At 69.8% G+C, this 229,437-nt stretch carries 192 protein-coding genes and 21 pseudogenes; 106 read left to right on the top strand and 107 right to left on the bottom strand.

Annotated features, from left to right (window positions below; translation table 11 throughout):
* The first annotated feature begins 21 nt into the window (after positions 1–21).
* Positions 22–669: a hypothetical protein gene (locus tag ACWD68_RS02430; protein WP_451804595.1), complete on the top strand. Its 648-nt coding sequence runs from the start codon at positions 22–24 to the stop codon at positions 667–669.
* 35 nt (positions 670–704) lie between these two features.
* Here the strand turns inward: ACWD68_RS02430 and ACWD68_RS02425 are convergent, their stop codons facing one another.
* Positions 705–962: a hypothetical protein gene (locus ACWD68_RS02425; RefSeq protein WP_451804594.1), complete on the bottom strand. Its 258-nt coding sequence runs from the start codon at positions 960–962 to the stop codon at positions 705–707.
* 14 nt (positions 963–976) lie between these two features.
* Between ACWD68_RS02425 and ACWD68_RS02420 the strand changes: the two genes are divergently transcribed.
* Complete coding sequence (locus tag ACWD68_RS02420) at positions 977–1,564, top strand: hypothetical protein (RefSeq protein ID WP_451804593.1); 588 nt, start codon at positions 977–979, stop codon at positions 1,562–1,564.
* Positions 1,565–1,743: 179 nt separating this feature from the next.
* On the opposite strand, the gene ACWD68_RS02415 is transcribed toward ACWD68_RS02420, so the two are convergent.
* Entirely contained in the window at positions 1,744–3,030 is a 1,287-nt protein-coding gene (locus tag ACWD68_RS02415) for an MFS transporter (RefSeq protein WP_451804678.1), read from the bottom strand.
* A 185-nt stretch (positions 3,031–3,215) separates the two neighbouring features.
* On the opposite strand from ACWD68_RS02415, the gene ACWD68_RS02410 reads away from it, so the two are divergent.
* Positions 3,216–3,356, top strand: coding sequence for a hypothetical protein (locus ACWD68_RS02410; protein ID WP_451804592.1), 141 nt, complete (start codon positions 3,216–3,218; stop codon positions 3,354–3,356).
* A 109-nt stretch (positions 3,357–3,465) separates the two neighbouring features.
* On the opposite strand, the gene ACWD68_RS02405 is transcribed toward ACWD68_RS02410, so the two are convergent.
* Both ACWD68_RS02405 and ACWD68_RS02400 read right to left on the bottom strand, forming a co-directional pair.
* Complete coding sequence (locus ACWD68_RS02405) at positions 3,466–4,389, bottom strand: RNA polymerase sigma-70 factor (RefSeq protein ID WP_451804591.1); 924 nt, start codon at positions 4,387–4,389, stop codon at positions 3,466–3,468.
* 147 nt (positions 4,390–4,536) lie between these two features.
* Entirely contained in the window at positions 4,537–5,010 is a 474-nt protein-coding gene (locus ACWD68_RS02400; protein WP_451804590.1) for a carboxymuconolactone decarboxylase family protein, read from the bottom strand.
* Between the two features lie 339 nt (positions 5,011–5,349).
* Between ACWD68_RS02400 and ACWD68_RS02395 the strand changes: the two genes are divergently transcribed.
* Positions 5,350–6,993: a M48 family metallopeptidase gene (locus ACWD68_RS02395; RefSeq protein ID WP_451804589.1), complete on the top strand. Its 1,644-nt coding sequence runs from the start codon at positions 5,350–5,352 to the stop codon at positions 6,991–6,993.
* A gap of 132 nt (positions 6,994–7,125) precedes the next feature.
* On the opposite strand, the gene ACWD68_RS02390 is transcribed toward ACWD68_RS02395, so the two are convergent.
* On the bottom strand, positions 7,126–8,409 hold the full coding sequence (locus ACWD68_RS02390) for a sulfite oxidase (RefSeq protein WP_451804588.1): 1,284 nt from the start codon (positions 8,407–8,409) through the stop codon (positions 7,126–7,128).
* A gap of 507 nt (positions 8,410–8,916) precedes the next feature.
* Between ACWD68_RS02390 and ACWD68_RS02385 the strand changes: the two genes are divergently transcribed.
* Positions 8,917–9,417 (top strand): N-acetyltransferase family protein, encoded by a 501-nt coding sequence (locus tag ACWD68_RS02385; RefSeq protein ID WP_451804587.1) that lies wholly within the window; start codon positions 8,917–8,919, stop codon positions 9,415–9,417.
* A gap of 112 nt (positions 9,418–9,529) precedes the next feature.
* Here the strand turns inward: ACWD68_RS02385 and ACWD68_RS02380 are convergent, their stop codons facing one another.
* The 4 genes from ACWD68_RS02380 to ACWD68_RS02365 all read right to left on the bottom strand — a co-directional run bounded on the left by ACWD68_RS02380 (position 9,530) and on the right by ACWD68_RS02365 (position 13,611).
* Positions 9,530–10,135 carry a hypothetical protein gene (locus ACWD68_RS02380; protein WP_451804586.1) on the bottom strand — a complete coding sequence of 202 codons (606 nt, stop codon included), beginning with the start codon at positions 10,133–10,135 and terminating at the stop codon, positions 9,530–9,532.
* 671 nt (positions 10,136–10,806) lie between these two features.
* Positions 10,807–11,769 (bottom strand): nitronate monooxygenase, encoded by a 963-nt coding sequence (locus ACWD68_RS02375; protein ID WP_451804585.1) that lies wholly within the window; start codon positions 11,767–11,769, stop codon positions 10,807–10,809.
* 147 nt (positions 11,770–11,916) lie between these two features.
* A complete protein-coding gene (locus ACWD68_RS02370; RefSeq protein ID WP_451804584.1) occupies positions 11,917–12,534 on the bottom strand; it encodes a TOPRIM nucleotidyl transferase/hydrolase domain-containing protein in 618 nt (205 codons plus the stop codon).
* 405 nt (positions 12,535–12,939) lie between these two features.
* Positions 12,940–13,611: a DUF4232 domain-containing protein gene (locus ACWD68_RS02365; RefSeq protein ID WP_451804583.1), complete on the bottom strand. Its 672-nt coding sequence runs from the start codon at positions 13,609–13,611 to the stop codon at positions 12,940–12,942.
* Positions 13,612–13,766: 155 nt separating this feature from the next.
* Between ACWD68_RS02365 and ACWD68_RS02360 the strand changes: the two genes are divergently transcribed.
* Positions 13,767–14,012 (top strand): hypothetical protein, encoded by a 246-nt coding sequence (locus tag ACWD68_RS02360; RefSeq protein ID WP_451804582.1) that lies wholly within the window; start codon positions 13,767–13,769, stop codon positions 14,010–14,012.
* Between the two features lie 40 nt (positions 14,013–14,052).
* Here the strand turns inward: ACWD68_RS02360 and ACWD68_RS02355 are convergent.
* The 10 genes and pseudogenes from ACWD68_RS02355 to ACWD68_RS02310 all read right to left on the bottom strand — a co-directional run.
* Positions 14,053–14,472: pseudogene (locus ACWD68_RS02355) on the bottom strand (RNA polymerase subunit sigma-24); the annotation flags it as partial.
* A 629-nt stretch (positions 14,473–15,101) separates the two neighbouring features.
* Entirely contained in the window at positions 15,102–15,689 is a 588-nt protein-coding gene (locus ACWD68_RS02350) for a DUF6197 family protein (protein WP_451804581.1), read from the bottom strand.
* A gap of 139 nt (positions 15,690–15,828) precedes the next feature.
* Complete coding sequence (locus tag ACWD68_RS02345) at positions 15,829–16,239, bottom strand: hypothetical protein (protein WP_451804580.1); 411 nt, start codon at positions 16,237–16,239, stop codon at positions 15,829–15,831.
* A gap of 214 nt (positions 16,240–16,453) precedes the next feature.
* Positions 16,454–18,445, bottom strand: coding sequence for a hypothetical protein (locus tag ACWD68_RS02340; protein ID WP_451804579.1), 1,992 nt, complete (start codon positions 18,443–18,445; stop codon positions 16,454–16,456).
* A complete protein-coding gene (locus ACWD68_RS02335) occupies positions 18,442–22,152 on the bottom strand; it encodes a vWA domain-containing protein (protein WP_451804578.1) in 3,711 nt (1,236 codons plus the stop codon). The genes ACWD68_RS02340 and ACWD68_RS02335 overlap by 4 nt, the downstream gene beginning before the upstream one ends.
* Positions 22,149–23,309 (bottom strand): ATP-binding protein, encoded by a 1,161-nt coding sequence (locus tag ACWD68_RS02330; protein WP_451804577.1) that lies wholly within the window; start codon positions 23,307–23,309, stop codon positions 22,149–22,151. The genes ACWD68_RS02335 and ACWD68_RS02330 overlap by 4 nt, the downstream gene beginning before the upstream one ends.
* An 86-nt stretch (positions 23,310–23,395) precedes the next feature.
* Positions 23,396–28,306: a DNA-binding protein gene (locus tag ACWD68_RS02325; protein WP_451804576.1), complete on the bottom strand. Its 4,911-nt coding sequence runs from the start codon at positions 28,304–28,306 to the stop codon at positions 23,396–23,398.
* Positions 28,303–29,169 (bottom strand): DUF4132 domain-containing protein, encoded by an 867-nt coding sequence (locus ACWD68_RS02320; RefSeq protein ID WP_451804575.1) that lies wholly within the window; start codon positions 29,167–29,169, stop codon positions 28,303–28,305. Before ACWD68_RS02320 ends, ACWD68_RS02325 begins: the two co-directional genes overlap by 4 nt.
* 379 nt (positions 29,170–29,548) lie before the next feature.
* On the bottom strand, positions 29,549–30,082 hold the full coding sequence (gene cpt, locus ACWD68_RS02315) for a chloramphenicol phosphotransferase CPT (protein ID WP_451804574.1): 534 nt from the start codon (positions 30,080–30,082) through the stop codon (positions 29,549–29,551).
* Positions 30,083–30,214: 132 nt separating this feature from the next.
* A complete protein-coding gene (locus ACWD68_RS02310) occupies positions 30,215–31,147 on the bottom strand; it encodes a DMT family transporter (RefSeq protein ID WP_451804573.1) in 933 nt (310 codons plus the stop codon).
* 40 nt (positions 31,148–31,187) lie between these two features.
* On the opposite strand from ACWD68_RS02310, the gene ACWD68_RS02305 reads away from it, so the two are divergent.
* Together ACWD68_RS02305 and ACWD68_RS02300 are read left to right on the top strand one after the other, a co-directional pair.
* On the top strand, positions 31,188–31,712 hold the full coding sequence (locus ACWD68_RS02305) for a MarR family winged helix-turn-helix transcriptional regulator (RefSeq protein WP_451804572.1): 525 nt from the start codon (positions 31,188–31,190) through the stop codon (positions 31,710–31,712).
* A 301-nt stretch (positions 31,713–32,013) separates the two neighbouring features.
* Positions 32,014–32,832 (top strand): spermidine synthase, encoded by an 819-nt coding sequence (locus tag ACWD68_RS02300; RefSeq protein WP_451804571.1) that lies wholly within the window; start codon positions 32,014–32,016, stop codon positions 32,830–32,832.
* Between the two features lie 85 nt (positions 32,833–32,917).
* On the opposite strand, the gene ACWD68_RS02295 is transcribed toward ACWD68_RS02300, so the two are convergent.
* The 3 genes from ACWD68_RS02295 to ACWD68_RS02285 all read right to left on the bottom strand — a co-directional run bounded on the left by ACWD68_RS02295 (position 32,918) and on the right by ACWD68_RS02285 (position 36,339).
* Complete coding sequence (locus ACWD68_RS02295; RefSeq protein ID WP_451804570.1) at positions 32,918–34,096, bottom strand: serine/threonine-protein kinase; 1,179 nt, start codon at positions 34,094–34,096, stop codon at positions 32,918–32,920.
* 245 nt (positions 34,097–34,341) lie between these two features.
* Positions 34,342–35,058, bottom strand: coding sequence for a PH domain-containing protein (locus ACWD68_RS02290; protein WP_451804569.1), 717 nt, complete (start codon positions 35,056–35,058; stop codon positions 34,342–34,344).
* A gap of 249 nt (positions 35,059–35,307) precedes the next feature.
* Positions 35,308–36,339: a saccharopine dehydrogenase family protein gene (locus tag ACWD68_RS02285; protein WP_451804568.1), complete on the bottom strand. Its 1,032-nt coding sequence runs from the start codon at positions 36,337–36,339 to the stop codon at positions 35,308–35,310.
* Between the two features lie 109 nt (positions 36,340–36,448).
* Between ACWD68_RS02285 and ACWD68_RS02280 the strand changes: the two genes are divergently transcribed.
* From ACWD68_RS02280 to ACWD68_RS02270, 3 genes are all read left to right on the top strand, one after another.
* Entirely contained in the window at positions 36,449–37,441 is a 993-nt protein-coding gene (locus ACWD68_RS02280; RefSeq protein ID WP_451804567.1) for a helix-turn-helix domain-containing protein, read from the top strand.
* A 265-nt stretch (positions 37,442–37,706) separates the two neighbouring features.
* Positions 37,707–38,750, top strand: a complete 1,044-nt coding sequence (denD, locus tag ACWD68_RS02275; protein WP_451804566.1) for a D-erythronate dehydrogenase — start codon at positions 37,707–37,709, stop codon at positions 38,748–38,750.
* Positions 38,751–39,021: 271 nt separating this feature from the next.
* Complete coding sequence (locus ACWD68_RS02270; protein ID WP_451804565.1) at positions 39,022–41,427, top strand: beta-L-arabinofuranosidase domain-containing protein; 2,406 nt, start codon at positions 39,022–39,024, stop codon at positions 41,425–41,427.
* Positions 41,428–41,849: 422 nt separating this feature from the next.
* On the opposite strand, the gene ACWD68_RS02265 is transcribed toward ACWD68_RS02270, so the two are convergent.
* The 4 genes from ACWD68_RS02265 to ACWD68_RS02250 form a co-directional block, all read right to left on the bottom strand.
* Positions 41,850–43,454, bottom strand: coding sequence for a class I adenylate-forming enzyme family protein (locus ACWD68_RS02265; RefSeq protein WP_451804564.1), 1,605 nt, complete (start codon positions 43,452–43,454; stop codon positions 41,850–41,852).
* A gap of 167 nt (positions 43,455–43,621) precedes the next feature.
* Positions 43,622–44,755, bottom strand: a complete 1,134-nt coding sequence (locus ACWD68_RS02260) for a ferritin-like domain-containing protein (protein WP_451804563.1) — start codon at positions 44,753–44,755, stop codon at positions 43,622–43,624.
* A gap of 37 nt (positions 44,756–44,792) precedes the next feature.
* Complete coding sequence (locus ACWD68_RS02255; protein WP_451804562.1) at positions 44,793–45,746, bottom strand: diacylglycerol/lipid kinase family protein; 954 nt, start codon at positions 45,744–45,746, stop codon at positions 44,793–44,795.
* 139 nt (positions 45,747–45,885) lie between these two features.
* On the bottom strand, positions 45,886–46,989 hold the full coding sequence (locus tag ACWD68_RS02250; RefSeq protein ID WP_451804561.1) for a thiolase family protein: 1,104 nt from the start codon (positions 46,987–46,989) through the stop codon (positions 45,886–45,888).
* A 344-nt stretch (positions 46,990–47,333) separates the two neighbouring features.
* Between ACWD68_RS02250 and ACWD68_RS02245 the strand changes: the two genes are divergently transcribed.
* From ACWD68_RS02245 to ACWD68_RS02190, 12 genes and pseudogenes are all read left to right on the top strand, one after another.
* Positions 47,334–47,558, top strand: a complete 225-nt coding sequence (locus ACWD68_RS02245) for a DUF1272 domain-containing protein (RefSeq protein ID WP_451804560.1) — start codon at positions 47,334–47,336, stop codon at positions 47,556–47,558.
* Complete coding sequence (locus ACWD68_RS02240) at positions 47,555–49,000, top strand: MFS transporter (protein ID WP_451804559.1); 1,446 nt, start codon at positions 47,555–47,557, stop codon at positions 48,998–49,000. Before ACWD68_RS02245 ends, ACWD68_RS02240 begins: the two co-directional genes overlap by 4 nt.
* 59 nt (positions 49,001–49,059) lie before the next feature.
* Positions 49,060–49,698, top strand: a pseudogene (locus ACWD68_RS02235) (hypothetical protein); the annotation flags it as partial.
* Positions 49,699–49,778: 80 nt separating this feature from the next.
* A pseudogene (locus ACWD68_RS02230) lies at positions 49,779–49,976 on the top strand (cytochrome P450); the annotation flags it as partial.
* Positions 49,977–50,040: 64 nt separating this feature from the next.
* Positions 50,041–51,549 (top strand): DNA-3-methyladenine glycosylase 2 family protein, encoded by a 1,509-nt coding sequence (locus ACWD68_RS02225; protein WP_451804677.1) that lies wholly within the window; start codon positions 50,041–50,043, stop codon positions 51,547–51,549.
* Positions 51,546–52,259, top strand: coding sequence for an alpha-ketoglutarate-dependent dioxygenase AlkB (locus ACWD68_RS02220; protein WP_451804558.1), 714 nt, complete (start codon positions 51,546–51,548; stop codon positions 52,257–52,259). Before ACWD68_RS02225 ends, ACWD68_RS02220 begins: the two co-directional genes overlap by 4 nt.
* A 180-nt stretch (positions 52,260–52,439) precedes the next feature.
* Entirely contained in the window at positions 52,440–53,636 is a 1,197-nt protein-coding gene (locus ACWD68_RS02215) for a cytochrome P450 (RefSeq protein WP_451804557.1), read from the top strand.
* A gap of 47 nt (positions 53,637–53,683) precedes the next feature.
* Positions 53,684–54,817 (top strand): acyl-CoA dehydrogenase family protein, encoded by a 1,134-nt coding sequence (locus ACWD68_RS02210; protein ID WP_451804556.1) that lies wholly within the window; start codon positions 53,684–53,686, stop codon positions 54,815–54,817.
* Complete coding sequence (locus ACWD68_RS02205; protein ID WP_451804555.1) at positions 54,814–56,304, top strand: amino acid adenylation domain-containing protein; 1,491 nt, start codon at positions 54,814–54,816, stop codon at positions 56,302–56,304. Before ACWD68_RS02210 ends, ACWD68_RS02205 begins: the two co-directional genes overlap by 4 nt.
* A gap of 33 nt (positions 56,305–56,337) precedes the next feature.
* Positions 56,338–56,604, top strand: a complete 267-nt coding sequence (locus tag ACWD68_RS02200; protein WP_451804554.1) for an acyl carrier protein — start codon at positions 56,338–56,340, stop codon at positions 56,602–56,604.
* 42 nt (positions 56,605–56,646) lie between these two features.
* Positions 56,647–57,723: a ketoacyl-ACP synthase III family protein gene (locus ACWD68_RS02195; RefSeq protein ID WP_451804553.1), complete on the top strand. Its 1,077-nt coding sequence runs from the start codon at positions 56,647–56,649 to the stop codon at positions 57,721–57,723.
* A 50-nt stretch (positions 57,724–57,773) separates the two neighbouring features.
* Complete coding sequence (locus ACWD68_RS02190; protein WP_451804552.1) at positions 57,774–58,415, top strand: SGNH/GDSL hydrolase family protein; 642 nt, start codon at positions 57,774–57,776, stop codon at positions 58,413–58,415.
* 48 nt (positions 58,416–58,463) lie between these two features.
* On the opposite strand, the gene ACWD68_RS02185 is transcribed toward ACWD68_RS02190, so the two are convergent.
* From ACWD68_RS02185 to ACWD68_RS02115, 15 genes are all read right to left on the bottom strand, one after another.
* On the bottom strand, positions 58,464–59,237 hold the full coding sequence (locus tag ACWD68_RS02185) for an SCO6745 family protein (RefSeq protein ID WP_451804551.1): 774 nt from the start codon (positions 59,235–59,237) through the stop codon (positions 58,464–58,466).
* Positions 59,238–59,291: 54 nt separating this feature from the next.
* A complete protein-coding gene (locus tag ACWD68_RS02180) occupies positions 59,292–59,978 on the bottom strand; it encodes an SGNH/GDSL hydrolase family protein (RefSeq protein WP_451804550.1) in 687 nt (228 codons plus the stop codon).
* Between the two features lie 33 nt (positions 59,979–60,011).
* Positions 60,012–60,764 carry an HAD family hydrolase gene (locus ACWD68_RS02175; RefSeq protein ID WP_451804549.1) on the bottom strand — a complete coding sequence of 251 codons (753 nt, stop codon included), beginning with the start codon at positions 60,762–60,764 and terminating at the stop codon, positions 60,012–60,014.
* 83 nt (positions 60,765–60,847) lie between these two features.
* Positions 60,848–62,416, bottom strand: coding sequence for an MmgE/PrpD family protein (locus ACWD68_RS02170; RefSeq protein WP_451804548.1), 1,569 nt, complete (start codon positions 62,414–62,416; stop codon positions 60,848–60,850).
* 56 nt (positions 62,417–62,472) lie between these two features.
* Entirely contained in the window at positions 62,473–63,711 is a 1,239-nt protein-coding gene (locus ACWD68_RS02165; protein WP_451804547.1) for a beta-ketoacyl-[acyl-carrier-protein] synthase family protein, read from the bottom strand.
* A complete protein-coding gene (locus tag ACWD68_RS02160; RefSeq protein WP_451804546.1) occupies positions 63,708–63,950 on the bottom strand; it encodes an acyl carrier protein in 243 nt (80 codons plus the stop codon). Before ACWD68_RS02160 ends, ACWD68_RS02165 begins: the two co-directional genes overlap by 4 nt.
* Positions 63,951–64,058: 108 nt before the next feature.
* Positions 64,059–65,060, bottom strand: coding sequence for a beta-ketoacyl-ACP synthase III (locus ACWD68_RS02155; protein ID WP_451804545.1), 1,002 nt, complete (start codon positions 65,058–65,060; stop codon positions 64,059–64,061).
* The gene (locus tag ACWD68_RS02150; protein WP_451804544.1) at positions 65,057–66,157 is read right to left on the bottom strand and encodes a fatty acid desaturase family protein; all 1,101 of its coding nucleotides are present in this window, start codon (positions 66,155–66,157) and stop codon (positions 65,057–65,059) included. The genes ACWD68_RS02155 and ACWD68_RS02150 overlap by 4 nt, the downstream gene beginning before the upstream one ends.
* Positions 66,154–67,113, bottom strand: a complete 960-nt coding sequence (locus ACWD68_RS02145; protein ID WP_451804543.1) for a VlmB-like protein — start codon at positions 67,111–67,113, stop codon at positions 66,154–66,156. The genes ACWD68_RS02150 and ACWD68_RS02145 overlap by 4 nt, the downstream gene beginning before the upstream one ends.
* A 2-nt stretch (positions 67,114–67,115) precedes the next feature.
* Positions 67,116–67,667, bottom strand: a complete 552-nt coding sequence (locus ACWD68_RS02140; RefSeq protein ID WP_451804542.1) for a flavin reductase family protein — start codon at positions 67,665–67,667, stop codon at positions 67,116–67,118.
* On the bottom strand, positions 67,664–68,191 hold the full coding sequence (locus tag ACWD68_RS02135; protein WP_451804541.1) for a hypothetical protein: 528 nt from the start codon (positions 68,189–68,191) through the stop codon (positions 67,664–67,666). Before ACWD68_RS02135 ends, ACWD68_RS02140 begins: the two co-directional genes overlap by 4 nt.
* Complete coding sequence (locus tag ACWD68_RS02130) at positions 68,191–68,670, bottom strand: type II toxin-antitoxin system RatA family toxin (protein WP_451804540.1); 480 nt, start codon at positions 68,668–68,670, stop codon at positions 68,191–68,193. The genes ACWD68_RS02135 and ACWD68_RS02130 overlap by 1 nt, the downstream gene beginning before the upstream one ends.
* The gene (locus ACWD68_RS02125; RefSeq protein WP_451804539.1) at positions 68,663–69,979 is read right to left on the bottom strand and encodes an aspartate aminotransferase family protein; all 1,317 of its coding nucleotides are present in this window, start codon (positions 69,977–69,979) and stop codon (positions 68,663–68,665) included. The genes ACWD68_RS02130 and ACWD68_RS02125 overlap by 8 nt, the downstream gene beginning before the upstream one ends.
* Positions 69,980–69,987: 8 nt before the next feature.
* Positions 69,988–71,124 carry an acyl-CoA dehydrogenase family protein gene (locus ACWD68_RS02120; RefSeq protein WP_451804538.1) on the bottom strand — a complete coding sequence of 379 codons (1,137 nt, stop codon included), beginning with the start codon at positions 71,122–71,124 and terminating at the stop codon, positions 69,988–69,990.
* A 16-nt stretch (positions 71,125–71,140) separates the two neighbouring features.
* Entirely contained in the window at positions 71,141–72,859 is a 1,719-nt protein-coding gene (locus tag ACWD68_RS02115) for an aldehyde dehydrogenase family protein (RefSeq protein WP_451804676.1), read from the bottom strand.
* Positions 72,860–73,051: 192 nt separating this feature from the next.
* Between ACWD68_RS02115 and ACWD68_RS02110 the strand changes: the two genes are divergently transcribed.
* The gene (locus ACWD68_RS02110) at positions 73,052–74,080 is read left to right on the top strand and encodes a bifunctional lysylphosphatidylglycerol flippase/synthetase MprF (protein ID WP_451804537.1); all 1,029 of its coding nucleotides are present in this window, start codon (positions 73,052–73,054) and stop codon (positions 74,078–74,080) included.
* A 14-nt stretch (positions 74,081–74,094) separates the two neighbouring features.
* On the opposite strand, the gene ACWD68_RS02105 is transcribed toward ACWD68_RS02110, so the two are convergent.
* Complete coding sequence (locus ACWD68_RS02105; protein ID WP_451804536.1) at positions 74,095–74,853, bottom strand: AfsR/SARP family transcriptional regulator; 759 nt, start codon at positions 74,851–74,853, stop codon at positions 74,095–74,097.
* 280 nt (positions 74,854–75,133) lie between these two features.
* Here ACWD68_RS02105 and ACWD68_RS02100 point away from each other — a divergent pair, with 280 nt between their 5' ends.
* A complete protein-coding gene (locus tag ACWD68_RS02100) occupies positions 75,134–75,577 on the top strand; it encodes a helix-turn-helix domain-containing protein (protein WP_451804535.1) in 444 nt (147 codons plus the stop codon).
* Between the two features lie 204 nt (positions 75,578–75,781).
* Here ACWD68_RS02100 and ACWD68_RS02095 read toward each other — a convergent pair whose 3' ends face one another.
* Positions 75,782–76,036 (bottom strand): TetR/AcrR family transcriptional regulator, encoded by a 255-nt coding sequence (locus tag ACWD68_RS02095; protein ID WP_451804675.1) that lies wholly within the window; start codon positions 76,034–76,036, stop codon positions 75,782–75,784.
* A 53-nt stretch (positions 76,037–76,089) separates the two neighbouring features.
* Between ACWD68_RS02095 and ACWD68_RS02090 the strand changes: the two genes are divergently transcribed.
* Positions 76,090–76,671 (top strand): hypothetical protein, encoded by a 582-nt coding sequence (locus tag ACWD68_RS02090; RefSeq protein ID WP_451804534.1) that lies wholly within the window; start codon positions 76,090–76,092, stop codon positions 76,669–76,671.
* Between the two features lie 6 nt (positions 76,672–76,677).
* Here ACWD68_RS02090 and ACWD68_RS02085 read toward each other — a convergent pair.
* A pseudogene (locus tag ACWD68_RS02085) lies at positions 76,678–79,963 on the bottom strand (TIM-barrel domain-containing protein).
* Positions 79,964–80,722: 759 nt separating this feature from the next.
* Positions 80,723–81,961, bottom strand: coding sequence for an IS701 family transposase (locus tag ACWD68_RS02080; protein WP_451804533.1), 1,239 nt, complete (start codon positions 81,959–81,961; stop codon positions 80,723–80,725).
* 193 nt (positions 81,962–82,154) lie between these two features.
* On the opposite strand from ACWD68_RS02080, the gene ACWD68_RS02075 reads away from it, so the two are divergent.
* From ACWD68_RS02075 to ACWD68_RS02065, 3 genes are all read left to right on the top strand, one after another.
* Positions 82,155–82,703 (top strand): FABP family protein, encoded by a 549-nt coding sequence (locus ACWD68_RS02075; RefSeq protein WP_451804532.1) that lies wholly within the window; start codon positions 82,155–82,157, stop codon positions 82,701–82,703.
* Between the two features lie 458 nt (positions 82,704–83,161).
* On the top strand, positions 83,162–83,842 hold the full coding sequence (locus ACWD68_RS02070; protein ID WP_451804531.1) for an adenosylcobinamide amidohydrolase: 681 nt from the start codon (positions 83,162–83,164) through the stop codon (positions 83,840–83,842).
* Between the two features lie 284 nt (positions 83,843–84,126).
* Complete coding sequence (locus ACWD68_RS02065) at positions 84,127–84,642, top strand: AMIN-like domain-containing (lipo)protein (protein ID WP_451804530.1); 516 nt, start codon at positions 84,127–84,129, stop codon at positions 84,640–84,642.
* A 236-nt stretch (positions 84,643–84,878) separates the two neighbouring features.
* Here ACWD68_RS02065 and ACWD68_RS02060 read toward each other — a convergent pair whose 3' ends face one another.
* The gene (locus ACWD68_RS02060) at positions 84,879–85,334 is read right to left on the bottom strand and encodes a hypothetical protein (RefSeq protein WP_451804529.1); all 456 of its coding nucleotides are present in this window, start codon (positions 85,332–85,334) and stop codon (positions 84,879–84,881) included.
* A 911-nt stretch (positions 85,335–86,245) separates the two neighbouring features.
* Here ACWD68_RS02060 and ACWD68_RS02055 point away from each other — a divergent pair.
* The 7 genes from ACWD68_RS02055 to ACWD68_RS02025 all read left to right on the top strand — a co-directional run bounded on the left by ACWD68_RS02055 (position 86,246) and on the right by ACWD68_RS02025 (position 91,903).
* Positions 86,246–86,539, top strand: a complete 294-nt coding sequence (locus ACWD68_RS02055) for a hypothetical protein (RefSeq protein WP_451804528.1) — start codon at positions 86,246–86,248, stop codon at positions 86,537–86,539.
* A gap of 424 nt (positions 86,540–86,963) precedes the next feature.
* Positions 86,964–87,152: a hypothetical protein gene (locus ACWD68_RS02050; RefSeq protein WP_451804527.1), complete on the top strand. Its 189-nt coding sequence runs from the start codon at positions 86,964–86,966 to the stop codon at positions 87,150–87,152.
* 100 nt (positions 87,153–87,252) lie between these two features.
* Positions 87,253–87,540 (top strand): ANTAR domain-containing protein, encoded by a 288-nt coding sequence (locus ACWD68_RS02045; RefSeq protein ID WP_451804526.1) that lies wholly within the window; start codon positions 87,253–87,255, stop codon positions 87,538–87,540.
* Between the two features lie 538 nt (positions 87,541–88,078).
* Positions 88,079–89,701: a PP2C family protein-serine/threonine phosphatase gene (locus ACWD68_RS02040; RefSeq protein ID WP_451804525.1), complete on the top strand. Its 1,623-nt coding sequence runs from the start codon at positions 88,079–88,081 to the stop codon at positions 89,699–89,701.
* Positions 89,698–90,783 carry a cobalamin B12-binding domain-containing protein gene (locus tag ACWD68_RS02035; protein WP_451804524.1) on the top strand — a complete coding sequence of 362 codons (1,086 nt, stop codon included), beginning with the start codon at positions 89,698–89,700 and terminating at the stop codon, positions 90,781–90,783. The genes ACWD68_RS02040 and ACWD68_RS02035 overlap by 4 nt, the downstream gene beginning before the upstream one ends.
* Positions 90,780–91,253: an STAS domain-containing protein gene (locus ACWD68_RS02030; protein ID WP_451804523.1), complete on the top strand. Its 474-nt coding sequence runs from the start codon at positions 90,780–90,782 to the stop codon at positions 91,251–91,253. Before ACWD68_RS02035 ends, ACWD68_RS02030 begins: the two co-directional genes overlap by 4 nt.
* Positions 91,254–91,309: 56 nt before the next feature.
* Positions 91,310–91,903: a MarR family winged helix-turn-helix transcriptional regulator gene (locus ACWD68_RS02025; protein ID WP_451804522.1), complete on the top strand. Its 594-nt coding sequence runs from the start codon at positions 91,310–91,312 to the stop codon at positions 91,901–91,903.
* A gap of 142 nt (positions 91,904–92,045) precedes the next feature.
* Here the strand turns inward: ACWD68_RS02025 and ACWD68_RS02020 are convergent, their stop codons facing one another.
* Together ACWD68_RS02020 and ACWD68_RS02015 are read right to left on the bottom strand one after the other, a co-directional pair.
* Positions 92,046–94,040 carry a HEAT repeat domain-containing protein gene (locus ACWD68_RS02020; RefSeq protein WP_451804521.1) on the bottom strand — a complete coding sequence of 665 codons (1,995 nt, stop codon included), beginning with the start codon at positions 94,038–94,040 and terminating at the stop codon, positions 92,046–92,048.
* Positions 94,037–94,297, bottom strand: coding sequence for a hypothetical protein (locus ACWD68_RS02015; RefSeq protein WP_451804520.1), 261 nt, complete (start codon positions 94,295–94,297; stop codon positions 94,037–94,039). Before ACWD68_RS02015 ends, ACWD68_RS02020 begins: the two co-directional genes overlap by 4 nt.
* Before the next feature lie 634 nt (positions 94,298–94,931).
* Between ACWD68_RS02015 and ACWD68_RS02010 the strand changes: the two genes are divergently transcribed.
* The 3 genes and pseudogenes from ACWD68_RS02010 to ACWD68_RS02000 all read left to right on the top strand — a co-directional run bounded on the left by ACWD68_RS02010 (position 94,932) and on the right by ACWD68_RS02000 (position 97,763).
* Positions 94,932–95,438 carry a DUF6584 family protein gene (locus ACWD68_RS02010; protein ID WP_451804519.1) on the top strand — a complete coding sequence of 169 codons (507 nt, stop codon included), beginning with the start codon at positions 94,932–94,934 and terminating at the stop codon, positions 95,436–95,438.
* A gap of 174 nt (positions 95,439–95,612) precedes the next feature.
* A pseudogene (locus ACWD68_RS02005) lies at positions 95,613–95,861 on the top strand (3-hydroxyacyl-CoA dehydrogenase); the annotation flags it as partial.
* A gap of 51 nt (positions 95,862–95,912) precedes the next feature.
* Positions 95,913–97,763: pseudogene (locus ACWD68_RS02000) on the top strand (AMP-dependent synthetase/ligase).
* A 70-nt stretch (positions 97,764–97,833) separates the two neighbouring features.
* Here ACWD68_RS02000 and ACWD68_RS01995 read toward each other — a convergent pair.
* Complete coding sequence (locus ACWD68_RS01995) at positions 97,834–98,973, bottom strand: acyl-CoA dehydrogenase family protein (RefSeq protein WP_451804518.1); 1,140 nt, start codon at positions 98,971–98,973, stop codon at positions 97,834–97,836.
* 92 nt (positions 98,974–99,065) lie between these two features.
* Between ACWD68_RS01995 and ACWD68_RS01990 the strand changes: the two genes are divergently transcribed.
* On the top strand, positions 99,066–99,692 hold the full coding sequence (locus tag ACWD68_RS01990; protein ID WP_451804517.1) for a TetR/AcrR family transcriptional regulator: 627 nt from the start codon (positions 99,066–99,068) through the stop codon (positions 99,690–99,692).
* 184 nt (positions 99,693–99,876) lie between these two features.
* Here the strand turns inward: ACWD68_RS01990 and ACWD68_RS01985 are convergent.
* The 4 genes and pseudogenes from ACWD68_RS01985 to ACWD68_RS01970 all read right to left on the bottom strand — a co-directional run bounded on the left by ACWD68_RS01985 (position 99,877) and on the right by ACWD68_RS01970 (position 104,720).
* Positions 99,877–101,383: pseudogene (locus ACWD68_RS01985) on the bottom strand (aldehyde dehydrogenase family protein).
* A 209-nt stretch (positions 101,384–101,592) separates the two neighbouring features.
* A pseudogene (locus tag ACWD68_RS01980) lies at positions 101,593–102,468 on the bottom strand (oxygenase MpaB family protein); the annotation flags it as partial.
* A 44-nt stretch (positions 102,469–102,512) separates the two neighbouring features.
* The gene (locus tag ACWD68_RS01975; RefSeq protein WP_451804516.1) at positions 102,513–104,063 is read right to left on the bottom strand and encodes a DUF6114 domain-containing protein; all 1,551 of its coding nucleotides are present in this window, start codon (positions 104,061–104,063) and stop codon (positions 102,513–102,515) included.
* A gap of 24 nt (positions 104,064–104,087) precedes the next feature.
* A complete protein-coding gene (locus ACWD68_RS01970; RefSeq protein ID WP_451804515.1) occupies positions 104,088–104,720 on the bottom strand; it encodes a DUF6230 family protein in 633 nt (210 codons plus the stop codon).
* Positions 104,721–104,856: 136 nt separating this feature from the next.
* On the opposite strand from ACWD68_RS01970, the gene ACWD68_RS01965 reads away from it, so the two are divergent.
* Together ACWD68_RS01965 and ACWD68_RS01960 are read left to right on the top strand one after the other, a co-directional pair.
* Positions 104,857–105,786: an oxygenase MpaB family protein gene (locus ACWD68_RS01965; protein WP_451804514.1), complete on the top strand. Its 930-nt coding sequence runs from the start codon at positions 104,857–104,859 to the stop codon at positions 105,784–105,786.
* Between the two features lies 1 nt (position 105,787).
* The gene (locus ACWD68_RS01960) at positions 105,788–106,621 is read left to right on the top strand and encodes an oxygenase MpaB family protein (RefSeq protein ID WP_451804513.1); all 834 of its coding nucleotides are present in this window, start codon (positions 105,788–105,790) and stop codon (positions 106,619–106,621) included.
* 950 nt (positions 106,622–107,571) lie between these two features.
* Here ACWD68_RS01960 and ACWD68_RS01955 read toward each other — a convergent pair.
* Positions 107,572–108,237 carry a TMEM175 family protein gene (locus tag ACWD68_RS01955; protein ID WP_451804512.1) on the bottom strand — a complete coding sequence of 222 codons (666 nt, stop codon included), beginning with the start codon at positions 108,235–108,237 and terminating at the stop codon, positions 107,572–107,574.
* Positions 108,238–108,742: 505 nt separating this feature from the next.
* Complete coding sequence (locus tag ACWD68_RS01950; RefSeq protein WP_451804511.1) at positions 108,743–109,192, bottom strand: spore-associated protein; 450 nt, start codon at positions 109,190–109,192, stop codon at positions 108,743–108,745.
* 107 nt (positions 109,193–109,299) lie between these two features.
* On the opposite strand from ACWD68_RS01950, the pseudogene ACWD68_RS01945 reads away from it, so the two are divergent.
* The 7 genes and pseudogenes from ACWD68_RS01945 to ACWD68_RS01915 form a co-directional block, all read left to right on the top strand.
* A pseudogene (locus ACWD68_RS01945) lies at positions 109,300–109,470 on the top strand (IS256 family transposase); the annotation flags it as partial.
* A 264-nt stretch (positions 109,471–109,734) separates the two neighbouring features.
* Positions 109,735–111,006, top strand: a complete 1,272-nt coding sequence (locus tag ACWD68_RS01940) for an ABC transporter substrate-binding protein (protein WP_451804510.1) — start codon at positions 109,735–109,737, stop codon at positions 111,004–111,006.
* Complete coding sequence (locus tag ACWD68_RS01935; protein ID WP_451804509.1) at positions 111,003–111,944, top strand: carbohydrate ABC transporter permease; 942 nt, start codon at positions 111,003–111,005, stop codon at positions 111,942–111,944. Before ACWD68_RS01940 ends, ACWD68_RS01935 begins: the two co-directional genes overlap by 4 nt.
* The gene (locus tag ACWD68_RS01930) at positions 111,944–112,777 is read left to right on the top strand and encodes a carbohydrate ABC transporter permease (protein ID WP_451804508.1); all 834 of its coding nucleotides are present in this window, start codon (positions 111,944–111,946) and stop codon (positions 112,775–112,777) included. Before ACWD68_RS01935 ends, ACWD68_RS01930 begins: the two co-directional genes overlap by 1 nt.
* A 38-nt stretch (positions 112,778–112,815) precedes the next feature.
* On the top strand, positions 112,816–114,012 hold the full coding sequence (locus ACWD68_RS01925) for an ABC transporter ATP-binding protein (RefSeq protein WP_451804507.1): 1,197 nt from the start codon (positions 112,816–112,818) through the stop codon (positions 114,010–114,012).
* A gap of 249 nt (positions 114,013–114,261) precedes the next feature.
* Positions 114,262–115,599, top strand: a complete 1,338-nt coding sequence (locus ACWD68_RS01920; protein WP_451804506.1) for a ferredoxin reductase family protein — start codon at positions 114,262–114,264, stop codon at positions 115,597–115,599.
* 260 nt (positions 115,600–115,859) lie between these two features.
* Complete coding sequence (locus ACWD68_RS01915; RefSeq protein ID WP_451804505.1) at positions 115,860–116,138, top strand: hypothetical protein; 279 nt, start codon at positions 115,860–115,862, stop codon at positions 116,136–116,138.
* Positions 116,139–116,176: 38 nt separating this feature from the next.
* Here ACWD68_RS01915 and ACWD68_RS01910 read toward each other — a convergent pair whose 3' ends face one another.
* Positions 116,177–116,446, bottom strand: a complete 270-nt coding sequence (locus tag ACWD68_RS01910) for a DUF4190 domain-containing protein (protein ID WP_451804504.1) — start codon at positions 116,444–116,446, stop codon at positions 116,177–116,179.
* Positions 116,443–116,637: a hypothetical protein gene (locus ACWD68_RS01905; RefSeq protein WP_451804503.1), complete on the bottom strand. Its 195-nt coding sequence runs from the start codon at positions 116,635–116,637 to the stop codon at positions 116,443–116,445. The genes ACWD68_RS01910 and ACWD68_RS01905 overlap by 4 nt, the downstream gene beginning before the upstream one ends.
* Positions 116,638–117,029: 392 nt before the next feature.
* On the opposite strand from ACWD68_RS01905, the pseudogene tal reads away from it, so the two are divergent.
* A pseudogene (gene tal / locus ACWD68_RS01900) lies at positions 117,030–118,145 on the top strand (transaldolase); the annotation flags it as partial.
* Positions 118,146–118,759: 614 nt separating this feature from the next.
* Positions 118,760–119,110 (top strand): DUF6479 family protein, encoded by a 351-nt coding sequence (locus tag ACWD68_RS01895; protein WP_451804502.1) that lies wholly within the window; start codon positions 118,760–118,762, stop codon positions 119,108–119,110.
* A gap of 334 nt (positions 119,111–119,444) precedes the next feature.
* Here the strand turns inward: ACWD68_RS01895 and ACWD68_RS01890 are convergent, their stop codons facing one another.
* The 3 genes and pseudogenes from ACWD68_RS01890 to ACWD68_RS01880 all read right to left on the bottom strand — a co-directional run bounded on the left by ACWD68_RS01890 (position 119,445) and on the right by ACWD68_RS01880 (position 121,241).
* Complete coding sequence (locus tag ACWD68_RS01890; RefSeq protein WP_451804501.1) at positions 119,445–119,639, bottom strand: hypothetical protein; 195 nt, start codon at positions 119,637–119,639, stop codon at positions 119,445–119,447.
* A 47-nt stretch (positions 119,640–119,686) separates the two neighbouring features.
* Positions 119,687–120,679: an FAD binding domain-containing protein gene (locus ACWD68_RS01885; protein WP_451804500.1), complete on the bottom strand. Its 993-nt coding sequence runs from the start codon at positions 120,677–120,679 to the stop codon at positions 119,687–119,689.
* Positions 120,676–121,241 (bottom strand): annotated as a pseudogene (locus ACWD68_RS01880) (2Fe-2S iron-sulfur cluster-binding protein). The gene ACWD68_RS01885 and the pseudogene ACWD68_RS01880 overlap by 4 nt, the downstream one beginning before the upstream one ends.
* Positions 121,242–121,556: 315 nt before the next feature.
* Here ACWD68_RS01880 and ACWD68_RS01875 point away from each other — a divergent pair.
* From ACWD68_RS01875 to ACWD68_RS01850, 6 genes and pseudogenes are all read left to right on the top strand, one after another.
* Positions 121,557–122,012, top strand: coding sequence for a hypothetical protein (locus tag ACWD68_RS01875; RefSeq protein ID WP_451804499.1), 456 nt, complete (start codon positions 121,557–121,559; stop codon positions 122,010–122,012).
* Positions 122,013–122,026: 14 nt separating this feature from the next.
* Positions 122,027–122,678 (top strand): annotated as a pseudogene (locus ACWD68_RS01870) (endonuclease).
* A gap of 523 nt (positions 122,679–123,201) precedes the next feature.
* Complete coding sequence (locus ACWD68_RS01865; RefSeq protein WP_451804498.1) at positions 123,202–123,882, top strand: HemK2/MTQ2 family protein methyltransferase; 681 nt, start codon at positions 123,202–123,204, stop codon at positions 123,880–123,882.
* A complete protein-coding gene (locus tag ACWD68_RS01860; RefSeq protein ID WP_451804497.1) occupies positions 123,866–124,162 on the top strand; it encodes a CDGSH iron-sulfur domain-containing protein in 297 nt (98 codons plus the stop codon). Before ACWD68_RS01865 ends, ACWD68_RS01860 begins: the two co-directional genes overlap by 17 nt.
* A complete protein-coding gene (locus ACWD68_RS01855; protein WP_451804496.1) occupies positions 124,162–125,244 on the top strand; it encodes an iron-containing redox enzyme family protein in 1,083 nt (360 codons plus the stop codon). Before ACWD68_RS01860 ends, ACWD68_RS01855 begins: the two co-directional genes overlap by 1 nt.
* Positions 125,237–126,121, top strand: coding sequence for an SDR family oxidoreductase (locus ACWD68_RS01850; RefSeq protein ID WP_451804495.1), 885 nt, complete (start codon positions 125,237–125,239; stop codon positions 126,119–126,121). The genes ACWD68_RS01855 and ACWD68_RS01850 overlap by 8 nt, the downstream gene beginning before the upstream one ends.
* Positions 126,122–126,447: 326 nt before the next feature.
* Here ACWD68_RS01850 and ACWD68_RS01845 read toward each other — a convergent pair whose 3' ends face one another.
* The 3 genes and pseudogenes from ACWD68_RS01845 to ACWD68_RS01835 all read right to left on the bottom strand — a co-directional run.
* Entirely contained in the window at positions 126,448–126,987 is a 540-nt protein-coding gene (locus ACWD68_RS01845) for a GNAT family N-acetyltransferase (RefSeq protein ID WP_451804494.1), read from the bottom strand.
* Positions 126,988–127,147: 160 nt separating this feature from the next.
* Positions 127,148–127,771 (bottom strand): flavodoxin family protein, encoded by a 624-nt coding sequence (locus tag ACWD68_RS01840; RefSeq protein WP_451804493.1) that lies wholly within the window; start codon positions 127,769–127,771, stop codon positions 127,148–127,150.
* A 103-nt stretch (positions 127,772–127,874) separates the two neighbouring features.
* Positions 127,875–128,399, bottom strand: a pseudogene (locus ACWD68_RS01835) (ornithine decarboxylase); the annotation flags it as partial.
* Between the two features lie 100 nt (positions 128,400–128,499).
* Between ACWD68_RS01835 and ACWD68_RS01830 the strand changes: the two are divergent.
* Both ACWD68_RS01830 and ACWD68_RS01825 read left to right on the top strand, forming a co-directional pair.
* Entirely contained in the window at positions 128,500–128,997 is a 498-nt protein-coding gene (locus ACWD68_RS01830; RefSeq protein ID WP_451804492.1) for an SRPBCC family protein, read from the top strand.
* A 2-nt stretch (positions 128,998–128,999) separates the two neighbouring features.
* The gene (locus tag ACWD68_RS01825; RefSeq protein ID WP_451804491.1) at positions 129,000–130,628 is read left to right on the top strand and encodes a phytoene desaturase family protein; all 1,629 of its coding nucleotides are present in this window, start codon (positions 129,000–129,002) and stop codon (positions 130,626–130,628) included.
* 112 nt (positions 130,629–130,740) lie between these two features.
* Here ACWD68_RS01825 and ACWD68_RS01820 read toward each other — a convergent pair whose 3' ends face one another.
* Genes ACWD68_RS01820 through ACWD68_RS01810 form a run of 3 tightly spaced genes read right to left on the bottom strand, consistent with a single transcriptional unit; the run spans position 130,741 to position 133,674 of the window.
* Entirely contained in the window at positions 130,741–131,637 is an 897-nt protein-coding gene (locus ACWD68_RS01820) for an SDR family oxidoreductase (protein WP_451804490.1), read from the bottom strand.
* A gap of 35 nt (positions 131,638–131,672) precedes the next feature.
* Positions 131,673–132,857: a zinc-dependent alcohol dehydrogenase gene (locus ACWD68_RS01815; RefSeq protein WP_451804489.1), complete on the bottom strand. Its 1,185-nt coding sequence runs from the start codon at positions 132,855–132,857 to the stop codon at positions 131,673–131,675.
* A 13-nt stretch (positions 132,858–132,870) separates the two neighbouring features.
* The gene (locus ACWD68_RS01810) at positions 132,871–133,674 is read right to left on the bottom strand and encodes an SDR family NAD(P)-dependent oxidoreductase (protein WP_451804488.1); all 804 of its coding nucleotides are present in this window, start codon (positions 133,672–133,674) and stop codon (positions 132,871–132,873) included.
* Positions 133,675–134,025: 351 nt separating this feature from the next.
* Between ACWD68_RS01810 and ACWD68_RS01805 the strand changes: the two genes are divergently transcribed.
* Positions 134,026–134,376 carry a hypothetical protein gene (locus tag ACWD68_RS01805; protein ID WP_451804487.1) on the top strand — a complete coding sequence of 117 codons (351 nt, stop codon included), beginning with the start codon at positions 134,026–134,028 and terminating at the stop codon, positions 134,374–134,376.
* A 135-nt stretch (positions 134,377–134,511) separates the two neighbouring features.
* Here the strand turns inward: ACWD68_RS01805 and ACWD68_RS01800 are convergent, their stop codons facing one another.
* The 3 genes from ACWD68_RS01800 to ACWD68_RS01790 all read right to left on the bottom strand — a co-directional run bounded on the left by ACWD68_RS01800 (position 134,512) and on the right by ACWD68_RS01790 (position 136,598).
* Positions 134,512–135,093, bottom strand: coding sequence for a DUF2231 domain-containing protein (locus ACWD68_RS01800; RefSeq protein ID WP_451804486.1), 582 nt, complete (start codon positions 135,091–135,093; stop codon positions 134,512–134,514).
* Between the two features lie 116 nt (positions 135,094–135,209).
* On the bottom strand, positions 135,210–136,259 hold the full coding sequence (locus ACWD68_RS01795; protein WP_451804485.1) for a YihY/virulence factor BrkB family protein: 1,050 nt from the start codon (positions 136,257–136,259) through the stop codon (positions 135,210–135,212).
* A 129-nt stretch (positions 136,260–136,388) separates the two neighbouring features.
* Positions 136,389–136,598, bottom strand: coding sequence for a hypothetical protein (locus ACWD68_RS01790; RefSeq protein ID WP_451804484.1), 210 nt, complete (start codon positions 136,596–136,598; stop codon positions 136,389–136,391).
* Between the two features lie 243 nt (positions 136,599–136,841).
* On the opposite strand from ACWD68_RS01790, the gene ACWD68_RS01785 reads away from it, so the two are divergent.
* Together ACWD68_RS01785 and ACWD68_RS01780 are read left to right on the top strand one after the other, a co-directional pair.
* Entirely contained in the window at positions 136,842–137,681 is an 840-nt protein-coding gene (locus ACWD68_RS01785; protein WP_451804483.1) for a SigB/SigF/SigG family RNA polymerase sigma factor, read from the top strand.
* Positions 137,682–137,812: 131 nt separating this feature from the next.
* Entirely contained in the window at positions 137,813–138,145 is a 333-nt protein-coding gene (locus ACWD68_RS01780) for a DUF5133 domain-containing protein (protein WP_451804482.1), read from the top strand.
* 456 nt (positions 138,146–138,601) lie between these two features.
* Here ACWD68_RS01780 and ACWD68_RS01775 read toward each other — a convergent pair whose 3' ends face one another.
* Positions 138,602–139,750 carry an FUSC family protein gene (locus tag ACWD68_RS01775; protein ID WP_451804481.1) on the bottom strand — a complete coding sequence of 383 codons (1,149 nt, stop codon included), beginning with the start codon at positions 139,748–139,750 and terminating at the stop codon, positions 138,602–138,604.
* Between the two features lie 387 nt (positions 139,751–140,137).
* Here ACWD68_RS01775 and ACWD68_RS01770 point away from each other — a divergent pair, with 387 nt between their 5' ends.
* The 3 genes from ACWD68_RS01770 to ACWD68_RS01760 all read left to right on the top strand — a co-directional run bounded on the left by ACWD68_RS01770 (position 140,138) and on the right by ACWD68_RS01760 (position 143,917).
* Complete coding sequence (locus tag ACWD68_RS01770) at positions 140,138–142,267, top strand: SpoIIE family protein phosphatase (RefSeq protein ID WP_451804480.1); 2,130 nt, start codon at positions 140,138–140,140, stop codon at positions 142,265–142,267.
* Positions 142,268–142,567: 300 nt separating this feature from the next.
* The gene (locus ACWD68_RS01765) at positions 142,568–143,257 is read left to right on the top strand and encodes a GAF and ANTAR domain-containing protein (RefSeq protein ID WP_451804479.1); all 690 of its coding nucleotides are present in this window, start codon (positions 142,568–142,570) and stop codon (positions 143,255–143,257) included.
* Positions 143,258–143,659: 402 nt separating this feature from the next.
* A complete protein-coding gene (locus ACWD68_RS01760) occupies positions 143,660–143,917 on the top strand; it encodes an N-acetyltransferase (RefSeq protein WP_451804478.1) in 258 nt (85 codons plus the stop codon).
* Between the two features lie 395 nt (positions 143,918–144,312).
* Here ACWD68_RS01760 and ACWD68_RS01755 read toward each other — a convergent pair whose 3' ends face one another.
* Entirely contained in the window at positions 144,313–144,660 is a 348-nt protein-coding gene (locus ACWD68_RS01755) for a hypothetical protein (RefSeq protein WP_451804477.1), read from the bottom strand.
* Positions 144,657–145,016 carry an ANTAR domain-containing protein gene (locus ACWD68_RS01750; RefSeq protein WP_451804476.1) on the bottom strand — a complete coding sequence of 120 codons (360 nt, stop codon included), beginning with the start codon at positions 145,014–145,016 and terminating at the stop codon, positions 144,657–144,659. Before ACWD68_RS01750 ends, ACWD68_RS01755 begins: the two co-directional genes overlap by 4 nt.
* Before the next feature lie 809 nt (positions 145,017–145,825).
* Here ACWD68_RS01750 and ACWD68_RS01745 point away from each other — a divergent pair.
* Positions 145,826–146,191, top strand: a complete 366-nt coding sequence (locus ACWD68_RS01745; protein WP_451804475.1) for an STAS domain-containing protein — start codon at positions 145,826–145,828, stop codon at positions 146,189–146,191.
* 150 nt (positions 146,192–146,341) lie between these two features.
* On the opposite strand, the gene ACWD68_RS01740 is transcribed toward ACWD68_RS01745, so the two are convergent.
* Positions 146,342–146,722: a hypothetical protein gene (locus tag ACWD68_RS01740; RefSeq protein ID WP_451804474.1), complete on the bottom strand. Its 381-nt coding sequence runs from the start codon at positions 146,720–146,722 to the stop codon at positions 146,342–146,344.
* Positions 146,723–147,551: 829 nt separating this feature from the next.
* Between ACWD68_RS01740 and ACWD68_RS01735 the strand changes: the two genes are divergently transcribed.
* The 4 genes from ACWD68_RS01735 to ACWD68_RS01720 are packed head-to-tail and all read left to right on the top strand — an operon-like array spanning position 147,552 to position 153,661.
* Positions 147,552–148,556: a TIGR03885 family FMN-dependent LLM class oxidoreductase gene (locus tag ACWD68_RS01735; protein ID WP_451804473.1), complete on the top strand. Its 1,005-nt coding sequence runs from the start codon at positions 147,552–147,554 to the stop codon at positions 148,554–148,556.
* Positions 148,547–150,247, top strand: a complete 1,701-nt coding sequence (locus ACWD68_RS01730; protein ID WP_451804472.1) for an alpha-amylase family protein — start codon at positions 148,547–148,549, stop codon at positions 150,245–150,247. Before ACWD68_RS01735 ends, ACWD68_RS01730 begins: the two co-directional genes overlap by 10 nt.
* 55 nt (positions 150,248–150,302) lie before the next feature.
* On the top strand, positions 150,303–151,886 hold the full coding sequence (locus tag ACWD68_RS01725; protein ID WP_451804471.1) for an FMN-binding glutamate synthase family protein: 1,584 nt from the start codon (positions 150,303–150,305) through the stop codon (positions 151,884–151,886).
* A gap of 47 nt (positions 151,887–151,933) precedes the next feature.
* Complete coding sequence (locus tag ACWD68_RS01720; protein ID WP_451804470.1) at positions 151,934–153,661, top strand: thiamine pyrophosphate-dependent enzyme; 1,728 nt, start codon at positions 151,934–151,936, stop codon at positions 153,659–153,661.
* A 158-nt stretch (positions 153,662–153,819) separates the two neighbouring features.
* Here ACWD68_RS01720 and ACWD68_RS01715 read toward each other — a convergent pair whose 3' ends face one another.
* From ACWD68_RS01715 to ACWD68_RS01680, 8 genes and pseudogenes are all read right to left on the bottom strand, one after another.
* Positions 153,820–156,744: a hypothetical protein gene (locus ACWD68_RS01715; protein ID WP_451804469.1), complete on the bottom strand. Its 2,925-nt coding sequence runs from the start codon at positions 156,742–156,744 to the stop codon at positions 153,820–153,822.
* Between the two features lie 2 nt (positions 156,745–156,746).
* Positions 156,747–158,594, bottom strand: coding sequence for an HSP90 family protein (locus ACWD68_RS01710; protein WP_451804468.1), 1,848 nt, complete (start codon positions 158,592–158,594; stop codon positions 156,747–156,749).
* Between the two features lie 59 nt (positions 158,595–158,653).
* The gene (locus ACWD68_RS01705; RefSeq protein WP_451804467.1) at positions 158,654–159,640 is read right to left on the bottom strand and encodes a hypothetical protein; all 987 of its coding nucleotides are present in this window, start codon (positions 159,638–159,640) and stop codon (positions 158,654–158,656) included.
* A gap of 266 nt (positions 159,641–159,906) precedes the next feature.
* Positions 159,907–160,074, bottom strand: a pseudogene (locus ACWD68_RS01700) (VOC family protein); the annotation flags it as partial.
* A gap of 380 nt (positions 160,075–160,454) precedes the next feature.
* Complete coding sequence (locus ACWD68_RS01695) at positions 160,455–161,156, bottom strand: hypothetical protein (protein WP_451804685.1); 702 nt, start codon at positions 161,154–161,156, stop codon at positions 160,455–160,457.
* Positions 161,157–161,384: 228 nt separating this feature from the next.
* Positions 161,385–161,819 (bottom strand): annotated as a pseudogene (locus ACWD68_RS01690) (TauD/TfdA family dioxygenase); the annotation flags it as partial.
* Positions 161,820–161,936: 117 nt separating this feature from the next.
* Entirely contained in the window at positions 161,937–163,256 is a 1,320-nt protein-coding gene (locus tag ACWD68_RS01685) for a cytochrome P450 (protein WP_451804466.1), read from the bottom strand.
* A gap of 30 nt (positions 163,257–163,286) precedes the next feature.
* Positions 163,287–164,642 carry a glutamine synthetase family protein gene (locus ACWD68_RS01680; protein ID WP_451804465.1) on the bottom strand — a complete coding sequence of 452 codons (1,356 nt, stop codon included), beginning with the start codon at positions 164,640–164,642 and terminating at the stop codon, positions 163,287–163,289.
* 356 nt (positions 164,643–164,998) lie between these two features.
* Here ACWD68_RS01680 and ACWD68_RS01675 point away from each other — a divergent pair, with 356 nt between their 5' ends.
* From ACWD68_RS01675 to ACWD68_RS01640, 8 genes are all read left to right on the top strand, one after another.
* Entirely contained in the window at positions 164,999–165,187 is a 189-nt protein-coding gene (locus tag ACWD68_RS01675) for a ferredoxin (RefSeq protein ID WP_451804464.1), read from the top strand.
* A 5-nt stretch (positions 165,188–165,192) separates the two neighbouring features.
* Positions 165,193–166,401 (top strand): NAD(P)/FAD-dependent oxidoreductase, encoded by a 1,209-nt coding sequence (locus tag ACWD68_RS01670; protein WP_451804463.1) that lies wholly within the window; start codon positions 165,193–165,195, stop codon positions 166,399–166,401.
* A 22-nt stretch (positions 166,402–166,423) separates the two neighbouring features.
* Positions 166,424–167,230, top strand: coding sequence for an acetoacetate decarboxylase family protein (locus tag ACWD68_RS01665; RefSeq protein WP_451804462.1), 807 nt, complete (start codon positions 166,424–166,426; stop codon positions 167,228–167,230).
* Between the two features lie 34 nt (positions 167,231–167,264).
* The gene (locus ACWD68_RS01660) at positions 167,265–168,728 is read left to right on the top strand and encodes an aldehyde dehydrogenase (RefSeq protein WP_451804461.1); all 1,464 of its coding nucleotides are present in this window, start codon (positions 167,265–167,267) and stop codon (positions 168,726–168,728) included.
* Complete coding sequence (locus ACWD68_RS01655) at positions 168,721–169,656, top strand: 3,4-dihydroxyphenylacetate 2,3-dioxygenase (protein ID WP_451804460.1); 936 nt, start codon at positions 168,721–168,723, stop codon at positions 169,654–169,656. The genes ACWD68_RS01660 and ACWD68_RS01655 overlap by 8 nt, the downstream gene beginning before the upstream one ends.
* A 9-nt stretch (positions 169,657–169,665) precedes the next feature.
* Positions 169,666–170,511, top strand: coding sequence for a fumarylacetoacetate hydrolase family protein (locus tag ACWD68_RS01650; protein ID WP_451804459.1), 846 nt, complete (start codon positions 169,666–169,668; stop codon positions 170,509–170,511).
* Positions 170,512–170,666: 155 nt separating this feature from the next.
* On the top strand, positions 170,667–171,293 hold the full coding sequence (locus ACWD68_RS01645) for a TetR/AcrR family transcriptional regulator (RefSeq protein ID WP_451804458.1): 627 nt from the start codon (positions 170,667–170,669) through the stop codon (positions 171,291–171,293).
* 171 nt (positions 171,294–171,464) lie between these two features.
* On the top strand, positions 171,465–172,925 hold the full coding sequence (locus tag ACWD68_RS01640) for an APC family permease (RefSeq protein ID WP_451804457.1): 1,461 nt from the start codon (positions 171,465–171,467) through the stop codon (positions 172,923–172,925).
* Positions 172,926–172,940: 15 nt separating this feature from the next.
* Here ACWD68_RS01640 and ACWD68_RS01635 read toward each other — a convergent pair whose 3' ends face one another.
* Entirely contained in the window at positions 172,941–173,651 is a 711-nt protein-coding gene (locus tag ACWD68_RS01635) for a type 1 glutamine amidotransferase (protein WP_451804456.1), read from the bottom strand.
* Positions 173,652–173,768: 117 nt separating this feature from the next.
* On the opposite strand from ACWD68_RS01635, the gene ACWD68_RS01630 reads away from it, so the two are divergent.
* Both ACWD68_RS01630 and ACWD68_RS01625 read left to right on the top strand, forming a co-directional pair.
* Complete coding sequence (locus tag ACWD68_RS01630; protein ID WP_451804455.1) at positions 173,769–175,259, top strand: aldehyde dehydrogenase; 1,491 nt, start codon at positions 173,769–173,771, stop codon at positions 175,257–175,259.
* Positions 175,256–175,966 carry a gamma-glutamyl-gamma-aminobutyrate hydrolase family protein gene (locus ACWD68_RS01625; RefSeq protein WP_451804454.1) on the top strand — a complete coding sequence of 237 codons (711 nt, stop codon included), beginning with the start codon at positions 175,256–175,258 and terminating at the stop codon, positions 175,964–175,966. The genes ACWD68_RS01630 and ACWD68_RS01625 overlap by 4 nt, the downstream gene beginning before the upstream one ends.
* A gap of 31 nt (positions 175,967–175,997) precedes the next feature.
* Here the strand turns inward: ACWD68_RS01625 and ACWD68_RS01620 are convergent, their stop codons facing one another.
* Positions 175,998–176,570 carry a MarR family winged helix-turn-helix transcriptional regulator gene (locus tag ACWD68_RS01620; RefSeq protein WP_451804453.1) on the bottom strand — a complete coding sequence of 191 codons (573 nt, stop codon included), beginning with the start codon at positions 176,568–176,570 and terminating at the stop codon, positions 175,998–176,000.
* 512 nt (positions 176,571–177,082) lie between these two features.
* On the opposite strand from ACWD68_RS01620, the gene ACWD68_RS01615 reads away from it, so the two are divergent.
* Entirely contained in the window at positions 177,083–177,856 is a 774-nt protein-coding gene (locus ACWD68_RS01615) for a polysaccharide deacetylase family protein (RefSeq protein ID WP_451804674.1), read from the top strand.
* A 282-nt stretch (positions 177,857–178,138) separates the two neighbouring features.
* Here ACWD68_RS01615 and ACWD68_RS01610 read toward each other — a convergent pair whose 3' ends face one another.
* The 3 genes from ACWD68_RS01610 to ACWD68_RS01600 all read right to left on the bottom strand — a co-directional run bounded on the left by ACWD68_RS01610 (position 178,139) and on the right by ACWD68_RS01600 (position 180,730).
* Positions 178,139–178,459: a GYD domain-containing protein gene (locus ACWD68_RS01610; RefSeq protein ID WP_451804452.1), complete on the bottom strand. Its 321-nt coding sequence runs from the start codon at positions 178,457–178,459 to the stop codon at positions 178,139–178,141.
* 209 nt (positions 178,460–178,668) lie between these two features.
* Positions 178,669–179,316, bottom strand: coding sequence for an LUD domain-containing protein (locus ACWD68_RS01605; protein ID WP_451804451.1), 648 nt, complete (start codon positions 179,314–179,316; stop codon positions 178,669–178,671).
* A 199-nt stretch (positions 179,317–179,515) separates the two neighbouring features.
* Positions 179,516–180,730, bottom strand: coding sequence for a glycoside hydrolase family 3 N-terminal domain-containing protein (locus ACWD68_RS01600; protein WP_451804450.1), 1,215 nt, complete (start codon positions 180,728–180,730; stop codon positions 179,516–179,518).
* A 479-nt stretch (positions 180,731–181,209) separates the two neighbouring features.
* Here ACWD68_RS01600 and ACWD68_RS01595 point away from each other — a divergent pair, with 479 nt between their 5' ends.
* Positions 181,210–183,411 (top strand): FAD-dependent monooxygenase, encoded by a 2,202-nt coding sequence (locus ACWD68_RS01595; protein ID WP_451804449.1) that lies wholly within the window; start codon positions 181,210–181,212, stop codon positions 183,409–183,411.
* A gap of 215 nt (positions 183,412–183,626) precedes the next feature.
* Here ACWD68_RS01595 and ACWD68_RS01590 read toward each other — a convergent pair whose 3' ends face one another.
* On the bottom strand, positions 183,627–184,292 hold the full coding sequence (locus ACWD68_RS01590; RefSeq protein WP_451804448.1) for a ScbR family autoregulator-binding transcription factor: 666 nt from the start codon (positions 184,290–184,292) through the stop codon (positions 183,627–183,629).
* Positions 184,293–184,974: 682 nt separating this feature from the next.
* Between ACWD68_RS01590 and ACWD68_RS01585 the strand changes: the two genes are divergently transcribed.
* Complete coding sequence (locus ACWD68_RS01585; protein ID WP_451804447.1) at positions 184,975–185,862, top strand: NAD(P)H-binding protein; 888 nt, start codon at positions 184,975–184,977, stop codon at positions 185,860–185,862.
* Positions 185,863–185,932: 70 nt separating this feature from the next.
* Here ACWD68_RS01585 and ACWD68_RS01580 read toward each other — a convergent pair.
* The 3 genes and pseudogenes from ACWD68_RS01580 to ACWD68_RS01570 all read right to left on the bottom strand — a co-directional run.
* Positions 185,933–186,082: pseudogene (locus ACWD68_RS01580) on the bottom strand (DUF6228 family protein); the annotation flags it as partial.
* A 7-nt stretch (positions 186,083–186,089) separates the two neighbouring features.
* Positions 186,090–186,206 (bottom strand): annotated as a pseudogene (locus ACWD68_RS01575) (transposase); the annotation flags it as partial.
* A 53-nt stretch (positions 186,207–186,259) separates the two neighbouring features.
* On the bottom strand, positions 186,260–186,847 hold the full coding sequence (locus tag ACWD68_RS01570; protein WP_451804446.1) for a hypothetical protein: 588 nt from the start codon (positions 186,845–186,847) through the stop codon (positions 186,260–186,262).
* Between the two features lie 347 nt (positions 186,848–187,194).
* Between ACWD68_RS01570 and ACWD68_RS01565 the strand changes: the two genes are divergently transcribed.
* A complete protein-coding gene (locus ACWD68_RS01565) occupies positions 187,195–188,367 on the top strand; it encodes an LLM class flavin-dependent oxidoreductase (RefSeq protein ID WP_451804445.1) in 1,173 nt (390 codons plus the stop codon).
* 245 nt (positions 188,368–188,612) lie between these two features.
* Here ACWD68_RS01565 and ACWD68_RS01560 read toward each other — a convergent pair whose 3' ends face one another.
* On the bottom strand, positions 188,613–189,008 hold the full coding sequence (locus tag ACWD68_RS01560; RefSeq protein WP_451804444.1) for a MerR family transcriptional regulator: 396 nt from the start codon (positions 189,006–189,008) through the stop codon (positions 188,613–188,615).
* A 68-nt stretch (positions 189,009–189,076) separates the two neighbouring features.
* Between ACWD68_RS01560 and ACWD68_RS01555 the strand changes: the two genes are divergently transcribed.
* Positions 189,077–190,297, top strand: a complete 1,221-nt coding sequence (locus ACWD68_RS01555; RefSeq protein ID WP_451804443.1) for an MFS transporter — start codon at positions 189,077–189,079, stop codon at positions 190,295–190,297.
* 180 nt (positions 190,298–190,477) lie between these two features.
* On the opposite strand, the gene ACWD68_RS01550 is transcribed toward ACWD68_RS01555, so the two are convergent.
* A complete protein-coding gene (locus tag ACWD68_RS01550; RefSeq protein WP_451804442.1) occupies positions 190,478–191,980 on the bottom strand; it encodes an MFS transporter in 1,503 nt (500 codons plus the stop codon).
* Between the two features lie 189 nt (positions 191,981–192,169).
* On the opposite strand from ACWD68_RS01550, the gene ACWD68_RS01545 reads away from it, so the two are divergent.
* Positions 192,170–192,409 (top strand): hypothetical protein, encoded by a 240-nt coding sequence (locus ACWD68_RS01545; RefSeq protein WP_451804441.1) that lies wholly within the window; start codon positions 192,170–192,172, stop codon positions 192,407–192,409.
* 428 nt (positions 192,410–192,837) lie between these two features.
* Here the strand turns inward: ACWD68_RS01545 and ACWD68_RS01540 are convergent, their stop codons facing one another.
* Positions 192,838–194,079: an IS110 family transposase gene (locus ACWD68_RS01540; protein WP_451804440.1), complete on the bottom strand. Its 1,242-nt coding sequence runs from the start codon at positions 194,077–194,079 to the stop codon at positions 192,838–192,840.
* Between the two features lie 344 nt (positions 194,080–194,423).
* Between ACWD68_RS01540 and ACWD68_RS01535 the strand changes: the two are divergent.
* Positions 194,424–194,697 (top strand): annotated as a pseudogene (locus ACWD68_RS01535) (IS5 family transposase); the annotation flags it as partial.
* Here ACWD68_RS01535 and ACWD68_RS01530 read toward each other — a convergent pair.
* On the bottom strand, positions 194,681–195,223 hold the full coding sequence (locus ACWD68_RS01530; RefSeq protein ID WP_451804673.1) for a GNAT family N-acetyltransferase: 543 nt from the start codon (positions 195,221–195,223) through the stop codon (positions 194,681–194,683). The pseudogene ACWD68_RS01535 and the gene ACWD68_RS01530 overlap by 17 nt on opposite strands.
* A 316-nt stretch (positions 195,224–195,539) precedes the next feature.
* Between ACWD68_RS01530 and ACWD68_RS01525 the strand changes: the two genes are divergently transcribed.
* From ACWD68_RS01525 to ACWD68_RS01475, 11 genes are all read left to right on the top strand, one after another.
* Positions 195,540–196,058 (top strand): AAA family ATPase, encoded by a 519-nt coding sequence (locus tag ACWD68_RS01525; RefSeq protein ID WP_451804439.1) that lies wholly within the window; start codon positions 195,540–195,542, stop codon positions 196,056–196,058.
* 333 nt (positions 196,059–196,391) lie between these two features.
* Positions 196,392–197,741, top strand: coding sequence for a helix-turn-helix domain-containing protein (locus tag ACWD68_RS01520; RefSeq protein ID WP_451804438.1), 1,350 nt, complete (start codon positions 196,392–196,394; stop codon positions 197,739–197,741).
* A 764-nt stretch (positions 197,742–198,505) separates the two neighbouring features.
* On the top strand, positions 198,506–199,207 hold the full coding sequence (locus tag ACWD68_RS01515) for a hypothetical protein (RefSeq protein WP_451804437.1): 702 nt from the start codon (positions 198,506–198,508) through the stop codon (positions 199,205–199,207).
* A gap of 1 nt (position 199,208) precedes the next feature.
* Positions 199,209–200,486, top strand: coding sequence for an ATP-grasp domain-containing protein (locus ACWD68_RS01510; protein ID WP_451804436.1), 1,278 nt, complete (start codon positions 199,209–199,211; stop codon positions 200,484–200,486).
* Positions 200,479–201,762 (top strand): ATP-grasp domain-containing protein, encoded by a 1,284-nt coding sequence (locus ACWD68_RS01505; protein WP_451804435.1) that lies wholly within the window; start codon positions 200,479–200,481, stop codon positions 201,760–201,762. The genes ACWD68_RS01510 and ACWD68_RS01505 overlap by 8 nt, the downstream gene beginning before the upstream one ends.
* Positions 201,759–202,850, top strand: a complete 1,092-nt coding sequence (locus ACWD68_RS01500; RefSeq protein WP_451804434.1) for an LLM class flavin-dependent oxidoreductase — start codon at positions 201,759–201,761, stop codon at positions 202,848–202,850. The genes ACWD68_RS01505 and ACWD68_RS01500 overlap by 4 nt, the downstream gene beginning before the upstream one ends.
* The gene (locus tag ACWD68_RS01495; protein ID WP_451804433.1) at positions 202,850–204,151 is read left to right on the top strand and encodes an MFS transporter; all 1,302 of its coding nucleotides are present in this window, start codon (positions 202,850–202,852) and stop codon (positions 204,149–204,151) included. The genes ACWD68_RS01500 and ACWD68_RS01495 overlap by 1 nt, the downstream gene beginning before the upstream one ends.
* Positions 204,148–204,684, top strand: a complete 537-nt coding sequence (locus tag ACWD68_RS01490; protein WP_451804432.1) for a flavin reductase family protein — start codon at positions 204,148–204,150, stop codon at positions 204,682–204,684. The genes ACWD68_RS01495 and ACWD68_RS01490 overlap by 4 nt, the downstream gene beginning before the upstream one ends.
* Entirely contained in the window at positions 204,681–205,670 is a 990-nt protein-coding gene (locus ACWD68_RS01485) for a 2-hydroxyacid dehydrogenase (protein WP_451804431.1), read from the top strand. Before ACWD68_RS01490 ends, ACWD68_RS01485 begins: the two co-directional genes overlap by 4 nt.
* Before the next feature lie 359 nt (positions 205,671–206,029).
* On the top strand, positions 206,030–206,842 hold the full coding sequence (locus tag ACWD68_RS01480; protein ID WP_451804430.1) for a TauD/TfdA dioxygenase family protein: 813 nt from the start codon (positions 206,030–206,032) through the stop codon (positions 206,840–206,842).
* Positions 206,843–206,957: 115 nt separating this feature from the next.
* A complete protein-coding gene (locus ACWD68_RS01475; protein ID WP_451804429.1) occupies positions 206,958–207,479 on the top strand; it encodes a hypothetical protein in 522 nt (173 codons plus the stop codon).
* A gap of 756 nt (positions 207,480–208,235) precedes the next feature.
* Here the strand turns inward: ACWD68_RS01475 and ACWD68_RS01470 are convergent.
* Positions 208,236–209,357 carry a PP2C family protein-serine/threonine phosphatase gene (locus ACWD68_RS01470; RefSeq protein WP_451804428.1) on the bottom strand — a complete coding sequence of 374 codons (1,122 nt, stop codon included), beginning with the start codon at positions 209,355–209,357 and terminating at the stop codon, positions 208,236–208,238.
* A 240-nt stretch (positions 209,358–209,597) separates the two neighbouring features.
* Between ACWD68_RS01470 and ACWD68_RS01465 the strand changes: the two genes are divergently transcribed.
* Positions 209,598–209,993, top strand: coding sequence for a luciferase domain-containing protein (locus ACWD68_RS01465; protein WP_451804427.1), 396 nt, complete (start codon positions 209,598–209,600; stop codon positions 209,991–209,993).
* Between the two features lie 115 nt (positions 209,994–210,108).
* Complete coding sequence (locus ACWD68_RS01460; protein WP_451804672.1) at positions 210,109–210,231, top strand: three-helix bundle dimerization domain-containing protein; 123 nt, start codon at positions 210,109–210,111, stop codon at positions 210,229–210,231.
* Positions 210,232–210,389: 158 nt separating this feature from the next.
* Here ACWD68_RS01460 and ACWD68_RS01455 read toward each other — a convergent pair whose 3' ends face one another.
* Entirely contained in the window at positions 210,390–211,346 is a 957-nt protein-coding gene (locus ACWD68_RS01455; protein ID WP_451804426.1) for an SDR family NAD(P)-dependent oxidoreductase, read from the bottom strand.
* A 103-nt stretch (positions 211,347–211,449) separates the two neighbouring features.
* Here ACWD68_RS01455 and ACWD68_RS01450 point away from each other — a divergent pair, with 103 nt between their 5' ends.
* Positions 211,450–212,004 (top strand): TetR/AcrR family transcriptional regulator, encoded by a 555-nt coding sequence (locus ACWD68_RS01450; protein WP_451804425.1) that lies wholly within the window; start codon positions 211,450–211,452, stop codon positions 212,002–212,004.
* 37 nt (positions 212,005–212,041) lie between these two features.
* On the top strand, positions 212,042–212,707 hold the full coding sequence (locus ACWD68_RS01445) for an epimerase (protein ID WP_451804424.1): 666 nt from the start codon (positions 212,042–212,044) through the stop codon (positions 212,705–212,707).
* Positions 212,708–213,055: 348 nt separating this feature from the next.
* Here the strand turns inward: ACWD68_RS01445 and ACWD68_RS01440 are convergent, their stop codons facing one another.
* A complete protein-coding gene (locus ACWD68_RS01440; RefSeq protein WP_451804423.1) occupies positions 213,056–214,135 on the bottom strand; it encodes a lytic polysaccharide monooxygenase auxiliary activity family 9 protein in 1,080 nt (359 codons plus the stop codon).
* A gap of 484 nt (positions 214,136–214,619) precedes the next feature.
* Between ACWD68_RS01440 and ACWD68_RS01435 the strand changes: the two genes are divergently transcribed.
* A complete protein-coding gene (locus tag ACWD68_RS01435) occupies positions 214,620–216,434 on the top strand; it encodes an APC family permease (RefSeq protein ID WP_451804422.1) in 1,815 nt (604 codons plus the stop codon).
* A 27-nt stretch (positions 216,435–216,461) separates the two neighbouring features.
* On the opposite strand, the gene kdpA is transcribed toward ACWD68_RS01435, so the two are convergent.
* The 7 genes and pseudogenes from kdpA to ACWD68_RS01400 form a co-directional block, all read right to left on the bottom strand.
* Positions 216,462–218,111 carry a potassium-transporting ATPase subunit KdpA gene (gene kdpA, locus ACWD68_RS01430; protein WP_451804421.1) on the bottom strand — a complete coding sequence of 550 codons (1,650 nt, stop codon included), beginning with the start codon at positions 218,109–218,111 and terminating at the stop codon, positions 216,462–216,464.
* A gap of 2 nt (positions 218,112–218,113) precedes the next feature.
* On the bottom strand, positions 218,114–218,974 hold the full coding sequence (locus tag ACWD68_RS01425; protein ID WP_451804420.1) for a potassium-transporting ATPase subunit C: 861 nt from the start codon (positions 218,972–218,974) through the stop codon (positions 218,114–218,116).
* A gap of 2 nt (positions 218,975–218,976) precedes the next feature.
* On the bottom strand, positions 218,977–221,145 hold the full coding sequence (gene kdpB / locus ACWD68_RS01420; RefSeq protein WP_451804419.1) for a potassium-transporting ATPase subunit KdpB: 2,169 nt from the start codon (positions 221,143–221,145) through the stop codon (positions 218,977–218,979).
* Complete coding sequence (gene kdpF / locus ACWD68_RS01415) at positions 221,145–221,234, bottom strand: K(+)-transporting ATPase subunit F (RefSeq protein WP_451804418.1); 90 nt, start codon at positions 221,232–221,234, stop codon at positions 221,145–221,147. The genes kdpB and kdpF overlap by 1 nt, the downstream gene beginning before the upstream one ends.
* Before the next feature lie 136 nt (positions 221,235–221,370).
* Positions 221,371–222,759 carry a diaminopimelate decarboxylase gene (lysA, locus tag ACWD68_RS01410; RefSeq protein ID WP_451804417.1) on the bottom strand — a complete coding sequence of 463 codons (1,389 nt, stop codon included), beginning with the start codon at positions 222,757–222,759 and terminating at the stop codon, positions 221,371–221,373.
* A gap of 9 nt (positions 222,760–222,768) precedes the next feature.
* Positions 222,769–223,185 (bottom strand): SAV_915 family protein, encoded by a 417-nt coding sequence (locus tag ACWD68_RS01405; protein WP_451804416.1) that lies wholly within the window; start codon positions 223,183–223,185, stop codon positions 222,769–222,771.
* Between the two features lie 474 nt (positions 223,186–223,659).
* Positions 223,660–224,192, bottom strand: a pseudogene (locus ACWD68_RS01400) (universal stress protein).
* A gap of 415 nt (positions 224,193–224,607) precedes the next feature.
* Here ACWD68_RS01400 and ACWD68_RS01395 point away from each other — a divergent pair.
* Complete coding sequence (locus ACWD68_RS01395; protein WP_355840366.1) at positions 224,608–225,081, top strand: VOC family protein; 474 nt, start codon at positions 224,608–224,610, stop codon at positions 225,079–225,081.
* A gap of 39 nt (positions 225,082–225,120) precedes the next feature.
* On the opposite strand, the gene ACWD68_RS01390 is transcribed toward ACWD68_RS01395, so the two are convergent.
* Entirely contained in the window at positions 225,121–226,056 is a 936-nt protein-coding gene (locus tag ACWD68_RS01390; protein ID WP_451804415.1) for a DUF5996 family protein, read from the bottom strand.
* Between the two features lie 284 nt (positions 226,057–226,340).
* Between ACWD68_RS01390 and ACWD68_RS01385 the strand changes: the two are divergent.
* Together ACWD68_RS01385 and ACWD68_RS01380 are read left to right on the top strand one after the other, a co-directional pair.
* Positions 226,341–227,751 (top strand): annotated as a pseudogene (locus tag ACWD68_RS01385) (IS1380 family transposase).
* Positions 227,752–228,043: 292 nt separating this feature from the next.
* Positions 228,044–228,511: a hypothetical protein gene (locus ACWD68_RS01380; protein WP_451804414.1), complete on the top strand. Its 468-nt coding sequence runs from the start codon at positions 228,044–228,046 to the stop codon at positions 228,509–228,511.
* Positions 228,512–228,856: 345 nt separating this feature from the next.
* Here ACWD68_RS01380 and ACWD68_RS01375 read toward each other — a convergent pair.
* A pseudogene (locus tag ACWD68_RS01375) lies at positions 228,857–229,086 on the bottom strand (NF041680 family putative transposase); the annotation flags it as partial.
* A gap of 140 nt (positions 229,087–229,226) precedes the next feature.
* Positions 229,227–229,437, bottom strand: a 211-nt coding sequence (locus tag ACWD68_RS01370; protein ID WP_451804413.1) for a DUF3224 domain-containing protein, incomplete at its 5' end; no start/stop codon positions are given.

Below are 229,437 nucleotides of genomic sequence, written 5' to 3'. Positions count from 1 at the left end.
ACGTGGCTGTACGACTTCTACATGACCCACGACCTTGTGCTCGCGCCGTATCACGCGGCCTGGTCCGTAAGCCGGCGCTTCGTCGACGAGGAGATCGACGCCGCCTACCCGCCCGGGTTGGAACTCCTGCCCGAACTCGACGCCCCCACCTGCCTCGACGCCTGGAGCCGGATCCATCACGCGCTCCCGTCGGCGCTGCGCAGCAGATGGGTGGTGCACGACACTTCCCCGGACCTCGCCCAGGACAGTGCCCTCTCCGCTCCCGACGGCAGGCCGCTGATCCCCCTCCACCCCGTCACCGTGGCGGAGGACGATCTGCGCGCACTCAAGGGCGTTCGCCGGACCGTTCGCCTCGGCGCCGAAGCCAACCCCTCCCTGGTCGTGACCCGTGGAGCGGACGGTTCGGCGGACATCGAGAGCGTCGCCGGCCCCGGCGACTACCTCGGGACGATCGAACGCACGGTGGCGGTCCTCACGCTCACCCCCGACGAGGACGTCGCCACCCTGGCCGCCGCCCTCGCCTCCGACCGTTCTGACCCCGGTGCGCACGGCATCCGCCTCTCCGACCACGAGTACGCGGCCTATGAGCGCTTCGCGGACCGACTCGCGGCAGCGGCCATGACGGGAGAGTTCATCGGCGAGCGAGCCCTGTTCAGGGCCAGATACTGACGGCTCTCGCACGAGTTTCGGGAGTCAGGGCCGGGTCAGGAGGCGACCATGGCGTTCAGTCCGTAGCCCAGTTCTGAACCATCGACCAGCACCGCCTCGACCGTACGCGTACGGGGGTCGATGTCGGCCACGATGCCTTCCCCGGCGTAGCGGGGGTAGCCCGTCCCGCCTGTCTCGCCGGTCGCTTCGACGACTGCCGAGCGCACGGCTGAGTCCTGCGGGGAGACAGCGTCCTTGTTCTCGATGTATTCGGGGACGAGCAAGACGGTGAAGCGCTGAGGGTCGGTAGTCATGCTCCGGTATTTAAGTGCCTGTGTCGCCCACCGTCGCGCAGGCGCACGGCAGGTCTTCGCACACCGGCTCCGCCGGCCACTCACCGTCCCGACCACCGCTGTTCGTGTCCGACTACGGCAACGACCGGGTGGTGAGACTGCCGGCGAACGGGGGCGGTCAGAGCACTGTGCCTCTCGTCGGCGTGGTGCGTCCGACCGGTATGGCCTGGGACGCCGACCGCGATCTGTATGTGTCCGACACAGGGAACAACCGGGTGGTGAAACTGCTCGCGAAGGGCGGGGAGCAGTCCACCGTCCCCACCGTCGGCCTGTCACGCCCGCTGGGTCTCGCCGTCGACGCCCACGGCAGCCTCTGCATCGCCGACAGCTTCAACGACCGTGTCGTGAAGGTGCCCTCCGACGGGAGTGGTCAGACCACCGTCCCCACCACAGGGCTGCTTCATCCTTGGGGCCTGGCGCTGGAGAGCGACGGGGACCTGTACATCGCCGACTTCGTCAATGACCGCGTCGTGAAGGTCGCCGGGGACGGGAGCGGTCAGACCACGGTTCCGACCGTCGGCCTGTCCCAGCCGACCGGGCTGGCGCTGAACGCCGCAGGGTAGTGAGCCCCTGCGTGGCAGGGTGACGGCTGCTGACGAGCTTGGGCCGGTTCTACGCACCCGGTCACCAGGGTCGGGAGGCCCGCCCCGGCCCCGGTGACCGTTGGGCTGAAACGGCTGTTCCCGGCGACTCACCGGGCGACGGACGTCGCAGGACCGGGGCCCCGACGCGGTCGTGGGAGTCAGGGTCCGTCGGGTAGGGGGCCATGCACGGGCTGGGGAGGCATGGCGGGGCCGGACGCTTCGGGGAGGGTTCCGCCGCGCAGCTCCGGCGACCTCGCGCCGACCCAGACGACCGCGAGCAGGCAGAGGAGCCCGCCGCTGACCAGCGCGGCCGGCCCCGAGGTCCAGCCGGCGACCACACCGCCGCGCAGGTTGCCGAGGTTGGGGCCCGCCTGGCCGACGATCTGCTCGGCCGCCGTGACCCGGCCCAGCAGGGCGTCCGGCGTGTGGGTCTGCACGATCGTGCTGCGCGAGATCACCGAGACGGCGTCGGCGGCCCCGGCGAGGACCAGGAGCCCGAGCCCGGCCCACGGATCGCGCGTCAGGCCGAAGGCCGCGAGCGCCAGTCCCCAGATCCCCGCGCCGCAGAGCATCACCGGCCCGGGGCGCCCGAGCCGGGTGACCGCGCCGGACAGCGCGGAGGCGGCTATGCCGCCGACGGCGAGCGCGGACAGGAACAGACCGAGCGTGTGCGGACTGCCGCCGAATCGTTCGGCGTTGACCAGGGGGAACAGACTGGTCGGCATCGAGAGCACCGTGGCGGCCAGGTCGGTGATCAGCGCGCCGCGGACGGCCCGGTGCCCGGCGAGGAAGCGGAGGCCGTCCAGCACGCCGTGCAGCCCGGCCCGGGACGGTTCACCCGCGGGCGGCAGAGCGGGCAGCCCGAACGCGCCGTAGAAGGCGAGCCCGAAGGACAGGGCGTCGATGAGGTAGCAGGTGCCGATGCCGGCCCAGCCGAGCAGGATGCCGCCGAGCGCCGGACCGACCAGCATCATCGACTGGCCGGTGACCTGCTGGAGCGCCAGCCCGGCCGCCACCTGGTCCTTCGGCAGCAGCCTTGGTACGAACACGCCCGCCGCGGGACCACCGATCGCCGAGCAGCAGGACTGCGCGGCGACCAGACCGAGTACGCCCGCCACCGGAACGTGCCCGGTGAAGCCCTGCACCGCGAGCAGCAGAGAGAAGGCCGCCTGGCCGACGGTGGCGAGCAGGAAGATCCGCCGGCGGTCGCCGCGGTCCACCCACGCGCCCGCGAACAGGCCGAACACCACCATCGGCAGCGCCTGCGCCAGCCCCACCGCGCCGGCCCAGATCGTGCTGTGGGTCATGTCCCAGACCTGGTACATGACGGTGACCATGGTCATGAAGCTGCCCAGCACGGACACGGTCCGGCCGATCAGCAGACGCCTGAACACGGGGGACGTACGCAGGGGCCGGACATCGATCAGGGTTCGGGCGAGGCCCATGAGGGGACGGCGGGGCGCGCGGGGGTGGTTCACGTCGCGGAGGGTAACCGGCGCCGTTCGAGCAGGGCGAATCCTTTGTTCTCGTCTCGTCGTGGGGACGCTGCTGACCGCATGGCGGGAGAACGACGCCACGGCGAACCACGTCCTGGCGTTCCTGGACCGGAGTCCTGGCGTGCCTGGACCGGATGGGCCCCGAGGCGGCACCGGCGCTGCCCCTCATCCGGGCGGAGTTGGTCCTCGCCCGCCGCGGAGGCCGGTTCAAGGGTGTCGAGCAGGACGAGGAACTGCGGCGCATCGGCCGGGTGATCCTCACCCGGCTCGCCTGACGCCTGGCGAAGGGCGGCCCGGCACAGCACGAGGCGCCCCCGCGGCCGCGGGCATGCGCCGCCGACCAGCGAGCCGGCCCCCCGCTTTCGGGGCCGCCCCTTTCCGGGGTCAGTCCAGCTCTCGGCGGGCCTGCTTCACCTCACGGTCGACGGCCCACGCGTCGGCGACCGGCCCGAGGTGGCAGAGCTTGTCGGGATTGATCACCGAACGGATGGTCTGGATCTGCCCGGCCAGCACATCGAGGGCCAGGGTGTGCAGCACCCTGCCGTCCCGGTCGCGGAAGACCGCGCCGGGCTGGCCGTTGACCTCGTGCGGCTCGAACGTCACGTCGATCCGGGCCATCAGGGGATACACGGAGGCAAGCAGCCTGGCGACGTGCTCGGCCCCGATGACGGCCTTGGCCAGCTGCGGGGCCTTGCCGCCGCCGTCCCCGACCAGCTGAACGTCGCCGGCCAGCAGATCCCGCAGCGCGTCCACATCGCCGTCCTTCAAGGCGTCGAAGAACCGTGTCGCCAACTCCTGACGCTCCTGACGGTCCGCTTCGAACCGAGGGCGCCCCGCCTCCATGTGCCGCCGCGCCCGCACCAGCAACTGCCGACACGCAGCCTCCGAACGCCCCACCGCTGCGGCGACCTCGTCGAATCCGAAGGCGAACACCTCCCGCAGCACGAACACCGACCGCTCCAGTGGGCTGAGCCGTTCCAGCAACAGCAGGGCCGCCATCGAGACGGAGTCGGCCAGCTCCGCCGATCGCTCCGGATCCTGATAGGGATCGCTCAGCAGCGGCTCGGGCAACCACGGCCCCACGTACTCCTCCCGCCGTACGCGCGCGGAGCGCAGTATGTCGATCGAGATCCGCGTCACCGTGGCGGACAGATAGGCCTTGGCCGACGTGGGCGGGGTCGTCGAGCGGTCGAGGCGCAGCCATGTCTCCTGCACCGCGTCCTCGGCCTCACTCACGCTGCCCAGGATCCGGTAGGCGATCGAGAACAGCAGCGGTCGCAGCTCCTCGAACTCCTCGACCTTGCTCACGGTGCATCCCCTTCCCTTGCGTGACCTTCCCGCCGGGCTGTTCTGGTCGGCGCAGACACCTTCAGCGCTCATCCGGACCCTTTGCGGGCCATGCTCGAGCCTGAGCCTGGCCCCGCAACCGGGCCCCGGGCCATTCGCTGACGCCGCTCAGTGGAACTGCCCGGGCTCGTAGCTGCCGGCCGGCTGCCGGGTGATGATGTTCAGCCGGTTCACCGCGTTCATGAAGGAGACCAGGACCACCAGTGCGGTGAGCTGTTCCTCGTCATAGTGCTTTACGGCGCGCGCCCACACTCCGTCGCTGACGCCCGTTGCCGTGTCCGCGACCCGGGTCCCCTCTTCCGCCAGGTCGAGTGCGGCGCGCTCGGCCTCGGTGAAGACCGTGGCCTCCCGCCACGCCGCGACCAGGCTCAGCCGGACCGAGCTCTCGCCCGCGGCCGCGGCCTCCTTGGTGTGCATGTCGATGCAGACGGCGCATCCGTTGATCTGGCTCACGCGCAGCGCCACCAGTTCCTGTGTCCCGGCCGGCAGCGGCGACTCCTTCAGCGCCTTGCCCGCGGACATGAAGTACTTGAGGGCCTTACCTGCGGTCGGGTCGGCGAAGTAGTTGAGTCGCGGGTCCATTGTGGGCTCCTCTGCGGTCGTCGGTGGCTACACCCTCTGAGACGAGGTAGCCCGGCTGCCTGTGACATGAGCTGACACACGGGCGCATGGGGCCTGCGTATCGCGGTCCTGGTCCGGCCCGCGCCACCCGGTGACGTGCGCCGGCCGCCGGAGGTGAAGTCACTGGGAAGAAGCGGCAGTTGCCCTGCGCCGCAGTGTCGGAAGGGAACGGGGCGGAACATGACGGGGCGGGGAAGGGAAGGGCAGGACGAGAACCGGACCGGCGATTTCCAGCCATGCGGATAGGATCCGCGATCATCGCTGGTCCGTCCGGACCGCCGAGTTCCGTGGGGCTTTCCGATGACGTTGCGGCTGCGTGCTGTGCGCGCCTTTTTCCTGCTGGTCGGCTTCTTCCAGATAGGCATCGCTCTGCTGGCGGCCATGGCGGTGCTCGACTGGCTGCTGGTCACCCGTCTGCTGATCGCGCGGGCGGTCCGGTTCGAGGGCATGATCGTGACCGTCACCATTCTGCTGGCCTTGGTGATCCTGAGCGGCATGTACACCTTCCTGCGAGCCGGACGCCTCCGCCCGGTACGGGAGGCGGTGGCGGTCGGCCCGGACGACCAGCCCGAGCTGTGGGCGCAGGTCCGGGCCGCTGCCGAGGTCGCGGGACAGAGGCCGCCGGACGAGCTGTACCTGGGCGCCGAGGTGAACGCGGGGGTCGCCGAACAGAGCCGCCTGCAGGGGCTGTTGTCCGGACGGCGCCGCATGGTGCTGGGTCTGCCCCTGCTCGCCGGTCTGACCGTCCCGCGGCTGCGTGCCGTCCTCGCCCATGAGTTCGGGCACTTCGGCAACCTCGACACCCGACTCGGAGGTGTGGTCATGCGTGGCAGGGAAGCGGTGCTGCACACGGTGGAGATGTTCAGAGGGGGCAGCACCTCGCTGCACCGGGCGATGGGCTCCCTGTACGTGGGCTACGCCCATATGTTCCTGCGTACCTCGCAGTCCGTGGGCCGCGACCAGGAGTTCGCCGCGGACCGGGTGGCCGCCCAGCATGCGGGCCGTGACGCGACGGTCGAGATGCTGCGAGCCCTTCCGGTTCTCGACGCCGCCCACGCCCACTACATGGAGACCTACGCCGGGATGGGCGAGCCGATGGGAGCGCTGCCCCCGGTGGGCGAGGTGCATGGCGGATTCCGGCGACTGCTCGCCGCCCGGCCGGGCGAACGGCTCGCCGAACTCTCCGCCGGGCGCCGTCCCTCACGTCCGCACCGGTACGACTCGCACCCGCCGTTCGCCGAACGGCTCGCCCTGATCGAGAAGCTGCCCGCCGACGGCCGGACCGACGACGCGGCCGCGCCGGCCGCGCTGAACCTGTTGCGCGACGCGGAGGGGGTGTTCGCGGCCTTGGAGGCTCGCACGCTGCCGCAGGGGGCGGCAGCGTCACGGCACATGAGCTGGGAGGACCTCGTCATGGCCCGCGCGGTGGTCGACGCCGAGGACTGGTCCCGGCCGCTGAGGGTCGCCGTCGCCAGGGTGCTGCGCTCCTCGGTGCCGGTGCCGGTGCCGGTGCCGGTGCCGGTCGCGGTCGCGGTCGCGGACGGGGCGGTACCGGCCCGTCAGGGTGCCCCGGCCGCGCAGGGGGAGGACGCCGCTCTGCCCACTCTGGAACAGGTGTTGGACGCGTTCGACCGGGGCCTGCTGTGGACGGAGGTCGCCGACCGCATGCCCAAGCCTCCCCAGGCGGCTCGGCTGCTCGGACCGTCGGCCCGCAACTTCATCCGGCCCAGGATCTTCGACGGGCTCGCCGGCATGGTCCATCTTCACCTCGCCCGGTCCGGACGGGCCACCCCCGACATCGCCTGGTCGGAGCCGCCCGGGCTCGCTCTGCCCGAGGAGTGGGAAAAAGGGATGGACGACGCTCTCGACGCGGCCGTCGCCGACACACCCGACACGGCGCCACTGCGCTCCCTGCTCGCGGGCACGGAGTCCGTGCCCGCGTAACCACCGCTGAGGGGACGGTTGTTGACCGGCGGGAACAGCCGCAGCCGGCCGTTCCCGCTCGGTGTCCGTCCGAGTGACCCGCCCTGCCCACACCGAGGCCGGGCACGGACCGGTCGTTTCGACGCGTTGGTGCTAGGCGGCCGGCCGATCGATCACCGTGACGGGGTGACGGACCACCGCGTCGAATAGGTAGCCCTGGGTGTTGGGCGTGGTGGTGTCGGGCTGGGTGCGGCCCGCCGTGTCGGTGGCCCGGGCCAGCAGAGCGGTGGGTCCGGGCGTGGTGGGGTGCCAGTCCAGGGACCAGCGGGACCAAGTGGCGGAGCGGGGGCGGTCGTGCAGGTCGGCGCGCCGCCAGGTGGCACCCGCGTCGGTGCTGACCTCGACGCGCCGGATGCCGCCGGCGCCCGACCAGGATCGGCCGGTCAGCCGGTGCCGTACCCCTGAGTCGAACGTCGCGCCCGCGCCCGTCTCGAAGGCGCTCTTGAGGGTCTGACGAGTGAGCGGGGCGCTGCCCTCGGCCGGATGGGTGGGCCCGAAGAGCCGGTAGAAGTCGGTGTTCCAGGGCGAGTAGAGCGGCTGGTCGGAGACCTCGATGTCGCCGACCCACTTGATGTTGGATATGCCCACCCAGGAGGGGACCAGGACGCGGACCGGGTGGCCGTGGTCGTGGGGGAGCGGCTCGCCGTTCATCTCGTACGCGAGGATCACGTCGTCCAGCGCCTTGGTGACGGGCAGCGGGCGACGGACCCGGCCGAGATTGACCCCGCCGGTCACGTACTCGTCGTCCAGGCCCCGGGGCTGGAGATCCACCGCGTGCCGGGTGAGCCCGGCGAGCCGCAGCACGTGGGACAGCCGCACGCCCCGCCAGCGGGCGGCGCCGATCGCGCCGAGCGTCCAGGCGGTGCCCGTCACGGTGTCGCCCTGCTGGGAGGTGAAGTAGCTCCGGCCATTGCCCGCGCACTCCACGAACGCGTCGAGCGTCACGGACGGCAGCCGTCGCAGGCCGTGGAGGTCAAACTCCACCGCCCGGTCGAGACCCGGCGCGCCGCGTAGTCCGCTGCCCCACACCTTGAGCCGCCAACTGGCCTCGTCCAGAACGGGGGTTGAGGTGTGGTTGCGGACGAAGAACCGGTCCACGGGCGTGTGGAATCCCGTACCGCGGAACGCGGACCAGTTGGTCTCGGCGTTGGTGCCCCGGATCGTGAACAGCTCCGGCGGCAGCGGCTTGACGATGCCGGGACCGACCGCGGGGGTGTCGGCGTACGCACGGACCGGCCGGCCCGCCAGGGTGGTCAGCACGCCCGCCGCGGCGGCCAGCCGCAGCATGTCGCGCCGGGACACCCCCTCGGCTCTGGCCTCACCGGAGAGCCATTGGCGCAGGCGGCGGCGATCGTAAGCGGACTCGTCGATAGGCATGGGCAACTGCTCCCTGGGAGAAATGGGGGGACAGAGCGGAGCCCGCGGGTCGCCGTACGGGCTGCAGACGCGGCCGACGGCGGATCCGCGGGAGCGGGTTTCGACCCGCGCAAGGAAGGCGATCCGACGATCCGGAGATCTGCTTGGTCAGCGGGTCGAGGGCACAGCGGATCGACCCGTCACCGCGGCGGACGTCGTCAGATCAACGTGTCAACAACAACAGCGGTCGTGCGGCGTGAGGCGGCACACGACGGAGGTAAGGCTATTGGTGACCACGGACCGATCGTAGATCCGGGCGTGCCGCCGCGTCAGCCTTACGGGCATTCTGCTGCCGCCCGGGCGTTCGTCCCGCGCGACTCGGACGGGAGACACGGCGGGACCGCGCGGCAACCGTTCAGCAGGATGCCGGGGAAGGCACGGAGCCGGTCGTCGAGAACGGCTCGGCATCGGCGGCGACCGCATGACCCATGGTCGTCAGCGGTCGACACGGCTGGATAGCCTGCCCGGATGTCACCGTTGTCGCTCTCGCCGCTCCGTTTCTCCCCCGAAGAGATCGCCGAGGTGGTCGGGCTCTACGCGAGCAACCCGGAGTACTGCCGTGCCTCGGGCGAGTACGACCCGGAGCGCATTCAGGCCGACAGGGTCGAGGCTGATCTGCGGGACGAGGCCGACACCGAGGGCTGCGAGGTCCTGCTGGCCCGCGACGTGCAGGGCCGGATCGTCGGTCTGGTGTGCCTGCTCGACCGTCACCCCACCGACGGACATCCATGGATCGGAATGCTGCTGGTGCACGGGAGCCTTCGCCGCCTGGGTCTCGGCCGACGGCTGACCGCGCTCGTCGAGGAACGGTTCCGCCACGAGGGCCGGGACGGCCTCCGGCTGGCTGTCCTGGAGAACAACCCGGGCTCGCTGACCTTCTGGCGTTCCCTCGGCTGGCAGGAGATCGACCGCCGACCGGACCGCCAGTACGGCCGCCCCTGCATCGTCATGCACAAGCGACTGGCCTGAGGGCGGGGCCGTCCTTGCGAAGGCGACTGGTCCGAGGGCTGGACCGTGCTTGTCGATGTCGAGGACGGTCCAGCCCTCCGCCTGTGACCAACAGCCCATCGCCGTCCGGGTCTCAGGGCCGCAGGCCTGCCTGCCTGAGCGTGACCTTGGACAGGTCGGCGATGACCTGCTGGTCCCCACGGCGCCAGGCATCGGCGAGGCCACCCGGCGGGGCGGGGACCGCGGCGAGATCGCGCTGCGGTCCGGTGAGGGCGCGCAGAGCGAGCAGGTCCGTGCCTCCGGGGGCGTCGAGAAGGCGTCGGGTGGTGGCGCTGCGCCGGATCCAGCGCAGGCGCGGGGGCAGCCACAACACCAGCACGAAGGCCACTGAGAGGACGACCAGGGCGAGTGCGGTCAGTGTGGCCACACGGCTCACCAAGTGCTCCAACGACTGTCCGGCGTCGGAGAGATCGGTGGCCGCCCCGGCGGCGGACTGGAGCGGCTTCTTCAGGGTGTCCCCGACGAACGGCACTTTCGAGGCCGCGTCGCCGGCGTCGTCGAGGCCGTCGGCGAGGTTGTCGCCCGCGCTCTGGGCCTTCCGTCCCGGCTCGGCCAGCAGCATGATCGCGTCGTGGACGACCAGGGCGAACTTCACCACGGCCGCGATCACGGCCACCGCGATCAGGTCGGCGAACACCTGACGGCTCCGACGCGCTGGGGTCTGGGCGTAAAGGCGCATGGGCGAGCTCCTGTTCCGGCGATGCCATGGAAGCGGGGCCGGCTCCGGCCGTGTGCGGTCCGGCGTCGTGATGGCGGGGCTCGGCCGGTCGCTTGCGTCTGTGGGACTCCAGGTGGATTTCGAGGTACGGGTGTCCCCGGCTCGTGAATCGAAGCGGTCGAGCGGTGTTCTGCCGGATGCCGAGAGATGGTCCTTGGGCCGGAGCGGAACGACTCTCCGGGCAATGGTGACATTCCGTCAGAGTGACTTCCCGTCTTTCGGGAAGGTCGTGCACGCGGATGGCGCGCCCTGCCGCACGAGGCCTGCCGTCCGAGCAGTACGGGGAGGAAGGTGCCCATCCCCTGGAGGGACGCGCCGCCGGGCGCTCCGGCACCGCGCGGCCGGGGCGGAAACGTGACGCGCTCGCAGCCCGCGTACAGCACGGCGAGCAGCGCGACGGCCTGCCACCCGAGGCCCTCCGGTCGGCGACGTCCGGGGGAGCGAGGTGCCGTCACGCGCCTCCACCTGTTCCGCGAACGTCCGGCGCGGCCACTGACCCCGTCGCCGAGCGACGGACGTACGTACGGGCGCATGGCCAACCCGCGCGCCATCGGGTGACTGGAGCCGCACGGCCGGAGCACGTGGCGGTACGGCTCCGGCCGTCGCCACTCTTGGCGTGCGTGCCGCTCCAGTCAGTGCCCGGCCGCTCGGGCCAGGGCATCGGCGGCCTCGGAGGCCAGGGTGGTGACCAGTTCAGCCGCGCGTGGCACGTCACTGACGAGGTCGACGGCTTCGCTCGCCCAGACCGGCAGCGGGGGCACATCGCCGCGTGCCACGTCGGCCTGATAGGCCAGGCGGGCCGCCGCGGGGTCCGCCGCGAGCTCGGCCTCCCGGCCCTTCCACCGGTCGAGGTGGGGATGGGCCAGCGTGCGGGCCGAGTATTTCGACGGCCATCGGGAGCCTCGGACGATGTCGAGGATGCGGTTGCGTTCGGTGTCCTGCCCGCGTCCCTCGACGAGCGCCTCGACCGTCGAGGGATCGACCAGGGCCTCGGCCGTGGCCTGGAAGCGGGTGCCGATGACTGCCCCGGCGGCGCCCAGAACCAGGGCGGCCGCCACGCCACGGCCGTCCGCGATCCCACCGGCCGCCAGCACAGGTACGGGTTCCGCCAGGTCCACCACCACCGGTACGAAGGTCAGCGTGGATCGTCCGCGCCGGGCGCCGTGCCCGCCGCTCTCGGTGCCCTGCGCCACGATGACGTCGGCGCCCAGGTCCACCGCCTGCCTGGCTTCGTCCAGATCGGTGACCTGAATGATCACGGCCGCGCCGGTCGCACGGACCCGTCCGACGAACGGGCTCGGATCTCCGAAGGAGAACATCACCGCTCCGGGACTGTGCTCCACCGTCCGCTCGATCACGTCCATGGTGATCGCCCAGGTCTGGAACCCGACACCCCATGGCTTCCCGGCCCCCGCCACGATCGGCAGCTCGCGCGCCAACCAGTCCGGGTCGCCGCCCCCGGCGCCCAGCAGACCGAGCCCGCCACCGCGCGAGACGGCCGCCGCCAGCTCGCCGCCGGCCGATTCCCCCATCGGAGCCAGGGCGATCGGGTGCCGGACACCGAACAGCTTCGTGAACGCGGTCGACAATGGCATGACCGCAATCATCGCCCTTCTCCTCGATGCCGGTGGCTGCTCGCCGCGATGCCTGCGGCCGGACCATCGGGCGGAGCGGGCGAGGGAGCAGCCGACAGGACTCCGCGAGGGCAACGCCAGGCTGGTGCCCTGGCGTACGCCTGGCGGTCAGAGACTGGTGAACAAGTCGTCGAGCGGGGCGGGGACCTGGTCGGGATCGAGGGCCTCGACGAGGACGCGGCCGTAGCGGATCTTGCGCCCCTTCTTCGTGCCGAGAAAGCGCCGCAACTGCTGCTCCGAGGTGCGGCCCCGCTGCGCGGGCTGGCGCAGGAAGGTCCGCAGGGCGCGCAGGTCGCCCTCCGCCCGGACGAGCTCCGTCACCCGGGTGACCCCCAGCGCGCGGATGAGCTCGTCCTCGAGATCGGCCGCGCAGACGAAGAACTCTTGCTGCGCCGCACTTGTCTGCTCCAGGGCGCGGGCGTAGTAGGGACGCTCCCGCTCGTCGCACAGTCCCGTGAGGCGGAGGCCCAGGCCGGGTGGCCCGAGGAGCCGGGCGTAGCGCCCGACGCTCATGGCACCGCCCATCGGCAGCACGCACACTCCCTCGGCCGCCAGGTCCCGGCCGCGAGTGTCGGCCAGCGCGCCGACCGCTGCGGCGTCGCTCGGCCCTTCGAGCAGGACAGCTGCCCGGACGGACAGCCGCGCGGCCAGCTCGCGCGCGGGGTCACCGGGGCCACCGGCGGCCCATGCGGTGACCGCTTCCCGGAACGAACCCATGTCAGCCACGAGACGAGTCTGCGCCCTTCCCGGCCGTCGCGGTAGGGAATTTCCGTCGGCGAGCAGAGCGTCCGGTCGGCCGGAACGACAGCCGGATCGACGGCCGGATCGAGGGCCCGGTCGTCTCAGGCGGATCAAGCGTGTCCGGAAGCCCCGCCGATGACCGTTGTCGAGCCACTCGCAGCGGGGCTGGACACCCCGGCACTCTGTGAGCCCACCGGCACCCAGGCCGCGTCGGGCTGCGCCGGAGGCGGGAACCCGGTGAGGCTGTCATCGGCGGCCGGCTCCCGCGGCCGGTCGCTCTCCCCTGACGAGGCGACCGGCCACAGGGCACTCGCCAGGGTGGCGGATGTCTCGTACATCCGCCCAGGACCTCACCTGGTCCAGGAGGCCTGCTCTCCTGCCGCGGAGTGATCAGTACGTGAGCGCGTCCTCGGCGGTGCCGAAGAAGCTGGTGACCTGGCCGTCGTTGACCGTGATGGGGCCATCCTTGATCGACACCGTCGTCGGGCTCTCGGAAGCGGTGAGCGCAACCTCCACCTTGTCGGCGCTCTTGCCGCCCGCGGTGTCGGCGCGCGAGAACATGATCCCGGCGTAGGCGCTCTCGCCGGTCTCCAGGATCCAGTCCTTGCCGTCGGGTCCCATGTGCTCGGCGGCACCGTCGAGCCCCGGAATCGTGATCACGAGCTCGTTCGCCGACAGCAGACAGGGGTCGCTGCCCTTGTTGGTCGCGGTCAGCAAGGCGTGGTTGACGGGCCTGGACGCGACGGTGACGTTGTAGGTCAGGTCGGCCGTCTCGCACATGCCCACACCGCCGTCCTGACCGTCGTCGGACCCGGGCTCCGATGACGGCGTGGTGCTGGGGTTGTCGGAGGAACTCCCGCTGTCGCCGCCACCGTCACCCGGGTCGGCCGACGAGGACGTGTCGGCGCCCTTGCCCGTACTCGAAGCGGACGGGCTCGCCTTCGTGCCCGGGGTCGCCGTGTCCTTCTCGGCGTCACCGTTGCATGCGGTCAGTGCCATGAGGCCGAGCGACAGAGCGGCGAGTACGGCGGTGGTACGGCGTGAACGAGCTGCGTAAGCCATGAGAAGCCCCCCGGGATTCGGAATGTCCCGGTGATCGTGCCTCATGGAAGCGACGTTTCCGCCCGCTCGTACCGAGAGGGAGCGATCTTTGAACAGGGTTGTGACACTGTCACGGTGGCCATGGCGAAGGAGTACCGGGCGCAGAGACGCCTTCGATGAACTGGGGGCCGGTGCTCTGGGGCGGGTTCACACTGGTGGTCCTTCTGGTGGAAGTGGCTCTGCTGCGGTGGGCGCATCCGCTCGCGTGGTCGATCCAACTGCTCGTCCTGGTAGCCGCGTTGATCATCACGATCACCGTCTGGCGCACCGAGTGCGAGCGCGCCCACCCCTCTCCGCCGATGTCGTGCCCGACCCAGGCGGGCGTGCCGTGCGCTCCGCGAGGCACCATTCCCTCTCCCTGACTTCGGGGCGGCCGGGACCGTCACGGCATCGCGGGTCCCGTCATCGCAGGGTGAGCGGGGTCTCGGATTCGACGCGGGTCAGTTTTTCCGGGTTGCGGACGTAGTAGAGCCCGGTGATGCGGGCGTCCTCGACACGGATCGCCATGACGCCGTCGATCTCGCCGTCCAGGCGTACGACGAGCGCCGGGCTGCCGTTGACCAGCGTCGGGTGACCGGTGATCGTGCCGTCCACCTTGCCGGAGCCGCCGAGGTAGAAGCGGACCACCTTCCCGGCACCGACGACCGGCCGCAGCGCGGCCCGCTTGATGCCGCCGCCATCGCTGACAAGGACGACGTCCGGGGCGAGCACGTCGAGGAGGTCCTGGGGGTTCCGGGTTTCGAGCGCGCGCTGGAACGACTCGAGGACCGCCCGGATCTCGCTCGGGGAGACCACCTTTCGAGGGCGGCGGGCGTCGACGTGCGACGGGCGCGGGTTGATCAGTGTCACGGTCACGTCGTCGCGCTGTGTCAGGCGATTGGCCGTCATGACACCGGCGTACCCGCCGCCGATCACGACGACATCAGTGTTCCCGGTCATGGTGTCTCCTCCGGTTCCAGGGGTTCGGCCTCAAGACACCGCCCGACCGATCGCTGTGACAGCATGTGATGCAGATCACTTCAGAGTCGTCGATCTTCGCCGAGGACTTCCCCTTCCCTGAAGGCGTTCCGGCATCGCGCATCCGCGACGAGCTGTCGTCCATGCGTCGGCCATGCTTCGTCGGCCATGCGCGTGTCTCCCGATCCCGGGATCCGCGATGGCCAGGCGTACACGCCGCCGCGCGCGATGGTTGTGCCCGGTGCCCGGTCGCAGGCCGCCGCTGAGCGTTGGTGCGCCGCCTTTGCCGCCGGGTACACGATCGAGCGCGACACCCGTGGCCGGGGCGATTCCCTGGACCCGCTGCACGCCGTCCCACGCCGCAGTCGTTGCCGAGAACGTGGCCGTCATCCTCAGTTGCCCTGCCACCGCCTCGCGTGACAGTGAGGAATGGCCCGCCGTGTGGCTGTCCGGCCTGCCGGGCGCCACCATTTGGTCGGGGTCGGCCCGCGGGTTCAGATACCGCGGGCGTCGGCGAGGATGCTCGCCTGCTCCAGCATGCGTGTCGGTTCACGGCCGTTGGCCCAGGCGTCGTTGAAGGACGGGACCGACCCCACGTGCGGGCCGAACCGTCTGCGGATCGCTTCGAGCAGCACGTCCATGGCCTGTGCCTCCAGGCCGCGGTCGCCGCCGGATTCCCAGCGGATCGCGCCTTGCGAACACAACCGCCCTTCTTCGTCGGTGAGTGCTCCCGCGCACCAGCCGCCATCCTGCAGCCGCAGGGAGGCCCGGTGCAGCAGAGCCGCCACGGGGGTGGCGTACGGGCCGGGGGTCGGTGCGGTAGGGGCGGCCGGTGCGATGGGAGTCGGCGGCGCCGCGATGTGTGACCAGTCGACGGTAGGCGTCTCGATGTGCGCGGTGTTGACCTCATAGGCGATGGCCGCCAGGGCGAGCCGGGCGTCCATGTCCTCCTTGACCGCAGCCATGCGGGCCTCGAGACCGTGGCTGGGGCGCGGCTCCGGTTTCGCGTCGGGAGGTGGGGTGGCGTCCAGGAGCTCGGCCGGGGCCTGTCCGGCGGTGGTGACGTGAGTGGGGGGCTGCATGATGAATGGATTCCTGGCGTCCTCCGCGCTCAGCGCCGCCGAATGGGCGGTACTGGGCGCGAAAGGGCGGCAGGGACGGCGGTGTGTGCGGGCGCCGCCTCCAGGTTCGGGCCGGCTCCCGATGGCAGCTCACTGGCGATCAGGGCTGGTTGTTCGACACCGCGTACGCTCGCTCGATTTCGCCCAGGTACTGCTTCAGATGGAAGCGAACCTCCTCGATGGGCCTGCCATCCAGTCCCGGATACGCCAGCTCGGACCAGATGACCGTCCCACCCCGGAGCCGGACGTGGATCGCCAGCCTCTCCGGCCCCGGCACGGGCCGCTCCTGCGTTGCCACATCCACCTTGCGCGGCCTGTCCGTCGGGTAGAGCGGTCCGCCCGGGCGGAGCAGTCGCCGGGGATCGAGACCGACCATTCTGCTGTCGCTGCGCGCGACCATGTCGAGGCCATCGACGAAGAGGTACGTGTGCACGGCGCCGCACACCGGCGGCCCCGGGCACGAGCCGATGAGCAACGCGCTCACCGCACGCTCGCTCTGCCCCTCGGGCACGGTGGCCCTCAGCTCCCGCGGGGACCTACGAGGCATCCGCCTGGTGCGCTGTCATGGGCCGATCCTAACGGCCACGTCGCAGGCAACCAGTCCGGCGTCAGCGGGGCATCTTCTCCCCTACGCACCGCTTCGGTTTCACGCCCGCTGCCTCTGGCTCCAGGGCTGTCCCCCGTCGGGCGGGGCGGGGAACAGCCCTGGTCCGTACGACAGCAGTTCACGAGTCCTGGAAGGAACCAGTGGTCTCCGGCTGCCAGGTGGCCCGTACCAACGCCCGCTCGACGCCCGCCAGATAGACGGCCGCGGCGAGCCACGCCCGTGCGTACCGGTCCGGGTCGGCCTCGCCGGTGCGGCCGAAGACGTCGCGGGTGCGCCGATCGGCCTCCGCGGTGAGGTCGGCCGCCACGTCCGCGGCCGTGTGGAAGCCGCTGCGCCGCAAGGCTGCCCCACCCCCGCTGCGGTCGCCGTCGCGCGCGGGTTCGGCGACGGCTCTGCGGCCACCCGACACGGCGACCTCGATCAGCCGCCGCAGCCGCCACAGGGGGGCCTCCGCCAGCGGGTCCGCTGGGACATTGCTCGGGCCGTCCAGGGCGGGCACGGCCGGAATGACGCCGAGCGGTGGGAGATGCGCGCCCTCCAGGCGGTCGTAGCCCAGGTCGGCGCGGCCGTGCCAGCCGGCGGGCAGTCGCAACGTCGCCTCGGTGTCCGGCAGCGGGGCGACCGCCAGCGGGCGGAGCGTGGCCGCGCGGTCGGGGTCCAGGCGGCCGATCACCCGGAGCCGCAGCCCCGGCCGGGACGCGAGCCGGCGGAAGTTGGCCGTGTGGGCCAAGCTCGGATGGCTGTTGGACGGGGCCAGCCGGATGAGGAGGCCCTCCGCGTCCGACTGCCCGGGCCGAAGTTCCCGGGCGATCACATGCTCGCCGGCCGCGGCGACGAGCGCGAGGTCGCAGCCGACCAGCGCGCGTGCCGCCTGTTCGGCCTGCTCCGGGTCGGCGCCCGGAGTCACGGCGAGCCGTTCGGCGACAGCCTCGGCGAGCGGGCGGGCGAACAGTGCGGCGAGCGGGCCGGACGTCCACGACTGGCCGGCGACCGGAGTTGCCCGTACGCCCTTGCCTGAGCCGAGGCGGCCGTCGGAGGAGACCGTGGCGCCGGAGATCAGCAGCCCGCCTCGGGCGAGTTGGGCGTGATCGAGGCTCCCCGAGCCGAGCGCGACGGTGGCGGTGGCCGCGCCCTGGGCGCGGGCCGCGCCGCCGGGCTTGACGTCGGCGACGGAGAACCAGCGTCCGTCGTCGGAGACGAGATGGGTGACGACACCGCCGTAGCCGGTGGCCGCGATCACCGGTTCCCGGCACACCCCGTGGACCCGCAGGCTGCCGCCCGGCCGGTAGGTGCGGCGGGCGGTGCCGATCAGGGCCTGCTCCGGGTCGGCCGCGGCCAGCAGAACGGTGGTGAGCAGCAGTTCCCGTACGTTCGTGACCAGGTCGGCCAGCCGGTGGCCGTCGTGGCGGGCGCGCGCGCCACGCAGCCCCCGTACGACTCTCAGCGCGGCCGCCTCGGCACGGTGCAGCCCGGCGAGCCGGGCGGTGTGCGCGGCCCGGAGCAACTCCGCCTGAGGGACCGCGCCCGCGGCGGGAACCCCGGCGGCGAGCACGGTCGCCGCGGCCGTCCACAGCTCGGCCGCGGCGGCCACCTGGGCATCGGTGAGTGGGACGGCCTCCCCGGGCTCTGCGACAGTCTTCCCAGACTCTGCGACGGCCTTCCCGGGTTCTGCGACGGTCTTGTCGGGTTCCGCGACAGTCGCGTCGGCGAGTGGGGCTCCGGGACTGGTGCCGGTGGGCGCGTCCACCGCTGTGACCACAGCGGACGGGGAGTCCTCCTCCGGAGCGCTGCCGCCCTCGACGGCATCCTCCACGGCGGCGTCGGCCAGCGGGCAGGCGGCGAGGACGGCGGCCCGGTGAAGGCACCGGGGGGCGAGCAGACAACTGCACACCGCCTGGCCCGCGTCCGTGACGCTGCCGGAGGGGCCGGGCGTGAGCGTGACCTCGGCGTCCTCCCCGCACCGCACGCGCCGGACGGAGCCGTCGGCGACGACCGGCAGGGCCGCGTACGACTCGATCGAGGCGTCCAGTTTCTTGCGCAGACGGGAGGTGAGGCTCTCGACGGCGGAGGCGACCACATCAGGGGCCACCGAGGGCAGTTCGGGGTTCATCGGGTCTCTCCGCGGAGGCGGTCGCCCACCCAGCGGGCGAGGGCGAGGGGACTGAGCGCGGCCACGGGCATGCCGGCCGCGACGAGCTGCTGGGCGACGGGCACCGAATAGCGCGGGGTGCCGGCGTCGTCCAGGGCGGCGCATCCCATCAGGTGCACCCCGGAGCTCGCCAGAGCCCGTACCTCGCCGAGGAGTCCGCCCAGCGGGTAACCCTCCTCGAAGTCGCTCACGACCACCACGAGGGTCCGGCTGGGCACGGTGACCAGGGAGCGGGCATGGGCGAGCCCGGCCGCGATGTGGGTGCCGCCGCCGACCCGTACTTCCAGGAGCAGCGACAGCGGGTCGTCGACCCGGTCCGTCAGGTCGATCACGTCCGTCGAGAAGGCGAGGAAGTGTGTGGACAGGGTGGGGACGCCGCCCAGCACGGCCGCGGTCAGGGCCGACCAGATGACGGAGGCCTCCATCGACCCGGACACGTCGACCACGAGGATCAGCCGCCAGTCCGCCTCCTTGCGCGAGCGGGTGCTGAACACCGGCCGCTCCGGTACGACCACGGTCCGCCCGTCGGCGGTTCGGCGCGTGTGCGCGAGGTTGGCCCGCAGGGTGCGCGGCAGGTCGAGCCGTCCGCCCGGACGTCGGGTGGGGCGCGGAGTGGCGAGTCCGGTGAGGGCCGGGCGCATCCGGGTGGCGAGCGCCTTGGCCAGTTCGTCCACGAGTCGGCGAACGAGCGGACGCAGCCTGGCCAGTTGCTGCTCGGGCATTCCGCCGGCCAGGGACAGCACGGAGGTCAGCAGGTCGACCGACGGGCGGACCGCCTTGGGGTCGAGCTCGGCCAGCACGTCGCTTCGGCCTTGGTCGGCGGCGCGTGCCAGGACCTCCTCGCGGACCTCCGCTCCGAACAACGACTCCAGTTCCTCGGCCCATTCACGGGCTGTCGGGAAGGACGCGTCCCGGCCTCCGCCCTGCCCCTGGGCGCCACCTTCCCGGCCGAGGTCGGAGGAGCCCTCGCCGCGGCCGGTGCCGTACAACTCGTCGAGCGCGTGCGCGTATCGCCGGGCGCTCTGTGGGAGTTTCTCGGTCTCCCTGCCGAGGAGCAGTCGCCAGCGGTCCGTGGGAGTGATCCGGAGGGTGGCGGACGGGGCCGTGGAGGCGTGAGGCTGTATGGAGCGCGGAACGGCAGAGGGCAGGAGTGCAGAGGCCAGGGGTGCAGGAGCCACGGATGTGGAGGCCACGGATACGGGTTGCTCGGTCTTGTCGGTGACCCCACGCGTCCCGGAGTCCGTGGGCGCCACCCCGTTCGCGCCGGCCGGCAGACGCAGGGCGCGGAGGGCCGCGAGCCCCGCCGCGTCCGCGGCCGTCCACAGGGCGAGGAGGTGCGGCGAGGCCGTGAGCGACAGGTCGAGGCGGTCGCCGAGCCGCTCGGTCACGGTGTGCAGGAGGCGGTCACGGCCCGCCGGGCTGAGCGTGTCGAAGCCCCCGCGCAGGGCGGGCAGCCGGTCGAGGAAGCCCTGGTCGGTGAGCGTGTCGATCCGGTCGAGGAGTGGGTCCAGCGCCGTCGGCGCCGACTGGAGCAGCGCTGCCGCACCGCTGAGCAGCCCACCGAGCCGACGGCCCAGCGCATGCCGGGCGTCCGGGCCGGTGGCCGTGTCGATCCAGCCGGCGGAACGCGCGCCGAGGGTGCCCGTGTCATCGAGGTCGAGCAGCACCCGGGCGGCCAGGGCCGCGCCCTGGATCAGCGGGGAGCCCTCGCGAGCGAGGGTGCCGAGCGCGTCGTCCATCCGCAGTCCGAGGCGGTGTTCACCGGCCCGTGCGGCCAGCTCGATGAGTGCGGCCGTGTCCTCCGGCCGGTCACTGCCCGCCAACCCGGGAAGGGTTCGGACCGCCGACTCCAGGAGGCTGGTGGCCAGTTCGGCGGCAGCCTGCCGGCCGTCCGCTGTGGTGCCGGGCAGATGGCCACGGCACAGGGCCTCCAACAGGTCGAGCCCGGTGAGGAGTTCGGGGAGTGTGGCGGTGGCGGGGAGCACGTCGGCGGCATCGGCCAGGCGCTCCGACACCAGCACGGGAAGATCGCAGCGGGCGGCCGCACCGAGCGCCGCGAGGACATGGGCGCAAGTGGGCCCGCCGTCCGCCGACTCCCTGCGGAAGTCGTCCCGCAGGGTGCCTTCGGCGGCCAGGGCCGCAGTCACGCCTCGTACGCCGGCCAGGTCCAGCCGTACGGGGACGGCCGGAGTCCACGACACCCGCCACCGCGTGGTCAGGGCGGCGGCGTCGCCCGTACCGGCCACCGCCACGGCCTCGCCGTAGCCCGCGCCGCACACGGCGAGGCGCTGGAGGAGGATCTCGCGGCGGCCGTCGAGGGCGGAGCGGAGCGGGTCGAGCCGTACCTCGCGCGATGCGGGGTCGTCCGGGCCGGGCAGCCGCAGTGCGGCGACCTCCGCCTCCACGCACGGGCCGAGACCGGAACGGGGTGTGCCCGGCGCGATCCTGCCCCGGTCGGTGCCGACCAGGACCACTTCGAGCGCTCGCGCGAGGGCCCGGCCGCGGCCGAGCGGTTCACCCTGGCCCATCACGGTCGTCAGCGCCTCGATGACCTCGCCCCGTCCAGGCGCCACGAGCCCGCGGACCCTGGCGAGGTCGCAGGCCATCCGCAGGGTCTCGGCGGCCTCGCCCGTGCCGGCGGTGTGCCCCGCCGCGCGGAGCTCCCGGCAGACGTCGGTGACCGCTCGCGCGGCGGCGCCCCGCACCTGCTCGGGATCACCGCCGGTCTCGAACACCGCCTGCTGCCAGCGCGGGTCTCGGATGCCGGCCGGATAGCCGGAACGGGAGTCCAGCAGATCGAAGGCGTACGGGACGAGCGAGGTGACGACGCTCGGGTGATCCCCGGCGACGCCGTGATCGACCGCTGTCGACACCGCCGCGCTGTCACCCGGACCCCGATCCGCGACCGGACCCGAACCCGTAACCGAATCGGGCGACAGGGCCGGTGCCGTCAGCGCCGGAGCGTGGAACGCGCCGACGACCGCCGCGACCCGGCGCCCGTCACCCGCGGCCCGCGCGATCGCCTCGCGCATGTGAGCCTCACGGGCGAGGTCCACCGCGGGTATCCCGCCCGAGGCCGCGGCGTCGCTGCGCAGTGCCCATCCGACACCGAGAGCGGCGCGGCGGATCGCCTCGGGAGCGGATCCGGGGGCGAGGACCTCGACACAGCGGTCCCACAGATCGTCGTCGTCGCGCCCGGTCCCGGATGCGGCGAGGGCGTTCCCGAAGGAGACGGGCGCGGTCACGGATGCCACGTCGGCGACTGCGGCCGCCCGCGTGTCACCCCCCGGCAATGGCCCGTCCGCGTTCCATCGCGGGTCGGACATCGGCAGATCGCAGCAGACGACGTCCGCTCCGCGGTCCCGTGCCCAGCGGACCGCGGCCAGCTCCGGGGAGAAGTCGGCGAACGGATAGAAGCCGAGCCGCCCGTTCTCGCCCGCCCCGGCGAGCGCGACCGGCGCGACGGTGCCCGGCGCGGCCAGATGCGGGAGCCATGGCCGGAAGTCGGCGGGCAGCTCCACACACACGACCTCCGCCCCGGAGGCGTCGAGCAGGGAGGGTACCGCCGCGGCGAGCGCCGGACTGTGGTGCCGTACGCCCAGCAGGTACGGCTCCACGGAGCCGGCGAGGGCGGTGACGGCCGCCCGTGGATCCTGGGTGTGCGTCACCGAAGGTTCTCCCGCAGGTCCCAGAGCCGGCGCCAGGATGCGGCGCCGTCCTCGGCGCGGCGGCGCACCGGACCGTCCCAGTAGCCGAGCAGACGCGCGTGGTCGGCCGGATCGTCCTTGCGGACCACGCCCAGGAGGTGACCGGGGACCAGATCGAGGGAGTCGGCACCCGGCAGGTACGCGGCGGCCACCCCGAGGGAGACGGCGACCTGCACGGCCTCGGCCGTCGACATCACCGTGCCGGGCCGTTCCACGTCCCAGCCCTCCGCGGACCGCCCGGCCCGCAGGTCATGAAAGACGGTGACCAGTACGTCCAGCACCGCGTCGTCGACGCCGAAGGCGGCGCCCGCCCGCTCGACGGCCGCCACAGCCTGCCGCCGCACGAGCGCGGTCTCGGCGTCGGCGTCGGCGATCGGGTGCACGGTCTCGAAGTTGAAGCGGCGCTTGAGTGCGGCGGACATCTCCGAGACGCCGCGGTCGCGCAGGTTGGCGGTGGCGATGACGGTGAATCCGGGAGCGGCTGCGACCTGGGCGTCGTCCGTGCCGGCCAGCTCGGGCACGCTCATCCGACGGTCGGACAGGATCGACACCAGGGCGTCCTGCACCTCGGGCAGACAGCGGGTGATCTCCTCGACGCGGGCCACCCGGCCGGCGCGCATGGCGGCCAGCACCGGAGAGTCGACCAGCGCCTGGGGCGTGGGGCCCTGGGCGAGCAGCAGGGCGTAGTTCCACCCGTAGCGCATGGCGTCCTCGGTGGTGCCCGCGGTGCCCTGCACGGTCAGCGCGCTGGTGCCGCAGACGGCGGCGGACAGCAGTTCGGAGAGCATCGACTTGGCCGTGCCCGGCTCGCCGACCAGCAGGAGACCGCGTTCTCCGGCGAGGGTGACCACACACCGTTCCACCAGGGCGCGTTCGCCGACGAACTTGGGGGTGATGACCAGGCGGTCCGGCAGCGTGCCGTGCCGCTCGGGGAGCTTGAGGGTCTCGCCGCCGCTGCCGCAGACGAAGGTGATCGCGGAACGCGGTGTCAGCCGCCAGCCGGGCGGGCGGGGACCTGAGTCGTGGGCGGCGAGAAAGGCGAGTTCGGTGGCGTGGCGCTCTTCGGCGGGCAGGGTCTGCCGGGCCGGAAGGGCCGTCGCCGTGTCGGTCGGGGGCATGCGTGTCCTTGTTCGGTAGGTCGGTCTGTCGTCGTTGCGGGGAGGGGCCGGGGCGCCTGCCGGTCGGCCGGCGCCCCGGAGGCAGATCAGCGGCGGCGTCCTCGCCGCACTTTGAGCTCCTCGAACCGGGGGCCGTCGCCCTCCTGGACCCGCTGCCAGGCCCTGCGGTACAGCTCGGCGGGCGGTTCGGTCGGCACGATCACGCCCAGCAGAGCCTCCTCGCCGCTCAGCAGGTCGCCGAACAGCGGCAGCTTCCACCGCTCCAGCGGAACGCGCGGAGCCTTCGGGTCGATCCAGCCACCGGGCAGGAAGAGCGAACGTCCGGCCCTGGTGCGGGTGGCCTCCACCACCAGGCCGGTGGCGGCCAGTTCTGCACGGGCCGCCTTGAGCCGGGCCGGCTTCCATCCCGTCCACCGGGCCGTCATGCGGTCGGTCGGGTCGGGCATGGCGAGCAGCATGAGATAGAGGGTCGCGGCGTCCCCGCCGACGCCGTACCCCTTGGCGGCCTCGGTCACCAGATCCGGCACCGAGCGTCCCGGGTCCTGCGGCCACCAGGTGCCGTCCTTGCCCCGCTCGCCCGCCTGCGGATCGCCAGGGTCGGCGAGGAGGGCCGCGAGCTCGGGGGAGCGGGCCAGGCGCATCGCCACTTCGGCCGCATAGGGGCGTTGGCCGTCCACGCGGAGTGCGGGCAGATACGGGTCCTGGCCCGCCTCGTCCAGCAGGGCGACACGGATGCCGGGGGACGGCTGGTCGTCGTGGGTGGCGAGGATGACGGCGCGGTACCGCTCGAAGCCCTTGCCCACCTCGGTGGGTGCGCCCGCGGTCTTCCGGAAGCCGGGGAGGCCGATGTACTGATCGAGGTCGAGGACCAGTCCGGGGTGCGCCAGCCGGTCATGCACGGCGCCGAGCGCGGCGGGCAGCACGGCGCGGACCGGGTCACCGGCGGGCAGGCGGTGCGCGAGCCAGGCGGCGAGGCCGATGGAGCCGACCAGCGTGTGCGCGGTGAAACCGGCCGTCTCCGAACCGACGGGCTTCACCCGGTCGCCGTCGACGGCCCACTCCAGGTCCCGGGTGAGCCGGGGCTCACCCGCCGGGTGCAGCAGAGCGGGCAGTGCCTGGCGGACATCCCACTGCCCGTGCTTGAACGCGCGTACCGCGTCGCTGAGCAACTCCTCGGGCACGGCGGTCCGCCGGCCCATCCTGCTGTTCCAGACCTCGGCCGCGGCGGCCCAGTCCGGTCCCTCGGTCCACAGACGGGCGGGCTCGGCGGGCAGCAGCGCGGCCACGACCGCGGCACGGGTCGCGGGATCGATACCGCGCAGCTCGTCCTTGGCGACGGCCGCCGGGGCCGCCTTCACACCGATGACATCGCGTGCCTGGGTGGTGAGGAACGTCCGCTCGTAGACGTCGATCTGCGGCAGACCCGCCACGATCAGCCGGGCCATCGTCTCGGTGACGCCGGTGGTCCGGGCGAACTCCTCGGCGGCCTGCGGGAACCAGGGCGCGGGTCCGCGCGCGGCCAGTTCCGTGAGGAACGCGCCGAGGCGGCCCGCGTCGCCGTCCTCGCCCAGGGGGGCCGACGCCCGGAGCGTGTACGGCTTCGGCGTCTCGAAGCGTCCGGCCGGATCGTGGAAGTATCCGGTGAACACACACCCGTCGTCACCCTGCGAGTTGCGTCCCACGAGCGCGATGAAGGAACCGCCGCCCAGGGGCAGCAACCCGTTCCACGCGCCCTCACGCCAGTCGCCCGACGGGGTGCGCAGCGGGCCGGCCTCCAGGTGCAGGTCCACCTTGCGCCAGTGCGCGGGCTCGGCGGCGGGCGCCAGGCCCAGCGCGTCGAACTCGGCGAGCAGCGCGTGGAGCGCCTCCCGGTGGTCCTCGGAGGTGGTAGGGGCAGCTGTCCGGAAGGCCGTGGCACCGACGCGGTCGAGCAGGGTGTCCAGTCCGGGCTGCCCGACGGGAAGCCGGCGTCCGTCGAGGTGGACGCGCGCGGCCGGTCCCTCCATCAAGGCGACGTCGGGGAGTTGGGCCGCCCGCTTCATCTCGCGCAGGACGCGGAAGACGGTGTCGGCCTCCTTGTCACGGTTCCACCAGTAGCCGGAGGCCCCGCAGAGACCGCTCATCGCGTCGAGGAGCACGGCGTCCGCCGGTCCGGCCGGGCCCTCGTCCTGCAGGCCGCCGTCGAGAGCGCTGGTGAGCCGGGCGGCCGCCGCGTCCAGGACGGCCTGCTGACCGGCCGCGTGGCGCACGACTCCGGCGATCCCCGCGACCAGCGCGGCATGGGTGACCGGGAGATGGGAGCGGATCGCGTCGGGCAGCACCTCCTTGTCCTCGTGAGCCGCGGCGGTCAGCAGGGCCGCCGCCGTGTCGCGGTCGATGTGCCGCAGTGACTCGGAGCCCTCCGCGTCGCGGGCTGTCAGGCACTCCCAGTACTGCACCGGCGGCAGCAGCAGCGAGCCCTCGCCGAAGACGCCGGGCGCGCGGTCGGTCTTGGCCACCGAGGTCACGACGCCGTCCGTGTCCACGATGGTGAGCTGCCAGCTGTTGCGGACCACCGCACTCGCCCCGTCGGCTCCGGGGAAGACCACGAGCGTGGCGGGGCGGCCGGCGTCCGCGGGCAGGGCGACGGTGTGTCCGGAGAGATCCTGGGCGCGCACGGAGCCGTCGGGCAGCTGCACCACGCGCAGACCGACCAGTCCGTCCACGGGCGCGGACGCCGGCGTGGCGCCGGCTGTCGGTGAGGGGCGCAGTCGCCCGCCCTCGAACGTGCTGCCCTCGGGGGCGTCGAGCAGCGCGTCGGCGAGAAACGCGGGCCTGCTCATGCGGCCCCGCTCACCCGTCGCCGGGTCGTATTCGTACCAGCCGTGCGCCTTGTCGTCCTCGTCCTCCGCGTTCCACACCCAGTACGAGATGCCGTCGCAGAGCACCTGCCGCTCCGGGGGCAGGGTGGTGTCCCCGGCGTGCAGGAGGCCGCCGCCGGTGGTCCGGCCGCCGCCGGGCAGGGGCAGCGTGATCGGCATGTTGGCCTGGTACCAGTCCATCTGGGTGCCCCGGGTGCTCCGGGCGCCCTCCAGGGACTGGGGACGGTCGGCGCGGTTGTGCCAGTAGCCGCGCAGGCCGTCGTTGCGGTCGTTCCAGTAGACGAGGAGCTCTCCGTCCACATGGTGGAAGCCGGGATCGCCCGAGGCGCTGTTCGCCGGGATCCGCAGGTCGTGGGTGAGGACGGTGCCCTCGGCGCCGATGACGCGGGCCTGGGCGGCGCCTGCCACGATGAGGTGGGGCCAGGCGTCGGCGACGATCACGTCCTCGATGTCGGCCTTGGGGACGAGGGCGGCGACCGCCTCCTCCCAGGCGGGCCAGCCGAGTTCGTCGAAGAGCCCGGCCCGCAGGGTGCGCTGCAGCACTGGCGCGAGGTCGGTGCCCGCGGCCTCACGGACCTCGTCCTCGGCCAGCGCCAGGGCCTCGGCGGGCAGCCACTTCAGCCGGGCCAGCGCGTCGGGGAGCTGGGGCAGGCCGACCGCGGTGAACCGTCGTGCGACGGTGCGCACCCAGTCCGCGAGCAGCGGGCCCCCGCCCGGCGACGCGGCCAGCAGGCGGATCGCCCGCAGCGCGTGGTCGTCGTTGCCGAACCGGTCGGCGCCTCGCCCGAAGGCCTCGTGGAAGCGGGTGTCGGCGGCCAGGGACATCAGGTCCCGGTGTCCCTCGCCCGGAGCCCACTGCGCCAGCAGCAGAGCTTCGTCCTTCTGCGGGGCGGCCATCGGAACGTCCAGGGACAGCAGCAGGTCGATCAGGTCGATGTCGTGGAGGACCTTCAACGCGCCGCCGGAAGCGGCGAGTTCGGATCGGAGCCGGTCCGCCGTCCGCTCCACCAGCGGATACAGCTCAGCCATGCGACTGGAGTCACGCCATGACCGGGCCCGCTCCCGATAGGCCAGGAACCGGCCCAGCCAGCCCGCCGCACCGTCCCGAGGCCGCTGGTCCTCGGGCAGGGAGGCGTCCCACAGTCCGGCCGTGGCACCGGCGGCCTCCAGCAGACCCAGCCACATCGTGGGCATCTCGTTCTCGTGGCTGGAAGGGAGCAGGTCGAGCAGGGTGCCCCTGACGCGCGGCTCACGCGCGGCCAGCGCCACCAGCGCCGTACGGTGCCCCTTCCACCAGCCGGCCGCCGCGCGCAGGGTGGCCGGCAGACCGAGGAGTTCGGACAGGTACTCCTGTTCGGTGAGGTTCGCGTCCCGGCCCGCGGCCCGGGCCAGCTTGCGCAGGTCGTTCGCCATCTGCGCCGACGGCGGCAGCCCGCCCGCCGTACGGCGCAGGCACAGGCGGGTGAAGCGCCGCAGCGCGTCCTCGGCCGGCACCCGCGCCGCCAGTTCCCTGGCGTAGGCCGACAGCACCTTCACGGGCAGGGCACCGGCCAGCGCGAACTCCAGGAACACGGCGTCCAGCCGCTCCTCCTGGACCGTCAGTCCGTGCTCCGCCTCGGCCTTGCGTGCGCGGGTGAACAACTGGGCCGCGTACGTGGCGTTCTCCTCCGCGAGAAACACGCGCCCGGCCTGCTCGTAGAACGTCGGCAGGAAGTGCGGCACCGAGGCCGCCAGCCGGTCGCCGAGTTCCACGAAGGCGTCCAGCGCGGCCTTCGGACGGGACTTGGCCTGCAGGGCCGCCCGCTCCAGGTCCGGCACGACGCCCAGCGCGTGGTGCCCGTCCTCGGGGTGGTGCACGAGCACCCACTCGGGAAAGCCCAGCGACTGGCGCAGCCCGAACCCCACCACGGCCGGCTCGGAGTCCTGCTCCAGGCCGAGGAAGCCGGCGGCCAGATCCTCCGCCGCCCCCAGTTCGCCGGCGACCAGCCGCACCACCACCCGGTCGTCCAGCCCCGGGTGACGGTACGTCCGCGCCGTCAGCGGCACCCCCCGCTCCCCGACCCCCTCCGAGTCGGGCGGCAGCACCGCGCCCGCCGTCAGCAGTTCCTCGTACGACACCTGCGTCCCCCCGCTCATGCGTTCTTGCCCTCCTCGATGACGCGGCCGGCGTACAGCGCCGCGGCCATCCGCATCCCCTCCGACCAGGCGACCGGTCCCACCTCGAGCAGCGGCAGGGCGCGCCCGTCCTGGTCCTGCCAGGTGAGGCTGCCGGTCTCGACCGTGTCCTCCCAGTACGGCTCGCCGATCCACACGCATGCCTCGACGGTGCGTCCGCCGTCCCGCACCCGGGTGGTCGCGTATCCACCGGACACGCGGTAGCCGAGCGAGCTGGCGCGCGCGGCGAGTGCGAAGCGGGAGCGGAACGAGCCCCCGGTGAAGTCCCGCACCTCGGTGGCCTTCGCGTCGAGGCCCTCCGGCCGCCGCCACATCGCCCGGTGGATCTGCTCGACGCGCTGCACCATGCCCAGTTCGGCCGCGAACTCACGCAGGTCGTCGAGGTCCGGCAGCAGCACCGGATGCGGCAGGGTCACCGTGCGCGGGGCTATTCGGACGGTCTCGCCGTCCAGGTTCACCAGCCGCAGCTCACCGGCTTCGGTGGCACCCCGAAGGAAGCCAACTTCATCAGGGTCGTCGCCGACCACGGCCAGATCGCGCAGCGCGGACTGCCAGGCCTCGTCGGGCCATACGCGGGCCAGCAGCCCGGTGGGTACGGGAAGCGACGACACCATCCACGCGTCGACCTGTCCGACACACGCCGCGGCATGCCGGTCCAGCCACTCCGCGAACCGCCGCAGCCGGTCCACCTCCGGGTGGTCCTTGAGCGCGCGCGGCAGCGATTTCAACTGCCGTCCCGCCGACCGGCCCGAGGTGGCACGCGCTGCCACCCGCCCCTCCACAAGGGCGACTTCATACCCGTCACCCGCCGACAGCCAACCCACGCGCCACAGCCTTCCGCGTCAAGAACACAAGATGAGAGCACAGTTCAGCCGGGGAGTCCGTCCCGGGCCGAGTGCGACTATGGGCGGAACGCTAGCGTCGACCACTGACAATCGGACCCCGGGGCTGTGGAAGGGTCTCGTCCCCCGTCGTCCCCTGGCCGGAGCCCGCCCCGTCTTCGCCTGGGAACAACGGGAGAGGCCTCCTCGCGCGTCATCCCGGTCGAGGGAAACGTTCGGCCGGTCTCCTCGGAGCTGCAGCTTGTCGGGGCGCAGCACTGCCCGGCTGCACCGGATCGGCCTGTCGGCGGTGTCGAACGCGGTCTGAGTGGTCTGAGCGGGCTGGGGTCGTCGGTCGGGCGGCCAGGAGCCCGTCCGGCGATCAGATGAGGTGGGCCGCGATGGTTCGCGCGCACGCCAGGGACTCGGTATGTGTCGTGTCCACCTCCAGGTCGTAGAAGACGCCCTCGTGAACCGCATCCGCCTGCAACGCCGCCATGCCCTGGACGCGATCTCCTCGCGCCACCTCCCGGCCTGCGGCGACCGAACTCTCACATCTGACGCCGACCCACAACGCGCCCAGGTCTCGCAGAGCCGTCTGCCACCGCCGCTGGGAGGCCGTACCGCCGAGGAAGACGTCATCGACGATGATCTTGGCGCCCGCACGGGCCATGGCCACGATGCCCTCCGTCCAGGCTGCTTCCAGGACCCGGAAGTCCGCCCCGACGCTCACCTCGCCGTCCGCCGCGACATCGATCCCACCGTCCGACCCCTGCATCCTGGCGGGCATGGAGTCGACGAACGAGTCGCACCCGAACGCCAGCCACGGATCCGGAAGTTCGGCCTGCAGACACCGTACGATCCCGGACTTCCCCGAACTGGACCCGCCGTTGAGAATGATCATCTGAGTCGTCACCGCGCCACGGTAAGGCGCTTCTCGCACGGCACGAAACCAATTTCGGCACCCGCTGCTCCACGGCTCCCTCGCCCCACGCGCATCGGCGTCCGCCGTACGACGAGCAACTGCGCGCCGGGAGTCCTGACGTGCTCAGCGTGGAGCGCAAGAAGAGGGCTCCCGCGCGGGAGCCTCGGCAGAGACGGGACCGATGGGTGCCTGACCGTCGCCTCGCGGACCGTTGCGCGTGGGTCGGCCGAGCACGACTCCGGCCAGGACCAGGATCAGTCCGCCCAGCTGCTGAACGGTCAGCACCTCGGCCGCGACCACTGTGCCGAGCAGCACGCCCGTGACGGGGTTGAGCAGTCCGATCAGACCCACGCTCCCCGCGGACAGATGGCGCAGCCCGGTGAACCAGGCGGTGAAGGCCAGCGCGGTGGCGACCAGGGTGACGTAGCCGAACGCGAGCAGCGCCGGGGTGGAGAAGGCCGGGGGAGAGCCCTCGACGGCTATGGCGGCCGGGAGGAGGAAGAGGCTTCCGGCGATGAGCTGCCACGCGGTGGAGGCGAGCACATCGGTGTCGGCGCTCCATCGTTTGGCCAGCACGTGACCCAAGGAGGACACGAGCACGGCGGCGGTCGCGGCGAGGACACCGGGCAGGCTCACCCGCTGCGCACCTGTGAGCAGCATGAGACACACACCGACGAGTCCGATGGCGGCACCGGCCAGGTGGGCGGTCCGGGGCCGCTCGGCCACCAGAGGCCAGGCTATGACCATCATCGTCAGGGGGGACACGGCCATGACGGTCGAGGCGACGCTCGTCGGCAGTAGCTGGGAGGAGACGTAGACGAGGACGAAGAACACGCTCACGTTCAGCAGCCCGAGCACCGCCGATCGCCACCACCACGCACCGCGCGGCCGCTGCCTGCACAGAGTCAGCAGGACCAGGCCGGCGGGCAGGGCCCGGACGGCAGCTCCGTACAGCGGGCTGTCGGCGGGGAGGTACGCGTGCGTGACGAAGTAGTTGGTCCCCCAGGCCACCGGTGCGATCGCGGTCACCGCCATCCATCGTGCATTAGCTTCCATGGAAGCTAATATAGCTTCTGTGGAAGCTATCCTGGTGTTCATGGAAGACCGGAAACCACGGGACCGTGTGGCCCGCATCCAGGCGGACTGGCACCGCGAGCGCCCCGACCTCGACGTCACCCCGCAAGGAGTGATCGGCCGACTGCATCGCCTGGCGGGCCGGCTCACCGAAGAACTCTGCCTCGTCTACGGTCGCTACGGCCTGAGCGAGGGGGAGTTCGACGTCCTGTGCGCACTGCGTCGCGCCGGTGCGCCCTACGAACGGGCGCCCGGCGAGCTGGCCGCGCACACCATGGTCACCACCGGCGCGATGACGAAGCGGATCGACCGTCTGGAGAGAGCGGGACTCGTCACCCGCCGCCGCTCCGACGACGACCAGCGTGGCCGGATCGTCGCCCTCACCGGACCTGGGCTCGAACTGATCGACCAGGCGTTCACCGACCACATCCGCAATGAACACCAGCTCCTGGATCTGCTGACACGCGCCGAGGCCGAGGCCCTCGAAACATTGCTCACGACCTGGCTCTCCCGAATGGACCAGCCGCGCGCCCCGGGCGGCGCATGAACCGTTCTCAGTGGTCGTCGCCATCGTCTGCACCTGAAACCGCGCCTGGATCCCATCGGGTGAGCACGCCAGTGGGTCACCCGACGGCGGAGCGGTCGCACCGACTCGGCAACACGGTGGCGTACGGCCGTTTGCCCGCTCTCCCGGACGCGATCCGTGTGAAGATCCTCCAGGGCATCGGGCCCGAGCCGGACGGTTCGGCGCCCGCTCTTGGCGCAGTTCCGTCCAGCCACGGCAGTCGCCGTGGGCGGCTGTGACTCCGCCCGAGTTGGTCGTACGAGGATCGGGAGCAGGACATCGGATGAGCGCACGTTTCGAGGAGATCGACTGGCGGCCGACGGCCATGGGCGAGATCAGCCTGCGTCGTCGGCGAGATCCGTTGTCGGGCGAGGACGTGTACGAGGTGAAGCTCGGCGACGAGTACCTGATGTCCAGTCTCTTCACCACCGGGGAGATCGAGTTGGCCAGGCTCGGCCTGGCGGAGCTGCCCCCCGAGGGCGCACTCGACGTCGCCGTGGGCGGGCTCGGCCTCGGGTACACCGCCCGGACGGCGCTGGACGATCCGCGAGTTCGCTCGCTCGTCGTCGTCGACGCGCTGGCCGAGGTGATCGACTGGCACCGGCGCGGGCTCGTACCCCTGGGCGCGGGGCTGTCGTCGGACCCCAGGTGCCGGCTGGTGCGGGGGGACTTCTTCGCGATGGTCGCCGGGAGCGCGGCGGCGAGCGGAACACCGTCCGCGGAGGGTGCGAGAACGGACGCCCCGGGGGCCGCGGGGGACAAGACCGAGGATGCCGGCGCGACGCCGCACGGTCTGGACCCCGAAACCCCTGGACGCCGTTTCCACGCGATCCTCCTGGACGTCGACCACTCGCCGCGGCATGTGCTGCATCCCAGCCACGCCGGGCTCTACCTTCCGGCCGGCCTGGCGGCTCTGGCCGAACTGCTGCATCCAGGCGGAGTGTTCGCGCTGTGGTCGAACGACCCGCCCGACGAGGAGTTCAGCTCGGTGCTCGCGGGGGTCTTCGCGGAGACCGCCGCACACGTAGTGGATTTCGACAATCCGCTTCAAGGCGGGACCGCGGCCAACACCGTCTACGTCGGCCGAAGGCGCGCCGGCTGAGGAGCTTGTAGTACGCCTTCCCAACAGGCGCCGCCCGGCCAGGCCGGGCGGCCGGGCGGCGCCGACGCGTGCCGCAGGGCCGGGTTCATCTGCCGGGGCAGTAGCGTGCGGTGACCTCGTTGAGTTCCTCGATCCATGTGTCGAGCTGGTCCTCGTCCTTGGTGGTCACGCGGCAACGGTGCGACTGGCCGTCGGTGAGGGTGACCGTGACGGTGAGGCCGTAGCCCCGGCCGGTCTCCCGGTGGGTGACCGTGCGAACGAGCGGCCAGGGAAAGTCGGTGGGGCGGCCGTTGACTCCCAAGGAGATGCCGTGGACGTCCGCGATCACGGCGTTCTTGTGGTCCATGGCCAGGAACTCGGCGGCCTCGGCCGGGCTTTCGCCAAGGGCGGCCGCGGGTGGAGCGGTGACGGTCGGGGGGTAGGGCGGAGGTGCCGGGATGGAGGGCGCGGACAGGATGGTGGGCGTGTAGCCGACCGCCGGCGCCGGTGAGGCGGTGGCGGTGAATACGTCCAGCAGGTGTTCCGGAGTCGGGCGCGAGGTCGGCTGTTTCGCCAGACAGGCCTCGACGACGGGTCGCAGGGCGACGGGAACGGCGGTGAGGTCGGCCTCGTGATGGACCGAGCGGTACATCAACGCCATCGATGTGCCGTGTCCGAAAGCGCTGCCGCCGGCGGCGGCGACCAGGACGGAGCCGAGCGCGAACACGTCCGCCGCTCCGTTCACCGGATGACCTTCGGCCTGCTCCGGAGCCAGGAATCCCGGGGTGCCGACGCTGGCTCCGGGCACCGTCAGCCGAGCGTCCTCCGTAGCGCGTGCGATGCCGAAGTCCACGACCCGAGGTCCGTCGACGGCCATGATGATGTTCCCGGGCTTCAGATCGCGATGCACCAGACCACAGGCGTGGATGGCCTGCAGCGCCTCTGCCAACGCCGCGCCCAGCGCCCGCAACGCCTGCTCGTTCATGGGGCCCTGGGCATCCAGGGCGTCAGCCAGGGTCGGGCCGGCGATGTAGGCGGTGGCCAGCCACGGCAGCTCGGCATCGGGATCGGCATCGACGACCGGTGCCGTGTGGAAGGCGCCCACTCGGCGAGCGGCGTTCACCTCGGCCCGGAATCTCTCCCGGAACATGCTGTCCTGGGCCAGCTCCGGCCGCGCGACCTTCACCGCCACCAGACGCCCACCCCGCGAGCGCGCCTGGTACACGACGCCCATTCCCCCTGCGCCGAGCACCCGCTCGACGGTGTATGGGCCGATACGGTCCATCCCCCACCTCCCTGATCGTTCGCATGCCACGGTAAGCCAGCTGCCGCACGCGGTGATCGGCGGGGAAGGGGCGGTGAGCGACTCACACAGCCGCAGCCGCAGCCGCAGCCGCAGCCGAAGTCGAGCGAGGGTGGCTGCGGGCTGCGGGCTGCGGGCTGCGGGCTGGGGTGTGGCTGGGGCCAGGACGTTCAGTCGGCTGACTGAACGGTCCCGACTGATGCCTGCACCTCGTTGTCTCGCGTCGGTCACCCGCTGCGCAGGCGCCCGCGGTACGAGGTGATCGCGGTCAGGGCGAAGATCAGCGGAAGCCCCACCCCCATGACCGTCAAGGGTTGCAGCGTCGACTCCAGCCACCCAGGCATGTCCACGAACAGCGGCAGCAGCATCAGCACCGTCAGCGGGATGAACGACAGCATGACGGCGATGAAGCCCGCCGTCATCGCCGCCTGGCGGGCATTGCGCCGATCGATGAGGACGGCGGCGTCGGGGTCGGGCGCCCAGTCCGCACCGCGCAGTTCCTCCCATGCCTCCAGCAGCACCCCGAGTTCGCGCTCCACGTTCACATGCAGGTCGTCGAGGAAGGGCAGCAACACCTTGCTGCCGTCGCGGCCGTAGGCGTGCACGATCACCTGGGCCGCATTGCTCTGCATCGCCGCGGCCGGGTTGGCCTCGGCCCTGATGTCCTGGATGTCCTCCCAGGCCAGCCGTCGTCGCCTGACCATGCTGCGCACACGGATCGACTTGATGTCGGCGGTGGTGGAGCAGTGCAGGGTGGCGTAGAAGAGCCACCCCATGAGTGCCACCCACGCGATCACAAAGGGGTACGTGACCGAGCCGGGCAGGTCATCGGCGGTCAGTACGGCCCCCAGCATGCTCACCGTGCCCGCCGCGATCACCCACAGGAACAACCGCATCCGGGAGCGGCTCAACCGGTACTCGCGTGGCAGCCTGTCGTACCCCATGCGCACCCCCCCGCTCGGCTCTCCACGGCCCCGGCCGCCGCCGGGGCACCATGGTGTCGCCACGCCGGGGCACCATGGTGGCGCCCCAACTCCCCTGTGTCGAGAGCAATTTGGGCAGCACCCGCAGTCCTGCGGCACTCGCGTACGGACTGTGGAGTCCGCGCCGGAATACCCGGCGGCCTGGGGCGACGCCAACTGCGAGGCCTCACGCCATGACACGGCCTGGGTCGGCGCCCCCGGTCGACCTGGTCACCGACGCAGCTCAAGGGACATGTGCGCGGACAGCGCGCGGAGGAAGTCGACCGCGTCGAAGATCTCGCCGGCGGAGGCGACCCCGACCGTTCTGGTCCGCCCCGTGAGGATGCGGTCGACTGCTTCGACCACGAGCGGCGCGGTGATGGCGTAGATGTCCTGGCCCCTGGCCACGGCTCGCCGTTCGGTGCCCTCGGAGCGTACGACGACGTCGACGACGAAGGTCTGCGCGGACCGTCCGTGCTCGTCGACCGGACTGGGCGGCGGTGTGTCGGAGTCCGACAGGTCCGTGGCCGCCTCGACGGTCATGTAGTTGCGCACCTCGGGGACGTCTAGATGGCTGGGCACGGTGACCACGTCGGCCATCGAGAACTCCCCGATGACGGATCGCCGGCCCATCGGGTCGGGGAACGGCCACTCCAGGGTGGGTGCGGCGTCCTGTCGGTACTCCAACTGCCCCTGCGTGTATCGGACACGTCGGCCACCCCGCCGCTCCCGGGAAACGGCGCCCGCCACACGTGTCCCGGCCGTGGGATGCCAGTTGCTCAGCCCGTACGCGATGTGCGCCTCGTCGGCCGCCGTCCAGTCGCCCATCGCGGCGGTGGTCAGCAGGTCGCCGAGCCCGCCGTAGAAGGCCATCGCTGGGACGATCACCCCTCCCGCGGCTCGGGCGCGGTCTGCGAAGTGCTTGAACGTGTCGACGTTGGCCTCGATCTCGGCCGCGACATCCACATACGGGATCCCGGCGCGCAGTGCCGCCTCGATCACGGGGGCAGCCGTCGTGGCGAAGGGTCCGGCACAGTTGATCACAGCCGCCGCTCCGGCCAACGCGTGGTCGAGCGCGGCCGGATCGTCGACCGACGCCGGGCGGACGTCCAGTTCGGGATGGGAGGCAGCCAGCGCCTTCAGCTTCTCGGCGTCCCGGCCGGAGAGGACCGGGACGAACCCGCGCTCCCGCAGCTCCGCCACCACGAACCGTCCGGTGTGCCCGTACGCGCCGAACACCGTCACTACCTGCCCCGACCCCATGGGTTTTCCTCCGTGCCTCAGTGATCTGCCGTGATCCGTAGGGACATCCTGACGGGGACCGGCGGCTCACACGAGTGTCTGGAACGCCATGCCCCGTACAATTCCGGACATGGACACTGTCGCACTGGCCGTCACCGACGGGATGCTCCACTTCGAACTGGCCCTGGCGTACGAGGTCTTCGGCTCCGCCCCGGACGCAGTACCGGGCCCGTGGTACGACGTCGCCGTCTGCGGGCCGGACGCCGTGCGGGTCGGACGGTTCCTGCTGGAGCCCGACCACGGCCTCGACCGGCTCTCGCACGCCGACACCGTCATCGTCCCCGGCTGGGCCGACGTCGACCGGGACCCACCCGCCGACCTGGTCGACGCGGTGCGCGCGGCCCATGAGGGGGGCGCACGCATCGCATCCCTGTGTACCGGGGCGTTCGTACTGGCCGCCGCCGGCCTGCTGGACGGGAAGCGCGCGACCACGCACTGGGCGCACACCCAGGAGCTGGCCGCCCGCCACCCCGAGGTGCAGGTGGACCCGGACGTCCTCTACGTGGACAGCGGCAGTGTGCTCACCTCCGCGGGCAAGGCCGCCGCCATGGACCTGTGCCTGCATCTCGTCCGCCTCGACCACGGCTCGTCGGTCGCCAACACGGTCGCCCGCCGCCTGGTCGTGCCGCCCCACAGGGACGGCGGCCAGGCCCAGTTCGTCATGACACCGGTGCCCGCTCCGGACAACCACCCGCTCGCCGAACTGCTCCCCTGGGTGATCGAACGGCTGGACCATCCGCTGACCGTGGAGGACTTGGCCCGCCAGGCGCGGATGAGTTCGCGGAACCTCGGCCGCCACTTCAGGTCGGTGACCGGCACCACTCCGCTGCAATGGCTGCTGACCCAGCGCATCCGCCACGCCCAGGAGTTGCTGGAGACCACCGACGCGGGCGTCGACACCATCGCGGCCTCCACCGGCATGGGCACCGCCACGACGCTGCGCAGGCACTTCAACCGCACGGTCGGAGTGCCCCCCGACGCCTACCGCCGCACCTTCCGCTCACGGACCCGGCCCGGCCCGGATGACAGCGGGCAATCCGGCCGGTACGGCCAACACCACTGACCGGGCGGCTGGTTCGGCCTCCGCCCGGAGCCGGTGCCTGCCCTGCGGGCCGGGGGAGTGGGCAGCGCTTCTGCTCCAGGATGCAGGGCAGGCCGTGAGCCGCACCCCGGCCAGGTGGCCGCGACGGTGTGGTGGATTGAACGTCGGCGCACGAGGATGCTGCTGCGTGTCCGAGGACGTGCGGGTGGGTCTGCCGCAGGAGTGGGCAACGGCGTGCCGCGACGGCGTGCACGGCGCTGTGGCGGCCACGGGTGAGGAGACGTCAATGAGGGTCATCGTCACGGGTGCGTCAGGATTCCTGGGACGGCTGCTCGCCGGTCGCCTGCTGCGGACGCGGACGTTCGACGGCGCGCCGATCACCCGGTTGGTCCTCGTCGACCGTGTCGTGGAGCCCGGTTTCCCGCCGGCGGGCGACCCGCTCGTGGACGTGGTGCACGGCGATCTGACCGACAGCCTCGGTGACGTGTTCGCCGAGCCGGTTCATGTCGTGTTCCATCTCGCCGCCGCGGTGTCGGCCGCGTGCGAGGCGGACTTCGATCTCGGTATGAGCGCGAATGTGGACACCACTCGTGCGCTGCTGGAGGCGGCCCGCACGCAGTCGTCGGCCGCCGGGCCGGTACCGCGGGTGCTGTTCGCGAGCAGCCTCGCCGTCTATGGCCCTGACCCGGCCCTGTCCCTGCCGCCCGTGGTCACCGAGGCGACGGTGCCTTCCCCGCAGTCGAGTTACGGAACGCAGAAGCTCGTCTGCGAACACCTGATCGCGGACTTCACGCGCCGGGGCTTCATCGACGGACGTGTGGCCCGCCTGATGACCGTGGCGGTGCGGCCTGGCCGGCCGAACGCGGCCGCCTCCGGCTTTCTGTCCGGCATCATCCGCGAACCACTCGCCCAACTCCCCGCGACCTGTCCCGTTCAACCCGGCGCGCAAGTGGCCCTGGCCTCGCCGCGACACACCATCGACGGAATCCTCCGCGTCGCCGAAGCCGAGCGCGGCACCGGGCCGGGTCGCCTGGAAGGCCGGCTGCCGGTCAACCTTCCCGCGCTCACTGTCCGCGTCGCCGAGATGCTCGCCACACTGCGGCAGGTGGCCGGCGCCTCCGCCGCCGACCTGGTGACCATCACACCCGACCCTGCCATCGAGGCCCTCGTCGGCTCGTGGCCGGCCGTCTTCGACAACCGGCGCGCCACCGCACTCGGTCTCCGGCCCGACCCGAGCTTCCTGTCGGTGGTCCAGGACTACATCGCCGATCACCCCGACGCGGTCACCCGTTCCTTGGTCCGGCGGCACATGCCGACGCCGCCCGGATGATCTCCGAGCTCTTCACCGAGTCCTTCACCGAGGTGTTCACCGATGTCTTCGCCGTGGCGTGCGTGAACGCTGGACAGGCGGACTCGGCCATGCTGTCATGTCCACTGCATCTTTTCCAACGTTGTACAGAGCCGCAGGGCTTCCCCTGACAGGGAGTCGCTGTGGAGCCACATCTGGATGATCTGACGTTGCTCGATCAGCGGGAGACAACGTTGTGGGAGACAACGTTGTCGCACTGCGAGTCGGCCCTTCCGGAAGGCAGGTCACCTGCATGTCAATGAGCAGACGAAAACTCCTCGGCATAGGGTCCGGCACCCTGGGGGCCGCGGCTCTCGAAGCCACGTTCGCGTTCGCGGGAGTCGCGACCGCGGCTCCCCGCCCGCGAGCCGAGACACAGGTGCCCGACAGATTCCAGAAGCTGCCGCCCGGCAGTGTCGTGGCCCGCGGCTGGCTCGCCGGCCAGCTCCGGTCGCAGCTCGACGGTCTGTGCGGCACGTACGAATCCTTCTCGCACTTCCTCGACTTCTCGACCTCCGGCTGGGTGCACCCCGAGCACAACGCCTGGGAGGAGCTGCCGTACTGGCTGCGCGGCTACATACCGCTGGCCATCGCCACGGGTGACCCGCACGCCCTGACCCGGTCGCGGGAGTGGGTGGACGCGGTCCTCGCGACCCAGGAGAGTGACGGCTTCTTCGGGCCGCGTGCCTTACGCACCGCGCTCAACGGCGGTCCCGACTTCTGGCCCTTCCTCCCGCTCCTCCAGGCTCTGCGGACACACGAGGAGTACACCGGCGACCAGCGGGTGGTGCCCTTTCTCCTCCGCTTCCTCCGCTTCATGAACGCTCAGGGACCGGGCGCCTTCAACACCAGCTGGGTGTCGTACCGTTGGGGCGACGGGCTCGACGTGGTCGTGTGGCTCTACCGCCGTACCGGCGAGGCGTTCCTGCTCGATCTCGCCGCCAAGATGCACACCCACGGCGCCGACTGGACCGGCACGACACCGAGTCGGCACAACGTGAACATCGCCCAGGGCTTCCGGGAGCCCGCGCAATACGCCCAGTTGACCGGCTCCACCGACCTCACCCGGGCCACCTATCGCGCCTACGACGCCGTGATGGACACGTACGGACGGTTCCCCGGCGGCGGCATGGCGGGCGACGAGAACTTCCGCCCCGGATTCGCGGACCCCCGGCAGGGTTTCGAGACCTGCGGCATCGTCGAATTCATGGCCAGCCACGAGCTGCTGACGAGGATCACCGGAGATCCGGTCTGGGCGGACCGCTGCGAAGACCTGGCCTTCAACCTGCTCCCGGCCTCACTCGACCCCGACGGCAAGTCCGTTCACTACATCACCAGCGCCAACAGCATCGACCTCGACAACCGCCCCAAGACCCAGGGGCAGTTCCAGAACGGCTTCGCCATGCAGGCCTTCCAGGCCGGTGTCGACCAGTACCGGTGCTGTCCCCACAACTACGGCATGGGCTGGCCGTACTTCACCGAGGAACTCTGGCTCACCGGCGCCGACGGTGGTCTGGCCGCGGCGCTCTACGCTCCGAGCAGGGTCCGAGCCACGGTCGCGGGCGGAACGACAGTGACCGTCACCGAGGAGACGGGCTATCCCTTCAAGGACACGATCACCTTCACCGTCTCCACGCCCCGTCCCGTGCGCTTCCCCCTGCAGTTGCGTGTGCCCGGCTGGTGCCGGGGGCCCCAACTCCGGGTCAACGGGAACTCGGTGGTGGCCCCGGACGGACCGTTCTGGGCGCGGGTGGAGCGCACATGGCGCGACGGTGACGTCGTCCGCCTGCAGTTGCCCCAGCAGGCTCGGTTGTGCCAGTGGCCCGGCCGGCACGGCGCAGTCAGCGTCGAACAAGGCCCGCTCACCTACTCGTTGAAGATCGGCGAGCGCTACGACCGCTACGCGGGAGACGCAGCGTTCCCCGCCTACGAGGTCCACGCCACCACCGCATGGAACTACGGCCTCCTCCCGGAGACCCCGCTGACCCCCACCCGGACCAGTGCTGTCGTACCGGACCAACCGTTCACTCCGGACACCACACCTCTGCGCATCTCGGCACAGGCCCGGAAGATCCAGGAGTGGATCGCGGACGACGAACATGTCGTCGCGCCGCTCCAGGACTGCCCCGCCCGCAGCGACGCCCCCGTGGAGACGGTCACCCTCATCCCCATGGGTGCGGCACGGCTTCGCATCACGTCCTTCCCTACGGCGGCACCCGAGGGACAGCCCTGGACGCCAGAACCACCGTTCCGAAGAATCGCGAACAAGAACAGCGGCAAGGTCGTCGCCGTCGACGGGATGTCCACCGAGAACAGCGCACGCGTGGTGCAGTTCGACAATACGGGGACGGGCGACCACGCCTGGCAGCTCGTCGACAAGGGCGACGGCTGGTACCTGATACGCAACGGCCAGAGCGGCAAGGTGCTCGGCGTCGACCACATGTCCATGGACAACAGCGCGATCGTCGTGCAGTTCGAGGACAACGGAACGGCCGACCACCTCTGGACACTGGTGGACAGCGGTGACGGCTGGTATCGCATCCGCAACAAGAACAGCGGCAAGGTCCTAGGTGTGGACCGGATGTCGACCGGCAACAGCGCGCAGATTGTCCAGTTCGACGACAACGGTACGGCCGACCACTTGTGGCGGTTCCTGTGAATGCCTGAGCCGGTTCGAGAGCATGTCTGTGGTCTGCGGTCTGCGGTCTGCGGCCTACGGCGAGCCGGCAGCTTTGTGAGGCGGATGCCGAGGCCGTTCACGATCACCCGGTGGCCGCGCGCCTGCCCATGACGCGGCAGGCGGCGCGGTTCCGGTGGCGGCGGTGGGTCGGGCCGCGGCGGAGAGAGCAGGATTCGAACCTGCGTGGGGCAGAACCCCTGATCGGAGGTGACTCCGATCCCCATTGGGCCGCTATGGGTATCTCTCCAGTCGCCCTTGGCGGGCAACGAACAGAAGCATGGCATTCGTGGCTTGCACCACGCTGAGACGGACGTCTCAGTCGTGTCCGGCGGGAGCCCGCGGCGGCACGTCGGCCCCGGCGCCCGGCGCTACCGAGCATGAGCCGTCCTGTGTTCGACGGATCACGTCCACCGTCCGAATCCGACCCCGTCGGCTCCGGAGAGAAGCCGTTCGCGGAGCAACGTGCGGCGGATCTTCCAGGTCGCGGTGCGCGGAAACTCGTCCCAGCGGATCTGGACCGGAGCGGCCATCGTGGGCAGGTCCGCCGTGGCCCGGTGCCACTGCTCCGGTTCGAGGGAGGATCCCTCCCGCAGGCTGAGCACCGGTTGGGGGTCGGCGTCCCGGACGGCGAGCACGACCACCTCGGTGATCTGTGGCAGCCGGTCGAGCAGTACGTCCTCGATCTCCAGCGCACTCGTACCGGGGATCCGGTCGATCTCGCGGTCGATCAGCCGCACCGCTCCCCAGCGACTGATGACCGCCATGTCACCGAGGTTCCACCAGGGCCCCTCGCACTTGGCGCTGTGTCGTTTCTGCTCTCCTACGTAGCCGAGGCAACGGCCGGGCGCCGAGAACTGGATCAGACCCACCTGCCCGGCCGGTACGGGGTCACCGCTTTCCGGCGCGATCGCGCGCACCTTGCCGAATCCCGGTATCGGCCAACCCAGGTTCTGGGTCGGCGGCGGACGCTTGCCGCGCCGCTTCACCGAGCGGCGCAGGTACGGGCGGATGGCGACGGCCCCGGCCTCGGTCTGACTCCACGACTGGACCCAGACGGGCAGTCTGCGGTCGGTCGCCGCGAGGAAGGTCCGTACGGTGCGCGTGTGAATGGCGTCGAACGAGTTGATGAAGAGCCGGACGTCGCGGAACGGCCGACGTGGGTCACGGGCCAGGTCCTCCCAGGCCAGGAACGCGTTCGGGAGGGTTTCGACGAGAGTGGGGGCGTGCTCGGCCAGCAGGGCGTGCGCGGTGGGCGACTCCGGGTCCGACAGCATCAGCAGTTTCGGCCCGACGGTGGTCAGGGGCAGCAGTCCGGTGATGACCCGCTGGTGCGAGTACGGGTGACAGAACGCCACGGTGTCGTTCCCGCGCAGCCGGATGATGGGCCACCGCTCGGTCTCGACCAGACCCAGGGAGTAGAGGGACTGAGCCGAGTGCAGCACCAGCTTGGGTGTCCCCGTCGTGCCCGACGTGTGGGTGATGACCATCGGTTCGTGCGGCTGGCGCATCCTGACCTGGGGAACCGGTCCGCCGGCCGGCTCCGCGAAGGCCGCCACATCGGACCGGCCGGGAGGCGGCGTGCCCACGCAGGCCGTACGTTCCGTCAGCCGGGCCAGGTCGTCCTCGTCGAGAGCCAGCCGTTCCAGGGCCCGCCGATCCGCCACCAGGAAGGGGCGCTCCAGGCGTTGGAGGAGAACGGTGAGAGTCTCGGCGGGATGGTTGTCGGTGATCAGCGCGGGAATCGCGCCGATCCGCGCGGCGGCCGAGGCGAGCAGGGCCACGTCGAGATGGTTGCGCTTGATGACGGCGACCCGATCCCATTGGCGTACACCCAGCGCGTACAGCCGGGAGGCCAGGTCGTCCACCAAGGAAGCCCACTCCGCGTAGCTGCGCTCCAGCGGGCCCTCCGGGTCGACATCCGGCGCGCGGTCGACGATCACCGGGCCGAACCTGCCGTGCCGTGCGGCGAGATGCCATGCCTCGCCGATCCGTCCGGTGCGCGGCACCCGTGAGAGGGGGCTGAGCCGACGCCGGAACCGTGTCCGGGCGTAGTCGTCCAGAAATGCCGGTCGTGGCCTTCCGCTCTGATCGGCCGTCGGGGATGTCGAGGGCGTCGGGGGCATGGGCACCGCCTGGGTGGGAGGTGGGAGATCGGGACTGGGGGAGGTTGCCGTCAGGGAGCGGGTGCCGGGGGTACCGCTGAGGGAGTTTCACCGGGGTCCGTGGCACCGAGCGCGATGCTCTCCTCGACCTCCGCCGTCCGGGCGAGCGTCTCCCGCCGCTCCCTGTCGAGCTCGTCGGCCTGCATCTCGTCGGATTCCATGAGCTTGACCAGGTCGCTGTTGGCCATGTCCAGCACGCCCATGTCGTCGTAGGCGTTTCGGACGGCCGGGCTCCACAGGCCGATGTCCCTGACGCAGGGCACGATGCGCGCGAAGAGGAGTGATCGGAAGGCGCGCATCCGCGGCCCCCGGTTCATGTACTCCATGCACTCCTTCATGTCGAAGCCGAGGTTCTCCCACACCTCCTGCATGCGGAAGCGGTCCCGCATCAGATGGCAGCCCTCGATGACGAACTCTTCGCGCTCGGCTATCTCTTTGCTCGACAGCTCGGCGTAGTAGTCACGCAGCGCCAGCCTGCCGAACGCCACATGACGTGCTTCGTCCTGCATCACGTACGCCAGGATCTGCTTGGGCAGGGGTTTGTCGGTCCGGTCACGCAGAATCCCGAAGGCCGCCAGGGCAAGTCCCTCGATGAGCACCTGCATGCCCAGGTACGGCATGTCCCAGCGCGTGTCGTTGAGGGCGTCCTCCAGGAGGGACTTGAGATGCGGGTTGATCGGATAGGTCAGGCCGATCTTCTCCTTGAGGAAGCGAGTGAATATCTCGGCATGCCTGGCCTCGTCCATCACCTGAGTGGCGGCATAGAACTTGGCGTCGATGTCGGGGACCGACTGGACGATGCGTGCGGAGCAGATCATCGCGCCCTGTTCGCCGTGCAGAAACTGGCTGAACTCCCAGGCCGCCATGTGCTGTCGCATTTCCTGGCGCTCTCGCTCGTTCAGCTTCGCGTACTGCCGCGATCCGAACAACGCCAGTGTCTTCTCAGGGGTGCCCAGGGCGTCGTACGGGTCGACATCGAGTGACCAGTCGATGCGCTGGGTGCTGTCCCACTGCTTGTCCTTCCCCTTCTGGTAGAGACTCAGCAGTCGTTCGCGTCCCGAGTCGTATTCCCAGGAGAAGAAGTTGTCGCCGGCTGCGGGAAACGTCCAACTCGCGTTCCCCGACGTCCCGTCGGTGACGTTCATGACCAGCCCTTCGTGTTCGGCTTTCCGCTGGCCTCGCTCATGTGCGCGGCGGAGCGAGGACGGGAAGGATGTCGGGCAGCACCTCTAGCGTGTAGCGATCGGCGTCGACGGTTGGGAGTTCACCGTCGTGCTCGAATGTCAGGGGTTCGCCGTCGGTGCGCTCGAGGGTGATACGGCGGCCCCTGGCGTAGACGGATTCGGGGCGCTCCACATGACTGCCGTCGGCTGTCAGGCCGGGGAGTGCCGCGGGGTCCAGCTCGCCGCCCACGACACACACGTCCAGCAGGCCGTCGTCGAGTTCGGAACGTGGCAGCACCTTGAACTGACCGCCGCGGTAGCGCCCTCCGCCGACATTGGCCAGTACCGCCGGGCCCTCGTGGACGATCACTCCGTCGACGGTCACCCGGCCCGGATACGGCCGGAAGGTCCGCAGAGTCTGTGCCACGGCCTGCCGATAGCGCTCCCGGCCGGGCACTTCGGGGAGTCGGCCCGCGGTCACCAGGGCTTCCGCGACGAGACCGGAGCACGCCCCGAGAAGCACCAGGGTGTCCAGCTCGACGATGCGTGCCATGTCGACCCTGCGTACCCGGGGGTGCTCCGTCGCGAGTGCGGCCTTCAAGGCCTGTTGCCAGGGGTGGTCCGACCAGATCTCCCGGTAGAAGGAATTGCCGGTTCCGGCAGGGAGGTTGATCATGGCGCAGCTGTTCGCGCCCGTGCCGTGAGGGTTCTGCGACCGGGCGCGGGCGATCCCGGAAGCCACGTCGCGCGCGGTGCCGTCGCCGCCCAGGACCACGACCACGTCGATACCGTTCTCGTGGGCCTTCGCGGCGGCGTTCTCCACCTCGCCGCGGTCCTCGGCCGTCACCAGACTCAGGTCGTCCACACAGGAGCGGCAATGGCGCGTCACTTCGTCGACGAGGGGTGCGCCCACGCCGCCCGCCGCCGGGTTCACGATGACCAGTGCCGTCCGGGCCCATCGAGGTGCGGCCACGTCACCCCTCACTTCCCTCGCCTTGGAACCCTCGGGCGAGAAACACTCGCAGCCTGCGCTGGCACGCCGCTGAGACCGTGGTGCCAGGGCCAGGGCCTGGGCCAGAGCCGGTGCTCGTGCCAGTGCCTGTTCGACTGGTTCAGCGGTGGGAGGAGCGGAGCAACAGGGCCTCGCCGAGGCCGGCTTCACCACAGATGCCGGCCGCCCCCAGACCGCCGCCACGGCGCTGCAGGGAATGCGCGAGGTGCAGCACGATGCGTGCCCCCGACGTGCTGATCGGATGCCCGAGAGCGATGGCGCCGCCGTGCGGATTGATCCGGTTCATGCCCGTGCACAGCACGCTCATCGCCTGGACCACCACGGCCGCGAACGACTCGTTGATCTCGATGAGATTGAGGTCGCGCACCTTCAGGTCGAGTGGCGCGAGAGCCTTGCGGATGGCCAGGGAAGGCTGCAGGTGGAGGCCGTCCGCCCGGCCCGACACCGCACCGTGCCCGACGACCTCGGCGAGCCAGTCCAGGCCCCGTGCCTCGGCCAGCGAGCGGCGCATCATCACCACGGCCGCCGCCCCGTCTGCGGCGGACGAGGTGTTCGCGGCCGTGACCGTGCCGTTCGGGAAGTACAGGGGTTCGGCCGCGGCCAGCATCCCGGCGTCGACGTCGTGGCGGATGCCCTCGTCGCTGCTGACGAGGCCTCCGCCGGTGTCGTCGGGCAGCGCGACCGGGGCGATCTCCTCGCGGAAGAGGCCCGCGAGCTGGGCGGTGGCGGCGCGCTCGTGGGACAGGGCGGCGACCTCGTCCTGGGTACGCCGGTCCAGCTTCAGCGGCCGGCGGCGCGGGAACCGGAAATGCGGCGCCGTACGCTCGCCCGGGTCCCGCCGGGAGGCGGTCATGGATTCCATGCCGCCGGCGACGACGATGTCACTGGTGCCGGAGCGGATGAGCCGGTCCGCCATGGCGATGGCGTTCAGACCGGACAGGGACATCTGCCCGATGACGAGTAACGGCACCCCCGGAGGGATGCCCGCGCCCGCCACCGCCGCCCGCGCCGAGCGGTCGTCGGTGGCGTCGATCGCCGAGTGTCCCAAGAGGACCTGATCGACCTCGTCGCCCCCTACCCGCGCCCGTTCCAGGGCGGCTCGCACGGCCACCGCCCCCAGCTGCGAGGCCGACAGTGCCTGCAGGCAGCCGAACGGGCGGCCCAGAGGTGTACGGGCACCTGCCAGGACAACTGATGCGATCACTGGATTCCTCCTTGGGTGTTCCGGATGGTGGGGAGCGCTTCGCGAGACAGCTCGTGCGCGGCCGGGAGCAACGTGGTCAGGGAACCCTGGCGCGATGTCGAGCGGTTGCGCCAGTGACTTCCCGCCATCAACTCCCTGCCGACAACTCCCCACCCCGCACGGGAGGTTGGTGACCGAAATTTGCCAGACAGTCCCGTGCGGGGGCCGCCAAGATTGCATGGCTTCGACACATCGCGGAAGTGCGCGCTGCGACGGCGCGGTCCTCGGCGCAACGACTGGTGCGCCACGAGGCAGCCCTCGGCGCGGGTCGCCTCCGGTGACGGATCGGCGGCGTCACGGCAGCGATGGTCGCTTGCTCGGACTTCTTCTGGAGGACACTGGCGATGCTCGACATGAAGCCCACCTGCGAAACGTGCGGCACGGCGCTCGCGCCCGGTGACCCTGCGATGATCTGCAGCTACGAGTGCACCTTCTGTGCCTCATGCGCGGGCGATTCCGGCAACCAGTGCCCCAACTGCGACGGCGAGCTGCGGGCCCGCCCCCGGCGAGCCACGGAGGCGAGCGCGTGAACGCGGCCGAAGCACCCGTGCGACAGCCCAGCTATCCGACGATCGCCGTGCTCGCGTCCGGCGCCATGTTCCTGGCGATCCTCGATTCCACGATCGCCAATCTGGCGGTCTCCGACATGCACGAGACCTTCCGGGGAGCGTCGATCTCCGACTTCTCCTGGGTCATCACGCTGTACGCCATCTTCTTCGCGGCGCTCCTGGCACCGGCCGGACGGCTCGCGGACGCGGTCGGGCGGCGGGCGCTCTACAGCATGGGCGTCGGCGTCTTCACCGTGGCGTCCCTGCTGTGTGCCGTGGCGCCGTACCTGCCCTTCCTCCTGGTGTCCCGGGCGGTCCAGGGAGCGGGCGCGGCGGCGATGATCCCCGCGTCCCTGGCCGTGATCCTGTTCGACACACCGCCGGAGCGCCGGATGGCGGCCATCGGTCTGTGGAGTGCCGCCGGTTCCGCCGCCGCCGCGATCGGACCCAGCCTGGGCGGTGTTCTCATCGACGCGTTCGGCTGGCGCACGGTCTTCCTCATCAATGTGCCGGTCGGGATCGCGCTGATGATCGGGGTTCGTGCCGTCCGGCGATCCGAGAGGATCCCCGGACGTGTTCCCGACGTAGCGGGGTCTCTCGCGCTGGCGATCGGTATGGGCGGCGTGGTCCTCGGCGTGACGCAGGGCTCGGACTGGGGATGGGGCGACCCCCGGACGCTCGGCTGTCTGCTGGCCGGCATCGCGGTGCTCGCCTACGGTGTGCTGCGGGCTCGTACTCAGCCCGTTCCGGCGATCGACACCACGTTGTGGCGCAGCCGGACCTTCTCCCTGGCGAATGTCGTGTCGTTCTTCTACGGCGCGGCGCTCTACGCCTGGCTGCTGTGCGGGGTGCTGTACCTCGTGAACGTCTGGCGCTATTCGGAGCTGAAGGCCGGCTTCGTGCTGAGCCCCGGCGCCGTCTTCTCGGCGATCGCGGCCGTCGGCATCGGCCGGCTGCTGGGCAGGCGCGCCGGCCCGCGCCTGATGGTGGTCGGGGGCTCGCTGCTCATCGTGGCCATCGGAGTCTGGCTGGTCGCCGTGCTGCCCGCCGAGCCGCATCTCGTGGACCTCTGGCTCCCGACGACCGCCATCTCGGGCTTCGGCATGGGCGCGGTCAGTACGGGTGTCTCGACGGCGGCGGCCCTGTCGGTGCCCCCCGGGCAGTTCGCCGGTGCGACGGGGCTCAACATGGCGGCACGGCAGATGGGCGGTGCCCTCGGCATCGCGGTGCTGGCCTCGGTCCTCGCCGGTGCGGACGCGTCGGCCACCACCGCGTACGTCCACGTCCTGCTGTTCTCCACCGTGATGGCGGCGACGGCCGGCCTCGCCGGGCTCGGACTGTCCCTGAAGCCGAGTCCCCGGCCGTCGGCCCCCGTCACCACCGCGGCGACCGGGACCGCCGCCACGACAGGGGGTGAGGCCTGACCGCAGGCCGGGCACATGCCGGACCCGGCCAGTGCTGGGACCCGAACCAGCAAGGAACGGTGCGCCGAAGGAACGTCCCTTTCACCGGAGCCCCACCTCGCAGGAGCTGGAAGCATGACGACGGCACCGAAACTCGCACGGGAGGTCTTCAACCCGGAACATCGGGCGAATCCGTATCCGCTCTACGCAGCCCTGCGGGAGACCGATCCGATCCACTCCCTGGGACCCCGGACATACCTGACGTCGCATCACGCGGACTGCAACAAGGTTCTCACCGACCCGCTCTGGGGCCACGGGTACAACGACAGGATCAGCCCCTTCAGGCCGGGGGTGGGACGGGACGACGTGCCTGGGTCGCTGCTCGGCATGGACCCGCCGGACCACACCCGGCTCGATCGGCTGGTCGGCAAGGCCTTCAAGCCGGAGAAGATCGCAGCCATGCACGCGCGGACCGAACGGATCGTGGACGAGTTGCTCGACGCCGCCCTCGAAGCCAACGAGGTCGATCTGGTCGCCGCGTTCAACAGCCCGCTACCGCTGCGGCTGGTGTGCGAGCCGACCCGGACCTCGTACCGGCGGCGGTCGACGAAGCGTTGCGCTACGACCCCCCGATCCAGTTCACCTCGCGGGTGGCGCTGCAGGACCGGGAGTTCGATGGCCACACCTTCGAGCGGGGCGACGGCATCGTCCTGATGATCGTCGTGGCGAACCGTGATCCGGCCGCGTTCCCGGACATCGAGACCTTGGACATCACGCGCTCCAGAACCGTCCACGCAGCGCACCTCGCCACCTCACCTTCAGCAACGGCCCGCATCGCTGTCTGGGGGCGGAACTGGCCCGGATGGAGATGGGGATCGCGCTGCGCGCGCTGCTCGCCCGGGCCCCGCACCTGGAGCTGCTCACCGCCGAGCCGCCCTACCGGGACCTGTACCTGTTCCGGGGACCCCTGCGTCTGCCCGCCCGGATGCGTCCCTGACAGACGGATGTTGATGTCGGATTCCCGCTGGCATTGCCCACGTGCCGGAGCCCATGGTGGAGACATGATGGACGAGGAGCACTACTACCGGGCCGCTCTGAGCAACGACAGCCGGTTCGACGGCCGGTTGTACATCGGAGTGGCCAGTACGGGCATCTACTGCCGCCCGACGTGCCCGGCCATGACTCCCAAGCGTGTCAACATGCGCTTCTACCGGACGGCGGCCGCCGCGCAGGCCGCCGGATTCCGCGCCTGCAAGCGGTGCCGGCCGGATGCGGCCCCGGGGTCGCCGGAATGGAACAGCCGCGCCGACCTGGTCGGCCGTGCCATGCGTCTGATCGCCGACGGGCTGGTGGACCGGGAAGGCGTCAGCGGTCTCGCCGCCCGGCTGAACTACAGCGAGCGCCAGCTTCAGCGGCAGCTCGTGGCCGAGGTGGGGGCCGGCCCGCTCGCGCTCGCCCGCGCCCAACGGGCACGAACTGCGCAACTCCTTCTGGAGACCACCGACCTGCACGTCAGCGAGGTGGCCTTCGCCTCGGGGTATTCCAGCATCCGGCAGTTCAACGACAACATGCGGGCGGTGTTCTCGATGCCCCCGACCGAGTTGAGGGCCCGCGCGGCCCAGCGCCGGCCGCGCGCGGTCTCACCCTCGCAGCCGTGGGGCAACGGAATCCGGATCCAGTTGCCGTTCCGTACCCCGCTGGACGTGGGAGCGCTGCTGAAACAGCTCGGCGAGCAGGCTGTGCCAGGCATCGAGGAGTACGCCGACGGCGTCTACCACCGGGCGCTGTCCCTCCCTCACGGCAGCGCCGTCGCCACCCTCTCCTGTGTGGTCGGCAAGCCCGCGGGCAAGACGGTTCAGCCTCCGGGCCGCGGCTTCGTGGAATGCGAGTTGCACCTTCAGGACCTGCGCGACATGACGGCGGCCGTCCAGCGCTGCCGTGACCTGCTCGATCTGGACGCCGACCCTCAGGCCGTCGACGAAGTACTCGCGCGGGATCCGCTGCTCGCCCCGCTCGTCGCCCGCATGCCCGGCCGCAGGGTGCCGGGCTCCGTGGACCCGGCCGAGTGCGCTGTCCGGGCGGTGCTCGCCCAGGACGCCGGAAGCGAGCAGGCGAAGAGTGACGCGGCGCTGCTCGTCGCCCGTTACGGCAAGCCGCTGACCAGGGAGATCGGTCAGGTCACGCACACGTTCCCGGCGATCGAGACGCTCGCACAGCTCGCGCCGCACGAGCTGGCGGGCACTCCCGAGCGGGGGAGATGCGTGAAGGCGATCGCCACCGCCCTGGCCTCCGAGGATCTGGACCTCGGCGTCGGCGTGGACCGGGACGAGGCCACCAGGAAGCTGCTCAAGGTCGATGGTGTCAGGCCGCGGACGGGTGCCCTCATCAGAATGCGGGCGCTGGGGGACCCGGACGTCCTCGTGCCCGCGGAACTGGAGCCTCACGAGGCGTCCCACCAGTCCTTCGGCGGTCCGGAACCCGCCACCACCGACGAGCGCGCCGACGCCTGGCGGCCCTGGCGCTCCTATGCCGTACAGCACCTCCGGGCCGCCATGGGGACGGTCCGTTGAATCACCAGGACGACGACGCGCTGTTCGGGCGCCCGCCCCAGGTCCTGCGGGCCGGAGCGGTGCTCGTCCCGCGCTGGCTCGACACCGAACGGCAGAGGCAGCTGCTGCAGGCCTGCCGGGAGTGGGCACGCGGGGCGGCGGGACTGCACCGGCCGAGCATGCCCGACGGGACCCCCATGCGGGTGCAGTCGATCTGTCTCGGGTGGCACTACTCCCTGCGATACGGGTACACCCGGACCACGGCAGACGCGGACGCCACGCCGGTCAAGCCGCTGCCCGGGTGGCTCGCGGCCCTGGCGCGGAGAGCGGTCGTCGAGGCCACGGAACTCGACGACGAGCTGTGCGGACGTCCTCAGGCCCACGCGGCCGATGCCGCGATCGTCAACTTCTACGATGCCGAAGCCCGGCTGGGAATGCATCAGGACCGTGCCGAGGAGAGCGGCGCGCCGGTGGTCTCACTCAGCCTCGGGAACAGCTGTGTCTTCCGCTTCGGGAACAACGAGACGCGCACCCGCCCCTGGCAGGACCTGACCCTGCACAGCGGTGACCTGTTCGTCTTCGGAGGCCCGGGACGGATGGCCTACCACTCGGTGGTACGCACCCTGCCCGGTACCGCACCGGCCGAACTGGGCATCCGTGGTGGCCGGGTGAGCGTCACCCTGCGCGAGACCGGTCTCGTCGCGCACCTCCCGGCGCAGCGGTCACGATGACGGTCACACGCACCAGGGATGTGTCAGCGGCATCTCAGAGTCGGCTGACACGGTGGTGGGAACGAGAGCCGCTGCGGTGCGACGGAGCCACCAGAGAGCGCACCGGGGCATCGCGCGGAGCCATCCGCCGACCCCCATGACCAGCGTCCCTCCCCGGTCCCGGCGAAAGGTCTGCTGCACGTGTCTGCTCAGCCATCGCACCTGACGTATCCGGTCCAGCGAGCAACGGTCACCGATCCACCCGAGGAGTACGCGCGGCTCCAGAAGGAGGCGCCGGTGTGCCCCATCACCCTGGCCACCGGATTCCCGGCGTTGTTCGTCACCGCGTACGACGACGTCAAGACCGTGCTCTCCGATCCGCGTTTCAGCCGCGACGCCCTGTTCGAGCCCGGGGCCCCGCGCGCACAGCTGGCCGAGCCCGACCAGGACAGCATCATCAGCATCGATCCGCCCCGGCACTCCCGGCTGCGCAGACTCATCAACCGGGAGTTCAGCCGGCGCCGGGTCGAGGGCATGCGACCCGAGATCGAGCGGCATGTGTCGGAGCTCCTCGACGAGATGGAGACCAAGGGACCGCCCGGTGATCTGAACGACATGCTGGGACGGCCGCTGGCGCTGCGGGTCATCTGCAATCTGCTGGGCGTGCCCTACGCCGACCACATGAAGTTCGGCCGCTGGTGCGACCACTTCATGTCGTACGCGAAGTACCCGCTGGCGGAAGTCGGCCGGGCCAACAGCGAGATGCGTGCGTATCTGGCCGATCTGATCGAGACCAAACGGCAGGACCCCGGTGAGGACCTGCTCAGCGCCCTCGTACAGGCTCGGGACAGTGAGGGAGCGTTGACCGAGAACGAGCTCGTGAGTCTCGGCGTGATCCTGCTTCTCGCGGGCCACGACACCACGGTGACCGCGCTGGGCGGTGGCGTGGTCACCCTGCTGCGCAACCCGGAGACGCTCGCGGAGCTGCGCGGCGATCCCGCACTGATCCCGCGGGCGATCGAGGAACTCCTGCGGCTGAACGAGCCCGGCGACGGCTCGTTCCTGCGCATCGCGACCGAGGACATCGAACTGCGGGGCGGGCAGGTCGCGGCGGGGAGCGCGGTCGTCGCCTCCATCAGTACGGCGAACCGCGACCCCTCGGTGTTCACCGATCCGGAACGGCTCGACATACACCGCGAGAGCAACCCGCACATAGCGTTCGGCTTCGGAACGCACTTCTGCGTCGGGTCCTCGCTGGCCCGCATCGAGCTGGAGTGTGCGCTGGCGGCGCTCCTCCCGCGTTTCCCGGGTCTGCGTCTCGCGGTGCCCTTCGAGGATCTGCGCTGGCGCTCGTACGCCCATCTCGGCGGGATCGAGGAGCTGCCTGTCCGTTGGTAGAGCCGGACGTCCCCGCCCAGGTATTTCCCGTCCTACAGCGAGGTCCGATGTTTCTGGATTGGCAGCCCCATCAGTCCAAGGAGTACGACGACATGCTCTCGGCCGTCCGCGAGCGCTTCGACCATCCGCGGCCCCCGGACGGCGGGCTGCGGGAACTCTGGCGGCACTGCGGTGAGCTGGGGCTGCTGGGGCTCTGTGTTCCGGTCGATCACGGCGGAGGCGGGAGGTCCGCACTGGACACCGCGCATCTGATCGAGGCCTTCGGCCGGGGCTGTGCCGACACCGGGCTCGTCTTCGCCGCCAGCGCCCATCAGTTCGCCTGCGCCGTCCCGATCTCGGCCTATGCCGAGGCGGAAGTCCGGCAGCGGTTGCTGCCGGCACTGTGTGACGGTTCGTTCATCGCGGCCAACGCCATGACGGAACCCGAAGCGGGCTCGGACATCTCGGCGATGTCCGCCCGGGCGGTGCGGGACGGTGACGGATACGTGCTGACCGGGATGAAGTCCTGGGCCAGCAACGCTCCGGAAGCGGATGTCTTCGTCACCTACGCGGTGACCGATCCGACAGCGGGATTCCTCGGAGTCTCCGCCTTCGTCGTCGAACGCGACACGAACGGCCTGTCCGTCGACGGGCCGTTCGAGAAAATGGGCCTCGGCACCTGCGGAGCCGGATCGGTCCGCTTCGAGGAATGCCGGGTACCGGCACGCAACCTCCTCGGCGCGGAGGGGGAAGGCAGTGCGATCTTCCAGCACTCGATGGCGTGGGAACGCGCCTGCCTGTTCGCCGGGTACGTCGGCCTCATGGACCGGTTGCTCGAACGATGTGTGGCCCATGCCCGGGAGCGCCGCCAGTTCGGCCGCCGTATCGCCGATTTCCAAGCGGTGTCCCACCGGATCGCCGACATGAAACTCCGGCTCGAAGCCGGCCGGATGCTGCTCTACCGGGCCTGCTTCCGGCTGGACCGGGACGAGTCCCAGCCTATGGACAGCGCGATGTCGAAGCTCGCGATATCGGAGGCTGCCGTCCAGGCGGCCGTCGACGCGATACAGATCTTCGGATCGCGGGGCTACCTGGTGAACGAGGGGCTCGAGGCCGTCCTGCGGGACGTGATACCCGCGAAGCTCTTCTCCGGGACGTCCGAGATCCAGCATGAACTCATCGCGAAGGGGATCGGGTTGTGAACCTGGCGTCACTGGTCCGCGACAGCGCGCACCGAGCCGGCGGCGACCTGGCCGTCGTGGGGCCGGACCACTCGGTCACCTACAGCGAGCTCGACCGCGCCGCGGATACGCTCGCCCACCTGCTCCGGGACAAGGGTGTGCGCCGAACGGAGCGGGTGGTGATCTGGCTGGACAAGTCGGTCACCGCTGTCGCCGCCATGCAGGCGGCGCTGCGTCTGTCCGCCGTGTACGTACCGGTGGACGGTTCGGGGCCGTCACGGCGGACCGCGCAGATCGCGAGGGGATGCTCCGCGACGGTGATCGTCACCGACTCCCGGCGCGCGGCCGAGCTTCGGCGGTCGGGCGACGAACTGCCCGAACTCCTCGTGCTCGACGGCCTTCCCGCCGCGGACGACCGGGATCCGCTGCCCGTCGAACCCGTCGGGCCCGACGACCTCGCCTACATCCTGTACACGTCCGGTTCGACAGGCGAGCCCAAGGGTGTGTGCATCAGCCAGCGCAACGCTCTGGCCTTCATCGAATGGGCGGCCGCCGAGGTCGGGGCGACGCGTCGGGACCGCTTCGCCAACCACGCCCCGTTCGGCTTCGACCTGTCGGTGCTGGATCTCTACGTGGCCTTTCAGGCCGGCGCGTCCGTGCATCTCATCCCGTCGGAGATGGCGTACGCACCGCAGCAGCTCTGCGCGTTCCTGCGGGCGGAGCGGATCACGGTCTGGTACTCGGTGCCCTCGGTCCTCATCCTGATGATCCGGGACGGAGGTCTGTGCGAGGGAACACGGCCCCCGTGGCTGCGCGTCCTGCTGTTCGCCGGTGAACCCTTCGCGGTGGACTACCTCGCCGTCCTGTACCGGTACCTCGGGGGCGTCCGACTCCTGAATCTGTACGGCCCGACCGAGACGAACGTGTGCACCTTCCACGAGGTGACCGCACGGGACATCGCCGCCGGTGAGGCCGTGCCGATCGGCCGGGCCTGTTCCGGCGACGAGGTGTGGGCGGCCGGCCCCGACGGACGGCGGGCAGCCGTGGGAGAGGAAGGCGAACTCGTCGTGGACGGGCCCACCGTCATGGCCGGCTACTGGGGCCGGGGCGCGCATCAGGGCCCCTACCGGACCGGGGACATCGTCCGGGTACGGGCGGACGGCGGCTTCGAGTACCGCGGCCGGCTCGACCACATGGTCAAGGTGCGGGGGCACCGGGTGGAGCTCGGCGAGATCGAGGCGTGTCTGTCCCGGAACCCGGCGGTGGGCGAGGTGGCCGTACTCGTGGACGGAAGCGGCATGGCGGCGCGGATCGTCGCCGTCGTGGTCCCGGTCGGCCCGCCCCCGGGGCTGCTGGCACTGAAGCGGCACTGCGCCGAACGGCTGCCCCGGTACATGATTCCCGACTCGGTCCTGACGGTGGCCGAACTGCCGCGCACCCGGAACGGAAAGACCGATCGGCAGACGCTGCGGGACACCCTGCTCCAGCCGGCGGGCGGCCGAGCCTGATCTCCGCATCCACGGAAAGGAACAACTGCGCGTATGGAACTCGCCGCGGTGATGGAAGAAATCGATGGGTACATCCGGAAGGAATTTCTCGACGGGGACACCTCGGTCGAATTGACTTCCTCTTCCCCGCTTCTTGAATGGGGAATCCTGAATTCCATGAACACGACACGGCTCGCCGCCTTCGTCAGCGAACGGTACGACGTGACCGTGTCACCGAAAGCCATGCGCACGGCCAACTTCCGCACGATCGAGAGCGTGGCGCACATGGTGCTCGAACTGCGGGACCGGCCGGCGGTCTGACCGGACGGCTCGGGACCCATTCCACTGAGGGAGTTGACACCAGTGCGCTGGAACGACATGTACATCGCCGGCCTGGGAACCCGCCTGCCTGCGCCGGAGCCGGCGGAGGAGGCCGTATCCGAAGGCCGTTACTCCGCACAGGAGTTCAAGGACAACGAGCTCTTATCGGCTCTGGTGAGCGAAGGGGAACCGGCCGTCGACATGGCGGTCGCCGCCGGACGTCAGGCGATGGCACGCAGCGGACGTTCCGCCGAGGACATCCGGCTGCTGCTGCACGCCCACACCTATCACCAGGGCGAGGACCTGTGGACACCCGCGACCTACGTCCAGCAGCGGACGATCGGTGGCAACGCGCCGTCGATTCAGCTGAATCACGCCTGCGACGGCGGGATGGCGTCACTGCACCTGGCGATCCCCTATCTGCTGGCGGAGCCGGCGGGAGCGGCGGCACTGCTGACCACGGGCGACCGTTTCAGTCCTCCCGGGTTCAACCGATGGAGCAGTGACATCGGCCTGGCCTTCGGGGACGGCGGTACGGCCGTGGTGGCGGCGCGTGGCGGCGGCATCGCGCGGGTCCTCGCCTCCCACTCCTCGTCGGCCCCGTACTTCGAGGGGCTCTACCGGGACACCGAACGGGGGTTCACCGACGCTCCCCACCTCGCGGGAACCCCGCTGGACCTGCGCGGGCGCAAGATCCGTTTCGCGCAGCGCGAAGGTGTGGACACCGTGATCGACCGGCTATCGGCGGCCCTCGTCGAGAACCTGGAGCAGGTGCTGGACGACGCCGACGTCGGGATGGACCAGATGGCCAAACTGGTCCTTCCGAACCTCGGAAAGCCGTTGCTGAGCTGGCAGTTGCTCGCCCCGTTGAAGATCGACCTGGACCGTACCCTCTGGGAGTGGGGGCGGCGGACCGGCCACCTCGGGGCAGGCGACCAGTTCGCGGGGCTGACCCATCTCTTCGAATCGGGTCAGTTGCGGCGCGGAGATCTCGTCCTGCTGGTCGGTGTCGGTATCGGCTACTGCTGGACGACCGCGGTGCTCCAGGTACAGAGCGTTCCCGACTGGTCCGGGGCGGACGCCGAGACCTTGCGCGTGTTCGGGCGAGGGGACGGATGAGGGGGAGTGGATCCACCGCGGTCATGGGAGAAGCGGACGATCCGAGCTGCTTGACCGAAGCCGAGGCACGAGCGCTGGTGGCGGGCTCTCCCTGGCGTCGCCTGGTGGTGATCGGAGACGGCGCTGCCAACGGCGTGGGGGAGCCCGTCGAGGGATTCGGCCGCAAGCCCTGGGCGGACCGCGTCGCGGCTGTTCTGCGCACCGTCTGTCCGGGGCTGGCGTACATCAATCTGGGCCGGCGCGATGTGCTGGCCGCGGATGTGCGTGCCCGCCAGCTCGCCAAGGCGCTCGCTCTCAAGCCCACCCTCGCGGTGATCGCCTGTGGGGGGACCGACGTTCTGGGCGACCCCTTCGACGCGTACGCCGTCGAGATCGAGCTGAGCCGGATGATCGGGCCACTGCGGGACACCGGCTGCACGGTGCTGACCATGGGCGTGCCGGACATCTCCCGCTCGGCGCTCGCACTGGCACACCGCCAGGCCGAAGTGCGCTACCGGGTGCGGCTGTTGGCGGAGCGCACCGAAGCGATCTCGTTGCGGCACGGAGCGCTCTACGTGGACCTCGCCCGTCGGCCGGTGAGTCCCGGGCCGAGCCCGTGGAGCTCGAACGCGCCGTATCTGAACGGCCGCGGCCACGCGATCGCCGCTGCGGCCGTCATCCGGAGTCTGAGCCTCTTGGAGAAGTGCTCCTGACACGCGGCAGGGCCGCCGTACGCCGGACCGGTCCGGCGTACGGCGCGCTCAGGCAGAGGTGTCGACGGGCTGCGGCGCGGCGGGCCGGTGCCGCGCCATCGCCAGGGCGGACGCGGCGCGCAGCAGCCGGCTCAACTCGTCCGAGTCGTCCACGCTCAGTGAGCCGTAGGCGGGCGCCGCCATCCGGTCGGTCAGCTCCTCCGCCGCGGCCCGACGGGAGCGGGTCTCCCCGTCGACCAGGGGGTAGGGGCGCTCCCAGCCCAGGAACCCCGCTCGCGCGTTCCCGTTGTCCCGGGTCAGCGTGGCTTCGAGCGGGGTCATTCCGGTGGCCAGCACCGCCGACAGATGCAGACCGCCACGGTGTTCTCGCAGAACATGGGCCAGTTGCGCCACCCGGGCGGGAGCGTCCGCGGGGCGGTCGACGTCCCGCCAGCCGGCGAACAGGGGGATGCCCGGGACGTCCGCCCGGTCGGCGACGGTCTCCAGGAGCGCGGCGAGCCGAGCGGCGGACGAGAAGCCCGCCAGACACCGCCGCCCCCAGGCGCGGCACGATTCCGCGTAGCGGTCCGTTATCTCCGGCGCGTGGACGGACGCCGGGCAGTGCCGACGGACGAACTCCAACGGGAAGAAGCCGAAGACCGCGGCCGTGACCTCCGGGCTCACCGGTCCCAGGACACCGCCACGCCCCCGGAAGTAGTACCCGAAGCGGGTCATGCCGATGTCCGCGGCTGCCTGCCGGGCCTCGGGGCTCTTCATGAAGGACCCGCCGAGGCGGCGCACGTCGTCCTTGGTCGTAGCCACGTACATGCGCGAACCGGGCATCACAGATCCTCTCGTGGGCGGTCGTGGTCGGTGGTGCGCGGGATGCCGGCCCGTTCAGCGGGCTTGCAGGTGTCCCGCGAGGCTCCGCACGATCTCGGCGTTCAGGATGGCCTGACCCCGAGCATTGAGGTGCAGGCCGTCGGTGCTGTAGATGGCCTCGGTGCCCGCCGGGTGGCGGGGGAGGTCCACGTGGACGGCTCCCAGCCGCGCCGCCACCTGCTTGGTCCGTTCCGACCAGGCGGCGATGCGCTCGCTCATCGGCTTGCGGTACCGCTCGTCGACGTACGGAGAGACCGTGATGTCGAACAGCCCCGATGTCACGACCGTGGCGCCGGTCTCCCGTAACGGGGTGATGATGAGCGCCAGTTCGGACGCGACCGCGTCGATGTCGAAGTGCCGCTGCAACATGTCGTTGCCCCCGCAGAACACGATGGCCAGATCCGGCCGGAACTCCAGCGCGGGCGTCAGCTGGGTCTCCCGCACCTGAGCGGCGAAGAGGTTCCGCAGGCCCAGGCTGACGGATTCGAGGCCCGGCTGGACGGTCCGCAGCTCCTCTACGAAGCGCTCACTCCACGGGAGGCAGCGGTATCCCTCGAGCGCCTCGGTGACTCCTTCGGCGCCGCTGTCCCCCACCACGGCGAGACGCTTCCACGGAGCGTCCGCCAGCACCCGGGCGGTCTCGCCCGCTGACAGCAGGTAGGGGTCGTTGGCCTCGGACGCGTAGTTCGCCGTGTCTGTCATGTCGGAACTCCTCCGTGGATTCCATCAGAGAGATCAACGATGCCAGCCCGCTTGTGGGTGGGCTGGCGAGATTCCGTCGCCATCCTCCGCCGCCGCCTCGGCGGCCGGGGATCCGTCCCGCCCCGGCAGTCGCCGCCACCCGCGGGCCGCCGCGTGCCGCACCAGTTCGGGGTCGTCGCCCACCACGACGGGGCGTCCGACGGCCAGCAGCATGGGGAGATCCGAGGCGTGGTCGCCGTAGGCACTGCATGCGGCGGGATCGATCCCGTGCCCCTGCAGAACGGCCCGGGTCGCATCGGCCTTGTCCTGGCCCAGCATGAGCCTGACCAGTCCTCCGGTATGGACGCCGTCGACCGTTGCGAGCCGGGTGGCCAGCACTGTCGTGGCGCCCAGCCAGTCGGCGAGCGGATCGAGACAGGGCGCGAACGAACCGGACACCAGCACGGTGAGATCGCCGAGGCGGCGGTGTTCACGAAACGCCCGCAGGCTGCGGGGCAGGAACAGATCTCCCGCCCGTCGCTCGCGCCGGAACCACGAACGGCCCTGGTCGGACAGATCCGCGGCGCGCTGCCCCGCGTAGACGCGGTAGTAGGCGCGCATGACCTCCTCCCTCGACACCCCGGCGGCGACGAGACCGCGCAGTTCGTCGATCACCGCGGAGTAGGCGGACGGCGGGCTTCCGATCGCGGCGAGGTGGTACTCGAGGAATCGGAACATGCTCTTCACGGCGATCAGGGTCTCGTCGACGTCGAAGAAGGCAGCTCTGGTGTACGGGCGCCCCGCCATACGGGTTCCCTTATCGACGGCGGCCGACGCGGATGCACCACTGGGGGCGGGTGTCTCCGATGGATGTTCCGGCTCGCGCGTCGTCATCGGCTCAGCACCGCCCGTATCACCGTGTCGAGTTCGGCTGCGCCCAGCGACGCGGTGTGCTGCAAAGACTCCATGGCGTCCGCGGGCGCCATGGTGGCCGCGAGCTTGTCCAGAGCGATCTTCCGGTGGCTTCGCCGGGTCTCGGCTCCGGCCGACCCGAGGGCGTGGGCGCGCTCCGCACGGAGTCTGCGGCTGCTCCGCAAGGTGACTTCGACCCGGGAGCCGATCGCCTTCGTGGCCTCCTCGAACGTGGAACTCGGCCTCCCCTTCGGGAAGATGCCGGGCGCGGTCCTGCCACCGGAGAACGCGGTGAACCACTCCTCCGCGCGCTCCTCGGCCTGTCGCAGCGCCTCGCCCAGCGGAGCTGTGGCCCTCAGCAGACCACGGCTCAGCTCGGGGTCGTACTCCAGTCGGACCTTCGCCGCCAGCGCCCACCGCACGGGATCGGCGGTGGCCGGCTCGGCCAGGTCGGCAGTCGTCACTCCGCCGGTGAGCAGCGTGGTCGCCACGTTGTAGGCGACGGACAGGTTCAAGGCCAGGATCGCGGAGCGCTCACGGTCGAGATAGGGCCGTGCTTCCCGGTCCATCACCATGGTCAGTCGCGCGGCATGCACCACGATCTCGTCGATGTCGTCGATCTCCGCGGGGGTGAGCAGACCATGAAGTTCGGAGGCGCAGTCGATGGCCGCGTCGACGTACGCTCCGGCCGGATGAATCTTGAACGACAGAGTTTCGGTGTGCCAGCGAGTGCCGAGTCCCGCCGTGACCACCTCGGGCGTGGGCACCTCGGAGACCTTGGCCAGCAGGCCGCCGGGGTGTTCCAGGATGTCGTTCGCTCCCGTCAGACCGGCGGCGGCGGCTCGACAGGCGTCCAGGCCGACCCGTACGGGCACGGCCGCGGAGAGCACCTTGGCGTCACTGCCCAGGAAGGCCCGACGCAAGGACCATGGTGGAGCGGCCAGGGCCAGCCCCCAGGCGTCGGTCCACTCACCGACCGGTGCACCCGCTCCGTGCAGCTTCGCCGCCACGGCGCCCACCAACTGCGCGTGCGCGGCGGTCTGACCGCGGAACGGCCCCAGGGTGCTCGCCGCGGTCACCCTGGCGGCGCACTCGTTGGCGGCGACGATCGCGGCGAGCAGCCGCTCACCGGTCAGCCGCTGTTCTCGGCGGAAGGCCAGCGGGACACCGACCGTCGAATGCGATACGTGGCCCACGTACATGCTGTCTTCGAAGTAGAGGCAGGAGGAGAGCGCCGCCAGGACATAGGCGGCCTGGTCGGGGCTGTCACCGGTCGGCGGCCCGAACGCCTTGACCAGCTTCCGACCCAGAGGGTGCGCCATGCCGGCCCGGACGACGGCGAGGTGCGAGATGAGTTGGCTGGTCGCGTAGGCACTGATCCGGCCGGGCAGGTCGCCGTGGCGCAGACCCGACGCCCAGCGTGCGAGAGCCGTGGTCAGCGAGCCGTCGGCCGGTACGTCGTCGGCCCGCGGACCACGGGCGATGTCGCCCTGGTCCGTCTCCGTGTGCTGAGCGCGAAGTTCTGATGCGGCGTCGACCCTTGGCATGCGTGGCAACCTCACACGTGTGTCGTGGTGAGCGTCATCGTCCGCCGGGTTCGTCCTCATGCCCGCGTGAGGACGAGTACGGCGTTCTGTCCGCCGAATCCGAACGAATTGCTGATCGCGACCTCGGGGTGGGTGTCTCGGCCGACCTTGGAGACGACGTCGACCTCGATCTGTGAGTCCTGACTGTCGAGATTGGCGGTGGGCGGAATGAATCCGTGCTCCAGGGTCATCGAGGTGACGGCCGCCTCGATCGCACCGGCCGCGCCCAGCGCGTGCCCGAGGACGCCCTTGACCGAGGTGACGGCCGGCCGATCGCCGAGCGTGCGGCTGATCAGTTTCGCCTCGGCGATGTCGTTCAACGGGGTGGAGGTTCCGTGCGCGTTGACGTGGTCGACGTCACCGGGGCCGATACCGGCGTCCGCCAAGGCGGCCCTCAGCGCCAGTTCCGCGCCGGCGCCTTCCGGGTCGGGGGCGGTGGCATTGTGCGCGTCGGCCGACGCACCGTACCCACTGACCATGGCATGGACCCTGGCACCACGCGCCCGTGCGTCCTCGGCCCGTTCCAGCACCAGGACGGCGGCGCCCTCCGCGGGAACGAATCCGTCACGGTCCCTGTCGAAGGGCCGGGAGGCGGCGTGCGGCTCACCGCGACGCGTGGACAGCGCTCCCATCTGGCTGAAGCCGGAGATGATGGAGGGCACGAGGCAGGCCTCCGTGCCGCCGGTGATCACCACGTCACAGGCACCGGAACGCAGCAGGTCGCGCGCGACACCCACCGCGGTCGCACCCGAGGCGCACGCCGTCGCCGTGACGAGGTTCGGGCCCCGGGCGCCGCACTCCATGGCCACGTAACCCGCTGCCATGTTGATGGCCAGCATCGGAATGAGCATCGAGGAGACCTTTCGGGCTCCTTCGTCCAGGAGCACCCGATGCTGCTTCTCCCAGGTGGCCGCGCCGCCGATACCACTGCCGAGCACCACTCCGACGCGGGCGCCGTCCCAGGTGGCCGGGTCCAGGCCGGAGTCGGCCAGCGCCTCCCTGGCGGCGGCGACGGCGAACTGGCTGCTGCGGTCGAGCCGCCATGCCTTCCGCCGCTCGATGACGCCCGCCCGGCCGAAGTCGGTGACCGCGCAGCCGAAGTCGGCGGGCGTTCCCGCCAGCGCCGGGACGGGCGCGGCGGCCGTCGCCCCGCCCGCGCGGATGGTCCGCCATGCGGCCTCGGCACCGATCCCGGCCGCGGTCACCATGCCGATGCCGGTCACCGCCGCGTGCGACGGCTTTCGGTCCGACGTCATGCGAGGCTCGCCATCTTGGCCTCGATGGTCTTGGCGGCCTGGCCGATGGTGTCGCCCGACTGGATGTCCTCGTCCGCGAGGGTGACGCCGAATTCCTGCTGTGCGGTCAGCCCCAGCTCGACGAGGGCCAGTGAATCCATCTCCAGCTCGCTGAAGGTCAGTTCGGGATCGATGTCGCCGGACTCCAGGCCGAAGCCCTCGGCCAGCAGTGCCACGAGACGCTCGTAGGTGTCGCTCACGGGATTCTCCTCGGTTCGTCGTTGTGGGCGCTGACAGTGGTGCGATGGGTCGGTCCTGGTCCGTACGGACCGTGCTGGTCCCGGTCCCTCGAACGAGGCGGCCGTCGCTCAGCCGGGCACCAGATCGGGCCAGCGCAGGGCGCAGGAGCCCCAGGTGAGGCCGCCGCCGAAGGCGGTCAGCACCACCCGGTGGTCAGGGCGGAGCGTGCCGTCGTCGATCGCGTCGACGAGGGCGAGCGGGATGGAGGCGGCCGCGGTGTTGCCGACGTGGTCCACGTTCACCGCGCAGCGCTCCCGGGGCAGCCGCATCTGGTCCGCGACCGCGTGCATGATGCGCAGATTCGCCTGATGCGCCACCAGCAGATCGACGGCTCGTACGCTCCAGCCCCTGGCTTCGGCCACCCGGAGAGCGGAAGCGGCCATCCGCTCCACCGCGTTGCGGAAGACGGCCTTGCCCTCCATCCGGAAGTACGGATCGGCCGCTCCGGCCGAACCGGTGCGCATCGGGTCACGCGAGCCGCCCGACGGAACAGTGATCAGGTCGCTGCCGACGCCGTCGCTGGCCAGGTCGAAGTGGCCCAGAGCGCCCGGCTCCTCAGGGGCACCCGCGGCCAGTACGACGCCGCCCGCCCCGTCCCCGAAGACGGCCCGGGTCGAGCGGTCCCCGGGGTCCAGAAAGGTGGAGAAGGTATCGGCTCCCAGAACGAGCACGCTCTCGGCGGTCCCCGCGGTGATGAGGCCGGCCCCGACAGCGAGCGAGTAGAGGAACCCGGTGCACACCGCGCCCACGTCGAACGCGGCCGCCGTGCCCAGGCCGAGCCGGGAGGCGACCAGGGGCGCGGTGGCCGGGCACGGCCGGTCCGGCGTGCTGGTGGCCACGATGACGCAGTCGACCGAGGCCGCCGAAGCGGACTTCAGTGCCCGGCCGCCGGCTTCCACCGCGAGATCCGATGTGGCCATGTCCGGGTCGGCGATGTGCCGCTGGGAGATTCCGGTCCGGCTGCGGATCCACTCGTCGGAGGTGTCCAGTTCCTGTGCGAGCTCGTCGTTGGTGACGATCCGGGGCGGCACCCAGGCGCCGATGCCCCGGATCACCGCGGCCCGGTTCACCGGTGGGTCCGCGCGAGAACGGAGTCCCGCTGCTCGAGGTGCCGTACCTCCTGGCTGACATCACCCAGATAGTCGGCGACATCGAGGTAGGACCTCATCAGCCGCACCTCCAGGTACGGAAGGCCGTGGCCGAGGCAGTAGTCCTTGATCAGGGGCTGGGCGCGGTGCAGGTTCCGGCGTGGCATCGACGGGAACAAGTGGTGCTCGATCTGGTAGTTGAGCCCTCCGTAGAAGAAGTGCGTGATCCGGCTGGGGAGCAGGTTGCGTGACGTGACCACCTGGCGGGTGATCCAGTCCAGCTCCTCCTTCGCTCCGTCCCGCACGGGCAGGCCCTTGTGGTTCGGCGCGAACAGCAGACCCATGTAGAAGCCGAACAACGCCTGATGGACCACGATGAACGCGACGGCCTTGCCCGGCGGCAGCACCCAGAACACGGCGGCGAAGTAGCACACCAGATGGAGGCTGAGCAGGCCGAGGTCGGTCGCCTTGTAGCGTTTGAGCGCACCCTTGCGGGCCGCGACGTATCCGGACAGATGCAGCCGCAGGCCCTCCATCATGATCAGCACATAGAACATCCACGCCTGATGGCGCACGATGAACCGGCCTGCGGGGCTGGTGCGCTTGCTGCGGTGCTTGCTCGCGAAGATGACCTGCCGGCGCGTGATGTCCGGGTCGAGGGACAGGTGGTTGGGGTAGTTGTGGTGCCGCGTGTGGTGACTCACCCACCAGCCGAAACTGACGCCGGTCAGCAGGTTCCCGTGGAAGTAGCCGATGACGTCGCTCGCCTTGCGGGTCCGGAAGATCTGCCGGTGGCCCGTGTCGTGCCCCAGCAGATCCGTCTGGGCGAAGCAGAACGCGAGAAGCACCGCGGTCGCCAGCTGCCACCAGCTGTCGCCGATCCACGCGAAGAGAGCCCAGGCCGCGGTCAGCAGCAGCAGGTTGAACGCGATCTTGTAGACGTAGTAGACGGGTTGCTGGTCCATCAGGCCGGCGGCCTTCACCAGCCGGGTGACCTCCTCGTAGTCGGCCGCCTCGGCCTCCGCGGGGCCCGGGGCACCGGTGCCGGGTGCGTCGGCGCCCCTGTCCAGGTGCGTCATATCGCCTCCTCGAGGCCCATGTGGGCGAGGCGGGAACGCTGCATGCGCTGCGCCCACTCCTGGCCGGTCGCCATCCGCTCCTCGATCGTGGTGTCGACGAGCCTGCGGCCGGGCCACACCTCGTAGTCCCCCAGCAGCTCGCCGTGCTGATCGATGCCCTGCTGGAAGAGCTTCTCCCGGTTGAGCACCATGTCCTCGACCGGAAGCCGGTCCCACAACTGGTAGCCCTCCCGAAGCAGTTCGAGTATCCGCGGCCTGTCCTCGGGGTTCCTGAGCAGGTGCTCGCGGACGATGGAACTGCCGACCGTCAGATGCCTGATCTCGTCGATGCCCGCGCCGCGCTCGATGTCCGCCGCGGCCGGATCGAAGATCCGCCATTTGCGTTCGCTCAACTCGGCCGCCGGTGCCAGCACGCCCTCGACCAGCACCGTCAGGATCAGCACACCGCCGATGAAGTCGCCGCGGTGGCGCAGGGAGCGGAGCCCGAACTCCTCCAGTGGGACCAGGACCGCGTCCCGGTCGGCTGCCGCGAGCCGGTCGACGGTCTCCCACAACTCGCGTCGCTCGACACCCAGTTGCAGCAAGTGGGTGCGGAACACCATGGCGTGCCGAGCCTCGTCGAGGAGCTGGGTGGAGTAGAACTCGAGGCTCTCGTTGTCGGGGGCGAGCGCCACCATGTAGGCGATGGCCCGGGTCGCCTTCTCCTCCGCGATGGAGCGGAACGCCAACTCCTGGGTGAGCGCGCTGTTCAGCGGGCCGGGCTCGCTCATCACGGGATGCGGGCGAACGTCAGCGGCGTGACCGAGAACGTCGCCCCGCAGAGTGCCCTGGGGCACCGTGGCCAGCCAGTACCGCAGATCGCACGACGCCGCGGTCAGGTCGAGCTCGATGGCCCCGTCCACCAGCGACGGGGCGCGTTCCCAGTCGGCCTCCGCCGGGATCCTCGCAAAAGCCATGGTCAGTCCCTTTCTGAAGGCGTGAGGGCGGGCAGCTGATGCATCTCGCCGGCGAAGCTGAGGAGGGGAGCACCACTGCCCCGTACGGCCTGGTCGACCCGGGCCAGCACCAGGTCGTGATCGCCGACCGGCACGGTGCGCTGCACACTGCACACCAGCCAGCCGAAGGCGCCGCGCAGCACGGGAACGCCGTCCTGCGTGCAGCCGGCCCAGGCGCCGGGATCCAGTTGGTCGACGCCCGCCGTCCGTCGCCTGCGTGCGAAATGCCGGGCCAGCTGTTCCTGCCGGGAACCCAGCACGTTGGCGACGAAGGCGGATGTGCCGAGCAGCGACCGCAGGGCACGGCTGGTGCGCCGCAACGCGACCGAGACCATGGGCGGTTCGACGGACGCGAGGGCCAGCGTGCTGACCGTGACACCCTGTACGTCCGCCTCGCCGCCGCAGGTCAGCACCACGACTCCCGTGGCCAGGTGATCCGCCGCGCCGCCGGACAGTTCGGCCGCCGGGCCGGGCGGCCACGCCCTGAGCGTCTGGTCGGCGGCCGCGCTGGTCACAGAGATCCCGTCCGCAGGGACTGCGCGGACTGCGCCAGGCGTACGTTGTCGGCGGAGGCTCCGAATTCGCTCCGGAAGCGTCGATACGCCGGATGCGTCTCCGGTTCGAAACTCAGGGCGAAGGGCTTGAGGAAGTTCCCGAACAGCGCTCGGTCGCCGAACAGGTGGATGGGAAGGGCCAGCAGCGCCCACTCGAATCCCCACACCGAAATCCACACCAGCGCGACCAGGCCCTGAGTCACCAGGCTGTGCATGACGTTGTACAGGACGAAATAGACCTTCGGGATCTCGGTGCCGCCGGCCTTGCCCGATGCCCTGTCCCTGCTGTGGCCGCGGTGGTACCGGAAGGCACCCGGGAGATAGCCGATCAGGTCGATGTAGACGAAGAGCACGACGGCGGGGATCCAGCGCACCTCGCCGAGATGCGCGAAGAACAGCACCACCGACACCAGCAGTCCCAGCCCGTATTCCGCGCGGATCAGCCACGCGGTGGTGCCCGTCATGAACAGGTTCTTGGTGTCCATCAGAGCGACCCCGCCAGGGCCTCTGCGACCGCCTCGTCGTCGACCACGGCGGCGCCGGTGAACAGCCCGCTGACGATACGGGCGATGGTCTCCTTGAAGACCTTGGCCGCGACCGGGTCGAGGATGCCGGCCAGGCTCGGAATGCCGAAGTCGAAGTCGGCGTCGAAGTCCACGCGACATTCCGCGCCCTCGCGGGAGACACGCCAGGAGCCCGTGAACGAGTCGAAGTCGCCATCGAGTTGGGAGAAGTAGATGGTCAGGCCGGCCCGGTCGAAACGGTCCTCCTCCGTCCAGCTCAGGATTCCGTTGCGGAAATGCACTTCCCAGTCGCTGGTCTCCTCCTCGGCGCTGACCTCGTGCACGGTCACCGACCGCACCACCGGGACGAGTTCGGGATAGGCGGCGAAGTGGCGCACTCGGTCGAAGACCGCGCCCGGATCGGATTCGCGCACGGCAAGAGCCACATGAACGCTACGCATGAACTGGGCCACCTTCGGAAGTCGGAACGTACCGGGCCGCCTGTGCCCGGCAGGCCCTGTCGAATGCCTCGCACAGGAAGGCCACTTCCGCCGCGTCGAGGATCGCGGGCGGCGTCAGGCGCAGCACCAGGTGCGAGTTGAGCGAGTGATTGGCGATGACGCCCTGCGAGACCAGCTCGATCAGCAGGTCGCCCGGGATCCCCGGTTCGGAGAACTCGAAACCCAGCAGCAGCCCGCGCCCCCGCACGTCGCGGACCGCGTCGCCGAAGTGTTCCCGGACTATGTCGCCCAGGGCTGAGAGCAGTTGGACACCCAGTTCGCTGGAGCGTTCGACCAGGCCTTCTTCCTTGATGGCCGTGATCGCGCCGCGCGCGGCGGCCATGGCGATCGGAACCCCGGAGAACGTGGACGTGTGCAGGTAGGGGTCACGGTCGAAGACGGAGAAGGCGCGCGGTGTGGCAACGACCGCCGACACCGGAATCACGCCCCCGCTGAGCCCTTTGCCCACGAGCAGCGCGTCGGGCGTGACGCCCTCCCGGTCCGCCCCGAACCAGGTGCCCAGCCGGCCGAGCCCGGTCTGCACCTCGTCCAGCACGAAGAACGCGCCGTGGCGGGTGCAGGCCCTCTGCACCGCGCGCAGATAACCGTCGGGCGGCAGGATGACACCCGCCTCTCCCTGGACGGGTTCGACGACGATGCAGCCTCGCCCCGGGATGGTGCCGAGCAACTCGTCCAGCGCCTCGGCGTCACCGAACGGAACGTGGTGCACGTCGGGCAGCAGGGGCCGGAACGGGGCCTGGAACACCTCCCTTCCGGTGAGGCTGAGTGCCCCCATGGTCTTGCCGTGATAGCCGTCGTGCATGGCCACCAGGTGGTCCCTGCCGTGCGTTCGAGCCATCTTGATCACGGTCTCGACGGCCTCCGCGCCGGAACCGGCGAAGTGAACGCGTTCCAGGCCGGCCGGGACCACCTCGACCAGAGCGTCCGCCGCCAGAGCCGCCTGCGGTTCGAGCAGGACCCGCGTGGCCACAGGATTCCGGTGCAGCTGCTCCTCCACCAGCCGTACGACGGTCGGATGCCGTGCGCCGAGCAGCAGCACGCCATAACCACCGCAGTTGAGGATGCGTTTGCCCTCGGTGGTGATCACCCAGGCACCCCGCGACTCCAGTTCGATGTGTCCGCCGAACATCTCGCCCAGGACTGCCCGGCCCTTGTTGAGCCGGGTCCGGTACAGGGCCCCGAGAGCCCCCCGGTCGTACGCATGCTCGTCCCCCGCGGGCAGCACGGCGGGTGCCGATGCCGTGTTCACGGCCCTCCTCACGTCAGCTTCAACGGTCGGCCCTCGACGTGCTCGAGGAAGGGGCCGACGAAGCTGGAGCGGGACGGTGGGTGGAAGGAGAGGCCGTGCGAGGCGGCGGCGAGGTAGGCGACGTCCGAGGACTCGATGAACGCCATGCCCCCGAGTGCCTCCACGGCCTGGCGCACCGTTTCGCCGAGCGCGTCCTGGCAACCGAAGCGTGCCAACAGGGCCTTGCAGAGGGCGGCGTTGCCCGTCTCGCCGTCCATGATCATGCGGGCCGTGCCCTCCAGCAGGAGCATCGCCGACTCCAGTCGCGCGACCAGACGGGCACGATCCGAGTCGCTGCCACGCCCACGGGCCATCACCCGCTCCACGAGTGCGCTGGCGATCCCCACGTACGAGGCCGAGATGAGCAGCGCGAACCAGATGAAGCCGACCGTCTGCAGCTCGTCGAGTTCGCCGGCGTCGCCCAACTCGGTCCGCATGAGCTGCTGTTCGTCGACGAACACATCGGTGAGCCGAACTTCGTCGCTCTCCGCGCCGGCCAACGCCCAACTCGACCAGAACGGTTGCACGGTGATGCCCTCGGCTGCCCGGGGCACGAGCAGCACCGCCATGTCACTGCCGCCGTCCCCGCGGGGCAGGGCCACGCTCGCCGTGAGCAGGTCCATCGACCGGGACAGACTGCACGGCTTCTTCGCACCGTTGATCGTGTAACCGCCGTCTACAGCACGCGCGGTCATCGTGGGAGCGAGGATCCCGCGCCCCGGTTGCCCCTCCGCGAAGCCGGAGGCCACCAGGAGACTCTGCGCGCTGATGCCCTCCAGGAGCGCCCACTCCACACCGCTGCTCTGCAGGCTGTCGGCGAGCGTGAAGAGCGTCGCCACCGAGAAGTGGTGCATGGTGGTCGCCACAGCCAGGGACGGGGCTGATGCCGCCAGGGCACGCGTTGCTTCCAGTGCCTGGAGCGGGCTGGCTCCGGAGCCGGCATAGGTCTTGGGGATCACCAGGCCGGGACCCGCGTGGGAACGGAAGAGATCGATCGCCGGGCTGCCCGGCTGCTCCAGTTCGGTCAGCGGAACGTCGTCGAGTCTGCCCAGGAGCCCGGGCAGGAAGGCCTCACAGGTCGTACGTGCTGCGTCGAGTGAATGCACGAGAGCTCGCGACTCCTCACGGTTGGTGATCGTTGGGGTGGACCGACTCGGGCGCGCTGCGGGAACCGTTCCTCTGAAGGGCCCTCCACCCCCCGAAAACCGCGTCCCGGGGCCTGGATCCGGAGCTGATGCTGACGCCCTGGAGGTGGCTCGTACGCAGAATCGGATAGTTGGCCTCGCCGAAGACGCCTCCGGTCAGACCGGTTCCGCCGTGTGTGGGCAGGTAGGGGAGAAAGCCGATGTGCGAGTCGTTGATCTTCAGCAGCCCGCCGGTGCGGATCCGGTTGAGGAAGGTGTCGACCACCGTCGACGATGTCGCCCACACCGAATTGCGCAGGCCGTACTCATTGCTGTTCATGTACTCGACGAAGCGCTCCAGAAGGACGTCGTCCGGAGCGGGCTCCGCCACTACCAGGGGCAACAGGGGAAAGAACGTCTCATGACGTACGGCGTCGACCTCGCGGGCGCCCTCGAGTCCGCGCAGCACCACGACCGTCGGTTCCAGGAAGATGCCGGCGGCATCGCGGGTCTCGTCGACCTGCATGGCGTGTCCGCCGCAGGCCAGTTCGGCGCCCTTGTCCAAGGCGTCACGAAGGCAGCTGAAGAACTTCTCGTTGCGCAGCACAGGAGTGAGCAGCACATCCTCCTCGCCCGGGTGGCCGGGCCGGATGTGACCGATCTGGCGGATCAGGCGTGCGACGAGGTCATCGGCGATGTCGGGATGCACGACCACTTGATTGGGAATCATGCAGAGCTGGCCCGAGCCGTAGAAACTCTCCGTCAACGCTTCGGCGGCCAGCTCGAGGTCGGCGTCCTTCCAGACCACGACCACGTCGTTGCCGGCGAGCTCCAGAATCGGCTTCTTCCCGGCGGCGATGCAACGCTCCTGGAACCGGACGCCGTTCTCGCTGCTGCCGAAGTACATGATGTCGTTCACGTGGGGGCTGTCCACCCACGCCGACAGCATCGGTGCGGGATCCCCGCACACCACGTTGAGCGTGCCGGGCGGTGCCCCGACTTCTTCCAGCACCGGCCTCACCACCTCGTGCAGGACGTACATCACGCCGAGGGGAGCGCTTCGCGGGGCGCGTACGACCAGGGAGTTGCCGGCCATGATGGAGGTGACGCCCAGCAAGGCGCTGGAAAGGGGCGCGTTGTGGGGAGGGTTCAGGCACACCACACCGTCCGGGAGGCGGCGGATCTGGATGCGGCGTTCGCCCTGCCGGAACTCCTGGTGCATCTGCGAGTGATAGAAGCCCACCGACTCCGGGCCGAAGCATTCCAGCATTCCCGAGACCTGCCAGCGGGCCAGGGCAAGCGGGTGCCCCTCGGACACCAGGATCCGGGTGATCTCCTCGGCCCGCTCGGAGAGCCTCCGTCGCAGCAGCTCGCCGACCTTGTCCAGCCGAGTCTCCAGAGGGAAGGCCCCCCAGATCGGCGCCGCGGTCGAAGCGGCTTCCAGCGCTGCCTCGACGATCGGACGGTCGGCCTTGGCCACACGGCCGACGATGCTCGGTGGCAGGGAATCCGGCGTGACGCGCCCCTGATCCAACTTCCGCTTGAGCGACAGACTCGCGAAAGCGTCATCCAGCAACACCGCGGAATCCACGACATAGACCCAGGATTCACCTTCGCAGTCCTGACCACCCACATAGGAAGAATAGGACCTGAGAGGCGTCTGGTTTTCGAGTGCTGGACTGGCCGGCGTCGGATCCGGGAGGGACAACTGCGTGATCCCCACTCTCACTCCCTGCTGTCGCTGTTCACGTTCTCGGCGGATACTTCGAAGTTCTCCAGACCCTGGCAGCGGCCACTGAAAAAGCGCTGACAGCCCGCTGAAACCGTCCTGTCAGAAGCGTTGTCGAGGAAATCGCTACGCTACTCAGTCAGTTGATGCGGCGAGGTGGCGTGAAGGGACAGTTCCTCCATGAAGCGGTCAAAGACGCAGGCCGAGACGGATCCGGATTCCCTCGGTGACCCGGGAAGGTCGCTGATCAGGTCCGCGATCGAGAAGTACGCGGACAACCCGAGCGCCTTTCTGGCCCTGAATACCGGAAACGAGGCCTTCTTCACTCCCGGAGAGGACGGGGTCATCATCTACCGCAGAGCCGGGCGATACCTCATCCAATTCGGGGGAGTGTTCGCCCCGATGGAACAGCGGGCAGCGCTGCTGCGGGAGTTCAAGAAGTTCGCGGAGAAAGAGAGGAGTCGCATCGCCGCGATACAGCTTCAGCCGGCAGATATCGGACTGTATGACTCCGAAGGTTTCGTGGTCAACCAGGTCGGGGCGTCATACTCCGTCAAACTGTCGGAGTTCTCGCTGCGAGGTTCGAAATTCGTCAAACTGCGGAACAAGATATCGCGCGCCAAACGAAGTGGACTGGAGGTGCGCGAGGTAGATTTCAGCCGGTACGCCGAACAGATGGAGCAGATCGACAAGAACTGGCTGAAGTCAAAGGGCCGGCACGCGAAGGAGATCGCCTTCCTGGTGGGTCAGCTCGGAGGGCTGGCCCAGGAATATCGCAGGCTCTTCGTCGGCTTCTTGAACGATGAACCGATCGCCTACATCTCCTACTCGCCCTCCTACGGATCCAGTCCGGGGTGGCTGCATGACCTGAGCCGGCGGGGTGCAGAGACCCCGCCCGGCGTGATGGAAGCGTTGAATTCCACAGCCATGGATGTCTTCCGGGCGGAGGACGCGGAATGGCTGCACTTCGGTTTCACTCCGTTCACGGGACTGCGTCCCGAGCATGAGCTGCCTGGTCACAGTCCGCTCACGGCGAAATTCATGCGACTGCTCGCAGAGCGTGGTGAGGCTGTCTATCCGTCCCGTAGCCAACTTGCGTACAAGGAGAAGTGGGCGCCCGACCTGATACTTCCAGAATATCTGGCCTTCGCGGGAAGTGTGCGCCCCGGAGCCATCTGGCAGATCCTCAGGGTGACGAACTCCATTTGAGGGGCGAGGTCGATTCACCGACCCACCGATGAATGGTTCAGGATTCTCTGGAACTTTGTCTGCAGCCTCTCGCTCGGTTCGAGGCCCAGATCGTGGGCGAGGCGATGGCGTGTGCGCTGATAGGCATCGAGTGCCTCCGCCTGCCGGCCCGAGTAATACAGTGCGGTCATGAACTGCTCGCAGAACCGTTCCCGCAGAGGGTATTGCATGTACAGCTGTTCGATCTCCGGGACCGTGCTCTGGTATTCGCCCAACGCGAGCCGTGCGTCGATCAGCCGCTCGTGGGCGATCAGCCGGGTCTCCTCAAGGCCTGCGTAGGCCGTTCGGCAGATCATTCCGGGACCCGCGTCCAGAAGTGCGGGTCCTCGCCACAGTGCGAGTGCTTCGGTGAGCCGGTCGGCCACCTGCTGCGGCGAATGACCGATCCGTTCCGTCGACGCCACGCACCGCTCGAACCGGAGAGCGTCGACGTCGCCGACTCCGATACGCAGTACGTATCCGGAGGAACTGGTCTCGATGATCTCCCGCACATCCGGCTTGCCGGAGCCTTCCGCAAGAATGCGACGCAGTCGGGCGATGTGACTCTGAAGGGAGTTTGCGGCATTCCTCGGCGGACGCTCGCCCCATAATTCATCGATGAGATCGTTCGAGGAAACCGAGACTCCGGGCGAGAGAGCGAGTGTTGCGATGATGGCACGAAGCTTCTCGCCGGCCAGCGCAACCGAGATCCCGTCCTCTACTATCTCCATGGCGCCCAAGAAGTTTACCTGCATTTATGTTCCCTCGATATCCGACGCGGAATATGCCTGTTCGAGACAATCGAGGTGCATGGGATGAGCTCATGGACCACACCGGATCGCCGTCGCCTCACGCGAGAGGACGACGGCATGTCGATGTTTTTACGTTCAATCTGCCAGCGCTTTTTGGCCCTCATACCTCTACCCCCGTTTCACACAGCTGCTGCAGAGCTTAGGGGCGATGCGACAGAACGGTCAATAATCATTTCAAGTTCACAGGATCGACGTCGCAATAAATTGCACCGGAGGTCTGGAAATGGCCAACAGCACCACCGGATGGACCTGGGGCTCCGCCCCACCCTCGGACGAGCGGGACGAGCAGGACGGTGGGGCGGTGATGCCCGCGATCGCTCGCCGCCTGCGCCATATCCGGCAATATCACCCAGAAGGTCCGTTTACTCTCTCGGAGCTGGCTGAGCGCACAGATGTCTCGAAACGCACCCTGGTCGCCGCGGAGTCGGCGGAGGGTACGAATCTGACCATCGAGACTCTGGTGAAGGTCACGCGCGGCCTGGGGATCGCGCGATGGGCCTATCTCCTGGATGAGCAGGTGTTTCGGCAGGTGAATGCTGAACTGCGAAAGCGGGGAGACTTGGTGAGGCGGGAGCGCGATGCGGAATCCCTAGGGAGCCTGGCTCGCCTCCTGAGCGGAATCCTTGCCTCGACCGCGACCGCCGGATCTGGTTCGCGCCGGACGTAGATGTAACCCGCGTGCCTCTCGTCGGGCACGGCCGGTTACCCGGGCGTAATGCCGGTGATGCCATGCCAGGTTGGCCGGATTTTTCCGCGGCGATCCCTCATACAAGTCGACAATCGGTCGTTCTCCGCGGTACACGGTGGCGGGCAGGGCAGGGCAGGGCAGGGCAGGGCAGGGCAGGGCAGGGCAGGGCGCGGTGGCGGTGCGTCAGTGGCGAGGCGCCGAAGCCGGCGGCAGTAGCCGCGGGCGGGTGCGCAGGTCGTCGACCGGATCACCCGTGGGTTCAAGACCGGTCCCCGAGGTGGGTGCGAAGCCGTGCGCCGTGACCGCGTCGAGCAAGCCCTGCTTGTCTCCGAAGAGGCGGTAGATCGTCGGCGCCTGGACGCCGGCCGCCGTGCTCACCGCACGAGTCGACACCGACTCGCGTTCCTCTTCCGCGAGCAGCCGGGTTGCGGCCTCGATGATCCGTTCACGGTTGGTCTCCGCTGAGGCGGAGCGAGCAGGGGATGATCTTCATGCCGAACACCGCGGACCGCCCGCCGGCGACCGTCGCCACCCGCGACATCGCCGCAGCCGCCGTCCGCCTCCTGACCGACGACTCCTGGATCGGGCAGGAGACCGTACCGGTCATCGGCCCCGACTTCCTGTCACGGGACGCCATGGCCCAGGTGCTGACCGAGATCCTGGAGCGCCCGATCCGCTTCCAGCGGGTCGACGACGAGACATACAAAGCGACGATGGTCCAGTACGGGATGAGCGACGCCTGGGCGCAGGGCCTGGTCGACATGGGCATCGCCCAGAACAACGGCATCCACGACGCCGAACAGCGGGCTCTGGCCACGCCCGCGCCCACCACACCACCTTCCGTCAGTGGTGCCAGGAGGTACTCAAGCCCGCCGTCCTGGCCTGAACAGCCCCACAGGCAGCGACCCGCAGGCTCGCGGTCCGGCAGACGTGGTGTCTCCGTCATCCGGTTCACCACCGTGCGGGCCCTGCGTCATCTCGCCGCGCGGCCTGGGCTCGCCCCGGACTGCCGGAGCGGGCGCGGTGCGCGCCGCTCCGCAGCCGACGACGGGTGCTGGGCGGAGGCTACTTGAGCCTTCCTACTGGTAGGTGACGGTGATCGGGGTGTGCACGCTGTGGCGTGGGAGCGCGATGGTCAGAACCTTCGAGGCGCTGTCCCAGTGGTAGGCGTGCGGTGACAGTCGTACGCCGGTCGCTGAGACCTCGGTGGGTGCGTGAGTCCCCAGGAGGGAGAGTGTCCACTTGCGGGTCTCCACCTGGCCGGGGAAGGAACCTTGCACCGGACGGATCGACACCGTGTGGTGCGAACCCTTCTGCCTGTACCGGATTGTCGTCGTGGCGCTCCGGCCCTTCTGTTCGGTGGACCCATCGTCCTCGTAGAGGTGGAACGACCCCGACGCACCGGCGGCGACGGTGAGCGTGACGTCGGTCAGGGGGTTTCGGTCGTTGCTGGACACGTTGTGGGTGCGGGTGGGCAGGATTGCGCCTGCCTTGATGAACACCGGCATCGAGTTCAGGTCGGTGGTCACCTCCCGGGTGACCCCTCCGGCGTAGGTCTCGCCGGTGAAGTAGTTGGTCCACCGGCCGGGTGGGAGCCACACCGAGGTGTTGGCAGAAGCGCCCGGCGTGGTCACGGGGGCGACCAGCACGTCGGAGCCGTAGAAGTACTCGCTGTTCGCGGCAGCGTACGCCTCGGGCTCGTCGGGGTACTCCAGGTAGGTGGGGCGGACGATCGGCACACCGGTGCGGTTCGCCTCCTCCGCGAGCGTGTAGGTGTAGGGCACCAGGTTCTCGCGGAGATTGAGGAACGTGTCGGCCGACTGCCGCGCCGCCGTGCCGTACTGCCAGGGCAGCCGGTCGCTGTGGTTGCTGTGCAGGCGGTCGATCGGCTGGAAGGCACCGAACTGGACCCAGCGGGCGTACAGGTCGTCGGGCAGCTTGTGCGTCGTACGGGTCTGCCCGCCCTCGGTGTACGTCTCCGAACCGGCCAGCCCTGTCGTGTCGTTGTGCCCTCCGATGTCGTGGGTGATGGCAGCCATCCCGGTCGCGGCGGACTCTCCGGGGGTGTAGCCGACCGCCAGCTTCAATGTGCCCCACGTCGAGGAAGTGTCGCCGGTGAAGTGGACGGTGGTGCGCTTGTCCGCCCACGGCCCGGTCGGCAGCCCCTGCTGGCCGCTGTACCCGGCCGCCTGCAACGAGCCGTACGCACGGGAGAGAACGAATCCGCGGCCGAGGGCCTTGGCGCCGGCGGCGGCGTACTGCTGGTTGATCCACGCGTCCGGGGTCACCCCCGGCAGCGACGACTGCGATGCGTCGCAGCACCAGTCGAGCCACCAGAAGTCGTTGCCTTGCCGGTCCATGGTCCGGTGCAGGTCCATGTATGCCTTGAGCTGGTCCGGGTCGCCGAAGTCGAAGGTGTAGCAGTTGTTCTCGACGTCGGCGCCCGAGGCGCAGCCGCCCTTCGTCAGCTTGCCCTTGGCCGTGGCCTGTGCCTGGGCGAACTGGGGATCGGACGCGAGGATGCTGGGGTGCACATTGAGTGTGTTGTGCAGTCCCTGGGAAGCGGACCAGTCGAAGAAGCCCTCGGGATCGGGGAACTTCGCGGGATCCATCTCCCAACCGCTCCAATTGTTCACGGCTTTGAAGTCCGTGTCGGTGACCAGGACGTCCAGCGGGGTGCCCTCGGAGCGGAACGCCGGGAGGATGGTGTTCTGGTAGTCCGCCGCGGTGCGGTCGATGTACTCCGAGTACCAGACGCCGTAGGCCCACTGCGGCAGCAGTGCGGGCGGTCCGGTCAGTGCGGCCAGATCGGCGAGCCCCTGCTTGTAGTCGTGTCCGTAGCCGAAGACGTAGCCGTCCTGGTACGGCGCGCCACCATGGCCGGGGCGGGGCACAGCCTTCCCTGTAGTGGTGTCGTACAGCGCTGACGGCGTGTCGTCGAGTAGGTACCAACCGTCCTGGTTGAGCAGACCGGGTGTGGTGACGAGGGAGTCTTCGCTGCCGGTCACGCCGTCGAGGCCTCGGCGGTATCCGCCCAGCGCGATGTGCGGTGGGGGCGCGGCCGTCGTGGGGGCGGCCACCGAGATGGTGTCCGCGTTGATGTGGCAGCTGGCCGTGCCGGGACAGCCGAGGGTGATGTCGTCCGCGCCCGCCGTAAGAGTGACGGGCACCGAGGCCGACTGCCAATCGCCCCAGTTCTTGGTCGCGGGGAACGACAAGGTGGTGTCGGTGCCGGCGGCGGAAACGGTGGCGGTGCGTGTCTGGTGGAGACCGTCGCCACCGACGCCGTTGGCGTAGCGGGACGCGGAGGGTGTAGACGCCGTCGGCGGGCACGCCGACCACATGGGTCGTCAGGCTCGATCCTTGGTTGAGCTCACCGACGAAGGCGCTGCCGGCATAGCCCTTGTGATCGGCGGCGCTGACCGCCGTGCCGCCGATGCGTCCTGCCTCCGCCTCGCAACTCGTGCCGTACAGGCAGCCCGTGATCGCGGTGCTGGAGACGGGCGGGTATGCCTCGCCGGGCCGGACGAGCGCGACGCTGTCCAGATTGACATTGCCGGAGTCCGAGGCGGTCCGGGTCAGGGTGAGCGTGTGGTGGCCCGCGCCGAGTTGGACGGTTGCCGGGGAGACGTTCCACGTGTCCCAGTTCGCCGTGGTGGGCAAGGACACCGTCTGCTGAGCGCCGCCGTCCACGGAGAGCGTCAAGGTGCGTGTCCGGGTCTGGCCGTCGCCCCCACGGGAGTTGGCGTATCGCAGGTCGAGCTGAAAGGTCCCGGCGTCCTTGACATCGATGTCAGCGGACGCCGAGCTGCCGGTGCCTTCGAATCCCGCCGCGAAGCCGGTCCCGGTGTGGCCGCCGTGGTCGGAAGCGACGGAAAGCCCGTTGAGATGGAGATTCTCGGCCTCGCACAGTGTGCCGAGCGTGCAGGTCAGACGCTGCCAGGGGGTGGCAGTCACAGGAGTGCGGCCCGCCGCGCCCCGCACCGAGAGGTTCTGGGCACTGAAGGGCCCGGAGCCAACCTTGTAGCGCAGGCTCATCGCGCTTGTGCTGATGGTGAGCCAGCCGTTGGACGTCCTGGCGCTGTAAGCGGCCGGTTCGAACCCGCTGCGGCCGATGGCATTGAACGTCGGCTCGTCGGTGAACTTCCGATCGCCCGCGTATTCAGTGCGGATCAGCGTGGGCGAGAGGATCTCGAAGCGGGCGTCTCCGGACGAGAGGGTGGGGATTCGATGGCTGTGCGCACCATCAGCCGACGCTGAGTCGGCACCTGCCGGCGTCGTGGTGGCGGCGAGAGCGAGGGCAGCGGCGACACATATCTGCTGTCGTACGGATCTGAGGTGTCGCCTCTTTGAAGCGGCCGTCATGCGCAACTCCGATCTGCAGTCGGTCGGGAGGCGCTTCTCCGTCATGCCGGTCGAGACCCGGATCCAGCCTCCCGCTTGCGGGCAACGCGCGGGCTGCGAGCGTTCTCTGAGGGTGCGTCAGTGCAGAGTGAAATCAGTCCGCCGAGACCTCATCCGCTCTTTTCATCGTTGGAAAGGGGCCCTTGGCATCACAGCACGCCGCCTCTCGCGATGTCCATATGGCTGACCGTGGAGTTCCGGTCATGTCATGTCAGAGCGCCCGTGAGTCGATAGCTGGTGCACTACCCATGGGTTCCATGCCGTGTCAGCTTCGAGCAGCACGCGGATTCGCGGCGGGAGCACCTGGTACCGAACTGCGCCCAGCCTCTCACCGGCGCTGGTCATGACTTCGCTCGGCCGCCCGGGCGGAATCCATGGACGGGTCTGTGGCGGCGGCAGCCATGGGTGAAGGGCCGCGCTACGAAGGACGATCCGGGAAACGCGCTGGTCCGAGCGGCGACGCCGCCCTCAAGCCCGCTTTCAGGCCGCAACCGTCGACGACAAGCCGCTCCGGCGTGAAGATCACGATCTACGGCTGGAGTACTAGTACTCCAGCAGCGGTTCGCTATCTGGCCTGGTCAGAGGCGTTGTCGGGAGTGTAGTTGGCTGTCGGCAATTCAGGGGTGGTCTTGGCGGACTGCCCCTCCAACGAGTGGGCTCGTCGCCGGTAGTGGCAGTGGCGGGCGACGGCCTGGCGTCTGCGCCGCCATCGCGACCAGCTCACCGTGTGAAGGCGAGACGGCCGCCCTGGTTTTGGGGTGGGGCGAGTTGCCAGGAGTCGGCGGACTTCTGCCACGGTGAGCGGAACCAGGGCGCCAAAACCGTTTCTGCATCCCCTTTTGAGGCTGCCTGGGCTGCCGTTGCCGCGAGAAAGGCGTGGGCGAGCATGGCCAGGGTGATGTGTCGCATCCAGCCGACATAGCGGCGGACTTCGTACTGGTCCAGGCCGCACTCGTTCTTTGCGGCCTGGAAGCATTCCTCAATGGCCCACCGCCGCCCGGCGACCCGCACCAGCTGGTCGATATCCGTGCCAGCCGGTGCATAGCCGAGGTAGTAGGCGATCTCATCGGGCCTAGTGACACTGCGACGGGCCAGTGCCCAGCGCTGATGTGTAGGCGCCTCGCCGTCGAAGTCCTCGATCGACGGGAGTTGGGCGGCTGCCCAGTGGTAAATGCGTGGGCCCTTGGCGCCGTCGCCGCACGAGCGCTTTTCCCATGCCTCATCCGGCGCCTGCGTGAAGAGATGGTCGATGCGGCCGAAGCGGGGCACATGCTGGGACTTCGGGACTGCCAGGACATAGCCGATGGCGACTTCTTCGAGCATGCGTCGAAAGCGCCATTCCTGGCCGTAGGCGGAATCGGCGGTGACCCAGTCGACCGGCAGTGGCGAGACGAGTGCGCGCAGCACGATGGCCCTGGCCAGTGCGCCTTTGGTGGCGAAGGTCCGTTCGTCGGGGATCTTCGCGGCGCGGCAGCGTGGGCGATTGTCCGTCCAGGACTTGGGGAGATACAGCTCTCGGTCGACCAGGGCCCGGCCGCGGGTGGTGGCATAGGCGGCGAAGACGCCGATCTGGCAGTTTTCGGTGCGGCCGGCGGTCCCGGAGTACTGCCTTTGCACGCCTGCGGAGGTGATGCCTTTTTTGACGAAGCCGGTGTCGTCGAGGATGAGGACTCCGCCGTCCTCACCAAGCTTCTCGGCGACGTATGTCTGCAGGTCATCACGGACATCGTCGGCATCCCAGGTTGCCCCGTTCAGCAGCCGCTGGAGACCGTCGGGGGTGTGGTGGCCGGCGTATTCGGCCAGCTGCCAGCCGTTCTTGCGGCCGACTGGACCGAGCAGGGCCCGGACATAGTCACGCATTCGGTGTCGCAGGTCGGCGCGGCCGAAGCGGTGCCCGATGCGGAGAAAGAGGTCGTTGAGTTCCTGGTCCCAGGCCGCGTCCGCGAGGTCGTCGATCACGCTGGGAGGCTGCCCGGATCACAGCCCAGACAGTTCTCAATCCACTCGTTGGAGGGGCAGTCCGCCAAGACCACCCCTGACTTGCCGACAGCCAACTACATCCCGACAACGCCTCTGACCAGGCCAGATAGCGAACCGCTGCTGGAGTACTAGGCTGCCACGCGGTATTGGCCCCAACCCAGGAGCGCATTTCATGGGCGACCCCGTTCGGAAGCACCCGTACCCCGATGCACTCCGGTCGGACCAGGCGCCCGCGCCGCACACGCTGCTCGCGCCGGTGATCGGATTTCTCGGCACCTGGGTCGGACGGGGCCGAGGAAGCTACCCGACGCTCACGGAGGAATTCGCCTACGAGCAGGAGGTCACCTTCAGCCACGACGGCCGGCCCTTCCTCCACTACGAGACGCGCGCCTGGCTGCTGGACACGGACGGCACTCCGCTGCGCCCGTCGGCCAGGGAGAGCGGCTGGTGGCGGATTCAGACCGATGGATACGTGGAGGCGTTGATCACCCAGCCCACCGGCATCGCGGAAATCCTGGTAGGGCGTGCGACCGACCGTGCGGTGGATCTCACGACCCAGCAGGTGGCGCTCGCCCCCACGGCCAAGGAGGTCGTCGCCACCCGCCGCCGATACACCCTCACGGACGAGAACACCCTCGACTTCCTCCATGATCTCGCAGCGGTGGGTCAGCCCCTGCAACACCATCTCTCCGCACAGCTTCGCCGCGAGGGCGGAAGCTGAGACGCGCAGTGCCGGTGCTGATGCCGCCGGCGAGGAACGAGCCCAGCGCGCCGACGCCCCAGCGTGACCCCGATCGCGACCGGCCACGACCAGGAGGGCGTGTGCCAGACCGCCGGTCGTCACTGCGGACACGCAGACCTCGACGCCGTAGAGGTCCCGCTGATGCTTGATGTCTCACGTGTGTCTTCCGGTGTCGGCCTTCCCGCCAACCCCGCGGGGCGGGGAGCATCTCCTCGGGGTCCGTCAGGGGTTGAGCCTTCGAACTCGTCCTTCTCACAGCCCAGTCGGCGCAACCGGGTCGAGCCGAAGGCAGGGCGAAGAACGCACAGGCTCCCGCGAAGAACGCGCTGGCTCCCGTGAAGTACAGGCAGCCCTTGTGCGGCAGCGGTGGGCGCGCCGCTGTGCGGATGGCCACGCGTACGATCAGCCCGTCCCCGCCCTGCAAGGAGTCCTGCCCGGTGACTGTCGTCATCCCGCCACCCCGACCCGCCGCCGGACTGATTCCCGTGCAGCAGCTCATCCGCTTCGAGGAGGGCGAGCGGCTGGGCGCACTGCTCTGGCGGGCGGGCGCCGGCTGGCGGATGGTCAGCAGCGCAGTCCTTGGCGGCGGCATCGAAGAGCGAGCTTGGGTCCTGAACGCCCAGGTCTCCCACGGTTACCGGCGCACCGACCCCGATCGGCACCTTGCCGAGCTGGCCGGTGCTGTCGGCGTGCAGGGGCCGGGGGTCGGGCTGATGACGGCCGCCGATGTGACCCTCTACGGCAGCGCCCGCGACAGCGGCGTCGAGGCGGTCGTCACGGCGGGACTGGGGGTCCGGGGGTGGGCCGCATCCTCGGCCGAGGGCGTACCTCTTCCGACTGCGCCGGGCACGATCAACATCATTGCCGCGCTTCCGGTGGCGCTGAGTGAGGCAGCGCTGGTGAACACGGTGAGTACCGTTACAGAAGCCAAGGTGCAGGCTCTGCTCGATGCCGGATACGACTGCTCCGGCACCCCCACTGACGCCGTGTGTATTGCCGCGCGCAGCCCGTGTCCCGGGGATGAGGTGCAGGCCTTCGCCGGGCCCCGTTCGTTGTGGGGCGCCCGGCTCGCCAGGGCCGTGTACGCGGCCGTGCGCGCGGCCGCCGCCGACGCCTGATCCGGCCTGCGGCGCGCACACAACTCGTCGGGGGTCCCGCTGGAGGCTGATGCGGCCGGCCCCGATGACGGGCCGAGACGGGACGTAGGGTCGGCACGCGGGAATGATCAACCACACGGACGCCGCAGCGGACGGACCGCGGAGGCCGGGCTTGAGCCTTGTTAAGGCACTGCTCGTCCGAGGCGGGGAACAATAAGGCTCTGGCGGTGCAACCATGGGGACCCCGAGTGTGTCTCCCATAGTGAAATCGTCTGTCCCCTTCACCAGGAACATCTGGGGGCGTCATGCAACATCACCGATCCCGAGCAGCCATCGTCGCGGGCGTCGTTCTCACCGCCGTCGGCAGCACAGTCCCCGCCTCCGCGGCCATGCAGCCGGAGACCTCCGCGAAGGCTTCGCCGCCCGCGCGCGTCGTCAACGCCCGGTGGGCCGGGCACTGCACCTTCGACCGGCTCGTCATCGACGTCCGGGGCAGCGCCCCGACCGTCAGCGTGAAGCCGATCAAGACACTTCGTTACGATCCTTCCGGGAAGAAGGTCCCCCTTGCGGGGAAGTACTTCCTGAACATCAGGCTCTCTCCCGCGGTAGGCCACGACGACGCGGGCAATTCGCTCTACAAGGGTCCCCGGCTGGTGAAGATCCAGTTGTCCAAGCTCAAGGGTCTCGCCCTGACCGGAGACTTCGAAGGGGTGGTCTCCTTCGGCACCGCGTTCCAGACCAAGCCCACGTACAAGGTCTACAAGCTGCACAGCCCCGAGCGCGTGGTCCTGGACTTCAACCACGCCAACCGTTGCGGGTGAGTGCCGCCGTCACCGAATCAGCCGCTGCCCCTGTGGGCGGCTGACGCGGACTGGACCCGGGCGTCGATTCCCGACGCGGTGTCGATCGTCCCGAGTCCAGTGCGTTCGGCCTGGCCTGCGCCGCTGCGCACGGCGGGAGCGCACCCTCCGCCCTGGGTGAGTTTCTCCTTCTGCGGTGATGCGGCCTCTTCGCGGACTGCTCCGGCACTCGAGGCAACCCCAGTGGTCCGGCTACGTCACGTTGCGGCAAGACTCCAGGCCCCCGCCGAGCGCACCTGGTAGTAGCCGGGGCCCGGCCACTGGAACATTTGCTCTCTGGCACTGCCCTCGGCCACCGTCACCCAGTAGGCGAGGCGATCGTCGAGGGCCTCCAGCTGAATCACGCTCGGTCCCTCGTACTGCAGAACGCCCGGACCCGGCCCCCCTCGGTAGTGCACGACATCGGACCCGGTGCCATTGATCCGGTCGTGGAAACGGGGGACTTCTCGCAGCGGTGCCGGAGCGACCGTCCACGGCTTCCGGCCGTCGGCGGCAAACACCCGGAAGGCAACTGCTTTCTTCCCTCCCGGCAGTGGGATCCGAGCGGTGATGCGGGTGCCGTCGCCGGAGAGCCGGTAGTGGCGTGAGGAGCGTCCCGTCATCCCCTCGAAACGCAGGTTGACCCGCCCCTGCTCGCTCGTCGAGAACACCATGACAGCCGGGCGGTACGACGGCATCGCCAGCTGGTGCGTCTGCTCTCCGCTGCTTCCCTCCCCGCTGACCTGTGCTTGTGGAGCGATCGCCCGCGACGGTGTGGGAAACCTGGCCGCGCGTGGCCGTTCGCCAGGAAGTCCGCTGACGGGACCCGGTCCCGGGGAGACCGGACCCGGGCGCTCTGCCAAGCGGACCGCGTCCGCTGCGCACACGGCGATGTCGCGGACGACACCCCCAGGAGGCGCCCAGCTGACCTGCCGGGCGGCCCGCCCGTGCCGGGCGTCGAAAAAGCACAGCGGCATGCGCTCGGCAGCGGCCCACCAGCGAGCAGCGCGTCCAGACAGGCCAGCGCAAACCTGCCCTCGTCCAGCGTGCGCAGGACGTCCAGTGCGTCCGCCCGCCTCCGGCCGCCGACGAAGTCCCGCTTCGCCTGTTCGTACGCGTCGAGGGCTCGTGTCAGCTCGGTCCGCATCTCATCGGTGGCGCCATGCTGGCCGGGGCTGAACTCATGGGCGTTCAGAGCCTCACCGAACGTGGTGATCTCGGCCTCGAGCTCGGCGAGCGCCGACTCGTCGCGTGCGCGCCACGGCCACAGTCGGCGGAGCCCCCCGCTCACCGCTCTACGCATGGGCGACATCATGCCGTACGACCCGGGAGGCGTGGCCTGAGCGCAGCAACGGCTCCGCTCGGCCCGCCTCTGAAGCCCTGACCTTCACATGGAGCCGCCCTCCGGAAGCATGACACCGGAGTGACGACCGTTGATCACGCATGCGCGTGAGCGGCCACGGTCAGCGCTCTCCCCCTGGTCGTCACTTCCTTCGCGGGACCGACCGGCGGGGTGTGCCGGTGTGGGCGGGTGAAAGTCCGTAGAGGAAGGTGACTGCCGCCATATCGGGGTACACGGGGCGCCATGGCACCGAAGACCGAACGCGTCATGTTCCTGCGGGCCGTGCGACAGCTGCACCGTGTCCGCGCCTTCTATGGGATGGGCATCCTGCTGTGGAGCGCATCCACTCTCTGGACGGCCTGGCAGTCACTCGGAAGCCGGCAGATGTGGGTCTCCGCACTCCTCCTCACTGTCTTTACCGGCCTCCTGGTCACCGCCACCCTGTCCCTACGACGCCTTGAGCCCCCGAAGGCAGGCCGGCCGGTCCACCATGCCGCACCGCGCGGGACGAGCGGAGCGCGCAACGTCCCTGCCTGACCCTCCGTCAACCGGGCCTCTCGCCGCGAGCATCACGACGCAGCCGGACATCGGCCCGGAGGGCAGGCACATTGTGAGACGCCCTGCGAGCTGCAGAGCCGCCTGGACGATGAGCTCGAGTGCGGCGCCGACCTCCACTCGGAACTTCTCGATCTTCGTGAGTGTCGGAGCGGTCGCCGAGGCGTGGGTTCCGCTGCGCTGGGAACTCGGTGTGAGGCAGAGCCGCCCGGGGCCTGGTCGGCCGGCGAGCGGTGAGGAGCCGCATCGTGCCGTGGCGCCTGCCAGAGCTCGCGCGGGCGAGTTCGCCGACCCGTCCCGACTCCACTCCGCTGGAGGAGACGTGTGCGCAAGAAGAGGCTCGTAAGGCCTGCGCTGGGGAATCCGTGCCGCCCACGAGGCGACCGAGGACAGGAGATGAGACGTGATGAGCGAGACGAGCCGCGTGGTCGAGGCGGACGCACAGGACCCGTTCCACGAGTTTCAGGACGCCGGAGCACGGCTGGACGACGAAGATCTGGGCCGGCACCGTCGGGAGGCGGCGGATGCGCTGTCGACCGGCGAGGGAGCGCAAGAGTTTGACGCGATAGATCAGGAATCGCGAAGTGGCCACTGAGTCGACCAGGTCCCCGCAGCAGCCTGGTGATACCGGTAGGCCGCGGGCCGCAACCGAAGTCCCGCGCGACGAATCGCTCGCCGCTGCCACGGATGAGGGGGTGGCACTGCGGGAGCGAGTGAGCCGGCCACGGCACGACTGGGTCAACCACGCGGTGACAGAGCAGGCGATGGGCGTCGTGATGGCCCTCGGGCGCCTGCACGCGGACCAGGCCCGGACCGTCCTGACAGAGGTCTCCCAGCGCACCGACATCACCCTGCGCCGCATCGCGGAACTCCTCACCGCCTGGGCACCCAGCGGCGAGCTCAACCTCGGCATCCGTATCGCCCTGGAGGAAGCCATCCGGGGACAGCACCGCACTCGGTCGGCGGGCCGGTCCAGCGGCTGATGCCCTGGCAGACGGACGGAGGGATTCCGTCGGGCCGCTCACCGGCCCCACCATTGGTAGATTTCTCCACTTCAGTCCCTTTCATCCCATCTTCGGTTGTCCCTCGAGGTGTCGTGCGGCCCCGCGGAGCGTCCTGTGATGACTGGCCGGGTCGGCGCCGCCCGGGACTAGGTCTCACCGCACCTGCCCGCCTGCGTCGACTCGCGTGAACCTTCACCCTCTTCCCGGCTTCTTCACGTATCCCGTTGAGATGGATGCGTCGCCCTGGCGGGCCGTGGCGTGATTGCAGCGCTCTGACCTGCACTTCCTGTCCGGCGCGGTGGCTTGCCCTCCCGCGGGCCGGAGCGTCGTTCCGCTGCGCCGAGGCCGCAGGTGTGTGAAGGGGCGGCCCGGGATCGGCGCGGGCCGCAGAGGGTGGGTTGCCACGAGGTGGCCGGTAGAGGATGGTTGCCGCAGGACAACATTCTCGACCGGATGAGGTGAGGGGTTCGCGCAGCGGGCCTTCGTATTTGTGACTTCCACTCAGCAGGAACACGCCGTGAGCACTGACGCTCCGGCTCATGTGGCATGGAGGTCTGTGCCCTACCCGGTCCTGGTCGTGGATCCCGCCGGTACGGTGCGCCACGCCAACGCGAAGGCCACCGGTCTCTTCCCCCGAATCAGCTCCGGTGCCGCCCTGGCCGGCGCCGTACCGGCCTGGCTCGTGGACGGACATGCGCGCCGGGCGGCGGACGGCCGGAACGAGGACGCGCCGGCGTCGGGCCCGGTGGGGGAGCGCAGTTTCGAGGCTCATCCCACCGTGCAGGACGACGGGGACGTCGTGTGGTGGCTCGTGGACGACACCGACCACCGACTGGCCCGTGAAGCCCTGCGGATGGAACGTGAACGGACCGCGTTCCTCACCGAGGCCTCCAACACTTTGCTCTCGTCGCTGAATCTGGAGCGGTGCATGGACGTGACCGCACAACTCGCGGCCGAGCATCTCGCGGACGCCGCGCTGGTCATCGCGCCACGCAGCGCCCACCGGCTGCCGGTCGTGGTCTGCCTGCGCGGCGGGGCGCCGCAGCGCTTCGAGTGGGATGTCGATCCCGAGGACGTTCCCGGCCTGGGGCAGGCCCTCCAGGGCTTCCCGCCGGTACCGTCGCGGTGGATCGATCCCGCGTCCGCTCCGGCCTGGCTGGTGCCCGACGGGTTCGGCACGGTCGGTTCGATCGTCGTGACGCCGCTGCCCGGGCACGGTGTGCCCGCCGGCGCCCTGATCCTGCTCCGCCGCAGCGGGGAAACCGCGTTCAGCCAGGCCGAGGAGGTCTTCGCCCGTCTCTTCGCTGCCCGCGCCGGCGCCGCGATGTCCGCGGCACGCCTCTACGCCGAACAGTCCTCCCTCTCCCGGACCTTGATGCGGGATTTGCTCCCGCCGGTCCTGCACCAGATCTCCGGTGTGGACTTCGCCGGCGGCTACCGCCCCTCGAAGGACCACGAGCGCATCGGCGGCGACTTCTACGATGTCCATCCCGCCGCCACCGAGGGCGAGGCGTCCTTCGCGGTGCTGGGCGATGTGTGCGGCAAGGGCCTGGAAGCCGCCGTCCTCACGGGAAAGATCCGCAACACACTTCACGCGCTGCTGCCGATGGCCGGTGACCACCAGCGGATGATCGACCTGCTCAACGGGGCGCTCATCAACTCCCACCACACCCGATTCGCCACACTCGTCATGGCCTCAGCCGTACGCGAGGCGGGTTCCGTACGGCTTCGGGTGACCAGCGCCGGGCACCCACCGGTTCTGATCGTGCGGTGCGACGGCACCGTCGAAGAAGGCAGCTCCCGCGGCACTCTGGTCGGGGTCCTCCCCAAGGTTCGCGCGACGACCATTCACGAGACGCTGGCGCCCGGTGAGTCCTGCGTACTGTTCACCGACGGCATCACCGAGGCAAGGGGCGGCCCGCTGGGCGACGAGATGTTCGGTGAGGGCCGGTTGAAGGACGCACTGGCGACGTGTGCGGGGATGCCGGCCGAGGCGATCGTGGAGCACGTGCAGATGCTCGCCTCCCAGTGGGTGGGATCCGCGGCGCACGACGACATGGCCGTCATGGTCATCGCCGCCCCGCGTTCCCAGCATCTCAGTGCGGTGGACGGCCACACCCGGGGCAGGTTCACCGCATGACCTTCATCTCGACCGTTCCGCAGGAACGCCGGAGGGACCAGCTGTGGGAGGCGGTCTCCACCAGCGACGAGCAGGCGGCCACCCACGCGGTCTTCGGCGCGCTGGAAGACGGCTCACCAGCCGAGAGTGTCCTCCTGGACCTGATCGCCCCCGTCCAGCGCAAGGTCGGCGAGGAGTGGGCCGCCAACCGGCTCACCGTGGCCCGGGAACACGCCGCCACCGCCATCAACGACCGCGCCATCGCGGCCCTGTCCCACCACTGCTCCGCCCACACCGCCATCGGCCGGGGCAGGGTGACGGTGGCCTGCGTGGACGGGGAATGGCACGGCCTGCCCGCCCGCCTCCTGGCCGAAGTGCTGAAGCTGCGCGGATGGGAGGTCGACTACCTCGGTGCACAGGTCTCCGCCGGTCACCTGATCACCCACATCCACCAGACCGGGCCCGAACTGGTGGCCCTCTCCGGTTCGATCGCCACCCGCCTGCCGACCGCACACGCCACGATCACCGCGGTGCAGGCCACCTCAACACCCGTCCTGGCCGGCGGGGCCGCCTTCGGCCAGGACGGCCGGTACGCCCGCCTGCTCGGCGCCGACGTCTGGGCCTTCGACGCGAGGACCGCCGCGGACCGGCTCGACCACGGACCGCTGCCCCGCCCCGCGCCGGCGCACCAGCCCATCGACGACCTGCCGCACCTGGCCGACCAGGAGTACACCATGGTCGCCCGCACCCGCACGTCCCTGGTGCGCACAGTCATGGGCGGACTGGAAGAGCGCTTCCCCGCCATGCGCGACTACGCCGCCGCACAGCGCGAGCACACCGCCGCGGACATCGCGCACATCGTGGACTTCCTGGCCACCGCCCTCTACACCGGCGATCCGGAACTGTTCACCGACTTCCTCACCTGGACGGCCGGCATCCTCACCGCCCGCAACGTCCCCGCCCATTCGCTCACCCCGGCCCTGGACATCCTGAGCGAGCAGCTCAAAGACTTCCCCCGGGCCACTCTCATGCTCGACCAGGCCGCCGACCGCCTCACCGCGGCACTCTCCGTTGCCGCCTCCGACTCCAGGAACACCGCATGACGCCACCCGCCGGGTTCGAGTCCGCCCACCTGCGCCTGATCACCGCGCCGAGCGCCGACGACGACGTCGTGCACCTGGAGGTGCACGGGTTCCTGGACTACGACAGCGCCGAGCAGTTCCTGGCCGGCGCCACGCGGCAGCTCGCCGGCAACCCCGGCCTGCGTGCCCTGCACCTGGACTGCACCGGCCTCGACGGCATCGATTCCATGGGCCTGGCCATGCTCCTGATGCTCCATCGCCGCACTACCTCCGCGCACGTCGTCCTGCATCTGGACGGCCGCCCACCGGCTCTCGAGCGGATGCTGGACATCACCGGCACCCTGGACCACCTCGTCCCTGGCGGCGCGACCGGAACCGGCGGTCACGCCGAGCCCCGACGCATGGCATATCGTCATACGCCAGACCATGGCACACCCGTCGATGACGTCGGCCAAGAGCACCGTCTCTCCGGACCGGACACCCGCGGCTGACGTCCGACGCGCTCGCACACCAGCAGCGGGGACCCGGTCCCTCGGATGGGAAACGCATGACCGAGCGCACCCGCCCCACCCCGACCCCCGACTCCGTCCACGCCGCGGCCCGTCAGGCCGGCAGCATCGTCGAACTCTTCGACGTCATGTGGGAACAGGCCCGTAACGACGGCCCACCGCCGTACGTCCCCGTCTCCCAGCTGCGCGTGATGTACATCGTCGACCGTGAGAACGGGATCCGTATGCGCGTCCTCACCCGGCTCCTGGGCGCCGCGCCTCCCTCGGTCAGCCGTCTGGTCGACCGCCTCCAGGCCCTCGGCTTCGTCGAACGCCGGCCCTGCCCCGACAGCCGGCGGGAAGTAACGCTGTTTGCGACCCACGCCGGCCGCCGGCACTTGGCCCAGCTCCGCGAACGCCGCGACCAACTCCTCATCCAGGCCCTCGACAGCATGCCCGGCCACCAGCGCACCGCGCTGACCGAAGGCCTCGCCGGATTGCAGAAAGCGCTGGTCGATCAGCCCATGCTCCGCATCGTCACCGAGGACGCCCCACCCGCCCCGACCTCACGAGGCACGGCCCCTCCCGCATGGCGTCCGGGCTCGTCGACCGCAGCGAAGCCGTTCCGCCCAAGGATCCACCACAGCGGTTGAGCGGCACGGCCCTGGCCGCCACCGCGGGGTGCGCAGTTCCCGTCGATGCCATTCCCGTCGGTGCCGTCGCCGGCATCTCCGTGACCGGTGACGGCCACCTGCTCGGCCTCATGATGGTTTCGGGACCGGGACCGCGGGGGCGTCAGCCGGCAGTGCCAGGCGTGGAGATGGCGAGGAGTGCGGCGCGAGCGGCGCCGCACAGCACGTCGTCCTCGGGGACGGAGCGCCAGGTTCCGTGCCGGACGGGCCGCTCGTCGGTGCCGAGGAACGCCCTCAGGGCGGGTTCCGCGGGGGCGGCGTCCGCACCGATCTCGGCCAGCAGCTTCACCGTCTCGATGACCGCCGGGTAGGCGCCGCCCCGTTCGGCGAACGGGGTGATCGCCCGGACGAGGACCGGGACGACCTCGTCGGCCCGTCCGGTGATCCGCCACAGCGCCTCGCCGACGCGCAGCGGCAGCCAGCCCCCTTGGCGCAGGGGGAGCAGCTCGCGCAGCCGTTCGGCGTACTCGGCGCCCGCCGACCCCAGTTCCCCCAGCAGCAGGGCGGCGCTCTCCCGGCCGTACAGTTCGCCGAGCTGCGGAAGCAGCAGCTCGAGCGCGGGCTTGCGGTCGCCGGTCAACCGCCCGTAGGCGAGCGCCAGGCAGCGCGGCGCGAACGTCTGGCCCGGGGGCGGGGCGTCGAGCAGGGCACGCAGCCGTGCACGGGGCACCGCCTCGGCCGCGGCCGGTCCGATCGCGGCGAGGGCGTCCAGCGCCCATACCGCGGCGTCGGTGTCCAGGAGCCCGAGCAGGTCCGGGATCGCGGGGGCGGCTGCGGCACCCCATGACTCCAACAGCTGGCACAGGGCGCGGCGTTCGTCGAGGGTGCAGGCCGTGGTGAGCCGGGCGCGCACCGGGGGAAGCAGCACGTCGACGTGTGAACCGAGCCCTCCGGCCACCTCGTTCAGACTCAGGTCGTACGTCCACCAGCCGTCGGCGTGGGACGAGTGGTACGCGAACCCGAGCCGTGCGCCGGCCAGGCGCCGGGCCAACGGTGGCACGCACCGCACGTCACCGAGCCGCGACAGGGCCCAGAGCGCGTGGGACTGCGTGGCCGGACAGGGCTCGCCCTCGTCCGTCACCATGGCTGCCAGTGCGTCCGCCCAAGGGCGGGCGGCGTCCCCGCACATTCCCAGGACCCGGGCGGCGAAGAGCCGGTTGTCGGGCTCGGGGTCGGACAGCGAACGGGCCACCATCGGCAGCAGCTCCGCAACGGCGGAGCGCCGACAACTGAGCGCCTGGGCGGCCACTTGCAGCGCGCCCGCGCGCACGGAGGCGTCCCGGTGCCCGAGCAGTCTGCGGGTCACGTCGGCCAGGCTTGTATGGTCCGCTCCCAAGAGGCCGACGGCCCAGACAACCGAAGCCTTGGCCGTATTGTCGCCCGGCCGCCACATCTCGGGTTCGCTGCCCGACATCACCTCGGACACCGCCCGCGCGTACGCGGTGTCCTCCTGCCCCGGCAAGGCGCGGCGCAGAGCCTGCACGGCGACGAGGCGTACGGAGGGGTCGGCGCCGTCCATGAGTTCGCGCAGCCAGCTGAGGGAGGCGCCCCGCCGGTCACCCGCGTGGGCGGTCAACGAGCCGATCGAGCTGATGAGTTGGAGCCGTGTCCGCGGTTCGGGTTCCGCATTCCATCGCGCCCGCAGCGCGGCGATCACCTCGTCGGCCCGGCGGTGCGCCTCGGCGAGGGCGTACGCGACGGCGGTGCGGTTCACCGCCACCGGGTCGTCGAGCAGCGGCAGCAGGTCCGCCACCGCCAGGTCCCACGCGGCGGGCCAGCCGGGGGTGACGAAGCGGGCTACTGCGGTGTTCCCCGCATCGGCCAGAGCTCCGATGAGGCAGAGGAGTTCGTGGCGGACGTCCGCGGCGATGGCCGGGTCCGCCGCGGCCGAGACGATGTAGGGAAGAGCGGCCGGAGCCGAGGAATAGACCCCGCCTCCCTGGTGGTGGACGTGGGTGCGCAGATCACCGGCAGCGGCGGCGGCCTTCTCCGGCCGGTAGAGGTCCCGCAGCATCACAGGCACGTCATCGGCCACCCCGTAGGCATGCCTCAGCGCCGTCCAGTCCACGGCGTCGAGCCGTGCGAGAGCGTTGCTCACAGGCAACTCACCTCAACCTGCTCCCAGACCGCGAGGACTTCGGCGCAGAGGCCCGCCATCAGCACGGCTTCGCCGGGCGCCCCGGGTGCCTGGTCGTTCGCGATGGACGCCAGGTACGGGAGGGCGAGGAAGCTGTCGTCGTAGACGGAACGCTGGTGACACAAATCGTCGAACAGGTCGCTCCAGACCTGTTCGTCCTCCTCACCACCCAGGCGGGCGATGGCGGCGGCCAGGTCGTCGGACGGTCTCACGATCATGCCACCAGATCTTTCCATGCCTCATTCGGTTGGACCGGGTGACGATTCACGCCGCTCCGGTGGAAGTCGACTCACCAGCAGCGTCGAAGAGCCGCCACCCGTCGAGTTCTGCGCCGGGCCGGAAACCATGCCCGTCTGCCAGAACCTCATCGATCAACGCCCTTACTGTCGCGGGCCGGTGGAGATTGAGGTAGCCGCCACTGACCCGGCTGACGCCTCCATCGTGAGCACCCCAACCACCCCCGCCCACCACAAGACCGGGACCCGACCCGAACGCGATGCGCATGACACCCGGTGAGCCCTCGAGCCGGAGCACAAGGACCTCGCGGCACGAGTGTCGTCCGACCGTGCTGCCTGAGTCCGACGCCGGCACATGCTGGTGGTTGACCCACCAGCGGAAGCGCTCGGAGCCAACAACCAAGTGCCGATATCGACGACGTCCCATGCAGTCACGCTAGCAAGGTGAACATCACGAGTCCGAGCCACATTTGGTGCCGGGGAGCTGTCCAGGAACCGCCGGCGTCCCGGCTCGGTGAAGTTCAGCCGATCTCATCGAACGGTGACCACGGGGCGAGCGACTACTGAGCGAGAATCCAGTTCGACGCAGGTCGCTGCGGTACCCGATCATGCGCTTATGCCAATGAGAGACACTCTTGCCCGAGCCGACGCAGACCTGGCCGCCGGCCGGGTCCCGGTCGCACGCCAGCGCCTGCGCGGGCTGGTGTCGTCCTATCCGAACGACCTGAAGCTTCGGCGTCGCCTGGCCGAGGTGTACCGACTGTACGGAGAGCCTGCGGAAGCGGGTCGATGGATGTACCTCGAACAGGACCGGGACCCAGCTGAGACCTCCGCCTTCGAGGCGAGATACCGCACGGCTCCGCAGCGCATGCGGGCACTTGCCTGGCACGGCCCTGAGTCGCTCGCCCAATCGCCCTTCGCCATAAGGCAACTGGCAGAAGTACGAGCGGCCTGCTCCGATGCCATGGGACGCCCCGTCGACTGGGACACGGTGCCATCTGGCAGGAGCGCAGACACCAAGGGAAGCGCCCTCACCGACTTCCTCTCAGGGGCCGGATGCCTGGTGGCGGTCCTTGCGTTTCTCGCGATCTGGGTGAATGGACTCGTTGCCCTCTTCGACTGACTCAGGTCAGTTGTCCTCCTGGCGAGGTGACGACCGCTGGTGATCCATTGGAGAACCGTATGCGGGACCACTGACACTGACTCACGCGGAACGAGTCAGTCGCGCGGCCGCGCAGGGCGGTTGGGCGGAGTGCCGGAGTCGAGCCGGCGGGATCGGCCTCGGTCCATTGACCGCGACGCGGTGCGCTGCCTGGAGGACGAAGTACTGGTGTCCTTGGCGGACGCCAACGTCGGTTCCCTGCCGGGCATCGGATTCCCGGCCTGGACCGGTGGCGTCCTGCAGTACGTCAACGGCTAACCGGACGGCCTGCCGGGCCTCGTCGCCCGCGCCCTCGAACTGGCCGACCTGCACGGCGAGCGGTTCACGCCGCCCGGACTGCTGCGGCGCAAGGCCGAGCGCGGCGAGACCTTCACCGACGGCTGAGCCGCGCCCCCCCACGACACCGAGCACCCGACCGCCAGGAGGCCGAGTTAGATGACGACAGCCCCGCGCACCACTGGGGAACCACCAGCGGAACCGGCCGGACAGACCGTGCCACTGCTGCTGGAACGCAACGCCCGCCGGTACGCCGACCTGCCCGCCCTGTCCTGGCGGCAGGTGGACGGCACCGGAACGGGAATCGCCGAGAACGGCTGGAGCACACTCACCTAATCCAAGGTCCGGGAGCAGACCACGCGGCTCGCGGCCGGCTACGCGGCGCTCGGCGTCGGCCGAGGCGACCACGTCCTGCTCATGATGGCCAACCGGCCCGAGCACTGGCTGTCCGACCTGGCGCTGGTCCGCCTCGGCGCGGTGCCTGTCAGTGTCTACGGCACCTCGGCCGCCGAACAGGTCACCCACATCGCCCGCAACTGCCGGGCACGGATCGCCGTCGTCGAGGGCCGGACGCAGGTGGCACTGTGGGCGCCGCTGCTCGACGACGCCGACACCCCCCTGGACCGGCTCGTCGTCGTGGAACCCGGGGCGGAGGACGGCCACTTCCCGTACGCCGCGCTCGGCCGGGAACCGGTGCCGGAGCAGTTCGCGAAGTCCCTGGACACGGCCCGGCCGGAGGATCCGCTGACGGTCGTCTACACCTCCGGGACCACCGGAGAACCCAAGGGCGTGGTGCTCAACCACCGGCACGTGCTGGCCAACGCCCACGCGCTGGACGAGGTCGTGGAACTGCCGCCGCACGTCGAGCACATCTGCTACCTGCCGTTCGCGCACATCGCGGAACGCATGCTCGGCATCTACCTGCCGTGCCACCGTGCGTCCCACGTCTACCTGTGTCCCGATCCGGCGGCCCTCCCCGCGACGGTGCGCGAGGTGCGCCCGGCCCAGTTCTTCGGCGTACCGCGCGTGTGGGAGAAGCTCGCCGCCACCGTCCGGTCCATCCTGTCGCTGCTTCCGGCGGAACAGCAGGCGGTCATCGAGGAGGCCGCGCGGGTGGCGCGCGAGCATGTCGCCCACCGGGAGCGGGGAGAGGATCCGCCCGCCGGACTCGAGGCCGCCTATGCCCGGCACCGGGAGCGGGTCCTGCTGCCGCTGCTGGCGGCGGGCGGGCTGGACCGGGTCTCCTGGGCGGCCTGCGCGTCGGCGCCCTTGCCGATCGACGTGGTGCGGTTCTGGGCCGGGTTCGGGATCGTGATCATGGACGCCTGGGGGCTGACGGAGACCACGGGGGTGGCGACCGCCAACAGTCCCCGCACCGGATTCCGGCTCGGCTCGGTCGGGCGGCCCGTTTCCTCGGCCGAGGTCCGGATCGCCGCGGACGGCGAGATCGAGGTGCGCGGCGCGACGGTGTTCTCGGGCTATCTGCGGGAGGACGGCACGGTGCGCCCGGCGGTGGAGGAGGACGGCTGGCTGCGCACCGGTGACATCGGGCGCCTGGACGAGGACGGCTACCTCTGGATCACCGACCGCAAGAAGGAGATGATCATCACCTCGACGGGCAAGAACGTCTCCCCGGCCCTGGTGGAGAACGCCCTCAAGGAGCACCCGCTGATCGGGCAGGCCCTCGTCCACGGCGACAACCGTTCCTACCTCGTGGCGCTGCTGGTCCTCGACCCGGAGGATGCACCGGCCTGGGCGGCCGCCCACGGCATCGACACCGGCGGCGACCTGACGGCCCTGGCGGCGCATCCTGCCGTAGGGGAGGAGGTGGACCGGGCGGTGGCCGTGGCCAACTCCCGGCTCAACCGCACCGAGCAGGTCAAGCGCCATACGCTGCTGGCCGAGGAGTGGGGCCCGGCGACCGGCGAGCTGACGCCGTCGCTGAAGATGCGGCGGCGGGTCATCCGCGAGAAGTACGACGCCGCGCTGACGCAGCTGTACGAGGGCTGATCCCGGGGCCGGAACACGGCGGCGGGCGCTCCACCCCGGAGGGGGAGTGCCCGCCGCCGTGTCGCGTCCGTCAGAGCCCGAAGCTCTTGCCGATCACGTCCCGCTGGATCTCGCTCGTCCCGCCGTAGACGGTGGAGACGACCGCCGCCCGCAGATGGCGTTCCATGTCGTACTCGGTGGCGTAGCCGTAGCCGCCCATCATCTGCATGCCTTCGAGAGCGGCCCGCTTGGCGGTCTCGGTGGCCTTGAGCTTGGCCATGGACGCCTCGCGGGGGAAGAGCCGGTCCGGTTCGGCGTCGCAGTCCGCGGCCACCTCCCGGACCAGCAGCCGGGTGCACTCGATCTCCGTGGCGAGATCGGCGATCCGGTGCCGCAGCGCCTGGAACGAGCCGACGGGCCGGCCGAACTGTTCGCGCTCACGGACGTAGGCGACGGCGTCGTCGAAGGCGCGGCGGGCCAGGCCGAGCATGTTGGCGGCCAGGAAGAGGCGTTCGTAGTTCAGCCCGGCCATCAGCTGCCGCCAGCCGTTGTCGACCTCCCCGACGACGGCGTCCGCGGGCAGCCGCACGCCGCTGAAGAAGACGTCGTTGACCTCCCGGCCGCCCATGGTCTCGATGCCCCGGATCTCCATCCCGGGCGTGCCGGCCGGAACGTGGAACATCGTCAGCCCGGCGTGCTTGGCCCCGCCGGTGCGCGCCACGAGCAGGATGCTGTCGGCCACGTGGGCGTTGGAGATCCAGGTCTTCTGACCGTCGATCATCCAGTCGCCGTCCGGGCCCCGTCGCGCGCGGCAGCTCAGCGCGCCCACGTCGGAGCCCGCCGCCGGCTCCGACATCGCGATGGCGAGGACCGCGCCCCGCACCGCACCCGCGAGTACCTCGGCCTTCTGCCGCTCGGTGCCGAACCGCTCGTAGGCCTTGGCGGTGATGACGGTGGTGATGAAGCCGCCCGCGGGGACCATCCCGTAGGAGGTCTCCTCCAGGAACAGGCAGGCATCGGCCAGCCCGCCGCCCGCACCGCCGTACTCCTCCGGCAGGCACACACCGAGCCAGCCGAAGCCGGCGAGCCTGGCATAGAGCTCGGCGCTGTGCGGCTCACGGCCGCTCCAGGTCAGTGCGTCGCGCTGTTCGCGCGTGCCGCATTCACGTTTGGCGAAGTCGCGGACGGCCGCGACGAAGTCGGCCTGCTCCGGGGTGAGTCGAGTGCCCATGGGGGTCCTCCGGGTTCCGGGTGGGTTACAAAGAAATGCTTTATGTCTCATAGTCTCTTGTGGGTGGATGTGGCGGTATCGTGAGGAGCACCATGAAGACATCTGCGAACGACTCCCTGCTCGCGAGGGCCATCGCCCGGCCCGAGACGGAGGAAAAGCTGGCGCGGCGCATCCTGGACGCCGCGCTGGAGCAGTTCACGACCTTCGGCCTGCGCCGCTCCTCGGTGGACGACGTGGCCAAGCGGGCCGGGGTCTCGCGCGTCACGGTCTACCGCCGCTTCCAGAGCAAGGACGGACTGGTCGAGGCCTGCCTGCTGCGCGAGGGGAGCAGGTTCTTCCAGAAGCTGGACGCCGCGGTGGCGCCCCTGCCGACCATGGCCGAGCGGGTGGTCGAGGGCTTCGTGGTGGCCCTGCGGTACACCAGGGCCCATCCGCTCTTCGGCGGCCTGCTGCGCCTGGAACCCGAGGTGGTGCTGCCCTACCTGACCGTTCAGGGCGGGCCCTCGCTCGCGGCCACCTGCGACTACCTGACAGCGCATCTGCGCCGGGCCCAGCAGGCGGAAGGACACCCCGAATCCGACCCCCGGCCGGTCGCCGAGCTCATAATCCGCGTCGCGGTCTCCTTCCTGCTGAACCCGTCCAGCTGCATCGAGATGGAGGACGAGGACCAGGCACGCGCGTTCGCCCGCCGTTACCTCGCCCCGCTCCTCGACGCCTGACGGTTCGCGTCCCCAGCGCCGCCGTCGGTACGTCCCCCTCCTCGTACGACTGACGGCCCGTCCGGCGCCGCGCCGGCACCCCGGCCCCTGACGCGAGCCCACGGTTCGCCTCCGGCCCTGCGCCGCGGCGCGGCCACCCCGGGCCCCCTGCGCGCCCGACGGTTCGCGTGCTCGGCGCCGTGCCTCAGCGCCGTTGGTGCAGCCACCGCGCGAAGGAGACGGCGCGGGCCCTGGCGGCCGCCGGAGCGGTGAAGGAGGTCAGGTTCACCGGCGGGGCGAAGCGCTGGACCGTGACGGACTGGGGCGCGGTGAAGGCCCGCAGTCCGTCCGCGCCATGGATGCGTCCGAATCCTGAATCCCCCGAGCCGCCGAACGGCAGCGCGGGCACCGCGGCGAAGCCGAGCACGGAGTTGACGGAGACCGCACCGGCCCGCAGCCGGGCGGCGATCGCGGCGCCGGCGCGCCGGTCGCCGCTGAACACCGAGGCGCCCAGTGCGTAGGGAGAGGCGTTGGCGCGCTCGACCGCCTCGTCCGCGTCGGCCACCGCGTTGATCACCACCGTCGGCCCGAAGGTCTCCTCCCTCATCGCGGCCGAGTCCTCCGGTACGTCGGCCAGGACGACCGGCGTCACGTACGCCCCGGACACCGACGCCGATCCGCCCAGCAGCGCACGCGCACCGGCCGCCAGCGCCTCGTCCACGTGCCGCTGGACCACCGCCGCCTGACCCGGCATCGTCATCGGACCGTACGAGGAGTCCGGCCCCGGGCCGACACTCAGCGCACCGGCCCGGTCCCACCACCTTGCGGCAGAGCGCGGCGTGCACCTCCCGCACGGCGTAGACACGTTCGACCCCCGCGCAGGTCTGGCCGGCGTTGCTCATCGCGCCCCACACGACGGCGTCGGCGGCCGCGTCGAGGTCCGCGTCGGCGGTGACGACGGTCGCGTCCTTGCCGCCGCACTCGGCGAGGAACGGCGTCAGCGACTGCGAGCACACCGCCATGACCTTGCGCGCCGTCCCCGGTGATCCGGTGAACGCCACCTTGTCGACACCGGACCGGGCCAGCGCCTCGCCCGTCGGCGCCGCTCCCGTGACGATGCCGAGCAGCCCTGCGTGCTCGGGAACGGCCTCGTCGAACAGCCCGGCCACCAGGACACCCGTCCCCGGCGTGTACTCGGACGGCTTGAACACCACGGCGTTGCCGGCCGCCAAGGCGTAACCGATCGAACCCATCGGGGTGTAGAGGGGGTAGTTCCACGGCCCGATCACCCCGATCACACCGAGCGGCCGGTGAACCAGCGTGGCGCGCTGGTTGGCCGCCAGCAGTCCGGTGCGCACACCACGCCGCCGCAGCACGCGGCCCGCGTTCCGGGCCGCCCAGGTGAGGTGCTCCAGCGTCAGGACCGCTTCCAGCACCGCGTCACCGCGCGGTTTGCCCGTCTCCGCCGTGATCAAGTCCGCGAGGTCGTCCAGCGAGGACGCGAGCTTCCGCTTCCAGCGCAGCAGATGGTCACGGCGCCGGGCCGCGGGCAGCGCCGCCCAGTCCGCCGCGGCCGACCCGGCCCGCTTCACGGCGCGGGCCACCTCCGCCGGTCCGTCGACCGGGTGGTCGGCGAGCGCCTCGCCCGTCGCCGGGGCACGCACGGTGAAGGTCGCGGGGAGGGACGCGGTCTCTCGGTCCGTCTCGGTCATCGCTGCTCCTGAGGTGTGTGACGGCCCACCGGAGGGGTGGGGGGTGTTACGGCCGCGGGTGGTCCGTCCGCCGGACGGGGGGAGGGAGTGAGGGTCTCGGGTGCTCCCTCCGCCGGTGAGGGAGTGGCGGCCGCGGGTGGCTCGTCCGCCGTCCGTTCGGAGGCCGGCTGCCGGTCCACCGGCGGCCGGTGTGCGGGTGCCGCGTCCGCGGTCGCTTCCTCCGGGAGGGGCTGGAGCGGCCTGCTGTGGGCCCAGTGCGGGCCGAGGTCGTCCAGAGTCCAGCCGAAGGGATAGCTGCGGGGCTTGTTCCGGTACGGCCACCAGTCGGGCCGCGGCGGCAGGTGGCGCAGCAGCGCGGCCCGGGTGCGCAGGGCGTGGTGGGCGGCCCTGCGGACCGGACGCGGCTGCGCACGGAAGCCCAGCGCGTCGAGCAGCGGTTCGTCGAGGACGGCGAGCGAGGCACGCGCCACCAGAGGGCGCAGCAGATTGGGGTACCACTGGGTGACGACCCTCAGCGTCGCCGCGGCGACCCGCCGGTTGGCCGGGTCGTACGCGAACATCCGCTGCTCGTAGGTGTCATGCAGGCAGGCGAAACCCGCGTAGTCGGCGGGTATGCCGGTGATGCCCATCAGCTCGCCCATGCGCCGCCCCACGAGCGCGAGGCTCTCGGTCTCCTGCTCGGACAGCGCCCGCCAGCCGTACCGGTCGATCCACCGTTTGGGGCCCACCACGGTCGTGGCCAGGACGTACAGGTAGTCCTCGTTGGGTATCCGGTAGCGGCCGTGGATGCGGTTGAGGTGGCGGGCGGCGGCACGGGCCTGCTCGGATTCCATTCCGTCGCGGACCATCTCGTGGGCGATCAGCACGGTGTCGTCGTACCGCTTCTGCCCGGCGCGCTCGAACTCCTGGGTGCGGTCCAGGAGCCGCGAGATGCGCGGCACGCCGTAGTCCCGCAGGAAGGCGACCGAGACGCCCTGGAGGTAGTCCCAGGGGAACTCGTACTGCGTGACCCAGCGGAAGATCTCCTCGTAGTCCTGCTGCGGGTCCATCTGCCGGATGCGGTGGAGCCGGCTGTAGCGGCCCATGGGGGCGGTCTCCTATCGGTCCTGGTCGTGTTCGGACGGGTGGGCTATCGGCCTCTGCTGTGTATGGACAGGTCGGCGAAGTTGACGGTCTCGGCGTCGACCAGCACCTGACCGGCCTCCACCCCCGTCACCGCCAGCTTCGGCAGCTGTACGGCGATAGGGAGGTTCGCCGGGACGATGTCGGCCCCGATGCAGATACGCGGGGTGCCGACGCCGAGGACGGGAATGGTGATGGAGCCGGTGAGCCGCGTGACGTAGATGTCGACCTGAGGGATGTCGAGGTCCACGTCGATCGTCTGGACCCGGCCCGCGCTCTCCAGGCGGAAGGAGTAGTTGTCCGCGACCAGCCGGTCGGCATGCACCCACAGCACCTTCATCCGTCCGCCGTCGGCGGTAGGAAGGTAGGTCGCGCCGTGGATGATGGCGCCGTACGCGGTCAGCGTGTCGGCACCGACCTCCGGATAGTCGGGGCTGATCGGATAGGTGGACCGGGGGCGGCCCGGCTGGTCGCCGACGACGACCGGCGGGCGCAGCGCGGTCAGGTCGTCCGGGTCGGCGGAGGTCTCGCCGGGTGCGGCCTCCTCCAGCTCCTGGTCGGGGTTGGGGAGCCCCCCGGTGTCGACGCCCGTGAGACACGGGAGCGTGACCTGGGCGGCCCCGGCACGGTCGTCCGGTTCTTCCGTCCTCTGGTCGCCGTCCTGGTCCGGAGAGTCGCCGCCGTCCGCGCCTCCGGTGGCCTGCGGTGATCCGGATGCAGCGGGAGGAGCGGACGCGGAGCCGGTACCGCCCGGAGCGGGCGTGGGAGTGGGGGAGGGCGACGGGGCCGACTCCCAGGGCCAGGCCAGGGTGGGCCGGGGGAGCGGGAACACGTCCGTGCCCGGTGTCGCGGCGGCGGTGGCGGCGGCCGGGAGTCCGGCCGCCGCCACCAACGCGCTCACCACGAAGAGGGCCGTGCCCCGGGCGGGCGTCCGGCGGCTGCCGGAGCGGGCACGGTCCTCACGGGCTTTTGGGGCACCGACCTCCTGGCCCTTCGGGGCACCACCCTCCCTGGGCATGCCCGCCGCGCCGGGTCCGGGTGCGGCCTCGGCACGGACTTCCCGCGCCGGATCGCCCGGTCCCGCCCCGGACGGACCGGACAGCCGGTCCCCGTCGTCGCCGGCCACCGCACGGACGGGGTCGGGCATCCAGCCGAACGCCATCGAGGAGCCGATCAGCCCGGCCATCATGCCGACGCCGAAACCGCCCAGGTTCGTCGTCGCCATCGAGGTCAGCGAGGCGATGGCGGTGACGACGGAGACGAACATCCGCTGGTCGGGCTTGAAGAGGAAGAAGAGGCCGCCCGCGATCAGCACCAGACTGATGCCGACGGCGGACATGGCGCCCACGCCGATCTTGATCATCAAGGGGAGCGGGGCCAGCGGGATGGCGACCATCTCCACGCCTCCCGCGACGATCCACACCGCCGCCCAGAACGGACGCCTGCGCCGCCAGCCACGCAGGGAGCGGCGCAGCCGCGGCGCGGGCAGGATCCGGTCGAACCAGTCGCCGGTCTCGCGCGCCAGTTCCGACAGGAAGCCGAAGACGAAGCTGAACATGACCGAGTCCGTCCCTCGTCGCCGTCAGAAGCACTGCTTGCCGGTACGGCTGAACTCGATCTCCAGCTTCTCCAGCGTGAGGGTGCCCCCGTTGGCGGCGTACGCGGTGCTCCGGACGTCATGGGCCACGGCTGTGCTCGCCTGGACTCCGAAGGTGCCCCTGGGCCCGGTGACACCGGGCGCACCGGTCAGGGTGGAGGCGTCCCGGCCTGCCTGGACTCCGGTGACCTTGCCGCCGCCCCCGGTGAGGGCGTCCGCGTTCACCACGAGGTTGCTGCCTTCGAGCGGCTTGTCCGCCCCCGAGTGCACCAGCATGGTGATGTCCCCGACCAGCGGCAGCTTCTGCTTGAGCGAGACGCACACGTCGGAGACCGTGCCGTTGTTGACGGCGGCCAGCAGTACGGGTCTGGCGTCGTTCGCGGAGTCGCCGATGGAGGAGGGGAACGACGACACGCCATCCGCGGTGATCTCCGAGGCGGAGACCTTGAACGCGGCGCCCGAGACGGCGAAGGACGCGGCGAGCGCTCCCTGGGCGAGAGCGATACCGAGTGCCCCCACGGCCAGGGTGCAGGGGACGAACATGACGGCGCTGCGTTTCCAGTGCGTACGACCCGCACCCGGGGTACTTGTTCCGGTATAGACGTATCTATCACTCATGGGGAGTCCCTTTCGCAGGGCTGGGGCGATGGCGACGAGCTCTCGGGGGCCATCGATGAGTCGAAGATACAAAAACTATTGACTTGTTTCACGGGGCACGTCAATACTCCGGACACAACGGAGAAACGGAGGCGTCATGGCTGCCCTGCCGCACCTGCCCGCCGATCCAACATCCCTATACGCCAAGGGAGTTGAGACATCCTCCGCGGTGAGGGCGCCGCGCCGGGGCGGAATGGCCTGGCGTCACTTCGGGGACGCCCGTGCCACCCTCATGGCGCCCCAGCTGCTCCTGCTCCAGGTCGCGCACCCCGTCGTCGGCGCCGGCGTCACGGACCACAGCAACTTCCGCGCCGAACCCTGGCCCCGCCTGATCCGCACCCTGCTCTCGCTGAGCACCGTCATCTACGGAGGGCAGCGCGCCGCCACCGACGAGGCGCGGCGCCTGATCCACGTGCACGCCGGGATGAAGGGCACCGACTCCGCGGGCCGCCGCTACCACGCCCTCAACCCGGAGGCTTATCACTGGGTGCACGCGACCCTCGTCAAAGGCCCGGTCGACGCACAGAATGTGTTCGGCAAGGGCATGACCGAAGAGGAAACGGAGGAGTACTACCGCGAGATGCGGGACGTCGGACGGGTCTGGGGCCTCAAGGACCACCATCTACCCCCGGACTGGGCGGCGTTCACCGCGTACTACGACGACATGGTCGACAACCGGCTGGAGTACAACCAGTCCGTGCGGGACGTCGTCGACGAACTCACCCACCCCGCCAAGCCGTTCCGCCTGCTCCCGGGCCCGCTCTGGCGGCCCTTCGCCCGGATCGCCGCCCACTACGCACTGCTGGTCACCGTCGGCACCCTGCCGCCCCGCCTGCGCGACCGCCTCCACCTCGGCTGGAGCCGGCGGCAGCAGCGCGCCCTGCGGCGCTTCGCCCTCGTCGTGAGGCTCCTGATGCTGCTCGTCCCACCCCCGCTCCGCATCACCGGATCCCTCGCCATCGCCTACTGGGCCACCCACCGGCCGGGCACCGATCCCGCCGCGCGACGCCCGCTGGGAGCGAGGTGACATGAAGTCCACCGCCGAGCCCGCCCCGCTCGCCCCCGGAACGATCCTGTGGGAGATCGCGGGCGACGTACGGCTGCTGCTCTCGCTGCCCGCCGCCCTCGTCCTCCAGGTCGCCCACCCGGCGGTCGGTGCGGGCGTCGACGACCACTCGGTGTTCCGCACTGACCCCTGGGGGCGCGCCGAACGCTCACTGGAATCACTCCAGTTGTGGGTCTACGGCGGCGAGCGGGCGATCGAGGAAGGGCGCCGCCTGCGTCGCCTGCACAAGACCATCAGCGGCACCGACACCCGGGGCCGCAGCTACCACGCGCTCACCCCCGCCTACTACGCCTGGGTGCACGCCACCGCCTACCCGGTGTTCCTGCGGGCCGCCCGCTATCTGTCCCGGCCGCTGTCCCCCGAGGACGAGCGCCGACTCTACGACGAACTGCTGCAACTCGGCGCCATCCTCGGCATCAACGAGCGCGACATGCCAGGCACTCCCGAGGAGTTCTGGCCCTACTTCGACAAGATGATCCAGGAGGAACTGGAGAGCACCGCTGTGGTCCAGGAACTGCTCGACCCGCGCCGCCCCATCGCCCCGCCTCCCGGTTCGGGCACACTGACGCGCCGACTCTGGCCGCTGCTCCGCCGGCCGATGGGCCGCCTGCACGTCTTCGTCACCGTGGGCCTGCTGCCGCCCGCCGCGCGCGACCGGCTGGGCGTTCCCTGGACGCCGAGGGACGAACGCAGGCTGCGCCGCTTCGGCGCGGTCGTACGCACCCTGGTCCCCCTGCTCCCGGAGCGCCTCCGCTACCTCCCCACGGCCCGGGCCGCCCGCGCGGCCGGAGGGTGAGCGGGGCAGCCTCGGGACGGGGCGGTGAGAACACGGCCCGGAGGTCTGTGGTGCGGGCCGGGTGTCGGGGCCCGTCATGCCTGGCTCGAACGTCCTCGCCACGCAGCGAGACGCGTTGCCCGCCATCCATACTGTGCGCCCGTGCCTGGGGCCGGCATTGTGCGCCCGTGCCTGGGCCCCGCGCCGACTCCTTGACAGGGGTTCCAGCCGACTGAGCAAGACCCGCCTGCATTCTGTGTGGCTGCCTGCCTCTCCGAAGCCGGGCATGGAGTTGCCGTCCCGCTGCGGGCAGTGGGCACTGCCCGAATACCGCACCGGCATCAGCCGGGATAGCCGCTCCAAGCCCCCTCTTCGGCCGACGCCCGTGAACCAGATCTCCGTCCGTCAGCCGGTGCGCTGAGCACCGGGTAGGGGGGAGACTTCGATCATGAGCACCAGGCGACGCCTCCTTGGCACCGGTCCGAGCACCACCACGTACACGTCGACGACGGATCCAGGATCGCGGCTTCTGCCCGCCGAGCGAGTCGAGCCGGATGTGCCGTCGCAGGAAGTTCCGCAGGACGGCGACCACGACCGGAGCGGCCGGCGGAATCTGGGACCGGGCGTCGGCGGGAGCGGAGCGAGTGCCAGGTGCCTGGAGGACCTGGAACCAGACCCTGCCCAGTGACGGCACCCGGTCGCCGAAGAAGCCGACCTCATTGCCGAGTCGGCCTTCTCTGCGGGGTCGCTCCGCGAGGTGGCCTCGTCCGCCACCTCGATGCCGAGGCTGCCGTTGCCGCAGGCGCCCTGGCGGCGGTCCCCGTCACGTCGTACGAGGCGAACGGGCCGTTCGTCAGGGAGCCGGCCACACCGTCAAGGTCTCGTCCGGTCCGGAGACCGACATCGACTTCGTGCGCCATGACCACGGGGGCGTCCGAACTCCGCACGGCCACAAGCGACATGGCTGTTCTCTACCGTCCGGTCCGCGGCGCGTCCTCGTCGTGCGGGTCCGCGTGGCGGGTGCGCAGGCGCGAGACGAGTGGTCCGCCGTAGCCGGCGGCCAGCGGCCCGAGGAACCACAGGACGAAGGCGTAGGGGAACACCCAGGCGAGACCGAGGCTCAGGACGAAGCAAAGGCCCACCGCCCACGAACCGTTGGCGTGCCTCCGGACTTCCGCGACGTCGCCGATGACCAGACCGGCGTCGACCGAGACCTCCTTGAGGGCGGCCTCGCAGAAGAGGATGCCCGCCATCGTGCCGGCGAAGAGGGTCTGTGCCATCGGATTGGTGATCGCGGAACCGATGACTGCCGTCGGGAACGGCAGGAACGCGACCAGCAGCAGGAACGGCGCATGCCAGAACGCGAAGGTCTGCGACAGCACGCGGATCCGGTCCATCAGCTGGTGGTGACGACGCCACACCGACCAGAGGAGGATGAACGCCAACGCGAACGCCAGATAGGAGCTCCGCTGGTCCACCAGGAAGCGGCCCAGCGCATCAGCCGACTCCAACTCCTCTTCGTCCGGGCGCTCCAGTTCCACGGCCAGAAGTGTCATCGCGATAGCGAAGATCGCGTCCGTGAAGAAGGCCAGTCTCTCGGGCGAGAGCCCAGGCTCCGGCCGCACATCCTCGCTCATCCGAACTCCCAGGGGTCAAGATCGTGGACCCGATCCTAGGGACTGCCGACCAATGAGCTCCTGAGCCCGCCGGGAGTCTCTCTGCCCACCGGGGCACTCGCCGGCAGCGGTGACGAGCTGCGCTCCGGCCACCACGACAGTGCTGGGGCCGGTGGGCGCGGGCTCCACCTTGCTGGTGTCGAGTTCGAAAGAGGTGGTACCGCACCCGCATGTACAGCGTGCTCGCCGGCCGGCGCGTTCCCGTGTCCAGGACCAGGTCGGTCGGAACCGGCAGGTAGAGCGACACCACGCTCACCTCAACAAGGTGGTGCGGCCGTGGGCAACACCGAGTCTCGTCGACGCACTCGCCCTGGCAGAACTCGGTGAGTCTGCCAGGGCGAGTCGGGCCAGTAGGTTCCCGCGCGGTCATCGGGTTGTGGGTCCCCGCCCGATGGCCGTCGGCTCTCCAGACCTGGGTGAGGGGAGAGGGCGGCGCGGGAGCGTGGTGGCCGGGAGGAGCGGTGGGTCAGCGGGTGAAGGTGACCCGCTGCTCCTTGAAGGCGGCGCAGTTGGAGCCGGATACCTGGGTGTACACGTTGTTGATGTGGCCGCCCCAGTCGACGCAGTGGCCCTTGCCGTACACGTAGGCCGGTCCCGCGTACGAGGTGTACTGCCCGTAGTCCTGGTCGCCCTGGTCGGTGTCAGGGACGTAGATCCATGTGGACATGTCCACGGCGGTGCCCGGGTTCTTGCGGATAGTCGTGACGCAGTTCTTGCCGTTCGAGGCGTTGTACGTCAGGTAGACCGTGCCCAGTGAGCCGACGGGAGCCGAGTTCACGGTCTTGTAGGCGCTCCCGCAGACCTTCTGCGGCGTGGTGTTCGGTGCGGCCGAGGCGGGCGCAGCCAGAGCTGTCGTGGCCCCCACCGCCAGGGCGGCTAAGGCGGCGCCTGTCAGAACAGAACGGTTGAATCGCATATTTCCCCCTTGTGATCTTTGGAGATGTTTGCTCCTGCCTGATGTGACCCGCGGGACAGCGGAACGGTTGTGCATGGTCCGCAAAATATGTGCGGCCTGATCGGCATCACTGGATCCATCTGCGCACGACAGATCCGATCAAGGCGACCCTCGCCGCCGTGCGACCACGCACAAACGTGGCCAAGGGTGCCGACAGCCGGGCCCCGGGCCTGGGCATGGTGCTCAAACCGGTGGAGTCCGCGCAGGCCCGCCGGCACGTCGTCAAAGCACCCCACCTGGCCGTCGGTGCCGTCGGCATTGTTCACCGATGAGTGGTTCACCGAGACGCTGCGGGTGGTGGAGTGGTGGAGGGGTGGACCAGCGGGCCCGCAGCCCTGTCGTGGATGGCTCCGTGCGATGTGTGCCGTCCTCAGTGCCGCCGTTCGGATGACTGGTTGGTGAGGCGTGCGGGGTGAAGCCGGATGCGGGCCTAGCCTGTCGCACGTCCGGGCTTTCCTCCTCTCCGTCCGGATTTCTCGTACTGGTCCGGAAGGAGTGTGAGGGTGGCGTTTTCGTCCGGCATCCGTGGCCTCCTGCGGGTTCCGCTCGCTCTGTGCCTGTCGGCAGCTCTGCTGGCGGGCTGCGATACCGGAAGTGGCGGGCCGGTGACGCTCAACTGGTACAACTTCCCCGATGATTCGGGTGCGTTGGCCAGTGCGGCCAGTGCCTGTTCCAAGCAGTCCGGTGGGCGCTACCGGATCAGCTACAACAAGCTGCCCCGTACCGCCGACGGGCAGCGCCAGCAACTGGTGCGCCGGCTCGCCGCCGAGGACGACACGGTCGACATCATCGGGCTGGACGTCACCTGGCCCGCCGAGTTCGCGGAAGCCAAATGGATCCTGCCGTGGACCGGGGACAACCGCGCCGCGGCCACCCGGGACACCCTGGAGGTCCCGCTGCGGACGGCCACGTGGAAGGGCCGGTTGTACGCCGTCCCGTACAACACGAACACCCAACTGCTCTGGTACCGCAAGGACCTGGTCCCCACGCCGCCCAAAACCTGGGCCGAGATGATCCAGATGGCCGAGGTTCTGGCGAAGCGGGGCAAGCCGCACTACGTGGAGATCCAGGGCGCACAGTACGAAGGACTCACGGTCTGGTTCAACACGCTGGTGGAGAGCGCCGGCGGCTCCATCCTGAACGCCACCGCCACGGCTCCCAAGCTGGGCCCACCCGCCGTGCGCGCGGCCTCGATCATGAAGGCTCTGGCCAACTCGGCCGCGGCCGACCCGTCCCTGTCCAATCAGATGGAGGACCAGAACCGGCTGGCCATGGAGTCCGGCACCGCGGCCTTCGAGATCAACTACCCCTTCGTGTATCCCTCGATGAAGGCCAACAACCCCAAGCTCTTCAAGCAGTTCCGATGGGCGCCCTACCCGGGGGTCGGAGAGGGCCGGCCGGCCAGGCCCACCATCGGCGGCATCGACCTGGCCATCGGCGCCTACTCCCGTCACTCCGAGTTCGCCTTCGAGGCGGCGCTGTGCCTGCGGAACCGGCAGAACCAGTTGACCGCGGCGCTCAAGGGCGGGCTCCCGCCCACGCTCCGCTCGCTCTACTCGGACCCCTCATTGGTCAAGAACTACCCCTTCGCCTCCACCGTTCTGGCGGCCCTGGAGAACGCCAGCATCCGGCCCAAGACCCCCGCCTACCAGAACGTGTCCATCGCGATCTCGCACACCCTGTCGCCGCCGAACGGGATCGAACCGAGACCGGACGTGCAGAAGATCAGTGGCCAGATCAAGGACGCCCTCGACTCGAAGGGGCTGATCCCGTGACCCAGTCGGTTCCGACCGCCCCTCAGGACGCGCCGGCGCCCAAAGACGGCCCCGTTCTGTCCGAAGGGGCCCGGCAGGAGCGCCGGTTGGGCTGGCTGTTGTGCGCACCCGCCGTGATCGTCATGCTCGCCGTCACCGCCTACCCCATCCTCTACGCGGTCTATCTCTCACTCCAGCGATATGACCTGCGTTTTCCACAGCAAGCGCGGTTCGTCGGCCTGAGCAACTACGGCGCCGTACTGTCCTCCGAGTTCTGGTGGCAGGCTTTGTGGGTGACGGTGTTCATCACCGCGGTCTCCGTGGTCGTGGAACTCGTCCTCGGATTCGCCCTGGCGCTGGTGATGCACCGCACCATCTTCGGCCGCGGAACGGTCCGTACGGCCATCCTGATCCCGTACGGCATCGTCACCGTGGTCGCCGCCTACTCCTGGCAGTACGCCTGGACCCCGGAAACCGGCTACCTGGCCGATCTCCTGCCCTCCGGTGACGCTCCCCTCACCGAACAGTGGCCGGCCATCGGCCTGATCATCCTGGCCGAGGTGTGGAAGACCACCCCCTTCATGGCCCTGCTGCTGCTCGCCGGCCTCGCCCTGGTGCCGGAGGAGACGCTGCGCGCGGCCCAGGTGGACGGCGCCGGAGCCTGGCAGCGCTTCTTCCTGGTGACCGTCCCCCTGATGAAGCCGGCCATCCTGGTCGCCCTGCTCTTCCGGACCCTGGACGCCTTCCGGATCTTCGACAACATCTACATCCTCACGGCCGGCGCACACAACACCGGCTCGGTGTCCATCCTGGGCTACGACAACCTCTTCACCGCGCTCAACCTCGGCATCGGCTCGGCCATCTCCGTACTCATCTTCCTGTGCGTGGCGTTGATCGCCTTCGCCTTCATCAAACTCTTCGGAGCGGCCGCCCCCGGCTCTCAGGAAGGGGGACACTGATGTCCGCCACCACACGACGACGGATGTCGGGGTGGGCCGTGGTCAACATCCTGGTCATCGCCTACGCGCTGTTCCCGGTCTGGTGGATCATCGCTCTGTCCTTCAAGGACCCCAGCACCCTCACCGACGGCAGCTTCATCCCGACCAAGTGGACGTGGGAGAACTACCACGGGATCTTCCAGACCTCCGAGTTCACCCGCGCCCTGATCAATTCCATCGGCATCGCCCTGATCTCCACGGTGATCGCGGTGATGCTGGGCACCATGGCGGCCTACGCCGTCGCCCGGCTCCGTTTTCCCGGCAAGAGCCTGCTGATCGGCATGTCGCTGCTGATCGCCATGTTCCCGCCGATCTCGTTGGTCTCGCCGTTGTTCAACATCGAGCGGATCATCGGCATTTTCGACACCTGGACCGGTTTGATCATCCCGTACATGACCTTCTCTCTGCCGCTCGCCATCTACACCCTGTCGGCCTTCTTCCGGGAAATCCCCTGGGATCTGGAGAAGGCGGCCAAGGTGGACGGTGCCACCCCGGCTCAGGCGTTCCGGCTGGTGATCGCTCCGCTCGCGGCGCCGGGAGTGTTCACGACGGCGATCCTGGTGTTCATCTTCTGCTGGAACGACTTTCTCTTCGCGATCTCGCTGACCTCGACCTCGGCGGCCCGGACCGTGCCGGCGGCCATCGCCTTCTTCACCGGGAGCAGTCAGTTCGCCCAGCCCACCGGTTCGATCGCCGCCGCCGCCGTGGTGATCACCATCCCCATCATCGTCTTCGTGCTGCTCTTCCAGCGGCGCATCGTGGCCGGGCTCACCTCCGGAGCCGTCAAGGGCTGACCGGCGGCAGCCGTTCGTCAGGACAAGAAGGACCGACCGTGGCAGAGATCGTTCTCGAAGGCATCACCAAGCGCTACCCCGATGGTGCGGTGGCGGTGAAGGACGTCAACCTCAGGGTCGGGGACGGGGAGTTCGTCATCCTCGTCGGCCCCTCCGGCTGCGGTAAGTCCACCACCCTCAACATGATCGCTGGGCTGGAGGACATCACCGAGGGCACCCTCCTGATCGACGGACAGGTCGTCAACGACAAGACCCCCAAGGACCGCGACATCGCCATGGTCTTCCAGAGCTACGCCCTCTACCCGCACATGAGTGTGCGCGACAACATGGGCTTCGCGCTCCGGCTGGCCAAAGTGGACAAGGCGACCATCCGCGAGAAGGTCGAAGAGGCTGCCCGAATCCTCGACCTGACGGAACATCTGGACCGCAAGCCCGCCAACCTCTCGGGCGGTCAGCGCCAACGGGTGGCGATGGGGCGGGCCATCGTGCGCGACCCCAAGGCGTTCTTGATGGACGAGCCGCTCTCCAATCTGGACGCGAAGCTCCGCGTCCAGATGCGCACCCAGATCTCCCGCCTCCAGCAACGTCTGGGCAGCACCACGGTCTACGTCACCCACGACCAGACCGAAGCCATGACCCTGGGCGACCGGGTGGTGGTGATGCGCGGCGGAGTGGTGCAGCAGATCGGGACCCCGCAGCGCCTCTACGAACAGCCGAAGAACCTCTTCGTCGCCGGGTTCATCGGTTCGCCCGCGATGAACTTCCTGCACGCCACCGTGGAGGAAGGCCGTCTGCGTACTTCGGTGGGCGATCTCGACCTCAGCGACCGGCTGCGCCGCAGCCTGGAGCGGCACGACGCCCCCCGGGATCTGATCGTGGGGCTGCGCCCGGAGGCCTTCGAGGACGTCGCCCTGGTGGACCAGGGCAGAGTCGGATCGGGTACCACCTTCAGCGTGGACATCGACGTGATCGAATCCCTGGGATCCGACGTCTACGCCTACTTCACCGAGGACGAGTGGCAGCCCACCGCCACCTCCGAACTCGCCGAGCTCGCGGCCGACTCGGGGATGACCGACACCGGCGCGGGCGGGCACCAGATCGTCACCCGTCTCAACGCCTCCACGCGGGTGCGCGAGGGCAGCCGGGCCGAACTGTGGGTGGACACCGTCAAGATGCACGTCTTCGACCCGGCCTCCGGGGCCAATCTGACACTCTCCGACGAGCCTGCCGACTGACCCCTCGAAGCGGCATGTCTCAACGCAACCCGTCGGTCTACGTGGCCGGACGGCCCTCGAACGCGGTCGCAGGGGCCGGCATCCGGATGGTCGTCCAGATTGTCGAGGTTCCGCGTGAACCGAGACGGGGTCGTTTTCCGTATCCCACCGAGGGGGTCCGCAACAGGGTGGAATCCTCGGTCTTGGTGACATCGTGGGCGCCGGTCGTGAACGCGGCCGCGCAGCGATGACGGGGTAATGGGGGAAACGATGGTGGCCGCTGGTTATCAGGTGCCGAGAAGCGCCGTGCTTCCGGTAGATGCGGCGCGATGGGCGCTGTGGACGTTCGTCGTCGTCAACGTGGTGATAGTCGAGGTCTTGTTCTTCAGCGCCGGTGCCGGGAAGAACGGGGTGCTCACCACCGCCAAGTTCTTCGGGCTGCACGCCGCCTTGATCCTGCTGTTCCAACTGTTGTTGGTGGCCCGACTGCCGTGGCTGGACCGCCGCATCGGCATGGACCGACTGACGGTGTGGCACCGGTGGGTCGGTTTCACGCTGCTGTGGACCGTCCTCACCCACGCCGTGTTGGTGGTGCTCGGATTCGCGACGCTCGACGACGCGTCGATGGCGAAGACGTTCCTGGCGCTCGCCGGGGTGCCTGCCTCCCTTCTGGGCATGCTGGCAGCGGGCGTCATCGTGGTGATCGGCGCAGTCTCCACCCGTCCACTTCGACGGAGGCTTCCCTACGAGATCTGGCACGGACTGCACTTGATGCTGTACGTGGCCCTGGGGCTGGCGTTCGTCCACCAGTTGAGGGAGACGACGACCTTCACCTCCTCCACGTTCGCAAGGGTCTACTGGTGGGCGTTGTGGCTGTTCGCCTTCGGCGCCCTCCTCGCCGGGCGGATTGCGGTGCCGGTGTGGCGCAACGCCTACCACCGGTTCCGGGTGGAGGCCGTGATGCCGGAGTCGGACAACGTGGTGTCGGTGCACGTGACCGGCCGCAACCTCGACAGGCTGCCCGCTCGGGCCGGCCAGTTCTTCATCTGGCGCTTCCCCGGGCACAACCACTGGTGGTCGGCGAATCCCTTCTCGCTGTCGGCGGCACCGAACGGCCGCGGACTGCGTCTGACGGCCAAGGCGGTCGGCAGCGCGAGCTCCGGCCTGCGGCATCTCCCGGTCGGGACGCGCGCGTACCTCGAGGGACCGTACGGCGCGTTCACCTCCCTGCATCGCACGCGGCCCGGGGTACTGCTGATCGCAGGCGGGGTGGGGATCACGCCCGTTCGGGCCCTGCTGGAGGAGGAAACCGCCGGCGATGTCGTCGTGCTCTACCGGGCCCGCACCGAGGGAGACGCCGTACTGGGTGACGAGGTGCGCGCACTCACCGCCGCCCGCGGTGGGCGGCTGCACCTGCTCACCGGCCGGACGGGACAGGGGGAGTCGCCGTTGAGAGCCGAGAATCTCCTCGCGCTCGTCCCCGACATCGCCGAACGCGACGTGTACGTCTGCGGCCCGCCCGCCATGACCTCGGCCGTACTGAGCGGCCTGCGGAGTCTGAAGGTCCCCCGCAGGCAGGTGCATGCCGAGAAGTTCGGCCTGGCCTGAGGTCTGATCCGCGGCGTGGAGACGGAGCGGGCGGTACGTGAAGAACCGGGACGCCGGCCCGGCCTGGCTACGAGAGACGTACCTGGCGGTGCGAGCCGGGCCGGAAGCCGGCACCCGGAGCTCGATCGGCTAGACCTCGCGCTCGCTCCGTACGGCCGTCCGTACGTCCCACATCGCCGTCGCCTCGTGCACGGCGGCTCCGCCCAACTGCATGGACAGGAGAACTCGCATTGTCAGTGACGGCTGGGATGGTGGACGCCATGGACAAGGACGATGAACAACTGCTGCGCGGCCGGGTCTACGGAGCGGACCACGACGACCCCCGCCAGGGCCCGCAGCGGGGGCGGGACTATGCCGAGCTCGTGGGTGGGCCGTTGGACGGTTTGCTGCTCGACATCACAGGCTGGACCTCGGACGGGAGGAGCACAGGTGTGGCCCTCGAGACGGAGCTGGGCCGGTTCGGCTCCGGAGCACGTGCCGTCTACGACCCGCGTCCCGGCAACGCGAAGCTGTGGGACTGGTCCGGGGACACCCCCTGACGGCCGTGGGCCGGTCCGCGTACTGACCGCACACGCGCTCAGACATGCCAGGTGACGGTGTTGTCGGCCGCGGTCACGAGAGCCAGTACGACCAGGTCTGCCGCACCGAGCAGCATCCCGAGGTAGGCCCGGTTGCGATGGGTCGTACCGCGATGAAGCGCGACAAGCCCGAGCGCGATGGCGGTCGGCCCCAGAAAGAGATTGAAGACCAGCAGACCGACCAGGCCGAGAATGAAGGATGCGGCGGCCAAGGTGTAGGGGTCGCGGCGGGACGGTGCCGGTGTCGTCTCGGGCATCGATCGGCTCACCGGGCCTCCCCGCTGCGGTAGGAAGCCTGCTTTCGCACCGTGCCGTTCCCCGCACGATGCCTCCGCAGACCGTAAACGAGCAACCAGCAGCCGATGGCCACGGAAGCAGTCAGCGTGATGGCGAGCGGCAGATGCGCCGCGGCACCCACCACCACTCCGAGGAGAAGGAAAGCGGCGACGAGGAAGAGCATGTGTCTCCTTTCGGGTCTGCGAGGCATCGCGGACGAATGATCGCGGAGCCCCGGGTGCCCGGGCCGCCACCCAGGAACCCGTGCCGCTCCGTCAGCAACGGCATCGGCCTGAACTACTCGGCCCAGCACGGCGGCTCCAGCCGGTGAGGGGCGGCGTCTGCCGGTGGGTGGGGGCGTCCGCCGATGAAGGAGCAGATCGAGGTGTGAGTGACGGCGTAGGGGCGACTCGTCGGAGGAGGGGTTGGGCCCACAGCTTCTCGGGACCCTTCGCCCGCGATGGCCGGCGAAGAATCGCCGGTCGCCCTTGGCGCTCACGGGCATCGCCGCCTGTCGCGCGCTCTGGGGCATTCCGGGGGCGGGTGCCCGGCTCCGCCGACTTCTGGAGGTCTCGCATGTCCGTTTCCGCCGCGTCCGATCCACTCGCCGAGCTGTCCGCCGCTGGTGTCTCGATCTGGCTGGACGACCTGTCCCGCGAGCTGCTGGCCGGAGGTGAACTGGAGCAGTTGATCGCGGACAAGCATGTCGTGGGGGTGACGACGAACCCCACGATCTTCGCTTCGGCGCTGGCCAAGGGCGACCGGTACAACGAGCAGCTGCGCCGGCTGGCAGCTGAGGGTGTGAGCGTGGACGACGCTGTCTTCGCCCTGACCACCGACGATGTACGGGCCGCCTGCCGGACGTTCGGCACGGTGTACCGGCAGACCGGTGGGACCGACGGGCGCGTCTCGATCGAGGTCGATCCCCGGCTGGCGCGGGACGCCGACGCCACTTCCCGCCAGGCACGCAAGTTGTGGGAGAGCGTCGACCAGCCGAACCTGCTCGTCAAGATCCCGGCCACCCGTGAAGGACTGACGGCGGTCACCGCCGCCGTCGCCCAGGGCGTCAGCGTCAACGTCACCCTGATCTTCTCCCTGAACCGCTATCGCGCGGTGATGGACGCGTACATGACCGGACTGGAGCAGGCCCGAGTCGCCGGCCATGACCTGACGGGCATCCACTCCGTCGCCTCGTTCTTCGTCTCCCGCGTCGACACCGAGGTCGACCGCCGTCTCGATGCCCTGGGGACCCCGGAGGCGCAGGCTCTCAAGGGCAAGTCCGCGATCGCCAATGCCCGGCTCGCCCACCAGGCTTTCGAGGAGGCGACCGCCGGACCTCGCTGGCGGACTCTCGCTGCGGCCGGAGCCCGCACGCAGCGGCCTCTGTGGGCATCCACGGGGGTGAAGAACTCGGCGTACCCCGACACGATGTACGTCGACGAGCTCGTCATCGCGGGCACGGTGAACACCATGCCAGGCACCACTTTGACGGCGGTCGCGGACCATGGCACGGTCCGCGGCCACTCGTCGGTCGCCGCTGACCACGCCGCTGCGGCAGCCCACTTCGAGGCGCTGGAACGAGTCGGTGTGGACTTCGCGGACGTCACCGACACCCTGGAACGCGAAGGACTCGCCAAGTTCGAGGACAGCTGGACCGAACTGGGTGCCTCTGTGGACCGCGAAATGCATTCCACCGACGCCGGCGATCCGGCATCCGCCCAGGCGTCCTCGCAGAAGGCCCCGAACAGCGCCCACCTTCTGGCGATCTACCTCAACGACCACCTGTCCGGCGCGACCGCGGGCGCGGAACTCTTCCGTCGGGCGGCGCAGACCCAGGGGGACCGGGAGCACGACACCGTCATGGCCGACATGGCTCAGCAGGTGGAGCGGGACCGTGACTCGCTGACGCAGATCATGACCGACCTCGGCGTGCCCACCGATCACGCGAACGTGGCCCTCGGATGGCTGGCCGAGAAGGCGGGCCGCGTCAAGCCCAACGGCCATTTCTTCTCCCGCTCCCCGCTCAGTGACGTCGTGGAGCTGGAGTCCATGCTTCTCGGTGTGCGGGGCAAGGCGGCCTGCTGGCGCACTCTGCGAGTCCTGGCCGAGTCCGACCGGCGACTTTTCATCGAGCATTTGGACGAACTTCTGGAGCGCGCCGACCGTCAGTCGGCCGTATTGGAAGGGCTGCGCCGCGCTGCGGTCGGGTCCGTGTTCCAACGCCCTGCGGAGTCCTCGCGGCAGCGATCCACACGGAAACGGGCAATCCGGAGTCTGCACTTCACCCGCGGGGGTACTCGGCCGACATGAACGACAAATACTGGGACATCGCCGTGTCGAACGCCGCGTTCGGCGCGTTCGGCGCCTTCCTGGGCGGTCTTGTCATCGTGGCAGCCCTGGTGTGGGCCGTACGGCTCGGCATCAAGACGCGCCGTCGCGAGCCGAGTCCGCCCACCCCCCATGAGCAGCCCACGCTTCCCGAATCCGGGCCCGCGCACGAATCCAGGGAGATCAGGGAACCGAGGGAGGTACCCCGCGCCGGGGACGAGAGCGAACGCCTCACACCCCACCAGCTCGGCGGTTCCGGCAGCAAACGCAGCGCCCAGCAGGAGCGTCCGCGCTGGGACTCCGACTCCGGTGGTTCCTTCGGCAGCTGAGGCCCTGGCAGGGCCTGACTGGTGCCGACCTGCTTCGGCCGCGAGCCCCTGAGAGTGAGAGACGGGTCCGCGGCCGAGGCAGGTCGGCAGGGTGCTTGCTCAGCCTTCGAGGTCGAGCCGGGCCAGGCAGGACCTTGGTGCGGTAGGAGTCCACTGGGCGACCTCTGGTCCGGTCGCCTTCCGAATGGTCCGGAGCACACGCGGAGACGTCATTGCGAGCGCCGCCGAGCAGCTCGGCGGCGCCCCCGTGCGAGGGGGGACAGCCGCAGCAGGCGGGGGACATCACCGCTGAGCTCGGTGAGTCGCGGAGCGTTCTCGGGGGTGAGGACGTCGATCACCCCGGGGAGTCCCAGCGCAGCGGTGTGTCGATCGAGCGGACCGAGCCGCGGGCGATGGTGGCGGGCACGGGCCGGCCGTACGCCCGGCCGGTGGCGGTGTGTTCGGCGGCGTACCGGGCCCGGCCCGCCACCTTGTCCGGGCCCTCCCGGCGCTCCACGGCTGCGCCGAGTGCGGTGTCGGTGTCGGCCATGAAGTCCTCCTGGTGGTGACGGGGCTGGAATCCGTCCGAAGTCCGTTTCAGGCGCGGCTGGTCGGCGCGAGTCGTCTCAGGACGTCCAGGGCGAGACTGCGGGCCAGGCGCACCTTGTAGGCGTTGTCGCGCAGGGGCCGGGCAGCTTCGAGTTCGAGATCCAGGGCACGCTCGAAAACGGCGGCCGTGGGGGCGGCGCCGATCAGTGCCTCCTCGGTACGTCGGGCACGCCAGGGACGGTGTGCCAGAGCACCGAAGGCGATCCCGGCGTCCTGCACAACGCCACCCTCCACCCGGAGCACCACCGCGACGGAAGCGAGGGCGAACGCGTACGAGGCACGATCGCGGGCCTTGCGGTAAAGGGACGGCACCCCGGCTCTGTCGGCGGGAAGGACCACCGCGGTGATGCGTTCGCCGGGGCGGATCTCGGTGTCTCGTTCCGGACGATCGGCGGGCAGCCGGTGGAATGCCGTGGCCGACAGCGTGCGCGCACCCTCGGGCCCGTACAACTCGACGTGTGCGTCGAGGGCGGCCGGCGCGACGGCCATGTCGGAGGGATGGATGGCGATGCACTCGGGGGAGTGCCCGAGGACCGCGTGTTCGCGATGGACGCCGTCCCGGGCACCGCAACCGCTGCCCGGCTCGCGTTTGTTGCACGGCTTCCCGGTGTCCTGGAAATAGGGGCAACGGGTGCGCTGGAGCAGGTTGCCGCCCGTGGTGGCCATAGTGCGCAACTGCCCGGAGGCGCCCGCCAGGAGTGCTTGTGAGAGCACCGGGTAGCGGTCGCGGACCAGGGGATGAGCCGCGAGATCACTGTTGCGGACAGTGGCCCCGATCCGCAGAGCACCGTCGGGCCTCTCCTCGACCGTGTCCAGATGGAGCCTGCTGATGTCGACGAGGGTGGTGGGCTGTTCCACGCCCAGCTTCATCAGGTCCACGAGATTGGTGCCGCCGGCCAGATAGCGTGCGCCCGGATACGCGGTGTACGCCGTGAGGGCCTCCTCGACACTGTCCGCACGTACATAGCCGACGGGCCTCACGGGATCACGTCCTCAATGGCCTCGACGATGCGCCGATACGCGCCGCACCGGCAGAGGTTGCCGCTCATCCGCTCGCGGATCTCCTCCCGGCTCAGCTGGACGGGCTTCCCGGAGGGGACGGCGGGCTCGGTGACATGGGAGGGATGGCCCGCTTCGGCCTCGTCGAGCACCCCAGAGCACTGCAGATCTGCCCCGGAGTGCAGTAGCCGCACTGCAACGCGTCACGGTCCAGGAAGGCGCGCTGAAGCGGATGCGGATCGTCGCCCGCGTCGTCGCCGGAGAGTCCCTCGACCGTGGTGACCTGGCATCCGTCCAGCGCGACGGCGAGCAACAGACAGCTGTTGGCGCGACGACCGTCGACCAGGACCGTGCAGGCTCCGCACTGGCCGTGGTCACAGACCTTCTTCGCGCCGATGAGATCGAGACGCTCGCGCAGCACGTCCAGGAGCACCGAACGGTGATCGACGACGAGCGTGTGCGGACTGCGGTTCACCCGCAGAGTGACTTCGGAATGGTGGCGGTGGGGTGAGACGGAGGTGCCAAGTGCCGAGCGGGAATTCATGTCGGGCCTCGTCTGCGTGAGGGACGCTCTGTGTGAGAGGGACGTCGTTCGACAGGGCCCTTCGCCGCCTGGCCATGGAGTTGCTCCATGCCGACGAACGCGCCTGCCAGCACCCGTACCCACCTTGACGGGTGCAGGGGGCAAGTCCGCATCCGGGGTCCCGATTTCCAGGATTGACGTCCCGGGCCCGGAACGTCGGGAAGGGGCCGCCGCGGGTTCGGCCCGGCCTTCGGCAGGACCGTGCCCCCGCAGTCGCCTTCGCTCGATCGGACGCAGGCAGGTGCGTATCTCGCTGATCAGGACACCCATGAACTCATGAACGATCACTACGACGGCCTCGGTGAAGCGCATCAGCGTCCCGATGGCGTCTCCGACATGACCGTGGAAGCCCTGGGCGCGTTGTCGAAGGCGTTGGAGACGACGGAACGGGCTCGCGGTCACCTGTATGACTTTCATCAGCTGACGGGCGGTGCCGACTTCGAACTGGACCGGGCGGTGAGACTGCTTCGCGAGGCCGGCCACGCCGCGTACGCCGACCGCGTCGAGCGGGAGATCCTTGGGCGCAACGTCATTCCTGGGCACTGGACGTTCCAGATCATCGAGGCCTACAACGCCACCTACTACGAGCCGTTCAGAAGCGTCGAAGCCGAGATCCGGGGGCAGCTGGCCCACGGCGTCGATCATCTATTCGAGGCAGAGCTGAAGGAGAAGCGCCGTACGGTTGGGCATCCGGACCACACCGCCTCGCCAGGCGCGGCCCCTACGACCTGAAGGCAACCGGGCGCCTGCTACGAGCACCGGCCCGCCGGCCGCCGGTCGAAGCCGCCCCGAGCCAACGAGGGACCTATACGGCGCAGGCCGGCATCCGGCTGCGCAACACCCCGGTGCCGCTCTGTCAGACGCTCGTGCTCGCCGTGTTCCTGAGCGCCCGCATCAGGGCCGATATCGCGGTGGCAGCGGCCAGGGTGCTGTTCGACGCCGGTATGCGCAACCCGTGCTCGATGGCCGACGCGTCTTGGCAGCAGCGCGTGGCCCTTGAGGTAGGCGGCTACCGACGCTACGACGAGCGCACCTCGACCATGCTCGGCGAGGGATCCGGGCTGCTGCTGTCACGGTACGGCAGAGATCTGCGCCGACTGCGCGAGGAACCCGACCCGAAGAAGGCCTTTCTGGACTCCCGGGATCCGGCCCACGGGGGCCGATATCTTCCTGCGCGACGTACAACGCGACGTACAAGGCGTGTGGCCGGAGTTCGCGCCGTACGTCGACCGCAAGGCCCTGGATGGTGCCCGACGGCTCGGACTGCCGGTCTCGCCGGAGAAGCTGCGCGGCCTTGTCGTGGATCGCGAGATGACGCGGCTGGCGGACGGACTGCTCCACGCGGCCCTCGACAAGGCGCTCGCCGACGAGGTGCTCGCCGCCGCCGAGGCGTCCTGACCCCCCTCCGGGACCTCATGTGACATCACCTGCGTGGCCGACGAGGACAGGGGAACCAGTCGTGCCGTCCGCCGAGAGTATGGAGACCGACGCGGCGTCGGTCCGGTTCGGGACCCTTGGGGCGCGGGCTTCTCTGGTGCCGCCTGGCCGCGCGTAGCGGACGAGTGAGCCGTCTCCGTCCTCGCGCCTTCGGATCCCGAGCGGGGAGGGGGCGCGGAAGGCGAGGACGAGGGGCAGTCGGCACGTCGGCTCCGGCGCCTCCGGTACGTCTGCCCTGTGGGCACGCACCGCCGAAGTGCCGAAGTGTGGATCACCATCAGAGGGGCACTCAGTGCGATGACGGTCATGAGACCCGAGTGCCGGGAGAAACAGGACTCGACTCGGGGTTTGCACCGCAGACCGCAGACCACCGCTGAAGGGGGCGCATGACGCGTCCGCCTGATCAATTCCCAGCCGATCCGGCGTGGGTCCATGCGCGGAAGACCCGGGTCGCCCGCGCCGTATCCGGTATCGGAGGCACGCAGTGACCACCCAGACGCTCACGCCCTTGGTTCCACCTCTCCTGCTGGCACCCCCCGGGGTGTACAGGCCCCAGCACGACACGCGCCTCCTGGCGCAGGCCATGAGCCGTGAGGACATGAACTCCGGCAGCCAGGTGCTGGAGCTGGGAACGGGCAGTGGCGCTCTGGCGCTGGAGGCGGCGAGACGGGGCGCTCGGGTGACCGCTGTAGACATCTCCCGACGGGCCGTGTTGGCCACACGCCTCAACGCGCTGATCGCCCACCGGCGCGTCACCGTTCGTCACGGTGACCTCACGGCCGCGGTGGCGGGCCAGTCGTTCGACCTGGTGATCAGCAATCCGCCCTACGTGCCCTCACCCGACGCCCGCCCCCCGCGTAAAGGCGCTGCTCGGGCCTGGGACGCGGGACGCGACGGCCGGATTCTGCTGGACCGCATCTGTGCCGCCGCCCCAGCGGTGCTGCGGCCCAGGGGAGTACTGCTCGTCGTCCACTCCGGACTCTGCGGTGTGGACGTCACCTTGGGCCGGCTCGCTCGCGCGGGCATGACCGCGCGGGTCACGGACAGGGCCAGGGTGCCGTTCGGACCGGTGCTGCGGTCGCGTCTGCCGTGGCTGCGTCGGACAGGACTGCTCGGCGACGAGGCCGAGGAAGAGCTGGTGGTCATCCGTGCCGAACACGCCTGAACGAGCGTGCCGTGTCCGGGTCGACCCCGACGGGCCGCTGCTCGTGGAGGGGCCGGTCGAGGTGATCGGGGAGGACGGCAGCGTGACTGTCTCACGCCGGTTCACCGTCGCCATCTGCACCTGCCGACGCAGTCGCACCTATCCCTGGTGCGACACCAGTCATCGCCGCCGCGTGAAGCCGGACGGAGAGTCGACTGGGCCCGCCAGGTCGTCAGCGGGCTGCCGATCCGAGGGCGGCGACGGGGCCGACCAGGCAGCCGGGCCGAAGGGAGCCGAGTGATGTCCGTACGACAAGAGGCCCGGCTGGCCAGCCCCCCTCTGCCCACCCCACGTGGGGCGCTGTCCGCCGGGGTCGTCTCGGCTCTCGGGCACGGGCAGCCGACGCCGGGACCGGTAGAGGCCGCCGGAGCGGACCCCTACGGCGACGACCTGCAGCTCGCTCTGTACATGCTGTACGAACTGCACTACCAAGGGTTCGCCGAGGTGGAAGAAGAGCGCGAATGGGACCCAGACCTCCTGGCACTGCGTCGCGCTCTCGAACAGAACTTTCTCACCGCCCTGCGTGCCGACGTCCCCGACTCCGTCCCGGTGACGGAGGCGCTCGACGATCTGCAGATCGAGCCGGTCGGCCACGACGGAACCAGCGTCACGCATTACCTGCAACGCGAGGGCGAACCGCCTCAGATGGCGGAGTACGCGGCCCTGCGCTCGCTCTACCACCTCAAAGAAGCGGACCCGCACGCCTGGGTCATCCCCCGGCTGCACGGCCGCGCCAAGGCGGCGATGGTGGCGGTCGAGTACGACGAATTCGGTGCGGGGCGCCCTGAGGAGATCCATGCCAGGCTCTTCGCCGACCTCATGGACGACCTCGGCCTGGAGACGGCGTACGGTCACTACGTCGACGCCACCCCGGCCGCGGCACTCGCCACCGTGAACCTGATGTCCCTGTTCGGGCTGCACCGGGCGTTGCGGGGCGCACTCGTCGGACACTTCGCCGCCGTCGAGGTCACGTCCTCCCCGGGCTCGCGCCGACTGGCGAAGGCGCTGCGCCGTATCGGTGCCGGACCGGCCGCCATCCGGTTCTACGACGAGCACGTCGAGGCGGACGCGGTCCACGAACAGGTCGTACGACATGACGTGGTGGGCGGTCTGCTGGAGAGCGAGCCCGCCCTGGAGCCGGACATCGTCTTCGGCGTCCAGGCCACCACCTTTCTGGAGGACCGGCTCGCAGCCGTGCTCCTCGCTGCCTGGCGGGACGGAAGCAGCGCCCTTCGCATCCCTTTTCAGTCACGGGGTGAACGCATTCCAGCCCGTGAGCTCGGGCCTTCCTCAACCGTCCGGAAAGGCAGTCGGCATGAGTGACGCAGCACAGCAGGACCCCGTCGAGAAGTATCCGCAGCCTGACTTCCCTCAGCAGGAGCAGCAGCACCCGGGGTGGACCGGGCCGATGGATCCGCCGCCGGACCACGGGGAGAAGTCCTACCGGGGCAGCGGCCTTCTCAAGGACCGGAAGGCCGTTCTGACGGGTGGCGACTCGGGCATCGGGCGGGCCGTCGCGCTCGCATACGCCCGCGAGGGCGCGGACGTTCTGTTCACTTACCTGCCCCCGGAGGGCGAGGAGGCCGAGGAGACCGTTCGCCTCGTCGAGGACGCCGGTCGCAGGGCCCTCGCGGTGCCCTGCGACATCCGGGACGAGGAACAGTGCCGCGGATTGGTCGAACGCGCGGTGAGCGAGTTCGGCCGTATAGACATCCTGGTCAACAACGCCGCCTACCAGATGTCGCAGCCCGATGGTATTGCGGCCATTTCGACCGCGCAGTTCGATCGAGTGGTGCGCACCAATCTCTATGGCATGTTCTGGCTGTGCAAACTGGCTCTGCCGCACATCCCCGCAGGGGGATCGATCATCAACACGACCTCGGTGCAGGCGTACAAACCGAGTCCTCATCTCCTCGACTACGCGATGACCAAGGGCGCGATCGTGACCTTCACCCAGGGGCTGGCCCAGATGGTCGCCTCCGACGGCATCCGCGTCAACGCGGTGGCACCCGGACCCGTATGGACACCGCTGATTCCGGCGACCATGCCCGACACCACGGAGTTCGGGAAGCAGACGCCGCTGGGACGGCCGGCCCAGCCCGCCGAGATGGCAGCTGCTTACGTCTTTCTCGCCTCCCAGGGCGCCGGCTTCATCACAGCGGAAGTCATGAATGCCACTGGCGGCACACCGCTGCCTTGACCTCCGGCCGTCGGCGCGTTCGGCCGCGACGGTTCTGGCAGGTCATGGCCCGGAGGGTCGCGGCAACGGTGGTGTGGTTGCTGCGGCCGCGGCGCCGTCTGTCGGTGGCCGACGCGCGGACGCCGGATATGGCGATTACGGGAGCAAACGCGGCCGACCGCCCGAGGATGTCTGCGATCGGGCGGCCGGTGGCGAGCTCACTGCCGAACCCTCCCGGGAGCGATTGGCCAGTGACCCGCCACTTTCTGGACTACCGGGCTGGGTCTGGTCAAAACATCTGTGAACGAAGTCGCGCGTCGCACGTCGCACAGCGATCCTCGAGAAGATCACCGGGTCCGCTCTGCGGGGGTCCGGTACAGGACACACTGGCGAAGCCGTCCTTCGGGCACGCTCGGATCCTCGAAGTCGTCGGCGGGGTCTCGGGTCATGCCGATCCGGCGCATCACTGCCTGGGAACGAAGGTTGTGGACGGTCGTCGACGCCACCACTTCCGGCAGCCCGAGGGCCTCGAAGCCGAAAGCCAGGCAGGCCAGGGCGGCTTCGGTGGCGTAACCGTGACCCCATGCCGAACGCGTCAACCGCCACCCGATGTCCACCCCCGCGAACGGCATGTCCTCCCCGACCTCGTCCAGTCCGGCACGGCCGATGAACTCACCGGTCTCTCGTGCTTCGAGCGCCCACCACCCGAAACCTCGCTCGTCGAACTCGGCCTGCATGAGGGCCACCGCGGCATCGCTTTGCTCCCGTGTCAGCAGTTCTCCCAGGTGTTCTCGGACTTCGGGATCCGCGTTCATGGCCGCCCACGGTTCGAGGTCGGACTCCCGCCACCGGCGGAGCACAAGACGATCGGTTCGCAGCTCTGGCATGCCATCCAGCCAACCCGATCAAGATCAGGGTGTCGATCGGTTATGTCGAGCCCTCAGGTGCTTCGCCCATGCCAGGCTCGCTGTGCAGATCCCAACGGCCTGCACCACCCGGCGGGACACCATCGGCCGAGCCGCGCACGTGGTCCCTCCGGTGGACAGGTCAGCTCGCCGGATACGAGGCGGCCTTCAACTGCCGGGCGAGGTGGGCCGTGTTGGCGGCGAGAGTCGCCGTGGTGGCGGCTGTCTTCTCGGGGGTCTTGTCCAGGTCCTGGTAGTCGGTTCCCTGCATGGCCTCACCGACCCAGTACGTGACGGCGCTGGGGGCGAGCGGGAAGCCGACGTCGTTGAGGCCCTGGAAGAGGTCGGCGCTGACCTTGTGAGCGCCGTCCTCGTTGCCGACGACGCACACCGCCGCCACCTTGCCGTACGTGAGCATGCGGCCCTCGTCGTCGGTCTCGGAGATGTCCGCGTTGAGGCGCTCCATCACCCGCTGCGCGATGCTGGACGGGTGACCGAGCCAGATGGGCGTCGACAGGACCAGGATGTCGGCGGCCAGGATCGTGTCGCGGATACCGGGCCAGGCGTCTCCGTCCCCCATGTCGGCCTTGACACCGGACTTCACGTCGTGGTCGGCGATCCGGACGGTCTTGCCCGTCACGCCGTGCTCGGCGAGAGCGGCCATCGTCTGCTCGGCCAATAGCTGAGAGCTGGACGGAGCGGGGGAGGGGGAGAGAGTGCAGGCGAGCGCGACAGCGAGCAGTGGGGTGTTTTCGGTGGTGTTCATGGGTGCCGGGGTACCCGTGCACCTGGCTTTGATGTCGCACGCCGCGCTGTTCATCCCTGCTGCTCGGTCTCATGGGCCCATCGGTCGCGCGACGCTGTATCGGGACGCAGACGTCGACTCCCGCGTCCATGGCCCATGAAGGCAGGCCCTCGTGGAAGGGGAGATGCGGCTCCCCAGGCCTCGTCCACGGTGAGCGGTCTGCCGATTTTGTGGCAGACCTCGATGCCACGAAGATCGGCCGCCGCCCCGTAGGGCCTGGGGCTGTGGTCACGAGCGCGCCGTCGGCATCGGGATGCCTGGCGAACGCCTCGGCGAAGGGCGGCTGTGGACGGAGGATGAGCGAGGTGCCGTTCGGTGTCCCACTGCGGTTCGACCCAGACGGGGCGCACGCCGGCCAGGATGGTCAGTTCTTCGGCTCGCACCGAACGCGGCTGCGAGTGAGGCGATCGTCGAGGCCTCCGGTGGCCGGCACGTCACCGAAGAAGACCGCGTCTCCAAGAAGATCCTGGGCCGCCGGGTTCGCACCGCGAGCCTGCTTGTGTCCGGGCGGTGTGAAGCCGAGCTCGTCTGTCTCGTGATAGCGGGCGAGCGCGTCGAGCACGGGCGCCGCACTGTGGTCCAGACCCATGCGTGCGCTTCCCGCTGTCACCGGCGTCCTTCGCATGGTGTCGCGAAGGTGGGGTACTGGGATGGCATCCGTAGATTTGTCGCTTTGCGAGGGGTTTGCCGTGGCGATCCGACACCGAGTGATCGAGCGTCCGCCCGAAGCGGTATGGGCCGTACTGGAAGACCCCCAGCTCTACGGCGAGTGGGTGGTGGGCACCTCTGCCTCCCGCCGCCTCGACCATCGATGGCCACACGTAGGCGCCGCGCTCGAATACTCGGTGAGCCTCGGCCGCTGGTCGTACGAAGGGCGCACCACAGTGAGGCGCTTCGAGCGACGGCGCTGGCTGGAACTCGAAGCGGACAGCGGTCGTCTGGGCACGGCGCGCATCGCCATCGAGGTCAGGTCCTGGGGCAGTCACTCTCTGGTGATCATGGATGAGCATCCGCTGCGGGGGCTCGGGGGAACCTTGCACATCGCGCCCCTCGACGTTCTCATCCAGCTGCGGCACCGCAGCATGCTCGCGCGCCTCGCGGAACTCGTCGAGCGCACGCCCCGGCAGTCCGTCTCCGTGGATGCACACCCGCCGAAGACGACGCGACCGCCGGACGTGAGGAGCTGAGCATGCTGGACGCCGTGGTTGTCGGAGCGGGCCCCAACGGCCTCGTGGCAGCGAATCTCCTGGCCGACGCGGGCTGGAGCGTCGAGGTCCTCGAGGCCCAGAGCGAGCCGGGAGGCGCTGTCCGCAGTGACCGCGGTGTGCACCCCGACTATGTGAACGACCTGTTCAGCGCCTTCTATCCACTGGCCGCGGCATCACCCGTCATCCGCAGTCTCGATCTCCGGGCCGAGGGGCTTCGCTGGGCTCATGCCCCGTCCGTGCTCGCCCATCCTCTCCTCGACGGCCGCTGTGCCGTCCTCGAACAGTCCAAGGAACGGACGTCGGAAGGGCTGGACGCTTTCGGCCCGGGGGACGGAGCCGCGTGGTCGGGTATGTGCGCCATATGGGAACGGATCAGCCGCGACCTGCTGGACGGCCTCTTCACGCCGTTTCCCCCGCTCAAGGCCATTGCCCGCCTCATGCTGCGGCTGCGTGGAGGAGTGGGACTGTCTCTGGCGCGGTCTCTGGTTCTGCCGGCGCGACGGCTCGGCGAGGAGGAGTTCCGGGGCGACGCCGGCCGCCTTCTGCTCGCCGGGAACGCGTTGCACGCAGACCTGGCCCCGGAAGCCGCCGGCAGCGGCGGCTTCGGGTGGTTGCTGTGCATGCTCGGCCAGCACTACGGCTTTCCCGTCCCCGTCGGCGGCGCGGCAGCGCTGTCGGATGCGCTCGTACGCCGACTCGAAGGCCGCGGCGGCGTCGTACGCTGCGGCCAGCCCGTCCGGGAGGTCGTCGTACGAGAGGGCCGCGCCGTCGGAGTACGCACGGAGACGGGGGAGGGGATCCCCGTGCGCCACGGTGTGCTGGCGGACGTCTCCGCCCCCGATCTGTACGGAGGTCTGGTGCACGAGCAACACCTGCCACGCTCACTCCTCGACAGCATGCGCCGTTTCCAGTGGGACTTCGCCACCTTCAAGATCGACTGGGCGTTGAGCGGGCGGATTCCCTGGAACGCCCCCGCCGCCGCGGGCGCGGGAACCGTGCACCTGTCCGACGGCGTCGGCGAACTAACCCGCTTCGCGGCACAGCTCGCCGTCGGCCAGGTACCCGACCGACCTTTCACCCTGCTCGGGCAGATGACGACCGCGGATGCCACGCGCTCCCCGCAGGGAACCGAGTCGGCCTGGGCCTACACCCATGTCCCGCAGACCATCGAGGGCGACACGGGTCCGGACCGCATCACCGGGGCCTGGGACGAGCGGGAAAGAGAAGCCATGGCCGACCGCGTCGAAGGACTCGTGGAGCGCTACGCGCCGGGCTTCCGTTCGCTGATCCGGGCCCGCAGAATCCTGGCGCCTCCGCTCCTGCAGTCCCTGGACGCCAATCTGCACAACGGTGCGATCAACGGCGGAACGGCCAGTCTTCATCAGCAGTTGGTCTTTCGGCCGGTGCCAGGCACCGGCCGGCCCGAAACACCCGTGCGGGGGCTCTACCTTGCGTCGGCGTCCGCGCATCCCGGCGGGGGAGTGCATGGCGCGTGCGGTGCCAACGCGGCCCGTGCGGCGCTCCGGGGCAGCGTCGGCCGTGCCCGCGTCCTCACCTCCGCGCAGCGGCGGCTCTCGGGCCGGCTCCGCATCGATCAGCCCCGCCTGTGACGGACAGCGGGCCGCGCGGGTCAGCTGCCCAGCCGTTTCGGTCATAAGCCCGTTCGGACATCAGCCCGTCGTACCCCCGCTTCGCGGATCAACCGTCCGTCCGCTTCGCGGCTCAGCCGTCCGTCGGGTTCGGGGCGCGATCGGTGGGGCCGCTTCGTGCGGCGGCACGGCCGCCTGCGCCGAGCGGGCCGGTCGGGGTGAACGAGGTGCGGGTGAGCGACCGGCGTGCGAATCGAGTGACCACGCCCGGCAGCGCCGCGCGCACCACCTGTACCGCCGGGAGCCAGCCGGGCACGTAGACCGAGGAGGAACGTCGCTCCACGGCGGTCGCGAGCCGAGCGGCGACCAGGTCCACGGGATACACCTTCCTGGCGGGTCCGGGCATGCTCGAGCGCAGTTCGCGCAGCACGGCATGCTGATCCGCGTCGCGGATCATGTCGGTGTCCATCCAGTTCAGGTAGGCGATGCCCACGGCCACACCCTGGGGGGACAGTTCGGCGCGCATCGCGTGCGCGAAGGACTCGACGCCGGCCTTGGAAGCGCAGTACGCGCTCATCATGGGAGCGGCTCCCATGGACGCGAGTGAAGCGATCTGCAGGTAGTAGCCGCGTGTCGCGGTCAGAGACGGCAGGAAGGAGCGCAGGGTGATCGCGCTGCCGATCAGATTGACCTCGATCACACGCCGCCACGATCCTGGATCGGAGGTCGCGAAAGGACCGCCCTCGGCGATACCGGCGTTGGCCAGCAGTACCGAAGGCGTGCCCATGGAGTGGCCCACCTCAGCGGCGACCCGCTGCATCGCGGCCTCGTCGGTGATGTCGACATGCCAGTGCTTTGCCGTCGTGGGGAGGGAAGCCGCGACCCGGGCCAGCTCCTTCTCTTCGAGGCCGAGAAGTGCCAGGTCGGCACCGCGTTGAGCCAGATGCCGCGCCATGGCCGCACCCAGACCGCGTGCGGCGCCCGTCACGACCGCGACCCGGCCCTCCAAGGGGCGCTCCTGTTTGCTCACAGCGGACTCTCCAGGTGGTGTGGCAGAGGGACTGGTCAAGGAGTGAAGAGGATCTTCACCGCGCCGTCCTGCTTCTTCTGGAAGGTCGCGTAGGCGTCCGGGGCCTGGTCCAGTGGCAGGCGGTGGGTGGCGAACGTCTCTACGCCGAGCGGGTCGGTGTCGGTGAGCAGAGGAAGGATGTCGTCCACCCAACGCCAGACGTTGGCCTGCCCCATGCGCAGCTGAATCTGTTTGTCGAACATGGTCAACAGGGGCAAGGGGTCGGTCATACCCCCGTAGACCCCGGAGAGCGAGACCGTGCCACCCCGCCGGACGAGCTCGATGGCCAGATGCAGGGCGGTCAGGCGGTCCACCCCGACGCGTTGCATCAGCTTGGCGGCCAGGGCGTTCGGCAGGAGCGTGGTCATCTGCTGGGCGGCTTTGGCCGCCGGGGCGCCGTGGGCCTCCATACCGACGGCGTCGATGACGGAATCGGGGCCGCGGCCGTCGGTGAGGTTGCGAACGGCCTCCACGATCCCGTCTCCGTGCTCCTCCAGGTTCAGAACGTGTACTCCGCGCGCCTTGGCCCGCTCCAGCCTTTCCGGCACCAGATCGATGCCGATGACCTGCGCGGCGCCACGATGGGCGGCGATACGGGTGGACATGTCGCCGATCGGGCCCAGGCCGAGCACGGCGACGGTCCCGCCCGGGGGCACCGCGGCGTATTCGACCGCCTGCCACGCGGTCGGCAGTACGTCGGACAGGTAAACGAACCGTTCGTCCGGGGGGCCCGGGGGAACGGCGATGGGGAGCGTGTTACCGAAAGGTACGCGAAGGTACTCGGCCTGCCCGCCAGGTACCTGTCCGTAGAGCTTGGTGTAGCCGAAGAGGGACGCACCGCTCCCGTACTCGCGGACCTGTGTGGTCTCGCACTGGGACTGCAGGCCCTGGCGGCACATGAAGCACGTCCCGCAGGAGACGTTGAACGGGATGACGACCCGGTCGCCCGGCCGGAGGTTCGTGACCTCGGGGCCGGTCTCCTGGACGATCCCCATCGGTTCGTGACCCAGAATGTCCCCCGCGTCGAGGAAGGGGCCCAGAACTTCGTACAGGTGGAGGTCGGATCCGCACAGCCCCGTTGTCGTCACCTTGATGATCACATCGGTCGGCTCCTGGATGACGGGGTCGGGGACCGTGTCGATCCGAACGTCCCGCTTCCCGTGCCACGCCAACGCCTTCATGCGTCCTCCTTCGTCAGTGGAAGTTCCTGCCCGATCCAGGTGCCGCCATCTTCCGGTGGGCCTCCGCCTTCGCCTTGTCGGGCAGCACCTTGCTGACCAGTTCCTGCGCCTTGGTCTTCGCCGAACCAGCGACGATCTTGTCCTTGCCGGCGAAGAGGGCGTCCAGGCCCTGCTCGGCCACCCGCGCCGGATCGTCCTTCTGCTGCTGACCGACCTGGGTGTCGTCCATGTCGGCGCGGCGGAAGAAGTCGGTCTCGGTCGGCCCGGGCATCAGCGCGGTGACGGAGACGCCGGTTCCCCTGAGTTCGTCCTGCAACGCCTGGGTGAAGGACTGCAGGAACGACTTGGACGCGTTGTAGACCGCCTGGAACGAGCCGGGCATCGTCGACGCGACCGAGGAGGTCACCAGGACCTTTCCCTCGTCCTCGCAGGCCATGTCGCGCAGGAACCGCTTGGCGAGATGCACGGTCGTACGAACGTTCAGGTCGATGATCTCCAGCTCGTCCACGAGGTCCGTCTCGAGGAAGGCCCCTCCGCGACCGACACCAGCGTTGAGGGCCGCCACGGCGACCGGACGACTCGTGATCCTGGTGGCGTTGTAGAACCGCTCGGCCTCCTCGAAACGCCGCAGGTCGGCCGTGACGGCTTCCACCTGGGCGCCCTCCGCCCGAATCCGTGCCGCCGCTTCGTGGAGCCGGTCGTGGTCCTCGGCATTGATGATCAAGTCGAAGCCCCGTCCGGCGAGCTGACGGGCCAGTTCGAAGCCGATACCGCTGGAGGCGCCGGTGACGATGGCCAAAGGTCTGATAGGGGTCATATCCGGCGAGTACCCCAGATGCTCAGGTCATGCAGGCGACCGGAACTACTTCTTCCGTTCGCTGTCACTTCTCGGGATCGTGCCCCAGTTCATGAGGGAACTTGCGTCTCCTGGGCATCGCGTTCCTCCTCGGTCTCGTCCCGCGCTCCGCGCAGGGCGAGCAGCGACAAGGACGAGGAACTCTGGGCGGTCACGCACCGGCGGCCTCACGGCCTCGAAACGAGGGCTGTCTTCCACTGGGCGCTCGCCCGTGGCTCGAGTACGCGTTTCCGCATGGAGGGCGGACATGAGGGCACTCGGTGTGCAGATGAGAACGTCGTTTCGCGGCAAAGGTCCCGTAGAGGAGGCCCCATGTTGTCCCGCAGCCTCGACCACGGAGTCCTGGTCATCACGGTCCACGAGGACCCCGGCGCGGGCAACCGGAACGAACTTGCCGCGCAGGTCCGGGACCTGGTCCATGCCCACCAGCCGGCACCGGTTGTGGTGGTTCTCGGCGAGGCCGCGGCCACTCGTGCTGTGGTGAGTGCCCTTGTGGACGCGTACCACGAGTGCCGCCACCTCGATGTGCTCACATCGGTGGCCACCCACAGCGCGCTCGCGCGGAGGCTGTTCGAGGCCGCTGCCGTCGCGGGCGGTTCCCGGCTGGTTGTCCACTCCCGGATAGATGTCGCCGTGTCCACCGCGTACACCGTCACAGCCTGACCGCCCAAAGGCGAGGGGACCGTAGGAACTCCCCGCCCTGCGCGACTCGCTCCTGCGGTGTCCCGGCCGCCTGCCCGGTGGGGCTCACGGAGTTCCGATTATTGAGGGTCCGGCGTGCCGATTTCGTCCCCCGGCTCAGGCCGCCGGATGGGCTCCGACGGCCTGCCGGTAGGCCACGTGCCCGCCCAGCGCACCGCTGACGCCGACCACCGCCAGCCCGCCCAACGACCACAGCCTGGCCTTCGCCGACCGGTGGCGGAGCCGTGCCGTGAGGGAGGCGGTGAAGAACGCGACGGCAGCCACGTTGGCGACGGCGTGGGCCAGTCCGACCCGCGCCTGCTCGGGCGGCAGGTCCGCCCAGTCGACCCATCCGCTGATCGCTGCCGGGGCCACCCCGGCCAGGCCTACGGCTGTCAGGGTTGTAGCCGCACGCTGCCCGGCGGGCACGGCGTCCACGACAGCGGCCGACAGCCAGCAGCCGATCGGAACCTGAACCAGAACGGGGTGCACAGGATGGCCCAGAGGCCTGCCGCGCAGCAGATCACGGGCCCGGCCCAGCGGAAGTGAACGGATTCCCCGCTGAAGAATCCGGATCGCGGGGTCCGCCGTCACCGACCGCTCGATGCGGCCCAAACCGGCCAACCACCGCGTCGACGCAGCGTCCAGCGCCGACGCCTTCCTGGTCGTGGATGAGCTGTCCGAAGCGTGTGCGTTCATGTCCAACGACTACCCGGCATCGCGGCGCTCTCTCACCGTGGCCAGGAGTGCACCCGGACGGGTACGCCCCAGGCGTGAGGCGTCTGGGCCATCGATGGGCGGGAGCGCCGCGTCGGTCATGCCGTGTCCAGCCGACGCCGGTCCTCCTCGTCCCATTTTCGAGTGTCGCGCGGCTGGGTGTAGGGCTCGGACTGTGGCGGCAGGCCGCCGGCGATCGCCCGTTGGCGCATCGCCTCCGCGTCGAACTCCAGGCCCAGGAGGATGGCCAGGTTGCTGATCCACAGCCACACGAGGAAGACGACGACGCCGGCCATCGTGCCGTAGGTCTTGTTGTACGAGGCGAAGTTGGCCACGTAGAACGCGAATCCGGCGGAGGCGATCAACCAGATCAGCAGGGCCAGGAAGCTGCCTGGAGTGATCCACTTGAAGCCCTTCACCTTCGCGTTCGGACACGCCCAGTACAGGATCGCGATCATGATGGTCACCAGGACGACCAGCACGGGCCACTTGGCGAACGACCACACCGTCAGCGCGGTGTCCCCGATTCCGAGCGCGGTGCCGGCCTGGCGGGCCACGCCACCGGTGAACACCACGATCAGTGCGCTGACCACCGCCAGCACCATCAGGACGACCGTCACGCCGACGCGCACCGGCAGGATCTTCCACACCGGGCGGCCCTCGGGCATGTCGTAGACGGCGTTCGCGGCGCGCATGAACGCCGCGACATAGCCGGACGCCGACCACACGGCCACCACCAGACCGACGATGGCCACCACGGAACCGATCCCCGCATTGCCCTGGAGCTGCTCCACCGCCTGGGTAAGGATGTCGCGGGCCGAGCCGGGTGTGAGCTGCTGGAGATTGTCCAGGACCTTGTCCGTGGTCGACTTGCCGGTGATGCCCAGCAGTGAAACCAGGACCAGCAACGCCGGGAACAAGGCCAAGACTCCGTAGTACGTCAATGCCGCCGCCCGGTCGGTCAGCTCGTCCTTCCTGAACTCCCGCAGACTTCCGGCGAAGACCTTCCCCCAGGCCCGCCTGGGCAACTGCGTCGGTGTATCAGGCGCCCGCTCCTCCACCTCGGGTCCCGGTCCGACCTCCTCGGGATCCGGCTGGTCGTGAGTGCCGCTCTGACCTTTTTGTCCTGAAAGATTGAATTTCGCCATGCCCGCCGAGTACCCCGTCTCATGACATTGACCAGCGACGCGCGGGTCAGGCGCTGTACGGGCTCCCGGGGCTGCTTCCTTGCCCGCCGCCGGACCGGTCAGGCCCTGGCTGCCGTACGTGTCCGCCACTTAGATGAGCACCTCCGCGAAGTCCCCGGCCTGGGCGTGCTCGGCGGTTCTGTCCGGCAAAGCGTCGAGGGGTATCAGATGGCCGGCGTCCCGCAGGCCGGCGAGCATCGCACGCCCGCCGGTCTCACGGCACTTGTACGAGCTGGTGCCCGTCGGCATGAAAGCGGTGACGAGTCTGCCCAGAAGGATCAGGACTCCCGAGGTGAGCACGGACACCGACCCTGCCGGTTCGCCGCAGCACAGGCGCGTCGTTTGAGGTTGAGGCGGACGGGCACTCGGGGATCAGTGCTTCGGACCGGAGGCGCATGCCACGCGGGGATGACCGCCTGCGGCTGCGGCCTCCTTCGACGGCCCGAGCGGCTCTTCACGTGGCGTTCCCTGACTTACATCGTTCGGGCGGCCCGGAGTCTGATCCGGCCTCGCCCTGAACTCGCCGTTCAGGAGCGATACAGCGTGCTTACCGAAACCACCCCGGGCCGGCCTCCTGCCCACGGCGCTTGCGCGTCACGTTCCTCCGAATCCATCGCCTCGCACCGCGTTCATGACGATTCCACGGAAGCCACCGCACTCTTCGGGCGACTGGCGGCGCTGGATGAGGGACCGGAGAGGGACGCCGTGCGCGACGAGCTGGTGAGCGCATGGCTGCCCATGGCGCACCGCATCGCCGGCCGGTTCCATGATCGCGGCGAAGCCATGGATGATCTGCGCCAGGTCGCCGCACTCGGCCTCGTCAAGGCCATAGACCGCTTCGATCCGAACCTCGGGGCATTCGAGAGCTACGCCATTCCGACCATCACGGGCGAGGTGAAGCGCCACTTCCGAGACCGGACGTGGGCGCTGCGGGTGCCCAGGCGGGTGCAGGAACTGCGTAACCGTGTGAGGGTGGCCCGCCGTGAGATCGCCGAGCGCCCCGGAGCTCGTGAGCCAACCCCCGCCGAAGTCGCCGCGCACACCGGCCTCACCGAAGAGGAAGTCGTCGCGGGCCTGGAGGCGCTGGAGAGTTACAGCACCCTCTCGCTGGACGCCGCTGTGACCGCCGGCGACGACGGATACAGCCTTGCCGAGACCCTCGGTACGACCGATCCCTCATTCGACGTAGTCGTCGACCGTGAGGCGGCCAAGAAAGCGCTGCGCCGCCTGCCAGAAAGGGAGCGCACCGTCCTCTACATGCGCTTCTTCCAGGACATGACGCAAAGCCGCATCGCCGATCAGTTCGGCATCTCCCAAATGCACGTGTCCCGGCTCATCAGCCGCAGCTGTGCCCGGGTCCGCGAAGAGGTGCTGGGACGGTGAATCGGCGCGCCCGGCCGCAGAGTGACGAGGGCTTGACCGAAGACCTCCCGCGCAGGCTTCCATGGTCTGTACATCCGCTCGTGACAGGTTGCTTCGAGGCCAGAGGGCCTCAGACCCAAGGAGCCGCACCGATGCTGATGCCCCTCCCCGGCACCCTGGACCGGCTCGTCGAGGAGTACGAGACGCTCCTCGCCGCGGAAACGCTCACCGGAGCGACCGTCGCGAGCCCCCGCCTTCGGGACATTGCCTACACCCTGTGCGTGTCCACCGGCACGCGGGAGATCACTGACGCCCTCGAATCCGCCCGGTCCTACCTGGCTGAGGCCGGAACCGTCCCTCCGCCCTCCGGTCCACCGGCTTCGGGCGAGTGGGCCGCCCGGTCTGGGACAGTAGAGGCAGTAGAGAGTGAGGCGTCGGGAGATGAGCGAGCGTTCTGTGATCGTTTACCCGCCCACGAAGCGTGAAGGCCGTCAAGTCTGGGTGGACGGAAAATTTGCGGGCACGGCGGTCAGTCTGCGCGCTCTGACTGAGCTACTCAGGTGCGCCGGATGGGGAGGCTTGGACGAGGTCGATGTCGCCGAACTACCGGTCATCGAGTGGCACGGCGGCGGTCCGGAAGCCTGGTCCCTGCGGACTGACCTCTGGCCCGCGGGCGCGCAACGCCAGCCCGACGCCGGTTCCAGTACCAGCCGCTGACCCATACGCGAGGCGGTGAGGAACGGCAGGATCCGCGACGGGCGGCTCGGCGGCACTCCGCCACCCTGCGGGGGTCGGGGAGCGCCGCCGATTGCGTGCGTCCGGCCAGTCGCTGGTGAGCAGGCCTTCGCGCAGCTTGACCGAGGCGCGGCCATGCACGCCGCACTCGGAGAGAGCGACCCGACCCACCTCCTGCGTCCTTCGAAGAGCGAACATCCCGCCAGTCACCGGTGCACGTCCGCGGACATGCCCGCCTCGTTGCGGAGCAGGTGCAGAAGCTGCTGGCCCGAGGCGCCCAGTGCCCCCACTGTCACGAGTGTTTCCGGGTCCTGTTCTGTCAGCCCTGACTTGAGACCCGTCAGGGCCTGCCTGGCCCTGGCCAGGGCGGCGTCCCGCTCAGTGCGGTCCACCCCGCCGCTGCGCAGTCCCCAACGCGTGCGGTCCCACTCGCAGACGTCGGCACCGGCGTCCAGCAGCCGTGCCAGCCGTGCCAGCCGGTCGGGGGGAGGCTGGGCGAGGCCACTGTCCTCGCCGGCTGCCGCGGCGAGATTGTCCACCAGGGCGGACACCCGTTCCACGAAGCGTTCCCAGTACATGTCGTGGTCGATCGACGGAGGCCGTCCGGCCCTGCGGCGCATGCGGTGACCGGGGTTGAGGCGGTAGCTCTCCCGACTCCAGATCCGAGCGTTGCGCAGCCCTTCCAGGGACTTGGTGAGATGACCGATGCGGCCTCGCCACCGTGTCGCGTCCTCCTCGCCGTAACCCGCGGCCACATTGTCCGCCATCATCCGAAGCAGAGATGTGCTCTCCCGGGCCATCGCCGCAAGCGACTCCTCCAGGCCGCGCAGATGCACCGGTGGCAGGAGCAGCGCGTTGACTGCGATGCCGATGGTGGCCCCGACCGTCGCTTCCGCGAGGCGGTGAGCGATGTCGTCTCCCGAGAGTGTCCCGTACGCGAGGACGAAGATCACCGTGGCTGGGGCGTAGACCCCTTGGTCGCCGAAACGGTTGTACACGCCGAGCAGCGCGGCAGGCGGCAGCGCGAGGGCCATCGCCAACGTGACGCTGTCCGTGATCGTTGCCGCGCCCGCCGCGAAGAGCGTTCCCGCCGTGATGAGCGCAAGCTGCTGTACCCCGGTGCGTACGGAGCGATAGACGGTTCCCTGCACCAGGGCCACGGCTGTCCAGGGCGCCATGAGAGCCATCGGCGCTTGCCACCACCAGCCGACCACGGCCCAGGCCGCGACGGCCGCCCCAGCGGCCTTGAGCGCTTGTACGCATGCGTCGCGCTCCCGGCCCGTCGAGGTGAACGCCCGGCGCAGTGCGGCAGTGGTCGCCTCCGCTTCCCAGCCGAGTCTGCGTCGCATCCTCATGCCGTGTCCTCTCGACAGAATCCGATTCCCAACCGCCGAAGGCGGGGTCCGCGGGTATCCGAGCCCGCCGCGCGCCGCCTGATCGACCGTGCCTTCTCGCGTGTGTCGTCCCGCATGGCAGTGCAGGTGCCACCCTGCGGCCGAGGTATGCAGGGCTGTGCGGGCTTCCACGACCAGGCGCTGTGCCTGGTTGTCCGCTCCTGGGGGCGTATTGTCGGAATATGAGGGACGGGCGTTATGTGCGGCAAGGGGCTTCCCTCGCCGTCCTGCCCCGCACTGTCACGAGCAGCCGTAGTCGGCGTCGGCGCCACGCTCGCTTTCGTGCCGATCCCATGACGGGGGTGGCCGCCCCCGTGGGCTGCTCGTTCGCGTGGACGGGGATGTGCGTTGTCCGGCCACGCTGAGGAGCCCGATCCCCTCGGGCTGTTGGACGAGGCGCTGACGGATACCGTGCGCCGCACCGGGGCCTCCGGAGGCGGGATCTACCTGTTGGACGAGGCCGCACGGGTGTTGGGGCTCGGGGTGTTGTGCGGCGTGCCGGTGGAGATGCTGTGGCCGTGGCGGCGAGTGCCGCTGAGCGGACCCGTGCCGGTAGCCGACGCGATCCGCGAGGACCGTCTGGTGTGGGTGGGGTCCCAGGACGACATGGCCCGCACCTACCCGCGCGCCGCAGCGAGCCTGCCCTACCGGTTCGCGCTCGCAGCGGCCCCGCTACATGGCAGGGACCGGTGCTGGGGCGCGCTGCTGCTGCTGTGGCCCTCCAGCCACCCAGTCGATGCCACCCGCCGGGAACGGGGCCACATCGACTTCGCTGCCCGGCGTGTCGCCCGCGTCCTGGAGGGCGCCGCCGTACCGCCTGCCGTGCCCGAGCAGCCTCGCCTCATCCCGGCCGACGCTGTCGCCCGGTCGCCCGGACTGTCGCCGCAGGCCGCTGCGGACTACATCGAGCGGTTGCCCGAGGGAGCCCTCGCCCTGGACCTGCAGGGCCGCATCACCTATCTGTCCGGATCAACGGCATCGTTGCTCGGCGTCGATGTCGGCCGGCTGCTGGGCACCCGGCCCTGGCAGTCCCTGCCCTGGCTCGATCACGCAGTCGTCGAGGAGCACTACCGCACCACCATCATCAGTCGTGACCCGGTCGCCTTCACCGCTCTGCGTCCCCCGGACACCTGGCTGAACTTCCAGCTCTACCCCGACGCCAGCGGCATCAGCGTCCGCATCACCCCTGACACGGCACCCGAGCACGGCCGGCCCCCGCCCACCAGGGAATCGCAGTCCGCCGGTACCTCCCCGACGGGCACCGCACAGGCCGGACGGCTGTACCAGCTGGTGCACCTGGCAGCCGCTTTGACCGAGACGGTCGCCGTGCGCGACGTCGTCGAACTCATCGCCGACCAAGTGCTGCCCGCCTTCGGCGCCGACGGCCTCGTCCTGTCCGCCGCCGACGCCGGCCGCCTGAAGATCACCGGGCACCACGGCTACGACCAGCGGACGATCGACCGACTCGACGGCCTGCCCCTGGACACCGACCTCACACCCGCCGGACAGGTACTCGCCCACGGCACTCCTTCCTTCTTCGCCAGCCCCGAGGAGATGGCACGCCACCACCCCAGGGCACCGCAGGTCAGCGGCAAACAGGCCTGGGCCTTCCTGCCGCTGGTCATCTCCGGCCGCCCTGTCGGCTGCTGCATCCTCTCCTACAACCAGCCCCGCACTTTCAGCGCGGACGAGCGCGCCGTGCTGACTTCCCTGGCCGGACTGATAGCCCAGGCCCTGGACCGTGCCTGGCTCTACGACGCAACCCGCGACCTCGCCCATGGCCTGCAACAGGCCCTCCTGCCGCGCAGCCTGCCGGTCCTGCCGGGCCTCGAGACCGCCGCACGCTACCTGCCCGCCAGCCGCGGCATGGACATCGGAGGTGACTTCTACGACGTCATCCGCATCGACGACACCACCGCCGCGGCCGTCATCGGCGACGTCCAAGGCCACAACGTGGCGGCCGCCGCCCTGATGGGCCAGGTCCGCACCGCCATCCACGCCGCCGCCGGCGCCCCGTCCGACCAGGTCCTGGCCCGCACCAACCGAGTCCTCGCCGACCTGGAGACCGAGCTCCTCGTCTCCTGCCTGTACGCGCACATCGACCTCACCCGCCAGGAAGCCGTCCTGGCCAGCGCGGGCCACCCACCGCCGCTCCTGCACCATCCCGGCCTGCCGCCCAGCGTCATGAAAATCGACCCCGGGCCCCTGCTCGGCATCGACCCCGATCTGTCCTATCCCCTCACTGTCCTGCCCCTCTCCCCAGGAACGACCCTCGCCTTCTACACCGACGGTCTGACCGAAGCGCCCGACACCGACCCCGATCAGGCCGCCAACGGCCTTGCCCACCACCTTGCCCAGCACAGCGGAGACAATCTCGACCACCTCATCGATGCCCTCCTGCACCACGCCCGGCCCACAGCCCACTACACCGACGACATCGCCATGCTCCTCCTGCGCACCGGCCCACCGCTCCCGTGAGGAGGAACGTCCGCCATCAGCCAGCGAGTCGGGGAGGGAACCTCACAGGGAGTGGTCCGCCTCCCCAAGGGTGCGGGGCCGGGAAGAGCCGAGATCGTGCCCCAGCGGGCCGCCGATTATTCCTGCGCGCCAGTCAGCGACCGCCAACGGCGCCGTCGCGAAACGCTGGGTGAGCGTCTGCGGACACACCGGGTGGCGCGGAGAGCACCCCTGGGCGGTCTGTCCCTGATCCTGGCGAGCGGTTGCCGCTTCGAAAGCGGGTAACTGTCTCCCAACCGGACGGGAAGGGCGGGAGAGGACATGGACTGGCGCCAGTTCGCGCAGCAGATGGCAGCCATGGCACACGACCTACTGGCGCAGGAGTCGGTGGACGCGACGCTGGAGCGGATCACCAGCTCGGCCACCGAGCTGGTGGCAGGCTGTGACGCTGCCGGGATTCTCCTCGTGCGCGGCCAGGAGGTCCAGACACTTGCGCCGACCGATCAGCTCGTCGTGCAGCTCGATCAGCTTCAGCAGCGTCTGGGACAGGGCCCGTGCTTCGACGCCGCCCGCAATTCGGTGAAAGAACGAGTCTTCCGCATTCCCGACTTCACGCTGCAGGAGTCGCGATGGCCCGACTTCGTGCCCCAGGCGCAGAAACTGGGAGTGGGCAGCATGATGGGATTCCTGCTGTTCACCGACGACGAGGATTTCGGCGCGCTGAACTTCTACTCGCCTCGGCCCGGCGCGTTCACGGAGGTCAGTGAGGCGTCCAGCGTGCTGCTTGCCTCGCACGCGGCGGTCGCCCTGTCCAGCGCCCGCGCACATGCGCAGATGGAACAGGCGGTCGCCACCCGCCACCAGATCGGCGAGGCCATGGGCATCCTCATGGGGGCCCACCACCTCACCGAAGAGCAGGCCTTCGGCGTGCTGCGCCGCTACTCGCAGGAGCACAACGTCAAGCTGCGCGAGGTCGCCCGACGGGTGTGCGAGAACGGTGACCTCTCCTGACCGCCTGGGTCAGTACCCCCGCAGGCAACTCAAGCTGCGTCACCCGCCGCTGGTACGCCAGGAAATCGGCCGCCTCGCGGCGGTGCGCCCTACGAGTGTCGTGCGCGCGCAGTGATGCTTTCCTGGCGGAGTGACTGTGTCCAGCGTGAGGGGGCACTCGAGGTGGCTATGCAGGCAAATCAGATGTATGCCAGGAGTAACACCCCTGCTCGAACCGGGCTTTGGGCCGCAGCCTCACTCATGGCGGCCGAAGGAAGGCACCGTCGCGCGGGACGGCGCCGGGGCCGGTGGCATCGCAGGCTGCTCGCCTACCGCGACGTCGAGCTACTGCCGTCTTCCTCTCCCGAGAGTGCGAGTGAGGAGTGTCTCCTCCTGGTCTACATCCGTAGGGTGGTCGGCCGGGTGACCTACCGAGCGTGCGACGAGTGTGCCGAGGGCGTCATCACCGCCGTCGTCCTGGACGAACCGTTCCGCGACTGCGGGCTGGGTACGAGGGCGCTGTGGCATCTGCGTTCCCGGTACCCCGATGTCACCTGGCGCTCCACCCTCGACGCCAGACTCACTCGCAATGTGCTGCGTCGGATGCGCATCTCCAAGGCGACGGTGGACGGGAGTTGTCGCCACCGTCGGCCCAGTGCTGCTGCCCCTGCCGGTAGTTGAGGGGGTGGCAGGCGGCCCGCAGAGAAATTCGGAGGCAGGGCCGGCGCAAGGGAGAGCCGGACGGTCATCGATGGAGGTCGGGGCTTCGATGGCAGCATCATGAGGCTCGCCATGCTCCAGCAGCCGCCCGGGAGGGGGACCGCCCCAGCTCCATTTCCGCTGGGCTCACTCCGGCTCAGGGGCAAGCGGTGCTCGCCGGCAGAACGTTGCGAGGCGCGAGTGCCGGGCGGGTGGCCGCCATGGGCCGGTGCACAGCGCCGGGAGCAGGACGGGTTCACTGTGCGCCCGAACCATGTGGGTGCCAGCGCTGCCCGAGGCGGCCCCTGCAGGCACACCAACCGCGCGACGGCCGGCCGTTTCACGCGGCGGTCGCTGCCCCCGGGCCGTGCTCCTGGTCACCGTCCTGTCACCTCGTGTCCGTCAGTGTCGGCCGGGTCACGTGAGGCCACTTGGGCGCCGGCGATGTCGTAGTTGCTCAGCCGGGTCTCGCGGGCCTTTCCGATCAGATCGGACAGAGTCCCGTACGGAGGGTCGATTCCTTCCCCGGACCGGTCCACGTACTGGCCGGTGAGGAAGGCGGCGAAGAGACTGTCGCGGTGGGGGAGCGGTTCGAGGCGCACGATGGTGTGCAGGAGCGCTGCCGCGCGCCAGGCTGCGTCGGGGCCGGACGCGGCGAGGGTCGGGATGCACCCGTTTCCCTGGACGGCCTCTTCCGGTGCCTCCAGGCTGCGAGCACGCCTCATGCGTCGCTCTTCGGGGGCCGTGTGTTCTGCGCGAGCTGTCGCTCCAGTTCCGCGCGAACGTCGGGGCACAGTCTTCCGGTGCGGGCCCAGCCGATGATCAGTTCGGACACGTGGCGGAGCTTGATGTTCGTCCGCTGGGAGATCTCGCGCAGGGCGTCCCATCCTTGCTCTGGTGTCAGCTGTCCTATGGCAAGGACGACTCCGATGGCCTGGTCGACCACGGCGTGAGAGCGCATCGCTTCGTGCAGCTGGGCATTCTCGCCCCGCAACTCCTCCACAAGTCCTGCCGGGCGTTCCTCCACGTATCCCTCCAGCGGATTCTGAGCGCCTGGTTCCGGTACATCGGCGTGGGCCATTACCGCGCCTCCACAGTTGCTCCCTGACTGCTCACCAGTTCTGCCAATCTCTGCCCGAACGTGCCGGAAACACCCCTGCACAGGAGCGTTCAGAGACCTAGATCACCACATCGGACCAGCGGGAACGACCGGAACCAGCCAGCACCGGGATCAGGTGTGGCGTCGGCTGCTGCTCTCCCGGGTTGTTCTCGGAGCCGGGGCCGGGCCAAGGGGGCGGCCACCAGATCGGTCTGCTCGGACGGGCGCCATCGACTCACGACAGTGGCGCCAAGGCTCGCTCGTTCAAGCCGATACGGGCGGTGCGAATGACGGTCTTGCTCCTCCACGGCGCCGGGCTGATCAGCCCGGTCGCGGGTCAGCGCAACAGTGAACTCCAGCTCGATGGAGACCACTTGGAAGCGATGGCCCGAGTCGGGTCGGATGCGGCCGCCTCGGTCACCTGTGCACGGAGTGCCCACACGGCAGACACCAGCTCGGAGGGGCTCACCGGGGCCGTCGTCCGGCTTGCCGCGAGAGAACCACGTGCCAAAGGCGGGATCAAGGCGTGGGTCGGCGCGGCCGACGCGGAGCGCAAGCGGTCTATGGCGTATACCAGGTGCGCGGGGCGGGTAGCTGCTCAACAGTCGCGTGGTCGTGACGGCGGGCAGTGATCCGCAGATGCAGGAGGGCCGGACCGGGAGCGAACTTGCGGCGTTGGTGACCAGTCCGTGTACGCCAGCACGGCACGTAACCTGTGACACGGCCACGGAGACGCAGCCCCGTAGGATGTGACGCCTTGGGATGTACCGCAGAGAGTCATTGAAGGTCACATGGCAGACATTCGCGACAACGCCGAGCGGCCTGCCCGCCTGTCGGTCGCAGAAACACCTGCCGCGGGCATCCGTGTCCTCGTCCTGAGCGGCGAGATCGACACTGACAACGTCGATCTCCTTCGCCAGGCCCTGCGGATAGACGGAAACGGACGGGCCCAGCTGGTCCTCGACTTTAGTGCGGTCACGTTCATGGACTCCAGCGGCGTCAACGTTTTGGTCGCCGCGCATCGCGATGCCGCATCGGGCGACGGCTGGATCCGCATGGCGGCCCTCACGGCACCGGTGCAGCGGGTCGTCGAAATCGTCGGCCTCGACACGATCATCGCCTGCTACCCCACGCTTCCTCAGGCTCTCCTTCCCTGAGTCGGGTGCAGGCAGCGCTCACCGCCGCGGGCCCCGTCCGGGTCGTTGCCGACGGTCGTCAGGACGGGGGCGCGACTATCCGCGTATCTCATGCGCTGAGGAGGCCGGAGCGAAGGTAGCGGCTGCGGCCTCTGAGAACAGCGCGCAATCTCAGCGGCTTCCATCCCCAGCAGATGAATCGTCAGGGTTGACGCCGGTGTAGGCGGAGGCGTCCTTTTCACCGCTGGGGCGGCGGGACTCTCCGCGGCGCCCGGTGTCGTGCATGCCTTCGGACTTTCCCCGGTCTTCGGCGCGCGCGGTCAGGCTGTCTGACGGCGTGCCCACGCCTGACGCTTCTTTCTCCTTCTTCGTAGGTTCCTTGCGGGACCTGTCGGGCTCTGGGGCGTATTTGTCGGGGTGGAAGGAGCGGTGGGGGCTGGGGTTCGGCTGCTGTGACTCGTCGTTCACGGACGGGCCCCAGGGCATCTGACGTTCTTCCTCGGATTTGCCCGGCTCTGGCCCCTGTGGGGGGTGCTTCGCTGCCTTCGCCATTGCGGGACCTCTCCTCCTTATGGACTGTGTGGCTCTCCTCGGACTGCGCGCGGAGCACCGAATGTGCGGAGCGCCGCTTGTATGACGCCACAACGGGCCGAGTGTCCCGTCTCGTACGTGCAAAACGTGACATAGCAGTCCTGCGTGCCGTATGTCCTCCATGTTGTGCCGGTCCGCGGGGGCGGGGCGTAATACTGGAGCAGCTTGGTCCAGGTCCCGACGGTTGTCGTACCAGACGTCTGCCCGGCGCTGATCGCGATCCCGGCGAGGCGCACGTTGCGCCGCGCCGCTTCCCACGACGGCGGCAAACCGGGACACTGGGCGGGCCGGACGGAGAATGAGCCCGCCCGCGCCGACTCGGCCGCCCGAGCCGTCCCCAGAGTTTTTCGGACCGGCTACGGCTGAGGGGCCAGACCGGGCTGGGTTGGAGCCGGCATCGTATGGCAGCAACCTTTCAGCCGTTGGGAAACCGCGACAGGAACAGGGTGTCCGACGCCAGGACGGCCCGAGCCTGTCGGCCCCAGACGTGCACACCGAAGTCCTCCCTCGCCGGTCTGGTCTCCTGCCCGGCATCGATCCCGCGGCCGACTACCCCACCACCGAGATCTCCCTGCCCTCGGCGTTGTGCTCGGGCTGTACATCGTCGGGCTCGTCGAAGCACACGGGTCCCCTCCCGCCAGAAGGGGCGGGCCGGGCCCTGGGGTCGGCTCGACGGCCGAGGAGGTCGACACCCTTCTCCGGAGGCCAGTCCGCCGGTGTACGACGGATTTCGGGGGAACCTTGGGCCCGGTCTCCGCTGGGGGACGATCGCGGGGGTACTCGCTCCGACATGACTGTCTATGGATTACACGCCTCGCACGAGCAGATCCCGCCCGCGGATCTGCTCGACGCCGTGGTGCAAGCGGAACGCGCGGGATTCACTGCCGCCATGTGCTCGGACCACTTCTCGCCGTGGAGCGTCCGACAGGGGGAGTCCGGATTCGCCTGGTCGTGGCTCGGCGCCGCGCTCCAGGCCACCCAACAGATGCCGTTCGGCGTGGTGAACGCGCCGGGCCAGCGCTACCACCCCGCGATCATCGCCCAGGCGGTGGCCAGCCTCGCGTCCATGTACCCGGGCAGGTTCTGGGTGGCGCTCGGCAGTGGCGAGGCCTCCAACGAGCACATCACAGGCGCACGTTGGCCCCGCAAGGACATGCGCAACGCGCGGCTGCGGGAATGCGTCGACGTCATCCGTGCACTGCTGCGAGGGGAGGAGGTCAGTCACGACGGACTCGTGACCGTGGACCGGGCCCGGCTGTGGACGACGCCGTCCGCCGTGCCGCCGCTCATCGGAGCCGCGTGCAGCACGGCCACCGCGGCTTGGTGCGCCGAGTGGGCGGACGGCCTCATCACGGTCAACGCACCGCGTGAACGGCTGCGCGAGATCGCCGACGCGTACCGCGACGCGGGCGGCCACGGACCCCTGCACCTCCAGGTGCACCTGAGCTGGGCGCCCGACGAGGACGAGGCCCTGGCGCTGGCGCACGACCAGTGGCGCACCAACGTGCACTCGCCCCCGGCCAGTTGGGACCTGGACTCCGTGGAGCTGTTCGACATCGTCGGCGAGGACGTCACACCCGAGCAGGTGGCGCGCACCGTCAACGTCTCGTCCGACCTCGGCCGGCACACCGCCTGGCTGCAGGAGTACGCAGCGCTCGGTTTCGACACGGTGATGCTTCACCACGTGGGCCGTGAACAAGGCCTGTTCATCGACACGTTCGGGGCAGAGGTTCTGCCACAGCTCGACGTCACCCGCCCGCTGCCCGCCACGGCGAAGGAGTACCGATGCGTCTGACGCGCACGTCCGACCTGTGGTGGAAGAACGCGGTGGTGTACTGCCTGGACGTCGAGACGTACCAGGACGGCGACGGCGACGGGATCGGCGACTTCGCGGGCCTCACCCAGCGCATCGACCATCTGGTGCGCCTCGGCGTGACCTGCGTGTGGCTGATGCCCTTCTATCCGACACGGGAACGTGACGACGGATACGACATCACGGACTTCTACGGAGTCGACCCCCGCCTGGGAACCCTCGGCGACTTCACCGAGTTCGTCCGCACCGCCAAGGACCGAGGCATCCGTGTGATCGCCGACCTCGTCGTCAACCACACCTCCGAGGAACACCCCTGGTTCCAGGACGCCCGCTCAGGCCGGGACTCCGTCCACCGCGATTGGTACGTCTGGCAGGACGCGCCCCCCGAGGACGGCCCCAAGGGCGTGGTCTTCCCCGATGCGGAGGACAGCCTGTGGGAATACGACCAGGGCAGCGGCCAGTACTACCTGCACCGCTTCTACAAGCAGCAGCCCGACCTCAACGTCGCCAACCCCGAGGTGCGCGACGAGATAGCACGCGTCATCGGCTTCTGGACGCAGCTCGGGCTGTCCGGATTCCGGGTCGACGCCGTGCCCTTCCTGCTGGAGACGGACGGGCAGAACGATGCCGGGGCGCTGCCGAACCCGCACGAGTACCTCGCCGACCTGCGCGCCTTCCTCGGCCGCCGCAACGGTGAGTCGGTGCTTCTCGGCGAGGTCAATCTGCCCTACGACGGCCTCGCCCGGTTCTTCGGCGACCCTGATTCGGACCGGGGTGACGAGCTCACCATGTGCTTCGACTTCGTCGGGATGCAGCAGATGTACCTGTCGATGGCGCGCGAGGACGCGGGACCGCTGGCCGCCGCGCTGCGGGAACGCCCCGAGGCCCCGAGGGACGCCCACTGGGCCACGTTCGTGCGCAACCACGACGAGCTCACCCTCGACAAGCTGAGCGACGAAGAACGCGCCGAGGTGTTCGCGTCCTTCGGCCCGGACACGGGCATGCAACTCTACGACCGGGGGCTGCGCCGCAGGCTGCCACCCATGGTCGAGGGTGACCGACGCCGGATCGAACTCGCCTACAGCCTGCTCTTCACGCTGCCGGGTACCCCCGTGCTCTTCTACGGCGAGGAGATCGGCATGGGAGAGAACCTGACCGCCGAGGGCCGTCAGGCCGTACGCACGCCCATGCAGTGGACCCCGGAGAAGGGCGCCGGTTTCTCCACCGCCGAGCCGGACACCTTCCCCAACCCGCTGACGGACGGCGCGTTCGCGCCCCAGAAGGTCAACGTGTACGAGCAGAGCCGCGACCCCGGCTCGCTACTGAGCCGGATGCGGCTGTTCGTCGAACGCTATCGGGAGAATCCCGAGCTGGCCTGGGGTGAGTACCGACTGGTGGAGACGGGGGTGCGCGCCGTGCTGGCGCACGTCGGCTGTACCACCGACGGGAGGGTCCTGGCCGTGCACAACTTCGCGGGTCGGCCGGTCACCGCAAGGCTGCGGCTGCCCGAGGCCGGGCCCGGCGGGAGGCTGACAGACGTGCTCGACGAAGGACATGCCGGTCTCACGGTGCCCGACGACGGCCTGCTCCGCGTCGAGCTGCCTGCCTACGGATACCGGTGGTTGCGCGTCGGTACCCCGGCTGACGACCCCGCAAGGGTCGCTTCCGACTGAAAACCGGCAGAGCCGCGGACGGATTGGCGGCCCGGCTTCGGGACACACGCGTGATGTGCTGAAGATACTTCTGGTAGCCGTGCTCGGCTCGCTCGCGATCGGCGTCTCGGTCGCCGCCGTCCTGGTTTCGCCCTGGTGGTGGGCCGCGGCCTTGCCCTTGCTGCTGGTCGTACTGGTGGCCGTCCACGACCTCGTGCAACGTCGGCATTCCCTCCTGCGGAACTACCCGCTGCTCGGGCATCTCCGATTCGCGCTGGAGGCACTGCGACCAGAGCTCCAGCAGTACTTCATCGAGCGCAACTTCGATGGCCGCCCCTTCGACCGTGACACCCGCAGCATCGTCTACGAGCGCGCCAAGGGCACCGATGCCGAGGAGCCGTTCGGCACCGAACTCGATCTTTACCGGACGGGCGCCGAATTCCTCACCCCGTCGATGGCCCCCCGACCGGTGCCCACCGAGGCGCCGCGTGTCCGCATCGGCGGACCGGAGTGCACCCGGCCTTACGACATGGCCCTGCTCAACGTCTCGGCGATGAGCTTCGGCTCGCTGTCCGCCAATGCCGTGAAGGCCCTCAACACCGGCGCACAGCTGGGCGGCTTCGCCCACGACACCGGTGAGGGCGGCCTGTCGGAGCACCACCTGAGCCCTGGCGGGGATCTCGTCTGGGAGATAGGCACCGGATACTTCGGGTGTCGCACGGACGACGGGGACTTCGACGAGCGGCAGTTCGCCGAGAAGGCAGCGTACGAGCAGGTCAAGTGTGTGTCGTTGAAGATCAGCCAAGGAGCCAAGCCCGGAATCGGCGGAGTCCTGCCGGGCACCAAGGTGAATGCGGAGATTGCTCGAGTCCGCGGCGTTCCGCAAGGCAAGACCGTCATCTCGCCGCCCTTCCACCGTGTCTACTCCACACCGCGCGAGCTGGTGCGCTTCCTGGCCCGGATGCGAGAACTGGCCGACGGCAAACCTGTCGGGTTCAAGCTCTGCGTCGGCTCGCGACGTGAGTTCCTGGCCGTGTGCAAGGCAATGCTGGAGGAGGGCAGTGCACCGGACTTCATCATCGTCGACGGTGCGGAGGGCGGAACGGGCGCGGCACCGCTCGAGTTCGCCGACAACGTCGGTCTGCCGCTGGGTGAAGGCCTGATGGCCGTACACAATGCCCTCGTGGGCGTCGGGCTGCGCGACCGGATCCGCATCGGAGCCGGCGGCAAGGTCGCCACCGGCAGCGACTTGGTCAAACGCCTGCTCCAGGGAGCCGACTACACCAACGCCGCCCGCGCCATGATGTTCGCGATCGGATGCATCCAGGCCCAGCGCTGCCATACCAACACCTGCCCCGTCGGGGTCGCGACCCAGGACCGACGGCGCGCTCGCGCCGTCGATGTTCCCGACAAGTCCCAGCGCGTACGTCGCTACCAGCGGGCAACGGTCAAGAGCGCCCTCCAGATCATGGCCTCGATGGGCGTCGACGACCCGAGCGGGCTGCGACCCCACATGCTGCTCCAACGGGTGAACCCGCACACCGTCCGCTCCTACGCGGAACTTCACGAGTGGCTCACACCGGGGCAGCTGCTCGCATCGGCGCCCGCCGACTGGGCACACGACTGGGAGGCGGCCGACCCGGACCGTTTCACCCACTGAACCCGGCGCTCATTTCGAGGGCCGCACCCGGACCGAAGGGCATTCCTGTGGCACGAACCGTCGCCCGCGTGATCGTCGACGCACTCAAGGACCTGGGCGTCCAGCACGTCTTCGGAGTAGTCGGAGACGCCTTGAACCCACTGACCGACGCGATCCGCACCACTGACGACCTGAGCTGGGTCGGCTGCCGCCACGAGGAAGCCGCGGCATTCGCCGCCGGAGCGCAGTCGCAGCTCTCGGGAACCCTGGGGGTGTGCATGGGGACGGTGGGACCGGGCTCCGTACACCTTCTCAACGGGCTCTACGACGCGGCCAAGAGCCGTACCCCCGTCCTCGCGATCTGCGGTCAGGTTCCCCTCGCCGAGGTCGGCAGCGACTACTTCCAGGAAGTCGACAACGACCTGCTCTTCCGTGACGTGGCCGTCTACCGTGCCACCGTCTCCTCCCCGGACCAGATGCCCCGGATGCTGGAGTCCGCCGTACGTACCGCCGTCAGCCGAGGGGGAGTGGCGGTGCTCACCGTGCCCGGCGACCTCGGTGACCGGGAACTGAGCGACGACCGGGCGGCCCGCTTCGCCCTCGACCGTCCCGTGACCCGCCCGGACGACCCGGCGCTCGCGGAGGCCGCCGAACTGCTGAACGCCGCCGACCGCGTCACCCTGCTCGTCGGCCGCGGAGCCCGCACAGCCCACGCCGAGGTGCTTCGGACCGCCGAGGTACTCGCCGCCCCGATGGTGCTCACCCTCAAGGCGAAGGAGGGATTCGAGGGGGACAACGACTTCCAGGTGGGTCAGACCGGTCTGATAGGCAACCCCGCCGCTTCCCACGCGCTCGACAGCGGCGACGCACTCCTGATGCTCGGCACCGACTTCCCCTACCGGGACTGGTACCCCAAGGGATGCAAGGTCGTCCAGATCGACACCCGCGAGGAACACTTGGGCCGACGGGTTCCCGTGGACGTGGGTCTGACGGGCGACGTCGGTGCGACGCTACGAGCCCTGCTCCCACTGCTCAAGGCGAACCCGGACCGCGGTCACCTGGACGACGCGCGCGAGCGCTTCGCCCACTGGCAGGAAGGACAGCAGCGCCTGGCCGACCCGAGTCACGAGCGCCGCTGGACCGGAAAGCTCAGGGCCGCTCTGGACAACCATGACCACGAGATCCGCCCCGAGGCACTGGCCGCCGCGGTGGACGCGTACGCCGCGGAAGACGCCGTCTTCACCTCCGACACCGGAATGGCCACCGTCTGGCTCTCCCGCTTCGTCACCATGCGCGGCAGCAGGCGCCTGATCGGTTCGTACAACCTCGGCTCGATGGCCAATGCCATGCCCCAGGCCCTTGGGGCGCAGCTCTGGGCGCCCGATCGCCAGACCGTCGCCTTCTGCGGCGACGGCGGGCTGAGCATGCTGCTCGGCGACCTCATGACGATCAAGACGTACCAGCTGCCGGTGAAGCTCGTGGTCTTCAACAACCGCCGCCTGGGAATGGTCAAACTTGAACAGGAGCAGGCCGGCCTGCCTGAATTCGGTACGGAACTCGACAACCCCGATTTCGCCGCGGTCGCCACCGCGCTCGGCCTCACCGGCATCCGCGTCACCGCCCCGGCCGATCTCCACGACACCGTGCGCCGGGCCTTCGACACCCCTGGGCCGGTCTTGCTGGACGTGCTGACCAACCCCGAGGAGGTGGCCGTGCCGGGCAAGCCGACCGTGGCCCAGGGGTGGGGCTTCGCCATCGCCAAGGTCAAGGAGATCCTCCCGAGCCGCGAGGACTGACCACCAGGACTCCGCCGGCGAACGAGGGCGCCCAGCAACGCCGTCGTCGTGAGGCGTCCTTTGCCCACAGCGGCACAGCGGCACAGCGGCACAGCGGGGAGGGTGGCGGCCCGCGGTGCCGGGAAGGGCTGTCGTCCCGGCACCGCGGCGCCGTCGCGTCACTCCTCGTCGCGCAGCCGGGCGGCCAGGGCCGTCAGCGACTCGGTGTTCGCGGTGTGACCCAGGACGGTCAGGCGCGACACCGCCGCGTCGAGGCGGGTGAGGGCGGGAGCGGGGCGCTCCAGGTAGATGCCCTCCACGGCACCCGCGAGGCGGACGCACTCGGCCCACTCGTCGGCATGGTCGTCCTCCGGTCCGGGCTCACCGAGCAGGGCGAGGGCCTTCTCCAGGGCGGCCAGGGCGTCCTCGTACTCACCGGCGTACGCGTTGACCCGCCCGTGTTCGTAGGCCAGCGCCGAGTCCAGGGAGCGTCCGTGGGCCTCGTACTCCGCCTCGCGGGCCTCTTCGGCGATCCGGTCGGCGTCGGCGAGGAAGGCGAGGGCGTCGGCCAGACCGTCGGCGCCCTGCTGCTGAGCCTGGTGGCGGGCGAGTTCGCGCAGGCAGCTGCTGAGCTGCTCATAGCGCGGTGCCTGGGCGTGGGCGGCGAGTGCCTGGTCCGCGGCCTCGCGGGCCCGGCCGAACTCGCCGGACTCGCCGAGGAGTACAGCCGCCTCGGCGGCAATCATGGCGTGGCTTCCCGGGTCGTCGTCCCAGGCGGCCGACTCGGCCGCCAGGGCGACGACCTCTGCCGTGGCGGCCTTGAGGTCCTCTCCCGCGTGCAGCGCGCGGGCCCGGGTCAGGCGCAGCTGAGCCACGAGCCGGTCGTCCAGCTCTCCGGCGGCAACGTCCGGTTCGGCCATGACCGAGTCGAGCAGAGCGATGCAGTCTTCGACACGGCCCAGGTCGAGGCTGAGCTGGGCCGCGTTGCTGTAGGTGCAGAACGCGTCCGTCCGGCTGCCGTGGCGGACGTCCAGCTCCGCCGAGCGCGTCAGGTGCCGCAGTGACTCGTCGGGCCGTCCCAGGTGCATGCAGACCTCGGCCAGATCGCCGTGGAGTCGGCCGGTGCCGACCGCCTCGGCCGGCCAGTCGGCCGCCAGCCGCAGGCCCTCGGTCAGACTCGCGTGCGCGGCCTCCACGTTCTGGAGGGAAAGCTGGAGCCGGCCGCGCAGTCCGAGTGCGCGGGGCAGGTGCCAGGCGGGGACGTGGGCCTTCAATTGGTCGAGGAGGCCGTCGACCTCGGTGACCGCGGCGGGCAGATCACCGGAGAGGGCGTACGTGCCGGCCCGCAGCAGCAACGCGCCGGAGATCTGCCCGACGACGTCGTGCCGGGTGGCGAACGCGAGCAGCAGATCCACCTCGGCGAAGACCGGCGCGACGTTCTCCTCGCTCGGCGCCATCTGCAGGCGCAGGCCGAGAGCCGTCGCCCGCAGCCGCAGCAGGCGGGCCTCGTGGACCGGCGTGAGGCCGGGAGTCTCCTCGTGCAGGCCGACCACGGACGCGTGGGCGGCGGTCAGTGCGGCGGCCTTCGCCTCAGTCCCGTCCTCGACACCCTCCGCGGCGGCGAGCAGGGCGCAGGCGCGGGCGAGTGCCGCATACCCCGGTGTTCCGGCGTCGTCGTACAGGCCCGCGGCCTCCTCGTAGAGGGCGGTGGCGACGGCGAACTCGTCCTTCCCACCCGCCCGGCTCGCCTCGTCGGCCAGCAGGTCCGCACGGAGCCGCACGAGCGGGCCCACCGCCGGGTCGTCGGGGTGGGTGTAGTCGCGGGCGGTGGCGAGCGGGCGAAGCCGGGCCCAGCGGGCCGGCGCTTCCGGGTGTCCTTGGTCGTCCAACGCCCTTGCCCGGAGGATCATTTCGGTCAGCGACTCGGGTACGGCGTCGGCGGTACGGGCGGGGGGCGCGGCAACCGGGACGGCCGTGGCCACGTCGTCGAGGCTGCGGGTGCGCAGGGTCAGCTCCAGGGTTTCCAGGAGCGGGGCACGGTCGACGCGAGCCCTGCGGCGGTCGGTGTGGGCGGTGGTTCCGTTACGAGTGTCGAAGCGGGCGGCGAGGTCGTCGGCACGGGTTCGGACCTCGGCGCGCAGGCCGGCCACCGTCCAGGTGCGGCCCGCGTATCCGGCGGCGGGCAGTTCGCCGTGGCCGAGGAGCTCGACACGCTGGAGGAGAACCTCCACGCCGGTGAGGAAGTCGAGGAGTTCCCGCGGCGAGTCCACCTCGTCGAACAGCCCCCGGTTCTCGGCGAGCAGTTCCAGACCGCGTGCCTCGTTACCGGTCAGCGCGCAGAACTCCAGGTGACGGCCGACCTCCCCGGACATCGAGGGGTTGCGGCGACAGCCGCGGTAGCCGGCCAGGTGCAGCTCGATGGCCCGGTCGGCGCTGCCGGTGCGCAGCAGGGGCAACAGCGCGTGCGAGATGGAGCGGGCCGGCTCCTCCTGGCAGGAATCCTTCCCGGCCAGGACGGGCTCCCAGACGCGCAGAGCCCGCTCGTCGTCGCCCGCCGCTAGGTGGTAGAGGGCGCGCTCGCAGATCTCGCAGGCCTCGCAGTCGCTGAGCCGGGTGCGGGTGCGGCCCGCCCACAGTTCGAAGGCGAGCGCGGTGTCCTCACTTACGTGCGCGGCGAGTTGATACGCCTGTCCGTAGGACGGCTGGAGGCCGAGGCCGGCCTTCTCGTACCGGTCGCGCATCTCCGTCTGCCACTGGTGCAGGCTGGTCAGCGGTATCTCGGGCAGCGCGAGCAGGGCGTTGGCCACCCACTTGAACCGCCAGAACAGCGTGTGGCGCAGGCGCTCGTCAAAGACGTCGGGCTGCTCGTCGAACAGGGTGAGCAGGCGGGCGAAGACGACGGGCGACTTTCGGGGTTCGGAGCCGTAGGTGTACGCCTCCTGGAGTTCGAAAAGCGCTTGGACGAGCGGGACGGGCTCCGCGAACAGCTCGGCCGCCTCGACGAGTTCCTCGGCGGTGACGGTGCGGGTGCGGCCGTAGGGGCGCCTGTCGTTCTCCTGGAGCGCCTGGAGCAGCTCGTCGGTGGTCTGGGGTGCGGTCGGCATCGTCAGCTGTCCTTGCGGAGGGCGTGGGCGAGAAGGTCGAGGAAGGAGCGGTTGATGAGGCTCGATTCGGCGGGCCTGAGCGGGCGCCGGGACAGCATCGCGGCCTGCCCGTAGAGGGCTTCGGCGCTGGTCCGGGCCAGCTCGGGCTCGCCGATGGTGACGGCGGTGCGGACCAGCGGGTTGAGCTGGTTGAGGATCAGCTGGGCCCGCGGGGCCTCTTGGCGCAGGGCGCCCAGGATGTCGCCCCACACGCCGCCTTCCTGCTCACGGGCGAGCTGGGAGCGGGTCCGCTCGTGCCGGGCCTCGCGGCTGTCGACGAGGAGGGCGGGGGCGGAGGCGGGCTGGAAGGCACGCAGGGCGACATCGCAGTCGAAGACGGCAAGGGCGTCGCGGGCCTGGGCGAGGTAGGCCGCGGCGGCCAGTTCCGTCTCCCGGTCGACGGGGTCGAGGTGAGCGGTGAGGGTCGCCGGGTCGAGGTCCGCGACGTTCGCCCCGGGCCTGATCTCGGGCAGCCGGTACACCAGTTCACGGTCGTAGGTGTAGCCGCCGTTGACGACGCCGAGCCCGGCGGCCGAGGCTATCGCGGCGACCTGCCGGAACTCCTCCACGCTCGAGGTCACGAGCACGGTGCGGTGGGTGCGCGCGAACTCGTCGAGGGTGGCGTGCCCGTCGGTCGTCTCGAACGGCAGCCAGGGCAGCAGCATCCGAAGGATCTCGTCGTCGTGCACCGCGAGGGACTTCACGGCCAGGTGGTGGACCTGGAGAAAGCGGGCGAGCAGATCCGGGTCACTGGCGGCGGCCCGGGCGATCCACGCGCGCAGCCGCTCGGCGAGCGCTTCGCGGACGGCGGCGAGGGTGTCGTCCTCGTACAGGGACTCGCGGGACGCCGTCGGGCGAAGGCTCTCGGCGTCGATGACGCAGCGGACGAAGAACGCCCACTCGGGCAGGATCTCCTCGGCCTGCTCCGACAGCAGCATGCCCTTGACGTGCACGCGGTGTCCGTGGCGGCGCCCGGCCGGCACCGTCTCGGGCAGCACACAGGCGATGCCCTTCAGGCCTACGGCGGGCAGGTCCAGCTCGATGGTGTCCAGCGGCGTGAATCCGAAGACTTCCTTGCCGTAGGCGGCCAGGGCGCGCGAACGGGCTCCCGGCGTGGGATACGCACCTGCCCAGGGCGCGGGTTCGGCGTTGACCGGTACGGCCGGGCCGCTCGTGCTGTCCTCGAAGGTCACCGGATGGCGCAGAAGGGAGCCGAAGTGCCGGGCCAGCGCCTGAACCTGTACCGGCCGGGTCCACTCGCCCGCGTCGGCGCGCGGCGTCAGCGTGACGGTGGTGCCGGGCCGGGGGCGGGCGGAGGCGGGCAGGGTGCGGACGGTGTAGCTGCCGTCGCCGCGTCCCCGCCACTCCACGGTGGGTGCGTCGGGGGTGCGGGCGGAGCGGCTCAGGACATGGATCTCGTCCGCGACCAGGAAGCAGGAGAGCAGACCGATGCCGAACTGGCCGATGAAATCTGCGCGTTGCTCCGCGATCCGCTCAGCGCGCTTGCTGCTGCGGCCGATCGTGGCGAGGAAGGTGTGTACGTCGGCCTCGGTGAGACCCACGCCGTCGTCCTCGACGCGCACCACCGAACCGTCGGCGTACAGGCGGATACCGAAGGCGTCGGCCGGGGAACCCGGTTCGAGGGTGTGCCGGGCGGTCAGCGCGTCCACCGCGTTCTGCAGGAGTTCGCGCAGGTAGACGCGGGGGCTGGAGTAGAGATGGTGGGAGAGGAGGTCGACCAGGCCGCGCAGATCCACTTGGAAGGTGCGGTCGTCGCCGGCGGGGATCGAGGGGGTGTCGGGCAGTGTCATCGGACAGTCCGGAGGGGGAGAGGTGGCGGGTGGCGGACGGGACCGGGTTCGGCCTGCGCTCAGGCGCGGCGGTGGTGGCGGGCGAACTGCTTCTCGGGCTCCGCGAAGTAGGTCCAGGGCCGCCCGGTGTAGGCACCGTCGAGTGCCTGGAAGACGCGCCGGACCGTGTGGCGCTCACCTGCCAGCGACAGGGCCATGGCGAACACGCTGAAGTCGTGCTGCCAGCCAGGGCGCCGCGCGTAGGCGGGGTGGAGAATGCTGTGGTCGGCCACCTTCCGCAACTCGGCCTGGATCTCGGGGGTTTCGAGGCAGTCCGGACGATCCGACTCGACCCAGTCCTCGATGTGCGCCGTGGCGATCACACAGCCGATGCGGTGCCCCTGCGGAGCGCGGGTGAGTGCCTCCCGCGCGAACGCCAGGGCCTGGCCGGGATCACCACCCCAACGGGGCTGCAACTGCGACACCCACTCGACGTGGGTCTCCAGGTCCAGCGGGTCACGGCGCAGGGCGGCGTCGAGCCGGGCCTCGTTGACGGCGGGGCCCAGCGACATACCGCGGCCGGAGGTGAGGAGCCGGCGCCACGGCGTCACCCAGTCCGGCCGCAGCTCGGCGGCCTCGAGCAGGTGCTCCTCGCCGATGAGGAGCCGCTCACGGAAGACGCGCCACTGCTCCTGCTTGACGTTCACGGCGAGGTCGGTGGTGCGCGCCTCCCAGCCCCAACTGATGTGGCGCGTCCCGGATATCAGCAGGGCCGTCGCCCGGTGCTCCTTGTCCTCCTCGACGGCCCGGCCGATCCAGTCCTGCACACCGTCCACATCGGCGAGCTCGGCGAGGACTTGGTGGTCGCGGCCGAGATCGAATGGGGCCAGCGCCGCCTTGACCGCCGCCCAGTCACCCGCGTCGGCCGCCTCCACCAGCGCCAGCACCCGCGTGTCGCCGAGCGCGCGCAGTGTGTGCGTCCCGTTCCTGTGCCTGCGCAGCACGGGGAGAGCGTGCGGATCCGTTTCCGGTCTCTCCGCATCCCTGCCGAAAAGCTTGCCCCACATGCTGCGACCTCCCATGGTCCCGCGTGATCATTTGGTGCAGCATAAACGGCAGGACCGACACCGCTTCCACGGATTTCCACCGGCGCTTCACGGGCCCGGGCCGGCTTGGCGGGCTGCCCCATGGCCGCGACGCGGATTGCGCACTCCGATGCGGCACGCAAGCCCGCCAACCGGGCGAGGCAGCGGGCGGAACGGCATGGTGCGCGGGCCTGAAGGGGGCCGCGGCCGGAGTGGTGGCCCGGCGTCGGCAGGAGCAGGAGAGAACATGCGGGCGTCGCACCGAGAGCCTGGAGGCGCGCGAACAACTCCGGCTGATGGGCCGCGGAGGTGGTGGCGAGATCGAGGTGTACACGGTTCTTCGTCGCTGCCTTGGGTTCCGGGACGGTGACGACGTCGACGTGTATGCCGACCGGGTCCCGCCAATCGAAGCCGCCGCGTCCGACGTTGGTCTCGCCGGATGCCTCGCTATCCGGACGCGGCGGCTCTCTACAAGGCGGAGGTCGACTCCGCCCTTGAGGATGTTTGGCATGGCCGCGACGTTCCGGGAATCGGGGGCAGGGTGCACCACTTGGGGGTGACCTGGTCACATCGGGCACACGGTGCACTTCGGATCGTTCGCCGCCGCTTCCGCCAACTCGCTGCGGAACACGTCGCGACGATCCCGAAGTCCCGTCCACCAAGTGCTGCGAGAGTTCGCTTTACGCGCCGGCAGCGAGCGATGCGTGATCCGCGGCCCGTCCGCAGGGAGCTTCTGGCGACCGGAGAGCCCGTATGTGAGTCTGCTGGCGGCGCGGAGCCGCTTCCGCCAGGCTGTTTACGCCGGTATCAGGACGGTGAGCCATTCCGCTTCACGGGGCCGGTATCCGTAACGATCCATCAGCCCTGACACCGTAGCCGGGACGTGGGCTGCTCCGTAGACGATGGCCACGCGGATCGGTTCACCGCCGCGCTCCGAGTGGATCTCGCCCAGCGCGTCGAGCAATCGCCGGTCGCGCCGAACGGTCAGCGCGTGCACCACAGGATCGTCGGCCATCATCTCCGCTTGCAGCGTCGACGGCAGATCCTCGACAACCAGGTCTTCATCGAGGAAGGCGCGCGGACCGCGCAGCGCGAACACCAGGCCCATCACGGGAGCCGCGACCATGAGCAGCAGGTACGTCCACCGCGACAGCTCCTTCAGGTCCGCGACCGCCTCGGCGGCGGTCACATCCGGGTTGATGACCGGTATGCCCTCGGGAAGCAGCAGCTCGTCGCGCTGCTGCTGCAGGCCGTTGCGCCGCCGGAATGGAGCGAACCGGTACGCGAGGGTGAGGGCGCTCACCGCGGCCGATTTCCCTCGGATTCCCTCCATGACGATGAGGTCGCATTCTCTGAGCCTGAGGCGGACCTGGGAGTAGAACGTCGGCGAAGCCACATGGAGCATCGGGAAGATCACGAACTCGAGTGGCGCACCGGTCCGCCTCAGAGTGATCACGGCAGATCGGACGGCATAGCCGGTCACTTCGATGATCTGCATGATTCCCCCGCGCACCTCGCCCGATGTGCCTCGCACCCGTATCCGGACACGAGCCCGCCCAGGGCCGCGGTTCCCTCCCGGCGCAAGCCGCGCCGCTGGGCAGGGGCAAGCCGAGCGTGGGCTCCTGTGGAGCGCTGTGTCTGTGAGGGCCCTGGCTCGCACGAGTCCTACCGCCTCGCCTCCACCAGAGCCCGCGGCCGAACAGGTGAGAGAACTGCATGTCGCCCGTCTGCAGGTCCATGGCTGAACGGTGGTACGTGGGCGCCGCGCAGCGCCGTATGTAGTCGGGACCGTAGGACGTGCACAGCCGTCCGGTCGTGTCCGCGGTGTGGACGGGGCTCTGGTAGAAGCTGTCGGTGCCGTCCCCGGTACGCCGGTCGCACCACCAGGGCTGGTGTCCCCGGTACGCCGGTCGCACCACCAGGGCCGGTACAGCACCTCCGCCAGGTCGGGGCGGGTACGCACGATCTCGTTGTGCACGGTGACCGAGCTGACAATGCAGCTGAGTCCGCCGGACTTTGCCGGGCGAACGCACAGCAGCGCGACGAGATCGTTCGGGTCGGCGTGGTAGCCGAGTTGCCCGTTGCGCTGGTAGCTGCGACTCGTTGAGCCCGACGGGTCGACGCCGAGGGCTCGCACGTGCTGCACGTGCTTGCCTTCCATCTGTGGGACAGTGCGGCCGATGTGACGGCTGTCCCCCCGTCCGGCGGGACGGGGGGACAGCCTTGCCGCGTGTGTCGAGTGTCGTGTGTCGCGGACTGCGGTCCGCGGCCCCTGTCATCAGGCCAGCGTGACCTCCACCGGCAGCTTCTTGATGCCGTTGACGAAGTTGGACAGGACTCGGGGTGCCTCGCCCGCCAGCTTGATGTCGGCGATCCTCGGGATCAGCTCCTCGAACATGATGCGGATCTCGGTGCGGGCGAGCAGGTTGCCCAGGCACAGGTGAGGGCTGCCCTTGCCGAAGGTGATGTGGTCGTTGTTCGTACGCGTGACGTCGAAGTCGTACGGGTTGCCGAAGACCTCCTCGTCACGGTTGCCGGAGGCGAACCACATCACCACCTTGTCGCCCTCCTTGACGCGCTTGCCGCCGAGTTCGACGTCCCTGGTGGCGGTGCGGCGGAAGTGGTAGACGGGGGAGGCCCAGCGCAGGAACTCCTCGACCGCGGCGGGGATCAGGGACGGATCGTCCTTGAGGCGGGCCAGCTGCTCGGGGTGCTGGAGGAGGGCCAGCATGGAGTGGGAGATGGTGTGGCGGGTGGTCTCGTTGCCGGCGACGACCAGAAGCAGGAAGTAATTGTCGAAGTCCTGCGGGGAGAGCGGGACTCCGTCGCGCGGGGTGGTGTTGACCAGCTTGGAGACCAGGTCCGTACCGTTGCCGCCGCGGCGCTGCCGGGCCAGCTCACGGCCGTACTCGAACACCTCCAGGGAGGCGGGTGAACGGAACGGCAGATCGCGGTACTTGTCGCTCTCGGCGCTGTGCAGCAGCACGTCCGCGTAGTCGGGGTCGGTGTTGCCGATGATGCGGTTGCCCCAGTCGATGAGCTGCTGGTTGTCCTCCGGCGGCACGTCGAGGAGACGGGCGAGGACGTTGATGGGGAAGTCGGCGGAGACGTCGGCGACGAAGTCGAAGGTGCCCTTGGCCAGGGCCGCGTCCAGGGTCTTCGCGGTCAGGCCGCGCAGGAAGTCGCCGTAGCTGTTGATGACGCTCGCGCCGAACTGGCGCTGGATGACGCTGCGCAGCGCGCGGTGGCGGACACCGTCCAATTCCAGGATGGACGCGCGCTTCTTGATCTGGTCGTCGTCGAGTTCCTCGAGGTTGACGAACCTCGTGGAGGTGAAGGTCTCCGCGTCGCGGTCCACGGTGGCGATGTCCGCATGCCGAGTGACCGCCCAGAAGCCGGAGTTGGGGGCGTCCTCGGGCTGCCAGCGCACCGGGTCCTCGTGGCGCAGGGTGTGGAACATGCGCCACGGCTTGATGCCGTCGGCGAAGTTGTCGAGGTTCGCGAGGTCGACCTGGTCGAGCGGCAGGGGCTCGGCGAGGGCCGCGCGCAGTTCGGCCTGGGTGGTGGGGGTGGCGGGAACGGTGGGACTGGTGGTCATGGGGGATCTCCTGGGCGGGGCTTCGAGCGGTTACAGGTGGTAGGCGTATTCGGTGAATTCCCAGTCGGTGACGTGCCGCCCGAAGCGTGCGACCTCGTCGCGCTTGTAGGTGAGGAAGGACGTCGTGAAGTCCTTGCCTAGGATCTCGGTCAGGGTGGTGTCCGCCTCCAGCGCGTCCAGCGCGGCGGCCAGGCTCGTGGGCAGCAGGGCGGACCGTGCGGTGTCGTAGCCGTAGCCCTCCAGTGGAGCCTCCGGCTCCTCGCCGGCCCGGACGCCGAGCAGCGCGGCGGCGATGATTCCGGCGATCAGCAGGTAGGGGTTGGCGCTGGCGTCGCCGAGCCGCACCTCCAGGCGCGCACCGGAGCCGCGCTCCGGCGGGATGCGGACCATGGCGCTGCGGTTGTCGAGCCCCCAGTCGATCAGCCAGGGCGCGAGGGTGTCGGGTCCGAAGCGTTTGTACGAGTTGACGGTGGGGTTGGCGAGGGCCGCCAGCGCGGGGGCGTGGGCGAGGACGCCCGCGATGGCGTGGCGGGCGGTGGCGGAGAGGCCGTACGCGCCTGAGGGGTCGTCGAAGGCGTTGCGGCCCTCGGAGTCCTCGCAGGAGAGATGGAGGTGGAAGCCGGAGCCGCCTGCGTCGCCGAAGGGCTTGGCCATAAAGGTGGCGAGGTTGCCCTCCTGGCGCGCCAGTTCCTTGACGGCGGCCTTGAAACGGAAGGCGCGGTCGGCGGCGTCCAGGGCCGCGGAGTGCGTCAGGTTGATCTCGTACTGGCCGCCGTCGAACTCGTGGTTGCCGGTGATGACGCCGAGGCCCAGGTCGCGCAGGTGGCGCAGGGTGCGCAGCAGATGGTTGTGCGGGTCGGCACGCAGCCCGGCGGTGTAGACGGCGCCGGTGGTCTGCGGGGCGCGGCGCCAGCCGGTGGGGGTGCCGGGGGCGGGCTCCAGCAGGAAGTACTCCAGCTCGGGACCGACGACGGGGCGCAGTCCCTGCTCGGCGCACCGGGCCAGGACGGTGCGCAGCAGGTCGCGCGGTGATTCGGGGGCGGGGGCCGAGGTCGCCGGGTCGGTGACCTCGCCCAGGCAGGTCGCGACCCCGGGCTCCCAGGGCAGTACGGCCGCTGTCGACAGGTCGGGGCGTACGGACACGTCGGGCAGGCCGGCGGCCAGGCCGCCCGCCACCGGGACCACGTCGCCCTGGGGCGTGGTGTGGTAGACGGCGCGGCAGAAGGCCAGGCCGTGCTCGCAGGCCGACGGCAGGTGGTCGAGCAGGACGTCACGGGCGCGGTCGGTGCCGATCAGGTCGGGATAGACGACCCGGACCACGTCGACGCCCTCGGCGGCGAGCCGCTCCATGTGCCGGCGGATGTCTGGGGTGTCGGATGCGCTCACCGTTGTCTCCTTGGCGGAAGGGTGGGGGTGTCCCCGTGGCCTGAGGCTCTGGGGATACGTGGTGTGCAGGGGACGGGAGGCGGGGTGCGGGAAGGAGAGGCGGACCCCGAGCCAGTCGTTTGAGTCCGAACGGTATGAGCGCGTTCCAGGTCCCGCAAGAGGGTGGCGGTAAGAATTTATCCACCTGGACAGGTATTGACCAGGGCCGAGCCGCTTCCTATGTTGTTTGAAGCCAAACGAGTCAGGGGTGCGGTTCCGCACCCCTTTGGCCGAGGGGCCCGGTCCGACACCGGTCGGGCCCCTCTCGTTCCCCTTCTCTCCCTGCTCCGACGCCCGCATCCTCAGGAGGACCGGCCATGAAGGTCGTCGTCGACATGATCAAGTGCCAGGACCACGGCCAGTGCGTCTTCGCGGCCCCCGACGTCTTCTCGATGGACGACGACGGCCACCTCGTGTACGTCACCGACGCGGACGACGCGCTGCGCGACGAGGTCGAGGAAGCCGCCGACGTGTGCCCGCTCCAGGCCATCCGGATCGAGGGCTGATCCCGATGACCGCACGCGTAGTCGTCGCGGGCGCCTCGATGGGCGGCCTGCGCGCCGCCGAGCAACTGCGCGCGGCGGGGTGGACCGGCGCCGTCACGGTCGTCGGCGACGAGCCGCACATGCCCTACAACAGGCCTCCGCTCTCCAAGGAAGTCCTCGCGGGCAAGGCGTCGTTCGAGTCCCTCGCCTTCACTCCGAAGGCGGCCGCCGCCGATGTCGAATGGCGGCTCGGAACGCGGATCGCGACGGCCCGCCTCGACGAACGCGTAGTCGAACTCGCCGACGGCGAGCGGCTGTCGTACGACGGACTGGTCGTCGCCACCGGAATGCGCCCCCGTCGGCTGCGCTGCCCCGGACCGCTCGTCGGGCGCCACACGGTCCGCACCCTCGCCGACGCCCAGATCCTGCGCGACGCGCTGATCCGGCCCGGGGCACGAGTGGTGGTCGTCGGTGCCGGATTCATCGGTTGCGAGGTCGCCGCCACCGCCGTCGGGCTCGGAGCGGGACAGGTCACGGTCGTCGACCCGATGCCGCTCCCCATGGCCGGCCCGCTCGGTGACCTGCTGGGCCGCGCGCTGCGGAAGCGGCACGAGGAACGCGGAGTGCACTTCGCGCTCGGCACAGGAGTCGCCGGATTCGAGGGTGGCGAACGCGTCACCGGAGTCGTCCTCGGCGACGGCACGGTCCTGCCGGCCGACGTGGTCGTGGAGTCGGTCGGCTCGGTCGCCAACACCGAGTGGCTGGACGGCAACGGACTCGACCTCTCCGACGGCGTCCTCACCGATGAGCAGTTGCGGGTCGGCGGACGATCCGAGATCGTCGCGGTCGGCGACGTCGCCCGCTTCCCCAACGCCCGCTACGACGGCGTACCCCGCCGCGTCGAGCACTGGTCCATCCCGACCGACACCGCCAAGCACGCCGCGAAGGTCCTCGCCGCCCATCTCGCGGGCACCGAAGCCGAGTTGGCGGCCTTCGCGCCGCTGCCCACCTTCTGGAGCGACCAGCACGAGTTCCGGCTCCAGTCCTTCGGCTCGCCCCTGCTCGGCAAGGACGACGTGCGGATCCTGGACGGCGACCCGGAGAGCGATGTCGTGGTCGGGTACCACGCCGGCGACCTGCTGGTCGGCGTCGTGGCCCTCGGCGGCCAGGCAGCCGCGATGCGTGCCGCGCGCTACCGCGCCCAGCTGCTGAAGCAGCCCGCCCTCACCGCGTAACGAAGCGTAAGGAATCCCCGCTATGTCCCCTGTCCGTGGCTACTTCCACCCCAAGACGGCCGGCGGCACCTCGTCGCTCATCCCGTCCCCGCCGTGGCACTACTCCGGCGACCTGCTCACCGTCGAGTACCGCACCGATCCCGCACGAGTGCGCGAACTGCTCCCCGAACCACTGGAGTTGGCGGACGAGGATCCCGGCGCGGTCGCGATGATCTGGGCCGACTGGCAGTCCTGTTCCGGCTCCGCCGAGGAACTGCTCGACCCGGTCCGCGCCCAGTACAAGGAGGCGTTCGCGGTCGTCCGCTGCAAGTACCGGGGGCAGACCTACACCCGCTGTGTGTACATCTGGGTCGACAAGGACTTCGCCATCGCCCGCGGACTGCACCAGGGTTACCCGAAGAAGCTCGGGTCGATCCACCAGACCAGGCCGCACCCGTACGGTCCGGCGCCGCGCGTCGAGGCCGGCGCCCGGTTCGGTGCCACCCTCGCCGCCGCCGACCGGCGCCTCGCCCAGGCGGTGGTCACCCTGCGGGAGCCGTCACCGACCAACGGGTTCGTCAACGGCCACCCCATGGCCCATCACCGCTGGCTTCCTTCCATCGAAAAGGGCAAGGGCCTCGCGCTCGACGAACTGATCGAGACGGGCGCGGCCTCCTTCGAGGGCGGACAGCCCTGGGTCGGTGACGCCGAGCTGGAGCTGTTCGAGGCACCCACCGAAGAGCTGGCCCGACTGGAGATCCGCGAACCGATCGCCGCCTACTACCGGCAGGTCGGTGTCGTCTGGGACGGCGGGCGCCTGCTGGAGTCCGGCACCTCCGGCGCCGAGTAACCCCCCTACACACCACAGGACTTGGAGTCCGGACATGACCGAGCACACCCTCACGGTGGCCGGGGTCGCCGTCGACACCCGGCACTGGATAGGCGGCCGACGCGTCGCCTCTGCCGAGACGTTCACCGATGTCTCACCGATCGATGGAAGCGCCCTCGGGGAGATATCCCGCGGCAGCGAGGTGGAGGCGGCGGCAGCCGTGGCCGCCGCCAAGGCCGCCTTCCCCGCGTGGGCCGCCACCTCCCGCGCCGAACGCGCCCGCATCCTCCACGCCGTCGCCGACGGCGTGGAGAAGCGGATCGAGGAACTGGCGATCGTCGAAACCACCGACAACGGCGCCCTGTTGCGCTCGCACCGCCGTGGAGTGATGCCGCGCGTCGCCCACAACTTCCGCTTCTTCGCCGACTGGCTCGTGAAGCTGGACCACGAGGACTTCGAGACCCGCGGCCACACCAATCACGTCAGCTGGGACCCGGCGGGCCCCTCGGTGCTGATCACCCCGTGGAACGCCCCGTTGATGCTGTCGACCTGGAAGGTCGCCCCGGCCCTCGCGGCCGGCAACACGGTCGTCCTCAAGCCCGCCGAGTGGACCCCGCTGACCGCCTCGCTGCTCGCGGACATCGCCGCCGAGGCCGGACTGCCCGCCGGTGTCCTCAACATCGTCCAGGGGTACGGCTCCGAGGTCGGCGACGCCCTGACCTCGCACCCCGACGTGCGCCGGATCAGCTTCACCGGTTCCGTGCCGACGGCGCAGCGGATCACGCAGTCGGCGGCCTCCAATCTCACCCCGCTCAGCCTCGAACTCGGCGGCAAGTCACCCCTGTTGGTCTTCGCGGACGCCGACCTGGACCTCGCCGTCGACCTCGCGGTCGAGCAGTACGACAACGCGGGCCAGGTCTGCCTCGCCGCCACCCGCATCCTGGTCGAGGAGACGGTCGCCGGGGAGTTCACACGCCGCTTCGCCGAGAAGGCCGCGACGATCGTGCAGGGCGACCCGCGCGACGAGGCCACCGACATCGGCCCGAACATCCACGAGCGCCAGCTCGAGAAGATCGACGGATTCGTGCGGCGCGCGGTCGACGCGGGCGCCCGCGCAGTCATCGGCGGCCACCGCGGCGACGGCCAGTACTACGCGCCGACCCTCCTCACCGACGTCGCCCAGGACTCCGAGATCGTCCAGGAAGAGGTCTTCGGCCCCGTCCTGACCCTCCAGACCTTCGCCACCGAGGACGAGGCGGTCCGGCTCGCCAACGACACCCGCTTCGGGCTCGCCGCCACCGTCGCCACCGGCGACCGGGAACGCGCCGCACGCGTCACCGGGCGACTCGTGGCCGGGACGGTCTGGGTCAACTGCTTCTTCGTACGCGACCTCCAGGCGCCCTTCGGCGGCTCCCGGCACTCCGGCGTCGGCCGCGAGGGCGGCACCTGGAGTTTCGACTTCTACTGCGACCTGAAGAACACCGTGACCGCGCCGAAGGGATGGAAGGACCATGGGTGAGATCGTCGGGGCGGGGCTGCTCGCCCACGTCCCCACCATCGTGCTGCCGGAGCAGACCCGGCTGGAGCTCAACGGGGGCAGGGAGATCACCCTCGTCACCGGTCTGGAGCAGCTCCGCAGGGAGGTCTTCGAACGCGACGACTACGACACCGTTGTGGTCCTCGACTCGCACTGGGCGACCACCGTCGAGTTCGTCGTCACCGCACAGCCGCGCCGGGCCGGCCTGTTCACCTCCGAGGAACTGCCGCGCGGCATGTGCCGGATGCCGTACGACTTCCCCGGCGACCCCGAACTCGCGGACAACATCGCCAAGTTCGCGGACAAGCACGGCACCTGGATCACCGCGATCGACGACGCCTACCTGCCGGTCTACTACGCCACCATCAACCTCTGGAAGTTCCTGGGGGAGGGGCTGCCCGACAAGCGGTGGGTCACCATCGGGGTGTGCCAGACCGGTGACATGGAGGACCATCTGCGGCTCGGGCGCGCCCTCGCCGACGGCATCGCCGCCACCCCTGGCCGCCGGGTGCTGATCATCGCCTCGGGCGCCCTCTCGCACACCTTCTGGCCGCTGCGCGAACTGCGCGACCATGAGTCCGGCGACCCGGCGCACATCTTCACCCCCGAGGCGCGCGAGGCCGACCAGGAGCGCATCGCCTGGTTCAAGGAGGGCCGCCACGACAAGGTCCTCGACACCATGGACGAGTTCTGGAAGTACAAGCCCGAGGCGAAGTTCTTCCACTACCTGATGATGGCCGGCGCCCTCGGTGAACAGGCCTGCGTCGCGAAGGCCCGCCAGTACGGCGAGTACGAGAACTCGATCGGCACCGGCCAGGTCCACCTCTGGTTCGACCGCCCGGCCGACGGCTGGACCGGCGCGGGAGCACCCGCGGCCGCCGCACCCCACAACCCGCACCGACGTTCCTAGGAAGCCGCCATGCCCGAATACCGCCGCATCCTCCTCGACGGCGCCGCCGTCCAGGTCACCGTCGACGGGGACGAACTCGTCGCCGGTGACGGCCGCCGCGTCAAGACCGAGGAGGCCCAGCACCTGCCCCCGGTCGTGCCCTCCAAGGTGATCGCCGTCCACCTCAACCACCGCAGCCGCGTGGACGAGTTCGGGATCGAACTCCCGCCCACTCCCACGTACTTCCACAAGCCGACCTCGTCCCTCAACTCCCACAAGGGTGCCATCGTCCGCCCCGAGGGCTGCAGTTGGCTCAACTACGAGGGCGAGGTGGCCATCGTCATCGGCAGGACGGCACGGAACATCTCCCCGGCCGACGCGGGGGAGTACATCGCGGGCTACACCGTCGCCAACGACTACGGACTGCACGACTTCCGGGACACCGACGCCGGCTCCATGCTCCGCGTCAAGGGCTCCGACACCCTCTGCCCGCTCGGCCCCGGCCTGGTGACCGACTGGGACTTCCGCGGCAAGACCCTGCGCACGTACGTCAACGGCGAGGTGGTGCAGGACGGTTCGACCGACGAGATGCAGTGGGACATGCACTACCTCGTCGCCGACATCGCCCGCACCATCACCCTCCACCCCGGCGACGTCCTGCTGTCCGGCACCCCGGCCAACTCCCGCCCCGTACAGCCCGGTGACGTCGTCGAGGTCGAGGTCGAGGGACTGGGGCGGCTCACCAACCACATCGTGACCGGCCCGACCCCGATCCGCACCGACGTCGGCGCCCAGCCCACCGCGTCCGAAGAGGTCCTGTCCACCGCACTCGGCGGCGACTGGGAGTTCCGCGGCATCCGTCCGCCCCGGCGCTGATGCCGGCCACGCGAGGGCGCCATGGCGGACAGGACGGCGCGAGCCGCCCGGCAGGCCGTTCCGGCACCCACCGCGCGGAGCCCGGCACGGGCACACCCACGAGGTCCGTGCCGGGCCGCTCCGGGCCCCGTGAGCAGGCGGGTAGGGTCGCAGCCATGACCGAATCCGCCGAGACTCCCGAGAGCCGTAAGCCGCGTCGGCGGATGAACTACGGGGAGGGCCGGGAAGCCCTGCTCAACGCCGCCGTGCGGGTCGTGGCCCGGGGCGGCCTGCGCCGGCTCACCTACCGGGCGGTGGCCGAAGAGGCGGGCACCACGCACGGGCTGGTCGTCCACCACTTCGGCTCGCGGGACGCTCTCATCGAGGAGGCGGTCGCCCACGCGATCCGGACCTCCCTGAACACCAGCGCGCTCGAACCCGGCACCGGCAAGGTCGAGGAGTTCTCGGTGGGCGTCTCCGAGATGGTCACAGCCGATCCGGACACCCAGGCGTTCCAGTACGAGCTGCTGCTGGAGGCCAGGCGCCGCCCCGAACTGCTCCCGCACCTACGCGCGTTGTACGACGAGTACTTCGACGCCACCGGGCGGGAGCTGTCCCGCATCCTGCCCGAAGGTGCCGGGCAGCCGCTCACCCGGCTCGTCTTCGCCGCCCTCGACGGCCTGGTTCTGCACCAGCTCGTCTTCGGCGGCCCCGAGACCACCGACGGCGCCATCGAGGAGCTCCGCTCGCTGCTCCGGCTGCTCGAAGCCCAGCAGAGCAGCGATGCCAAGGGCCGCGACTGACGGTCTGACCTGCGTGTTCCAAGGCCCTGGACGTCCGCCGTCCGGGGCCTGCCGCGTCCGGGGCGGGGAAACCGGACTCAGCCCCTTGTCAAACGGATAGTTCCAGCCCAGTATGAGGCAACTCGTTTGGCCTGAAACGAATCCCTCTTTCCTCTCTGGCAGGTGATCCGAGTGGACAGTCAGACCGCGGTCGTGAACCAGACCGTGCCCGACGCCCCCACGGCAGGCAAGCTCAAGCCCAACTCGCTCGGCGTCTTGGGCATCCTCTTCTTCGTCCTCTCCGCCCAGGCGCCGCTCACCGGCGTCGCGGGCGCCGTCCCCATCGCCGTCGCCCTCGGCAACGGCCCGGGGGCACCCGCCACCTACGTGGCGGCGGGCCTGATCACGCTGCTCTTCTCCGTCGGCTTCGTGGCGATGGGCCGGCACGTCGTGGACGCCGGCGCGTTCTACACGTACATCGGCAAGGGGCTCGGCCGGACGATCGGTACCGGCAGCGCGGGTGTCGCGCTGTTCGCCTACTGCGCGATCCAGGCCGCCATGTACGGCCTGTACGGCGCGACCGTCAACGGCCTGCTCGCGCACTACACCGGGATGGACGTGCCCTGGTGGGCGTGCGCCCTGGTCACGATGGTGATCGTCCAGGTGCTCGGAAGCGCGGGCATCGAGATGGGCGCGAAGGTGCTGGCGGTCTTCGTCCTGGCGGAGTTCAGCATCCTGAGCGTCTTCGCACTGGTCACCCTCTTCAAGGGCGGCGGGCCCGAGGGGCTGGGCTTCACGCAGTCCTTCTCGCCGGCCGAGGCGTTCCAGGGTGCCCCGGGCGTGGCGCTCATGTTCGCCGTCGCATCGATGATCGGCTTCGAGGCCACCGCGATCTACGGCGAGGAGGCGCGCGAACCCCGCAAGACGGTCCCGCGGGCCACCTACACGGCCGTCGCCGTCGTTACCGGCTTCTTCGGCTTCGCCTCCTGGATGCTGGTCTCCTCCTACGGTGCGTCCAAGGCGCCCGAGGCGGCGGGCAAGGCCCTGGAGAGCGGTGACTCGACGGGCTTCGTCTTCGCGCCCATCGCCGACCTCCTCGGCACCTGGGTCAACGACGTCCTGCCCGTCCTGCTGGCCACCTCCCTCTTCGCAGGCATCCTCGCCTTCCACAACTCCGCCAACCGCTACCTGTTCTCGCTCAGCCGCGACGGACTGCTGCCCCGCAAGCTGTCGTCGATCAACCGCCGCCATTCGCCCAGCGTGGCCGGTCTGGTCCAGACGGCCATCGCGGTCCTGCTCGTCCTCCCGTTCGCGCTGGCCGGAAAGGACCCGGTGCTGACCCTGTTCTCCTGGGGCAGCGGCGTGGCCGTCCTCGGCATCATGCTGCTGTACTTGCTGACGTCGGTCTCCGTGGTCGTCTTCTTCCGCCGCGAACGCCTGGACACCCGGCCGTGGAACACCCTGATCGCCCCGTCCCTGGGGGCCCTCGGTGTGGCCGGAGCGATCTGGCTGATCGTCGAGAACTTCACCACGCTCATCGGAGGCGAGAGCGGCACCGCCCTCGTGCTCGAGCTCACCGTCCCGGTCGTCCTCGCCCTGGGCGTCATGGCGGCACGGCTCACCCGCGACAAAGCCGGCGCCGCCGGCGGCTGACGCACGCCGGGCCGCTCAGCCGGCCCGGTCCGCCAGCTGGCCGAGGAACCCGTCGACCAGGCGGCGGGCGTTCGTCCGGGCCATGGGTTCCATGGCCCGGCTCCGCGCCAGCAGCTCGCCGGGGTCCACGCCGTGGCGGACGCACTGCTCCGCGCCGCCGGACTCGATCCAGCCGCGCACCATCGCGGTGGTGATCTCCGGATGGAACTGCACCCCCAGGCCGTAGGCGGTCCGGAACGCCTGGACGCAGACCTCGTTGCGGGCCACCTCCTTGGCGCCCGGCGGCAGAACGCAGCAGTCGAAGTGCCACTGGAACCAAGGGCCCGGTCCCACCAGGGACGCGTCGTCCGTATCGACCTCGACCCAGCCGATCTCCGGGCGCGGCGACGCCTCCACCTGGCCACCGAGCGCGGTGGCCAGCGCCTGGGCGCCGAAACAGACCCCCAGCACCGGGACGCCGAGGTGGTGGGCCTCGCGCAGGAGCGCCAGTTCGCCGTCGATCCAGGAGCCCACGGCCGTACGGTCGTACACCGACCACGGGGCGCCGAGCGACACGATCAGGTCCCAGGCGCCGGCGTCGGGGAAGTCGAACGCCACGTTCGGCGCATGGTGGCGGTCCTCGGGCACGACCGTCATGACGCTGAGGTCGTATCCGCGCTTCTGAAGCCGTGCTCCGATCAGCCCAGGCTCCGTCACATGGTCGTGCTGGACGACGAGTGCGCGCACGGTGGCGCTCCCTTCTCCGCGGTGTCCGCGGCCCTGCCGGATCGATGCCAGGAGCCCTTGCCCCGGCTCCGCGTCCACTCTATCGTTTGGGTTCAAATAAGTTTCTGGAGGCCCCGCATGCTGGACGTCACCCAAGAGGAGTGGCTGCTCCGAGCCAAGTCCCTGGACCTTTCCGGCGCCCATCACATCGATGGCGTCGACGAGGGCGGCGCAGGAGCGACCTTCGCCGCCGTCTCGCCCCGCGACGGCCAGGTGCTCACCCAGGTCGCCGACGCGGGCACCGCCGAGGTGGACGCGGCCGTCGCCGCCGCGCGCCGCGCCTTCGACGCCGGCCCGTGGCCGCGCCTCGCGCCCGCCGATCGCGGCAGAGTGCTGCTGCGGATCGCCGACCTGCTCCAGGAGCGCCGGGCCGAACTCGCGCTCACCGTCAGCCTGGAGATGGGAAAGCCCATCACCGACGCGTACGAGATCGAACTACGCGCCCTCATCAACACCTTCCGCTGGTACGGGCAGCTGGCCGACAAGCTCACCGACGAGGCCCCGCACACCGCTTCGGACGCGCTCGCCCTGGTCACCCGGGAACCGGCCGGAGTCGTCGGCGCGGTGGTCCCGTGGAACTTCCCCCTGACACTCGCCGGCTGGAAGGTCGCCCCGGCCCTCGCCGCCGGCTGCACGGTCGTGCTGAAGCCCTCGGAGAACTCGCCCCTGTCCGCACTGCTCCTGGGCCGGATCGCGACCGAGGCCGGACTGCCGCCGGGCGCGCTCAACGTCGTGGGCGGCACCGGCCCGGTGGCCGGCCGGGCGATCGGCCTCCACCCGGACATCGACGTCCTGGCCTTCACCGGCTCCACCGCCGTCGGCCGTCACTTCCTGCGCTACGCCGCCGACTCCAACCTCAAGCGCGTATGGCTCGAACTGGGCGGCAAGTCGCCGAACATCATCCTCCCCGACGCACCCGACCTCGAGAAGGCGGCCGCCACCGCGGCCTGGGGCATCTTCTTCAACCAGGGCGAGATGTGCACCGCCCCCTCCCGGCTGCTCGTGCACACCTCGATCGCCGAACAGGTCACGGAGTCCGTCGTACGGCGGGCACGCGAGCTGCGGATCGGCGACCCCCTCGACCCCTCCACCGAGATGGGGGCCCTGGTCGGCGAAGCGCACCTGGGACGCGTACAGGACCACATCGCCACCGGCCTGGCCGAGGGCGCCCGGCTGCTCACCGGCGGCTCCCGCACCCTCCCCGACACCGGCGGCAGCTTCCTGGAACCGACCGTCTTCGACCACGTGGACCCCGGCATGCGGCTCGCCCGGGAGGAGATCTTCGGCCCCGTCCTGTCGGTCCAGACGTTCGACGATCCGGACGAGGCCGTACGGCTGGCCAACGACACCGAGTACGGCCTCGCCGCCGGACTGTGGACCTCCGACCTCGCCACCGCGCACCGGGTCTCACGCGCCCTGAAAGCCGGCACGGTCTGGGTCAACTGCTACGAGGAAGGCGACCTCACCGTCCCCTTCGGCGGCATGAAGCAGTCCGGCAACGGCCGCGACAAGTCCGCCCACGCCCTGGAGAAGTACACCGAACTCAAGACGACCTGGATCCAGTTGTGACCCGCCCCCTCATCGCCGTTCCGGCCCGCTTCTCCGCGACGACCTCCGCCCTGCGATACGCCGCCGAGGTAAACGCCCGTGCCCTGATCGAGGCGGTGTGGCGGGCCGGCGGTGAACCGGCGACCATCCACCCGGCCGATCCCGCCGTCACGGACGTCGCCGCACGCCTCGCCCGCTTCGACGGCGTCCTGCTCCCCGGCGGCGGCGACCTCGCCCCTCACCGCTACGGAGCCGCCGACACCCACGACAGCGTCTATGACGTCGACGACCTCCAGGACACCTTCGACCTCGAAGTCGCCCGCCGGGCGCTCGACTTGGGTCTTCCTCTACTGGCCGTCTGCCGCGGCCTCCAGGTCGTCAACGTCGCCCTCGGAGGAACCCTGGAACAGGACATGGGCGGCCCTCAGCGCGAACACCGACATGTCGTGCACCCGGTGACCATCGAGCGGGCAACCCTGCTGGAACAGGCCACCGGCGCGCAGAAGGCGGAAGCGTCCTGCTACCACCACCAGCGGCTCGAGCGCCTCGGTTCAGGACTGACGGTCACCGCACGTGCTGCGGACGGGACCGTGGAGGGAATCGAACTCCCGGACGCCGACGGTTGGTTCACCGCCGTGCAGTGGCACCCGGAGGACACCGCGCACGAGGACTCCGTCCAACAGGCCCTCTTCGACGCGCTCGTCCGCGCGGCGCGCGGCAGACGCTGACACGGACGGGCCACTGCAACTGGTATGGCTCTCAGCCCTTCGCCCGTCGGCCACTGCGGCGCCGTGCCGGTTCGGCACCGTCGAGGAGGGCGAGGCGGCGTTCCTCGCCTTCCTCCTCGACCTGGCGCACGACCTGCCGCAGCCCTTCCGCGACGCTGCGGCACTCGTCGTCGCTGAGCCGCGAGGCGACGAAGGCCTCCTCCTGGTTGAACTGCGGGAACAGACGCCGCATCAGCGCCTCGCCCTCGTCGGTGAGACTGAGCAGCTTCAGCCGGCCGTCGGACGGATGGCCGGCCCGTGTCATCAGCCCCCGTCCCTCCAGGGTCCGCGAGACACCGGTGAGCGTTCCCTTGGAGATTCCGGCCTCCTCCGCGACGTGCCGGGTCTCCGACTCGCCCCAGACCCAGACCACCCAGAGCACGACGAACGCCGTCCAGGTCAGATCCGCGTCGCGCAGCACCGAGTTCTCCAGATGCTGCCGGACCGCCGAGGCGGCACGGTAGATGTTGGCGACCACCGCCATCTGCTCGCGGTGTATCGGTATGCCGCCCAGCTTCGCAGCTGCCAGCTTCTCCGCTTCGGTGATGGACCGATGGCCGGGCACAGGCGGGCTCCCTTGATCGTTCGGAGTCAAATTGTACGGGACGGGCCTGGGCCCCGGGCCGATGGAACGCGCATTTCACCGCAGGTGGCGCCCCGTGTCAGTCCGCCGTCGGCGGGGCAGTCACCGGGATCGACGGTTGCCCCGATCAAGAAGGGCAGACCGTCGGCTCGTCGTGGCCGCCGACGGTGAAACCCACCGGCTGGTGATGCCGACGATCCACACGGAAACCGACATCGCGCCTGAAGGCCACCCGCTGCTCCGGCTCCATCGGGTGGCGCTCGAGTGGCCCAGACCCCAAATCGCCAGTCAGTAACCGGGTGTTGCGGGGGCAGTGGGCGAGCGTGACGGTGATGGGCTGGTCGGGGGCCAGTGCTTGCCGAGTTGTCCGTGAACTCCCTCGGAATTGTCCGTGATCGGTAACGGACGCATCCTGTGGCCGCCGTCTCTCGTCCTGTCAGGTGGTCGCAAGACGACCACGGATCGGCGAGGAACTGCGGGAGAGCGGGGCGGACATGGCACGGCACGGCGGCGGGCGGGGCTGGTACGGCAAGGTGGTCGGGGCGGCGCTCGGGGTGACGGTGCTGACCGTCGGTGCCTCGGTGTGGACCGCGCAGGCCGGTGCCGTGGGCGGCTCGTCGCCTCAGACGGCGGCGTCGGCCAGGCCGGGCAGTGGCGTCAAGCCGGTGGCGGTGACCATCGTGCACGCCTCGGACAAGGGGGCGCGCGGCGTCAACATCACCATCGACGACGGCCCGGACCCCGTGTGGACCCCGCAGGTGCTCGACGTGCTGCGGGAGTACGAGGTGAAGGCCACGTTCTGCATGGTGGGGACGCAGGCGCAGGCCCACCCGGACCTCGTGAAGAAGGTGGTCGCGGCCGGGCACCGGCTGTGCGACCACTCGGTGTCGCACGACACCACCATGGACGCCAAGTCCCAGGCGTACCAGTCGCAGCAGATACTCGACGCCGAACGCATGATCACCGAGGCGTCCGGGGGCGTACGGCCGATGTACTACCGGGCGCCCGGTGGGGCGTTCACTCCCTACAGCCGCAAGCTGGCCGCCTCCCGGGGCATGCGCCCGCTGGGCTGGAACGTCGACTCCAAGGACTTCGAGCGGCCGGGCACGGACGCCGTCGTCGCCACCGTCGAGCGGGAGGTGCCCAACGGGCCGACGATCCTCTTCCACGACGCGGGCGGCGACCGTGCCCAGACCGTCGAGGCCCTGCGCCGGATCCTTCCCTGGCTCAAGGAGCAGGGCTACTCCTTCGGCTTCCCGGTGCGCTGAGCCCCGGCCCTGGTCGGCCACGGCGTTCGAGGCCCCGGCCGCCGGGCCGGCTGCACCAGCCACTTGCCGGCCGTCGCGAGAACATCCGACCTTGGAAGCCCCCTGCTGCGCTGGAACCGACGCGGCTGGGGCGCCGGTTGCAGCGAGGCGCGGCCCCTCCGAGCTCGCCCGGTACGGTCGCCACGCACCTGTGGGTCTGTTGCCCCCGGAACCCGGGTCTCCTCAACGCCAGGAACCGGTCCTGCGCGGTGATCGACGTGAACCCGCAGGTCGCTTCGTCCGCTACGCGCCAGGGGCGCGGAAGGCGACCTGTCGGCGGGCGGCCTCGTCGATCTCGTCGAGGGTGAGGAGCGGAGTTGCCCGGGTGCGAAGGGCACCGCTGGCCTTGACGGTGAGGCTGACGGCGGCCATGGAGACCGGGTCGGGGAAGTCGACGATGAGGACGATGTCGTCCTCACCGAAAGCGAAGTACATGGCCTCGACCGTGCCGCCGAGACCGGTGACGACCTGGTCGACGGCGGCGCGGCGGCCACTCGCGCCCTCCTCGAGCAGCCCCTTGGTGCCTTCGGGCGTGTACGTGGCCTGGATGAGGAACTTCGGCATCGGGACGCTCCCTGCCCATCGCTGGTGGTCCGGTCTGTGCAAGGGCCTTCCCGCAGGCTCGTCGACTACCACTCCCACAGGGCCGGATTCACCCGGAGAGCGGCGGGCCACCGGTCACCGGCCGGTCGTCGTGCCCGGGACCCCCGCCACCAGGTAGGCGATGATCACCGGCGGCCGCGAGCCCGTGATCGGACGGACTCTGGTCCCGGTCAGTATCCGATCGCCTCTCGGAGAAGCAGCACGGTGCCGCGCCCTGGGCGGAGTTCCGCGTTGAGGATGAGCAGGCGGTTGACGGCGCTGGGCATCCCGTACACCGCCTGGGCGCGGGCGTTCTCCAGCGGGAGGGCGTGCTCCCCGACGCGGCGCAGCGCCGTGCTCAGGTCAGGTACCACCTTCTGCGCGCCGACGACCCAGACCGCGTGGGCGGCACCGCCCGCGTTGGCGGGGAGTTGGCTGCCGCTGCCCGAGGCAAGAACCAGCGAGCCGGTCTCGGTGACCGCGGCGACGCTGTTCACGGCGAATTCGGGGCCGGCGAGCAGCCTTCGGATCTCGTCGGCGCCGGTGGCCCGGTCGATGGCCAGCACACGCGGCCTGATGGCTTGGTACCGGCCGCCGGCGTTGATGTCCGGGTGTGTGGTCTGCACGAAGAAGTCCCACTGGCTCTGCAGCCGCTCGCCCCCGGCACGGATCTCCTCGCGGCCGACCAGCTCGGCCGGGATGCTGGGCATGCGCAGGGCGCCGTCCGGTGTGAACAGCGATGCCAGGCGGGGTCGGTCGCGCATCATCGCCGCGTCGGTGAACTCGCCGCGCAGTGCCTCGATCTCGACGCGGTCCGCGATGGCCTGGAGGTCGTTCATCGGAGTCACCTCTCCGTCTCGCTTGTCGTCCTCACCGGGACGACAACGCAGCCCCTCGGAATGTGAGGCGGCGCGTCGGCCTCACATTCCGAGGGGCTGTCTTGTCGTACCGAGTAGAGGCACAGAAGCGAGCGAGAGACGGCCATGCCATGCGCACCGGAGCCGAGCCCGGCGACGATCGCCGCAGCAGAGGCCCAGGTCAGCCGCAGGACAGCAGGCCTGCCTTCTGCTTGGCGTTCAGGACGCGATGGACGCTTGCATCCACCTGCGCACGGAAGGTCGCGCTCTGCGTCATCCGGCTCCGTACCGCGTTGGTCATGGCCGGGATCAGGTTGGGTTCGACCGTCAGGACCACGTCACCGCCGGCCGACAGGAACTTGACCGCGCGGTCGCCCGGGGACACGGATTTCACTGCCACCGCGTTCCCGAGGTCGTCCGATATGACCACGCCCTTGAAGCCCAGATCCTTGCGGAGCAGTCCCTGGATCACCGTCGAGGAGAACGCGGCCCGGTTCTTCGGGTCGATCTTGCTGTACGTGGCGGAGGAGATCATGACGAACGGCGCCCCGGCCTTGATACCGGACGCGAACACGGTGATGTTCGAGCTCTTGCTCGTTGTCACGGTGTCCACGACGCCCGCCGTGGTGTCGGTGTTGCCACGGACGTTGCCGAGTCCCGGGAAGTGCTTGAGCGTGGCCAACACCCCGGACTGGGCGGAGCCCGCGAGGAACGCGTCGCTGTGGGGGGCCACCGTCGCAGCAGTGTGGCCGAACTCGCGGTCGTAGCGACCGATCGGAGCGTTGGCCCGGCCCAGACTTTCCGGCACGACGTCCGCGACGGGAGCGAGGTTCAGGTTCACACCGGCCGACTTGAGCTCCTTGGCCCATACCGCGGCTTCGCTGCGCAACTTCGACGTCGTCCAGCTTCCCTGGGTCAGGGCGCTCGGGATGGTCGAGAACCCCGGGCCGGACAGCACCTGCACCTGTCCACCCTCCTGGTCGGTCGAGACCAGGAGGGCCACACGGTGCCCTGCCACGCTGTCCGCCTTCGCCTGCAGACCCTCGACAAGGGTTTTGATCGTCGTCGTCCCGGCCTTGCTCCGTCCGGCCAGGAACACCGAGCCGACGTGGTACTGGCGCATGAGGTCGATCCGTTTGCTGTCCGGAGCGGACGGCGTGACCGATCCCATGAAGAGCTGACCGACCCGCTGCGGAACCGTCATCGCCTGAAAGGTCTTGTCGGCGCACGTATTCGACGCGAACTGGATGGGCGCCCCGGACGGATCGATCGTGGCGGCCTGCGAGATCTGCACGCCTCCCACTCCCGCCGCCGCGAGCGACAGTGCCAGCGAAGAAACGAGCCAGACAGGACGCTTGATCCTGGAGGGGTGGGCGGGCGACTGGTGAGATGCCATGAAGATACTCCGGGTGTGCCTGCTGCGGGCCGCTTGTATCTCGAGCGGGTAGTCACTTGCCGTGTTCATGATACCTGCGCGCGCCTTCTCGCCACAGGCGCAGCCGGTCCCGGCAGACGGCGACCGGGCCGCTGCCGCTCGGTGCCGAGACTCACGCGAAGGCGAGAGAGTCATGCGATCACATGGCGCCCGAGCGCCTGATCATCTCGTCCGGTACGAAGCGCTTCACGGAGCGGATGTCCGCCGGGGCCAGGAGCAGGTACCCAGCGAGCCCCGCTTCGAAGTATCCCGCAGTGCGCTACGCCCGGCATTGCGGGAGCCGGGGGAGGACTCAGAAACCCCCGCCGCCGGCGGGGGGCGGGGGACGCGCCGGGCTGCGGCGTCAGCGTTCCAGTAGCGCTTCGTCAGGTTCTTGCTCTGGATCGACCAGCGACGAAAACGCCTGATTGAGCCCGCGGGGGCGTCGTGCTGTTGCTCCGATGGGGCTGTTGCGCGGTGTCGGCGTTGCCGGGTGCCTTGGTTGCCGGTGGTGCGGGCGGGCTTGGGGGGTTGGTCTTTTGTGTGGTGTTGGTGTGTGCGGGTTGTTGTGGTGGAGTGCGGGCCGGGTTATAAAGAACCGTCCACCCGGTTTATTTCGAGGCAGGGGGTCGAGGCGCGTGTTGGCCCGAAGTTGGCCGGATCGGGCTTGGTCGGCTGTCTGGGTCGGGCTGGCTGCCTGTGCGGGGCTGGTCGACCGGCTGGTTGCCCGGGCCGGGCCGCCGGCTGAGGTGAAGTCGCGTTGTCGGGGTTGGGTCGGGTTGGGGGTTGCTGTGGTCGGTCGGGTGCATGTGGACGTGTTGGTCGTGGGTGGGGGGCCGGTCGGGCTGTGTCTGGCGGCCGAGTTGGCGGGGTCGGGGGTCCGGGTGTTGGTGGTGGAGGCACGGGAGTCCGTGTCGCGGCGGCCGAAGGCGACGACGTTGCATGCGCGGTCGGTGCAGTGTCTGGTGCGGCGGGGCTACGGCGGGGATGTTGTGCCAGTGGAGTACGCGACACCGCAGGCCGGGGCACCGGGCGGGGCGTTGGCGGGCGGAGTGTCCAGGGGCGGGATGCCGCCGGCCGGTATGCCTACGGGGCGGATAACTGGGGCCGGAACGTCAGCGGGGCGGCAGGACGGGGCGCCGCTGGCCGGGGCGCCGGTAGCCAGGGCGTCGGTGGGCGGGACGCCTGCGGGCGGGACGCCGGTGGGGCGAATATCTGCGGGCGGGGCATCGGCAGTTGAGGCTGCGGCGACGCGGGGCGGGGTGTTGCCGGGCCGCGGTCTGTGTGTAGGCGGGGCGGCGGGACGAATGCCCCTGACGGGGATGGCCTCGGCTGGGACAACAGCGGGTGGAGTGGCCGCGGACGGGGCTTCGGCCGCAGCCGGGTCGTCGAATGCTGCGGCGTCGAGTCTGTTCCATTTTGCGGGGGTGGGGGGGTTGGTGATTTCGGCTCCGGTGGGGGAGCCGGTGCCGGTGGTGAAGTGCGTACAGGCGGAGTTGGAGGCGGGCTTCGAGCGGCGTGCGCGGGTGGCCGGTGCTCGGGTGGTGCGAGGGGTGTCGGTGACGGGGTTGGAGGTGGAGGGGGATTGCGTGCGGGTAGTGGGGCGTGGGCCCTCGGGGTGTGTGAGTTGGCGGGCTGGGTTTGTGGTGGGTGCTGATGGTGCGCGGAGTCTGGTGCGGGAGTTGGCGGGGTTCGGGTGTCGGTCCTATCCGGCGACGGCACGGGCGTTGATGGGGTGGGTACGTCCGGGTCGGGTGGGGGAGTTGGTGGCGGGCTGGCATCGGACCCGGCGGGGGTGGGTGGTGGTGAAGGACGCCGGGGACGGCGGGGTACATGTGCGGACGCTGAACTGCGGGGGCAGGGAGGCGGAGGGGGTCCGGGGGCGGCCGGTGTCGTTGGAGGAGTTGCGTGGGGAGGTGTCCTGGATCGCGGGCCGGGACGTCGCGATGAGGGAGGGCCGGTGGCTCAGCCGGTTCAGCGACTTCTCCCGGGTGGCGCGGACGTTCCGGATGGGGCGGGTGCTGCTCGCGGGAGACGCGGCGCACGTGCATTTCCCCATCGGCGGGCAGGGCCTGAGCACGGGACTGCTGGACGCGGTGAATCTGGGGTGGAAACTCGCGCTGTGTGTGCAGGGCCGGGCGGGGGAGGAACTGCTGGACTCCTACGACCACGAGCGAAGGCCTGCCGCACATCGAGTGGTGGACAACACGCGAGCACAACTGGCCTTGATGCGGCCGGGAGCGGAACTCGACCCGCTGCGCGCACTGTTCGGCGGCCTGATGCGCCATGGCGAGGCGGGAGGCCTGGGCGAGATGATCAGCGCGCAGGACACGGTGCTGCCGGTGGCCGAGGGGTCGTCGTCGGCGTGGGAGGGAAGGTTTCTGCACAATGTGCCGCTGCGGACCGGGCATGGGCTGACGGACGTGATCGGCCTGCTGCGGGGGAAGGGCCTGTTACTGCTGCTGGCAGGCGAACAGGGCGGCCGCTTCGCGGACCAGGTGCGTCAGTGGTCGCAGGTGGTGCGGGTGGTGCGGGTGGCGTCGATACCGGGTGTGGACTGTGGTGCGCTGCTGTTGCGGCCCGACGGCTACATCGCCTGGGCTGCGGACGGCGGGAGAGAGTTGGATTCGGCCCTGAGGTGGCTAGGGGGCCCGGGGCTGTGAGTGCGTCGCAGGGCTGAGGGCGCTTGTCGGCCCCGGCCGTGGGCCTGCCGCCGGGAGCGGCATTGGCGGCGCTCCGGCCGGTTGGTAAGGGATGACGGATGACGGATGGCGGCCGAGGGCATGGTCCGGCGTCGTGGGTGTTGGTGGGCTTCGGGTCGTGTGGTGGCTGTGGGAGCCGGGGCCCGTGGTGAAGCCGGTCAGGCCGGTCGGATGGGTTAGCCGGCGGCCGCTTGGGGGGTGTTCTGGTGTTGGTCTTGGAGTTCGTTGAAGACTTTTTCGCCTCGGCCGTCGGTGAGGTCGACGGAGGTGAGGACGGAGGAGTGGACGACGGAGGGGAGGAGGTGGCGCAGGAGGTCGGAGATGCGGCGTTGGAGGTCTTGGTAGTCGCTGACGGCTTGGGACATGGCCTGGACGCCGGCGAAGGAGCCGACCATGACGTCGGCGGTGGTGTGGGGTTGGACGTGGGGGAGGAGTTCGCCTTGTTGCTGGGCGGCGGTGAGGGTTTCGCGCAGGGATTCGCTCCAGCGGGCGAAGGGGCCGCTGCGGTCGAGGCCCTGGGCCTGCTGGTCGAGGGTGAGGCGGACGCCGGCGCGGACCATGGGGTCGGTCTGGAGGCGGTAGGCGTGGAGCATGCCCATGTCGACGAGTTCCTGGACTTTGCAGGCGCGGGGGATGGAGGTCTGGCCGTCCTGCTGGGAGAGGACGCCCTGGGCGAGGTGTTCCTTGGAGGGGAAGTGGAAATACAGGGCGCCCTTGGTGACTTCGGCGGCGGTGAGGATTTCGCTGATGGTGGCGGCTTGGTAGCCGCGTTCTTCGAAGACGCCGGCAGCCGCCGAGAGGATCGACTGCCGGGTGCGGATCGCCCGGTCCTGCATGGCCATGTCGGCCTCCTTCCGTGCTGTTCCTGTTGGGCATATGCCCGGTCCGTCGACCCGGCAAAAGAAACCGTCCAGTTTGTATATTACAGGTTGTCGGGCGTGGGGCCTCCTGCCTTGGTCGATTCCGGAACACGCGATACCCCCGGATGTCCGGGAGACCCGTCCCGGTTCGAGGTGAAACCGGGACGGGCCGGGGCGAAACCAGGGCGGGATGAGGCCGGACCAGGCCGATTCGATACGCCTGCAGGCCGCATTGACGGTGGGTCGGGTCGAGGCGAGGCACTCGGCGGCCAGGATGCCGCTCACGCGGACAGTGCCCGGATCACCCGCCGGGAGGCGTGCCGACTGGTCCGGGCAAGGGCAAGACCCCGAGGTCGTTCGATGTGAGGCCGGGTGTTTTGGGGTGAGAAGCCGGGCGGCCGGTATGCCGTCGGCGCGGTCGCGCTCGTTGATCCGCCAGGAGCCGCGTGTCGCCGAGTCCGAGCCCGGGCGGCTCCGGGCCGGTTCGCGGTGAGACCCGGGCCGGTTCGAAGCGGAGCCGGCCGGGTTGAGGTGAAGCCGGGCTGGATTGAGGTGAAGCCGGGCTGGATTGAGGTGAGGTGCGGCAGGGCCGGGGTGGATCCGGGCCGGGTCGGGCTGGGTGTGGTCGGGGTTGTTCCGGGATGTGGTCGGAAGGGGTTCGGTTGTGATTCTGGTGACCGGGGCGACAGGGACGACGGGGCGGGCGGTGGTGGACGGGTTGGGCCGGCTGCCGGGGCGTGCGGGGGTGCGGGTTCTGGTGCGTGATGCCGGGCGCGCGGTGGGGCTGCCGAAGGGTGTTGAGGTGGCGGTGGGGGATCTCGGCGACGAGGCGTCGCTGGGGCGTGCGTTGACGGGGGTGCGGGAGGCGTTCCTGCTGACCTGCCGGGTGGGTGAGGGCGATGACGTGCGGTTCGTGCGGGCGGCGCGGGCGGCTGGGGTGCGGCGGGTGGTGAAGCTGTCCGCGGCGGCGGTGATGGATCCGCAGGCGCGGGATGTGGTGACGTGCTGGCAGCGTGAGGCGGAGGACGTGGTGCGGGGTTCAGGTCTGCAGTGGACGTTGCTGCGTCCGCGGGCGTTCATGTCGAACAGCCTGGGGTGGGCGCCTTCGGTGCGGGGGGAGCGGGTGGTGCGGGCTTTGTGCGGGACATCGCGCAATGCGTGTGTGGATCCGCGGGATGTGGCGGAGGTGGCGGTGTGTGCGCTGACCGGGCAGGGGCATGCGGGCCGTGCCTACACGCTGACCGGACCACAGGCACTCACGGCGGGGGAACAGGCGCAGGAGCTGGGGCGGCAGCTGGGGGTGGAGCTGGGTTTCGAGGAGCTGGGCCAGGAGGCGGCCCGGGCGCTGCTGGGGCGGCGGTATCCGCGGGAGGTGGTGGAGGCGTTGTTGGACAGTGCGTGCCGGCAGCGGGCGGGCGCCAAGCAGGTGGTGGATCCCGCGGTGGCAGCGCTGCTGGGCCGGCCGGCCCGCTCCTACCGCGACTGGGTCCGCGACCACCTGGACGCCTTCCGTGTGTCCGGTCCGGCAGGCGCCGGGGCGCCCGTGGGATGAGGCGTCTGAAGGGACTGGACCGGTCCTTGTTCCGTGAACTCCGCGCGCGCCGTGACCGGCCCTGAAGCAGTGGGTGGATCTCAGTGGCGAGGTTGCGCCTGCCCTCACCCGCCGCGTGGATTGTGGTGACCGTGAAGCGCCACTGTTCGGAGGGAGCCCGGTCGTGGATGCCCCAGGTCGGCCCGACGCAGCCACCGGGGCCGCGCCTCTGTTGCCGGATGCTTGCTGAGGATCCCGTCGATCACCTGCCGGTGGTTCCGCCACCGGCCACAACGCCCGTTACCGACCGGCAGGAACGGCCGGATCCGCTCCCACTCGGCATCCGTCGGATCACCCCGCCCCATGACCTCACCAACGATCCGCACCAGGGGGTAGTCACATGCTCCGCCGATCAGTCCTAGTCTCCTGAGGATCCGAAGATTCCCAGGTGAGTCGGCCTGTCACCGGAGTAGAGGACGATGTAGTAACCGGTCCACCGCATCTGACACTCGCCGAGCAGGCTCCGCTCGCGCTCCTCATGGTTCACAGCCTCGTTGGCAGCAACAGCAAGCTCCTCGTACTGCTCGACCGATGGGCGGTCCGTGCCAAAGTGGTGCACCACACAGCTGAGTGCCAGAGGGCGCAGGGTGCCGTAGTCAGCGGTACCGGACCGCGTCGGCGGGGCATCCGTGGCAACAACCCTGTCGATGTCGAGGATCGTATGGGTGCCCTCCGTCCCCATGAACTCCTCGTCCTCGTACAGGTCCTCCAGGCTTCGGTATCGGGCGTCGTCGCTGTACTCCTCCTGGAACACCCTGGCCTGCAAAGTCGCCAAGGCCGCCTCGGCATCGCCGTCGTACCTGGTGACGTAGTCCCATCCGCTGGCACCCATCGAGCCATCCTCCCTGAAGATCGTGAATGGGCGAACGATAGCGGCGAGAACTGACAACGCTGTGGCCTGGCGCTGGGCTCTGACCGGTTTCCCGGATCGAGGTGTCCGGAGCATGGTCGAGCCCTCACCTGGCAGTTCTCAGTCCGCCCCGCCGTGCCCGTGTACTGCCGCCGGACGCCTGCCGACCGTTCGAAGTCGCCACACGACGATCACCGCAAGCAGGATGAGCCCCCTCACCCGTGGTTGGTTCGAGAGGTTCGCCACCGAAGATCTTTACGTAGGCGCTGTCGTGGATCTTGGACGAACGAGGAGACTGCGGCCGTGCGCGAACTCCCCCGCGCGGGGCTGGACTTCTGGGAGCAGGTCGTGCGCGGGTCCGGCACCGCCCCCGGATATTGCGGGCCAGAAGGTCGTTGACGCCGGCTGCGGTGACTGTGCGGTTGACCTTCACATTAGTGTCAATGTTCTGGAATCGGGCCATGACAGATGACAGATCGTTCTGTGTCGGCATCGCACTGGAGGGTGTGGGCTGGCACCCGGCGTCATGGTCGCACTCGACGGTGGTGGATCCGGCTGAACTCTTCACCAGCGACTACTGGGTTGACTGGGCCCGGGCAGCAGCGTCGGGCGGCCTCGACTTCGTCACGCTCGAGGACGGCCTGAGTCTTCGGACCGACCAGTTCGGCACCGCTGCCGACGACGCCGGCCACCGGGTTCGCGGGCGGCTGGACTCGGTGGTGGTCGCCGCGCTCCTGCTGTCGATGACCGATATCTCCGAGGTCGTCGTCACGCGGAACGTGACGCACTCCAACCCGTTTCATGTGGCCGCGCAACTGGCTACCCTCGCAGCGATCGGACCTGGTCGGGTGGTGTGGCGCCCGCAGGTGTCGGCGGACGCCCGCGACGCCAACGTGGTCGGGGGTACTTCCACACCTGCCCTTGAGCCGGGAGACGTATATGTCCCGACCCGGATCGCACGGCGGCTGCGCGACCTGTTCCAGGACGCTGAAGAGTACGTGCACACGGTGCGTCGCTTGTGGGCGACCTTCCCGGCGGAAAGCCTCGCCGGCGGGGACGAGTTCTGGCAGCCCGAACAGGTGCGGCCGGTGACCTTGAAGGGCGAGCCGCGGTATCCGGCCGCCGGTCCCTTGACGGTGCCCGTCGGGAACCCGCCGCCGGTCGCCGTCCTGGCCCATCACGCCCTTGAGCCGTACCGGCTCGCCGCTGCTGTGGCCGACCGGCTGTTCATCACACCGACTCCTGATCACCCGATGCCGGAGCTCCTGGCGGCCTATCACCAGATCGAGGAACTCACCCCGGACGCCACCCCGACCCTGATCTACGCGGATATCGCGGTCGTGCTCGGGGACACTGACGACCATGCCCAAGACCGGCTCGCACGGTTGAACGACACTGCCGGCGCACCGTGGTCGACCGACACAAGCATCTTCGTGGGAACCGCGGACCGACTCGCGGACGAGCTGACCAGGTCGCGCGATGGTCTCGGCCTCTCCGGCGTCCGGTTGCGGCCTGCCGTGCTGCCCGACGATGCCGAACGGATCATCCACGACCTCATGCCCCGGTTGAGGCCGACCACCGGCGCAGCAGCCGACTCGGACGGGAACCGGATATGACGGGCCTGTTCGCCGACGACCGCGGGGCAGGCACGCCGATGTTCCCGCTGCGCTGAACTCGCGTCACGGGCACGCCTGATCGTCACCGGAAAGCAAGACGCCGCAGTCGGATGGATCGCCCAACGGCGGCTCCTGAGGTACTACCCGGTGCCATCCGTACGCCACCAACCCGGCCCTCGACCGTTGTGGGCACAACGTGCACCTCGAACAGCCCGCGCTGTCGCCACCCTGCTGAGGGATTGGCTTCACGCGCTCCGGGGCTGATCGTCGAGGGTCGGGGCTCGGTGCTGTTCCACCTCGGCCAGGTATTCACTCATCGAGTCACGGTTGCGGATCAGCACCTCGATACGCGCATTGAGCTTGTCCCGCTCTTCCGTCAGCAGCGCCAACATCTCCGGCGTGGCATCCGGGAAATGGATCGATCGGGGCTTGTCCAGGCACGGCAAGATCTGCTTGATGATCCGAGTCGGCAGCCCGGCCGCCAGCAAACCACGGATCTGCTTGACCCGGTCCACATACCGATCGTCGTACTCCCGGTATCCATTCGCGCCCCGGTCCGGGATGATCAGCTCTTGCTCCTCGTAGTAGCGCAGCAGTCGACGCGACGCTCCTGCCAGCCGCGACAACTCACCGATTCGCATCCCGTCAGCCTAGCCACGGATCACCCACTTGACCCTCACATCTATGTGAGGGTTTGAGGATTCGTGCCATGACCACCACCACACCATCCCAGGCGCCATCCCAGGCGCGACGAGCCGCGCTGCCTTGGTCGGCGTTGCTGGCGTTGGGGACCGCGGTCTTCATCACCAGCCTGACCGAAACCTTGCCCGCCGGAGTCCTGCCAGAGATGTCCTCGACGTTGGGCGTGAGTTCCGGTGCTACCGGCCAGGCCGTCACCGTCTACGCGGCCGGCACCGCCCTGACCGCCATCCCGCTGGCGGCAGCCACTTCCGCTGTTTCGCGCAAGCCCCTGCTGCTCAGCGCCATGACGGTCTTTCTGGTCGCCAACACCCTCACCGCCGCTGCACCGGGATACGTCGCTCTCCTGGCCGCCCGCTTCCTCGCTGGTGTCGCCGCCGGTCTTGCGTGGGCGATCCTCGCGGGCTACGCACGACGTATCGCCCCGGCCGGGCTGGAAGGGCGTGCCATCGCCATCGCGATGACCGGGATTCCTTTGGCACTGTCCCTGGGCGTGCCCGCCGGGACCTTGGTCGGGCAGCACGTGGGATGGCAAGCAGCGTTCGCGGCCGTATCGGTGATCACCCTCGCCGTCATCGCCTGGATCGCCCGGTCCGTCCCCGCCACGGACCAGCCGGAGACCGTCAACGCGACGAAAGCGACCACCCGGCAGACCCTGAAAGTTCCTGGCGTTGCAGCGATCATGACCGTGGTCGTGACCTTCGTGCTCGGCCACACGATCATCTACGCCTACATCGCGCCCTACCTGCGGCAGGCCGGCCTCGGGTCGTCCACCGACGCGGTCCTGCTCGCGTTCGGTGTCGCTTGCCTGGTCAGCATCTTGTACGTCGGGCGCCGCATCGACCAGCACTTGCGGGCACTGGCGTTGACTGGGACAGCACTGTTCACTCTCGCCACCGCAGCATTCGCCGCCACGACTGCGCATCCGGTCGTCTGGGTCGCCGCTGTCGTGTGGGGCCTGGGCTGGGGCGGCATGCCTACCCTGCTCCAGACCGCTGCCGGACACGCCGGTATGCGACGCGGCCCGGCCGTTGCCGACACCGCGCAGGCCATCCTCGTCACCCTGTGGAACGCCGCGATGGCGTTCGGCGGGATCATCGGCGGCGTCATACTCCAAGACATCGGCGTAACCGTCTTAGCCACCGTGGCCGCGGCCCTCGGAGCAGCCAGCCTGCTCATCGTCGCCATCGTGCGTCGCCACGCCTTTCCCGCGACTCGGACCGCGCCATGACACACGCCGACGCGCTGCTCCCGATGGAAGGTCGGCGCCGCCTGGTCGAGCGTTGTAATGATCCGCCCGATTGCGCATGCGGGCGCAGAGATTGGGGCGGCGCCGTCCGATGAGGCGGCGCACACCGGGGCGGCGCCAAGTTTGCCGAGCGGCTGCAGTCGCGCCGGATGTGGTGACCCCTCAGCTGCCGCGTCGCACCATTTCGTCGGCGTCGCCGTCCTCGGAACCGCGCCGGACGGTCTCCACGATCCGCTCCGGCTCGGGGTGCAGATGGCGTTCCCGCAGGTCCGCAACCGCCAGCAGCAGTGCGATCATGCTGAACCCGACCGCGGTGAGCAGCCCCAGCTGAATGGCTGTAACGGAGTGCCCGTGGTTGGCCTGATGCGCGAAGTACACCGCGCCCACCACGGCGATTCCGGCTGCCGAGCCGATGCGCTGCCCCGTCTGCAGAACTCCGCCGGCCGCACCGGCACGGTGCACCGGGACGCGGGTGAGCGTGAGTGTCGTGTTGGGCGAGACCGTGAGGCCGGAGCCGAGCCCACCGATGACCATCGGCAAGGCCGTGGCCCACCCCACACTCTGCAGGGGTACGAGTTGCACCGCCACGATCACCCCGAGCAGCCCCACCGCCACTCCGCCGAGGCCGATGACGACCAGCATGCGTCCGTGGCGCATCACCAGACGGCCTCCGATGGTGGCGCCGACCGCCGAGGCGGCTGCGAAGGGCAGTACCGAGATGCCGGCCGCCAGCGCGCTGTATCCGGCTGTGTTCTGCAGGAACAGGGAGTAGACGAAGAAGACGGTGGTGAAGCCCGCGAAGTACGTGAGACTGATCAGGGAGCCGAACGTGAAGGATCGCAGGGAGAACAGGTCCAGATCGACCAGGGGAGCCTGTCCGCGCTGCCCCTGGCGCCGCTCCCACGCCCAGAATGCGGCCAGCAGCAGCGCGCCCACCGGCAGCAGCGCCCACTTCAGCCGCCCGGTCCACTGCTGCTCCTGTACCAGCGGCAGCATGAGCGCGAGCACGGCGGTGCCGAGGAGCAGCACGCCGAACAGGTCGAACTCCTCCTTCTTGCGCGTTGACGCCGGGAATCGGGGCAGCAATCGCAGTCCCGCGGCGAACGCGGCCACCCCGATGGGCAGGTTGACGAAAAACACCCAGCGCCAGCCGCTGTCGGTGCCGACGGCGTTGATCAGCAGACCGCCCGCCAGTGGGCCCAGCGCCGTCGAGACCCCGATGACGCTGCCGAGCAGGCCGAAAGCCTTGGCCCGCTCGGCACCCTGGAACATCTGCTGGATCAGCCCCGAGGTCTGCGGGGCGACCACGCCCGCCGCCGCTCCCTGGATGAGCCGGAACAGCACCAGCCAGGAGGCACTGGGAGCCAGACCGCACGCCGCCGAGGCCAGCGTGAACGCGGCCAGCCCGAGCAGGAAGGCCTGCCGCCGCCCGCGCATGTCGCCCAGCCGGCCCGCCGGGACGAGTACCAGCCCGAAGGCCAGGGCGTACCCGGAGACCACCCAGGACTGGGCGGCCTCCGAGGCGGCCAGCCCATGCTCCATCGAGGGCAACGCCACGTTCACGATCGAGGTGTCGAGCAGCGAGATGAAGCCCGCCGTCAGACAGACCGCGAGCGCTTTCCACCGCCGGTCGTCGGAAGTGGGCTGGGCCTGGACTGTGGTCATGAGGTCACGCTAAGCAGCAACCGCACCCAACGCGTGGAAGGAGCCCTTCCGCGCGCGTCGTAGTCGTCAGGCCTGGCCCTGCCCCCACGCCTTGAGCAACGCCAAGGGTGGACCGCACCGGCCTCGAGGCAGGACCGCACCCTGGGGTGCGGGCCGGCTGATGTCATGAATCGAGCGAGGTGGATGTGCGTGACCACAATGCTGCTGCCCCAGCTCGTCCGGTCCTGGCTCAACCGGAAGCTTCGGGCGGCGGGCTCTCGTTGGGTCGTTGGGTCGGCAGGTAGGCCAGTCGGCGACTCAGCCTCGGCCGATCCGCTCGGCGGCGAACCGGGCCCCTTTAGCCTGTTCGGCCCCAAGGCCAAAGAGTTCTGCAACACCGGCGACCCGGTCTGCGGCAACGGCCGCAACAGCGCCGCGCACCTGACCTAGCACCTCAACGGCAGTGTTGAGCAGCTTGCCGAGGCGATGGTGCGGCCCGAGAGGCGCAGGGGGTTGCCGAAGACGAAGACGGCCTGGACGCGAGCCGCGAGCCCCGGGGGGATGGTGCGACTCTCCTCTGTCCGCACCGGCGGACATCTGCCCTGACACATCGGCGGAGCATGCCGTCCTCCGTGACGATGGGACGGGACAACGAGATGTGCCTGTCGATCTGAATCCGGATCTCGGTGCCGCCCGTGGCCCCCAGCGGATGCCGTGCTCCAACAGGAACCGCCTGGCGGTGTCGCCTGCGAGCCGGACAACCACGGGCTAGCACGCTCCAGCGGCGGTCTTACTACGTACTCCGACTGGGGTGCGGCAGACCCCGCGTGCGCCGGCGACGGGTGCGGGCGGACAAGACACCCCATGCAGCTATCGGGTCAAGCGGCTGCGGCGAGTGGTGATGGTTTTGGTGGGGCGAATGCGATCGCCTCGTTGAACTTCTGGCGGGTGGTCAGGCAGTGGTGGAGCTGGCCGAGCATGCGGTTGAAAAGGTTTCGGAGAGCCGCGTAGTAGCGATCGCCGGTCTCCCTTCGGCGGTTGTAGTGGTCGTGTGCGCCGGTTGAGGCAGTGAGTGCGGCGAAAGCCCAGTGCCGGCCGGTTGAGGCTAGGCGGCTGTTCTTGATCCGGCGGTGGCTGACGCGGCGGCTTTTGCCGGACTCGCGCGTCACGGGGGCACTTCCGGCGTAAGCCTTCAGATCGCGGGCTGTGTCGAACCGTGTGCGGTCGTCGCCGATTTCGGCGAGGAGCCGGGCGCCGGTCAGCGCGGCGAGACCTGGGAAGCTCGTGATGATCTCCGCGTCGGGGTGCTGCAGGAAGAGCTCCTCGGTGGCGCTCGCCAGGTCATCGCAGGCCTTGCAGGCGGCTTCGAGCTGGGCGAGCAAGGCAAGTGTTTGGTGTCCCATCGCCGTTTCCACCAAAGCTGGCTGACGAAGCCAGGTCCGGCGGAACACTTCGAGCAGGCGGTCGGTCTCGGCCTCGATCCGGCGCTGGCGGCCGGCCTGTTTGACGGCGGCTTTGAGCTTGCTGCGTGCGAGCTTGGCGGCTTTAGCCTGTGTGGGCGCGATCGCCAGGATCGCTCGAGCCTCTCGTGCCAGTAGCTTCTCGCGCTTGTCGGCAAACGCTTCAAGGACTGCCGGGTAGTACTCGCGCAGGTGCGAGCGCAGGCGGTTGTGGGCTCGGGTGCGGTCCCAGACCGCGTCCTGCTGGGCTCTGGCGAGGACGGCGATCGCCTTGACCAGCTCAGAGTCGCCCGGCAGAGGCCGGTGAAGCTCTGCGTCGGTCCGTAGGATGTTCGCCAGCACGACGGCGTCCTGGTGGTCGGACTTCTTGCGGGAGACGGCGTGCCGGTCCCGGTAGCGTGCCACGGCCATTGGGTTGATCGCGAACACCTGGCGCCCGGAGGCCCGCAGGCAGGCCACCATGAGCCCGCGCGAGGTCTCGATCGCGATCGGGATCGGATCGTCGGGAGTGTCGCCGTGTTCGGCGAGCAGACGCAGCAGGTCCTGGAAGCCCGACGCGTCGTCGCTGACCCTGAGCTTGCCGAGCAGGCGAGCGTCGGAGTCAACCACCGCCACGTCATGATGGTCTTCGGCCCAGTCGATTCCGCAGGTCACCTGCATGCACGCCTCTTTTCGATACGTCGCTGTCCGTCGGCGTCGAGCCGCGGCAGGACCACTCGGCGACCTAATAGAAGCGCTCGCCGGCGCACCACCCCATCAGCCGTCCGTGGCCCCAGCTGTTCTCAGGGTCCTCGCTCTCGTGAAGAGCTCCACGACTCCGGCTGATCAAGAGGTGGCCCTGGGAACGGCTCGAACCACGGCACGCTACGGCGGTCGAGTCCCAAGCGGCAGGGGCCGCGCACGCGTCACTCTTGTCGAAGCACTCAAAGCGCGGCATACAGCAAGACATCTCGCTCGGCCCCTGCCTAGAGCTGATCCAACTCCCAGCCCTCAACGCCTATTAGGCGTACGCGTCCCGCAAGAACCGCGCCTACCTGCGGCGTCGCGGTATCCGCTGCACCATTGGACAAGGACGACCAGGTCCGCGACCGCAAGAAGCGCGGGTCCAGCGGTGGTAGGCCACCGAAGTTCGAACCAGAGGACTACAACGTCCGGCACACGGCCGAGTGCGGCATCAATCGCCTCAAGAGACATCGAGCCGTGGCCACCAGGTACGACAGACTCGCGGTCCGCTACGAGGCTGCCGTCATCGTTGCCGCCATCAACGAGTGGTTGTGACGTACTTGTCCGACGACAACTCGAACACCCGTACTCGCCGACCACAGGTGGGATTGACGGTCTCAAGGACCGGATGCATCCCCAGTTTGGTCATGATCCGTTCGGAGGCGTCGTTGCCCACTTGAGTGATGCTGACGATCCGCTCCAGCCCTCGCTCTTCGAACCCGAACCGTATGGCGGCCGCAGCGGCCTCGGTGGCCAAGCCCTGCCCCCAGTGGGAACGTCCCAGCCGCCAGCCGACCTCAACCGCCGGCAGTACCTCCGGCAAGAAGCCGGGCACCGAAAGGCCGGTGAACCCGGCTAGCTCGCCAGTGGACCGGATCTCCACGGCGAACAGGCCGAAGCCCTGTGACTCCCACTCGCTCTCCCACGCCTGGACCCCGCCGCGAGTCTGCTGTTCGTCGCGGACGCTGCCGTCACGGATCCACCGCATGACCTCGGGGTCGGCATTGACGGCAGCCATGGGCGCAACGTCTTCCTCGCGCCAGCGACGCAGGATCAAACGGGGAGTCTCAAGCCTGACCATCCCATCATTCTGGATCACCAATGGGCTCTCCGTCATCCTCACCAGGCACTTTCGACACGCGCCCCAGGAGACGGCACATGTCGTCCTCGGGACCGCCGGGTGCAGAAGCCAGGTACGGGCCTTGGGGGTGACCGGAGGGATCAGTGCCAGGGTGAGGGCGAGCCTGCGGGCCGCTTCAAGACGGCTGGGGAAAGACCTCATCGAGATCACATCCGTCGGCCTGCAAGCAGCCCCAAAGGCCGTGGCATTTGGTGAGTCGGTGATGATGGGTAACGAACCCGGGAGTTCCTCCCAGGACAGAAGATAGGTTGCGTGCGTGGAACGGATCTTGGTGGTCGGTGTCACCGGTGCGGGAAAGTCCACGCTCGCCCGCGCCGTGAGCAGTCGCCTGGGCTTTCCGTACCACGAGATGGACGCCCTGTACTTCAACGGCCCCAACTGGGCCGTCAACGACAGGTTGGTTGAAGACGTATCCGGTCTCACCGCCGAGCCTCGCTGGATCATCGACTCTCTCGGCTATCCGGAGGTCCGTGACCTGTTGTGGCAGCGGGCCGACACCGTGATCTGGCTGGACTACCCCAAACGCGTGATCATGCCACGCGTTCTGCGTCGGTCCTGGAGGCGCACGGTCACACGCGAGGTCCTCTTCGGCGGCAACAGCGAAGGCTGGAAGGCCTGGCTGAGCCGGGAACACCCGGCCTGGTGGGCTTGGTCCCAGCACGGACCCCGCCGTCGCGAGGTCGCGCGCCGTGTCAGCGATCACCGCTTCGCCCCTCTCGACACCGTCCACCTCGGCCACCCCAAGGACACTGTGGCCTGGCTGGCTTCTCTCTGATCTGGTGCGCCGTCGGACGGCCGGCCCGACCGGAGATGGTGCGCGCACCCCTCCAGGGACGGGTTCCCGCTCACTGCGGAAGGACCGTGCAACGGACCGTGACCCTGTGGAGCACGCGGGGCCTCTGGCCTTGCGGGCGGATCGCCTTGCGCGGTCGGGCCGGTCTTGAGTGCCTGTGATCCAGGAGCGGCTTGGTGGAGGGGGCCGAGTACCGGGCAACGAAGCCGATCGTTACAAGTGGCTCTTGCGTCCTGGCTGGTATACGCGCAATTTGACTCAAAGGCATGACCCACTAATCTGTCCCAACACGCCTGATTGTCGGTGGAAGGGGCCATGGTGACCACGCCTGCCAGCACTCTGGGGCAGCGCCTGCGCGCGTTGCGGCGCGAGCGGGGCCTGAGCCAGACCGATCTGGCCGGAGGCGCAGTCTCCGCCAGTTATGTGTCGTTGATCGAAACCGACCGCCGCACCCCGGAGCCGCCGGTGGTCGAGCTGCTGGCCGAACGCCTAGGCACGTCCGTGGAGTATCTGCTGACCGGCCGGGACCGCGCCGAGCTCAACGAACGTCGACTCCGACTGCGCTTCGCCGAGCTGGCGCTCGCCAACGGCGCTGCCGTTGAGGCCAGGGATCGGCTGCTCGACCTGGCTCAGGAGAGCGACCCGGAACTGCGCTGGGAGACCCTGTGGGCACTGACCCGGGCGTACGAGGCTCTGGGCGAGACCGACCGGACCCTGGACGGGGTCGAGAGGCTGATCGACGCCGCCCGGCGGGGGGAGGCACTGCCGGTCGGACTGCTGCCGCTGCTCATGCAGCGATGTCGGATCCTCAGCGAGGCCGGCGACTTCGGCCGGAGCATCGAACTGGGTGAACAGGCTCTGGAGGAGGTGCGTCAGCTGGGCCTAGAGGGCACCGACGACGAGATCCGGCTCGCCTCCACGCTGGTCGCCGGCTACTGGGGCCGCGGTGACCTGACGACCGCGCAGCGGCTGGTCTCCCGGGTGATCGAGCGGGCTGAGCGCAACGGCTCGCGCCGAGCACGCGGCTCCGCGTACTGGAACGCGGCGTTGGTCGCCGAGGCCCGCGGCGATCTCGCACTCTCCTTGGAGCTGGTGGAGAAGGCCCTCGCCCTGATGGCCGAGGACGACTCGGAGCACAGTCTGGCCCGGCTGCGGCTGACCTACGCCTGGCTGCTGCTGCGAGCTGAACCACCGGAGCTGGAACAGGCCGGCCCCTTGCTGAATCAGGCGTACGAGGTGTTCGGGCGGGTGTCGGACACCGGTGACCTGGCCGCCTGCGAGACGGAACTCGCCCGCCTGGCAGTGCTGTCGGGCCGCCCCGGGGATGCCGTCGCCATCGCCCTGCGCGCTCTGGGCAGGCTGGAGACTCGCAAGGCGGTCGAGGCGGGCCGGGCTCGCTGGGTGCTCGGCCTGGCGATGGTGTCGGACGGCCGGACCGCTGCCGGGATCGAGGAGTGCCGGACCGCCGCCGATGAACTCCAGTCACTGGGGGCCCAGCTCGAGGCCGCCCAGGCGTGGCGTGAGGTCGCCGAACTGCAAGCCCGTCACATCGGCGCGGACCAGGCCCTGGAGGCATACCGCCGTATGGCGGACTGCCTCCGGGTCAGGCCTCCGACCCGGCTGCCGGCCCCGGCCGCCGAGGGAGTCCGCGAAGCGTCCCGCTGAAGTCCGCGGCCGACGATCTGGCACTCCCCGCCGCCTCGGGACGGAAACCTGCGCTGCTGACCACGGGCGGCAGGCCCACCGCCGTGCCACCACGCCCCACACCGGCCTCGTCCAGGCGGGGGCGTGGTGGGGAGCTCACCCCAGGAGCACGACCTCTGCGATGGCCCTGCAGCACGGACCAGGGCCGTCCGCTTTGGCCTCGATGATGGTCGCGCCCGTTACTCCGGCAGCGGCCTGGATGGTGCCCGTTAGCGGTAAAGCCGCCGTCAGGACGGCGATGACGAACGTTGCCGTCACTTGTCCGACCTGTGTCCTAGTCACGTCATGTCCTCCCCCGGTGCGGGCACAGGCGTGCCCCGGCTGAACGTCAGCGACGATCGTATGGTCAAGATCTCCTGTCAACTCGGTTGCCCTGTGCTTCATGAGCAATTCACATAAGGCTCGTGACGAAACCCCTCAAGAGCTTCTTGACCTGCTCCTTTGTGGAGTGTCAAGGCTGCGAACCCAGGCCGGACGCACCCCTTGCTGGGTCCTCACCAGGCCGTTCGTTGAGTCGAGAAGTTCCTTGACTCGTCGCTCACGGGCTGTGTACGGTCGAAACGAAGCCGCAGTGACGGCAAGATCACCGGGCCTGATGTGCCTGTGATTGCAAGACGGGGGAGGTATCGCACCTTCGAACAAGGGGTGCGCTCTGCCTGACTTCCTTCTCGCGGCGCCGACGGAAACGCGGCGAAAGTCCAGTCAAGAAGGGTTGTCAATTCATCATGTCCAAGCTTGATCGCGCGCGTCTCGAAACGCTGGCCGCGGAACTCCTGGAGAAGCAGTTCGATCGCGTGCCCAAGCTCCGCGAGCTGCACCGCGGGGAGTGGATCGACCGTGACTACTACGTCCGGCACATCACCGAAACGGTTCTGCGTATCCGCCTGAACAACGAGGTCGACAGCTACGCCCTCTACAAGGTCGGTTCCCAGGACGACAACCTGGCCGCCAAGCTCGCCCGCTACCTCGCCGAGGAGTTCGGGCACGAGAACATGTTCACCAAGGACCTGCGGAAGTTCGGTCTGACCATCGACGAGCTGAACGCCACTCCGGTCTTCCCCTCCACCGCCAAACTCATGGGATACCTGCGGCTGGAGGCCGACCGGTCCGGTCCGGCGCCCACCACGATCTGGGACTGGTTCGTGGAGTGGTACTCCGACCGCTACAACCCGGTCATCACCGCGAAGGCCGAGCAGGAGTTCGGCAAGGAGTACGTGCACGGCACCCGTGCGCACCTCGCCTTCGACGAGGACCACGACCACGACGAGCTGATGTTCCGCACGGTCTCCCGCGCCGTCGAGAAGTTCAGCACTCCCGAGCAGGCCGAGGTGTACCTGACCGTCTTCATCGACCTCATCGGTGACTACTTCAGCGAACTGTACGAGTCCACGGTCGGGGCGCGCGAAGCAGTGCCGGCCGGAGTCTGACATGACGACCGACCTCCGCGACGCGCGACCCGGCCGGGTGCTGGTCATCGAGCCGGTTTCGTCCGGAACGGCACTGCTGAGCGCGGCCCGGGACCTGGGGCTGCAGACGGTGGTGGCGTCCTTCGACGCCGATGACCGCCGTCTGCCGGACCCGGTCCGGCAGGACATCGACACCCTGGTCGTCGTCGACACCAACGACGAGTCCGCCCTCATGCGGGCCGCGATCCGCCTGCATGAGGACGGTGGCCTGCTCGGTGTTCTGCCGGGCTTCGAGTTCTATGTCCCCGTCGCCGCCCGGCTCGCCGCCCGGCTCGGTCTGGCCGGATTCGCGGAGGACTCGGTCGCGCAGGTCCGTGACAAGACCGCGATGCGGCAGCGGACCGACGCCGCCGGGCTCCGGGTGCCGCGGTGGGCCCCGGCGTCGTCCACTGCCGAACTCGACGCCGCCGCCGATCACGTGGGCTTCCCCTGCGTTCTCAAACCCACCGACTCGGCCGGCAGTGTCCACGTCAGCCGCGCCGACACCCGTGGTGAACTCCACCGGGCCTACCGCATCCTGGCCGCGGACTCCAGCCCGGATCTGGGCCGCCGCCTTGACGGCCGGGTGCTGGTGGAGGAGTACGTCGACGGCCCGGAGGTCTCCGTCGAGGGCTGCGTGAGCGCCACCGGCGAGGTGGCCATCGTGGCCGTCACCCGTAAACTCCTCGGGCCCGAACCGTACTTCGTGGAGCTGGGCCACATTGTCCAGGCCGGGCTGAGCACCGCCGAGCGGGACGCCGTCGAGGCATACGTCACCGACGTGGTCGCCGCGCTCGGAGTGCGGGTCGGGCCGTTCCACTGCGAACTGCGGCTGCCCGGCGGCGAGCCCGTACTCATTGAACTCGGCGCACGCATGGGTGGCGACCACATACCCGACCTGGTCCGGCTGGCGACCGGCGTCTCCCTGCCTCACCTCGCGGTTGCCGCACACGCGGGTCTGCCGCTGGAACCGGCCCGGTCTGCAACGGCCGTCCCCGCGGAGGCACCGCGCGCCAAGCACGCCGGCATCCGCTTCTTCACCGCGCCCGGCCGCTCGAGCTACCGCACCGTCTCGGGCCTCGCGGAGCTGCGCGCTCGGCCCGAGGTGCTCGACGTCGAGTTGTATCTGGCGCCGGGCGAGCCGATTCCGCCCGAGCACGACTTCCGCTGCCGGATCGGGCACGCCGTCTACAGCGCCGACTCGTACGCCGACGCCGTCGAGTTCGGGCATCTCATCGATCGTGGAGTGAGCTTTGAGTAACGCCGCATCCCTGCCCGCGCCCGATTCCCTGCCGCTGCTCCTGGTCATCAACCGGTACGACGACGAGTTCGGCGAGTACCACCGCTTCGTACCGGACGGCACCCACCGGCTGGCCTACCTCACCACCGAGGACGGCCTGCCGCCGCTGGACCGTGACACGGCCGCGGACACCGTCGTCGTACCGGATCTGGAGTACGCCACCCTGTTGCCGCACGCCCGGCGCATCGCCGAGGAGCACGGACCGCTCGCCGGCATCGTCGGCGTCTCCGAGTTCGACCTGCTCGCCGCCGCCGAACTACGCACCGCCCTCGGCGTCCCCGGCTGGGGCACCGACTACGTCACCCGCTTCCGCGACAAGACCGTCATGAAGCGCTGGATCGGCTACGCGGGCATCCGCGCCCCCCGCTACCTCGGGCTGACCGCCGAGGCAACCGCCGCCGCGGTCCTGGCACCCACAGCGGGACTTCCCGGTCTGCCACTGATCCTCAAGCCACGCGACGGCGCCGCATCCCGAGGGGTCCGGCTGGTCCGCGGCGAGGAGGAACTCGCCGCGGCACTGGGGGACATCGGCCCCGAGGCCCTCCAGGGGTACGAAGCCGAGGAGTACGTCGAGGGCCGGATCCACCACGTGGACGGCATCCGCTGGGGCGGCCGCTTCCACTTCGTCACCGTCTCGGAGTACGTGAACACCTGCCTGGACTTCAACGGCGGCACCCCTCTCGGCTCCGTCCTCCTCGACCGCGGCTCCCTCCACGAGCAGCTCACCGGCTTCGCCGCCGACTGCCTGGACGCCCTGGAACTGTGGGACGGCCCCTTCCACCTGGAGCTGATCCTCACCGAGACCGGCGAGCCCGTGTTCCTCGAGGTGGGCTTACGCCCCGGCGGAGCCGGCGTGCCCTTCCTCCACCGCGACCTGTTCGGCATCGATCTGTACTGCGAGGCCGTCCGCACCACGATCGGCCTGCCACCGCTCACCGACGAGGCCGAACTGCGTGGCATCGAGGCCTCCGGCGGCTGGCTGGTCTTCCCCGAACCCCGGCCCGTGCCCGCCCGGGTCACCCTCCGCGACTCCCTGGTCGAGGCGGTCCCCGAGGTGTACGCCGAGGCACTGCCCGAGATCGGCCACGTATTCGACGGGGAAGGCGGCTACGACCACGCCGGCGGCCGCTTCCTGCTGCGCGGCACCGGCCAGGCCGCGGTGCGCCGGGCCGTCCAAGAGGCCATCGTCCACTACCGATTGGTGGCCGAACCCGCCGCAGCGGAGGTCGTCGCGTGAGCGAGCTGCGCTTCCACTGGGGCTCCGCGCTGGACGACGGCCAGGAGAAGACCGCCCAGAAATACGCGTCCGACGTCCTCGATCTCGACGGCGCCATCGACTTCACCCAGGAGGCCGACGAACTCGGTGTCGACTCCCTGCTGATGGCGCAGAGCTTCGATCTGCCGGACCCGCTGCCCATCATCGGGACCTTCATGCGCGAGACACAGCGGCTGAAGTTCATTCTGGCCTACCGGCCCGGTCTGCTCTCGCCGACCCTCTTCACCCAGGTCGTCAACACCCTGTCCTGGATGTCCGGCGGCCGCGTCTCGCTCAACATGATCGCCGGCATCTCCCCGGCCGAACAGGCCTACTACGGGGACTTCCTGCCGCACGACGACCGCTACGCCCGCGCCGCCGAGTTCCTGGAGATCGCCCACCGCTTCTGGCGGGACCCGGCCACCCCCTTCGACTACGAAGGCGCCCATTACCGGGTGAAGCAGGCCCAGTTGGGCCTGGGATACCACGGCGACGGCCGTCCCGAGATCTACGTCAGCGGCGCCTCGGCCGTCGCCCAGGCCAACGCCGTCAGATACGGGGACTGCTGGTTCCGGTACGCCGACGTCCCCGAGGCGATCGCGAAGTCCGCCGGGCCCGTCCTCGCACAGGGCTGCCGGGTCGGCCTGCGCTTGCAGGTGCTGGCCCGCGAGACCCGCGAGGAAGCCCTGGCGGACCTGGCTGCGGTCGTCGCCGGCGGCGATGAGAGGCACCGCGAGTGGGTCGCCGAGTTCGTGGAACAGGGCGACTCCCAGGCCGTGAAGAACTCCTTCCGCCTCGCCGAGGAGGCCGGCCACGGCTGGCTCGACCCGGTGCTGTACTCGGGCGTCGTCGCCTACCGCGGCGGCCCGGCCCTGTGCCTGACCGGAAGCTACGAGGAGATCGCCGAGGCACTTGTCGCGTACAAGGCCGCCGGTGTCGGCGAGTTCATCCTCTCCGGTTGGCCCGCCCGCGACGAGATGCGGCGCTTCTTCACCCGCGTCCTGCCCCTGGTGCGCGCGCTCGAACAGCGGGAGCCGACCCGGTCCGTGTCCGAACGGCAGAGGGCCTGATGGCAGGCGAACGGGCCCGGCGCTCGCTCTTCTCGGGCGGTGTGCTGATCGGGCTCATGGCCCAGCAGATCGTGCTGTTCGCCGTACCCCTGATCATCTACCGCGAGACCGGCGGGGTCGCCGCGCTGGGCCTGGCCTACGCGCTGGAATGGCTGCCCAACCTGGTGGCCTACCCCTTCGCCGGAGTACTCGCCGACCGCGACGGCGGGGTCCGGCTGTTCTCCCGCGCCAACCTCGCCCGGGCCGCGCTGCTCGGCCTCGCGGCGATGCTCTGCCTGACCCTGCCGGGCTGGTCCACGCCGGTGCTCCTGGTCAACGGCGCACTGCTCTCCACGCTGATGGCTGGCGTCCACATGTCCGTGGAGAAGGTCGTCCCGCAGATCACCGAGGGCGAGAACCTGGTGAAGACGCAGTCCCTGGTGCAGAACATGGAACTGCTCGCCATGGCCCTCGGTCCAGGCCTGGCGGTGGTCGCCGTCCTCGTCCTGGGCAAGGTGGGGCTACTGGGCCTGGCCGGCGCCATGTTCGCCGCAGCGGCGGCCTGCTGGCTGCCGCTGCCCCGGCACCGTCCCGAGCCGATCTTGCGGGCGGCTGCCGAGAGCTCCGGCGCGCTGCGAGACTCCGTGTCCGAGATACGGCAAGGCTGGCGGCTGCTGGTCGGCAACCGACCGGTGCTGACGCTCGCGGGCTTCAACTTCCTGATCAACCTGGTGGCTTCGGTGGCCCTGGCCACGAACGTGGCCGTCGTCACCGGTGTGTTCGACGCCCCCGACTCGACCTTCGCCCTACTGAACACCTGTGTCGGTGCCATGGGCCTGGTCAACCTCCTTCTCATCCCGTTGCTGCTGCGGCGGTTCCAGCTCAGTGTGCTGGGCGTGATCGGCTTCACCGGGCTGTGCGGCGCGCTGCTGCTGCTCGGGTTCGCGTCCTCCCTCGCCGTCTACGCGGTGGCGTTCGTGGGGATGTGGGTCGCCGCCGCGTACTTCAACGTCTACAACCGCACCCAGCGGGTGAAGGCCATCCCCCGGGAACACCTGGGCAAGGTCACGGGCTCGTTCTTCATCATCAACGACCTGTCCTTCCCGCTCGCCGGAGCCCTCGTCGCGGTCACCGCTGACGCGATCAAACCCCAGCGACTCACTGCCGTACTGACGTTGCCTCTGGCGCTGTTCGGCCTGGTGTTCCTGCCGCTCACCATCCGTGGCTTCCAACGACCCCTGGCAGACCCACCGATCGGTGCGGAGCCGGAGCCGGAGTCGGCGGCAGCCACGACCACGGCCGTGACGGGAGGGCAGGCATGAGCGCCCCGGTCCGCCGCCCGTCGGCACCGCTGGACGCGGACACGTTCCGCGAGGCCATGTCCCATCTGCCCACGGCCGTGTCCATCGTCACCACCATCGACGACCACGAACGCCGCTGGGGCTTCACCGCGGGCTCCGTAGTCTCCGTCTCCCTCGACCCGCCGCTGCTGCTGGTCGGTGTGGACGACCGCTCCAGCTGTCTGGACGCCCTGACCGGCTCCCGCGAGTTCGCCGTCAACGTCCTGGGGGAGCGCCACCGCGATCTCGCCGCCCTCTTCGCCCGGCACGGCGCCGACCGCTTCGACGACACCGGCGCCCACGCGTTCGGCCCCTGGCCCGGTTCCCAGGACGGCCCGCCGTTGCTCGCGGGGACCAACGCGGCCTACCGCTGCACCACCGTGAACAGCGTGCCCGCCGGTGACCACCACCTCGTCATCGGTCGGCTGACCGGTTTCGTCACCCGCAAGCACGCCGAGCCGCCACTCGTCTGGTACCGCAGAGCCTTCGTCACCACGGGAGATCCCCAGCAATGAACACACCCGCCCGAGGCGGGCGCCGGATCGTCCTCACCGGCGCCCCCTTCCCCGAGCCCTCGGTCCGCGTGCTGCAGGCCGCCGGCTTCGAGGTCACCACGGCCCCCGGCGACCTCGACGAGGAGGGGGTGATCCAGGCCCTCGACGGCGCCTGGGGATACGTCCTCGGCGGCAGCGAGCAGCTCTCCGCCAAAGCCTGGGACCGGCTGCCGGACCTGGCCGTCGCCTGCTTCCTCGGCACCGGCTACGGCTCCTTCATGGAACTGCCCGCAGGCCCCTCGCCCACCCGCTTCGCCAACACTCCGCACGCGAACGCCGTCGCCGTGGCCGAGATGTCCCTCGCCCACATCCTCGACCTCCTCCGGGCCGTCACCCGCACCGCCACCGAGGTCGCTGCGGGCCAGTGGAGCGAGCGGCCCACCCCCTCCCTGGCCGGTGCCCGCCTGGGTATCGCGGGCATGGGCCACATCGGCCGTGAGCTGGCCCGAATGGCCCACGCCGCCTTCGGCACGGAGATCCTCTACTGGAACCGTACGTCCCGACCCGAGCTGGCGGCACTGCCCTACAAGGCGGTCGCGTCCCTCACCGACCTCTTCCACGCCGCCGACGTGGTGAGCGTCAACTTCGCCCACGAACCCGGCGTGAACGACGGCGTCATCACCGCCGAAGACCTGGGCGCGCTGGGTCCCTCCGGCTACCTCGTCAACTGTTCGCGCGCCGCACTGGTCGATCCGGCCGCACTGCGGTCCGCCCTGGCCGATGGCACGATCGCGGGCGCATCCATTGACGGCTACTACACCGAGCCCACCCCGTCACCCTCCGACGACCCTCACGGCCTGCTCGCCTTCGCCCCGACCCGGCTCCTCGTCACACCCCACAGCGGCTTTCACAGCACGCAGGCGATGGCCCGGATGGCCGAGATGGCGGTGGAGAACCTGCTGGCCGTGCAACGCGGTGAGGTTCCGCCGTACGCCGTACCCCTGTGACCGGCTTCGACCGTCCGGGTTCGATCGGGAACCGTCCTGAGCCGGGCCGGGGCCCAACTCACGCTTCACGCTTGTGACATCGACGGTGGAATCAGAGTGCTTGAGCACGGATGATGACCAGCTCCTCCTCCTTGGACGCTTGCCCGGAAGATTCATGTAGCCGCAATGAACTGTCTCGGGCCTGCCTGGTAGACATGGTGGGGTGAGCATCCCAGTGCTGCTGTGTCGCAGGTTGTACGTGGATCTGGCGCGCGTCGACGCGTCGACCTGTTGTCGCGTCTGACGTCGTCTTCACCTGTTCCAGGTGGAGACGGCCCCAGCGTGTTACACCCGCAACGGCAGCACACAGAGGGAGAGCCATGAGCACTGTCGCGAGCTACGAGATCCGACTGGCGGGACCGCGGTTCGGTGCGGAGGTGACCGGCATCGATCTGAAAGCAGGGGTCGACGACCGAACCGCCGAGGAGCTGCGCCGCGCGTTCCGCGACCACAAGGTGCTGGTCTTCCGCGACCAGCACCTGACTCCAGCTCAGCAGGTCGAGGCGGTAGGTGTCTTCGCGGAACCGTTCGACTACCCGACCGCCGCGAAGGACCCCGCCCATCCGCTGGTCTACCCCTACAACGTTCAGAAGACGGGCAAGGCCAGTACCTGGCACATCGGCGGTCTGTGGCGCCAGCCCGTCTTCGCGATCGAGTCGCTGACGTACGAAGTGGTGCCCGAGCTGGGCGGCCACACTCTCTGGGCCGATCTTCAGGCCGCGTACGACGACTTGTCCGAGCCGTTCAAGGTGCTGCTCGAATCGGTCGGCGCGGTTTACGACGGGAACGCGGAGAACTACGCCCAAGGCAGCAAGAGGACCTCGGTGGGGGAGACCGTCGAGCATCCGGTCGTCTTCGAGCACCCCGAGACGGGCCGGAAGGGTCTGTTCATCAGTACGTCGGCCATCGGCCTGACCGGCCTCACGACGGCGGAAGGGAAGGTGCTCCTCGAGCACCTGCTGCGGCACGCGTCGTCGCCCGACTACACGATCCGCTTCGGCTGGAACCCGGGAGACTTCGTGCTCTGGGACAACCGGGCGACCTGGCACTACGCGGTGGACGACTACGGCGACGGCGCCCGCGCCTACCGCAAGGTCATCGGAGTGGAGCCAGTGCGGCAGCCCGCGGCCTGACCAGGTTCCGGGGAGTGCCCGCGCCCGCCTGGGGCGGCGGGCGCGAGCACTTCACATCGGATCCCATTCTGGCGGCTGGCGGTTGGCGGTGCCGGAAGTGTTTTAGGTTGGCCGCATGAGCGTGCGGGGGCGGATTTACCGATATGTCGGACCGGCCGAGCTGAAGGCTGCGGTCCGGCCTGGCGGCGGCGGGTGCCGGATCGGCTCGGCGGCTGACTTCGGAAGCTGGGCCGCTGAGCGATCGACGGCGGAGCTGGCAGAGCCGTTCACCTTCGTGGTCGGCACGGACGGTGTGCTTCGGCTGGCGCCGCGGCGAAGCGAGCACGTTGCCTGTGCGGCGGGAGCAATGGTTCTGAGCGCCGGCGAGATCAGCTTCATGCGCGAGGCAGCCAGGTGGGCCGTGGGCGACGTCAGTAACCACTCCACCGGGTACTGCCCGGACGTCAGCTCCTGGCCGGATGTCGCTCGTGCTCTGGACGACGTAGAGCTCGGGCGGCCGTCCGGCTTCACCCACGAGGTGGTGTTCCGGCGGTGCCCTGACTGCCAGGAGCACAACATCGTGCGCGAGGACGACTACGTCTGCGTCTTCTGCGGCAGCGATCTGCCTGAGGCGTGGAACGTGGATCCCGCTGGATGACGGCTGTGGGTCAAGGCCAATCGTTGATGGCAGCGACGAGGACGGTCGCTTCGTAGAGGACCGCCGGCTTGGCGTATCCCGTGGCGACGGCGCAGTGCCTCTTGAGGCGATCGAATCCGCACTCGACCGCGTGGCGCTCGCGGTAGTCCACCCGGTACGTGGCGTGCAGCCGCCAGGCGAGCCGAGCTTCCTGACCCCTCCACCTGCGGCGGCTCCCGCACCCGGCTCTGCCGTGCGTGCCGTGCGGTGGTGGTTGTTGCTGATGGGCTGGTGCTCCGGCGTGTGCTGGCGACGGCAAATCGTGCCCCGCATCGTCCGTCGCGGCATCGAATCTTCCCGGGCTGGATCCAGCCTCCGAGATTCCCGCCCTCATCCAGGGCACGGTCGACGCCTCACCCCCGGCATGGCGGCGACTCGACACGCTGATCCGCGCGCAACTGGACGTGTGACTCGACGTGCACCTGCGGCCGATCGTGGTGGCGTGCGGAAATCAGTCGGCACCCATGCAGGCCATGGCTGAGCACACGCCCGAGTGTGAATGTCGCTGGTTGTGTGCACGGGGACAAACGTGACCTCTGGTGAAATCACCGGCCACCGTCGCGCTTGCCTGCCACCCCCGTTCGACGATGCCCTCAAGGCCGGGGCAGGACGTATGCCACCACTGCCGGGGGCCGAAGGGTCCTGGCCGGATCCGTGGGCCCCGGGTTGAGGATGCGCGGAGTCTGGTGACTACGCGGTCGGCTCAGGTGGCCGGGATCAGACTGCCAAACGGCGGATCGCAACCACGGCCGCGTCGTCGTTGAGGCGTCCGTGGACGTGGGCCAGCAGATCGTCCTGGAGATGGCGCAGCAGGTCGTCGGGGTCGTCCTTGGTCCACTCGGGCGCCCGTTCGGTGAAGGGGTAGAAGAGTCCGTCGGCGTTGCGGGCTTCGATGACGCCGTCCGTGTACAGGAGCAGGAGGTCGCCGGCCTCGAAGGGGAAGGTCTGGACGTCGTAGACGGCTTTGCCGAAGACCCCGCCGAATCCGATCGGGAGGTGGCTGGCCTTCGCCGTGAGCGGGGTGAGGTGACTCCCGCGAAGGAGGAGCGGTGGTGGGTGGCCGCAGGTGATGAGGTGGACGACTGGATCGTGGTCGGGGATGTCGAGCAGCGTGGCGGTGGCGAAGTCCTCGTTGGTGTCCTGTTCCGCCGGTGGCCGCCACTGGCTGGTGTCCCAGCGGAACGCGGCGTCCAGGTGGACAGCGAGGCGAGGGAGGGTGGCCTGCCGATGAGCGGCTGCACGGAAGGCGCCGAGCAGCAGGGCGGCGTTGTTGATCGCGGCCAGGCCGTTGCCGCGCACGTCGCCGATGAGGAGCCGGGTGCTGTGGTGGGCGGTCCGTGCGGCCGCGTACAGGTCTCCGCCCAGGTCGGCCTCTTCCTCGGCAGGGATGTACAGGCCGGCGATCCGTAGCGGGCCGACCTGTGTGGGCAGTGGCTGCAACAGCACACTCTGCGCTGCCGCGGCCACCGACCGGACCTGGCGCAACTGCCGCTCGCGCCGGTCCCGCACCATGCAGAGGGTGACGCAGACGATGGAGACGATGGTCAAGGCAGCGATCTGGGCCTGGACGTTGGCGGTGGGCAGGACCCCTCTGATCACGCCGATCAGCACCTGGGCCGTCACTGCGAGGGCTCCCATCAGCGCCGTGACGCGGGCTCCGGCGAATGCCACCGTGATCGCGGGCGCTGCCACCAGTAGCGGACCGAGGTGGATGTGCGGCGGAGACAGCACGTCCACCACGCAGACCGTGACGATCAGCCCCACTGGAATCACGACCAGTGCGGGTGCGTGACCTGGCTGCCAGGAACGCTGCAAGTCCAGCCGTGGTCGAAGGGCCATGCCGCAAGCCTTCCACTTACCTCCGCATACGGGGGTGCGCGCCGCTCCAAGGATCGGGGGAGATCGGTCTGGCACTCCGCGAGACCCCGGGTCGCCTGGTCTCACCCGGCGGCGTCTGGTGCTGGCAGGGGCAAGTCATCTCCAACGCTGGGCGTGGCAAGTCGGGCATTCCGGAACTTTGGTCGAGTTACGGCTGTCTCAAATCTTGGTGGACTGCTGGTGAGCGCACCTGATGGCCTTATGGCCACGGCTTCGCGTGCCCTGACGCAGCTCGCGGACTGGCCGGACCTCACGGAGGCCCAGCCCAGCTGCGGCGCCGGCCACGCCTTGCGCTCGGCCAGAGCCGAGATCGCGCACTTCCACTCCGGCCGACAGGTCGACCTGCACCTCACCGCCAGGATGATCCACCGTTTCGAGGGTGACCTGAGGGATTCGACCGTGATCCGGCTCGTGCCGGGCTCGCAGTGGGTCACCATCCGGCTGGAGCGCGACGCGGACGTCGATCTGATCATGACGTTGGTCAGTGTGGCCCTCCAGGCACACCAGGGGCGGCCGGATTCCGTCGGCGCGCCGCAGGCACCGCGTAATGATCATGGCGGTGCGGTGCTCGCGCTTGAGAATGTCGGTGGCGGCTGAGCGGTTTTCCGGGTCAGGGGAGCACAGTGGCGAACGATGAACGCGAGGCAGGCGCGATCCGGGCACTCGTCGAACGCCTCACCGCCTCGTACGGCGCGACCCGGCCCCCGCCGAGATCGAGGCTGCTGTCGCCGCGGCACACGCATCCTTCAAGGACCGGCCCGTACGCGACTTCGTTCCCGTCCTCGTCGAACGCAGGGTTCGCGCCGCTCTCGGCAGAGTCTCGACCGATCACTGAGTTCGGCCCCGTCCGCCATCGCCCCAGACGGAGCCGGGTGGGCCTGGCTCGACGGCAGGACTGCTTCCCGGCCCGTCAGGGACGGCGGTATGGCACAGGCGACCGGGCCCACTGCTCGCTTCGCGGGTGCCGTGAGGTCATGCGCGCAGGGTCGGGGGCTATCGCACGAGACCCTGGGACATGGCCCACAGCCGTGCCGCGTTGCCCGCGTCCAGGGCGTACGGGGCCACGCCGGCGACCGCGGTGCCTCGCTCGGCGACCGGCTCGGCCTCGGCGCAGTCCTCGAAGTAGCGGCCGGTGACGCCCTGGACCGTCGGCGACGCGGCCAGCAGTACCGAGGTCGCGGCGCCCTGCGGCACCGTCTTCCCCGGCGGCAGGGCGAACGCCCCTGCGGCGATCATGGCGCCCACCTGCTCCATGTCCGTGGTCCGGGACAGGTTCGTCTCGCCGACGTTGCCCGGCATCACGGCGTTGGCGGTGATGCCGTCGTCGGCCCAGCACTCGGCGGCACCGACGGCGAACAGGGCGTTGGCGGTCTTCGACTGGCCGTACGAGGTCCAGGGGTCGTAGGGCCGGAAGCGGTAGTCGACGTCGTCGAAGACGACGGGGGAGAAGAGGCGCCCGATGGAGCTCACCGAGACGACGCGCGCGCCGTCCGCCGAGGCGAGTGCCGGGCGCAGACCGGTGGCGAGGGCGAAGTGGCCCAGGTGGTTGACGGCGAACTGCAGCTCGCGGCCGTCGGGCGTGCGGGTGAGCTCCGGCGGAGCCATCAGCCCGGCGTTGTTGACCAGGATGTGCAAGGGGCCCTGCCAGCCGGTCACGAAGGCGTCGACGGTCGACCGGTCGGCCAGATCGAGTCGTCCGACAGTCAGCTTCCCGGCCGAGGGTGGCAGTTCGGCTTCCAGCTTCGCCGCGACGCGGGCCCCCGTGTCGGCGTTGCGCACGGCCAGCGTCACGTCGGCGCCCGCCGCGGCAAGAGCCCGGGCCGTCTCCACGCCGATACCGGAACTGGCTCCGGTCACCACGGCCCGGCGGCCGTGCAGGTCGACGCCGTCGATGACCTCGGCTGCGGTGGTGCTCGCCCCGAAGGTGCGGGGAGTCTGAGATGCGGGCATGAGGGGATCTCCTGACCATGAAAGTAGGTGGTTACCTACATATCGACGGTAGGGCGGGCCGCCTGGCTTTGCAAGTGGGCACCTACTTACTTAGAGTCCAGACATGGCCCGCAACGCAGAAGACACCCGGCGCAAGATCCTCGAGGCCGCCACCGAGGAGTTCGCCCAGTACGGCATCGCCGGCGCGCGGGTCGACCGCATCACGAAGAACGCCGGGGTCAACAACGCCCTGCTGTACCGCTACTTCGGCAGCAAGGTCGACCTGTTCGACACCGTCTACAGCCGGCTGGTCACCGAGATCGTCGACGCCGTCCCGCTGGATCCATCCGATCTGTCCGGTTACGTAGGGCTTCTGTATGACTACTACGAGGCACGGCCCAAGGTCGTACGCCTGGCCGCCTGGCGGCAGCTGGAACGGACCGAGCACACCCTGCCCCAGGCGGTTGTCGACAGCCACCTGGACAAGCGCGCGAAGATCGCCCAGGCCCAGCAGGACGGACGGCTGCCCACAACGCTGCCCGCCGAGGAACTGCTCGACCTCATGATCCTGCTGTCACTCAGCAACACCCCTCTCGTCCCCGCTCCGGGCTCGGACACCGACCGCGAACGCCGCCGCGCCACCGTTGTCGCCGCCGCCACCGCGATCCTGCGCGGCTGACGCCTCAGCACCCCGACTCCCTTCCCTGGAGGCCCACTTGAACATCGTTGTCTTCGGCGCGTCCGGCATGGTCGGGCACGGCGTCCTGCGCGCCTGCCTCCTGGACCCCTCGGTCACCGGAGTCCTGGTGGTGAGCCGCAGCCCGCTCGGCGTCAGCCATCCCAAGCTCCGCGAAGTCGCCCACCAGGACTTCGCCGACCTGTCCGACCTCGCCCCGCACCTCAGTGACCTGGACGCCTGCTTCTACTGCCTCGGCGTCTCCGCCGCGGGCCGCTCCGAGGCCGAATACACCCGGATCACCTACGACTTCGCCCTCGCCGCGGCCCGTGCCGTCGGCGAGCACAACCCCGGCATCACCTTCACGTACGTCTCCGGCGAGGGCACCGACAGCACGGAACGCGGCCGCACGATGTGGGCCCGGGTCAAGGGCCGTACCGAGAACGCCCTGTTGGCGATGCCGATGAACGCGTACATGTTCCGCCCGGGCTACATCCAGCCTCTGCACGGCGCCGTCTCCAAGACCCGCCTCTACCGCGTCATGTACACCCTCTCGTCCTGGCTCTACCCCGTTCTCCGCCGCATCGCCCCCTCCCACACCACGACCACCGAGCACCTCGGCCGCGCGATGCTGGCGGTCACCCGGCCCGGTGTGCAGTGCCCGCGCGTCCTGGACAGCGGGGAGATCAACCGGCTCGGCGCATAAAGCCCTCGTGACACCTCTTCACACGGAGGTTCCGGCGCAGCCCGTGCCTGGGAGCGGCGGCTCTTCGTCGCGGCAGTGACCGCAGGGCTGACAACCGACTGGAACTCCGGTCCCGTCGAAGGGGCAGGAAACCGGATCAAAATGCTGAAGCGGTAAATGTTCGGTCGTGCCGGATTCCCGCTCTTGCGCAAGCGAGGCTTCTGGCCTGACGCTCGCGTCACCGAAGGTCACATCAACAAGACCCCCGGAACCCCGAGATCCCGTCCGGTCGAAGTGATCGGACGGGATCTCGTCAACCGCTCCCGAGCGGCTCGAGAACAGCCGAGTTCAGACGGCAGTGCCTTCGGGTCAACGCAGCAGCACGTCGCAGGTGGACGCGAAGAACTCGCCCGTCTTACCGCCGTTACCGCCGTCCGGGGTGTCAGGGCCGCCGTGGCCGCCCCAGATGTGCACGACTGCTGCCCTGCCGGTCCGCCGCGGGAAGGTCGCGAACTCCCACTTGTCGGATTCTTCTTCCCTGTGCGAGCCCTGGACCTCGACCAGGAAGGGGATGGGTTCCAGGTCCTCCCAGCTCAGGCCCCCGGTCGGGTCCCAGCCCTCACGGGTGATGAACCACCGGTGGGACCAGGTCTCCGCCGTGTGGTAGGCCGTGTAGTCGTAGGTGAAGGTCTGGCTGGGGGCGGAGGTGTCCAGCTCCGTCAGGGGCCACTCTCCCAGTGTGGAGTCCGGCGCCAGGTCCAGACCCCGGAAGGCTGGGTTGCCCGTCGACGGGACGGTGCTGCCCTGGAAGAACTTGCGGTGCTCCAGGTACTTCAGGTCGTTGTTCCACGGGTAGTCGGCGAGCATCCGGTCGGCGCCCGGCACCACCTCCTGCCAGACGGTGCTGGTGTTCAGGTTGCGGGCCTCGACGCAGACCTTCGCGGGATCCTCGTCCCGAATGGCGGCGGCCGCGCGGCTGCGCGGGTGGTTGACGGTGCCGTGCCGCGGTGCCGCGTCCCTGCCCTGGGGGGCCTGCCGTGGCTGTTGCGGGGACGACCAGGGCCGGGAACTCTCCGGACTCACGGTCACCTCATTGGTGAACGGCGTGAACTGGCCGTCCACCTTGGCGCGGATCTTCACGCTGTACTCGCTGTCCGGCTCCTCGCCCAGGTCCACCCAATGGGAGTTGGACGGTGTCCAGTCCCAGGCGGGCCAGTAGAGGAAGACGGTCTGCCGGGCCTCGCCGTTGATCCACACCTCGTAGACGTGCGGGTAGGGTGCCTGGCCGTCGTTCCAGTCCTCCGGGGGAGGCCACGTCCCCTGCTCGGGATTGTTGGCGCCGATCTGCCACCGCAGGCTGATGCCGCGCATCGTGTGCGGGCCGTCAGCGCGGTGTCTGACGTCGGCGCGAAGGTCGGATGGGGCCGAGTTCTGGAAGCGACCGCTCATGATGTCCCTCTTCCTGGAGAATGCGTCCTGCGGATATCACCGCGAGACTCGCATATGCCACATAGATATACATTTCCAAGCGTCGACCCGCTCGACGCAAGCTACGGTGGCCCATTCGTGTGACACCTGGTCGAATGCGAGCACCTCTTGTCAAAAGCTCGTACGCCAGCGGTACGGGCGTTTCGCCCCCAGACCCGTGACGTCATGTCCCACTCTCAAACGGCTACGGCGAACGGACACGCGGTCGTCGTGTGGCGCCCCGGCGGGACCTCACGGATCGGAATGCCGGCTGCGGTAGGAGTCCGAACCGGTCGATCGGGGTGCAGTCGAAGGTGAGCGGGCCGCCCCTTGTGACGCTCTGTCGCCGACTGACAGAAGTTGTGCCAGAGCCTCTTGCCGTGCCGTGTCCTTGCCGCGTCGCGCCGCGGTGAGCCGGTCACACTGGCCTCGAACAGCGCCCACCCCCTGCACCGCGAGGTCATCCATGGCGTACGGTCTGGCCCGCCGCGAACTGCGGCCGAGAGTCCCGTTGCGGCCGGGGGAAGGCGACCGGCACCACCTGACCAGCCTCGAAGGGCTGGCCGCGCTGTCCCTGGACGCGTTGAGCTCGGTGGCGTACGGGCCCGAGGCGATCGTGCTCGTCCTGATCACCGCCGGGACGGCCGCGCTGACGGCAACGCTGCCGGTGACACTCGTCATCGCCGCGCTGCTGGCGGTGCTCGTAGTGTCGTATGGACAGGTCATCGCCGTTCACCCGGACGGCGGCGGCGCCTACGCGGTGGCGAAGAAGGACTTGGGTCCCAGGACGAGCTACCTCGCGGCGGCCAGTCTCGTCGTCGACTATGTGCTGACGGTGACCGTCAGTCTGGCGGCGGGCGCGGCGAGTCTCGCCTCCGCCTTCCCCTCGCTCGGCCCCTATCTGCTCGAGATCTGTCTCGTCGGGCTCGCCCTGCTCACGGCGGTGAATCTGCGGGGTGTGGCCGAGAGCGCGCGGGTGCTGATGCTGCCCACCGTGCTGTTCATCGTGAGCATCCTCGGCATCATCGTCCTCGGACTGGCGCGCGCCCACCCCGCGGCGGTCGTCGGAACCGCCCAACCCGTCCACGCCACGGAGACGCTGGGACTGCTGCTGCTCCTGAAGGCGTTCTCCTCCGGCTGCTCCGCGCTGACCGGAGTGGAGGCCATCGCCAACGGTGTGCCCTCGTTCCGCAAGCCGCGCGTGAAGCGGGCGCAGCGCACCGAGCTGATGCTGGGCGCACTGCTCGGGACCATGCTGGTCGGCCTGGCCGTGCTGATCCGGCGCGACCATGTGGCCCCGCGCGGGGGCGTGACCGTACTCGCGCAGCTCACCGCGGGCTCGTTCGGGACGGGGTGGCCATACTACGCCACGAACCTGATCGTCACCCTGGCGCTCGCCTTCGCAGCGAACACCAGCTTCGGCGGTCTGCCCGTCCTCATGAGCCTGCTCGCCAAGGACCACAGGCTGCCGCACCTGTTCGGCCTGCGCAGGGAACGCCCCGTCTACCGCTGGGGAGTGGTGGCCCTCGCCCTCCTCGCGGCACTCCTCCTGATCGCCGTCGACGCCGACACTCACCGCATGATCCCGCTCTTCGCGATCGGCGTGTTCATCGGCTTCACCATCAGCCAGATCGGACTCGTACGGCATTGGGCGGGGCAGCGGCCGCCCGGCTGGCTGCGGCGCGCGGTGCTGAACGGCGTCGGCGCGGTGCTGACCACCGTGGCCGGCCTGGTTCTGCTGGCCACCAAGTTCCTGGAGGGGGCCTGGGTGGTGGTGGTCGCCATTCCGTTGCTGATGCTGCTGTTCTCCCGCGTTCAGCGGTACTACACGGCGGTCGGCCGCGAATTGGGGCTCGGCGAGGTTCCGCCACCGGTGGGTCTCACCGACTCCCTGGTCATCGTGCCGGTCGGCGAGGTCAGCAAGGTCACCCAGCTCGCACTCACGGCGGCACGCGCCCTCGGCCACGAGGTCGTCGCGGTCGCTGTGCAGGGCGATCCGGCCAAGGCCCGCTCACTACAGGAGAGTTGGGCCCGCTGGGACCCGGGCGTACGACTGGACGTCATCGACAGCCCACAACGATCGCTGGTGCAGCCGATCGTCGACTACGTCCAGCGGGCGGCGCAGGGGGGACGTCAGATCGCCGTCCTCATCCCGGAGGTGGAGCCCCGGCACCGCCGCTACCAGATCCTGCAGAACCAGCGCGGCCTGCTGCTCGCGGCCGCGCTGCGGGCCCGTACCGATGTCGTCGTGTGCGTGGTGCCGTACCGGCTGAGCCTGTGACAGTCCGGGAGCTCAGCCGGTACGGGGTTACAGGAGTCCGTCGGCGATGGTGCCGAGGGACAGTGCCGGAAGGAAGTTGAGCAGCGCCAGGATGACGGCCGCGGCCGTGGCGAGGACGACGAAGTTGACGCCCTGGGCGCGCAGCGTGCCGACCGTGGCGACGCCCGGCTGCTGCTTGGCGAGTCGACCGGCCAGGGCCAGCACGGCGATCATCGGCAGATACCGCCCTGCCAGCATCGCGACCACCATCAGCAGATTGTGGAAATCGGTGGCCCCGTTGAAGCCCGCCATCGCGCTGCCGTTGCTGTTGGTGTTGCTGGTGTAGGCGTAGATCAGCTCCGTCAGGCCGTGCGCCCCCGGGTTGCCCATCGAGGTCTGCCCGTCGCCGAAGGCGAGCGCGATGCCTGTGCACGCCAGGATGACGGTGGGTGGGATCAGCGCGTACACCACGACCCAGCGCATCTCCCCGAACCCGATCCGCTTGCGCAGGTACTCGGGCGTGCGGCCGACCATCAGACCCCCGATGAAGACGGCCACCAGCACCACCACGATCAGGCCGTACAGTCCGCTGCCGGTGCCGCCGGGCGCGATCTCGCCGAGCATCATGGCGGACAGCAGCACCCCGCCGCCGAGGCTGGAGAAGCTGTCGTACGAGGCGTTGGCCGCGCCGTCGGCCGAGCCCGTGGCTCCCACGCCGAACAGCGTCGAGCCGGGGATGCCGAAGCGGGTCTCCGTGCCCTCGTACTGACCGCCGACCGCCTGGGTGACCGTGCCGGTGTGCGCGGACTGGGCCAGCGTTCCGGCCGCGAGGAGCAGGCCGAAGAGGATGCCGACGACCGTCAGCAGGGTCCAGCTCTGCTTCAGGCTGCCGATCAGCCGGCCGAACATGCGGATACAGGCCGTGGGGATGAGCAGCATCAGCACGATCTCGAAGGCATTGGTCCAGGCACTCGGGTTCTCGAAGGGATGGGCGCTGTTGGCGTTGAAGACTCCGCCGCCGTCACCCGTGAACAGCTTGACCGGCTCCCAGGATCCGACCGGTCCGTCGAGGATCGTCTGCTGGGCGCCCGCGACCGTGGTGATGGTGTGGCCGGCGCCGAGGCTCTGGATCACACCGCCCGCCATCAGGATCAGACCGCCGACGACCGCCATCGGGAGCAGGAGGCGGACGATCGTACGGAGGAGGTCGACCCAGAAGTTGCCGAGGTCGTCGGTGCTGCGCCGGACCAGACCCCTGACCAGGGCGAGTGCCACGCAGATGCCGACCGCCGCCGAGGCGAACGCCTGGACGCCCAGACCCGTCATGACGGCGAGGTGCCCGGTGGTCGACTCACCGGCGTAGTTCTGCCAGCTGGTGTTGGTCGTGAAGGAGACGGCGGTGTGCAGCGCGAGCCGCCACGGCATGCCCTCGTGACCCGTCGACCAGGGCAACCTGCCCTGAAGGGTGAAGAGGGTGAAGAGCGCCGCGACGCTCATGACGGAGAAGGCGAGCAGGGCGGTCAGGTAGTGCCGCCAGGTCTGCTCCTTGTCCGGGTCGATACCGCACACCCGGTAGAGGGTCTTCTCCCCGCGCCAGTGCTTTCCGCCGTCGAGGGCTCGGGCCATGTAGTCACCGAGCGGGACATGCAGCCCCACCACCACGGCGAGGACGAGTGATGCCTGGATCCAGGCCGCCATGATCAGGCTCCCTGCTGGGGGTAGGCGCGGTCGAGCGCGATGTTCAGCTTGACGACATTGACGCCCGGCTCGCCGAGAACGCCGAGCGTCCGGCCGGTGGTGTACTCCGCGATCAGCTTGCGTACGTCGGCCGTGCTCGTGCCGCGCTCACGCGCGACCCGAGGTGCCTGGAGCCTCGCGTACGCCGGGCTGATGTCCGGGTCGAGCCCGCTGGCGCTGGCCGTCACGGCATCGGCGGGCACGACCGGGTCGGCCGGTGCGTCCCCGCGTATGGGGAGGGTCACGGCGCGGCTGTAGTCCGCGCCGGGCTCGGCGCACATGACGCGCACTCCCTCGTGCGTGGCGAGGAACGGCTTCGCCGGGCAAGCCTGGTTGAGGCTCACGGCCCGGGTAACCCTGCCGCTCGTACCGTCGGCGTGGAAGACGCCGAGGACCGCCCCCACGCCGTCCGGCGTACAGAACGGGCGGGAGCCGTCGACGCCTTCGAGCTCGCCGACCGACTTGCTGCGCCCGCACACGAGGGTGAGCAGACTCGGCTTGTCTTTGGTGTCGACAACGGATTCAGGGCCCTGGTTACCGGCCCCGGACGCGGTGGCGTCGTATCCCGTACCGGCGTTGGAGGGCCGGGACTGGAAGTACCGCCTGAGCGGGTTGCCCTTGGCGTCGGTGAAGGACTGGCCGATCAGGGAGGAGCCGGCGTCCTTGCCGTCGGCGCCGGTCACCTCCGAAGTGCCGTCGAGCCCGGGGGCTTGGGCGAAGGCCGTCATGGCCAGCGGATAGGCCAGGCCCGTCAGAAGGGTCAGCACGATGACCACCCGTAGCGCCGCGAGGTGCTGGGCGAGCCAGTGCGGGATGCGTGTCATGGTCAGATCCCCGGGATGAACTGGACGAGGGCGAAGTCGATGAACTTGATGGCGAGGAAGGGCGCGACGATGCCGCCGAGCCCGTAGATCCACAGGTTGCGAGTGAGCAGGGCGGAGGCGGAGGACGGCCGGTAGCGCACACCGCGCAGGGCGAGCGGGATCAGCGCCACGATGATCACGGCGTTGAAGACGACCGCCGAGAGGATCGCGGACAGCGGCGAGTGCAGGTCCATGATGTTGAGGCGGTCGAGCCCCGGATACACGGCGGCGAACATGGCGGGCAGGATCGCGAAGTACTTGGCGATGTCGTTGGCGATCGAGAACGTCGTCAACGCGCCGCGTGTGATGAGGAGTTGCTTGCCGATCTCGACAATCTCGATGATCTTCGTCGGGTCGGAGTCGAGGTCGACCATGTTGCCGGCCTCCTTGGCGGCCGACGTACCGGTGTTCATCGCCACGCCGACGTCCGCCTGGGCGAGGGCCGGGGCGTCGTTCGTCCCGTCGCCGGTCATCGCGATGAGGTGACCGCCCGCCTGCTCCCGCTTGATCAGCTCCAGCTTGTCCTCGGGGGTGGCCTCGGCCAGGAAGTCGTCGACACCCGCCTCCTCGGCGATCGCCTTCGCGGTCACCGGGTTGTCGCCGGTGATCATCACCGTGCGGATGCCCATCCGGCGCAGCTCGTCGAAGCGTTCACGCAGGCCGGGCTTCACGACATCCTTGAGGTGGACGACGCCGAGGACTTCGGCCCGGCCATCGCTCGTGGACTGCGCCACGACCAGCGGTGTACCGCCGGACGCGGAGACCTGCTGGACGGTCGCCTCCAGTGCGGGCGGGACCTCGCCGTCCTGTTCGTGTACCCACGCCGCGACCGATGCCGCCGCGCCTTTGCGCAGTCTCTGCCCGCTGGGAAGGTCGACTCCGGACATGCGGGTGGCGGCGGTGAACGGCACCCACTCGGCGCCGTTCGCGACCCGCTTGGTCAACTCGTGCTTCTCGTAGGCGAATTCGACGATGGAACGGCCTTCGGGCGTCTCGTCGGCCAAGCTGGACAGGAGCGCGGCCTGTGCCAGCCGGTCCATCGGGACCGTCCCGACAGGGAGGAACGCGCTCGCCCGCCGATTGCCGAAGGTGATCGTGCCCGTCTTGTCGAGCAGCAGGGTGTTGACGTCACCGGCAGCCTCGACGGCCCGTCCGGACATGGCCAGTACGTTCCTCTGGACCAGCCGGTCCATGCCCGCGATGCCGATCGCCGAGAGCAGCGCGCCGATTGTCGTCGGGATCAGACAGACCAGGAGCGAGACCAGCACGATGGCGGTCACGCCGTTCGCGTCGAGCGCCGCGGTGTCGTGTGCGGCGGCCATCGCGTCCTTGGAGAAGATCGCCATCGGCTGCAGAGTCACGACCGCGACCAGGAAGACGAAGGTCAGCATGACCAGCAGCAGGTTGAGGGCCAGCTCGTTGGGGGTCTTCTGCCGGTTGGCACCCTCGACCAGGGCGATCATCCGGTCCAGGAAGCTTTCCCCGGGCTCCTGGGTGATGCGCACGACGAGATGGTCGGAGAGCACCCGGGTGCCACCGGTGACCGCGCTGCGGTCGCCGCCCGACTCGCGGATGACCGGCGCCGACTCACCGGTGATCGCCGACTCGTCCACGCTCGCGGCGCCCTCGATGACGTCGCCGTCACCGGGGATCAGTTCCCCGGCCGTTACGGACACGAGGTCGCCGCGCCGGAGCTCGGAGGCGGCGACGGCCTCTTCGACGTACGAGTCGCCCGCGGCGCCGGGCTCCCAGCCCGCGAGCCGCCATGCGGTGGTCTGCTGCCGGGTTTTGCGCAGCGAGGCGGCCTGCGCCTTGCCACGGCTCTCCGCCACGGCCTCGGCGAGGTTGGCGAAGATCACCGTCAGCCACAGCCAGCCGGTGATCAGCCACCCGAAGAGGCTGGGGTGGACCACCGCGATCCCCGTGGTCAGCGCGGCACCGACCTCGGTCACGAACATGACCGGGTTCCGGAACAGGGCCACCGGATTCAGCTTGGTGAACGCCTGCGGGAGCGCGCGCCACAACTGCGTCGGATCGAGCATTCCGGCGCCGACTCGGCGCGGCGGTCGCTCGGTTCCGGGAGGAGGGGAGTCCGGCACGGGAGCGGGCAGGGTCTGGGCGGGGGCGGACATCAGAACTTCTCCGGCTTGATCAGGGCGACGATCAGGTAGGCGAGCAGGGCGACGGCCACGAGCAGGCCGACGCTGTTTTCGACGGTCATCGAGACCTCGTCCTCATGGGTGAGCGGTTGGTGCGGGGATCTTCGTGATCTTTCGGGCGTGCGTGCCGAGTGGTCGCCACAGTGCGGCCTCCGCCGGGCAAGAGCCCTGGCGGAGGACCGGATTTGGAGCAGAGGACTAGAGCCCGACGTCGCGGCGGCTCATGTCGTCCAGCGACTCGCGGCGTACCAGGACGCGGGCGATGCCGTCGGAGACCGCGACCACCGGTGGCCGGCCGACGAGGTTGTAACCGGACGCCATGGAGAGGTGGTAGGCGCCGGCCGCGGGGACGGCCAAGAGATCTCCGGGGTGTACGTCGCCGGGGAGCGCCACCTCGTCGGCGAGGATGTCGCCCGCCTCGCAGTGTCGGCCCACGACCGCGACGAGGCGGGGCGGGGCGCTGGACTTGCGGCCGATCAGTCGGGGCGCGTACCGCACTCCGTAAAGCGCGGGCCTCGGGTTGTCGCTCATGCCGCCGTCGACGGCGACGAAGGTGTGCGCGCCGGTGCGCTTGACGGCCAGGACCCGGTAGACGGCGACTCCGGCCGGGCCGACGATCGCCCGCCCGGGTTCGAGGGTGAGCCGGGGCACGGGCAGCCCGGCGCGAGCACAGCCATCCTCGAGTTCGGCACGGACCCGGCCGGCGAGGACGCCGACGCTCAGGCTCCCCTCGCCGGGTCGGTAGGCGATGGCGTGACCGCCGCCGATGTTCAGCTGAGGGAGGGCGACGCCGTGCTGGTCGCGGATCCGGGCCAGCAGTCCGACCATGCGGCGCACGGTGCCGACGTACGGCTTCACGGAGGCGATCTGCGAGCCGATGTGGCAGTGCAGCCCGACGAGTTCGAGGTGCGGCTGGTCGAGTATCCGAGTGACGGCGTGCTGCGCGGACCCGTCCGTGATCGACAGGCCGAACTTCTGGTCGTCGGTGCCGGTACGCACCTTGACGTGACCGCCGGCAGCGATGCCGGGCACCACCCGCACCAAGACCTTCTGGCGGGTGCCGGAGGGGGTGATGGCCGACAGCCGGGTGATCTCCGAGGTGCTGTCCACGACGATGCGTCCGACGCCGAGGCGCAGGGCGGTGCGCAGGTCCTCCGGGCTCTTGGCGTTGCCGTGCATCACGATCCTCTCGGGCGGGAAGCCCGTGGTGACGGCGAGCGTGAGTTCCCCGGCGGAGCAGACGTCGAGGCCGAGGCCCTCCTCCTGCATCCAGTGCGCCATCGCCCGGGACAGGAACGCTTTGGCCGCGTAGACGACGTCGGCCTCGGGGAACGCCCTGCGGTACGTGCGGCAGCGCTCGCGGACCTCCTGCTCGTCGAGGACGTACACGGGGGTGCCGAAGCGGTCGGCGGCCTCGGTGAGGGAGACCCCGCCCACGGAGACGTCACCGTGGGCTTCGGGGAGGGCGGAGCGGGGCCAGATGGACAGGCCGTCGGCGTCTCTGGCGTCGGCACCGGCGACGGTGCCCAGGGGGCGAGGCAGTTCCCGAAGGTGCAGGTCCCGAAGGGGGGCGTCCTGGATGGACATGGTGTCTCCTCAGCCGATCAGCAGGTTCAGGCACGCGGCGACGGTGGCGGCACCGGTCACCCGCAGGGCGCCGGCGTGCTCGGGATGCCGGCGGTGCCAGGAGTTCTCGCGCTCACGGACCGCGGCCGTGGTGCGGCTGGCCGCGGGGGCGGAGAGCTGCGGGTCGACGGTGAGGGCGGTGACGCCCAAGGGCGCGGTGAGCGTGCGCAGCGCGGGTTCGGAGAGCCGGATGGCGGCCTGCTCGGTGCCCAGCGTGGCGGTGAGCTTCGCCGCCGAGGTGAAGCCGACGGCCGTACGGCCGCCCAGGGGGGTGCGGAAGAACCGGGCCGTACAGCCGGCGGGCCCCGACCGGACAGGGACGAAGAGAAGTCCGGCCGGGAAGCGTTCAGAAGGCTCGGGGTCCTCGGAATGGTCGACTGGAGACATGGTGCTGCTCCTCGAAGAAGGCGACGTGCGCCGCCCGGTCGGATCGGCCGGGCGCGTCGACGAAGCTATGCCCGCCCCACCAGGACCGGGCCCCTCGCTGACGGATGCTTGACGGGAAACCTGGCACCTATGACGCGCCACTGACGGCCACAGGGACACCAGGTCAGCGCCGCGGCAGAGTCATCGGCCGAAGCCGCGCCGCTGTCTGCTTCGACCGATGACGGGAAGGACGGAGCGGCCTGAGGCGAGGGCGTACGAAATGGTGGATCCGGACGTTGTGCAGGGAGCCCTGACGCGCCGCAGCTCGGCAGCGGACCCGCCGCGGTGGTCCGCAGCGCAGTGGGATCGAACCGCCGGACATGCCGTCCGGGGCGCTGGGCGGCATCCGGCGGCGCCCATGGCCCTCCTGTGCATCGGAGGACGGTTCGCCCGACACAGGTATCGCGCTCTCAGTCGCCGACATGCCCCGGGTGGTCAGGACCTGCCGTCCGTCAGCTCCCGGGCATCGAGCGACCGTCGCAGGCTGATACGGCGGTGCATGGAGACGAGTTCGTTCCGCAGAGGAGAGGGCGGTACCGCCAGCACGGGGCAGGCGGCGTGGGCGACGCAATACCGGCCGACCGACGGGAACAGAGCGCGCATCGCGCCCCGAGATCCCGCGCCGATCACCAGGAGGTCCTCGGCCCGTTCGGCGGTCTCGACCAGCGCACGCCCCGCCGTGCCCCGTACGACCAGGCCCTGGAACGGAACCCCGGGTCCCGCGTCACCAAGGCTGTGTCGAGAGAGGCGAGCAGTCGTTTGCCCGCATCCCGCCGCAGGTCGGCCGCCGACGGCGGAAAGATGGATCGCCCATGGGAGATTTCACCACCTGGCGGTTCCCAAGCCAGCACGGCCAGCAACTCGGCATCGATTCGACGGGCCTCGCCCACCGCCCTGTGCAGAGCCGCCAGGCTCCCCAGTGAACCGCTCACTCCGACCACCACGCGCCGTCGCCCGCCATCACCCATAGTCGCCCACCCCTTGGCCTACGCCCTCACAGTCGCTGGTCTCCCATCGAAGCGCCGGACGAGGTCAGCCGACTGCTCTGTTGGCGTACGCCTGACATCGATGGACCGGTTCATAGCGCGTCTCTGACGTCGCTCACAGCCAGGCGTTGCGTCGGAAGCAGATCAATGCGTGTCGCAGTGGCGCAGACATCGCCCCTGGCCGTGTTGATCTCCAGCGTTGCGTGATGCCTGTTTACCTCGGGCTTTCGCGCGGCTCGGTGTCCAGCACGTGATCATGTCAACAGAAGAACCCCTCTGGCCAGCGAAAATGAGGATTGTCGAGGTCTTGTTCCCGCGCCATCCGGAGGCACTTCCCAGGTGCAGAAGCGCCCGGGCTGAGAATGCCGCACGGCCATGCGCGCCATACGCTCGGCATATGTCCGATTTCATCGCCGCCGGCGCCTCAGCCGACGACCTTCCCGCACCGGCCGAGGGTCTGCTGCTCACGCACTTCCTCACGGTTGGCGACGTCCCTCGCTCGCGGGCGTTCTATGCCGATGTGCTGGGCGGGCAGGTGGTGCTGGAGGAGAACCCCTGCATCATCAAGGTCGCCAACAGCTGGATCATCATGAACCCCGGCGGCGGGCCCACCGATGACAAACCCGACGTCGTCCTGCGCCCGCCGGAGGACCGCCACACCGTCTCCAGCTTCCTGAACGTACGGGTGGCGGACATCCACGGCTTCTACGCGGCAGCCCGCGCCAAGGGAGCCGAGTTCCTCACCGCGCCCATCGACCGGCGCGCCGAGCTGCGCTGCTACATGCGCGACCCGGATGGCTACCTCATCGAGGTCGGCCAGTCCACGGGCCTGCTCAGGGGCATCCTGGCGCGCACCAATACCGAAGCCTGACCACTGCACTGCACTGCGCTGCACTGCTGACTGAATTCGTCAGATGCGACGGACCGGGTCCGTGATTCCGCCGGGGCACGCAAGCGCCGCGATGTCCCATCCGGCGCGTCCGGCCCCGGCCTGGTAGGCGCTTTCGTAGAAGGCGAGCACGGCGGCGCGTGGATCGGCCTCGGCGCGGGCCGCGTCGTAGCGCAGCACGGCCAGGTGGCTGTCGCCGCTCGCGACCCACTGCGCGGATGCCGGGCTGAGCGGCGCTTCGGCAAGGTCGGCGGGCTCGGGGGCGGTGTACGAGTAGAACGCGGGCTCGGCGAAGGTGTCGTCGCCGAACCAGAAGCCGAAGCTGATCACTTCCAAGGAGTACGCCTCCCGGGTGACGGGGTCGACCTGCCCGGGCTGGTCGACCCGGCGCCCGGAGAACCGGCTGTGGGCGATGTCGAAGGTGTGCCAGAAGTGGTGCACCGGGCTGGCCTTTCCCGAGAAGCCCGCCGCGAACTCCTCCAGCACGGACGCCACCTGGCTCAGCACCCGCCAGTAGCGGTTTGCGGCCACCGGGTCGTAGGTCGCGTGCTCGGTGTCCTTGGCGAACGGCCGGTCGGTGTCGGGCAGATCGAAGGGCCTGGGAATAGCGATGTCCACCCGGACGCCCAGCGCGGCCAGAGCGGCCAGGGTCTGGTCGTAGAAGGATGCGACGGACTGGCCCGGAAGCGGAAAGGACCGCTCTTCGCCGTCCAGTGTCATGACGGCGAGCCGGTGGTGGACGAAGTCGAAGTCGATCGTGAAGATCGGATTCCCGTCGACCTGACCCATCGGACGGGTGGTGATGCCGTGCCCAGTGACATGGAAGGGGACGTTCCACCAGTGGTTGCGCCGGGCGCTCGCGGCCAAGCGGATCTTGCCGACGATCTGCGCGAAGCGGTGCAGCGTCTCCTTCGTGTCCTGCCACTCCGCCAGCGGCACCGGCGGGAACAGCTCCATCGTCTGCCCCTTCCCGCCCGGCGCTCCGGCGGCGGCCGGGCAATCTCATCATGACCCCGCAGGGGACGTCCGGCACGCTGCCGAGGGAGCGGTTCAGCCCGGGGCCGCCGCACGGGCCGCCCAGGTCACGTCGTCGTCCGGGCCCGCTGGAGAAACCAGCGGACCGTCACGAAGGATCGAGGTTAGCCTCGCGCTTTCATGAGCATGCTCGTTGTCTTGATCAAATAAGCGGAGAGTACTCCTGACCTGCAACGATGGGACTTGTCTAGGGTCCTGCCGGCTGCATGGGAAGAATCACTCTCCAGGTGAGTAAGCGTATCGGGTTGTACCCGCGTGTCCGCGTCGAAGGCGGTGGCAGCGGGGTGGTCTCGCACGCCGGGGCCGTGCTGCTGGTCGAGACGGTCCGCAAGTCCGGTCTGGACACCGCGATATCGGCGGCATTGGCGCAAGCCGCGGACGGTGCACGATCCGGGCAAGGTCCTGCTGCATGTCGCGCTCGGAGTCGCTCCGGGCGGGGACTGCCTCGCCGATGTCGCCATGCTGCGGGCCGAGCCCGACGTGTTCGGCCCGGTGGCGTCCGACCCCACGGTCTCCCGGCTCATCGACGTCCTTGCCGCAGCCGGCCCGAGGGCACTCACCGCGATCCGGTCGGCGCGGGCAGAAGTACGGTCGCAGGTCTGGGGACTGGCTGGTGCGGACGGTCCGGCCGCCGACGGTCACGTGATCGTGGACATCGACGGCGTGCTGGTCCTTGCGCACTCCGGGAAGCAGGACGCCGCCGCGACCTGGAAGAAGACCTTCGGCCATCATCCGCACGTCGCGTTCGTCGACCACGGCCAGGCCGGGTCCGGAGAGCCGGTGGCTGCGCTGCTGCGGCCCGGCAACGCAGGCTCCAACACCGCGAGCGATCGCATCACCACCACCCAACTCGCCCTGGACCAACTCCCCAAACACCTGCGGCGGAGTCGGCAGGCGCTGATCCGCACGGACTCCGCCGGCGGCACTCATGCCTTCCTCGACTGGCTCTCCCGTCGGGGCCGGTGGCTGTCGTACTCCGTCGGAATGACGATCACCGTCGGAATGACCATCACCGACGCCATTCACCAGGCTGTCCTGAAGATCCCGAAGAAGGCGTGGACACCGGCCTACGACGCTGGCGGCACCGAGCGGCCCGGCGCCTGGGTCGCCGAGATCACCGACATGCCCGACCTGAGCACATGGCCCAAGGGCATGCGGCTGATCGTCCGCAAGGAACGACCGCACCCCGGCGCCCAGTTGCGCTTCACCGACCTCGACGGACTGCGGCTGACTTGCTTCGCGACCAACACCAAAGGCGGCCAGCTCGCCGACCTCGAACTGCGTCACCGCAGGCGGGCCCGCTGCGAGGACCGCATCCGAAACGCTCGCGACACCGGCCTGCGCAATCTGCCCCTGCACGACACCGCGCAGAACCAGATCCGGCTGGAGATCGTCCAGATCGCACTCGACCTCCTCGCCTGGATGTCGATGCTCGCCCTGACTGCAGAAACCCGCCGCTGGGAACCCAAACGGCTTCGCCTGCGGCTGCTCTCTGCCGCTGCCCAACTGGTCACCACCGGCCGCCGCCGCTGGCTCCGCTTCACCACCCGATCGTCCTGGACGGATGTGATCACCCGTGCGATCCAGCGACTCGCAGCCCTGCCGAACCCCAGGTGACCAGCAACTCCGACCGTCTCAACGAGCCACAGCAACATCCCGGAGCCGTGGAACCCCGGCGCCTACCCGACGCGACAGCCGGGCCGCCAACCTGCCCCAGCCCACGAAATTCCGCACCTCGCAAGCACAGAGTCCCCGTCAGCGAACCGACGAGGACTCATGAACGATCGAGGTTAAAGAGACGCTGAGTGGCCTTGGTGTCGGCTCGAAGTTGCTCCTGGTAGAGGCGCTTCGGTTTGTCGAACTGGCCTAGGCCCTGTGCGGGGACGCATCTGCGTGCTGAGATGTCGCTATGGAGGTTGTGCTGGCCAGTTTGATCGCTGTGGCTGGAACCCTGTTGGGATCAATCATCACTTTCACCTTCCAGCGCCGTTCCAGTGTGCAAGCGGAGGTCTTCGCCCGCTCCCTGCAACTGCGCCAGGAACGTCTGACGACTTACAGCGCCTACGCGGGAACCGTAACGGCACTCAAGCAAGGGACAGTTGCCCTTTGGTTCCGTCTGCAGAGAGATGCAGACAGCCCCGAAACGCGACACGCCTTCACCGAGTGCGACCGACTTGGCGCCGCCACAGAGAATGCCCAGTTCCGGGTGCGGCTCCTAGCCGAAGACGACACGCTCGTCGCACTTGCTGCATCGGCCTTCGACGCCATCGGCCCAATCCGCAGGGCATCAACGAAAACCGAGCTGGCTGAACGCGAACAAGAGCTGCAGGGCGTCCTCAACGCCTTCATCACCGCCGCCGCTGTCCAGATTCATTGATCCACAAGACGGGGTCGGCAGACTTGTCGGCGCGCACGTTGAGGTGTCGTGTATTCCTCGGTGAGGTCGGTAGCGGCGTCACCGTGTGTGGTCACGGGGGCGTATCCGCTCCAGGTGCCGCCGGCTTCGGTGACCAGCCGGGTGGTGGTCTTGTCGTGATAGCCGAGTGCCTTCGCGAGGATGGGGGCCGGGGCTTGGAGGACGAGCTGTCGGATTGGGGAGGTCCTGCCGCGTTGCGGAGGAACGCCGATCTCACGCAGAGGGACTTGCAGGCTGACCGGGTTCAGCTGACCGGGTTCATCGGCTGTCCCGGCTGGCGGCCGGGGAAGAGCCACTGTGAGTTCAGAACAGCCGCCCCGAGCTGCACGGAGTGTCCGGCCGAAACCAGTTGCTCACGTCCACGGCCAGGACGAGCCGGCCGGCGGCCGCTTTGGGCTGCGGCAGTGGGGCGGCCAGGCCCGCCGCAGGCACCCGGCGTCGACCTGGCGACGTTTGAGGGCGTCGTATTGCGCGCCGTGCCCACAGTGGTGCTGGGCCAGCAGCATCAGGTCCACCGGCGTCGTCACCGGCCCGTCGGCCGTGTTCACGTCTCCGGAATCACCGTACGGGTGATCGTGTTCGGGACACAGTTCGAGGCTGACAAGAAGGGCACAATGCTGAGGCGGTTCAGTCGGCGGATCTCGTCTCGGAACAACTCCGGTCCAGAGTCCGCCGTTTAGTCGAGCTGGTAGTCGAACCAGATGCGATGCGTGCCGTCAGCGTCAACGGCCATCCCTCCGGCACCGGAGATGCCAGTCAGCTCGCCGGTTCCGCTTGAGGGCACGATGGTGAAGAACTCCGCAGTGCGGTCGCTGCCGGACGTTGTCGCCGAGTGCACGAAGTTGAAGGAACCCTCCCGCCCGTGCAGCGAGCCTTCGAACGACTCC

The sequence above is a fragment of the Streptomyces sp. NPDC005141 genome (assembly GCF_053599975.1).
The sequence above is the reverse complement of the archived record's forward strand: the minus strand, read 5'-3'. Positions and strand labels throughout refer to the sequence as shown.

Excerpts from the sequence above, each read along its gene's own strand:
- ACWD68_RS01590 (WP_451804448.1), bottom strand. The coding sequence starts at position 184,292 with ATGGCCATGCAGGACCGGGCGATCCGCACCCGGCAGTCGATCCTCTCG.
- ACWD68_RS02360 (WP_451804582.1), top strand. The coding sequence starts at position 13,767 with ATGAACTGGGGGCCGGTGCTCTGGGGCGGGTTCACACTGGTGGTCCTT.
- ACWD68_RS01780 (WP_451804482.1), top strand. The coding sequence starts at position 137,813 with ATGCTGATGCCCCTCCCCGGCACCCTGGACCGGCTCGTCGAGGAGTAC.
- ACWD68_RS01485 (WP_451804431.1), top strand. The coding sequence starts at position 204,681 with ATGAACACACCCGCCCGAGGCGGGCGCCGGATCGTCCTCACCGGCGCC.
- ACWD68_RS01595 (WP_451804449.1), top strand. The coding sequence starts at position 181,210 with ATGGGGCTGTTGCGCGGTGTCGGCGTTGCCGGGTGCCTTGGTTGCCGG.
- ACWD68_RS02090 (WP_451804534.1), top strand. The coding sequence starts at position 76,090 with ATGCCGAACACCGCGGACCGCCCGCCGGCGACCGTCGCCACCCGCGAC.
- ACWD68_RS02180 (WP_451804550.1), bottom strand. The coding sequence starts at position 59,978 with ATGACAGACACGGCGAACTACGCGTCCGAGGCCAACGACCCCTACCTG.
- ACWD68_RS01795 (WP_451804485.1), bottom strand. The coding sequence starts at position 136,259 with ATGGCGAAATTCAATCTTTCAGGACAAAAAGGTCAGAGCGGCACTCAC.
- ACWD68_RS01970 (WP_451804515.1), bottom strand. The coding sequence starts at position 104,720 with ATGAGTGATAGATACGTCTATACCGGAACAAGTACCCCGGGTGCGGGT.
- ACWD68_RS01480 (WP_451804430.1), top strand. The coding sequence starts at position 206,030 with ATGAGCACTGTCGCGAGCTACGAGATCCGACTGGCGGGACCGCGGTTC.
- ACWD68_RS02185 (WP_451804551.1), bottom strand. The coding sequence starts at position 59,237 with ATGCCCGGTTCGCGCATGTACGTGGCTACGACCAAGGACGACGTGCGC.
- ACWD68_RS01745 (WP_451804475.1), top strand. The coding sequence starts at position 145,826 with ATGGCAGACATTCGCGACAACGCCGAGCGGCCTGCCCGCCTGTCGGTC.
- ACWD68_RS01850 (WP_451804495.1), top strand. The coding sequence starts at position 125,237 with ATGAGTGACGCAGCACAGCAGGACCCCGTCGAGAAGTATCCGCAGCCT.
- ACWD68_RS01530 (WP_451804673.1), bottom strand. The coding sequence starts at position 195,223 with ATGGTCAGGCTTGAGACTCCCCGTTTGATCCTGCGTCGCTGGCGCGAG.
- ACWD68_RS01550 (WP_451804442.1), bottom strand. The coding sequence starts at position 191,980 with ATGACCACAGTCCAGGCCCAGCCCACTTCCGACGACCGGCGGTGGAAA.
- ACWD68_RS02100 (WP_451804535.1), top strand. The coding sequence starts at position 75,134 with ATGGCCAACAGCACCACCGGATGGACCTGGGGCTCCGCCCCACCCTCG.
- ACWD68_RS01740 (WP_451804474.1), bottom strand. The coding sequence starts at position 146,722 with ATGGCGAAGGCAGCGAAGCACCCCCCACAGGGGCCAGAGCCGGGCAAA.
- ACWD68_RS01520 (WP_451804438.1), top strand. The coding sequence starts at position 196,392 with ATGGTGACCACGCCTGCCAGCACTCTGGGGCAGCGCCTGCGCGCGTTG.
- ACWD68_RS02290 (WP_451804569.1), bottom strand. The coding sequence starts at position 35,058 with ATGGGGTACGACAGGCTGCCACGCGAGTACCGGTTGAGCCGCTCCCGG.
- ACWD68_RS02300 (WP_451804571.1), top strand. The coding sequence starts at position 32,014 with ATGAGCGCACGTTTCGAGGAGATCGACTGGCGGCCGACGGCCATGGGC.
- ACWD68_RS02025 (WP_451804522.1), top strand. The coding sequence starts at position 91,310 with ATGACCGAGCGCACCCGCCCCACCCCGACCCCCGACTCCGTCCACGCC.
- ACWD68_RS02145 (WP_451804543.1), bottom strand. The coding sequence starts at position 67,113 with ATGGCTTTTGCGAGGATCCCGGCGGAGGCCGACTGGGAACGCGCCCCG.
- ACWD68_RS01610 (WP_451804452.1), bottom strand. The coding sequence starts at position 178,459 with ATGCCGAAGTTCCTCATCCAGGCCACGTACACGCCCGAAGGCACCAAG.
- ACWD68_RS01465 (WP_451804427.1), top strand. The coding sequence starts at position 209,598 with ATGGCCACGGCTTCGCGTGCCCTGACGCAGCTCGCGGACTGGCCGGAC.
- ACWD68_RS01810 (WP_451804488.1), bottom strand. The coding sequence starts at position 133,674 with ATGACCCCTATCAGACCTTTGGCCATCGTCACCGGCGCCTCCAGCGGT.
- ACWD68_RS02295 (WP_451804570.1), bottom strand. The coding sequence starts at position 34,096 with ATGGACCGTATCGGCCCATACACCGTCGAGCGGGTGCTCGGCGCAGGG.
- ACWD68_RS01800 (WP_451804486.1), bottom strand. The coding sequence starts at position 135,093 with ATGAACGCACACGCTTCGGACAGCTCATCCACGACCAGGAAGGCGTCG.
- ACWD68_RS01750 (WP_451804476.1), bottom strand. The coding sequence starts at position 145,016 with ATGGCCCACGCCGATGTACCGGAACCAGGCGCTCAGAATCCGCTGGAG.
- ACWD68_RS02105 (WP_451804536.1), bottom strand. The coding sequence starts at position 74,853 with ATGCAGGTAAACTTCTTGGGCGCCATGGAGATAGTAGAGGACGGGATC.
- ACWD68_RS01755 (WP_451804477.1), bottom strand. The coding sequence starts at position 144,660 with ATGAGGCGTGCTCGCAGCCTGGAGGCACCGGAAGAGGCCGTCCAGGGA.
- ACWD68_RS02055 (WP_451804528.1), top strand. The coding sequence starts at position 86,246 with ATGGCACCGAAGACCGAACGCGTCATGTTCCTGCGGGCCGTGCGACAG.
- ACWD68_RS02380 (WP_451804586.1), bottom strand. The coding sequence starts at position 10,135 with ATGCGCCTTTACGCCCAGACCCCAGCGCGTCGGAGCCGTCAGGTGTTC.
- ACWD68_RS02135 (WP_451804541.1), bottom strand. The coding sequence starts at position 68,191 with ATGGACACCAAGAACCTGTTCATGACGGGCACCACCGCGTGGCTGATC.
- ACWD68_RS01380 (WP_451804414.1), top strand. The coding sequence starts at position 228,044 with ATGGAGGTTGTGCTGGCCAGTTTGATCGCTGTGGCTGGAACCCTGTTG.
- ACWD68_RS01875 (WP_451804499.1), top strand. The coding sequence starts at position 121,557 with ATGAACGATCACTACGACGGCCTCGGTGAAGCGCATCAGCGTCCCGAT.
- ACWD68_RS01555 (WP_451804443.1), top strand. The coding sequence starts at position 189,077 with ATGACCACCACCACACCATCCCAGGCGCCATCCCAGGCGCGACGAGCC.
- kdpA (WP_451804421.1), bottom strand. The coding sequence starts at position 218,111 with ATGGCGGCCTGGATCCAGGCATCACTCGTCCTCGCCGTGGTGGTGGGG.
- ACWD68_RS02365 (WP_451804583.1), bottom strand. The coding sequence starts at position 13,611 with ATGGCTTACGCAGCTCGTTCACGCCGTACCACCGCCGTACTCGCCGCT.
- ACWD68_RS02400 (WP_451804590.1), bottom strand. The coding sequence starts at position 5,010 with ATGGACCCGCGACTCAACTACTTCGCCGACCCGACCGCAGGTAAGGCC.
- ACWD68_RS02395 (WP_451804589.1), top strand. The coding sequence starts at position 5,350 with ATGACGTTGCGGCTGCGTGCTGTGCGCGCCTTTTTCCTGCTGGTCGGC.
- ACWD68_RS01650 (WP_451804459.1), top strand. The coding sequence starts at position 169,666 with ATGCCCGAATACCGCCGCATCCTCCTCGACGGCGCCGCCGTCCAGGTC.
- lysA (WP_451804417.1), bottom strand. The coding sequence starts at position 222,759 with ATGTCCATCCAGGACGCCCCCCTTCGGGACCTGCACCTTCGGGAACTG.
- ACWD68_RS01905 (WP_451804503.1), bottom strand. The coding sequence starts at position 116,637 with ATGCTCTTCCTCGTCGCCGCTTTCCTTCTCCTCGGAGTGGTGGTGGGT.
- ACWD68_RS02285 (WP_451804568.1), bottom strand. The coding sequence starts at position 36,339 with ATGGGGTCGGGGCAGGTAGTGACGGTGTTCGGCGCGTACGGGCACACC.
- ACWD68_RS01845 (WP_451804494.1), bottom strand. The coding sequence starts at position 126,987 with ATGCCAGAGCTGCGAACCGATCGTCTTGTGCTCCGCCGGTGGCGGGAG.
- ACWD68_RS02325 (WP_451804576.1), bottom strand. The coding sequence starts at position 28,306 with ATGAGCGGGGGGACGCAGGTGTCGTACGAGGAACTGCTGACGGCGGGC.
- ACWD68_RS01425 (WP_451804420.1), bottom strand. The coding sequence starts at position 218,974 with ATGACACGCATCCCGCACTGGCTCGCCCAGCACCTCGCGGCGCTACGG.
- ACWD68_RS01975 (WP_451804516.1), bottom strand. The coding sequence starts at position 104,063 with ATGTTCAGCTTCGTCTTCGGCTTCCTGTCGGAACTGGCGCGCGAGACC.
- ACWD68_RS02260 (WP_451804563.1), bottom strand. The coding sequence starts at position 44,755 with ATGAACGTCACCGACGGGACGTCGGGGAACGCGAGTTGGACGTTTCCC.
- ACWD68_RS01920 (WP_451804506.1), top strand. The coding sequence starts at position 114,262 with ATGGTGGCCGCTGGTTATCAGGTGCCGAGAAGCGCCGTGCTTCCGGTA.
- ACWD68_RS01560 (WP_451804444.1), bottom strand. The coding sequence starts at position 189,008 with ATGCGAATCGGTGAGTTGTCGCGGCTGGCAGGAGCGTCGCGTCGACTG.
- ACWD68_RS01655 (WP_451804460.1), top strand. The coding sequence starts at position 168,721 with ATGGGTGAGATCGTCGGGGCGGGGCTGCTCGCCCACGTCCCCACCATC.
- ACWD68_RS02060 (WP_451804529.1), bottom strand. The coding sequence starts at position 85,334 with ATGGTGTTCTCGACGAGCGAGCAGGGGCGGGTCAACCTGCGTTTCGAG.
- ACWD68_RS01565 (WP_451804445.1), top strand. The coding sequence starts at position 187,195 with ATGTTCTGGAATCGGGCCATGACAGATGACAGATCGTTCTGTGTCGGC.
- ACWD68_RS01735 (WP_451804473.1), top strand. The coding sequence starts at position 147,552 with ATGACTGTCTATGGATTACACGCCTCGCACGAGCAGATCCCGCCCGCG.
- ACWD68_RS01510 (WP_451804436.1), top strand. The coding sequence starts at position 199,209 with ATGACGACCGACCTCCGCGACGCGCGACCCGGCCGGGTGCTGGTCATC.
- ACWD68_RS01600 (WP_451804450.1), bottom strand. The coding sequence starts at position 180,730 with ATGGCATCTCACCAGTCGCCCGCCCACCCCTCCAGGATCAAGCGTCCT.
- ACWD68_RS02330 (WP_451804577.1), bottom strand. The coding sequence starts at position 23,309 with ATGCCCCCGACCGACACGGCGACGGCCCTTCCGGCCCGGCAGACCCTG.
- ACWD68_RS02200 (WP_451804554.1), top strand. The coding sequence starts at position 56,338 with ATGGAACTCGCCGCGGTGATGGAAGAAATCGATGGGTACATCCGGAAG.
- ACWD68_RS01840 (WP_451804493.1), bottom strand. The coding sequence starts at position 127,771 with ATGAACACCACCGAAAACACCCCACTGCTCGCTGTCGCGCTCGCCTGC.
- ACWD68_RS01895 (WP_451804502.1), top strand. The coding sequence starts at position 118,760 with ATGAACGACAAATACTGGGACATCGCCGTGTCGAACGCCGCGTTCGGC.
- ACWD68_RS01815 (WP_451804489.1), bottom strand. The coding sequence starts at position 132,857 with ATGAAGGCGTTGGCGTGGCACGGGAAGCGGGACGTTCGGATCGACACG.
- ACWD68_RS01475 (WP_451804429.1), top strand. The coding sequence starts at position 206,958 with ATGAGCGTGCGGGGGCGGATTTACCGATATGTCGGACCGGCCGAGCTG.
- ACWD68_RS01675 (WP_451804464.1), top strand. The coding sequence starts at position 164,999 with ATGAAGGTCGTCGTCGACATGATCAAGTGCCAGGACCACGGCCAGTGC.
- ACWD68_RS01805 (WP_451804487.1), top strand. The coding sequence starts at position 134,026 with ATGTTGTCCCGCAGCCTCGACCACGGAGTCCTGGTCATCACGGTCCAC.
- ACWD68_RS01615 (WP_451804674.1), top strand. The coding sequence starts at position 177,083 with ATGGCACGGCACGGCGGCGGGCGGGGCTGGTACGGCAAGGTGGTCGGG.
- ACWD68_RS01665 (WP_451804462.1), top strand. The coding sequence starts at position 166,424 with ATGTCCCCTGTCCGTGGCTACTTCCACCCCAAGACGGCCGGCGGCACC.
- ACWD68_RS01990 (WP_451804517.1), top strand. The coding sequence starts at position 99,066 with ATGAAGACATCTGCGAACGACTCCCTGCTCGCGAGGGCCATCGCCCGG.
- ACWD68_RS01775 (WP_451804481.1), bottom strand. The coding sequence starts at position 139,750 with ATGAGGATGCGACGCAGACTCGGCTGGGAAGCGGAGGCGACCACTGCC.
- ACWD68_RS01435 (WP_451804422.1), top strand. The coding sequence starts at position 214,620 with ATGGCGTACGGTCTGGCCCGCCGCGAACTGCGGCCGAGAGTCCCGTTG.
- ACWD68_RS01710 (WP_451804468.1), bottom strand. The coding sequence starts at position 158,594 with ATGACACTGCCCGACACCCCCTCGATCCCCGCCGGCGACGACCGCACC.
- ACWD68_RS01390 (WP_451804415.1), bottom strand. The coding sequence starts at position 226,056 with ATGGAGCTGTTCCCGCCGGTGCCGCTGGCGGAGTGGCAGGACACGAAG.
- ACWD68_RS01605 (WP_451804451.1), bottom strand. The coding sequence starts at position 179,316 with ATGAACGACCTCCAGGCCATCGCGGACCGCGTCGAGATCGAGGCACTG.
- ACWD68_RS02165 (WP_451804547.1), bottom strand. The coding sequence starts at position 63,711 with ATGACGTCGGACCGAAAGCCGTCGCACGCGGCGGTGACCGGCATCGGC.
- ACWD68_RS01395 (WP_355840366.1), top strand. The coding sequence starts at position 224,608 with ATGTCCGATTTCATCGCCGCCGGCGCCTCAGCCGACGACCTTCCCGCA.
- ACWD68_RS01405 (WP_451804416.1), bottom strand. The coding sequence starts at position 223,185 with ATGTCTCCAGTCGACCATTCCGAGGACCCCGAGCCTTCTGAACGCTTC.
- ACWD68_RS02035 (WP_451804524.1), top strand. The coding sequence starts at position 89,698 with ATGACCTTCATCTCGACCGTTCCGCAGGAACGCCGGAGGGACCAGCTG.
- ACWD68_RS01890 (WP_451804501.1), bottom strand. The coding sequence starts at position 119,639 with ATGGCCGACACCGACACCGCACTCGGCGCAGCCGTGGAGCGCCGGGAG.
- ACWD68_RS01765 (WP_451804479.1), top strand. The coding sequence starts at position 142,568 with ATGGACTGGCGCCAGTTCGCGCAGCAGATGGCAGCCATGGCACACGAC.
- ACWD68_RS02410 (WP_451804592.1), top strand. The coding sequence starts at position 3,216 with ATGGGCCCCGAGGCGGCACCGGCGCTGCCCCTCATCCGGGCGGAGTTG.
- ACWD68_RS01570 (WP_451804446.1), bottom strand. The coding sequence starts at position 186,847 with ATGCTCCGGACACCTCGATCCGGGAAACCGGTCAGAGCCCAGCGCCAG.
- kdpF (WP_451804418.1), bottom strand. The coding sequence starts at position 221,234 with ATGACCGTCGAAAACAGCGTCGGCCTGCTCGTGGCCGTCGCCCTGCTC.
- ACWD68_RS01515 (WP_451804437.1), top strand. The coding sequence starts at position 198,506 with ATGTCCAAGCTTGATCGCGCGCGTCTCGAAACGCTGGCCGCGGAACTC.
- ACWD68_RS01440 (WP_451804423.1), bottom strand. The coding sequence starts at position 214,135 with ATGAGCGGTCGCTTCCAGAACTCGGCCCCATCCGACCTTCGCGCCGAC.
- ACWD68_RS02015 (WP_451804520.1), bottom strand. The coding sequence starts at position 94,297 with ATGATCGTGAGACCGTCCGACGACCTGGCCGCCGCCATCGCCCGCCTG.
- ACWD68_RS01685 (WP_451804466.1), bottom strand. The coding sequence starts at position 163,256 with ATGACCACCAGTCCCACCGTTCCCGCCACCCCCACCACCCAGGCCGAA.
- ACWD68_RS02270 (WP_451804565.1), top strand. The coding sequence starts at position 39,022 with ATGTCAATGAGCAGACGAAAACTCCTCGGCATAGGGTCCGGCACCCTG.
- ACWD68_RS02375 (WP_451804585.1), bottom strand. The coding sequence starts at position 11,769 with ATGCCATTGTCGACCGCGTTCACGAAGCTGTTCGGTGTCCGGCACCCG.
- denD (WP_451804566.1), top strand. The coding sequence starts at position 37,707 with ATGAGGGTCATCGTCACGGGTGCGTCAGGATTCCTGGGACGGCTGCTC.
- ACWD68_RS02430 (WP_451804595.1), top strand. The coding sequence starts at position 22 with ATGACCCACGACCTTGTGCTCGCGCCGTATCACGCGGCCTGGTCCGTA.
- ACWD68_RS02310 (WP_451804573.1), bottom strand. The coding sequence starts at position 31,147 with ATGGAAGCTAATGCACGATGGATGGCGGTGACCGCGATCGCACCGGTG.
- ACWD68_RS02175 (WP_451804549.1), bottom strand. The coding sequence starts at position 60,764 with ATGGCGGGGCGCCCGTACACCAGAGCTGCCTTCTTCGACGTCGACGAG.
- ACWD68_RS02350 (WP_451804581.1), bottom strand. The coding sequence starts at position 15,689 with ATGCAGCCCCCCACTCACGTCACCACCGCCGGACAGGCCCCGGCCGAG.
- ACWD68_RS02075 (WP_451804532.1), top strand. The coding sequence starts at position 82,155 with ATGGGCGACCCCGTTCGGAAGCACCCGTACCCCGATGCACTCCGGTCG.
- ACWD68_RS01495 (WP_451804433.1), top strand. The coding sequence starts at position 202,850 with ATGGCAGGCGAACGGGCCCGGCGCTCGCTCTTCTCGGGCGGTGTGCTG.
- ACWD68_RS02340 (WP_451804579.1), bottom strand. The coding sequence starts at position 18,445 with ATGAACCCCGAACTGCCCTCGGTGGCCCCTGATGTGGTCGCCTCCGCC.
- ACWD68_RS01455 (WP_451804426.1), bottom strand. The coding sequence starts at position 211,346 with ATGCCCGCATCTCAGACTCCCCGCACCTTCGGGGCGAGCACCACCGCA.
- ACWD68_RS01450 (WP_451804425.1), top strand. The coding sequence starts at position 211,450 with ATGGCCCGCAACGCAGAAGACACCCGGCGCAAGATCCTCGAGGCCGCC.
- ACWD68_RS02305 (WP_451804572.1), top strand. The coding sequence starts at position 31,188 with ATGGAAGACCGGAAACCACGGGACCGTGTGGCCCGCATCCAGGCGGAC.
- ACWD68_RS02225 (WP_451804677.1), top strand. The coding sequence starts at position 50,041 with ATGATGGACGAGGAGCACTACTACCGGGCCGCTCTGAGCAACGACAGC.
- ACWD68_RS01660 (WP_451804461.1), top strand. The coding sequence starts at position 167,265 with ATGACCGAGCACACCCTCACGGTGGCCGGGGTCGCCGTCGACACCCGG.
- ACWD68_RS01825 (WP_451804491.1), top strand. The coding sequence starts at position 129,000 with ATGCTGGACGCCGTGGTTGTCGGAGCGGGCCCCAACGGCCTCGTGGCA.
- ACWD68_RS01470 (WP_451804428.1), bottom strand. The coding sequence starts at position 209,357 with ATGGCCCTTCGACCACGGCTGGACTTGCAGCGTTCCTGGCAGCCAGGT.
- ACWD68_RS02280 (WP_451804567.1), top strand. The coding sequence starts at position 36,449 with ATGGACACTGTCGCACTGGCCGTCACCGACGGGATGCTCCACTTCGAA.
- ACWD68_RS01855 (WP_451804496.1), top strand. The coding sequence starts at position 124,162 with ATGTCCGTACGACAAGAGGCCCGGCTGGCCAGCCCCCCTCTGCCCACC.
- ACWD68_RS02065 (WP_451804530.1), top strand. The coding sequence starts at position 84,127 with ATGCAACATCACCGATCCCGAGCAGCCATCGTCGCGGGCGTCGTTCTC.
- kdpB (WP_451804419.1), bottom strand. The coding sequence starts at position 221,145 with ATGTCCGCCCCCGCCCAGACCCTGCCCGCTCCCGTGCCGGACTCCCCT.
- ACWD68_RS01950 (WP_451804511.1), bottom strand. The coding sequence starts at position 109,192 with ATGCGATTCAACCGTTCTGTTCTGACAGGCGCCGCCTTAGCCGCCCTG.
- ACWD68_RS02425 (WP_451804594.1), bottom strand. The coding sequence starts at position 962 with ATGACTACCGACCCTCAGCGCTTCACCGTCTTGCTCGTCCCCGAATAC.
- ACWD68_RS02385 (WP_451804587.1), top strand. The coding sequence starts at position 8,917 with ATGTCACCGTTGTCGCTCTCGCCGCTCCGTTTCTCCCCCGAAGAGATC.
- ACWD68_RS01645 (WP_451804458.1), top strand. The coding sequence starts at position 170,667 with ATGACCGAATCCGCCGAGACTCCCGAGAGCCGTAAGCCGCGTCGGCGG.
- ACWD68_RS01960 (WP_451804513.1), top strand. The coding sequence starts at position 105,788 with ATGAAGTCCACCGCCGAGCCCGCCCCGCTCGCCCCCGGAACGATCCTG.
- ACWD68_RS01715 (WP_451804469.1), bottom strand. The coding sequence starts at position 156,744 with ATGCCGACCGCACCCCAGACCACCGACGAGCTGCTCCAGGCGCTCCAG.
- ACWD68_RS02110 (WP_451804537.1), top strand. The coding sequence starts at position 73,052 with ATGAAGCGGTCAAAGACGCAGGCCGAGACGGATCCGGATTCCCTCGGT.
- ACWD68_RS02130 (WP_451804540.1), bottom strand. The coding sequence starts at position 68,670 with ATGCGTAGCGTTCATGTGGCTCTTGCCGTGCGCGAATCCGATCCGGGC.
- ACWD68_RS01930 (WP_451804508.1), top strand. The coding sequence starts at position 111,944 with ATGTCCGCCACCACACGACGACGGATGTCGGGGTGGGCCGTGGTCAAC.
- ACWD68_RS02390 (WP_451804588.1), bottom strand. The coding sequence starts at position 8,409 with ATGCCTATCGACGAGTCCGCTTACGATCGCCGCCGCCTGCGCCAATGG.
- ACWD68_RS01490 (WP_451804432.1), top strand. The coding sequence starts at position 204,148 with ATGAGCGCCCCGGTCCGCCGCCCGTCGGCACCGCTGGACGCGGACACG.
- ACWD68_RS01630 (WP_451804455.1), top strand. The coding sequence starts at position 173,769 with ATGCTGGACGTCACCCAAGAGGAGTGGCTGCTCCGAGCCAAGTCCCTG.
- ACWD68_RS01915 (WP_451804505.1), top strand. The coding sequence starts at position 115,860 with ATGGACAAGGACGATGAACAACTGCTGCGCGGCCGGGTCTACGGAGCG.
- ACWD68_RS02210 (WP_451804556.1), top strand. The coding sequence starts at position 53,684 with ATGTTTCTGGATTGGCAGCCCCATCAGTCCAAGGAGTACGACGACATG.
- ACWD68_RS01955 (WP_451804512.1), bottom strand. The coding sequence starts at position 108,237 with ATGAGCGAGGATGTGCGGCCGGAGCCTGGGCTCTCGCCCGAGAGACTG.
- ACWD68_RS01705 (WP_451804467.1), bottom strand. The coding sequence starts at position 159,640 with ATGTGGGGCAAGCTTTTCGGCAGGGATGCGGAGAGACCGGAAACGGAT.
- ACWD68_RS02050 (WP_451804527.1), top strand. The coding sequence starts at position 86,964 with ATGAGCGAGACGAGCCGCGTGGTCGAGGCGGACGCACAGGACCCGTTC.
- ACWD68_RS02170 (WP_451804548.1), bottom strand. The coding sequence starts at position 62,416 with ATGCCAAGGGTCGACGCCGCATCAGAACTTCGCGCTCAGCACACGGAG.
- ACWD68_RS02010 (WP_451804519.1), top strand. The coding sequence starts at position 94,932 with ATGCCAATGAGAGACACTCTTGCCCGAGCCGACGCAGACCTGGCCGCC.
- ACWD68_RS02150 (WP_451804544.1), bottom strand. The coding sequence starts at position 66,157 with ATGACGCACCTGGACAGGGGCGCCGACGCACCCGGCACCGGTGCCCCG.
- ACWD68_RS01965 (WP_451804514.1), top strand. The coding sequence starts at position 104,857 with ATGGCTGCCCTGCCGCACCTGCCCGCCGATCCAACATCCCTATACGCC.
- ACWD68_RS01995 (WP_451804518.1), bottom strand. The coding sequence starts at position 98,973 with ATGGGCACTCGACTCACCCCGGAGCAGGCCGACTTCGTCGCGGCCGTC.
- ACWD68_RS01670 (WP_451804463.1), top strand. The coding sequence starts at position 165,193 with ATGACCGCACGCGTAGTCGTCGCGGGCGCCTCGATGGGCGGCCTGCGC.
- ACWD68_RS02245 (WP_451804560.1), top strand. The coding sequence starts at position 47,334 with ATGGTCGCTTGCTCGGACTTCTTCTGGAGGACACTGGCGATGCTCGAC.
- ACWD68_RS01540 (WP_451804440.1), bottom strand. The coding sequence starts at position 194,079 with ATGCAGGTGACCTGCGGAATCGACTGGGCCGAAGACCATCATGACGTG.
- ACWD68_RS02415 (WP_451804678.1), bottom strand. The coding sequence starts at position 3,030 with ATGGGCCTCGCCCGAACCCTGATCGATGTCCGGCCCCTGCGTACGTCC.
- ACWD68_RS01695 (WP_451804685.1), bottom strand. The coding sequence starts at position 161,156 with ATGCAGATCATCGAAGTGACCGGCTATGCCGTCCGATCTGCCGTGATC.
- ACWD68_RS01730 (WP_451804472.1), top strand. The coding sequence starts at position 148,547 with ATGCGTCTGACGCGCACGTCCGACCTGTGGTGGAAGAACGCGGTGGTG.
- ACWD68_RS02030 (WP_451804523.1), top strand. The coding sequence starts at position 90,780 with ATGACGCCACCCGCCGGGTTCGAGTCCGCCCACCTGCGCCTGATCACC.